This window comes from Virgibacillus proomii, from assembly GCF_900162615.1.
Lineage (GTDB): Bacteria > Bacillota > Bacilli > Bacillales > Amphibacillaceae > Virgibacillus > Virgibacillus proomii.
The window spans coordinates 1-230,686 of the sequence record NZ_FUFN01000008.1; the positions used below are offsets into that span (position 1 = coordinate 1).

A 230,686-nucleotide genomic window follows, 5' to 3' on the forward strand; every position below is an offset into this window, starting at 1 on the left:
TTCTTAGCTTCTCTCAAGATCTCTCTTGAGTTATTTCTTAGAAAAACAGAGACTGCTTTTCTTGACATACTGGTTGTTTTGTTCAGTTTTCAAAGAGCAAATATATAAAACCAACCGATTGATTATAAACACTAAAACTAAATTTGTCAAATTTATAATCAATCTATTTGCCGCGTTACAGTTAGAAATTACCTTTCCTCTAACGCGGATTATTATTATATCACCCAATAAACAAGCTGTCAACACTCTTAATGTAAAATTATTAAACAAAATAACAATCAATAACCAATGACAGCAAAAACTATAATAACGTTTATAAATAAAAAAGTCAACATTATTTTAGCTATTCTCACAAAAAAATTAGTTTAATGGCTTTTTCCATGCATCCAATAATTTCTAAATATAGAAAGAACGGATAAAACTCTAAATAAATGACGGATAATTGATGTTATTCCAACACAAGCTAAGTTAAAAGCAATGTGATGGAGTGATGTCCAGTGAAGCATAATAATTATATGTATTTAAGCTTCTTTTTGTTACTAATATTTCCACTTCAAGTTCAAGCAACTGAAGTGAAGCCCATATTAATTGAAACATACGAAGCAGACATAACAAGTGATGGAAATAATGAAAAAATTGAATTAAAAGGTGTGCTTTTTTCTCCAGATTCAAAGTTTTATCAGCAACTATGGGCAGAAATTTCCTATCAGAAAAAAGAAAAGTGGAAAATTTATTATCCTGGGGGATACGACCCAACTTTACAATTTATCGATCTTAATCACGATAATAAAACTGATATTTTCTACCAAAGCGCTACTGGAGGAAGTGGCGGTCTTTATAATTACCAATTAAATACAATTATAAATGATACGGTTCAAGAAATAGAACTTCCTGAGCAAATGTATTTAAGTGGTGTATTTAAGGATAATTTTAAAATTGAATTAAAACTGACAGCTACGAGTAAACCGATAATAATTGACGTAAAAAATCGAACAGAAGATTATGTACGATTAGGTATATATGATCAACAAGGGGAACTGCTTTCTAAAAACAAAACAGTTATGATTGACCCAATCGCTTTTTTTGAACCATTGATAGTAAACGAGACTAAAGGGTACGGACTCAAGAGCTATCAACAAATTAGCGGTGCTTATCACGCCGATAGATTAGGGACAGTTGAAACAGTATGGTATTTTGAAAATGACAATTGGATAATTTTGCAAACAAAGTGGGTGCCTGCCTAAACTCTTCATCGCTTCTGACTAAAATAAGTAAGTTTAGAAAAGAATTTATTCCGTTTCCTCTTTCACCCTAACTTACATCATAAAAACACAAGCGGAGAATAATGAATTTATTCTCCGCTTGTGTTTTTTCAGATTACAATCTCAGAATTGCAGTTAATTTGCTACAACATTGACTAACTTACCCGGGATAACAATCACTTTTCGAATTGTTTTTCCAGCAGTTAGCTCTTTTATCTTTTCATTCTCTAGCGCTTTTTTTTCTAATTCTTCTTTTGTAATATCTTTAGAAACAAGAAGTTTAGCTCGAACTTTCCCCATAATTTGCACAACTATTTCAATTTCATCTTCAACAAGCTTCGTTTCATCATAAGTTGGCCATGGCTCATAAGTGATAGTATTTGAATGACCCATAATTCCCCAAAGTTCCTCAGAAATATGCGGAGCAATTGGAGAAAGTAATTTAATAAAACCTTCTATATAGGATTTTGGAAGTTTTTCTGCTTTATAACATTCATTAATAAATACCATCATTTGTGAAATAGCTGTATTAAAATGCAAGTTATCAAAATCCTCAGTTACTTTTTTTACAGTTTCATGATAAACCTTATCTAAAGTATGATCATTTTCTTCTGCAATCTTATTGGACAACTCGCCTTTTTCATTCACCATTAGACGCCACACACGATCTAAAAAGCGTCTAGACCCATCAAGTCCTTTTTCCGACCATGCAATGGAAGCATCTAGCGGCCCCATAAACATTTCATAAAGCCGTAGTGTATCTGCACCGTGTGATTCCAAAACATCATCTGGATTTACGACGTTTCCTTTTGACTTACTCATTTTTTCATTGCCTTTTCCAAGAATCATTCCTTGGTTAAATAATTTCATAAATGGTTCTTTTGTTGAAACAACTCCAATGTCATATAAGAACTTGTGCCAAAAGCGTGCGTATAATAAATGAAGAACGGCGTGCTCTGCACCACCAATGTAAAGATCTACCGGCAACCACTTTTCTAGTGCCTTCGGGTCAGCAATTTTATCTGGATTATTCGGATCAATATATCGTAAATAATACCAACAGCTTCCCGCCCATTGAGGCATGGTGTTTGTCTCTCTTCTACCTTTTTTGCCTGTTTTTGGATCTATTACATTTACCCATTCCTCACAGTTTGCTAATGGAGATTCACCAGTGCCCGACGGCTTAATATTATCCATCTCAGGTAGTTTTAATGGTAGTTCTTCTTCTGGAACAGTAGTCATTGTCCCATCTTCCCAATGAATAATTGGAATTGGTTCTCCCCAATAGCGTTGACGTGCAAATAACCAATCACGAAGTCGGTATGTTACCTTTTTTGTACCTTTTCCGTTTTCCTCTAACCATTCGATCATACGGGTAATAGCAGTATCTTTATTCAATCCGTTTAAGAAATCAGAATGAACCAGCTTTCCATCACCCGTATACGCTTCTTTAGAGATATCTCCTCCAGAAACTACTTCAACAATTGGCAAATTAAACGTAGTAGCAAATTCATAATCTCGTTCATCATGTGCAGGAACCGCCATAATTGCCCCTGTTCCATAGCTCATTAATACATAATCAGCAATCCAGATTGGTATTTTTGCTCCATTAGCAGGGTTTATCGCGTACGCACCTGTAAAGACACCGGTTTTATCTTTAGCTAAATCAGTTCTTTCAAGATCTGACTTCGTTTCAATCGTATGAATATATTGATCTACAGCTTCTTTCTGCTCAGCTGTAACAATTTTTTTAACCAGTGGATGCTCTGGTGCTAACACTGCATAAGTAGCGCCAAACAGCGTATCTGGTCTTGTTGTAAACACTGTAAATTCCTCATCTATGGAATCAATCGCAAAACGAACCTCGGCACCTTCTGATCGCCCTATCCAATTTCGTTGCATTTCTTTTAAGCTTTCTGGCCAATCTAATTCTTCTAAATCCTCTAATAACCTATCTGCATAAGCGGTTATTCGTAGCATCCACTGCTTCATTGGCTTGCGAATCACAGGATGACCGCCTCGCTCACTTTTCCCGTCAATTACTTCTTCATTAGCAAGTACCGTTCCTAATGCTGGACACCAGTTCACAGCAACTTCATCCATATAAGCTAACCCATGTTCATATAACTTAATAAAAATCCATTGTGTCCATTTATAATAATTAGGATCCATCGTACTTAATTCTCTGTCCCAATCATACGAAAATCCAAGTGCTTGTATTTGCCGTTTAAAAACAGCTATATTCTTTTTCGTAAAATCTTCCGGACTATTTCCGGTATCTAACGCATATTGTTCCGCCGGAAGACCAAATGCATCCCATCCCATCGGGTGCAGGACTTCATATCCCTGCATTCGTTTCATTCTGGAAATAATATCTGTAGCAGTATAACCTTCCGGATGTCCGACATGTAGTCCAGCTCCAGATGGATAAGGAAACATATCTAAAGCATACATTTTTTTCTTATTGGAGTACGTATTTGTTTTAAATGTTTTATTTTCCAGCCAATGCTGTTGCCATTTCTTTTCAATTTGCTGATGATGAAAGCTCATTTTTCTTCCTCCTTTAATTATAACGACGATAATTACTATCGTTGATAGCAGTTCATCTTTTATTACCTTCTAAATAAGTCATAGTAGAGACAAAGTCAAAAAGACAACTAGGTAGTAACGTATAGACTATCAAGTTTTGCACAACATCGAAATTTTTTCCTACAACTTAAAAATTTTGTAAACGTTGCTAAAGCAACTTCTGTTTTTGCCAACATGAAAAGAGCTCCGTTAGTGATGTACAAACAGAAGAACTTCTGAAGCGATAAAGTGAAACTTCATTTCATGAAACGTTTTCCCAAGGAATGCTAGTATCGCAAGGGTATGACCTAAAGGGCCCCTGAACCAATCGGGTATTTAAAAGCCGTCTAAAACAGGGGTATGCCTACGTCTAAAGCAATAAGCCCTTTTTTTGTCGCCCTTCCCTTAGATTCAAGGGGATGTTGACTTTCATAGAAAAAAGACCGAAGTTTGCTAGTCGATCTTTAAGCTTTGTTAGACAAAGTTACTTTAAATAAGATATCGCCATGTAAAAACGGATGTCGTTTTCTAGAAAATAAAAAAAAGCAACCCACCCCTCACAAAAGGGACGAGAAGCTTTTCCCGCGGTACCACCCAGCTTAATGCATCATTAGCATTCACTTCATATCCGTAACGTGGATAGACGACAGAAGCTACATATCACCTCTGTAACGACTAAGGCGAGTTCATAAATATACAAGGACAGTTTTCACCAACCACTGTCTCTCTTTTCTTGCATGGATTTACTACTACTCCTTAGTATTGTCGTTATCATATATGGTATTATATCGAATTTTAATGAATTAGAATCGCTTTGTCAAGACAATCCACTACGCAATCTGATAAAATAAGACATAATCACTATGGAAAAGGAGTATACCATGTTACACGGAATTCTGCATTACGCACACTACTTATTGGAAGCTACACTTGAAAAAAACGAAACTGTTATTGATGCAACTTGTGGAAACGGGAACGATACCCTTTTTTTAAGTAATGTTGTTGGTGATAATGGTCATGTGTTTGCTTTTGACATCCAAACAGAAGCTATCCAAGCAACCCGACAAAAGTTAATAGAAAATGGGAAGACGAATGTCACTGTCATTCATGATAGTCATGCAAATTTGAAAAAATATCTACCTTCAAATGACATATTACTAGGTGGAGCAGTATTTAATCTCGGCTATTTACCAAGAAGCGATAAAACGGTTATTACTAAAGCTGAATCAACGATTAAAGCGATAGATACCATTTTACACTTTCTAAAACCAAATGGCATAATAGTTTTAGTTGTTTATCACGGACATAAGGGCGGTAAAGAAGAAAAAAAAGCTATTTTAAAACATGTAATAAGGTTAAATCAGCGTCGATACCATGTCTTGCAATATGGCTTTATTAATCAAAAAAACAATCCTCCATTCATTATCGCTATTCAAAAAAGAGCCTAGACTAAGTATGTATATTAATGAAAGAATAATTTGGAATGATCACCTAACATGACAATTTGGTATGGTTAAAATAGTAAGTAGCTAATTAAATTAGGTCCTTACTTTCTCTTAAGAAATGTCCAAAAAACTTACAAGTATGTTTCCAGTCTTTCCAATTAAGAGACACTTCCTGTTTTTCCACTCGAACCTGTATCCACTACTTACGGTTTGTTTTACCTAGTTTGCACAGTAGGCAATAGTCTCGGCCCAGAAGCTTGGCTATTGCCTACTGTTAGTTACTAAAGCTTTCCTCAAAAGTTAATTCCCCTTGTGTACATCAATAAAACAGTATCTGTTTTACAATTTTTATTGTCTGTTCACAAAAAATACATAATACTATTACATCAACCTTGTAAACGTTTCATTGTTATAGTACAGCGTTTACACTAAAATTAACTTGCTCAATACTTCACAAACTTAATATAGAAATTTATTAAAAGACGATATATAATGAAATTGTAAAGAGATTGATCAATACTTCACAAACTTTTAAAGGAGGCTTTATCATGACTACTAAAACAAAAGTAAGTTCCCCAAAGGAGCAAGTTTCTCATACAATCGATCAACTAGTAGTTAACGCAGAGCGTGCTTTAGATGAATTCAAAAAATTAGACCAACAAGCAATTGATGCGATTGTTAAGGAAATGGCTTTGGCTGGAATTGATAAACATATGGAATTAGCAAAGTTAGCGATTGAAGAAACTGGTCGCGGAGTCTTTGAGGATAAAGTAATCAAAAATATTTTCGCAACTGAATATATTTATCATAACATAAAATATGATAAAACGGTTGGCATTATTAATGAAAACGAATTGGAAGGTGTTGAAGAGTATGCTGAACCAGCAGGAGTTGTCTGTGGTATAACACCTGTTACTAATCCAACATCGACAACCATGTTCAAATCATTAATTTCAATTAAGACTAGAAATCCAATTATTTTTGCCTTTCATCCATCCGCGCAAAAAAGTAGTAGTTATGCAGCAAAAATTCTGCTGGATGCTGCAGTAAAAGCTGGTGCACCGAAAAATTGTATTCAATGGATAGAAACTCCTTCTATTGACGCAACAAAAACGCTAATGAATCATCCTGGTGTATCATTAATCCTTGCAACTGGTGGAGCAGGAATGGTGAAATCTGCCTATAGTTCTGGAAAACCTGCACTCGGCGTTGGGCCTGGAAACGTACCATGCTATATTGAAAAAACAGCTATGATTAAACGTGCTGTGAACGATCTTATTCTTTCTAAAACTTTTGATAATGGTATGATTTGTGCGTCCGAACAAGCAGTAATCATTGATAAAGAAATCTATGATACGGTTAAACAAGAACTTATAACAAATAGATGTCACTTTTTAACGAATGACGAAATTAAGAAAGTTGGAAAGCTCGTAATCAATCCAACAACATGTGCTGTTAATCCAGATATTGTAGGAAAACCTGCATATGAAATCGCCAAAATGGCAGGAGTAAATGTAGAAAAAAATACGAAGATTCTTATTGCTGAACTCGAAGGCGTTGGTCCTGAATTTCCGCTATCCAGAGAAAAGTTAAGTCCTGTCCTGGCTTGTTACAAGGTAAATTCCACGGAAGAAGGAATAAAAAGGGCGGAAGAAATGCTACATTTTGGTGGATTAGGACATTCTGCAGTGATTCATTCAACCGATGATGACATCATAGAAAAATATTCACATCGTATGAAAGCGGGAAGAATCATTGTAAACTCTCCTTCTTCTCAAGGAGCAATCGGCGATATTTATAATGCTCACATGCCTTCTCTGACTTTAGGGTGTGGAACATATGGAGGTAACTCTGTCTCTACGAATGTTGGCACCATAAACCTGATAAACATTAAAAAAACAGCACGGAGGAAAAATAATATGCAATGGTTTAAGCTACCTCCTAAAATTTATTTTGAAAGAAATGCAATTCAATATTTAGAAAAAATGCCGGATATATCAAAAGCTTTTATTGTCACCGATCCAGTTATGGTTAAGCTTGGCTATGTAGATAAAGCACTGTATTATTTACGGAAGCGCCCTGATTACGTGCATTGTGAAATTTTCTCTGATGTCGAAGCAGATCCATCGATTGATACCATCCAAAAAGGTACAGAAATGATGCGCCAATTTAAGCCTGATGTGATAATTGCTCTTGGTGGCGGTTCACCTATGGATGCGGCTAAAGCAATGTGGCTATTTTATGAGTATCCGGAAGTCGATTTCCATGAATTAAAACAAAAATTTATGGACATTCGCAAGCGAATTGTTAAATATCCAAAATTAGGAAAGCTAGCAAAATTTGTTGCCGTGCCAACTACATCTGGAACAGGATCAGAAGTTACTTCTTTCACAGTTATTACCGATAAAAAAGCCAATATGAAATATCCATTAGCCGATTATGAATTAACACCAGATGTAGCAATAGTAGATCCGCAATTTGTTATGTCTGTACCAAAACAAGTAACTGCTGATACAGGGATGGACGTTTTAACACATGCGATTGAAGCGTATGTGTCTAATATGGCAAATGACTATACGGATGGTTTAGCCATAAAAGCAATCCAATTAGTATTTGAATATTTACCAAAAGCATATCATAATGGAAATGATGCTTTAGCAAGAGAAAAAATGCATAATGCATCTACAATTGCAGGAATGGCATTTTCCAACGCGTTTTTAGGTATTAACCATTCCCTCGCCCATAAATTAGGTGCTGCATTTAATATTGCACATGGCCGAGCAAATACGATTCTACTTCCACATGTTATTCGCTACAATGCACAAAAACCGGAAAAATTCGTCTCATTTCCGAAGTATGAATATTTTATTGCTGACAAGCGCTATGCAGAAATTGCAGCTACGTTGAATCTTCCGGCAAGAACAGTAGAGGAAGGTGTTGAAAGCTTAGTACAAGCTATCATTAAACTTGCAAAGGAATTAAATATTCCAATGAGCATGAAAGATGCAGGAATAAATGAACAAGAATTTGAAGCACAAGTAGATGAACTTGCTGAATTAGCTTTCGAAGATCAATGTACAACGGCAAATCCAAAACTTCCATTAGTTACGGAATTAGCCGAAATTTATCGAAAAGCATATAAAGGAGTTTAGCTGTTCGATTATAATCAAATCATTCAAACTAGCACGGAATAAAACTCTATCATTAAATAAAAAACGTTCTTTACTTCGTTTTCTATCTCCACACGGTATTAGCCTACCCGTGAACGGAAGAAACGTTAGCCGACCGCTCTTACTCTTACTTATGGGTATGGGCGGTCTTTTGACGGAAAAATCGCTTCATAAAATAATATACTCTTGTATTCCAATGAAAAAATAGTGCCGCTCTGTCTCCCTTTTCAAAAAACATCCTCTTGACTGCTCTTGAGTCATTTAGCTGCTTTACTTTTTTATCCCCTAAATATAACCCAATTAATCCTTGAATAACCATCTGGTGAAAATAATGGTTTGGCAAAGATTCTGTATATAAGTTTGCTTGCTTATAAAAATAGTGTAAACGTTCATGTTTTGTTGACGTATCTGCATAATAAGAACAAAAATTCAAATCTTTCTCTTTCACATCTTCTTGTTGATCAATATAATAATCAAGCAAGATATGCAACCCTTGTACATAAGGAAAATAACTAGTAACGATTTGGTTAGCGAATTTACGATACAACCTCCCTGCCAATCCATAGGAAATTAAGCAGTAAATTCCTAAAGTCGATCCCGTTGCTGCGGAAAACTCATACCATTGTAATGGATAAATATTATTTTCCCTAGACCAGGTGGTTAATCGCAGCACCCGTTCTTCTGGAATAACATGCTTATGAACTTGCAAATCACGATACAATTCGGCCAGCCATAAAGCTTGTTCTTGAAAAGTTGGTATATCATCTAATAATATCACAACTTCTTTACAAGTCTTTACAAGTTCTAATAGATAACCATTATCCTGTTTATGAGGAAAAAATGCATAATAGTCTGTTGATTCCACTTTTCCGGATAATGCATCAGTCATTGCAGTATGTAATAGCTCAAATGATCTCGCTTCCATAGTAGTACTACGATCACATAAATTGTCCAGATAATCACTAATCGTTTGATAAGCAACAATAAAACGCACGCATTTCTTCCATCTATCTCCCGCTAAAAATGCATATACTGCTCCACCTTGACAATGGAAACGTTTTGCTGTAATACTAGCCAATGCTTGAGACCGTAATTCCTCATCAGGTATTTCATTTGCTCGTTTTTGCCAATAAGTCAATTCTTTTTTTACAGTAGGAAAAATCTTTCGATAAACTGCTATCATTAAAGAAGCAGGAGTACTTGGTACTTGATAGCTCAAAGTGTTGCCTCCGTTCTGTATCTAGCCACTATATTATCTGCTGTAAATATTATTTTAGCTTATTAAACGCAGTTAATCAAAACATCAAACCATTGGTACACAAGGGGATGTACGTTTTTATCATACATTTTTTGCAAATTACGCTATTCGAAACTTAACTTTTGAGATGTTTTAGTCAAATTTTTATTCTCCTGTGTAAACGACCGCACCCTAAAAACTGCTTAAATTAATCATTGAAATATATATCTCCTAGGCATCAAAGAATCTCTGCTTATGCTTCAAGAATTCGAAAGCAAGCCATTTCATCATTTACTAAATAAACTGTTCCGTATAGGGAGTATTTCATCTGAAGATGGTCACAATAAAAAATAAATCATGAAAGGCTGATAAAATGATTTATATCTATAATGATTATGGTGGAACTCATACGACATCGTTAGCGGCTGCTTATCACTTAAAAAAACTACCGACTAATAGAACACTTACAAAAGATGAAATTATAAATGTTGATTATTTTAATAAATTAACGAAAGAAGATTTGGCAAATTTATTTTTCACGAAATAGATGAAGATGGGAATCCAGTCTATACAATTGGAAGAAAAAATAATCATTTAGTAGTACCAGCTTTAAAAAATTTAATCGAACTTATCCGAGAAAAAAATGAAGTTAAAGAGAAAATAATCTTTTCTAATACTTCATCAACAGTTCCTTTTGCCATGACAATTGGAGGATTTTTCTCCAGAGGATTAAAAATAGATTTTATCGGTGTTCCTTTACTTATCTTAGGTGCTAAACAATGTGGCAAGCGTATTAATCAATTGGTGGAACATACAAAAAAACAGCAACATCTTCAAATAAACAAGTTCTCGTTCTATAAAATAAATTCATTTAAATGAATTGCTCTAAGTAGAGATAACATTAACCGAATCCAATAAATGACCCTTTTTTTGCAAACAAGATTTTAAATAAAGGAATTGATCAACATGGATTTTCCCGTTATTCATACTAATTTTTGGGATGGCGTTATTGCTGTACCTATAATTGTAATTCTAACACAGTGCTTTAAATTACTTCCTATCCCCCGTCAATACTTCCCAACAATAGCAAGTATTCTGGGCTTTTTCATTTCTATATTTATAAGTCATCGTCATGACTTATGGGCAGGCATTTTTATGGGTCAGCAGCCGTCGGGACATATGCTGCATTAAAAACTAATTGGGTAGTTTTTAGAGAAAAATGGTTGAATAAAAAAGTCAGACAAGAATAAGAAACGTCTTCCTAATAGGTGAACAAGGATTGTTATATTATTTCAACTTTTGACACTTTCAACTATTTATCCGACTTCTTGAATGGAACATGACCTCTTATTGCTCTCTCATAAGGAATTTTAAATCACGATTTGGATACAATTCATCCAGAGTGATAGTCGCTTCTTTTCTAGCCTTTAGAGAGCCGCCTTCTAAAGTAAAATCTTTAAGTCCTTTTACATCTGTTTTCTAATGGCAATAATTTATACGGTTTAGAAGCATCCACTTTTACGCAAATTTTCTGAATCTGCTTTTCCAGCTTTTACTTACTTATAAATTTATCTCCAATAAAATTCTTACTGTATTCCTTCATTGTAAATAGTTGTGGACAGATTTCACCAAGTAGCTTCGATCCCATTCTAATAATCGGATTTGTAGAGCGACCTGCTGAAAGCCACTCTATATAGAACACGGGCATCTTTACCTTGACCAGTGCGGTTTTATTCTACGTTTAATTTTTCTAGGAAATAGTTCTTTTTAAAAGAGTTTCCACCAGTTAGCTTCGATGATTTTTCCGGATATCCTAACTTAGACTCCTCTTTCACTTCTTTAGCAGCCCTGAAGCTTAGAACCAAAGAAGAAAGAGCAACATCGGTTACATACATAATTCCTTCTTCTTCAATGGTATCAGTGAAAGACGTGGCAGATTCCGCTGCTTAGTTTTTAATGAATACTTCTTATAACTATGTAAATCTTTAGATAGACCTTTTAACCTAAAAACAAACTTATAATGCCCCTCCCGTAACTCGTTTCGACTTTATGAGGAAGGGTTTAACATGGAAAAAATAGTACACTAAGCTTTTATTGCCGTATATAAAATTAGTTAGTATTTGTCAAAAAAATTCCTAATAGGAAAGTATAAACCTTTGTATCTACGACTAGCGTAAATGGTATGGAGCATATCATAAAAGTTCTCCAAAAACTTTATAACTTCTACCTCCCTTCAGTATGCAGAACAGTTTGTTACTTCTAAAGTTGGTCTCCAGATTTATATAAAAGCTTCCACCTAAGGATGTTTTATTTAAACGTCCAAAAAAAAGACTATTTACTCAGGATAAGAGCCAACCCTACAAAATTATTCATGAATATAGTAAAGTAGACCGAAAATAAAGGAGGTAGGTTATATGTGGAGAAAATTTGATGAAGACGGAAATCAAGAATTTAGCTTTTCGAAGGCTAGAGCAGATGCTGATGCCGATGCAAGGTCTGATGTAGATTTCGACAGCGATATCCGTGTAGATAATGATAATGACAACGACAATGATAACGACCTAAAAAATAGAAATCGCAATATTAATATCGCCAAAGTCATTAGAAGTGGTAATTCTAATGTTGATGTTGATATTGATGAAAAAGAACGTGTTGATATTGATAAGGACCGTTAAAAAACACCATTAGTTACTATTAGTGGGGTGAAAAACATCCCACTATTTTCCTCGAAAGGAGAATTTGATTTGAAGAAGGCAAATGACAACTTACATGTACTAGACTTTAAAACTGATACTCGCTCCACGATTGGAAATAGCGGAAATTCAGATGTCGATGTAACTGTAAATATTGATACCACCCCTATTGCATACGCAATGTTATGTACACTTTTAGCAACTAGTCAAATTTCCTCAACTGAATTTAATGCTGCGGTTAGAAAATTAGAAGATTTTGCAAGTAGTGGTAAGTTCCCTTCGATAAAAGACATGAATGATTTATCACTAGTGAAACTAAACAAAAGACAATTAAGAAGGTAAAAAAACGCCTTCTTATTTTTATACCACGAACTACACATAAAAAATAAGATTAAATAACAGATCTTTCTGTTTTGTTCTGTGCAAGGTCTTTTCATGCTTATTTTTAAACTATTATAGATGTCAAACATTTTTCAACAGCAATGAAAAGAATTATTTTTCCTTTTACATTTTTAAGACAGAAAATACTCAAACCTTGTATAAGCCTTCAATAAGGTTCCATAGACGTAAGAAAAAGGGAGAGATAAAATAGCCCTAGCTCAAGACTAAACTGAACTAAGGCTGGACAATGCAGGGAGAGTTACCCTGTATAATTAATATTAAACAACAAATATAAATATTACTGTAAACGTATATGAATTGAAACTGTACCTCTTGAAGTTTCTTTTCATTCATAAGTTCATTCATTTCTTTGGCATCCTAAAACCATTATGTATTTTTTTACGCTGTTCTCCAAGACGTTTCTACATCATCTGGAGGATTTTCAGTAAGAGGGTAGTAAGCTTAATTTCGTTTCCTCAGACAATTCTCCGCCCAATTTCTTAAGATATCTATTTCATCTTTAATTGACTTTGACAGATTAAGTATAAAGACGATATCATTGTCAAAGCTTCCTTTTCTTATAATTTCTAATATTTTCGTACTAGTTACGTAAAGATCGCTTAAAAGCATTTCTTTTATTGCTCACTTGGGTAAGATGTTCAGGGAAGTTTTTCAAATATCCCTCACCCCTTTATATCCAGTAGCTTCCTCCAAAATGATATACTAATAGTAGCCATCATATTTTTTCAGGAGGATTTAAAATGATACAAGCATATAAAGGCATATTTCCAAAAATTCATGAGTCTGTATTTATTGCAGAAGACGCAACCATCATTGGTGATGTCACTATTGATGAACAAACGAGTATTTGGTTTAAAACAGTCATACGGGGAGATGTTGCGCCGGTCAGAATCGGTAAACGAATCAGCATTCAAGATTTATCCATGCTGCATCAAAGCCCGAACCTCCCGTTAATTATTGAAGATGATGTAACAGTTGGTCATCAAGTAACACTGCATTCAGCAGTTATTCGAGAAAAGGCGTTAATCGGGATGGGTTCTATCCTATTAGATGGTGCTGAAGTAGGAGAAAATGCATTTATTGGAGCCGGCAGCTTAGTACCGCCAGGAAAGAAAATACCAGCACACACATTAGCATTTGGGAGACCGGCTAAAGTGATAAGAAAGCTTACCGAAGCTGATTATAAGGAAATGGAACGGATTCGTAGATCATATGTTGAAAAAGGCGAAATCTACAAATGCCAACAAAAAGATCAAACGATGCCCTTGAATTAAAGAATAAATTACCGATATAAAGAGTACAGTAAGTAGGTAATAGGAGACGGGACAGATGAACATTATTTTATTTTGTCTTAGTTTAACACTATCAATATTCTTTTTATTTTTAAGTACAAAACAACAAGTATCATGGGTACGCAAGTCATTTATTGTTTACGGAGTAATTTTTTCGATAACTGCCATTTCTATATTATCTATTTTTATCGTTCAACATAAAAGTGCGTTTAAGCAGCTAGTTGAAGATACTATTCCAGTTAGTGAAAATAAACAGCATACACCAACAAACAAGCGCCTTTCTGAACATAAAATCAAAAACGAAGTTAAAATCGATGCTCCAAAAATTCAACAACTCCCGGAATTGCCAAGAGGGTGTGAAGTCACTAGTCTATCTATGCTCCTAAACCATTATGGTATTCAGGCCGACAAGATGGAACTAGCTAAAAAAGTTAAAAAAGATCCTACTCCCTATACTAAAAAGGGAGATGAGATTTTCTTCGGCAATCCTTATAACGGTTTTGTTGGTGATATGTACTCTTTTGACACGCCTGGGATGGGGGTTTACCACAAGCCTATTGCTGAACTCGCAACTAAATATGCTGGAAGTAAGGTACGAGATTTCACAGGTAGTAATTTTGACGTAATTATCGAAGAACTTAATAAACAACATCCTGTTTGGGTAATTATCAACACAACATATGATAAACTGCCGGAAAGTCAATTTACTACGTGGAATACAAAGTCAGGGAAAATTGACATCACGATGAAGCAGCACGCTGTTCTTATTACCGGCTATGATGAAAAGTACATTTATTTTAATGATCCGTTAAATTTTGCTGACAAAGCACCCATCGATAAATTTAAAGCAGCATGGATCCAAATGGGCAAACAGGCGATCACTATTTATTAAAGTGATCGCCTGCAAGATTAAGATTTAACTAATTGTTTTTCTACAGATGGTAACTTATTTATATCCATTTTTTTCTCCACAAAGTTTTGATGCCACAGCATAAACATTAGAACCGTCCAGATTTTTCTGCTGTAGTCCCCTTTTCCTTGACAATGGGCTTCTAATAATTCTAAAACATAATCCTTATATAGTAAATGATCGGTCTCACTTTCACGAATAAGTTGTTTTGCCCAGCCATTCAGTTCATTCTTTAGCCAATGTCGAATTGGAACAGGGAAACCCAACTTTTTACGATCGAGTACATGATCAGGAATAATGCCGCGAGCTGCTTCTCGAAGAATATTTTTCGTCGTACCGTTTGCTATCTTTAAGTCTACAGGGATCTCACTGGCAACACGAAATACCTCTTTATCTAAAAACGGAACACGGAGTTCAAGCGAATTCGCCATCGTTACTCGATCAGCTTTTAATAAAATGTCTCCACGCATCCATGTATGAATATCTACATATTGCATTTGATTTACAGCAGGATAATGACTTACCTGATCAAATAATTTGCTCGTTACTTGTTGATAGCTTATTTGCTTATTGTAACATTTTAAGAGGCTTTGTTTTTCATCCTCTTCAAACATTTTAGCATTTCCAATGTAACGTTCGCGTAGAGGCGTTGTCCCTCGTTCTAAGAAGCTTTTTCCCTTTACTCCTTCTGGTAATATCGCTGAGACTCTAGCTAATAAATCTTTTACTGGAGTTGGAATGGAATTAAATACCTTTAACGACTCAGGTTCACGATAAATATTATAGCCTCCAAACAACTCATCTGATCCTTCTCCAGATAAAACAACCGTCACATACTTACGAGCTTCTCTGGAAACAAAATAAAGTGGTACACAAGCTGGATCAGCTAAAGGATCGTCCATATGCCACATAATTGTTGGCAAACTTTCTACATATTCTTCAGGTGAAATCATGTAGGAAATATTTTCTACGTTTAATTTATCTGCTGTCTCTTTGGCAACGTCGATTTCCGAATATCCTTCCCGTTCAAAGCCGACAGAAAATGTTTTAATACCGGGGTTAAATTCTTTCGCTATGGATACAATCAATGTAGAATCTATACCTCCAGATAGAAATGAGCCAACTGGAACATCACTGCGCATATGAACTTTTACCGAATCATACATAACCTCTTGTATTTTTTTAATCCAGTCTTGTTTCTCTCGTAATACTGGTTGAAAGGTTGCATGCCAGTAACGAGTAAATTCAATTGGTTCGCCTGGCTTTTTCGTAAAATAATGACCAGGTTCTACTTTTTGAATCCCAACCGTCATCGTCATTGGTTCAGGTACGTATTGAAAACTTAAATATTGTTGTAAAGCTTCTTTATTTACTTCTTCTTTTTCCATCATTAAAGTTATACTCTTTTTCTCTGAGGCGAATACGATACCTTGATCATTTTCATGATAAAACAAAGGTTTAATTCCGAATGGGTCACGAGCACCATACAGTTTTTCCGCTTGTTTATCCCAAATTAAAATCGAGAACATTCCTCTTAAATATTGAAATGCACCCTCTTTAAGTTTAGCAAAAAGTGCCGCAATGACTTCTGTATCTGAATCTGTCTGGAATTCATAGCCCTCTTCCAACAACTTTTCACGTATTTCAATATAATTATAAATTTCACCATTGAATACAAGCCATATCCGTTCATCATTATAACTCAGAGGCTGAATTCCACTTTCAATATCAATAATACTTAATCTACGAAAGCCAAACGAAATATATGGATCAAAATAATACCCTTCATCATCTGGACCTCTATGTGTAATTAGATTATTTTGTTTTTTAAATGATTCCTTGTCTTCTTCTGTTCTTTCTGTTGGATAATCAAACATTATTCCAATAAAACCACACATTATGTCAACCTTCTCTCCTGATATAATAAGCACTTGTAATAATTATGAAATATTAAAGAAACATATCAGTCATATAATATCACACAACTTTTGGGAAATAAACGCGTAAAGTGCCCGTTTAAGCAAATCTAGACTATTTTCTTTATTCATTTTCTAAACAGTACGTAAGAAAAGCTACTGAAAAACATGTACCAAATTTATAATCACACCTATATTTATTCTCCATCACATACGAAAATCTGTCCGTTTTGCATACTTGTTTTTCACATAAAGTAAGGTTAAGATTTTTTAAACTTAACATAACCTATTGGGTATTGCAATATACAGATATAGAATTAATTTAGTTGCTATTTTAATCCTCTTATTAGAAAAACTTGGCTTATCGCCGAGTCTTTATGACGAAAGATATCATTTTTCTTATAAGATAAAGTGAAGCTTCATTCCGTGGAATGCTTTTTACACGGAATGTTAGTACCACAAGGGTATGACCTAAAGGCCCTTGAACCAATCGGGCATTTAGGTGCCGTTTTTCTTTTATGTTCACAATGCATAATAGATTTTAGAATTGAGGAAAGTACGGCACCTTACATGCGGGATAAAGCCTAAATTTTTATTCTTTCCTATAGGGTAAAAAAGACGCCTATTTATTAATTCACCTAATCTGATACACATTCGAATAGCTAATAATAGGTTATTCTCAGAAATTAAGTCAACAAGTCTGTAGCATTGTGCCCTGTAAGCAAAAAATTTTACAGACTAAATACATTTCTAGTCGCTTAACACTTCTTATTTCTTAACACATTAAAAAAGATATGAATTCCAGATTGAAACGGAATATCATATCTTTTAAACAGTTTAAATCTGCCTGCTTTTAATCATTTTTTAGTAAGGGATCTTAACTCATCCACTTTATCCGTTTTTTCCCACGGAAATGAATGATCTGTACGTCCAAAATGTCCATACGCAGCTGTGTCTTTAAATATTGGCTTTTGTAAATCAAGCATTCGTATAATTCCAGCCGGACGCAGATCAAATAATTTTCTTACCGCGTTTACTAGTTTTTCTTCACTTACCTTCCCTGTCCCGAATGTGTTAATTGAAATGGAAACAGGCTCTGCAACGCCAATTGCATAAGCAAGCTGTACTTCACACGTTTTTGCTATATCAGCTGCAACAATGTTTTTCGCTACATATCTGGCGGCATATGCAGCAGATCGATCTACTTTTGTTGCATCTTTTCCACTAAATGCACCGCCGCCATGTCTAGCGTACCCTCCATAAGTGTCAACAATGATCTTACGTCCAGTTAGGCCGGCATCCCCTTGGGGACCGCCAATAACAAAACGACCGGTTGGATTAATAAAGTATTTCGTTTTTTCATCTAAAAGATGAGTTGGTACTACTGGTCGAATAACATGTTCAATTAAATCTTTTTCAATTTGCTCCGGTGTAATATCCTGATGATGTTGGGCAGAAATAACGATCGTATCAATCCGTACAGGCTCATCATTTTCACCATACTCGATGGTCACCTGTGTCTTTCCGTCTGGTCGCAAGTAAGCCAGCATTTTATCTTTTCGAACATCGGCCAGGCGCTTTGCTAATTTATGGGCTAACGAAATCGGAAGAGGCATTAATTCCTCTGTTTCATCACAAGCAAATCCAAACATTAGCCCTTGGTCCCCAGCACCAATAGCATCGATTTCCTCTTCACTCATTTTTCCTTGACGTGCCTCCAAAGCCGTATTAACACCACCGGCAATATCAGGAGATTGCTCATCAATAGCTGTTAAGACTGCACATGTTTCTGCATCAAATCCAAACTTGGCGCGTGTATAACCAATTTCTTTAATGGTTTTTCGGACAATTGCTGGTATATCTACATAGGTTGTTGTTGAAATCTCCCCTGCTACGAGCACAAGTCCAGTTGTTACTGCCGTCTCACAAGCAACTCGAGCGTAAGGATCAGATTTTAATATTTCATCTAAAATTGCATCTGAAATTTGATCAGCTATTTTGTCAGGATGTCCTTCTGTTACAGATTCAGAAGTAAATAAACGTCGATTAGTAGCCATATTGCTACGTCCTCCTTTAAAATCAAATACGGAACTCTATCTATCATATATGCACATTACTACAATCTGGCTAGTTGCACTTACTTAAAACCTACAAATTAGAGGATATTCAAAAAAGTAGTATGGTCAACATGCTGCTTCCGGAATCATTCATGTAATCTGTAATCAGTTCCATACACTTCGCTACACAATGACACCGTCTCATCGAAGCTTTGATGCGCAAGACGTACTGATGTCAGCATTACAACAGGACGAGAAAAACTTCGGAAGCGACACATCACACACGGATAAAAAGCGTTTTTCTTTTTCAAGGACAGAGTACGCTACGGTAGCAATACACCGCACGCAGAAAAAGTGTACTTCTTTTTCAAGCATGTCGCCCCAAACGAATCGCAGATTTAGGAGCCGTTTTTCTCATAAAGCTGCAAAATGATAAGCAGATCTTTGAAATGAGAAAAATATAGCTCCTTACATCCGAAATAAAGAAAATATGCCTATACCTCTAAAACAAGGGGTATGCCGACACCAGAGCAGTAAGCCCATTTTCATCGACCTTCCTTTAGATTCGTGCCGACGTTGACTTATCGTACGAAGAAGATTAAAGTTTATTAGCATGAGCGATGGAGCTAGACGAATAAACTTTTCAAAACAAGTTATCCACATTGTAGAATTTTATGATTTCCTAGACAATAAAAAAACCTTTCCTACTGTTGATGAGGAAAGGGTCACTGGCCTCTTTCTCTCTTATTGTTCAAGGAAAAAAGTCCTTGCATCAGGTTAGCACCTTTTCACTAAATGTGATGGTTGCTGGGCTTCCTCGGGTCTGTCCCTCCACCAACTCTGAATAAGAGTATCCGTTCCAAATCAGCTTATCGAAAGAAGCATACGATGTCAACTATTTTCACCGTATTTACCGATGTTTTTTCCATATAATAAAATCATAACTAACAAATGACTGGATCAATTATGAAATTAAGATTTTTTTAAAATTGAACAACATTAGTATGGACTATTCGAATAAATGTGTTATACTAATAAACATATTAAAGATATCGAAGTCGTTCTAAAAAAGAACGTGAATACAATTTGACTTAAAAGGCAGGTATTTATAATGAAAATGGTAGAAAAGTCGTTTGTCACCGAGTTATACAAACATTCAAATTTACACGCAAATTTATCTGTACCGTTGCTTGTTGAAAAAGTTCTCGCCAGAAAAGAAGGGAAATTATCAGCCACAGGTGCTGTGCAAGCAACTACAGGAGCGTATACCGGTCGTTCTCCAAAAGATAAATTTGTTGTCAAAGATGAGATTAGTGAAAACTATGTAGATTGGGGATCCGTTAATCGCTCTATTGAGGAATCCACTTTTAATAAGCTTTACGAAAAAGTCGTTCATTATTTACTAAATAAACAGGAAATATTCCAATTCAAAGGCTTTGCGGGAGCAGATCATGAATACCGACTGCCAATACAAGTCATCAATGAGTTTGCTTGGCATAATTTATTTGCCCGTCAATTATTTATTACTCCAACAGAGGAAGAACTTCAGACACATGAGCCGGAATTTACAGTTTTATCTGCACCAACTTTTAAAGCCGATCCAGAAGTGGATGGTACGAACTCAGAAGCCTTTATTCTTGTTTCATTAAAACAACGAATTATTTTAATTGGTGGAACAGAGTATGCTGGTGAAATTAAAAAGTCAATCTTTTCAATAATGAACTTTTTACTTCCACAGCAGAATGTACTATCCATGCACTGCTCTGCCAATGTAGGAAAAGAAGGAGACGTCGCTTTATTTTTCGGTCTTTCAGGAACAGGGAAGACAACATTATCAGCAGATCCTTACCGCCGTTTAATTGGTGATGATGAGCACGGTTGGGGGCCAAATGGTGTGTTCAACATTGAAGGTGGGTGTTATGCAAAATGCATTAACTTATCTCAAGATAAAGAGCCACAAATCTATGATGCCATCCGATTTGGTTCCGTATTGGAAAATGTTGTGCTTCATGAAGATACAAGATCTCCGGATTATGATGACACAAGTTTAACTGAAAACACACGTGCAGCATATCCGTTAGAAAACATTGACAATATTGCAATACCAAGTATCGCTGGACATCCGAATACAATTATCTTTCTAACTGCTGATGCTTCCGGAACACTTCCCCCAATCAGTAAATTAACGAAAGAACAAGCGATGTATCACTTTTTAAGTGGTTATACGAGTAAGCTTGCAGGTACAGAAAGAGGAGTTACCGAACCACAAGCAACTTTCTCAGCTTGTTTTGGCGCACCATTTTTGCCATTAGCTCCTTCCAAATATGCAGAAATGCTAGGAGAAAAAATTGATGCATATCAATCCAATGTATTTCTTGTTAACACTGGATGGACTGGCGGCCCATATGGTGTAGGAAAACGCATGAAGCTTTCCTATACTCGTGCTATGATTCATGCTGCTTTAGAAGGGGAGCTAAATGGGACAGAAACAACGAAAGATGACATCTTTGGGTTGCAAATTCCGATGCATGTACCCGGAGTTCCTGATGAAGTGTTAATTCCGAAAAACACATGGCAAGATAAAGCAGCTTATGAGAAAACAGCACAAGAGCTTGCCATGAAGTTTCATAATAACTTTAAGAAATTCACCAAAGCAGACGAAGATATCGTCAACGCTGGCCCGGCATACCGGGGTTAAAAATTGTTTCCTCATCCCAAAAGGAATTTTTATATAAAAGCTAATACTGCAGTTTTTCTGCAAGCCGATCTCGTAAATCTTCGAGATCGGCTTTTTTTGTACTATAGGAAAGCATAAAACTTTAGGCTTACTATAAGCTTTAGCCATAAAGACTTGGCGATAAGCCAAGTTTTTCTAAGCGCAACGCTATAAATACGTACTGGCATTCACACATTTTTATCTCTATTCATAAACTGTTTTGACATATTATTTTAAAGAAAGGAGCACATAAAGAATGAAAAGAAATTTATTCATTCTGCTATTAGGAGTACTTTTATTTATAGCAGGTTGTAACACGAATGATGAAACTTCTTCTATTCGATTAGCAGAAGTAACTCGTTCACTATTTTACGCTCCACAATATGTTGCTCTGGAAAAAGGATTTTTTGAAGAAGAGGGATTAAATGTCGAATTACAAACCACTTGGGGTGGAGATAAAACAATGACCACTTTGTTATCAGATGGTGCTGATATCGCTCTAGTTGGTGCTGAAACATCCATTTATGTATTTGCTCAAGATTCCAAAGAAATCGCAATAAACTTTGCTCAATTAACACAAACAGATGGTACATTCTTAGTTGCGAAAGAAAAGCAACCGAACTTCTCTTGGGAGGATATCAAAGGTACTACCTTTTTAGGACAGCGAAAAGGTGGAATGCCACAAATGGTAGGCGAGTATGTACTGAAGCAAAACGGTATTGATCCACATATCGATTTAAATTTACAGCAAAATATCGAATTTGCCAATATTCCAGGAGCATTCGCTTCAAGCGATGCAGCGTATGTTCAATTGTTTGAACCAACCGCCAGTATATTTGAAAAGGAAGGGAAAGGACATATTGTTGCATCTTTTGGTGAAGAATCCGGAACCGTTCCCTATACTGTTTTCATGGCAAAGCAAAACTATATAAATAAAAATGACACAGAAATAAAAAAATTCACTAAAGCTTTATATCGAGCTCAACAATGGGTAGAGGAGCATTCTGCAGAAGAAATAGCTAAAGTAATCCACCCATATTTTGAAGATACAGATTTAGATATTCTTACTGCTTCCGTTGATCGGTATAAAAGCCAAGGTTCTTTTGCAACAGACCCCGTATTAGATAAAGATGAATGGAATAGTCTAAAAGCTATTATGAAAGAGGCTGGTGAACTTCCTGTAGACGCAGATTATGAAGAGTTAGTAAATACAACGTTTGCTGAAGACGTTTTAAATGATTAAGGAGGAGGAACAATGTCATTTTTAACCTTAGAAAAAATAACGCATCATTATTTTTCAGAACAGGGCTTTACTAAAGCATTAGATAATGTATCCTTTTCCATTGAAGAGGGAGAATTTATATCGTTATTAGGACCAAGCGGCTGCGGTAAATCAACTATACTATCGATCATTGCCGGTATAATAAAACCCACGGAAGGTAAGGTAAAGTTAGAGCAGCAAATGATTGACTTGCCCTCTTCGGAAATTGGTTACATGCTGCAACAAGATTATTTATTTCCGTGGAAAACAATTTTAGATAATGTACTTTTGGGACCAAAAATACGCAAAACATTATCCCATGATGTACAAGAAAAAGCTTTATCTTTATTACATGAGGTTGGACTAAAAAATGTAGTCACTAAGTACCCGCCTTCCCTCTCCGGAGGAATGCGCCAACGAGCCGCCCTTGTAAGAACACTAATCAACCATCCAAAAATTTTATTATTCGATGAACCTTTTTCAGCTTTAGATTATCAAACCAAATTAAAGTTAGAGGAACTCGTCTCAACATTACTAAAAAGCTACAAAAAAACAACGGTACTTGTTACCCATGACATTAGTGAAGCAATCGCTATGAGTGATCGAATTTTAGTAATGGGTACGAATCCAGGAACCATTTCAAAAGTGTTTGAAGTTCCTATTGAGATAAGACAGGAAGGACCACTCTTTGCAAGACGCCATCCAAAATTTGAAATTCTATTCGATAAAGTATGGAATGAACTGGACAGTCGAGAAGGGAATTTCCCAAAAAAGGAGGCGATGACAAATAATGAAGTATAAAAAAACAGATGAACAATTTTTTCAGCACTATTTGCGTAGTGTAAAACGAGAAAGAAAAATAGTATATATATGGCAAATTGGTATACTTATCAGCTTTATTATTCTTTGGGAACTGGCCAGTCGATTGTATTGGATTGATCCATTGCTATTTAGTTCACCGACAACAATCTATAAGGTAATTGTTGAAAAAATTTACGATGGCTCTTTGTTATCTCATATGCAAGTAACTCTATTAGAAACAGTCGCCGGCTTCGTAATTGGAACGGTTGCAGGTACTTTCCTTGCCGTTTCATTATGGTTTTCTAATCGACTATCAAATATCCTTGATCCTTACCTTGTTATTATGAATGCCATGCCAAAGGTGGCATTAGGTCCAATTATTATCGTTGCCCTAGGACCTGGATATATTTCAATCATTGCAATGGGGGCAATCATTTCTGTTATCATTACAACATTAGTTGTCTACTCTGCCTTTAATGAAGTCGACCCAAATTACGGAACAGTGTTAAAAAGCTTTGGAGCAAGCAAACGGCAAATGTTTCAACACGCTATTTTTCCTGCCACACTGCCAACCATGATTTCTACGTTAAAAGTAAATGTTGGGCTTTCTTGGGTAGGTGTAATAGTTGGAGAGTTTCTCGTCTCTAAACAAGGATTAGGTTATTTAATTATCTATGGTTTTCAAGTATTTGACTTTTCACTCGTAATGACGAGTTTAGTACTAATTGCGATCTTTGCAGCTGTGATGTATAAGCTTGTTGAGCGGTTGGAGCGCTGGATAATTAAACATTCCAGTTCGTTTTAATGAATTTGAGGCTTCCATTAACGCTGATAATTGATGGAAGCCTCTTTTATTTATCCTAATGATGAGCGAGTATCAAAACTATACCCTCATCAATGACAATTAGACGAATTTAGAATACCTTCTAAATGACACTTAATGTTTCATCTCTTATATCACTTATAAACATACACCCAGGAGCATGTGTAATCATCACGGATGGTTTACTTTGCATAGCAACTGCTTGCGGCGTTACACCACATGCCCAAAAAACAGGGATTTCCCCTTCTTTTATAGTAACTGCATCTCCAAAGTCAGGGGTTGAAAGATCTTGTATACCGATTTCACTAGGGTCACCAAAATGAACTGGTGCTCCATGAACAGCTGGATATCTAGAAGTAATTTGCACCGCACGAATCGCATCGTTATTAGTCATAGGTCGCATACTTACAACCATTGGTCCACTAAATATTCCTGCTTCTTCGCAAGGAATATTTGTTTTATACATAGGTACATTGCAATTTTCTTCAATATGTCTTATCGAAATACCATCATTTAATAGCGAAGTTTCGAACGTAAAACTGCATCCTAATAAAAAAGCCACCATATCTTCTTCCCAATACGCTGTTATATCTGTCACCTCTTCCATGAATGATCCGTTTTTATAGATACGATACTTCGGGATGTCTAATCGAATATCAGCGTTTTCTGCTATTTGTTTTGGCTCGTAGGAACCAATATCCGTCACATTCAATATTGGACATGGCTTGGGGTTACGTTGACAGAATAATAAAAAATCAAATGCGTACTCTTTTTTTAGAACTACTAAATTAGCCTGAGCAAAGCCTCCTGCCATTCCTGCAGTCGACCCCGATATTTGCTTCTCTCTAATTAGCATTCTCACTTCTGATCCACTTAACCTGGCTGTGTTTTCCATAATCGTTCCTCCGCTTCATCCAGTTTCATTTATCCTAAAAGCTTGGGAATTTGCTCTAACACTGTTAAAATAGCCAAATAGCTCATTCCCAGTACAACAATTACTCCTGCTATCGTTAACCAAAGCGGTTGCTTATAGTCACCTACAACATCTTTTTTATAAGCTCCTATTAAAATCGTTCCTAAAGCAAGTGGTAAAACAAGTGCATTTAACGCTCCTGCTAAAATTAATACATTTACCGGTTTTCCTATTAAGGCAAACGTACCTGATGATACAATTATAAATAAAATAATCACTATATTTTGATATTTCTCAATGATTGGGTGCAATGTCCGAATAAAAGAAACCGATGTATACGCTGCTCCTACCACAGAAGTAATTGATGCAGCCCACATAATCACACCGAAAATTCGATACCCAACATTACCTGCAGCTAACTCAAAAACGGAGGCTGCCGGATTTCCAGAATCAATTGCTAGTCCCTGGGAGACAACACCTAACACTGCTAAAAAAAGCGCTACACGCATCACTCCTGCTACAACGATCCCAGTAACAGAGCTTTTTGTCACTTCGGGAAGAGAATGAGCTCCTTTTATACCTGCATCTAATAAACGATGCCCACCAGCAAATGTAATATATCCGCCAACAGAACCTCCTACAAGCGTAACGATAGCAAATATATCAATCGTTTCAGGTTTAAATGTATTAATTACAGCATCTCCTACTGGAGGAGAGGTTGTAAAAGCAACATATAACATAAGCAGAATCATAATTCCACCAGCAATTTGGGTTAGTTTATCCATCACATGACCAGCTTCTTTAATAAGAAAAATCATGATCGCAAAAATTGAACTAATGACAGCACCTACAACTGGATGAAGTCCTAGCATAGCATTTAAACCAAGTCCAGCCCCAGCGACATTACCAATATTAAAAGCCAGACCACCAATAACTATTAAAATAGATAATAAAAGCCCAAGACCTGGTAATACTTTATCCGCAATTTCGTGTCCACGTAATCCCGATACCGCAATAATTCGCCATACATTTACTTGGACAAAAACATCTAGAATTAGCGAGATCAGAATAACAAAAGCAAAACTAGCTGCTAATTGTTGGGTGAAAACAGTTGTTTGGGTTAAAAAACCCGGTCCAATTGACGAGGTAGCCATTAAAAAAGCTGCCCCAAGCAGTACACTTCTTGTCTTCATTTTTGGCGTTTCTGGCGTTTCTATAGTTAAATCTATTATTTGTGTCTTTTCCTTCATTCCAAATCACACCTTTTCAGTTTTTTAGGATTAATAGGAATACTTTGAATTATCCAGATCATCTTTTTCCATCTAAATTAATAGAAATGAAACTTTATATAACAAAAAATAGTGAAATTTACATCCATGAGCTGGTTCATTGTTATCCCCTTTTTTGTTTACTTAAGATATTAGGCTGGGGATTACTACAAAAAATGAGGTATATTATTGAGGTGAGATCATTACCATATATTGAACGAAGTGAGAAGTCAAATGAAGCAACTTTAATATACATTTTAGTTTTCTATGACCATTTTAATTGAACCAATACACTTCTTAATGGCTGACAGCTGTTAGTTAATTAAACTTTTAAACCTCTCCTGTATGTGACTTGCACCGAAATAAGTGCCTTTCTTCTGTTAATGTAAATCAGATGTTGACGATTTTAACATCTCTTTCAAATTTTAGCAAAACCGGTTTCGTCAAAAACGACAGAATAGGGTTCAACTTTTGAACGTGTGTAAAAATATTAAAATCGCTTTAATTGTTTAGCAAGGTAACTTTCAGCCCTTCTTTTATACGAATATCTTTTTGTTGTCAAATCATTGCCAATCATTCCTTTATTCAGAACTTAGACACTTATTTAAATAAAAAAGTAAGAATATTTTATCATATAACTAATAGTTTGTGAAGTGTTTAACAAATAGTAAGCGTTTGAATATAGGAAACCTTATTCCGTTGGGCTTTCTTAAGTGAAACAAAACTCAAGTTGCAATCTAAACTTCTCCGTGCAAGAACAATAGTTTAATTGCTCTTTAGCAAAAGTTTGTTACGGTTTGAGCGCTTATGCTAAGAGATTGTCCATATAGAAACGGATATCATTTCCTGAACAGCAAAAAATACGCAAATAAAACATTTGCGTATTTTTGACTCAAAAATTATAAGACATACTCTTTTTTAAAAATACTTCTCAATATATGTCATGCAGTGCTCTAACACTCCATCTTTCATCATAAAACTATAATCATTTCGATATTTGATATTAGCAGGAAGTTCAGCTAATAAAACCGGGCCTTCAGTCTCGTAATAAGTATTCTGATATTTCAATGCTTGAATCGAAGCAAAGTAGATGTTTTTTATTACATTCTCTGTTTTACCAGAAACAAAGTATTGTCCAATATAATAAATTTTATCAACCACTGCTCCTGTTTCTTCTTTGACTTCACGAATAGCAGCTTGTTTGGCTGTTTCCCCTTTTTCTACTTTTCCACCCGGAAATTCAAGTCCTCTTTCTTTATGTTTGGTTAATAGCCATTTTTGTTGATACTTACATATCACCCAAACATGAAGAGGTTTTTTAGAAAAGGGTTGATGTTTAAAGGATAATTTAACTTCGTTGTTATAGTAATCTTTAAAAGTGTACATTTCATTTCAACGCCTTTTCCTAAACTTCATTTAACTATGATGGATATTTGTAATTCTCCACTGATCGGTAAAGGTAAATTCGATTTCAATCGTGTAATTTCCATAAATATCGGATTTATTTTTTTGCTTTATCTTAACCTTATTATCCGACTCCTTAACAACCTCGTATGGCTTATCCTGTTTAAACCAAGGTGGCGCACTTGTAGGTCGAAGGTATAATCCATCCTCTTTTTCCTTATAATAATACTCTACGTAAGGTTCAGCAACTTTTTGATAAGATATTGTGTTAAATTTTTGGTATAAATCCCCTTTTGTTTGGTAATTTTCGACTCGATATTTAGCATCAACTGGTTGCAGAAGGATATTTATAAACTGGTGTGATAATTTAATTATTTCCTCATGACTCAGATCTTTTACCTCTGTTTGGTCGTTAGGTTCCGGGCCTTTTATTTGCTCATTATTTGCAGCTGCCGGTGTAGTTGTCTTTATGGTAAAAAATAAAAAAGCCAATATAACTGAACTAATAGCCACGACATTGAATAGAAAAAAGCGTTTATTTTTCATAGTAAGCCTCCCGTGGATACTTATTTACTAGTCTATTCCTGTTAGCCGAAAATTATAAACATCTATGCACAAATTTATCCTTTTATGATGTTCCCACAAAATCTCAATAAGTAATCCACTCGTTTTATAGAAGCCTACTAATTTTAAAACAAAAAACGATTTAGCAGCATGGGCAACCTTTATCTCACCTCATTTGCTATTGCTTTTATAATTTTTACTACCACTCAAGCTTTAATAATGTGTATATAAAGGGCATTTTTGTCAAAATAACCTTTTTAGGGAGAACTTCGCCTTTTATTTTCATATATCATTTAAAATTCCCATCTGTTTTATATGAGCTTTTGTTTGTTCATCTCCCAATTCATACACCACTTTATATGCTTTTGCTAAGTTGCTGTCATATTCATCATTTGACTGGTCATTATGGTAAGGTACAGCTGGAATATGAGCTCGAAAAAAAGTTCTAATACCAGCGTCATTTACTTCATTAAACGTATCCCTTAATAAGATGATATCATCATCCGTAGCATAAATAACAAACTCTGCATTATTTCCATACTTTTCTTTTGATATTTCGCCCGACCCCATATGGATATAATACTTTTGTTTTTCCATTTCAAACACCTCCTATAGCCTAGTGTTCCATTATTCCGATAAAGCATGTATCAACCCTAGCTCGTATTATTTTTCTGATACGGAGATTGCCTTGGTGTGTCTATATAAAAATATAAATGTTATGTAAAATTCGTGTTTCTGACTTTATAACATGGTGACACCAGAACTAAAAAGCAAGCGCATGGTTAGCGATTTACAAACTAGAGATCTTTAAGGCAACTTCATTTCGTGAAACGTTTTTCCCAAGAAATATCAGTACCCCAAGGGGATAACCACCTAAAGGCCTCTGAACCAGTCGGGGATTTAGGTGCTGTTACTCCGATTTAAACGTTTAAATTAATCTTTAAGTCGTAGTTTTACGGCTCCCTATATTCGGATAAAGAAAATAAAAAACTCGCCAAAAGTGGCGAGTCTGCATTCTTAGAAAGACTTGGCTTGTCTGCAAGTCTTTAGCGAAAGCTGTAGTTTTCTTATACGATAAACCCTAAAATTTTTATGCTTTCCTAAAATAGAACAAAAGTTATACCTTTTCTAAACCGAATATTTAACAATCGTCGAAAACGAAATCAATTTAGAACCCTCGCGAATCAAATTGATTTCTCATTACTCCTTTTCGAGCTACAAACAAAAGCACCAGTGCTACAAGTGCTTCTGTTACTGGTAAAGCCAACCATACCCCTGCTGTACCAAATAGCATAGGTAAGAATAGCAACATAGCAATCAATAAGATAAATCCACGAAATAGGGTTATACCTACAGATGGGCGAACATAGCCAATAGATTGGTAATATGTCATGTAAATAAAATTAATTCCCATAAATAAGTAACCAAGGAAAAACAGTTTTATCCCTTTTACAGCAAGTTCTTGTATTTCTTCCGTCTCTACACCAAAAATTGATACTAATAGGTCAGCACCAATATATCCGATACCCAAAAATAATACACCGAGAAGAATTCCTGTTACTTCTGCTATTTTTACTGTTTGCTTAATAGAAGTATATTTCTTTGCCCCATAATAGTAACTAATCATTGGCTGAATAGATGAACCGATGCCAATAAAGGCTAACAACATAAATGTATGCAAATAATTGATAACAGAAAATGCTGCTATCCCATTCGTACCTGCATAATGTGCTATAGCTATATTATACCCGATTACAAATATTCCAATCCCTGCCTCAGACATAAAACTAGGGAAGCCAATGGTGGAAATTTGTGTAAGATCACGCTTATTCCATTTAAATGTAGTAAATTTTAATCCGGAACCTTTTTTAAAAAAATGAAGTGTATAGATAAGCAACCCAATAAGTGTAGCAATCATTGTTGCAACTGCCGCTCCCGTTACTTCCCACTTAACAACAAAAATCATAATATAGTTAAGAATAATATTGACAATAGCTGAAACCACTAACCCAATCATTGCCAGTTGCGGATCGCCATCATTACGTACAAAAATGCTCAGACAAGTCTCCCAAGCTAAAATAGGTGAAAAAATAAACAATATCCGCATATAGTCTAATGCATACGATAAGGTCTCAGCATTCGCACCAAATAGCTTAGCTAACGGTTCGATAAAAATAAATCCAATGACAGCTATAATAATTGTGATGATTGTAATCAGAGCAAACGAAATAGTAAATAATCGTTTTCCTTTTTCTTTGTCTCCTGCCCCAACTGCTATAGAATATAAAGTCCCTCCACCAACCCCAATTAATAAAGCAATAGAAATAAAAATGGAGAAAACAGGAACAGCTATATTAACACTTGCCAAAGCAACTGAACCTACTCCATTCCCAACAAAAATTCCGTCAATAACAATATTAACAGACATAAGCATCATTCCGAAAATAGTTGGAAGGAAGTACTGGAAAAAGCTCTTTTTCACTGATTGTTTTCCCAATCTTTCTTCTACAATACTCACAACAATCCCCCCCCAAACCTTGACTAATATATCTATTCTAATTTTGTATTCGAAAAAAGTCTATTTTAAAATCTTTAAAAGTAATTATCGGATTTTCTCCCTCAAGTTTTTCTTTATACATTCCGGAGTAACTGTTCTGAGTTATTGTTGAGTCAAAAATAACGCATGGAATTTACTATACGTTAAAATATATAAAAAGTTTTATAGAAAGTTCATTCGACCTTAGCCTCTTTTAAAAAACCACTTTAACGATTCAATTCTTAACAGTAAGATTACTAAAAATAATTATAGAAAGTACTAAAACAAAAAGATGGATATTATTCTCTATGAAAAATGGTCACTTTCATAAATTTTTATTTTTTAATACGATCTCCTTAATGAAAAGAAATCAGGTAAAATAATAAAAACAGCTAATCCAGCTGCCACCCTGACTATTTCAAACAAATCTGTCCAACTGGTTGGAATACCTTTAAACATCATTAACATAAATAAGTAAATGAAACCAAGCTTCATGCTATTATTTTTAGTTCCTTCCAGGTTTTTCGATAGTTTTTCTCACATACTATTTCTGTAAATTCAATTCTTGATATCATGTAGTGGGAATGGTGTATACGATAATCATGCCAAAAATAAGAAATGCTAAAAAAAGCACTAGCTAACTCCCAGTTTTGTTATCTTTTCCACCTGCAGTTAAAAGCATGAGTGCTACTGCTCTATCTGTGAGTCGGCTAAAAATACACCATCTTCCTCCGCATATATTCATCTTTTGGAAAAGTTATTAAAAATGACCGGTTCATTTAAGATCTCTCCCAAAATAATTCATCTAGCGTTTTTCCAAGCTCTAGCTATTGCAATACATAAGTTTAAGCTTGGGATATTTTCCTTTCTCTATAAGTCCAATTGTCTGCCTTGTGGCATTTACCTTAAGCTGAGCCTGGGTTAAGACTTTCTCTACACGTACCTTGTTTACCATATTCCATCACCAAAGACAAATATAAATTACTTAATGTTATTTATATTTCACATTTTAAAGAGTTTTTATAGTCATGAAATTTTTAATAACTCTCTTTTTGCTACATTGCATAAATTCGGTGGATTCTTTTAATTTAAAATATAGAATAATAAAGTTTTAAACGTAGCGTTTTTCTCATAATTCTATCCCTTTAAAACATAAAATTTTATATTAAAAAGCAAGGTCAAATGTGATCCATCTGGCCTTGCTTCCTATTTTCTATTTTATTCTTCAATGATTATTTTGTTAACCTTCATATTTACCGGATTAGCCAATGTATCTCCTACTGGACATGTATCTTCAATAAAGGCTACAAACTCTTCCACCTTTTCCTTCGGTGCATCTGTTTTGATATGAATATTATAGCGAATTTCTGAATAACCCTTTCTTACATCAGCCTTATGCATAAAGCCGTCTGGATCTAAATCACCTTCCAGTTCCACCCAAAAGTCGCTGAATTCAATTTTAAATTTTCTAGCAAACACTCGTGCTACAATAGCTTGGCATGCTCCTAAAGCTCCGAGAACCATTTCTACAGGGTTCATTCCTGTGTCTGTTCCTCCGAGATTGTTTGGTTCATCTACTGTGATTTCAAAATTTCTTGATTTTACCTTAACTTGAACACCATCTTGCAAATGAGCAGTGGCTTTAAAGACAGTTTTAGGCATAATTTTTACCACCTTTTCTAATCTAAATTTACTAGGACAATCTTATTATAGCTCAAATTCTATCTAAAATACCATAGATATTTTGTGAAGTATTGAACAAATTATCTAAGAAAGAGTAAATTTGGCTAATCCAGGCAATTTAGTTGTAAGGATGCGTAAAACCGAAAAGTTATATAATGTCGATTCGACTGCTGGCTGACATTTTTATTTTCTTTATGTAAAAAAATAGAGCTCCCCGAGGTGGCGACCCCTGAAAGTTAGATTTATCACTCCAACTTTCGGGGGTCGGTACCCGATGGGAAACACTATTTTTTACATAATTTCTTTTTTAATTCATATCGGACAAGTTTATTTGCAGCATTTCGAGGCAGTTCTTGCACTTCAAATACTTGTTTTGGAAGTTTATAGGAAGCCAAATGGTTACTTAAAAAATTCATTAACTCACTTCCATCATAATGGGAATCTGTAATGATAAAAGCGACAGGTACTTCTCCCCATTTTTTATCTTCTTTTCCAGTAACACCCGCCTCGATAATACCAGGATAACGTAAAAGAGCACTTTCTACTTCTGAGGGGTAAATGTTTTCTCCCCCAGAAATAATTAGATCATTACGACGATCAACTACATAGAGATAGCCATCTTCATCTAAGTATCCCAAATCGCCTGTAGCTAACCAGCCATTTTGTATCGCTTTTTTTGTGGCTTCGGAATTATTATAATAACCCTTCGTAACCATTGGACCTTTTACGTATATTTCTCCAACTTTATCTTTATCAGGCTCATTAATTTTCACTTGGGCAGGAAATAGAGCTTTTCCGGCTGAACCAATTTTTTCTAGTGCATCCTCTGCGCTTAATGTAACGATTTGAGAAGCTGTTTCTGTCATCCCAAACGACTGAAAAACCGGTACCCCTTTTGTTTTAGCTCGCTCTAACAGTGGCTTTGGCGCTGGCCCTCCACCTAATAGCATACAGCGCAACGATGTAGGATAATTTTCTTCCCCCAACTCATCCAATAACTGCTGAAGCATAACCGTAACAACAGAAACCATCGTTACTCCTTCTTTCATAATCGCCTGATGAACTGCTATTTTATTAAACTTCTCCAATAGATAAACAGGCATGCCATAAATAACACTGCGAATTAATATAGATAAGCCACTGACATGAAATAAAGGTAATGCTGCCAACCATTTATCCTCAGGCCGTAGTCCTAAGTTAAGTGCACTACCGATAGCGCTCCACCAATGATTCCCATATGTATGAATGACTCCTTTAGGAAATCCTGTTGTTCCGGATGTATACATCATCGTAAACGGTTTATCTAGTTCCAGCTCTGTTACAAGCTCTATATCTGCTTGTTGATAATCTTCCACCTCTTTAAACGCTGCATTCTTCTCTACAAAAAGCTGAGTAGCAAGCTGAGAGAATTCCTGGGCATACAGTAAAAAGGATACTTCTGCATCTTTCAATTGATAAGTTAATTCATCTTTTGTTAAGCGACTGTTTAATAAAACAATAGTTACATCTAAATAGCTTAGGGCATGAATAGCAACCACCATTTCCAGCTTATTTATTGATAATATGGCAACATGGGATCCTCTTTTAACACCCCACGCCGTAAGTTTTCTTGCATAACGCTGACTTTCTTCTTTTAATTCTTGAAATGTAAGTTTTACATGATTTGCAAGCTCTACAGCGATTTGGTGAGGTGCTGTTTCCGCTTGCTTCGTTAACCAATGAGGAATAACTGTATTCATATAGACACTCCTTGTATATCTATTTATTTTTCGTTTTAGACGTTGTTTAAAAAGTCGGTTAAAATAACACTTTCAATTCTTTTATACGCCAGAATTGATAAGAATTTTGCTTGGAAGTAGACCGTAAGACTTTTAGAGCATATGCAACAAAATGACTTCAGCCTTTATTGGTATGTAAAACATAAAGCTTTTACGGTGTAAAATCAAACGTTGACCTTCCATTTTCATGTGTAAAAAACCTTTGCTTTTTAGATCAAGCAAAGGTTTTTTTAGAATGGGGTGTCCCTTGGATTATTCAAATATTCGGTTCAATTATGCCTCGACTTTGTTTGTTAGTTTGTTTCCGGCGTCTCCTTGTTGGCATAATTGCTCGCTCGGCGGGAACAGCATCGCTCAAACTTTGAAGTATAGGACTTTCTGGAACTCGTATGCAACAGGACAAGGAAAGCTACGTAGCACCGCACGCAGAAAAAGTGATTTTCTTTTTCAAGGACAGAGTATGCTTCGAAAGCAATACATCGCGGTTTTTCAAGGACAAAGAAAGCTAGCTTTGAGAGAAATACATCACATTTTTCATAGACGCTGTGCTCAGTCTACTTTTGTCCTTTACCCTTTTTCGCACTATAGGAAAGCATAAAATTTTAGGGTTTATCCCGCATGTAAGGTGCCGTACTTTCCTCAATTCTAAAATCTATTATGCATTGTGAACATAAAAGAAAAACGGCACCTAAATGCCCGATTGGTTCAAGGGCCTTTAGGTCATACCCTTGTGGTACAACATTCCGTGTAAAAAGCATTCCACGGAATGAAGTTTCACTTTATCCCGCATGTAAGGTGCCGTAAGTTTCCCACTTCAAGACCTGAGTTCGTGCAAGGGATCAAAGTGGAAAAAAACGGCACCTAAATGCCCGATTGGTTCAACTAACATTCCGTGTAAAAAGCATTCCACGGAATGAAGTTTCACTTTATCGTATTAGAAAAACAATAGCTTTCGCCATAAAGACTTGGCGACAAGCCAAGTCTTTCTAAAACAACGATTTTAAGGGAAACGTGGGAATTTTTTAAAGTTTGGACTTCTTTTTTCTTTAAAAGCATCTCTTCCTTCTTTTGCCTCATCCGTTGTATAGTAAAGAAGCGTTGCATCTCCACCCATTTGTTGTAAGCCTGCTAAGCCATCTGTATCTGCATTGAAAGACGCTTTTAAGAAACGCAAAGCTGTTGGTGATTTTTCTAAAATCTCTTTACACCATTGTATCGTTTCTTCCTCCAGTTTTTCTAAAGGAACTACTGTATTTACTAACCCCATCTCATAAGCTTCTTGAGCATTATATTGACGGCATAAATACCAAATCTCACGAGCTCGCTTATGACCTACCATTCTTGCAAGTAGCCCTGCTCCATACCCAGCGTCAAAGCTTCCGACCTTTGGACCTGTTTGACCAAAAATAGCATTGTCTGCTGCGATAGTTAAATCACAAACAACGTGAAGAACATGTCCTCCTCCAATTGCATAACCAGATACCATTGCAATAACCGGCTTTGGTATCGTACGAATTAAGCGTTGTAGGTCTAAGACATTTAATCTTGGAATCTGATCATCACCTACATAGCCGCCGTGACCACGAACCGTTTGGTCACCCCCCGAACAAAATGCTTTATCACCGGCACCGGCTAAAACGATAACCCCAATTTCCGAATCATCTCGGGCATCTGCAAATGCATCAATCATTTCATTTACCGTTAATGGGGTAAATGCATTTCGTTTATGTGGGCGATTCATCGTCACTTTTGCAATTCCTTCATATTTCTCATAAATAATTTCTTGATAATCTCTTACTTTTTCCCATTGTACCGACATGTTTTCTTCCTCCTTTAAACAATATGTAAAACACGAAACATGAAAATGTTATGGTGTAGGATATTCTTCTTTTAAATATCCAGTTACTATTCTATCAAAAATATCCGGTTTCTCCACGTGAATTGCATGTCCTGCTTCAGGAACAATGACCATACGGGAATTTGGAAGCAACTGTTGCATTTCGGACATGAGTTGACAATACTTCTGATCCAATGCACCAGCCATTAATAATACCGGACGAGGAAACTGCTCCAACGATTGCCAAAAAGATGGTTGTACTCCCGTTCCCATATACCGTAATGAATTTGCTAAGCCTTCCTCTGTTTGATTCAGACGTTCGTTACGTACTCGATCTTGAATCACAGTTGGCAGTTCCTGTTGTGTAGCAAATAACCGAATATTTTCCCAATATAACACAAACCAGGAAAGTCCATTATCTTCCAGTTTTGTAGCAAGTGTATCATCAGATCGCTTGCGCTGCATACGTTCATCTAAATCTGCTAACCCAGGTGAAGTGCTTTCTAATAGTAATGCTTCTACCATTTCCGGATAATTCATTGCAAAGGCAATCGCAGTTCTTCCTCCCATGGAATAGCCTAATAACCGAACTTTATCCAAGTTTAAATGATTAAACAAGAGGACCAAGTCTTGGCAGCAAGCCTCCATTGTCTTATTTTTAGCTCTTGTTTGTCCATGTCCGGGCAAATCGATTGTAATGATGCTGCCACGCTTTCTCCATTCGGGTAAAAATGCTTCCCATGTTCTGCTGCTTCCCGTAAATCCATGCAACAAAACTAACGGTTTTCCTTCCCCATGAATTTCATACCAATATTGAGAGTCGTTCATTGTAAAAAACATAATTAACGACTCTCCCTTAAAATTTCCTGTTCAATCATTTGCCATTTTTTCTGATGCCAAATCACATTTGTTTTTCGATCTGTTTTCACTTCAATAAATGTCAATCCTTTACGGTTATAACTATTTAACAATTCTTGTTTGACCTCATCTTCCGTGTTTGCTAGAGAATAATATCCTCCGTACATACTGACCACATGCTGAAAATCAATATTTAAAGGCGTACCAAATAAGGCCTCAAAATGCTTAGAATCATTTGCTTGCGATAAAAAGGAAAAAATTCCGCCACCATTATTATTAATCAATAAAATTGTTAATGATAGTTGGTAATGCATGGCTGCATGTAAACCATTCATATCATGGAAAAAGGATAAATCTCCTAAAACAAGGGTTACTCTGCCTCCTTCAGCAGCAGCTCCTATACCGCTCGAGACTACCCCATCGATCCCATTTGCTCCACGGTTAGCCAGAACTTCAATTTGCTTTTTTGTACTTAAAAAGAACGTATCTAAGTCACGAACTGCCATACTATTTCCAATAAAAATAGTACTCCTGCTAGGAACAGCAGCTAATAAGGCACGAATTACTTCTCCTTCCATGATTTCATTACTCGTTTTCTTATATAAATACTTTCTCGCTATGGTATTATATTGCTGCCATCGCTTCAACCATTCTTCATCCAGTTCATTAACGATAGAAATGGTCGAAAGTGCTTTACAGCAAGCTGTTGCATCTGCAAATAGGAACTCCGTTTTGTTTCCTGTAGGTTCACGAAAGCCTTGATTACTTTCAATCACAATTTGTAACGTATCTGGATACTGTTTCACATAAAATAAATATGCTTTTGATACAGGCATAGCCCCAATTCGGATAATAAAGTCCGGTTTTAATTGATTTCGAATCGTTTCATTCCGTAAGAATGCATCGTATCCTTCGATAATTAGATCTGAAATATGCTCTCCCGAACGGACTTGCGATAAAGGATCAGCTAAAATAGGAATTCCCCATTTATGTGCAAGCTTTACCACAGCTTTTGGTAAGGTCAAGTCAGGCTGTGGACCGCAAACAATTAATCCCTTTTGCTTGTTTGTTAATTTTTTTATAATTTGATCCATCTGCTCGCCCGACAATTGTTTTTTTCCTTCATAAGCTGAGAGCGAAGAACTTGTGTTATCACGAGACCATAAATCAGGTAACTGAAAATCTACCATTAATGGCTCGCGGAAGGGGAAATTCAAGTGAACTGCACCAGGATTTCCTTCCTTCGCTAGCCAAAAAGCGTTGGCAGCTTTATTTCTTGCGTACTGAAGTATGGACAAGTCCCCTTCTGGAAGTGCCATTTCATGAAACCATTTCACATAATTTCCATATAATTTAATCTGGTCAATTGCTTGTGGTGCACCAACATCTCGTAATTCATGAGGGCGATCAGCTGTTAAAACGATTAAAGGCACTCTGCTATAATGAGCTTCTACAATAGCTGGAAAATAGTTGGCAGCAGCTGTCCCGGATGTACAAACTAACGCAACTGGTCGTTTGGTTTTTTTAGCAAGACCAAGTGCAAAAAATGCTGCTGATCGTTCATCAATAATAATCCATTCTTTAATCTTACTATGTTCTGCAAAAGTCATGGCTAATGGTGTCGATCTTGATCCTGGAGAGATGACTGTATCGGTTAATCCATTTGCTGCTAATTCATCGACAAAGCTAGTCGTATAACGTGTCAACGCTTCTGTATGTTTCATGCTTGTCCTCCTAATACTGAAAGCATTGGTAAAAACTTGATACGTGTTTCTTCATATTCTGCTTCCGGATCTGAGTCTCTTACCACACCACAGCCTGCAAATAGAGAGGCTTCATCCTGTTGAATTAAAGCCGAACGAATAGCAACGGCAAACTCACCATTCGCATTGTTGTCTAGCCAGCCAATTGGAGCCCCATACCAACCCCTGTCTAATATTTCATAATCACGGATAAATTTTAATGATAGATCACGAGGGGTTCCACCAAGCGCTGGGGTTGGATGTAATTCTTTAACGACAGTAAAAATACTGTGCCCATCTAATAATGTACCGGTTACCGGAGTATACAAATGTTGTAAATTTCTTAACGGATAAACAACCGGTACTTCTGGAACATGTATATTTGTACAATATTTTTTTAACCCTTGCTTAATCATTTGCACAACAAATTCATGCTCTTCTCTATTCTTTTCATCATGTAACAGCTTGTCAGCTATTTTATCATCTTCGGCTTTAGAAGTGCCTCTTGGCGCCGTTCCAGCTAAACAAGTTGATAAAAGATGGTTTTTTTCTACTTTAACAAGTCGTTCTGGTGTAGCTCCCACAAAGCAGCTTTCATTTTGCTCAAAGGCAAAAATATAACTATTAGGCTGTGCTTCTAATAAATCTTTTAATAAATTAGCTATATTTGCATCTTGATTTAACTTCAAACGCATTTCTCTAGCAAGTACAATCTTCTTAAGTGGTTTGACTTTAATTTCTTCCTTTGCTTTTTGTACTGTTTTCTTCCATTGGTTCGGGGCAATGACGCGTTTATTAAGTACTTGCAATTGTTGACTAGGTAATTGTTCATGGTTAAACAGCGCTTTTTCCGTGCGATAAAGCTCTTTTATCAGCTGTTCTGCATGATCGCCCCGATGAACTGGTATATTTATCGTAAAGTAATAATCATCTTCGTTTTTTGTTAACATATATTCAGGAACAGTAAAATGGATTGCCGGAAAATCTGACCATAAGCTTGTCTGCTGCTTTTCCGGATCAAAGTCCATTCCCCCAAGACATACTAAACCTGTACCAGGAGCATGAAATGGATTGGAAATAATAGTATTCTTTAGTAATTGTTTCCACGTAGACTCTGTATAATAAAAACGATCTTCATTTGCAATAATTTCAAAAGCGTTACCAACCCCAACTATTGCAAAATCATCCTTTGTACTCGTCCAAAAAATCCGGTCTTTTTGCAAGTGAGCTGCCGCTTCAAAAAAAAGAACCGGATGTTTAGCTTCTATTTTTTTTGTGATACTAACAATCTGAGAATTTTTCTGCTTCGGAATATGACGAATCGCATCCTGTAAAATCTCCTCTACTTGTCTATCCTGTACTTCAATCATGTATATTAACCTCCGTTAAACTAACAGTGACAAACTCCCTTATTATTTTATTCCCTTTTCAGCTGATTCTCAAGAAAATCAATCTTTGAACGTTGACACCCCCTAGCAAATTCCATATCATTGAGATGATATTAATTATTAAGTAAAATTTTATTTAAGAAAAAGAGTAGTTAAAGGTTAAGGTTGCACCGTTCATGAAAAACCACAATATGTTCTTAACAAGGTTTTGTGGTCCTTGAAATCTATAATAGTGAATATACTTCATGTGGAGGACTAGGATGGGGTGGGCCGTTTAAAGTACACTCAGATAACCTTCAAACCTTTGACAAGTAGTAACTTAGCCAGTTCTTGCTTATACGTTTGAGATTAAAGATTTCACTTCCTAAAATCTATATTTAATTTAAGACCATTTACAGACAGTATAATGAATCTTTTTTTATGCCTTTACTAGAGGTAGAATATTATTTCGTATTAATCCGGGAGAAATTAACAGGGGGGAACATATTATGCACTCATCAAATAAAGTAAATATTAGAGCAAAATTGAATGAAAAAGATGGACTGCAAATTTGGTGGCGATTATTACGTCCTCATACATTGACAGCTTCATTTGTGCCTGTTTTTGTTGGATCTATGCTTGCATTTCGAGAAGACCATATTGATATACTTCTATTCATCACGATGCTAGTTGCCTCCATGCTCATTCAAGCTGCTACGAATATGTTTAACGAATACTATGATTATGTTAAAGGACTGGATAATGAGCATTCTGTTGGGATTGGCGGAACGATCGTGCGGGATGGAATAAAGCCTAAGACAGTTCTAAATTTAGCGTTAAGCTTTTTTGGTATTGCTATTTTACTTGGTGTCTATATAAGTGCAGAATCAAGTTGGTGGATTGCCGTAATTGGTCTAGTATGCATGATTTTCGGTTATTTATATACAGGTGGACCTGTCCCGATTGCTTACACTCCATTGGGAGAACTATTCTCAGGCTTTTTAATGGGTACTGTCATTATTGGCATTAGCTATTTTATTCAAGCTAAAACAGTTACTACAGAAGTTATTTTAGCTTCCATTCCAATTGCATTATTTATTGGTGCCATTCTGCTTTCCAATAATATTCGGGATCTGGAGAATGACAAAAAGAATGGTCGTAAAACACTAGCAATTTTATTAGGTAGAAAAAGGGCAATCGGCTTTTTAGCTCTCATGTTTATAACTGCTTTCATCGCAACAGCACTACTCATCATGACAAATATTTTTCCGGTATGGTCTCTAATTACGTTTATTGGGGCTGTAAAAGCTGTCGATGTTATTCATAAATTCAAGGGCAAAACGCAGCCAATTGAAATGATGCCAGCTATGGCGGCGACTGGAAAAACAAACTCTATTTATGGAATTTTGCTTGGCATTTCGTTATTTATAAGTATGGTAATTAATTAGGAGTTGACAAAAAAATGTCCTATTCCAATACATTAATGGAATCACTTGGTATAGAAGCAGTATTAATGACCAAGGATAAAGTTGTTATGACCATGCCTGTTGATGAGAGAACGCGGCAACCATTCGGCTATTTGCATGGAGGAGCCTCCGTAGCATTAGCTGAAACAGCAGCAAGTATGGGAGCTGCTTTGCACGTTGACATGAGCACTCACAATGTTTTTGGTATTGAAATTAATGCCAATCATGTTCATAGTTTAAAAGACGGTACGGTTACAGCTATTGCTATCCCATTGCATACAGGTCGTACGACAATGGTTTGGGAGATTAAGATTACCGATGAACAAGAGCAACTAATTTGTGTTTCACGATGTACCATTGGAATTGTCCCTAAGCGTACGAGTTAAAAACTGCGATGTGTCGCTGACGATGCTTTGCTTGTCTTTGAAAAAGAATTTCTTCTGCGTGCGTTGTATTACTGGCGAAGCTTTCCTTGTCCAGTCTATCTGAATCAATCGGGATTAGGGAGCCGTCTCTCACCATTTCGTCTTTGAGGGAAGAAACTCGAATCCTTACTCAGGGATAATACTGCATGAAATTAACTCCAATGCTATAATTCCATCATTCTAATTGGCGATAGAAATTCAATGTGAGATGGTTATCGGACTTCTTCTTTAAAAAGGAATAATGCTGTAGTTTACAAGAAGAGTTAGTAAATGAAAACATATCTTAGTCAAGATAAACTATTAGCGTTTAAAGATCGGTTACTCCAAATGAAAAAGGAAACAGAGGATGCACTAGAAGCTAACACAAATTCGGAACCAAATGAAAATCTACAAAAGTTCGCTAATTGCAGCAATCATCCAGCCGATATGGACCTGAACAGTTTGAACAGCAAAAAAAGCTGGTTTTTCGCCAACAGCTGAAAGAACAGCTCCAAGAGATTGACGACGCTTTAACAAAAATGGAAAATGGGACTTTTGGGTTAAGTGAAAAATCAGGGAAACCAATCCCTTTGGTACGACTAGAAGCCCAACCGACAGCTCGGAATTTAGTAGGAGAAGAATAATATTCCTTGAATCACCTTAATGAGTAATTAGAAAAACTTGCTTGTCGCCAAGTCTTTATGGTGAAAGCATCGTCTTTCTTATACGATAAAAGGAAGCAGGAGCTCACTTTATTGATGAGCTCCTGCTTTCTATGAACATAAAACGTTAGAGACTATGAGACAAGCTTTACTTGTTGTTTTTCTATCCAACCATGTAATTTAATAAATAGTGGGACAAATAACAAACCAACAATAATACCCTTGATTATATTAAACGGAAGGATTCCACCATAAACCGTTACCCATTTAATGGCTGTACTTGACATATCCTCCCACCCCATAAACCATGCATATGCCGGTAAAAAGACAAAATAGTTTAATACACTCATTCCTACAGCCATAATAATTGTCCCGGTTACTAATCCAGAAACGATGCTTTTAACACCTTTAAATTTATGGTATAAAACTGAAACCGGGATCACGAACAGAATCCCAGCTACAAAATTAGCTAACACCCCGATAGGATCAGCAGCCCCTGAAACAGTTAAATACAAAATATTTTTAATTGCCACTACAAGCACACCAGCTAAAGGTGAAAAAATTAATGAGGCCATTAATGCTGGCACATCGCTAAAATCTATTTTTAAATATGCCGGTAATAGCGGTAGTGGAAAATTTAAAAAAAATAATAATAACGAAATTGTCCCTAATAAAGCTAACAAAATTATTTTCATAAGCTTCGTTGATTGCCTATTTAACGTATGCATTTCTATTTCTCCCTTCATCATTGTATCGATTCCAATCTCGTGATGAAGGATTAGAGCCTTTCTACTTCCCTCTTATCAAAAAACCCTAAAGCACCTAATCGGGGCTTTAGGGTTACCTTAATTAAACATAGGAAAAAGGAAGGCACTTTCATGTACCTGTATTTCGGCTCGACATCTTCTCCCATCCAGACTGTAACTGTCGGTTCTGGACTTGCACCAGATCAGCCGCAAAATCAATTGCGGGTCACGGACTTAAAGCAAGATACGCTTCTTACCGTCGGTCGGGAATTTCACCCTGCCCCGAAGATGGAATCGATATACTATTGTTACTGATATTTTACATGAGGTTTTTTAATTTAGCAAGTTAAAAAGCTTATATCACTTTTAAAATTATTTACTTCTATAGATTAGGTTTATTTTTTAAGACTTGCTTATAGAGGTTTTTCAAAAAGTACGTCGAAAATACACTTTGAATTTCTTCGTACATTAGAACGGATAAAGTGAAACTTCATTCCCGTGGACGCTTTTTACACGGAATGTTAGTACCACAAGGGTATGACCTAAAGGCCCTTGAACCAATCGGGCATTTAGGTGCCGTTTTCTCCCACTTATACCCTTTTGTACCAACTCAAGCTCTTGAAGTGGGAGTCTTACGGGCACCTTACATGCGGGATAAACCCTAAAATTTTATACTATCCTATAGGATAGTAACAACGAGGCTGTCGCCAATAGTTTTATCCTTTTTGAGACAACCTCGTTTTCAATTGTCATTCTGCTACGTTAATAAATAGTTTACCTTTTGCTTGTTTTCTCGCTTTATTGCCATATTCATCTTCTACTTTAACTTCAATAACTGCTCCCTCAGCAATAATGCTACTAATCGCTGTCCAGTATCCGACATAATGTCCTTCTTCTGTTTCCATCATTGGAAGCTCTGTTGTATTCATCGCTGAATTTGTTAACGGCATATGAATGACATAATTTGCTTTAAGACCCGGTTCACTATCAAACTCGATTTTCACTGACTCTCCTGCTTTCAGTGTAATATTCTTACTAGGAGTTAAGTTGATGATTTCTGGATCAGTAAAATCAACATCTACAGTTATTTTTTTTGTTGTTTTATTACCAGCTAAATCATGAGCAACAACCTTAATATTATTTTTACCATTGTCTAATAAAATTCGTTTGGAATATTTTCCATTCTCCACTTTTGCTTTTTTACCGTTTACTTTTACTACGTCAAGGTTATCGTCTGATACTGTTCCTTCTACGGTTAATGTTTCACGATTCAATTTTTCATTTTCCCTCGGTGTATCAATGGTTAACTCTGGTTTCCTTATATCCAATGTTATATTGATAGGTTCTGATTCCCCCGTCGAAGTTTCGTCTAGTAACGACACGGCCGTTAACTCATTTTCACCCTCTGATAATTCAATAGGAATGGCAAATGAACCATCATCGCTAATATCAGCTGTTCCAACCTCTTCACCATTGTTCACTAGCTGTACTTTCGTTGTTGGTGAAGCAGTTCCTTCTATAGTTACCTCTTTTTTGTTTGTAATCGTTCGATCAGCAGGTGAGGTAATAACCGGTTTCTCAACCTCATAATTTACGTGAGCTCGAATCATATAGTTTCCTTCTGAAGCAGGTGATTTCGACCAAGCTCCTCCTACTAACTGGTAACTGCGATTAGCGTTCGGGCTGCTTTCATCTGCCGCTAATCCCGGTGCTCCAGTATTTGGTGCGGTTTGAACATATACAACGTAGAACTCTTCCTCGACTACAATGCTGTGCTCTTTTAAGTCCACAACCGTCCATTCATTTTGATCGCGAATAGCCTCAGCATCAACCGGGCCAGCTAACTTGTTTCCAGGGGTACCATCAGGACCTGTGGCATCCCAAATCTCTACTTGAAATGCTGTACCACCTGGGGAAGGAAATTCTTTGTTCCAGAATTTAAAGACAGCAGCGTCAACCACTCCCGTTTCTTTTCCTTCTGGCAACGTCATCTTTACTCCCCAGCCGTTTCCTGCATCATAGAAAGCACGGGCATTTTCTGCTGTGCCATCATCATAGGCGATCTCCCCGCCTGGAACTGTATAAAATGGCTTTAACTCTATATCTTTTGTCACACCACCATCTTTTAATGATACTTCCACCTCTGTGGTATGGTAGCCACTAGCTAATATTTTTAAGGTGTAGGACCCGCGATATGCAGTTAATGAATAATTACCTTCCTCGTCAGTAGTTACTGGATTAATATTAGCATCTTCTACTAAAAGCAGTGTAGCATTAGCTATTGTCTCACCTGTTTGTTTATCTTTTACGGTTCCATTTACAGTATATTTGTCCATCTCTTGCAGCGTAAAATTAGCTTCTATTGTTTCATCAGCAGTAATCGTTACAGCCTGTTCAGCAGATTCAAATCCATATGCTTCTGCTTTTACAGTAAAATCTCCAGCTGCATGTAATAGTGAATAATTACCGGTTGCGGGGTCTGTAGTTACGGAACGCCCGCTTTCTAACACACTTACTTGTGCTTTCATTGGTAATAATGTTGGCTTGATCAAGTCTTTATCGGATACTGGCTTTTTCTTTGCCTTTTGTGGTTTAATTTTGGTTGGATCCACTTTTTCTTTTGCAGCAGTTTTTTTAGCTTTTTGTTTTGTAACTTTCTTATCTTTCTTTTCTGCATCTAAACTACTATCTAAGCCTTTCTTTGTTAACGAAACACTACCGGAATTAGATGTATCGGATAAAGCGACATTATCTATATACCAACCATCTCTTGTAACACTGCCATCGGTGTCTAAATTAAAACCAATATAAATACGTTGTCCACTATAGTCAGATAAATCTACTTCTGCGTTTTCCCATCCATCTGTTACGTTATTTACCCGCAATAGTGGTGTCCACTCCTCTTGGTCTGTAGAAACAAATACATGACCGTAATCGTAGTTTCTTTCTAAATTATGCCATTGATTAAATTGTAAATACGCTTCTCCTTCTTCTGGAAGATCAATTGGCGGCATAACAAGGGTTGTATTTGCACTGTTCGCATACGTACCTGCTAGATTGGTCGCATAAACATTTTCACCAGAAGCTGCACCTTCAGGACCAGAAGTAGGTACTCCACGCTCCCAACTATTATGTTCGCCAAAGACTGTCCAACCTACTGATGGAGACTCAAAATCATCTTCATATCCAATAGTAATACCTGGTAGCAATCTAACTTCATACGTATCGCTAGTAACCTCATTATTACCAAAATCATTAATAAGCCAGCTATACATTAGGGAGTCCCCGGTGAGTTGCTCACCAGGGACTGTAGCTTGGTAGATACCTTCTTTATAATTTCCGGAAATCCGTTCAGCTTCCATTGCTTGCTCTTCTCCATCTTTATTCAGATACTTTAATTTAACTGTATTTACACTAATATTATCTGTAACTTTAATCGTTAAGGGAAGATCCATTCCAACATAAGATTCGGTAATTGTCTCATGTTCAAATACAGGTGCTTCGGTATCCTCTCCTTCTTTTGTCACTTGTCCTTCTATTTTACCTAAACCAGAAACAAGGGACGATACTAAATCATAAGCATTAACTAACCCATGGCCATATCCATTATTTGGAGATTCTGCAAATTCATCATCAGTACGTGGAATAGCCGTAGACATAATAAGTTCTTCCATTTCATCAACGGTTAAGTTTGCATTTGCCTGTTTTAATAGTGCAGCTACTCCTGATAACGCAGGACTTGCCATCGATGTTCCATTCCATCCACCCTCATAACCATTCCCCGGTACACTTGAACGAATATTTACGCCAGGTGCTGATACATCTGGCTTGATCTCATCATAAGGGGATGGTCCTTGTAGGGAGAAGCTTGCTAATAAATCATTTACATCTGTTGCACCAATAGCAAATGATTCAGGATAATTTGCCGGTACTGCTACCGATCCAGGTCCACCCGGATTAAAAAGCGTCGTATTTCCTGCTGCAAATGCCGGGAAAATACCAGCAGCTCTCCAAGCGGTTACAACATCACGATACCACTCATCAAGGCCTTTTCCACCTCCCCAAGAGTTGTTAACAATATCTGGTGCCATGGCTGAGTCACCATTTGGTGCAAGCATCCATTCAGCTGCTGCCAACAGCCAATTATCATAACCGGAACCAGCTGCATTCAATCCTTTAGCTGCAATCCATTTTGCTCCAGGGGCTACTCCAATTTGATTTGAACCGTCTGGCTCACTACCGACCATTGTCCCTGTAACATGGGTACCGTGAGAATGATCATCATAAGCTTCTTCCGCACCAGCTGTAGCGTCAAAAAAGCTATAAGAATGATCTACATCCCCTGTATTTGCATTGTAGCCGCGATATTTTTCCTTTAATGCAGGGTGGTTCCACTCTACACCTGAGTCAATACTAGCAACAACAATCCCAGTTCCATCAATGCCCATATTCCAAACCGCAGGAGCTCCAACTCGTTCTATATTCCATTCCACATTCGTTGCTTTAGATTTAATTTTTTTTGCTTTTTTATCAACGGTAACATCAAATAGCTTCCGTTCTTCATTTGGTAAAATCTTCTCCACTTCCGGGAAGCCAGCGATCTTTTTGGCAATTTCTTTTGTAGCTGTTACAGACATCCCGTTTACAATATGGAACGATCGGAAATCATCTACATTTCCCTTCTTCTTTTGACTAGTTACAAAATCTTTTACATTTATTTGAGATTCTAAGGCCATGGTTTTTAATTCAGAGATTACTGCTGAACGCTGTGAATATTCTATCTTTTGTGCAGATAAGTTTGCCTTCTCAGCTTTTTTCTTCGCCTCTTTTGCCACCTTCATCACATCTGCCTTTTCCTTAAATTTCACAAGAAAGGTGACTTTGTCATCGTCTTTAAACTGTTTTGTTAATTCGCTACTTATTTTCTCTTTAGTAACTTGTTTGGAATCGCTTACAGACTGGTGCAACTTATTAGAGGTTTCGGCACTAGAGATTCCAGGTGCTATTAAAGAAAAAGTCATTAGGAACGTTGCGGCAAGACAAACTACTTTCGACTGTCGCTTTCGCATAGCTTTCAAAACTATTCCTCCCCTCATTTTTTAAAGCCTACTACAACACAACCGAAGAGCTATTATAATCCTCCCTCTATATACCTCCCTTCAATTTTGAAATTAGCTCCTCTTTTTTGGTATCTCGTTATGTCTAACTCTGTTGTTAGGGTAAGTATAAAGGATCAAAACAACTAATTAGTGTCGAAGCGAGTCGAATAATATCTCATTTTTCTAAATTGATTAAATAGTCTCATTTTTTACAATATATTTCATGTGCCTTTGTTAATAAAAAGGTTCCCTTATTCAAATAAAAAATAGCCGATTTTCCTTTTAAATTCAGAAAATTGGCTATTTCAAACGACTTTTATTTATATATTATATTAAAAATATGTGGTTAAAAATGAAGAATTTATACCATTAATTGAACGCTATGCCTTTAAATTTTTTCATTAATTAGGAAAAATAAGCCTTTTTACCCTTACAATTCAATTATTAATCAAGATAGAAGTACTTATTCTCCCCACACGCAAATATATATACCTATACTGTTTTATTAATTAAAGTATACTTTAATCATCCAAAGGGTTTAAGCTTTCCTCTCCCATTAACGATGCAATCATCGAAACTAATAATTCAATTTCTTCTTCCATATCTTTGATGCTCACTGTTTCTACCGGTGAGTGCATATATCTTAAAGGAAGAGAAACAAGCGCTATCGGAACACCTTTACCTGTTAACCTCATTTTATCTGCATCTGTTCCGGTATTGCGTGGTGTAAGTTCATATTGTACGTTCATATTTAATTGGACTGCTGTTTTTTCTAACAGCTGATTTATTTTGCGATTAATCGGTGCACCTTTAGCTAATACAGGGCCTTGTTCCAGATGAATATCACCATATTTATTTGTATTAACTCCAGGATAATCCGTTGCAAATGTTACATCACAAGCTATTGCCATGTCTGGTTTAATTCCTGCCGCAGCAAAATATGCTCCCCCCATATTCGTTTCTTCATTTACTGTACTAGCTGCATATACTCCTACCAGACATCCTGTTTCTTTTAACCGCCTTAAAACTTCTGCTACAATGAAAGCACCAGTACGATTATCGAGTCCACGACCAGCAATATAACGATCTGATAAAATTTCTGGTTCTGTTTTGTAAACGACTAGATCACCGATTTGCACTTGCTCCTCAGCTTCTTTTTTTGTTTTAAACCCGCAATCAATAAATAAATCTTCTAATCCAAAATCATTTTTCAATCCCCCATGATGCTGTGCATTAACACCAATCACACCTGTTATTCTTTTCTTTCCTAATACTGTTACTTTCATACCGACAGCAGCCTTTGGGTTAATGCCTCCCATTTTATCAAAATGCAAAAAGCCATTGTCGTCGATCCGATTGATAACAAGAGCAATTTCATCACAGTGTCCTGCCAGTAACACTTTAAATGATGCCCCAGGGTTTAACACACCGATTACGTTTCCGGCATGATCCGTTCTAATTTCATCGGCAAAATTTTTAACATAGTTCATCCACTTTTTTTGAATTTCAACTTCACCACTGGATGGAGATGGAGTTGTTAATAATTCTAATAAAAAATCCTGATTTGCTAGTTCCATACAAAACCCTCCTATATGTATCTATGTTTATCTTAGCAAAAAAATAATTTACAAGCACATTTGTTTACCTTTTTTTTAAGTATCGATACACTGTAACATATGTTCTCTTTTCGCTTTGAACGGATCAAGCATTTACGTAGGAATTTTCCACTTAGACTGGATCCCTTTGGAAATAAGGACATTAGATACAAAATAAATCTACTTTAAATAAACAGTATTACAATCAGTAAAAAGGAGTGTATACATATGAAGCTTAACGACTGGTTTGAAAAAGGCATGCAACCCGATATGTATATTGAATCTATGCAAAATCACAAAGAAAATTTACTTACTATTTACGATAACTTCATCTTGCCAAATGATCAGGCATTTTTTGAAAAAGTGAGACAAAAAGAGTTGCGGGTTATTATGCTTACCGAGGATTGGTGTGGCGATGCCATGTTGAACATTCCTATATTATTAAAATTAGCTGAAGCTGCAGAAATGGATGTTCGCATGTTGCTTCGAGATCAAAACCTGAAATTAATGGACCAATACTTAACCAATGGTAAATCCAGATCGATCCCCATCTTTATTTTTATTCATAAAAACGGAAATGAGGTTGCCAAATGGGGACCACGTGCAGATAAAATACAAGCATTTGTCGATAAGGCTAATGCAAAACTACCTGATAAAGAAGCAAAAGATTACCAAGAAAAATTCAAAGAAATGATTTATTTTATGACTCAAACATTTATAAATAATCAATCATTTTGGGATGAAGTTTATCAAAGCTTAAAGCAGTCATTACAACATACAATCCAATAATTTTCATTGCTCCTCTACCCCGTTAAGACGGTTATAATTGGATTACCCTGTCTATACTAGGTACAGTGAAATGTTAATGAATAAAAGAGATAAACAGCACATAAATGGGATAGGTGAGTACGATGAGCTTTCGCTTAATCAAACAAATTTATTTTAAGTTGCCGATCTTACTTAAAGTATTGATGGTTATACTTTTATTTATGTTTCTTTTTGGCTTTCTTATTCACCTTGTGGAACCAGATCAGTTTCCCAGCATTTTTGATGGTATTTGGTGGGCTTTTATTACTGGAGCAACGGTCGGTTACGGCGATTTAGTACCTTCGACGCCTGCCGGAAAAATCGTTGCAATTTGTTTAGTTTTAACAGGAGGAGGCCTGATTGCTTATTACATTACATCCCTAGCAGCTTTAACTTTCCATCAAGAACAAGAAATGGAAGCTGGAAAAATAGCATTTAAAGGATATAACCATCTTGTCATTATCGGCTGGAATGAGCGTAGCAGGCAATTGATTAAGATAATTTCTAAATCAAGTCCACAAATTCAAATGGTTCTAATTGATACAACACTGCAGCATGTACCCTTTTCTGATTATCCGGTACACTTTATCAAAGGTGACCCAACAGAAGATCGAATCTTGCAAAGGGCTAATGTTAAGCTTGCAGATCGAGTATTAATTACAGCAGATATTACACGAAGCGAACGCACTTCAGATAACATGTCCATTCTTACAGTAGTAGCTATCCGTGGCAATAATCCTTCTATTCCAATTATTGTAGAAATCATGTCTTCTGCTCAAATTGCCAATGCAAAACGGGCTGGAGCAACGACTATTTTACGATCCAACGATTTCACCAGCACCTTATTCTATCATGAACTTATTCGCCAACCAAATGCACGGCCGTTTGAAGATATCTTCCATTTATTATCGACACAGCAATTTCATCATTCGGTTTTAAATGCTGATATGGAAAAAATGAATTTCGATGAGGTAGCATCTTTACTAAGAAACAAGCAACAAATCTTAATTGGATTTATTCGTAATAACCAATACCATATGAATCCATCTGTAAAATCTCAAATGCAAAACGGAGATTTACTAATTAGTTTCATTCCTTGGAAGAAGTAATGCTTCAACTTTATTTAAACATTCCTTTCCCATCATTACATATTGATCAGGGATGGCTGTATCTGGATCAGTTGGACTCTGAAATTGATTTACCAATCCTTGAATAGCCCCGTTTCCGCTATCTTTATCATTTGCACGTTGATATTGATGTCCCAGTAAAAAAGGTTGCTGCAAACGCACAGTTACTCCCGGAGAGTCCAAGGATCCTGCTACTGTCTCAAATGGAATTCGTAAAAAAAAGTATGTGCCTCGGTCATCTAATTTAATATCAAAATATCCGTGGTCATATTCCCAATTTGAACCAATCACAAACCCTTGAGGTTTTAACTTCTTTTCTAATTCATATAATAGATAGGTTCGATCTGCTAATTTTGACTCTAAAGGAATCATTTTGCCATCTCCTTTCATTCTTGGTGATTCTGATTTTAAATAAATTATCTTTCTTATGTTTTGCTACATGCTGATTAATATGCTAAAATGTTTTATTGTGTAAAATGAAACGAATTAAAGAAATAGGAGTTGTTCAGCATGACAATTAAATATGAAATTGGACAAGTTTTAGAGGGGAAAGTAACCGGAATTCAACCATATGGTGCTTTTGTAGCATTGGATGATGAAATACAAGGACTTGTACATATTTCTGAAGTAACTCACGGATATGTTAAAGATATTAATGATTATCTATCCGTTGGCGATGAGGTGAAGGTAAAAGTTCTACAAGTGGATGAAGAAAATAATAAAGTTTCATTATCCATTCGTGCTACAGAAGAAGCCCCACAAGTAAAACCAAAGCAACCTAAGCAAAAACAAGAAGAGTCACAAACAGCTGGATTTAATACATTAAAAGACAAGCTAGAAGAATGGATGAAACAATCCGATTATAAAAAGTAAAAATAAGGCAAACTCGTTATGATGAGTTTGCCTTATTTTTTTAGCGATCTGCACTTCTTGGATCGCGCTGGTCGGCAAATGCTTCATCTGTTTTAAACAATACCGGTATCATGACCAGCCCGCTTATTCCTACCAATGTATAAATGATTCGGGCAAAGGCTGCATTTTGATCTCCACCAAATATAGCAGCCACCAAGTCAAATTGAAATAAACCGATTAATCCCCAGTTAATAGCACCAATAATAGTGATTGCTAAAGCTGTACGTTGAATTCCGTTCATAATTAACCCTCCTTTTCTTTAGTATCTAGGATAGCTTTTGCAAATTAACAATAATTATGCAGTTTCTTTCTTGATTTCCATGCTCCTCTTGGGTAAAGTGAATAATGTAACAAACATTATTCGATTTGTTTTGAGGAGGATATAAACAATGACACATGTAACATTTACGTATAAAAAAGCTCTCCCATTTTTAAGCGAGCAAGAATTGAATAATTTGGAAGGTGCCGTACAAGCTGCTCACGATGCAATACATAATAGAACGGGGGCAGGAAATGACTTTCTCGATTGGCTTGATTTGCCAGAAACCTATGATAAAGAAGAGTTTGAACGAATTAAACAATGTGCTGAAAAAATCCGCAACAACTCAGATATTTTATTAGTTATCGGTATAGGCGGTTCCTACCTAGGCGCACGAGCTGCCCTTGAAATGCTTAACCATTCATTCCAAAGCTACTTGACAAAAGAAGAACGAAACGCCCCACATATTATTTTTGTTGGTCACCATATGAGCTCTACTTATATGCATGATTTAATGGATGTCTTAAAAGGAAAAGACTTCTCAATTAATGTTATTTCCAAAAGCGGAACTACGACTGAACCAGCAATCGCTTTTCGTATTTTTAAACAATTGCTGGAAGAAAAATATGGTGTAGAAGGTGCAAAAGAACGTATTTTTGCAACAACAGATCATAAAAGAGGAGCTTTAAAAGCTTCTGCTGATGAAGCAGGCTATGAAACATTTGTAATCCCTGATGGTGTTGGCGGACGTTATTCCGTATTAACAGCAGTAGGACTTCTTCCAATTGCCGTAAGCGGGATTTCTATTGATGAAATGATGAACGGTGCTCATACAGCTATGAAAGATTTAGCTGAAGCCTCTCTTAAAAATAACCCTAGTTACCAATATGCTGCTGTTCGTAACATTTTGTACAATAAAGGGAAAACAACAGAGCTTTTAATCAATTATGAGCCAAGTCTTCAATATTTTGCAGAATGGTGGAAGCAGTTATTTGGTGAAAGTGAAGGCAAAGATAATAAAGGTCTGTATCCTTCCTCTGCTAATTTTTCAACGGATTTGCATTCACTGGGTCAATACATTCAGGAAGGCCGCCGCAATATTTTTGAAACGGTTCTACATGTTCAAGAACCAAAGCATCATCTGACAGTGGAAAGTGATCCAGTCAATGCGGACGGATTAAACTATTTAGCCGAAAAAACGATTCATGAGATCAATGATAAAGCATTCCAAGGTACGCTCTTAGCTCATACAGATGGAGGAGTTCCTAACCTTGTTGTTGAAATTCCAAAACTGGACGCATATACATTTGGCTATCTTGTTTATTTCTTTGAAAAAGCGTGTGCCATAAGCGGCTACTTACTTGGTGTGAATCCATTTGACCAACCTGGGGTAGAAGCATATAAGAAGAATATGTTTGCCTTATTAGGAAAACCGGGATACGAAGCTGAAAAGAAACAGCTTGAAGAGAGATTATAAAGTGAAACAATCATTCAGTAGGAGTTTTCTTCCATCTCCTACTGAATGATAGTACAACAAGGGTATGATCTAAAAGGCCCTTGAACGAATCGGGCATTTAGGTGCCGTTTTCTCCCACTTAGACCCTTTTGTATCAACTAAAGGCTCTTGAAGTGGGAGTCTTACGGCACCTTACATGCGGGATAAAAAACAAGAGCCGCTACTTTGAATAAGTATCACTTTATAAAAATAATCAGTATTACTAAAAAAGCATTATAAATGTTTAAAAAATTAGAATCAGGGTACACTAAATAATGTAAGACTTTCTCGTATTCCCCCTGTAAGCAAAGCGCCTCACGCTTTGCTTTTTTTTATCCATCCATAAGCTTTCTTAACATAATGAATAAAAAAACGTTGCTCAAATTCCTCCCTTTTTATCCAAGAAGAAGCAAAATCAGTTCAATAGGTGCATACTCAAGCTTAAAGCATTTCGCTTGCAAACCACTAGCCGTAATCAAAGTTTTAATTCGCTAAAAATTTTTTCAACTTTCATTGGTTTATTTTTTACGAATGAATGCTTACGAAAAAAATATAAAATGTTATACTGTAAAAGACTAAGGAAAACTTGACTCAGAGACTGCCAGTTACGCTTTTACTTTCGACATTAAACATGCAAAACTTATTCCAAGCAAAAAAGAGGAGACTTGATATGAGTATATTTGATATCCAACATAATAGAAAAAATACCAGATCAGTAAAGTGGGATATGCTTCAATCTATTTTTCAAACCGACGATGTGTTACCAATGTGGGTAGCAGATATGGATTTCAAGGCACCTGAACAAGTAAACCAAGCATTAATCGAACGGGCTAAACATGGGATATATGGTTACACCATAATAGATGATGAAGTAAGGACTTCCATTACTAATTGGCTTTCACATAGACATAAATGGGATATACAGAAGAATTGGCTATTATTTAGTCCGGGTGTTGTGACAAGCTTACATATGGCTGTTCAAGCTTTTACTAAACCTGGGGATAAGATTATGATCCAGACACCTGTATATACTCCTTTTTACAAAGTAATTAAAAATCATGGTCGGCAAATTGTCACAAATCCACTTCAATATGAAAATAATTACTATAAAATAGATTTTGCTGATTTTGAGAAAAAACTCACTGAAGGGGTCAATGCGTTTATTCTTTGTTCTCCGCATAATCCAGTGGGACGAGTTTGGAAAAAAGAAGAGTTAACTGAAATTGCACGATTATGTAAGAAATATGATGTCATTATTATTTCAGATGAAATTCATGGAGATCTAACATTTCCAAATGAAGTGCATATTCCAATTGCCTCACTTTCAGATGAAGTGGCAGATCGAACAATAACATGTATGTCACCTTCCAAAACGTTTAACTTAGCCGGTTTACAGGCTTCTTATATCGTTGTAGCCAATAATAAACTTCGAAAACAATTGAATAACCAATTACTAAAGCAAGGTATTCAAGAATTAAATACAATGGGTAATGTTGCAATAGAAGCCGCTTATAATCATGGAGAAGCTTGGCTTGAAGAATTACGCCAAGTATTAAAAGGTCATAAGGATTATGTTCAGGAAAGTTTTAACAAACATATTCCAGAAATTACTGTAACGAATTCGGAAGGTACGTATTTACTCTGGATTAATTGTAGTTCATTAAATATGGATACTGAAAAGCTAAAGAAATTTATGATTCAAGAGGCTAAAGTAGGACTAAATCCAGGTGTGGATTATGGTGAAGAAGCCACAACATTTATGCGTATGAATATTGCTTGTCCAAAAGCAACGCTAGAAGAAGGTGTCCGACGAATCATAACTGCTGTAAAAAGCATAAATTAGAATAGCTAATCATATTTTAGAGAGCTTCTTGTTAAAATGAGGCTCTCTTTATTATAAACAATTTGTTTTCATTAAAGGAATAAGCCTAAACAAAATAAGACTAAGTTACCCTTAAATTTCCTCTATATTATTAATAAGTAACCCACCTGAAATGAAACATAATGGAAAGTAAAGCTCAATTGTTCAGTTCGGTCATAATTGAATCAGTACGATAGAACATTATCAACTTTAGCACCTATCACCTAGGGAAGCCACCCTCTCTATGAAGCCTCACTTATCCTCCATCTGTTCATTATTCTGTGTTGGATCAGACGGTCTTTGAGTATCATTCTCTTTAATCTTTTCGTCAGAACTGGCTAACGTCCCACAAATTATCCGTTCTCCTGAGTCACCTCCAGGCTGGCTCATTCCGTCGTCTTCATTCTGTGTTACAATAATGGACGTCCCTTCCCCAGCTGTTAATGAATTTTTCCCATCCAATAAAGTAGCTTGAGGCAACATTAATTCTGCATTTACAACCCCCTGTGCATCTGCTTCAATATTTGGCATATCTCCTATATGTGAGCCTTTTGGATGCATCAGACCATGCTCTGCGCCAGCAGGATTAAAGTGGTTCCCGGCAGATTTAAAGTCAGGACCTTCGCACTTAGCATATTCATGTATATGAATGCCATGATATCCTGGAGTCAATCCTTCTATTTTCACTTTTACCTGTACACCGTCTGTTTGTTCATTAAAAGTTGCCGTACCAACCATATCACCTGAGGCATTATACATTTCAACTTCTCTGCTTTTTTCATCTTTAGATTGACAGGCGGTGAATAATAACAATATAGATATGAATATTAACAGACGCATAAACTAACTCCTTTTCTCTTTTTACTTTAGCATTACCCAGTAAACGAAAACTACTCATTCATTTTAAAATGTAGAAAACATGACTATTCACGCTTTGTCCTAGAGTAAGTGTTTATCACAAAAAACTTCCAATAGAAAAGAATAAGCGATCGGTTAGCGAAGGAAAAGACGGAGACTCTAACGGGATAAAGTGAAACTTCATTTCGTGGAACGTTTTTCCCACGAAATGTTAGATGAACGAATCGGGCATTTAGGTGCCGTTTCTCTTATAAACTTCGTAAAATAATAACAGATTTTTCAAATGCAAGAAATACGGCTCCTTATATTCGGGATAAAGAAAACATGCCTCTAAAACAAGGTATGCCGACGCCTGAGTGGTAAGCCCGTTTTTATTTAGATTCGAGCGGGTGGTAATTTACCCTAGAAAGAAGAACACAGCTTAAACGCTTAAGCTAAAAGAAACTGCTTTTTAAAAAGTTATGACCATGTAGAAACGGATATTTCTATAAAAAAACCTCTCTAGCTAGAGAGGTATTAATAATGTTTATCTTGGTATTCACTTAACTCTTTATCATACTCCTGTCGAAATTCTTTCTCATCTTTTTTAGATTTCTTATAAATTATATATGTCGTAATTGCTGCTCCAATAAAAAATATAGCTAATGTAATAAATGAAGGAATATACTCCGCTTTATCTTGCGGGAATTCTAATACTGGTATCATTTTTCTCACATCCTCCCCAGTCATTATAACAAACATAGAACCATAACTAAAGTTAGAGATCAATTATTCGTTAAACTGTTCTACTTTTGGCACAATGATAAAAATGATACTATAAGTATATATCACTTTGGGGAGGAGTTTTTTATGGCTGAAGTAGCGATTGGGGAAACCGTTAAAGCTCATTATCGTTCTGGAACATATATTGGAAAAGTGATTGCCGATAAGGGAGATCGGTATGTTATTGAGGTACTTGCTGTTAAAAAGCACCCAATGCAAGGAGACCTTCACCATCCTAATGAAACAGAAGATGTATTTTTTCATCAACGAAAAGCACTGGCATTCCATGAAAAAACAAATGTAAAAAAAGCAGCTGTACATCCTTATACGGAGTCTATACCAGACTATACCACTTCATTAAAACAAGCGGTGGAAGATTATAAAGAAAAGCTATATCAACAGGATTCTGCTTATAATAAAGCAGCACTTTCCTGCTTAGAACAATTGGAAAAGGTTTATTTTAAACACTAAGATTAAATTTACTACAGAGCCAAAGAGAAAATTGTTATCTCTTTGGTTTCATTTGAAATCCTTATGCCTCACTCTTCCAACTCATCATTACCCATCAAGGAAACTCTACAATTATTATAAACCCTTAACCTGAGATCTCCATCATATTCCTTTTGGCAATAAGTTCAATTACTCACCCTTAATAGCAATATACAAAAGTACAATTCATTAATTATTTATAGAAAAAATTTACTTGTAGCTATAGAGATAAAAGAAATGTGAATAATGTATATTCATTTTTAAGTACCATTTTACCTCTTTTTACCAAAATAAAAAAACTGCCAGCATTAACAACTGACAGTTTTAAGAAATGAAAATAACGAATTATTCACCAAGGTGTTCTTTAATTACTTCTTCTATACCTTGGATAGCTTCTTTTTCGTCTGAACCATTAGCAGAAATTTTAATTTGTGCCCCTTTAGGTATTCCCAGAGACATAACACCCATAATCGATTTTAGATTTACAGTTTTGTCATTGTACGTAATTTCTACTTCTGATTCAAATTGACCTGCTTTATTTACCAATAGTGTAGCTGGACGTGCATGTACCCCAGTATCTGCTGTAATTTTAAATGTTTTTTCTGTCATTTTCCTTCATCCTTCCAAAGAATTTATCCAGTGTCTGTGTCCATAGGCAAAGAGGTTATGAAACCATTCGGGAAGTAAAGCCATTTACTCCTCTCGTACTTTTCCTAGCATCATACTCTCCCTGCATAAAAACAAGTTTTATGCAATATTAGTCACTAATACGCTTCCTTCATTTTTTAAACATATTTTTGCTATGCTTGATAAAACGAGGTATTGCTCACTTCTCCAATCGTTCTATGTCTCTTGTTGAACACGCATGATAAGTAAAAGGTTTTCACTAACTCTAAGTGAAAAACTGCACTAGCCTTATTATATACAAAAAATCTATTTTTTGAAACAAAAATGTACCATTTTTAATAAAATACTCCATCTATTTTTGCAGAAGAAATAGAAGTGCGTGTTTCAAAGGGACCCAAGAGAATGCAATGTATCATTTTGACGTACTTTTCGAACATCCTCTACAATTTGTGCTCCTAATTTATCAAATTCAGCTTAACACATAGTTTACAACAAAACAATCAAGAATAAACAAAAAAGAAGTTTTTTTTACGTTAACATAAAATATTTAGGCTTAAAAAGTATAAATAAAGTTAAACTTCATTCATTATTAGCTTTTTCTAAAAGTAGAACAAAGGCGATAAGCGCTTGGTTAGCGCGTATAAACAGGCAGAACTTCTGACGAGAAAATATCTACTAAGGAGTGCTTTTCTCTTGAAACAGGGGATCAAATGCTAAGTTTGCAGCGTCCTTGAAAAATCGCGAAGTATTGCTATCATAGTTCTTTCTTGGCCTTAAAAAACCGCGATATGTTGCTGTCGTGATTTTTTCTTGTCCTTTCCGTTCGAACGAATTAGACGTTTAGCTCGTTCTCTCACACTTAAATTTCTTCATATTTTCTATAATCTAAATTTGGAATCTTGTAGGACGGACGCGCTTCGATTGTGCGGAAAACTAATTGTAAGCTATTTTTTAAAAATAAGTTCACGTATATCTTAGCATTTGTCTTTAGTTAACACTTATGATACCGTTATTTTGAAGACTATAAAGTGGTGTTCAAAAAGGTTCGGTTTGCAATGTATATGATATTAGAAACATGATCCGCAAAAAATTTGATGCTTCATTTTTACCGGGCTTTTTGAGCATTCTCTCTAACAACTAAATAGGAGGTTATATCATGAGTGTACATATAGGCGCTAAAACGGGCGAAATTGCTGACAAAATTTTACTACCAGGCGATCCACTACGGGCAAAATTCATTGCAGAAACGTTTTTGGAAAATCCAAAGCAATATAACAATGTTAGAGGTATGCTAGGTTTTACAGGAACTTATAAAGGTGAAAAAATTTCTGTACAAGGTACAGGCATGGGAGTACCTTCCATCTCTATTTATGTAAATGAATTAATTCAGAGCTATGATGTGAAGAAACTAATTCGTGTTGGTACGTGTGGAGCGATTCAAAAAGATGTAAAAGTAAGAGATGTTATTCTTGCCCAAGGTTCTACGACAGATTCACAGATGAATCGTATGGTTTTTGGCGGAATCGATTATGCACCTTTGGCAGATTTTGACTTACTAAAAAATGCCTATGAAGCGGGAATTGCAAAAGGGTTAAATCTCAAAGTCGGAAATGTATTCACAAGTGACACCTTTTATCGAGATAACGCTAAAGAAATAAATGAAAAATTAGCTGCTTATAAAGTTCTGGCAATTGAAATGGAAACTACCGCTCTTTATACACTGGCAGCAAAGTTTGACCGTCAAGCATTAGCGGTGCTAACAGTTTCTGATCATATTATAACTGGCGAAGAAACATCAGCCCAAGAAAGACAAACTACTTTTCTAGATATGATGGAAGTTGCTTTAGAAGCGGCAATTCGATAAGTACTATTTTGTTCCAACCAGCTATTATTAAACACATGCAGTTTTGTCCGATACTGCATGTGTTTTATTTGTTATATAAAATTATGTAAAAACAATTTAATAAAGGGTCATTTCTCCTCCATCTCTATAAACTAATCCTACAGCTTTATTTCTGTTCATCTAATTTTTACTATAATTACTCCTCTTTTTATATACCCCATATTGTTAACCTATTAAAAAACAAGTTGACAATAGAGAATTAACAATCTATTATCTATTATAAGCAGTCATAGTATTCCGATTATACATTAAAATGAGGGGGATTAAAATGAGTAAATTACGAACTACTGATCTTACATACGGAGCAGTTTTTGTTGTATTAATGGCAGTTGGTGCAAATATTACCGCTTGGTTTCCAATGCTTAGCATTCCAATTGGAGGTGCTGATGTGCCACTATCATTACAGACATTCTTTGCTGTTTTAGCAGGTTTGATGCTTGGAAAAAAACTTGGTAGTTTATCCATGTTTGTATATATGCTTGTCGGAATTGCTGGTGTGCCGATTTTTGCTGGGTTTTCTTCTGGACCTACTATGTTTATCAGCCCTACTGGTGGATTTATTATTTCATTTATATTTGCAGCTTTCTTTACAGGCTGGGTAGTAGATAACTCAGAAAAGAACTACTCCTTTCCACGCTATTGTTTAGCGGCGCTTATAGGTACGGCATTCAATTATCTCATCGGTGTAACGTATATGTATATTGCTTCAAATACATGGATGGAAGTCCCGCTTCCATATACAATAGCTTGGGCTGGAATGATTCCGTTTTTAATTAAGGATCTTATTTTTGCTGGATTAGCAGCATTATTTACAGTGAAAGTCGTTAAGCGAATACCTGTCTTAAATCACGTAAGAGCAAGCTAGAAAAGGAATAGTTAAAAACGTGGCGCTTTTTTATGCTTACTGCCCCAGCTTGTGATAATATAGCATTATCCAATAACTCATGCATATTGTCTATTATAAAGCGATTTTCATTTCCTGAGAAAGGATGTTTGACAAAGCATGGAATTATTTTTAAATTTTCCACTGTGGGCAGCCCTTACCGCAATCGTTTTTGCACAAGGTGTCAAAGTTCCTATTGCACTTGTTTTTACAAAAGAATTCAGACCGGATTTAGTATTTAGTACTGGCGGAATGCCAAGCAGTCATTCTGCAGCTGTAGCTGCCTTAACAACGGCTGTAGGAATAGTAGAAGGTGTGGCATCTACCGTATTCGCGGTTTCCTGTATCTTTAGTGTTATCATTATGTTTGATGCTACCGGAGTAAGAAGACAAGCTGGTGAACAAGCAATCGTTTTAAACAAACTTATTCGGGATTTTCAATTATTTGTGGATGAAGCAAAAAATTGGCCACACAAAGAGGACTACGAAAAAAGACAAGAACTAAAAGAATTGCTTGGACATCAACCAATAGAAGTTTTCTTCGGAGGGCTTACAGGAATCGCGGTTGCCCTAATATTGCATACAGTTCTCTATTAAAGCTAAATAGAACAGCAGTTGTTAAAAGGATTTCTACCTCTTGAGTACTGGTTATGAAATATGTTTTTGCTAGTGCGAACTTAAAGTAAAATTGTATGTGAAGAATAACTTATAAATAAGCGATCATCTTATTGGGAGTTCTAGAATTAATTGAACCCCTATTTTTATTGCTAACTACATTAGAAAAACTTGGCTTATCGCCAGTCTTTATGGCCAAAGCTATAGTTTTTCTTATACTATAGCCCCCTAAAAATTTAAAACTTTCTTATAGTATAAAAAATATTGCATTTTTTATACTGATTGTCATCTTTTATAATAAAAGATATGGAGAGAATGAAATGAATATAGAGTACGTAAAAGTTGAAGTGTTACTACCGGAAGCTTACATTGAAACGATAAGAAATAAAGTGAAACTTCATTCAGTAGGAGTTTTCTTCCATCTCCTACTGAATGTTAGCTTGAACGAATCGGGCATTTAGGTGCCGTTTTCTCCCACTTAGACCCTTTTGTATCAACTCAAGGCTTTTGAAGTGGGAGTCTTACGGCACCTTAGATGCGGGATAAATTAAATGAATTAGGAGTTTTGACCATCGGTAACTATGACCACGTTATTTCCTATTCTCATGTTAACGGATATTGGCGTCCCTTGGAGACAGCCCAACCAGTTCATGGAACGAAGCATAAAATTAACTTTGGTGTGGAGTGTAAAATGGAATTCAAATGCCTATATAAATATATTACAAAAGTAAATGAGATCATTAAGGAATACCATCCATATGAAGAACCGGTAATTTATATCTATCCTTTATTAACATAAGAAGTGCTATCTTAATATTCTATAATTATGCCAAGACAACCTGAAATCCCTTCTTTTCAGCTATCAATTATGTATGCAAAAATTTCATGTCTTCTGACGATAAAAAAGCCTCACCAATTTTAAAAAACCTTTACAGTTGGTTCTTTTAAATTACAGCGAGACTTCTTCATCGATCAAAACCGTTTATTTAACTAATCAGTAGCTTCAACGTTCAAAAGTTATCCTCCATTTATGCCTTGTCTGAATACTTGTAAGGCTTGATTTTCATTTAAATGTTGAAGCTCTTTTTCCGTTAGTTTACCATCACCCTTTTTAATCATATAAACATCTACTTGCTTTTTCCCCCATTGATTATAAACATCATCAATGGTTTCGTAATATAGATCAATCTTATTACCAGTTATAGCGCTTCCTTTATCTGCAACCACCCCAAAACCATACCCAGGGATGAAAAGAATTGTCCCAAGAGGAAAGATGGTTAAATCTGCTGCGATAGTAGAATACAAGTCTCTTTTCACTTTAACTCCAGAATACGTAATTCCATATTCAGGATGATCTGGTGTTTTTCCTGTTGACTCTGCACCTGCAGTATAACCAGTTGCCAACACAGTTTGACTAGGGTATTGTTGATAATTAACAACTTCTTCCAAAGTCTCTGCACCATCTATTTGTTCACTCGAAATATTTAACTGCTTCTGCTCTCTATGATTAAATTCTTTTTCTGATAATTCTGTTTCTCTAGAAGTGACATCATCTCTTACTTTATGCTCCGTTATTTTCAATGTTTGTAGAATCTCTGGTTTTTGGTAATGCCAAAGCTTTGCTGCATGAGTATTGTCCGGCATAAAAGCTCCAACCGCAATAAACATAACAATTATCAATAGAAATAAACTTAAATTTTGAATGAAATTTTGGATTTTCATGATTAACACCTCTTTGGATGTCATCATTTCCAATCTACAAAATTTTATTCATCATTCTATTAAAACATTTGATATCCGCTTTTTCTTAGTAGTCTAATAACTATACCAGACACGATCGTTCCAACAAAACCTGCAGCTAAGATTGAAATATCTATAATCGTAATTTCAGCTAAACGATTCGCCAACTTCGAAAATGCTTCTCCCGGTGCTGAGAAATAATCCCAAGTTGGAATATTGTCTATAATAATGGCAACAACAAAAGGATATACAATTGTCATGAGCCATGTCGTACGTAACAGCATATTTAAAATAAAAGCAATGCCAAAAAAGATAACAAAATACAATAAGATAGATACAATTAGCTGAATCAATTCATTTTCTCCCTTCAAATAAGTACCCTTCCCGTACTATGATGCAAGATTACTCTCTATTTGTCCAATTACCCCTTTTCATTTTAAATGAAGTTTGAATAAAAGTGCAAGCACTCCGTTTAGCGCCGTACAAACGGCGGAATTCTGATGTGAGATAAAGGGAAGCTTCATTCAAGGAGTACTTTTCTCCTTGAAAAATGCACAGAAAGAAGATCACAGCTTGAGCGTTATGCTAGGCGATATTTATTTTCAAAAAAGGTATCCACGAGATAGAAATATTTTCAATTAGAAAAACTTGCTCTCTTACTAACCGCGCAGTTAAGACATGATTCATTATTTTATGTTTCAAACCAAATTCAAGTACTAAAAAAGCAAAAATACAACCGTACTTTTGCTTTTCTTATCTGTTAATGAAAAATATTAAATTTTCCTTTTTTCATTAATAAGCGAATTCCGCCTAACTTAAATAAGTAACGATTATCAATGATTTTTTTCATCACTGTAGCTTTCCGACCAAGAATTATTTTGTCGTTGAAAATTATCCCCATGGCATCATTGTGTCCTAATGAGGCGACGGTTCCAAGAATATTTGGCTTAAATACTTCCATTTCCTCACCCCGGATGTATGCTCGAACATTATACGAAACCACTTCGGATTCTTGAATTGCCATTTGTGCCGTAGGAGGATAGGGATTACCATGTTCTAAATCCATAATTAAAGCGCAATCACCAATAACAAAGACATCTTCATATTCAGGACAACGCATATCATTATTCACTTCAATCTTACCACGATTTGTTTTAAATCCAGATTTCTCTACGATAGAATTAGCTCGTACTCCTGCTGCCCAAACGATGGTATTGGTATGTATTTTTGCTGGTAATCCATTCTTTTCAAATATGACACTAGATGATGTGCATTCTTTTAAAAATGCACCCGTAATAAATTCAACACCACGTGATTCCAAAGAATTCATAGCATACTCCGCTAATTGTTCATCAAATCCTGGTAAAATAGTTGGAGCACCCTCAATATTAATCATTTGCACTAACTGTTTATCAATATCATATTTTTTACAAAGTTCATCTACTCGATTAGCTAATTCTCCTAGAAACTCAACACCAGTAAAGCCGCCACCGCCAACCACAATAGTTAACCGGGCTGGATCTTTTTTCACATCATTGTGATAACTTGCAAAATTATGCTCAATATGGTCACGAATAGAGCAAGCACTATTAATATTATCAATAGTAAAAGCATGCTCTTCTAAACCAGGAATACCAAAGGTAGCAACTTCAAAACCTAGTGCAATAACAAGCACATCATAATGTAATACACCATTTTCTAGTTGGACCTGCTTTTTTTTCGGATTGATTAAGATTACTTTATCTTGAATAAAGTTAACTTTATTGGGGTTAATAATATCTTTAATTTGAATTTTAGTGCGCTCATGAGGTAATGTGCCGGCTGCGTTTTCATGTAGCCAAGTTGTTTGATAATGGTAATCATTTATATTCACTAAGGTTATATTCGCTTCATCAGCACGTAATGACTTTTGTAATTGAACCGTAGTCATCATCCCACCATAACCAGCACCTAAGATGACTATGTTTGGTTTTCCCACGTTTATCACTTCCATTTATTCCTTTTTTTGTAAATTGTGATCTTTTTCACTTGACACCACTAAGAAAAACTTGGCTCGCTGCCAAGCAATTAATCTTTATAGAATAATAGAGTTATTTCATATGTCACACAATTGTAATATGGTTCCCTTGTTATAGTAGCTCTTTTCGCTTTACTTTTCAACCCTATCTGCTTTTTAATTATTATTAGATTTTTCTTAATCAAAAGTTAATGATAAGCTGAGTACATTAATATTCTATTACAGTCGATTTATGATACTATAAAAAGTGGTGCAAAGATTATATCAAATGGAGGTAATCGTCGTGACAAATGAAGTTTATGATGTCACCATTATTGGCGCAGGACCAGTTGGTTTGTTTACTGCATTCTATGGCGGTTTGCGCCAAGCGAGTGTGAAAATCATTGAAAGCTTACCACATACTGGTGGGCAGTTAACTGCTCTTTATCCAGAAAAATATATATATGATATTGCAGGTTTTCCCAAAATAAGAGCCCAGAAGTTAATTGATAACCTGCAAGAACAAGTCAGTATGTTCCATCCAACCATTGTTTTAGAACAAGCAGTAGAACAGGTAGAACGCCTAGAGGACGGTACATTAAAATTAACTACTGATAAAAAAGATGTTCATTACACAAAAACAATGATTATTACCGCTGGAAACGGTGCTTTTCAACCACGAAAATTAAACGTAAGCAATTGCGATCAATTTGAGGGAGTTAATTTGCATTACCATGTAAAAGACATGAGTAGTTATAAGGACCAGCATGTTCTCTTACTTGGCGGCGGTGATTCGGCTGTTGATTGGGCGCTAATGCTAGAGCCCATCGCTAAAAAGGTAACACTTGTCCATCGTCGTGATAAATTTCGAGCTCATGAGCATAGTGTGGAAAAATTATATGCATCCACTGTAGACGTCCTTACCCCTTTTGTTCCTACAGACATTATAGGTGATGAGCGAATTGAAAGAGTTATTCTTGAAGAAGTTAAGGGAGAACGCAAACTAGAGATGGAAGTCGATTCGGTCTTGTGTAATTATGGTTTTGTCTCTACACTTGGCCCAATTAAAGATTGGGGTTTAGAAATTGAGCGTAATAGTATTGTAGTAAATTCCAAAATGGAGACAAATATCCCAGGCATTTATGCTGCAGGCGATATTTGTACGTATGAGGGAAAAGTAAAATTAATAGCAACCGGATTTGGTGAAGGACCTACTGCGATCAACAATGCAAAACATTATATTGATCCAAAAGCAAGGATACAGCCGAAACACTCAACTAGTATGTTTTAAGCTTGAACTGAGTTCTAAGCGTGCATAATAGTAATCTTTTGAATTTATACCGACAAGTGCTTAAGCGCTTGGTTAGCGACGTACAAACTGAGATCATCTGAAGCGATGAAGGCAACATGCCCTAAAACAAGGGTATGGCCGATGCCTGAGCGACAAGCATGCTTATAGTCGGCCTTCCTTTAGATTCAATCCAATGTTGACTTATCGTAGGAGAAGAGGGAAGTTTGCTAGCAGCACGAGCACTTAAACTGGGCGATGCTACTTTTTTAGAAAAACTTGGCTTGTCACCAAGTCTTTATGGCGAAAGCTGTCGTTTTACTTATACGATAAAGTGAAACTTCATTCCGTGGAATGCTTTTTACACGGAATGTTAGTACCACAAGGGTATGACCTAAAGGCCCTTGAACCAATCGGGCATTTAGGTGCCGTTTTTTGCCACTTAGACTCTTTTGTATCAATTCAGGACTTGAAGTGGGAAACTTACGGCACCTTACATGCGGGATAAACCCTAAAATTTTATACTTTCCTATAGACTAGGAACGGATATAATTTTCTATCACCAAAAAACTAGGCTCACTAGCCTAGTTTTTTATAAGTTTATACAAATTAACAATCGCCTGGGGTCCCGACTTTATCCTTTGTCCGAAATGAAGAACCACATCCACAGGATATAATAGCGTTTGGGTTATCAATACTAAATCCCCCGCCCATCATATTCTGCTTAAAATCTATCGTTGTTCCTTTAATAATTGGAATATCTTGATTGTTTAATACGACAGGAATTCCATTTATTTCTTCGACTGTATCCAATTCCTCGTTGATTTCATATTCAAAACCAAGTGAATAGGATAATCCACTACATCCACCGCCTTTTACCCCAAAGCGAAGATATACGCCGTCTGACTCTTCTTTCATCATATCTTGAATTTGCTGTCTTGCATGGTCAGTAATCGTGATTGTCATATTTTGGATTTCTCCTTTCATAAGTGGTTACCTTTCAGTATATACCCTGATTACTACCTGTTCAACTTAACAGTTTTCTTTATTTCCTTTCATAATAAACGCCGGAAGCAATGATTTCAGCCCCGCCAGTCATCCAAACATTCCCATCTTTATCCCATTTTATTAACAAATCTCCTCCTGGCAAATGTACGGTGATTTCTTTATCTCTAGTTAAATAATTGTTTAATACGCCAGCAACTACAGAAGCACATGCACCTGTCCCACACGCTTGAGTAATACCAGAACCTCGCTCCCACACACTGAAATTAACTTCTGTTGGTGAAATTACTTCAATAAATTCCACATTAACTCCTAGAGGAAAACGGGGATCCTTTTCAATTAATGGACCGAGTTTTTCTACTTGTGCATTATTTATCTTTTCGACAAAAAACACGGCATGTGGATTCCCCATAGAAACAGCTGTTAATATCAGTTCTTCGTCATTAATGATAAAAGGTTCCGAAATAACCTGCTGGTTTATTTCACCCTGCATAGGAACATCTTGTCGGTTGAGTAAAGGTTCTCCCATATTAATAGTCACCAAATCTACGTTTCCATCTGTAACTTTTACTTCCGCTTCGACAATATTCGCTTTAGTTTCGATTTTAAATTGCTTTTTACTTACGATTCCCTGCTCATAGACATACTTCGCTGTACATCTTAATCCATTTCCACAACTTAGACCTTCCGAACCATCCTTATTAAATATCCGCATACCGACATCTGCTTTTTTACTCGGATGGATGATAATCAGTCCATCTGAGCCAATGCCTGTATTTACATTGGCAACACGCTTTGCCAATCCAGATAATTTACTTTCTTCCACTTGATTTGTAAAAAAATCGATATAAATATAGTTATTTCCTAGTCCATGCATTTTAGTAAATGGTAGTTGCATCTTCTCGTCCTCATTTCTCTTCTGCTCGTAATGGTAAATTATTCTTATCTAACGCCTTATAAATGGGTTTTAACCTTGGAATACCCTCAGCTACTACCTTATCATTTACAAGAACAAGTGGATAGAATAGATCTCCCTGTATGATGCGTTTTATAAATGAATGATGTTTCTCTATATTTGGAGGCTGTTCTATATCAATGTATTCAAATGTAACCGAATCTGTACTGTATTTTCTTCCTACTGCCGCCTGTAACCACTCATACGTATCTTTTGCGTTTGGTGCTCCAACGCAACTAGTACATACTTGCTCTGCTCCATAAACAGTAATTGTAATCTGACTCATGCCCTTCCCTCCGCTACTCTGATATCTTTTATTTTACAAAAAGTTGGATCAAAGTTAAAATAAAAATGATTAGTACCTGCTCAAAGGGTATAAAAAAGACTCAAGGCTGGCTAAGTTTTTAGGCATCCTTAAAAAAGCAGTATGCTTTTTCTGCGTGTAGTGTATTGCTGGCGAAGTATACTTTGTCCTATTGCAACACTGATACTAGGATGTCTGTTCCAGGTAGCTTAATTTCAAGTAGCGCAGTATATGCTGTTAGATAAGCAAGACGAAGCTACTTTTCAAAAAAGTTATCCACTAGGAACAAATATAATTTCCTAGACAACGAAGAATTCTATCCCCCATTTTTACCTGACCTTTTGAACCTCCTCTTACACGTGATTGCGGTCATGGATTTTTTAGATAATCCGTTTTATAATAGATAATAAGAAAGGAGAAGATGGATAATGCGTGAACAAGTACAGGAAGTATTAAACAAATTACGTCCATTCTTGCTGCGAGATGGTGGCGATGTGGAATTAATTGATGTTGATGAAAATGGCATTGTGCTTCTTCGTCTCATGGGTGCTTGCGGAAATTGCCCTAGCTCAACCATTACCTTAAAAGCAGGAATTGAACGTGCCCTTATGGCCGAAGTACCCGGTGTAACTGAGATTGAACAAGTATTCTAAATGTACTCATGAATATTCATAGAGAACCAAAGCTTATGTGCCTTGGTTGGTCAGCCCAGCCCGATAATGACTAGTGTTTCTACGAAGATACTACCCATCTAGGAGAGGACTAACGCGCTGAAGCTGAATATAGGTAAATCTTATACAAAAATGATCACAATAAAAAGAAGGCTTCCAACAATTAGGAACACCTTCTTTTTTGTTTCTTAAATTGCAAACGAACTCATCTGCACTTTACTCAACTGGAGTTCGTGGTCGCTTACCACTTAATACACGTGTAACATTTTCTAAACAAAGATTCCACATGTTCGTCCTTGTTTCTACACTTGCTGATCCAATATGAGGAAGTGCAACAACATTTCTCATTTGAAGCAAAGGATGATTCTTCGGAAGCGGCTCTTTAGAAAAAACATCTAACCCGGCTGCTGCAATTTGTTCTTCTTTTAGGGCTTGTATTAAAGCTGTTTCATCAACTACCCCTCCCCGAGATATGTTGATAAAGATAGCTGAATGTTTCATCATGCTAAAAGCATCAGCATCAAACATATTCCTTGTTTCATCGGTTAGGGGAACAACAGACACAACAAAATCTGCCTCACTTAATAATTCATTAAGTCCTAAATATGTCACCCCCAGTTTTTCTTCCGCTATTTCGTCTCTAGATCGATTGTGATATAAAATATTCATCGAAAATCCTTTAGCTCGCCTTGCAATTGCTTTTCCTATTCTTCCCATACCAACAATGCCAATCGTTTTATTATAGACGTCCGTTCCTGCCAATAAATAAGGAGCCCAGTGCTGCCATTTTCCCTGTTTAATGAAATCATTAGCCTCTAGTAATCGCCTTGCTGTAGCCATCAATAATCCAAAACCTAAATCGGCCGTCGTTTCAGTTAATACATCGGGTGTATTAGTTATAATGATATTCCTTGCTTTCGAAGCATGAATATCAATGTTATCATAGCCCACAGCTAAATTGGCGATCACTTGTAAACGTTGTACGTTGTCTAAAAAAGCATCATCTATTTCTTCGGTTAACATACAAATTAGACCATCCGCATGTTTTGCATCTTTTATTAATACTTCTCTTGGTACTGGAGTTTCTTCTTTTTCCCAGCAGATGAACGTAAAATGCTCCTGATAAGGTTTTAATAATTTTGCCGGGATGCTTCTTGTAATATAGATTGTCGGCTTATTCATCTTCTTCCCCTCCATCATCGCAAATGTCTAATAACTGTTTTTATGTTTAGAAAGATATTGTATTAAAGCCAGTGTAACACAGGAATCTGAAGATGTTTACAATCTATATTTGCCCAGTCAAAGAATTGGCTAACATGCTTTTCATATTTCGCCTGAAGTTGTAATAAATAGTGTAACTGATCATCAGCGTCTATTTGTTGTTTCGTTAAATTTCGTTCCAAACAATCAAATAGATGGATAGGAAAGAGCAATCTAGCATACACTAAACGCCAGGTAAATATAGAAAGCGGTCGGACGGTTTCATAATCTCGCAAAAACTGGATTGTTCCCTGTTTGGGGTCATCCTGCAAAAACTGTTGACGTAAAAATTCAGCAATATCTCTAGCAGGATGGTCATAAACTAATTCCAGCGGCCACATGACTGATTGGTACAGCTGATCTGAATATCTTCGGAAAGCGATGGTACCTTGGTCAGCCTCGTGGAAGCGTAACTCTTCTTCACTTTCTCGAATATATTGAATTGCATTTTCACTTACACCAATAAAATAAGGTAAGGTATCCATAACCAATCGATAATAAGCATTTGGATTACCTTGGGCTGCTTTTTCCAGACTTTGCTCTAATGCTGTAACCTTTTCTATCCATAGCTGCTTCCATTGTCCATAACTGGAAATTGCTTTGGGCTCATAAGTATAGGCACTGCCAATCTGATGAAATTGCGCTAATATCGTTCCACTGGATATACTTGGGGAGTACGATTGATCACTTCCTTGAATGACCATGTATTTAGTGTTTTGATGAGAGGTAAGCCACTCTCCTTGTTGATTACGGATAGGAATAGCCATATTACTATAGGAGCTCTCTTTTAAATAATAAGCTAAAACCGATTGCTCCATATGTATAATTTCATTGTTTTCCACAGAAGTGATAAAATAAATATATCGTTCTGCTTGGTAACATTCCTTCCCATCAACCCAACGCTTTGTTTCGGGACGAACATTATAATTTTCATAAAGCCAGGTACTAAATGACAATGAACTTACCCCCTTATCATTTTATCTCGTTAAAAACCTTCAACGATGAGTGCTGAATAATTTTAATCGATGAGGCTTTTTATAAGTTGCTTCCGTAATAGTTTATGAAGTAAAGTCAGTTTTTTTACTAAAGAATAAAAGGATGGTAAAAAGAAATGAGTGAAAATACAAAACGAAGTGAATTAGAAATGAAAGCCAGACAATGGTTAACAGAAAGAGGCGTATTAATAGATGATATTGCCGAACTTGTTTATTTCTTACAATCACAATACCATGAGCATTTAACACTTGATGAGTGCAGACATAATGTCAATCGAGTTCTTGCTAAACGGGAAGTACAAAATGCAATTTTAACAGGTATTCAATTAGATGTGCTTGCTGAAAAAAAACAACTGGAGCAACCTTTACAAAAAACGATTGACTCCGATGAAAGCTTATACGGTGTCGATGAAATTATTGCTTTATCGATTGTGAATGTTTATGGTTCTATTGGCTTAACCAATTATGGGTATATTGATAAACAAAAACCGGGTATCTTAAAAAGACTAGATGATAAATCTACCGGAGAGTGTCATACATTTTTAGATGATATTGTCGGCGCAATTGCTGCAGCAGCTTCAAGCCGATTAGCACATGATAATGGAGAAGATGTCATATTAGACGATTAAAAAAGCAGGAAATATCTCCTGCTTTTTTTCTTATAGAACACGTATTATAAGTACGTATCCTTATATTTTACAGCTTATCGATCCATTCAAACAGATTTTGAACATAATGCGTTGGTTTTACCTTCAAATAATTGTATTCTGAAAATGGAGTAACTCCGGTAAACACCATTAAAGTATCAATTTCAGCTCGAATACCCGCTTGAATATCAGTGTCATAATTATCTCCAACCATTAAAGCTTCGTCTTTATCTAGACCAAGTACATCAAGTGCTTCTTTCATAATTACCGCTTCCGGTTTACCAATAAAGATTGGATCTATACCCGTACATAATGTGATGACAGCGGTTAGCGAACCGTTTCCAGGTAACAAACCTCGTTCATTCGGGATGGACTTATCACCATTTGTTGAGATAAATTTTGCCCCATTACGAACAGCGATACTCGCCGTAGCTAATTTTTCATACGTAATTTCACGATCAAGACCGATCACAACAACATCACAATTTTCGTCCTCTACCACCTTAAGTCCTGCTTGTTCAAAAGCTTGAATGAGGCCTTCTTCTCCAATTACATAACAGCGCGGATTCTCATAATTTGCTTTAATATACGAAACCGTTGCTAAACTCGTCGTGACAATTTGATTGGCTGTTGCCGGGATATCCATATTTCTTAGTTTATCGGCCACTGCTTCTTGTGTTTTAGTTGAATTGTTCGTTACAAACACATACGGAATATGATTATTTTTCAATGCGTGAACAAACTCCGAAGCAAATGAAATAGGTTCATTTCCTTGATACATTGTTCCATCTAAGTCGATTAAATAGCCTCGATATTTTTTGTTCATTTTATTCATTCACTCCAATGCAATACGAATAGACTGTGCTTTTATTCCGATTTTGATTCATTTGTAAAAGCATGGGTTACCTGTTGATGTTCTTTATTTAAATAAGTTCGAATATGGGTGGAGAATTGTTTATAAATAGTCAAGTTTGTTTGGATCGCCTTCATTAATACGTTATAATCCACTGATGTATAGTCTGAAATTAACATACGTCTCAAACTAATCAACTCTTTGTATGCTCTTTCTTCCTCTTCTGGAATAACCTTTTCATCTAATAAAATATTGATAATGTCATTGTAACTGCCAGGATCACGCATAATAAACCCGTCAATCATCATATTACCGACATCTAGCGTTGACTCAATAAAGACATGTACTGCTCTTTCTAAACTGAGTTTATCTGACAATGTTTTTGGAGGGCCCATCTTCAATATGTTTATTAATTCATCCATATACTGAAGTATCTCCTCCAATTTCTTACGGTCAACAAAGTACATATGTCAAACCTCCATTATAAAGTGAAACTTCATTCAGTAGGAGTTTTCTTCCATCTAATACTGAATGTTAGTTGAACGAATCGGGCATTTAGGTGCCGTTTTCTCCCACTTAGACCTTTTGTATTCACTCAAGATTTTGAAGTGGGAGTCTTACGACACCTTACATGCGGGATGAAATTACATGTTTATCATATCATATTCTATAGGAATATGAAGAAAAACATGATATAGTTGGTGAAATAGCAATATTCAAAAAAGGGGGATAATATGGCTAAAAAATACGAAATAATCAAAGATGAAACTAAAATGAAGGGAGTTCGTTATATCAGTTTTATGGGACAACTACAGCGCTATGATTTGGCAATTGTAGAGCATGAAGATGATCCGAGCAAAAAGCTCATTATTAATTTACGGAAAAATCGTTGTACTACCATTGGAAAAGATGACTTACATGACAAAGGAAAAATCGAACATACGTTTAATGAACCAAATATGGAAGCTGATGAAATTCGTCATTTTTTAAAAGATGTACTTTAACACTATAAATGAACAAATAAGTAGGTCTTTCCATCCTCCACTTATTTGTTCATTTATACCAATCGTTTCTTATCTGATCTTTCCAATCTATTCCTATTCCGAGTAAAAGGCTTTTCCATTCGTGTTAACTAAAATAATTTTACCTATATTTACTAATAATAAAAGCAAGTAATCAGAGGGAACATTACTAATAAAGTAAAACTTCATTCAGTAGGGTTTTTCTTGTCCTTGAAAAACTGCAATGTAGCACTGTCGTAGCTTTTCTTGTTTTTGAAAACCGCGATGTGTCGCTGTCGTAGCTTTCCTTGTCCTGTCACCGCGGAAAAAAATCAGGCTTTTTGGTATCTTGATCTCCCACTTAGACTTATTCATATTCGCTATAAAGTATTTACTGCACCTTAGATGAGGGAAAACGCACCATAACATGAATGAATTGGAAGGGTGAAAGAATGGATAAGAAAAAAAAGGATTACTCCGATTTTTCAAATGTTAAAGATATGCATAACAAATTAATTCCTGAAGAGTTTCCAGAAGGATCTTTCGGATTACCAATAAATGCAGATACTCCTGTAGAAGGAAAATCAACCCCGTGGGAAAAGGGACAGCGTAGAGACAGCGCCTTTGTTTATCCAGATCGGGAACAGCATGAAGATGTTCCCCGCAGAATACCAGGAGCACATATTATTCATGACGATAAAGAGCAGTAGATGTTAATTCGCTACTGCTCTTTTGCAGTTATTTTTTTTAATACAAAGTAGGCACAGCCAAAGTTACAATATTCATACAGATAATCGTCCAATGCTGTTATCTTTGCATCCATTGGAATCTTCGTATGTTGAACTCCATAAAAACCCTTTAATCGAAGTTGCTCATAACCCCAATCCCCTACAATATAGTCATACTTTGATAATATGTCCGAATAACGTTCTCTGACAGCTTCTTCATTAAATCCTCCTTTATGATTTTCTACTAGCTCGTACATTTTTCCATAAATCTCTATCATTTGTATCCCCCCATACTTTGTCTTTTCAGTGTATCACCTTTCCTCCAAACCCTCCAGAAAAAAACAGTATGATTTCATGCTGAACCAGCAAACTAAAAAAGAACCCCAAAATCAACTTGAGAAGGAGGTAAACAATGGAACTGAAAAAATTGCTCCCCATAGGACTTACCACACTGTTTCTCATGACAGGATGCATGGATAACGATACAGCTACTGACGAAAGAGAGGAAATTAAAAACCAACTTGATCCAAATGGGCAACTACAGGCACCTGCGGATGAAAGTGCAGAAAATAAATTAGGATATGTACGCTATACAAAAGATGAAATTGACAATGATAATGAAAATAATCGTTCTATCAGCATTGACCGAACCGAAATGGCTAATATGATAACTCGAATTATGCTTCGTGGTAATTCATTTGAAGAGGTAGCAACACTTGTTACAGACAATGAAGTGTTAATTGCGTATGAAAAATCAGCTGACACTAATTCTGAGAGAGCAACAGAAATAGCGAAAAAAACAGCTACATCAATCATGCCAGGATACTTTGATGTTTATGTAACCGACAATACCAATTTAATCGATGATATTCAAAGTTTGCATAATTCCCGAACAACCGATGGAAATTATGATAATACAATCGACAATATAATTAAAGAAATGAATAAAACAACAAAAAATACCAATGAATGACGAAGCTTCATTGGTGGGATTTATCTTGCAAAAATATGAGTTGAAGAAATTGGTTATTTAGGAGCCGTTAATTTTCCATTAGATCTTTCCGTAGTACCATCTTGTTTATAGAAAGTTTACGGCTTCCTTAAGTTGAATTTCATTTTGTGGATCCTACTTTTTTAATGACAGTTTGTCAAAGTTCTTCCTGAAACGCTTCGTGTGTAGTTCTCCAATTTTTAAACATTTTCTAGGTCTATTGTTGATGAGTGATAATGCATTTTCTAGTTCTGCATCTAAGACTTTAGCCAAATCGGTTTTCTTAGGGAGAAACTCTCGTAATAAACCATTTGCATTCTCATTGCTACCACGCTGCCATGAAGAATAAGGTTCCACAAAATATACCTGAATGTTATTTTCTGCTGCCTCTATGGAACAAGCTATTCGAACACTGCATGAACGATTACCCGATGGTGCATTTCAAACCGCCACAGTAGATAGAGGCAAAGAATTCGCTACAAGCGTAGACTAAATTATGGACGTACGTATTGGTAAATGGTCTCCAGAACTAGCGAACATCAAACTTGTATATTTATTATGTCTATTGGGAAAAGTAAAGACCATATTTAATGATAACGAAAAACTTAACATATTAAGGGTGACAAATGTGTATGCAAAACGTTTTTTCACAGGGAGTTTTATTTTACTGCTTTTTTTGCTTATTAAAAATCCGATTTATGCAGAGGACAATATCTATGAACAGCGAATGGCTTTATTTAAGAAAACCGAAGCATTGACGCAAATTCCGTGGTATTATTTTGCTGCAATGGATAACTATGAACGAAACAAAAAACAGCATGCAAATGATGAAAAAATTATATCCATCGAATTCTCTCCTGAATTATGGTATGGATTAGGAAATGCCTCCATGATTAATGATGAGCTTCTGATTGACTTTTTTCACGGCCAAGGTCGAGACGGAAATGGTGATCAAAAAGCTGATCCAAACAATCCAGAAGATGTTCTCTATACTATTGCTAATTATATGCTTCAATATGGGCAAACGAAAGAAGATATAAAAATTGCCTTATGGAATTTTTATAATCGAGATCTATCGGTGCAAACAATCATGAATACAGCAAAAGTATTCCAAACCTATCAAGAAATAAATTTAACGGATCGCGATTTTCCAGTAGACACTTCCTATAATTATAGTTATCGAAGTACTTGGGGTGATCGTAGAGGGTTTGGCGGCTTACGAATACATGAGGGAACCGATATATTTGCTGATTATGGCACTCCTGTCAAATCAACAACCTATGGAGTTATTGAAATGATGGGGTGGAATTTATATGGCGGTTGGCGAATTGGCATTCGTGATATTTATAATATTTATCATTATTATGCCCATATGAGTGGGTATAAAGAAGATATCCAAGTAGGAAAAGTAGTGAAGCCAGGAGATGTACTAGGCAGTGTTGGTTCAACAGGGTACGGCCCGCCGGGAACATCGGGTAAATTCCCCCCCCATCTTCATTATGGAATGTATAAGGACAACGGACATAGTGAATGGTCATTCGACCCCTATCCATACTTGAAAAAATGGGAACGAATGGCAAAACAAAAAGAGTAAATATTTAAACCAAGCTACTATCGAAACATGAATGAGGCTGGGACAAAACCCCACTAAATTAAAAAAATAAGCGTGGTACTCACCATCATAAAAGGTGAAGGTACCACGCTTATTTTTTGTTTAATATTCTTTTTAAAGTAAACAAAAAGGACACCATCTGATAAAATTAAAGTACCTACACAATAACTATCGGAGGTGTCCTTATGTTTAAACATTATACCATGAATCAAGTCATTTTACCGCTAGATTTAGAAATAAAATTACAAGAAAATGATATCGCCTATGCCGTGAATGATATAGTAGAACAAATTCCAGATGAAGCATTTGCTGATTTCTTACATGAAACGGGTTGTCCTGCTTATCATCCACGAATGATGATGAAGATTATTTTGTGTGCCTACACGCAATCTGTTTTTTCTGGTAGGAAGATTGAAGCGTTACTCAAAGATAGTGTGCGTATGATGTGGTTAGCACAAGCATATGAACCTAGTTATCGCACTATCAATCGTTTTCGTGTGAATGAAGAAGTCAAAGAACTATTACGCCAGTGTTTCGTACAATTTCGCTGTCAGCTCGTTCAGGAGAAACTTATTGAAGAAGAAGCGATTTTTATTGATGGAACCAAAATAGAAGCGAATGCCAATAAGTTTACGTTTGTATGGCGTAAAGCGATTGAAAAATATAGTGCTAATTTGGTAGAAAAATCCAACCAAATGTACGATGAATTATTAGAAAACCAAATTATTCCGGAAATAGAACGAGAAAGTCTGGAGGAACTATCTACCGAAGAACTCACAAAAATAGTCGAAAAGCTAGATGAGAAAATTGAAGAATATGACAAAAGAATAGAAGCGAGTGAAGATGTAAGCAAACGGAAACAGCTTCGTTCAGAGCGCAAAGCACCAAAAAAACACCACAAACATTTCAAGGATTATTTAAAACGTAAACAGAAATACCAAGATGACATGGTAATCTTCGGAGAACGCAACAGTTATTCGAAGACGGACCATGATGCCACGTTTATGCGAATGAAAGATGATTATATGAAGAATGGCCAACTGAAAGCAGGTTATAATGTTCAGCTTGCGACAGAAGGACAATTTGCGCTCGCTTATGATGTATTTCCAAATCCAACAGATACACGCACGTTCGTTCCTTTTCTAGATAAAATCGAGAAAAGTTTCTTTGAGTTACCTAACTATATCGTCGCTGACGCAGGCTATGGAAGTGAACAAAACTATGAAGATGTCATCGAGAATCGAAAACGTATCCCGCTGATTACGTATAACCAATATCGAAAAGAGAAGAAAAAGAAATACAAGAATGACGCTTTTAATGTAGCGAATTGGGAATATCATGAAGAAGACGATTCGATTACCTGCCCAAATGATAAACAATTAACATTCCGCTACCTATCTAATCGAACAGATAAATACGGATTTACACGAACATTTAAAGTTTATGAATGTGAGGACTGTTTCGATTGCCCGTTGCGTTCCTTATGTACAAAAGCGAAAGAAGGAAATCATCGAAAAGTTTATTATAACGAAAAATGGGAACAACAAAAAGAATATGTAAGACAACAGCTTTCGAATAAAGAAACTGGTGAAATCTACGGAAAACGTAAAACTGATGTAGAGCCAGTCTTCGGATTTTTGAAGGCTAACTTGCGCTTCACTCGAATGTCAGTGAGGGGCAAAGAGAAAGTAGAAAATGAATTAGGTTTTGCATTCATGGCGGTGAACTTGAGGAAGTATATCGCTATGAACAGAAGCCAAACAATCGATAATGGAAATAATCCAACAAAAAATGGTTCCAATCATCAAAAACCGATGATCGGAACCATTTTTATTTATTCTCGGCTAGTTTTGTCCCAGCCTCTTTCCCAGGTTTATTTTATTATTTAATTATTCTGTTTTTTCCCGCGATTTTTTTACAGCATATGTTATACTCGCTGACAATCCTCCCCAAATAACAAGCATTCCCAGAACCATAACGATAATCGCACTAGTACTCATGTCATTTTGCCTCCTTTTTTGCTGACGAATGACTTGCTTCACTTACTGAGCGCCATTTAGGAATAGACAACAGAAGTCCAATTACAAGTGCTCCAGCAGCCACAAACCATCCGGCGTATAAAATAAATGCATCCGGGTAACCTGAATAATTCCCTGTTGGTGTATCAAAAAGTTTCATCATATTTAGTCGGAACAAATCGTATAGCATATAACCAAGTACTACTGGTGTAATCACATTTATACTTAACGGGAACCACCAACCAAGCTTAATATCCGATATTGCATCTGCATGGTCCCGTAAATTTTTAACTAATCGTAAAATCCATGCGACTAATATTACTTCAACTAAACCAAGTAACGCAACACCAAATTGATTAATAAAATAATCTACTGTATCCAGGAAATACAATCCGCCTTGCGTTGCATAAAGCAAAGAAACAATAGCAGCTAATCCTCCACCAAATAAGACCGATTTTCCTCGAGATATTTTAAATTTATCAGATAAGCCTGCAACATAGGTTTCGGTTAGGGACAATAATGAAGTTACTCCGGCTAAAACGAGTGAGGCAAAAAACAAAAAACCAAATAGTCCATTCAATCCAGGAAATTCATTTATAATAGCTGGAAATACGACAAATGCAAGTCCTACACCGTCAGAGACAACCTCATCTACGGCTACTCCTGATTGTGTAGCCATAAAGCCAAGTACGGAAAAAACTCCAATCCCCGCAAGCAATTCAAAACTTGAATTTCCAAATCCAGTTATAAACGCATTGTTAGTAATATCTGATTTTTCAGGCAAATAACTAGAATAAGTGATCATAATCGCAAACGCAATTGATAAACTAAAAAAGATTTGACCATAAGCAGCTACCCAGACTTCCCCTGATAAAATACTACTAAAATCAGGCTGGAAGAATGCTTGAAGACCTTCCAAGGCGCCAGGAAGTGTAATAGCACGAACAACGATAATTAAAAAAATAAACGCTAATAATGGAATGAAAATACGATTGGCAATTTCTATTCCTTTTTTCACACCCCTATATAAGATAAATAAGACGATTGCCCAAACCGCTATTAATGGTAACAGAACTCCAGGAACCATGCTCCCTATCTGCCCCGCATCAACTGTATTATTTAAATAATCTTTAAATAAAAAGCCCTCCGTATCCGAACCCCAACTTAAATTGACAGAGAAAATCGCATACGATATTGCCCAGGCAATAATAACAGAATAGTAAGTGGAAATTATAAACGCAACGAATACTGCCCACCAACCAATAAATTCTGTTTTTTTGTTCATTTTTTTGTATGTCAGCGGACCAGAACCGCGGTACTTATGACCCATGGTGAATTCCATAATTAATATTGGAATACCTGCAGTTAATAATGCAAATAAATAAGGGATAAAAAAAGCTCCTCCACCATTTTCATACGCCACCGCTGGAAAACGCCAAATATTTCCTAACCCAACAGCAGACCCTATTGCCGCCAAAATAAATCCAGCTCTTGTTCCCCATTGAGAACGAGTTTCCATTCTTTAACCTCCTTTTCCTTTTATTGTTAATTAATGAAAATTTTTGAAAGGTTTACTCTTTTCAGATATTTATGGTTGTATTATAACGGCACTTTTATCTTATGTCAAAATATTTTAATATCAAAACTAATTAATAAATTAACTATAGTTATCCCAAGGTAAAAACGAATATAAATACCTACACATTAAAAGAGGCTGGGACATAACGAAAATAGCTGATTAAAAAACGAACAATAAATCGTCCTTGTACTATAAGTAAAGTATAAAATTTTAGGCTTTATCTCGCATGTAAGGTGTCGTAAGACTCCCACTTCAAAATCTTGAGTTGATAAAAAGGTCTAAGTGGGAGAAAACGGCACCTAAATGCCCGATTCGTTTAAAGGCCTTTAGGTCATACCCTTGCGGTACTAACATTCCGTGTAAAAAGCATTCTACTGAATGAAGTTTCACTTTATCGTATAAGAAAAACAAACCGAACAATTCATTTACAATTGTTCGGTTTTTGCTATTTCGTATTTACTTATGTCCCAGCCTCGTTTTAATGCTTTGCTTTTGTAGTTCTTAAAAAATGTGTTAGGATTGCAAAACCAATAATAATAGCCATCGTCACAAGCAACGGTAAGACAATTTGACTAGTAAATCCTATAATTAAATAACCTACAGCTGCAGCTAAAGCTGAGAGAATGGCATATGGAAGCTGGGTCATCACGTGATCAATATGATTTGCTCCTGCCCCCGTTGAGGATAAAATAGTCGTATCAGAAATTGGAGTACAATGATCACCAAATACTGCACCAGCAAGCACAGCTGCCATGGATGGCAACAGCATCTCCATATCTGTAATTGCTGTTACTTCAACTGCTATCGGCAGCATAATACCAAACGTTCCCCATGATGTACCTGTAGCAAGCGCCATAAAGCCAGCAATGATAAAAAATAAAAAGGGTAAAAAAGCTGGGTTTAAGGATGAGTTATTTACAATACCAGCTAAATACTCGCCTGTTTTTAATTCTCCAATTATCGAGCCGATAACCCAAGCTAACAACAAAATATAAATAGCAGGGAGCATGGTTTTCATACCTTCGAGTATAATCTTCACTGTTGAATTGCTTTGTCCGGCTTGTCTAATATGAAACAAATAACAAGTAATAACGGCAACTGCTCCACCAAAAAATAGCGAAAGATTGACATTCGTATTAGCAAATATGGTCAAGATGCTGATATCACCTTCTGCAGCCATTGCCCCAGTAATCATCATGGAAGAAACAGTTGCAATAATTAGTACTGCAATCGGGACTAACAAATGATAAATTCTTCCGTTTTTATTTGGCGTAAAAATATCACTTAAATCTCCAGATACATTGTTTTTATTGGGACCAATCAAATCACCGGTTTCCATTGCCCTTGTTTCATGCTTTTGCATTGGGCCTAAATCCATTTTTAAGTAAGCAACTAAAAATACACTAATAATTGCACCTATTGCATAAAAATTAAAAGGAATCATTTTAATAAAAGCTTCTAAAGGTTCAAGTGAAGTTACTCCATTTGCAGCAAATATCCCGCCCATAGTACCAATAATGTAAGCACCCCAACTGGAAATGGGAGATACAACAGTTACCGGTGCTGAAGTGGAATCAATAATATATGCAAGTTTTGCTCGTGAAATTTTATGTCGATCCGTTAATGGCCGAGCTATTTGGCCAACTGCTAAACTATTAAAATAATCATCAATGAAAATGATAACTCCTAATAATGCACTCATTGCTTGTGCGCCACTTCGGCTTTTCACTCGTTTGATCATCCAATCACCAAATGCGCGACTTCCACCAGACGCTTGTAAGAATGCTGTCATAATACCAAGCAATAATAAAAATGATAATAACAATATATTGCCAATATTAAGTGTGTTATCAGAAATAAAAAGCGAATAAAATTGAACAACAATTTCTTTTATTGCTTCCCATATTCCAAAATCGTGAATGAGTATTGCTCCAACTACAATTCCTGTTCCTAACGATAATAATACATTTCTCGTTAATAAAACGAGCACCAGCATTAGAACTGCTGGAATAAGCGAATAAATCGTACCTTCCATTAATGTTACCTCCACTATAGTTGTTGGCAATAAGGCAGGGAAACATACTGTTAGGGGAAATGGGTGAAGGAAATGAGAATAGGATTTGCTTTTACATTAGAAAAACTTGGCTTGTCGCCAAGTCTTTATGGCGAAAGTTATCGTTTTTCTTATACGATAAACCATAAAGTTTTATACTTTCCAATAGTATAAAAAAGACAATGATAGAAAATAACCTATCATTGTCTTTACAATATACGTTATCCTCCATTTCGATCAGTAGTTCTCCATGCATATTGCTGTTTGCATGACAGTATACTCCTTATTCAAAAGTATACCAGCTATAATAAGTTCGACACTTATTACGCTTCGGCAATAAATCCTTTCATCTAACTTCATCGTTATCATCCTCAGTCAGACTACTAATATCCATTGCGCCTCTACCTCACCGATCTGATAAGGTGTTATTTATTTTATTTAGCAAAGTATATTATAACAAACCATTAATCATTATTCAAGCTGTCTTTTGGGACGGAGATGTTTGGCCCTCTTTCTCCATCACCACCAAAAAATTCTGGTACGTCTCCCATAATCACACGTGAATCCACATAAACTTTTGTACTTATTTCAGCGGTTTCTGTTGTAAATGGAACAACAATCTGTACATTAACTGTAACAGGGATATATATTTCTATTAATGCTGCATTAATGCCAAAATCCCTCATAATATATTCTACATCTGATTGAATACTTCCTACTATTTCAAAATGTACAGGAATCTTGGGACCCAGATTTGCCAGAATTGTACTTCCCGTTGCTTGACCAATTGGGATCTCGACAACAGTCGGATCTTTATCCGCTAAATCATTTGCTGTATCTCCATAATCTTGTGGTGGCATTTCCGGGTCATCGGTATCCAACGTTTTTCCTTTATTCATCCCATATAAAAAGTACTCCGCTCTTTTAGTAGCAGCTCTCAACGCCCGATTCACTGCAGCTGATTTCCAACCAACAATGGAGACATTGTTTTCCGTATTTATTTCCATCAAATCATCAAAGCTAATATTTTCCGTTGATTTGACTGCTTCATTAATTGTTCTTGTTGCAAACTCCTTTGTCTTTTGATTCGCTATATCCATTAAAGGTGGAGTAATGCCTTTATCAACAATGATAATGCTAAGGGAGGTCAAAATAACAAAGGCTATTGTCGTCATGAACAATATTACTTTAACAGGAGAACTGGTTTGCAAATGCAATCTTGGCCGTCTTTTCATGAAAAATACCTCCTCAAAACAAATCTATGCTTGTTTTCAGAAGGTTAGAATTGAATTTTACTCCTATCTTATTTACCATATTTTATAAATAAATAGCGTTCTAGAACTCACTTTAATTTCTTAGAAGTTTTCTATAACCAATTACCATTAACCTCTTCTATTCTCTCCCTTTAAATTCTTGGGACGCTTAGATACGGGATAAGACGTATATGTCTGTTAATAAGCTATTACTGCCTAAGCAATCAACATTAGCGCATCCTTTCCGATCATCCCTACTTTCCATCCATGTTCCCTTGCAGATTCGGTAATTTTTTCTAATGGTGCATGCAATAATTCATCGATCGTACGAACTCCAACCGCCCTACCAGCTACAATCTTTCTGTCAGCCAGTTTTTCATTTAGCAAGTCAATATCTAAAGCTGCACACATAATATATCCGACTTCATTGGCAATGATTAATAAGTCTGTCTTTGGCAATTCTACACAAATCGCAGTAAAAAACATTCCTTCTACTTCTAAAGGATTTACCGTTATCATTCGTAAAAGGCCTCCTTTATCGCTTCTGCCTTATCTATATGCAAACAGAGGCCTTATCGTCACTAATCTATTTATTTGAATACGCTCGTATTAATGTTTCAGCTAAAATATCCCTTAAAAATTCTGGCAAATAATAGTTTTTCACTCGTGATCTTGCAACTTCCGGCAATAGTCGTCCAAATGTAAACGTATCAGCTGTAGCTATGGTATACGTTTGATCAGACTTTAATGGATATTTTTCTTCCAGATAGGCTTGTTTAACAAAAACTTCACCGTTCTTTAATCGTTCCATACATAAGCTCAATCCAGAAAAAGCCATTTTACCTATTATTTTCCCTCGAAAACCAAACCCTTTTAATTTTAATTCAATAAACTCTTTTGAGAATGAAGAACGAATAGTTTCCAGCAATTCTCTCCCTGTCAATTCAACCACACACGTATTGATAGGGTGTGGACATATTCTATGAATATCACCATAAGTTACTACACCAGATGGCAAACTTTCCAGCAACAGCCCCGCATTAAGCATGGAACAATCTGCATTTGTTTGTTGTTTAATGGAATCAGTTAAAGCTTGTAAAACAGGAGTTTCTTTTCGCCAATCGACTTCGAGTGTTTCAGGTAATCGCACAACAGGTTTAGCTAATATACGTTCTGCTTCTTGTTGATAGGTTGTAAGGATCTCCTCTGTTTGGGGGTCTTTCGGCAAGTGGGTAATATTCGTCGTATACGCCTCTTTATGCACTAATTTACCTTGCTCATGATCCCAGGTTAAGATAACCTCACCAACAAAATGACAGTGTTTTCCTGCAGCAGTAAGTAATGTATTATTTACCATCTCACCTTTGCGTAAGAAATGGTGGGTATGTCCACCAATAATAACATCAATATCCGGAAATCGCTTTGCTATTTCCTGATCTTCACTATAGCCAAGGTGAGATAACAGCACAATAATATCTGCTTGCTGCTTTATTTTTCCAATCATTTGTTCCAATTGTTCATAAGGAGGTGATACATACCAATCAAGCAATTGATAATAATCATTAAATGGAGCAGTAAGTCCAATTACTCCAATTTTAACTCCATGCACAGATGTTAATACGACACTCGGATTTAACCAATCTGGTTTCTCATTGTTCATACTGTGCAAGTTTGCACACACTACCTCAAAGGAAGCCTCATCATATAAATGGACCAAATCATCATGTGAGATTGTAATACCTTCATTATTTCCTAATGTTACTACATCATAGCCGGCTTCGTTCATTAACTGCACATTTGCTGTTCCCTTAAAGGCTTCAGCAATTGGATGCATTCGATCAATATGATCACCAATATCTACAATCCAACAAGATTTTCCCATCGATTGACAACTCTTTTTTGCTTCTTTTAAATAACAAGAAACTTGAGACCAATTATCAAAATTACTATGTAAATCGTTTGTGTAATAGAAATATATATGCTCTTTCATTTTGATTATGCTCCTTATACCAGCCCTTGAAAAATCATTCGAATACCAATTATAATTAATAAAATCCGCAAAATCCATTCAAGTGCTTTGCCGGTCAAACGCTGGTTCACGATTGCTCCAAGCTTGCCACCAATCCATGCTCCAGGGATAAAAAAGAAAACATACTTCCACACAATATGCCCCAGCACTATATGTGTCCCGGCTCCAATCAAGCTGATGAAAAAAATCATAAACATAGACGTTGCAGTGGCGATATGGGCAGGTATCCCAAATAGCAGTATCATAGATGGTACCATAATGGATCCTCCGCCAATGCCCAATAAGCCTGATAACATACCAACCCCTAAGGAAAGAAAAAAGCCTATTGTAACAGAAACTTTATAATAATAAGTAGTTCCATGTAATGAAAAACTACGTACACCTTTTGCATCTTCCTTGAATACCCGAGTTGGCTCTTTTCGTTTCATTAACAAAACCAACGAAATACCTATCATAACAAAGCCGAAGTAAAGCAGAAATTGTTCCGTTGCAATAAATTGATTTAACCAGGAACCTATTATTCCGCCTGGTATGCTACCGGACAATAATATCAGTCCAGTCTTATAATCAATCCGGTTATTTTTCCAATAAGCAAAACTTGAAGATAGTGCAGTAAAAACCATTGACACTAAGGAAATGCCGACAATTGCTTGCGGGGTTGCCCAACCAAACCCATCAAAAATCTGAGACAAAAATAGCAAGCTAGGAATAAGAACAATTCCTCCGCCCAATCCCATTAGAGAACCAACAAAAGCAGTTATAATTCCAATCAAAAAGCAAACTACAACAACCAAAATATATCCCTTCCGTCCAAACAGTGATACGTTCTCATCTATAATAGTAGCATTGTTCTTCACCAATGGATATCTAAAATTATTTTTTAACACAACATTTACAATCTAATATAAGTTAAAAACTGTAAATAAACCCCGTTAATGACGTGTCAAATTAAGATATACGTTTATAAAATGAATCAGTGGGGGTTTTCTTTTATCCCCCACTGATTGATAGAATGAACAGAATTAGGCATTGACTTGCAGTTGGATCGCACGCTATTTTCCTCCTGAGTTTCATCCCGTGCATTGAAGGGCAGGTCTTACTGCCAGTTACAGCGGGATAAATATAACAATTACATACTGACCAGTTAGTATCTTTTGGGCGTAATTTAAATTTCCCATTATCAAAAGCAATGTAGCCTATTTATTTCAAAATCCCTTGTAAGAAAATTTTACGATATACTCTAATAAGCTCGTCTGCTGTTACTTCTCCATCTGGATCGAACCAATTATAACTATAGTTAGTTAAACCTAAAATTCCAAAAGTAACCATATCAACACGTAAATCGTTTCTAAACTCCCCGCTTTTAACACCATTTCGCACAATCGTTTCAATATTCCAGCGAAATTGTTTCCGTTTCTGTTTCATACTGTCCATATTTTCAATAATTAAATGCCGCATTTCCCGAAAGAAAACTCGTCCATTGGTACCTTTATCTTTAATATCGTAAATTAATAGTGCAATGATGGCTTTAAGCTTTTCTTGATTTGTCAATGGCTGTTGAATGATTTGCTGTTGCCTCTCTATTAAATCAGCAATGTAAGTAGAATGAATTTCCATTAACAATTGCTCTTTACTATTAAAATAGTAATAAAATGTTCCTTTGGTTACACGTAACTAATCAACGATATTTTGGATAGACGTTTGGCTAAACCCCTTGCTTTAAAATAGTTGAACGCTTGTCTCAATGATTTTATGCCTGATATTTTACGCTCCGCTCTATATAATCTAACTAATGTATCATAATTGCTAATCAGAATCTATCTTTGTTTAGAGGGCATGAGCGCCACCATCAACTGTTAAAATATCTCCTGTGACATAATCAGAAGCATGGGATGCTAAAAAAACTGCAGCACCTTTTAAATCCGTTTCATTCCCTAACCGATTTAATGGTGTTCGATTGAGTATCATATTTTCTGCTTTTTCCATAAGAGCTTGAGACATCTTGGTCGGAAAGAAACCTGGCGCAATTGCATTTACATGAATATTATATTGTCCCCATTTAACAGCTAAATCTTTCGTAAACGTAATAATTGCTCCTTTGCTTGTATTGTACCCAATGGTTTGCATAAAAGACGGTGTTCCTCCGAATCCAGCAATGGAAGCAATATTAATTATTTTTCCACACCTCTGGGAAATCATTACTTTGCCAACCGCCTGACTCATCAGAAAGGTTCCTTTCACATTAACATTCATCACTTTCTCCCATGCCGAAACTGGCATTTCTTCTACCGGAGCTGCCCAGGTAGCGCCACTATTATTAACTAATATATCTATTGTTTTGAAAGAAGCTACCGTCTTTTTAACTACTTCTTCCACATTTTCTGGATTTGTTACATCACAAGCTAATCCAAGTGTTTCCACTTTATATGTCTTTAACTTATTAGCCATCTGTCTACAGGCAGATTGATCTCTGGAACAGATCACAATATTTGCACCTGCTTCAGCCAATGCTTCCGCAATTTGAGCCCCTACTCCTCTAGATCCGCCAGTAACAATTGCAGTTTTTTTTGTTAAATGAAACAAGTCCAAAACGCTCATTAACAGCTCTCCCTTTGTAAACTCAACTTTGGTACTTCTTAATTTCTAATTTTGCATTTTGACATCTATGAACTTCATCCGAACTATCCGCGATTCTCAACGTACGCGCATTTGCATAAAAATGTGTTAACGGAAAATCCTCACTAAACCTGCTGCACCAAAAAGTTGAATCGTACGCCAATAACGTGTTAAGCAATATTTGGTGCAATTATTTTGTCATTGTAAATTCCGGTCTTGCCTGCTTATTTCAATCGTATCCATCATATAAGCTCTTTTAATGTCAATAGCGTAGCTCATCTCTAAATTCAGCAATCCATTTCCAATTTACTCCAAGTTTAGCTAACGATTTCCCACATGATTTTCGTTGCATAGAACGTTATATCAATTATTGTAAAGCCTGGTCAACAGCACCAATAAGCCATTAATTACTCTTTGAGCTATATGACTTTTCGAAATATGAAAAATCTAACTTCATGACTCCTATGAGCATAATTTTTACGTTTTTAAACACGTTTATTTTGTTAAAGCAGACAAGTACATCCAACATACCAACCGGTTAGTATGTTTAGTATACAGATAATTATAATAATAAACAATTTTTTATAATTATTTAAATCATGAAACGATAAAAGAAACTACCCTCTCAAATCTTTATAAAAAAATTACGACTTACAATAAGTAAATACATATTTGTTCTTCACCACATTATTTTTAGATTTAGACTTCGTACATTTTTATTTGAAATGTACCATTAAAAAACTCAAGAGACAGATTCACTTTAATCTCTTGAGTTAATACTTATATTAAGAATTATACTTTCAGTAACTTCTCTATTTCTTTTTCAAACGTTTTAGGCTCTTCTGATGGTTCAAATCGTTTTTCAACCTTTCCTTCTTTATCAATTAAAAATTTAGTAAAATTCCATTTGATTGAATCTCCTACTAACCACTGTGGATATTCTGAAGAAATCTTCATTTTTAATAATTTTTCTGCCATATTTGTTTCATCAAAGCCACGAAATGGTGCCTTTTGTTTTAAATAGTTAAATAGCGGATGCTCATCTGCACCATTGACATCAATCTTTCCCATCATGGGAAAAGTCACACCATAATTTGCTCGGCAAAATTCTGCCGCTCCTTCACTGGAATTCGGCTCTTGCTCTGCAAATTGATTACATGGAAAACCGATTATTTCAAATCCTTGTTGATAATACTTATTATAAAGTTCTTGCAACTGTTCAAATTGATAGGTGAACTGACATTTACTAGCCGTATTAACAATTAAAAGGGCCTTTCCTTGGAAATAGGATAAAGGGATTTTTTCTCCATTTCGTTTCTCAACAGCAAATTGGTAGACGGTCATTATTATCTCCTTCTCTTCATAAATATTGTTTTTTATCTATTAAAATTAATGATTACGTCGAATATTATATACTTTAACGTAAAACCAGGTTGTTCCGCTCCCTAACTTATAGTACCCTTTAGAAACTTTCAACTATTATAGGACTTATATGAAGGAATATCCCCAATTTTTTCAGCTGAAGTAATCGCTTTAACGATAGCTTCTTCTAATACTTTAGCAGCCATATTCCCTATTACATCAACAGAAACAGTTCGATCACCGGTAGCAAGTGCAAAAATAGTATCCCCATCAAGCATCGTATGTGCCGGGTAGATTGTTTTTGCCAACGCATTTTGCGCTACTTGCGATACTTTCGTAGCCTCTGCTTTTGTTAAAGCAACATTAGCAGCCACTACGCCAATAGTTGTATTCATTCCAGGGGAAATGTCACTTTCAAGACTCGTTTCTATATAATTAAGACTGTCGATAATTTTATTCGTGTTTGGATCAATTGGACCAGCAAGAATTTTACCACTTTGCGGATGACGAATATCCCCGAGTGCATTTACGCCAACTATTGCCCCAACTATAATTCCATCACCAAGCTGCATGGAGGCACTACCTAGTCCACCTTTCATACATTGTTTCATACCTGTTATTTTACCAACTGTTGCCCCACAGCCAGCACCAAAATTTCCTTGTGGAAACAACCCTTTTTCAGCCTTTTTAGCAGCTTGATATCCCATTTTCTGATCAGGACGTACCTTTTCGCTGCCAACTGCCAAATCAAACAAAACTGCACTCGGAACAATCGGAACCTTAGCAACTCCTACATCCAAACCAATCCCCTGCTCCTCTAAATATTGCATGACCCCGTCAGCAGCAGCTAAACCAAAAGCACTTCCCCCCGACAATGTGATTGCATGAACTTTATTAACCATATGAATTGGATTTAACAAGTCAGTTTCACGTGTCCCCGGTGCAGAACCCCGTACATCTACACCACAAACGGCTCCATCTTCAACAATTACAACAGAACACCCCGTCATTGCTATCATGTCTTCTATGTTTCCTACTTTAATTCCGGGAACATCCGTAATATTTCCGTAAAGCACGAATAGCCACCTTCTCTCTTTTATCTCGCATCTAAGATAGCGTAAGACTCTTACTTCAAGAGTTATAGAAAATACGAAGCAATCTAAGCGAGAGATAACTACACCTAAATGCCCGACTCGTTCAGGTCGACAGGACAAGAAAAGCTTCTTGGATAAGCATCGCACGAAGAAAAAGTGGTTTTCTTTTTCAAGGACAAGAAAAGCTTCTTGAATAAGCATCGCGATTTTTCAAGGACAGAGAAGCTTCTTGAATAAGCATAACACTAAGAAAAAGCGTTCTTCTTTTTCAAGGACAAGAAGGGCCACAGCAGCAATACTTCGCGGTTTTTGAAGGGCGTCGAGATTTCAGCCTTTGTTCTACTGCTATCAGTAAGAATCAAGGAAAAGCCCAACTGAACAAAGCTCTCTTTATATTTCTTTCTATTATAGCATCATTAAGAAAGAACTAATACTTTTCCGTACCTGGATGAAAATACTAAGATCCATATTGTCAAATACTGTATCAAGCGAAAAGCCTTTTGTCCTTTCTGGAATCTGTTCCTCTATTACACTCAAATTCTCCAAAAAGATCTACTGAATTATGGAGAAATTCTTTATTCAGATCAGCATTAATAATAATACATTTTCAAGATCTTAATAAATCTTCAGGTTGACCTAAAAAAACCTTACTGGAAAGTATTCCTTCCCCCTCAGCCTGAACTGCCTTCAATTTTTTAGGATTCCACGCTACTACTTTTACACTGTTTCTAATATCTACTTCAGCTATTGTTGGATTTCCAGCTCTCACACTGCTTGTTCCAAACTATATGCCAACAATTCTACCTTTTATTAATTGGCATATCTGATTGAAGCAATTATCCTATTTACCCTTTACGTATTTCCAATCAAGAAATAGCCTTCATAATTAAACGTATAAGTTTCTCCTTCTAACTTTTTCTAATTATCGTCATTAAAAACAATATTTTGTTGTTTATAAATAGATAATAATATTTTTTGTTGGATATACAAAAATAATGAAGATGATATTTTATACTTTCCTTAAATCATGTGAGAGGATCGAATGGAATGCATACTTTTCAAGAACGTTTGAAGGACTTAAGAATTGAACACGGATATCTGCAACAAGAATTAGCAAGCATTCTAAATATGAGCACAAGTGCTTATGGTTACTATGAACAAGGTAGAAATGAACCCTCTTTAGAAACGTTAAAGAAAGTAGCCGAAACATTTGGCGTGTCGACTGACTATTTACTTGGTTTAACAAACACAGCTAGTACGAACTATGAATTCAATGATCAATTAACACTTACAAATGAAGAAATGAACGTTGTGAAAAACATGAAGGATTTAGAGCTTTTACAGGAGCTTGGGGAAGATCCAAAAAATGTTGAAAGGCTTCAAAGGTGTTGGAAATTTATTAGAAATGAACTTTTTATCGAAAATAAGAACCAACAGTAAACATGAAAATGCACTTCTGTTCTAGAAAGCTGGCTTTCTCCCTTAGCTTAGCCAGCTTAATATAAAAAATTATCTACGCTCTCAAACTAACAAGTTACTGCATTTCTATACTAGTTTTAGATTTTAAAAATAATCTCCCTAGACAGATTAATGCCTATATAATGCCCCCGTATTTAACGATCCCTAAATCTGGAATAATTACTTAATGGTTAGTTTAAAGCAATAACATACAAAATAAATAATTCATTGACATATTAAGTAAGTAGGACTATGATGAATTTGAAATCGATTTCACCTTACTAAACTTGTCTACTCAAGTATACAAGTTTGGCTTTCATTTGCATGAACACTTGAGCAAAATAGAAAAAGGAAATACAGTTGGAGGTTGATTACATTGGCTATTGATAAGACAAGCTTTGTTCCCATTTATTTACAAATTTGTGAAGACTTAAAATCACAAATATTATCAGGAAAATATCAAAACGGAGATCGTCTTCCTTCTGAAAATGAATTAGTTGAACAATATAAAGTTACTCGTACTACGATCCAGCGATCTCTATCTGAGCTAAGCAATGAAGGTATTATCGAAAGAATTCATGGCAAGGGGACATATGTCCGCTTGAGGAAGGTTCGGGAAAACGTTTGGAATTTCAGTGGTTTTTCAGCTTATGCAAAGAAAACGAATCAACGGCCAATTACAAAAGTTATGAAGCATGAAATCATCACTAAAAAGCAAAAGAATTACTTAAAGTTAATTCGCCTACGTGGTTTTCAAAAGCAAGACAAGCAAGAATGGATGACGTTAGATACGTCCATTTTAAATTTAGAAATGTTTCCTACGCTAGATAAATATGATTTTTCTAAATTATCATTGTATGACACATTAGAAAAGAACTTTGATACAAAACCGAATTATGCACGTCTTCATGTGAAAGCGATTCACGCAAATGAAAAACTGATGAATTATTTCAAAATGACTTCCTCCTCCCCTTTACTAAATGTTCAAGGAACTGTTTTCGATCAACATGGAAGAGCAATTGAAAAAGTGAATGTTATCTATAGTGATCATGCTGATTTTAATGTAGTTATAAATATTTAAGGCTGTTTAAAGAATAATAGATATCAAGGAGGACAACCATGAAAAATCAAATCTTAGGAACACTTTATGGACTAGCAATTGGAGATGCTATGGGAATGCCGTCTGAACTTTGGAGCCGAAGAAAAGTAAAAGCATATTTCGGGAAAATTGAAACCTTTTTAGACGGCCCAAAATCAAATGATGTTGCCAAACACTTTTCAAAAGGCCAGTATACCGACGATACAACTCAAGCACTCATCATTTTAAATGCTTTAATGGAAACTGATTTTGAGCCAAAGGACCAAGTAATTGCTGAAAAGTTGATTGAATGGGCAGAAGAAATCCACGCATTTGATAATGAAATTCTCGGGCCAAGCTCAAAAGCCGCTCTTCTAGCGGTTAAAAACGGTAAGGATGCATCCGAAATCACAGCAAACGCTGTAACAAATGGTGCAGCAATGCGAATTGCACCAATTGGATGCTTATTTAACTCCAATCAATCCGATGCATTAATTAATTATGTATGGCGAGTTAGCAAAGTAACCCATGCATCCGATGTTGCTATTACAGGAGCTGCAATGATTGCAGGAGCCGTCAGTTCAGCCATGGAGAAAAAAACATGGGAAGAAATAGTAACAGATACGATGAATATTCATGACAAAGCACTTGCTTATGGTGCTGAAACCTTTAGTCCGTCACTAAAGGCACGTTTAGAGCTTGGACTCGAATATGCTCATAAATTCTCAAATGATGAAGAAGCGTTTTCCAATCATATTTATCAGGTTATTGGTGCCGGCGTATCAACAAGTGAATCTGTACCAACTGCATTAAGTATTGCTTATTATGCAAAAACTGTAGAGCGTTGTGCAATCTTAGCTGCCAATTTAGGAGGAGACACAGATACAATTGGAGCGATGGCAACTGCCATTTGTGGAGCAAAACAAGGTGCCGATGAAATGGATCCAAGCTATCTCCAAACCATTCATGATAATAATAAGGTTGATTTTAATCACTATGCACAAGCTTTACTGCACTACCGGAAAAATTAACCAAGGAGGATATTAAAAATGACTGAAAACAAGAACATGATTACCGTTCCTTCAGAAGAAAGAATTGGCAAACCGAACGATTTGTTTTTCATTTGGTTTGCTGCAAACATTGGTATTTTAGGTGTTGTATATGGCGCAATGATTGTTGGTTTTCAATTAAGCTTTATTCAATCGACCTTAGCTGCCCTGATTGCCGCACTTTCCTTCGTTCTTGTTGGCTATATTAGTGTGATTGGGAAGAAAAATGGTATTACCACGTTTATGTTATCAAGAGCAGCCTTTGGAACAAAAGGAAACTGGATTCCTAATTTTCTAGGATGGTTGAATTTAGTTGGATGGCTATCTGTTAATGTCGTTACGGGCACCCTGATTTTGCTTTCCTTAGCTACTATTTTTCATATTGACCAAAATAGTACCATCACATTGATTTGCTTGCTTATTTTTGCAACATTAGTTTTACTTTCTGGCTTATTGGATCAACAGCAATTAGCTAAATTACAAACATTTTTCACATATGTTTTTGGCGGACTGACGCTGATTATCTTAGTTATTCTTATTCCACAGACTGACTTTCAACAACTATTTTCTATGCCAAATGGAAGTTGGTTAAAAGGATTCCTTCCAGCTGTGTCTATCATTATGGCGGGGACCGGAATTAGCTGGTCGATTGCTGGAGCAGATTACAGTGCTTATCAGGTACCAACCAATAAAAATAATGCGATTATGTTTAGTGTATTATTTGGGGCTATTATTCCTTTATTTGTAATTATGTTTGTTGGTATATTATTAAGCACTTCTTTACCAAATATTGCAACGTCAGCAAATCCAATTGATGTAATTGCTCATGCTCTTCCATCATGGATTTCAGTATTTTATTTTATAACTGCAGTAGGTGGATTAATCCCACAGTGTATTATTAGCTTAAAATCAGCAAGAGTAAATTTAGAGACGTTAAATATACAAGTATCAAATCGAGGATCATTAATGATTCATGGTGCAATCATGATCCTAATCCCTGTTTATGTGCTCTTTATTTCACAAGACTTTCTATATAATTTTCAATTATTTCTTGGATTACTCGGAATTGGAATCGCTTCCTGGGCAGCTGTTTTTATAGCTGATTACTACTTCAATCGAAAATCCGGATATGATCTAAAGCTATTAGAACCCAAAGGATCACATTCTTTTAACAAAACCGGAATTATAAGCTGGTCCATTGGTGTAATTATCGGGTTTCTATTTACTAACACCGACTTTTTTAGCGGCCCATTTGCTGGGGGTATTTTTCGAGACAATAGTTTAGGATTATTACTTGCCTTTGCCTGTGGCTATATCGCCTATGTTCTTATCCATCCATTTATGAGTGATCGGAGGGAAAATAAATGAAACTGGAACAAACAGCAAATAAACATGTCTTAATTATTGGAGCTGCAGTAATCGATATGATCGTTCATGTAAACCAATTACCAAAAACAGGTGAAGACATTTACGGGAAGCATGTAGAAACGATGGTTGGCGGCTGTGCTTATAATGTACAACAAGTAATAAACCACTTTGGTATAAATCATGATTTATTTGTTCCAGTTGGTATTGGTCCGCATGCTCATATTATTCGTACACATTTAGAAAAGCAGCAAATACCGATTATTTTAGAGGACACGTCTAAGGACAATGGGTGGAATATTTCATTTGTGGAACCGGATGGAGAACGTACCTTTCTTACTATCCCCGGCTTGGAAACAGAATGGCGACATGAATGGTTTCAATGTATTCATCTAGCGGATTATGATTATATTTATTTGTCAGGATATGAACTGGAGGGAACCTCTGGTGAAGTATTAATTCAGGAAATCATGCAAAATAAAGCAAACCACGCCAAAATCATTTTTGATCCTGGTCCGCGCATCGCTTATTTAAATAAAGCTGTATTGGAGACCATTTTAACTGCAAATACAATTGTGCATTGTAACTTAAGCGAATTAAAGGAGCTTATGTCTGTTAAGACGGTGGAAGAAGGTGCAACTTTCCTATATCAAAAAACCAAAGAAGCAGTTGTCATAACAATGGGAGCAGAAGGCTGTTTCTACCTAGACAAGGACCGCTCTGGAATCATTCCAGCTAAATCAGTGAAAGTAGTTGATACCATTGGTGCAGGTGATTCCCATACAGGTGCTTTTATCAGCGGTTTAGCTCAAGGGTTAACCCTTGAGGAAGCATGTCAATTAGGTAACCGTACCTCCGAAAAAATCGTTCAGCAATCCGGCTGTAACTTGGCAAATATACTTTAAAAACGAAAACAAACATCCTGCTAATTTAACAGTAGGATGTTTGTTGTTAATTAAAATCTACAATTCATTGTATTCCCATTATTACTCAAGCTTTTCGCTCTGTAAAAAAACATATTCAAGTAAATCACACAAATTTATCCTCAATCTATACTTTTTAAATCCTTTATATAAGCTGCAACTTCTTCTAAGGTGGATGTTTTGACTTTATTAACAAAGTAGGAGCCAATTATAGCTCCATCAGCACCGTTTTTAAAAACCTCAGCTACGTCTTTTCTTTCTTTAATCCCAAAACCGACATAAATAGGTAGGTCGCTATGCTTTCTAATCCGTTGCATTGTCTCTATATAATTAGTAGGGACATGATCAAAGCTCCCTGTTTTTCCAACCCCACTCATACAATAAGCAAACAGACGATTATTTTTCAACTTTTCCTGTAAAGTAATATTGGAAATGTTCTCATTGTACAGCTGAATTGGGGATGGAAAGTCATTTAACGTAATCATTCTATCAACACAAAGCAGCCCATCATAATCCATTTTCTCATCCAGTAAATGGTATTTGTCCAAGCCGTCCTTATATGTCATTAAAACTATCTTAAATGAATATTTTTCTCGTATTTGCTGTAATATTTTGTTTAAATATACTTTATTAAAACCCTGTTGCAATACTTGTTTATGGCTATTTTGAATAATTTTTCCATCCATATGAGCATTGGCTACTGGTATACCTAATTCAAGTACATCGACATGATATTTTTCCATTATATCAAGAATGGAAAAAAATTGATGTTCATTTGGGTAACAACAAGGCAAGTAAAGTGCAAGTTGTTTCATATCCTTATCCTCCAATCAATTTAAGCAACAGTCCTAATAACGGGCCATATAAGGCGTAGTCTGTTTCACTAAGAATCCGCATAATCGAAGCATAGGATCCAATGTACGGTAGTAAAAGTGCTTGTCCAATAATCAAAATGAAACCATTGGTGAAAGAGCCGATTAATGCCCCACGTACACCCCCGGTGGAGTTACCAAAAATAGCTGTTACAGCTCCCGTAAAGAAAGTAGGAATAAGAGCAGGAAAAACTGCAATTGGATAATCAATCATTGCTAAAAAGACCATACCAACAAAGCCTGCAATTAAACTTGTTAAAAACCCTACAATTACTGACGTTGGATAATTTGGAAATAATAGAGGTACGTCTAATCCTGGCTTTGCATTTGGTATAACTTTATCAGCGATACCATGAAATGCAGGAATTATTTCTGCTAAGAGCATTCGTACGCCGGACAGTATTACTGTAATCCACAGACCAAATTGTAAACCGTTCAATAAAGAAAATGTAAAGACATCTCTTCCTTCACTAATATTATTGGTAACCCAGCTCGGACCAGCTATAAAAGATACAATAAGGAATAACAAAAACATGATAATTGTAAGCGCAATCGTCATTTCGCGAAGAAAGTTTAAACGCTTTGGAATTTTAATGTCTTCCAAATCACGCTCTTTATTTCCTAATAATCCACCAAGTTTTGCTGCTATCCAAACCCCACTAGAACTGGAATGACCAAGCGTAAACCCCTCCCCACCTTTTACATTCTTCATAAGGGGTGCAACATAAGAACAGGTGAAAGTTAAATAAAACCCTAAAATAAAGGAACCTGTTAATACTAGTGGGATAAATCCCATATTTGTACCAAATTTTAGTAGGGCAGCAATTAATCCTGCGTAAAAAAAGGATACGTGAGCAGACAAATGCACATATTTAAATGGTGTTAATCTGGCAAATAAAATATGGATAATAAATCCTAATGCAAATATTAATGCCATTTCTGTTCCTATTTCCACAAAGCTTTCTGTTTGTGCCTCTGCAAGTGTTGGAATTTCTGCATTCAGGTGAAAAACTTTACTTAGCATTGGCTGTAATGGAAGCAATGAAATTCCTAATGATTGCGCCCCAGTATTAATGAGTAAAAAGCCAATCATTGTTTTAGCAGTACTTGAAACTATTGAATCAAAGCTTTTTCTTTGTGCCAACAGCCCGATAAGTACAACTATACCGATTACAAATACTGCCTGACTGAAAACATTATCAATCAGATACATGATAAAATCCATAGTTGCTCTCTCCTTAGATCGTATTCAAATGCATGAATGAATTGTTATTTTAAAGAGTTTGATAGTTATTAAAACAACTGGATGTCCTAACCTTGAAAATATCTGGAGTAACCTATAGCGTGCATGAGTTACTCCAATAATTACTGTTTGTACATAAATGTTGATCTAATCTTCACGCCTGCATATATTTATCGAATTACTTTTAATAATTCAGTTCTTAACAACTCTTTATCCATCATATTGTCAATTCTCACTATTTTTGCTTTGGAGTGCCGTAAAATATCTGCAAAATCTGAGGTAGTAATGACAACATCATAATTATCTGCGCTAACAGAGCCAATATCTGAAGCCTCTACATTTGCTTGAATCCCTTCTTCAGCTAACACCTGTTGTGCAAAAACTCTAAGCATCATGCTACTTCCTACACCTGCTCCACAAACTGTAACAATATTTAACATTGTTTACCCTCCCTTTGAAATATTTTCATAATTTCCTTCGGTGTTTTTGCATTTAAAATTGCAGCTAATTTATCTTCTTGATTTAATACTCCAACTAACTCAGATAATGCAGTTAAATGGGTTTCATGATCTATAGCACAAAATCCGATAACAATTTTAACCGGATCATTGGTTCGATGACCAAATTCAATTGGTTCCTTCAATGTAACGATGCTAAAACCAATATCCTTTGCTCCATACTCTGGTCTTGCGTGAGGCATTGCTATACCAGGTGCAATGACAATATATGTGCCATTTTCGTGGACGTTATCAATCATAGCCTGGATATATGTTTGTTCAATAAGATTATTTTTCAAAAGTATTTCCCCACTACACCTAACAGCACTATCTCTATCTTTCAGTTCTGCTTGTGTCATAATTAACTTCTCATTTAGTACTTCTATTAACACAGGATTTGTACTCCTCTCTATTTTTGGCAAATTCGTTGCATCATGCTGAAAATAATTCTGTAATTTATTATGAAGTGCTACTGGATCATGAATGGTACAATAGGGATAAATAATATGAAGAATATCCAACACAAGTAACTCTTCTCCTTCTAACTTTTCAAGCATCAATGTTAACTTTTGTATATCTTCTTTAGATAGTACAGGATTAACAGTTACAACCTGTGTCTCATTCATTTCTAGCGGGACTGTCGTAATTACTAAATCAATTAATTCAGTCTGTACAATTTCATTGGCCTGTCTTGCCGGAAAAGAACCGAATACACGGAGATGAAATAAGTTCTTTAATTGAGTTGCTAACATTTGGGATGTACTCATACCTGTATCACAAACAATGATCACAACCGGTTTTCTGCGTATACTCTTTTTTTGTCTCTCCAAAGCAGCAGTGACATACATCGTAATGAATGAAGCTTCGTCTTCATTGAAAACAATACTTAGTTTCATTTCGATAACATGAATTGCTTTCAAGACATGCTGGTGAATATAACTATAATTTTCTTTAATCTCATCCAATACTGGATTAGCGATTGTTGTCCCATTTCTAATTCGATACAATGCAGGTCGCAAATGGGCAAGTAACCCATTAAATAATTGTGCATCTTTCATTAATGGCATCTGAAATGACTCTTCCAGTTGTTTTATAAACTCTCTGGTAACCATTTGTAAAGGTAACCACTGATCGTTTATATTTCCATATTGCTTTGCATCCTGCAAACTACTGCTGACAAGTTGAGCAGCAAAGTATAGAACTTCATTCTCAGGAAAATTAATATGGAAAAGACGATCTATTTCTTCTTTTAGGAAACAGGCAACTTCGTATTCCCTTGTTTCCCGAACACTATCTGCCGCAGCTCCTTTTTCTAACATTTTTTCCTGTTTTACACGTGTAATTGCAAGACCGAGATGAAGCATGACTCTAAAATAGGAATGATCAGAAATGATAATTTGAAGTTCTCTTTCTGCCATTCCAATAATATGAATAAGATGGTCAATGTCCTCAGAAGAAAGAAACTCATGGAGAATGGATTGCTTTGTATTAGAGATCTGAATGCGATTTCTTTTTTCCTCTCGAAAAAGCGCTAATAATGCTTTTCGGATAGCTAATTCGGTTCCTTCTATCTTTAAACCTTTATATGGATAGGACATTAGTGATAATTGATGAGAAATGAGCCATTTTTTCCACAGTTTCATATCATTAATGACTGTATTTCTGGAAACTTTTAAAAAGTTCGATAGTTGATCTATCGTTACATATCCATGCTGAATGAGCAAATAGTGCAATGCGTGATATTTTCGTTCTTCCGGAGTGTGATAGCTGAATTCTTCAAGGTCAAGAAGATCTTTTACCTTTTGCTGTTCAAGCTTATGAAGCTCTACCCGGATGCCGGCTCCTTTTTGACGTTGCAATGGCGAAAAGGAATGTTTATTAAAAAAATCGTCTATTTCCATCAAATCATTGTAAATTGTACGCTCACTAACTGAAAAATGGTCAGAAAGTTCGTTGATCGTAAAAAATTGATCATTTTCCATTAACAACAGCATAAGATCTCTAGCTCGACTATTCATCTTATCTCCACCTCATCTTCATTATAAGTTCCTATGTAAAACGGTACCAAGACCAAATAATTGCAGGTTAACTTGCAATTATTTATGAATCTGTTTCAAACGCGAATTGCAATTTGTTATATAATAAAGAAACTATCTGCTAGCTTTATTCTCATATAACAAGTTTTATTTATTTGTGTAGTTTATCCAAATAAGGTATTCCTACTTCCTATAATGCGAAACTTCATTCCCCGTTGATAAAAGTATTAGAAAAACTTAGCTTTTTCGCCAAGTCTTTAGCGAAAGCTGTAGCTTTTCTTATACTACAAAGCCTACAGTTTTATACTTTCCTATAGTGGAACAAGAGCTAAAATCTCAGGCAACCATGAAAACCGCGATGTATCGCTGACGTAGTTTTCCTAGTCCTTGAAAAATTGCGATGCCTGTTCGAGTAGTTTCTTCTAGTCCCATTGAATCCGTTTAAATACCGCTATTTCCCACTTAGATTTCTCCATATTCCGTATATCTATTGAAAGTCTTACAGAATCTTAAATGCGAGATAAAAGAACCGTAAATAAAAGATCATAAAAAAATCCCCCTTTGAGCAGGGGGATTTATCACTTATCTATTTTATTCATGCATGCCAATTACATTCTTTGTTTAACCATTTTATCTGCTAAAGCTTTGTTCAATAGTACATATTTATCGTAACTCATTCAATTTCGTATATTCGTTCTCCATGCTTTATCTTTGTCAATCATCTTCTGAACTGCAAAGATCGCTAAAAATTGGACAATGATAATAGGAATTCCCATCAGCCCGGAAACTATTTCTAATGGAGGCAATCCACCCATCCGCATCATAATGAATGTAGTCCAGTAATTACTGCCACCACGATAATTCGTAAATATTTAGAAGGCACAAATTTACTCATATTATCTGTACTTGTATACGATGCAATTAAGACGTAGAGTCACGCGTTGTCGTTAAGAAAATCATCATAACCGTTATGTTAAACGGATTGTCTTTTACCAAAAACGCTTTCTTTAGCAACTACTTCTCGCTTTATAGTCAGTAGATTTTCACGCATGGACTTGTTTTCAATTATCGAAACACTGGGAAAAAGCACTCTATCATAAGCAACAAGAATATTACCATCTTCTCCACTATTGACAAATCCCATCGAAACATAAACCACTCCGCCTGTTTCCATCTTTTCTTCATCTTCTCCGTTGCTACTTCTAATGTTCATCCATGTCTGAAGCCTCTATGTCAAAAATGGTATTAAGGTACGGTAATTCCATTAAATTTACCATCAAGCTGATACGTATCCTGTTCAGTTACCAGCACCTCTCCATCCTCCTGTAAATAAGCAACGATTTTACTTTGCTCTATAGAATAATCTACTGCAAAAACTAGAATGGGTATTATCAATATACCGATTACTAGTGCAACTAACAGGTGAGCTTCTTAACCATAAATTTACCTCCTTATAGCACTGAAACTAAAAAAGTTCATGTGCATATCTTAAATTACAGTTAAGAAGCTCATACAAACCGTTATTTTCGTTTCCGCATCATATCTAAAGCCTTTACAGGTTTTGTCATTTCTATTTTTACTATCATCATAGGATGTGCAGCCCGTTCAATTGGTTCTCCACTTTCATCCCACATCTTATTTATTTTTTGATATACATGAGTGAATCCAGGACCATAGAATTCAACCTCATCCCCTACCGAAAAACTGTTCCGCTGTTGAACGGTCGCAATTTTTGTTGTTTCGTCATAATCAAGAACTTGTCCGATAAATTTATACACAGGAATTTTTCTTCGTTTACCAAATAATTGCTGTTTTTCATCGGGAACCCCATAATAGAAACCAGTCGCTAGTTCCCGTTGAGCTACTTTCCACAACTCGTCTTCCCATGCTTGCTGAAATACAAAGTTATGCGGATCATTGCAATATGCATCTACAATACTGCGATAAACATTCGATACCGTCGAAACGTAATGGATAGACTTCATTCTACCTTCTATTTTTAAGCTGTCGACACCATTTTCGATAAAATCGGGAATATGATGGATCATCGACATATCCACCGCACTCATGGAAAATGGTTCATCAGCATCATCGCTATAAACAGGTTGTCGTTTCCCAGTTACGTCCATTTCAAACAAATCATATTTCCAACGACATGATTGGGAACATCCCCCCCGATTTGCATCTCGTGCTGACATATGATTCGACAATGTGCAACGGCCAGAATATGAAATACACATCGCTCCATGAATAAATGCCTCTATTTCTATATCTGTATGTTGTCTTATTTCTTTAATTTCTTCCATGCTTACTTCCCTTGCAAGTACCACTCGTTCTAATCCTTCATTTTTCCAAAAATTAAGCGTTTCATAGTTAGTTGCCGATGACTGGGTGGATAAGTGAATTGGCAACCCGGGAGCTTCGGTTATACAAATTTCAATTAAAGCAGGATCTGATACAATTACCGCCCGAATACCAATATCTCTGATCTTCCGAAAAAAATCACCAGCTCCTTCCATATCTCCTTCATGAGCAACCATATTGGCAGCAACATACACATGTGCTTGATGCTCTTTTGCAAATCTTACCCCGTCTTGCATCTCCTCATAAGTAAAGTTTCCTGCTCGACTCCGTAAGCCATACGCATTTCCGCCAATATAAACAGCATCGGCACCATAATGAATGGCTGTTCTTAACTTTTCCAGCGTTCCAGCCGGAGCTAAAACTTCTGGTTTTTTTAAATTTTTTTGCATTTCTTACCCCTAACCTTTCATTCCTCTTTAAACAGATTTTAACTACTATTATTTAATTTCATCTGGATCTTTTAAAAAGAAGCCTTCATCTAAGCTTCGCTGCTGTGGGTGAAGCTTCCAGATTTGTTCATTCAAAGATTCAATTAATGACGATGACCAGTTATCGTTTATTAATGCTTCTTTTGCTTTAATAAAAAGACTTGCAATCTGAACAAAGCTTTCCCTAGGTGTAAAAATGCCATCTAATTTCCAGCGCTTCAAATTAGCATGATACAATGTTTCTAAATGAGGCAACAAATTAATATCGCCCGTATTAAAAATATGCGTTCCATTTGTATCTTCATAAATGGAATAATGTGTATCGGGTTTCTTAGGCTCAGACAAATATAGGTCGTTATTCTCCGTACGCTGCACTTTCGTGAAATTAAAATAATTGGTAACTAATGGACGCTTCGAATGGTGAATACATGTTGCACCATAAACTAAAACCTCGACTGGCACCATTGCTTCAGCTGCAATTGCTGTTAATTCTTCATACGTCAATTCTCTAGCTAACACAGTTCCAACAGCTCCACGATTTGCCCAAAAGTTAACCTGCTTCCCACTAGTAATCATCGTATGTGGGTCATAAATGTACGACAAATTCAATTGATTTGTTTTTAACAGATGAATAACACCAGGGTCACCTACTGTAATTGAATTTACTCCAATGTCCTGTAAAATTTCCATGTATGGAAGAACCAATTTAATCCGATCATTATGCATAATTGCATTCATTGCGACACAAACTTTTTTCTGATTCCGATGAGCAAGATCGGTAATTTCCTTAAGCTCTGCTTGAGAAAAAGAGGCCGGTAACCGTAAACCAAACCTATCTTCTCCAACATACAATGTATCAATACCAACATTTATTAATGCTTCAGCTTGCTCTATCGATTCTGCTGTAGCTATAAGTTCAATCATTCACAACCATCCTTATACATAAATTTATAGAGGAATTTTTCAATTTTTCCTAATTTAAATACGTGTTCCAAAAGAGGGGGATAGACCTGAGAACGGCTAAAATCGTGGGCATCCTTGAATGACTACGGAAGCCTTATCCCTGAAAATTAACGATGTTTGCTATCGACGTTTTTCCTTGTCCTGAAAAAGAGAATCACGTTTTCTCTCGTAAAGCGTATTGCTGTCGAAGTCGAAACCGTCCTGTTACAACTTCGACACTCTCACTTTCTGCTAAGTCAACATTTGAAACGTCCCTTTTACAAGGCTTTTTGAACATATTTTATTAACTATTCCATCTACTAATACTATTTTCCCTGAAAAGCCTTCACACAAAGACAGACTTTTATCCTAAAGCACGTTTATGAGCATTTATGTTAAATTAACTGATTCCAGCTCAGAAGTTTACTTCTCCCATGGAAAAGTACAAAATAATCATAACATAAAATTGAAGTGGATTGTATGGGATATTAATGGCGTTAAGATATATCTTACCTCTATACTTAGTAAACGAAGTCAAGCTGGCTGTGAATTGCCAGTTTGACTTATGCTTTTTATATTACCAACCAATGCTCTGCTTGGGATTTATTTTTTATTGGAAAGTGTTCTATTTCTATTTCTGGTATTAGGCTTTCAAGCTTTAGACTCTTTTTTATCCATTTTTCATCACTAACCATAGCAATTTTATTAATATCCTTTACATATTTCCCTAGTTTAAATTCTTCTTTAATTCCGTTTAATGTCACACCTTGCATTTCATCCATAACAAGTAAAATAGTAACCTTACTATGTTGTTGTCGTTTCATCATAAAAAATTCTTTAAATTGGTGAATATCTTCTCCTGTAACCTTTTCTTGAATCTCTACTTTTAAAACATTGTCAAATGGAGCTGATTTCATTTTAATCATCCATTTCGCCTCCTATAACAGAGTTGTAAAAAAGAGATGAGGGATAGACAGTTAATTCTTCTGTTAAACTAAGCTTAACACTCACTTATATTTTTGTTCCCAGCACATTATTTCCTTAAACATCTGGTTAAAAAACGAAACTTTATCCAAAGACCATACACGCTACTCATTTCACTTAAAATTGCTTCTACTGGCGCTCTACCATTAGAAACCAGTTCGTGTTTGCCAAAACATGACTTCTCTTATAGTATTTAGATGATAGATTCGACTATTTATACTCGTTTTCGTTAAAGGTGGAAAGATAAAAAATGAATCAGACAGCTGAAATTAGAGGCTTGCTTTTAGTTATAACAGGGGCCTCTTTTTGGGGTGTAGGGGGTACTGTCTCTCAATATTTATTTCAAGCGTATCATATAGAAGTAAATTGGCTCGTATCTACTCGTTTACTTTTTGCTGGTATACTTTTATTAAGCATTCAATTTTTCTTGAAAGATCGATCTCAAATTATCTTCATTTGGAAGAGTAAACGAAATGCTCTTTCATTAATAACTTTTGGTTTATTCGGTATGCTTGCCGTTCAATATACTTATATGGCTTCTATTAATCACGGAAATGCAGCTGTTGCAACACTTTTACAATATCTAGCACCTGTAATGATCATTCTTTATTATGTGATAAGAAGGCAAACCAGTTTAACTATGCAAGATGCCATTACAGTATTGCTTGCATTAGTTGGCTGCTTTTTAATACTGACCAATGGTTCCATCGACCAATTATCTGTACCTATTCCCGCAATAGTATGGGGTATCTTATCAGGTGTAGCATTAGCTTTTTATACGTTATATGCAGTGCATTTATTAAAACAATTTGATTCCCTTGTTGTCGTAGGTTGGGCTATGATAATTGGTGGTATTTCGCTAAGTACCCTCCACCCTCCATGGCATATTGAGTTTACAAGTTTGAAGGTAGACGCTTATCTATATATCTTATTTGTCATCATATTTGGCACAATGCTCGCATTTTGGTTCTACATAGAGAGCTTACAAACACTTACTCCGAAAGAAACAAGCCTATTAGGAAGTATTGAACCATTAGCAGCTGTCCTCACCACCGTCTATTGGTTAAAAGAGCCTTTTGGCTATTTTCAATGGCTGGGCAGTGCATGTATCATCGGCATGATTATAATTGTAGCGTTAGGAAAAAGAGCTAGTGCACCAGCTAAAGGGTAATTCAAAACTACTTCCCAAACTTTCATAAACAAAATTCGATTAAAAAGAGAAATGGTATTGTATTAAAAAGCCTACTTTGAGTTCATTCCATAAAAAGAAATGAGACTGGGACAAAAGTTAATACGAAATAGCAAAAACCGAACAATTCATTTATAAGTTTGTGTTTAGAAAAACTTGCTTATCGCCAAATCCTTAACGAAAGCCATAGTTTTTCTTATACGATAAAGTGAAACTTCATTCAGTAGGAGTTTTCTTCCATCTCCTACTGAAAGTTAGTACCTCAGGGGGTATGACCTAAAGGCCCTTAAACCAATCGGGCATTTAGGTGCCGTTTTCTCCCACTTAGACCTTTTGTATCAACTCAAGATTTTGAAGTGGGAGTCTTACGGCACCTTACATACGGGGGATAAAGCCTAAAATTTTATACTTTACTATAGTACAAGGACGATTTATTGTTCGTTTTTTAATCAACTGTTTTCGTTATGTCCCAGCCTCATTATTGTAAGTTAACCAATGCATAAATTCCCATTTAGCGTTTAATACCTACTGTTATACCCGCCAAACGTGGCTACAGGATTTTCTTGATTACAATCATTGATCTATATTGTCTCTGCACTAATTTACGTGCTATTTGGTGTCCTGTTCGAATGTTTTCTTCCATACTACTACCATATTCACTATTATACTCCCTCGGATTACTTCTTCCTTTATGCCAAAAGGAAAAACAGCTACAACAAGTCCAAATATTTCTTCACAGGCAACTCGCATATCAGTTTCCACATCCGCAAATTCAGTTTAAATTGTTCTTTTGAAACGAGTGGTCCCATTTCAGTATCCGAATACACCCATTACCAAGCTTAATCGTTTCTGTCCGCTTCACTAAGTAAAATTTCGAATTTATGCAATACCTTATTCGCTATTCTGGCTAAAAATTCACACTTTCTTGGTGCATCGATATTTTCAACATCTTAAATCAAACCCGTTTTAGTAGACATCATCACCTGTTTATGACAAAATATATCTTTGTACACTCATATCACGTTCTATTTATAAAAGAATGTAAAGCAAAATTACAATGAAAAAGCGGTACTTTAAAAAATAGTTTATATGTTTAGTTTCTTATTCTGCAATACCTACCTGGAACTACTAATAATAGCATTATTAAAACAAAGCGATGTCAAACATCATAGTTATTGGAGTTGACAAAATGAGTAATCGAAATAAAGGAATTATTCTATTATTATTGTCGGCATTTGGTTTTTCAATGATGGCTGCATTTGTCAAACTTTCAGGGGACGTGCCTACTATACAGAAAACATTATTTCGTAATGTTATTTCCATGATTATTGCATTCGGTCTTGTTAAATATTATGGAGCACGACTTTTTGGAAGGAAAGAAAATCAAAAACACCTTTTGTTACGGTCAATCCTTGGGGCAATCGGAGTAATTCTAAACTTTTACGCAATTGATCATCTGGTCTTGTCAGATGCGGATATGCTCAATAAAATGAGCCCATTTCTAACAATTATGTTTGCTGCTATATTCCTAAAGGAAAGGACACGACCATTTCAGGTAATATCCATTGCTATTGCGTTTATTGGTACATTATTTATTATTAAACCAGTCTTTTCGTTGGACATCATCCCTTATATCGCTGGTTTTTTCTCGGCTGTGTTTGCAGCAGGTGCTTATACTGTTTTACGAGTATTAGGCAGAAAAGAACAATTTTATACAGTTGTCTTTTATTTTTCATTTTTTACTACGATGATTTTATTACCTTTTGTAATTATATTTTACGAACCAATGTCTTGGCATCAATGGATTTACCTTTTAGCCGCAGGTATTTTTGCCACAGTGGGGCAATTTGGCATTACCATTGCTTATAAATACGCGCCAGCTAAAGAGATATCGATCTTTTTCTATTCCACAGTTATTTATTCAGCTCTTATTAGTATTGTTTTATTTGGACAAATTCCTGATGTGCTAAGCATAATGGGATATATTATTATCTTTGGGGCTTCTCTTTATATGTTTTTGAAAAACAATCACGTAAGTCAATTAGAAAAAGAAAAACACCAGTAATCGTTCCTATGGCGATTCTGGTGTTTTGCTCTGCTGTTTTTTCCTCTTTTCTAGTAAACACGCAAGCAATGACATGGTTGATCTATAATTAAAACCTAAAACTTTTTGATACTTCAAATAACCCCAAGCTTAACATTTATCATCAAAGAAATAATTTAGTAAAATCGGCTCACATCTCAGAGTGATTGTGGGTATCTATTTTCAGCTCTCCCTCATTTATAATGGCTGTTACATATTCTCTAATTTTATCTCGATTATTCGTATGAAGTTTTTTATATACTTTACTCACATAATCTCTTACCGTCTTCTCCGATAAATGTAATTCATTAGCAATCTCTGTGTTTTTATAACCTTTATAGATGAGATACAGGATATCACTATCTCGCCAACTTACATGAATACCCTTATCCAACAAACCCCCTCTAATTTTCTGTTTTATATCATTACAATCTGTTTCAACATTTTTAAATAGTTGTTCAACAATTTCGTTGGCAAATACAAATTGTTGATAATATACATTTCTAATGGAAGAAATAAGCGCATCTCGACTGCTACAACTTAATAGGAACCCTACGACTCCTTCAGCAATTCCCTTTTTAATTAAATGTAAGTCTATAGAAGAATAAATGTAAATAATTTTCATATCGGTATATTGCATCTTTAATTCTCTAGTTATATGATGTGCATTATTAGATTCATTAATTAAATGAACTAATAATACATCTGGAATAAATTCACTTAACTGTTCAAAACAATTTGCACTGTCATATCCTAATTCGATTACTTTCATATCTTTCTCTTCTTCTAAAATAATTCGCAAGCCTTGTGTAAATATTTCATTTGTATTAACTAATCCTATATTTATCATCTTTTTCACCATCATTAACTAATTTCAGTTTACATTCTGTAGAGTATTAGAGCTTTTGGATTAACATCAGTTATCGTTTCACAAAGTAGCCACCGCAACATGAAAGTTAGTTAGACTTATCCTAATCAATTAAATACATCTCACTTACTTTCTAACTAATTGTGTGATATACAAGTCTTTTTTGTATACTTTTTTATATACACATTTCCTTGACTATAATACATATTACCCACATCACCTCTACAAATTCTTTACAACTATAAACCATGCATTGTAAATTCTTCTTAGTATTTCTTTTTAAATCCTTTGTTTTAAGTATTAAGACTGGCTGCGAATCCTTACTTTACAGACAATGTCCCAAAAAAATAGGCTTCCCCTTCCTATACATATTAAAGCCCTATTTTTGCAATATATAACGAAGCAAAAATAGCCAGCACAATGTCCTTGAGCAATGTTAGCCAGTTACACTTACATTGAAAAATTTAAACCGCTTCATAAAAGTCTACAAAAAAAAGACGCTAAAATAGCGCCTTTACTGATTAACGTTTGTAAAAAACACACCATATCTGGTACATATTCAACATGTTACATATTGTATTTTCTCCACTGAGCATACCAATTTGTAATCATTGCTTCAGGAACGGTTCCTAACTCGTATTTTAAAATTTCCTTTAATTTCTCATATTGATGTTGGACATTCACATTATCGTTCGTAAAAGAGAACAATTTCATTAAAGCAAAATGTGCTTGTTCTAATTCGGGGTAATGAGTAGTTATTTTTAAATACCAATCTTTTGCATCTTCATACTGTCCACTCGAAAAGTAAAATTCTGCTATTTTTAAAGAGGTATCTAACCATATTTTCTCATATCGATTTTTCTCAGACTCCGCCCACCAATAATCATATTCATCAAAATATGGGGCTGTATAAAACTCCATTGCTTCTATACACAGCTGAATATTGTCAGAACTGATTGGTGATGCAGAATATATTTTTTCTTTCCATAGCTCTAAATTAATTACTACATTTTTAGTAGAAAGAATGTATCCTTCTGTTGTATTTTCCAACTTAAAAAAACCTGGATACTTCTTTAAAGTTTTGCGTACATGATATATAGCTGTATATAATTGAGCATAAGCACGCTCAGGTTCTAAGTCAGACCATAGTAACTCAATAAGCCATGATTTTCTGACTAATTTTTCTCTTTTATGAAGTAAATATAAAAATAATTCCTTTACTTTTGCTGTACGCCATGAAATTATTTCAATCTCATCATTAATGTTTGTGATTGAAAAATTACCGCATACATTTAATTGCAACGATTTTGTTTCTACCTTATTAGGGAAAGATTGCAAAACAACGTTATTCTTTAAACGCTCCATCGTTTTTTGGAGACGGTCGATTCGAATTGGTTTTAACAAATAGTCTAACGCATTAATTTCAAATGCATTAATTGCATATTCGTCATAGGCTGTCACAAACACAATGTGTATATCAGGATTTATTTCTAAAATTTGTTCAGCCAGTTCAAGTCCATTTACTTGTGGCATATTAATATCTAAAAAAACGATATCTGATTTTGTTTTCTTCACGGTGTCTTTTACAAGCAATGGGTTCGTCAATTTTGCAACTATTTGAAGCTCACTTGTTTTAATTAATAGATTCTCTAAAAAATCTAACGCTATTTGTTCATCATCTACTAAAATTGCTTTCAATCCTTAGAACCCCCTTAACAAGGAATAAATATTACAACTCACTAGAGAAGGTACATAAAATATTTATACAAGATTTTCACATTATATTGCCTGTTTAGAAAATAAGCTAGTATAAGTTAAGCGTCTGTTTGTTTTTTCATCAACTCCTATTATTTTTATGAATATATAGTCCTAGCACTTTTTTACTAATTCAGTTTTTTTATTTTAATTATTTTATGATAACTATTACTAATAACTATGCCTTATTCTATTATATTCCAATAAATACGTTTTCTCCATAAAAAACGTCTTTTATAACAAGAATATATTAAATTTAATCTAGGGAATATTCCTACATAATTCGCCTCATAAGTACTATTTATCATCTTTTTAAAGAGTGAACTATTCAATGTCTGGTACGGATGAAGGAACAACTGTTATCATATGTATTCCTTCGAAGTATAAATAAAAGAATATAAGAAGAGCATTGTGCTATTCCGTAATATTTGTCGATACAAAGCTCTTCTTTTTACTTCAGTGAGTATAATTTTTTCTTCTACTTTCTAAATCAAACTTTTTGTTTTAAACTATGCGATCTATGCTCGCTTTTCTAGGTTTCTAGCCGTAGCACTTTTTTCAACTTCTGTATGATCACGGTATGTTCCCATTGTTTTATCTACAGTTGTATGCGTTACACCAAACCAATAATTTTCATTTTTATAATGATGCCAAAGATGAGTTTTTTTAATTTTCTTTCCTAATTTAGTAAGTGGTTGAATTGGCTTATGTGCGATAAAGTGTTTCCACTCATAGTATAGAAAATACCCGACAACTCCAGTAGCAAAAGCAGTTGTAAGATTCATATTCCTAGTAATAAGGTAAAATACCCCTGCTAAAATTGTAAAATTAGGCAAACTAAACCACAATGGTAAAAAAAGTAACTTTACGTTATTCGGATCTACATGATGATCATAATGTAAGCGCTTAATTAATTTTAGTAAAAATGAATTATCCGGCTTTTTAATATGAAACAAAAAACGATGAATCATATATTCGCTTAATGCATATGTCAGCATTCCGATCAACAATGTAATCCATGACTGCCAAGTAAGTAATTGAGGTATAGTAAAAGTAATTAAACAAGCAAAAATGATCAGCATAACGAATACATCAGGAAATGTAATAAACTCCTTATAATATTTTTTCAACCTTCATCCCTCCTTTAACTTATGTTTTGTTAACAATACAAAAAATTATATAATTTAGCAATAAAAAACGGAAAATTCATAACTTTTTTGTTTTATGGTCATCCAGGGGATTTTATCCATATCTAAAATTTTCTCACCTTATTCCTAGCAATCTTGCTAAATAAATTATTTACATTTATAATCATAGTTAATTTATTTTTTGTCTGTATACTTTTATTTAGTTTATGCAAAAATTTACATATGTTTATCATTCCATGCAGTAATGCAGTATTTCCACTGCAAAGCAAGATACTCATCTTAAATTTTACATACAGGAGATGATTACATGAAAGGACAGCTGCGAAAGGTAGGTATCTTAGGAACAGGTTTTGTAGGTTCAAGTACAGCTTATTCATTAATTAATCAAGGTATCTGTGATGAATTATTATTGGTCGACATTAAAGAAGAAAAGTCAATAGGAGAATCACTCGATCTTACCCATTGCATGGATTTCCTTCCCTCTAAAACAAAGATTTGGACAGGAACTGCATCGGATATGGGCCATATGGAGATCATTATTATTACTGCAGGCCCACCTCCAAAAGAAAATCAAACTCGACTCGATACCCTTGAAACAAGTGCCAATATTATGAATGATACGATTCCAAAAATAATGGCTAGTGGATTTAATGGTATTTTTCTAATTGCCACAAATCCAGTCGATATTATTACATATCATGTGTGGAAACTATCTGGCTTGCCACGTCATCAAGTAATCGGAACTGGTACTTCCATTGATTCTTCTCGCTTAAAAACGTATTTATCAGATATTTTACATGTAGACGTACATAGCATTCAAGGCTATACAATGGGAGAACATGGTGATTCACAATTTGCCGTATGGTCACATCTCACCATTGGTGGAAAACCATTCTTACAAATATTAGCAGAAAATCCAGAAAAATATGCTGATATCGATTTAGAACAAATTATAGAAGCAGTAAAACGTGTAGGCTTTGAAATTTTAAAACGAAAAGGAACGACATATTATGGTATCGGTAATGCACTAGCTTACTTTACAAAATCGATATTTAATAACGGTCATCGTATTATTCCAACATCTTGTATCCTTGACGGAGAATACGCGGAATCCAATATCTGTACAGGAGTCCCAGCAGTTATTAGCAGAAGTGGAATAAAAGAGATTATTGAACTAAAACTTTCCGCGGAAGAACAGGAATTATTTAAAACGTCTAATTCTGTACTGAGAAGCTACATGGCTAGCATTGGCTACTAAAAGCTACTAATAACAGATACTAAAAACACCACATTTTTGTGGTATTTTTCTATTAATTTATTTGCTTTTCTTTTATATCTTTTCCAATTATAGTAGTTGAAAAGGAGGTCAAATATTGGAAAATAAAGAAATGTTTGAAATTATTATAAGTAAATTAGGCTCACTTAAAGAAGGACAGAACACATTAAAAATGGAAAACAAATCTCTCCGAGTAGGACAAGACGAACTGCGTCATGAATTTAAATCATTTCAAACCGGGCAAGATGAACTGCATAACAAGACTAACCTCCTTTCGCAAGAGGTTATTGACTTACGTGATGAAACCAAATCGCTCCGAGTAGGACAAGACGAACTGCGTCACGAATTTAAATCATTTCAAACCGGACAAGACGAACTGTGTAACAAGACTAACCTCTTTTCGCAAGAGGTTATTGACTTACGTGATGAAACCAAATCTCTCCGGGTTGACATGAATCAAGGTTTTACAACGTTAAATGAAAAAATTGAGCTTTTGACAAAGCAAACTAGTAATGTCATTATTAAGCATCACCAGCATGAATTAATCTATCTTAAGGAAAAAGTGTCTTCATTAGAAGAAGATAATGTTTATGGTTAAGAATACCTTAAAAAAGTGACACTAAAACCTTCCCCTATTTAACCACATATATTTATAAGCCTACCGTGATTCTACCCACTTATTTACAATTAATAGTAGCCCCTAACAATGGTTTTTAGGGGCTACAAATATTCTTTTAAAACTTTTGCCCTTTCTTCTGAATAGGCTACACTTAACTGGACAGAACAAATAACAAGTAGACTAAAACAAAACCATTGTATTTTAACAAAAGTTTAGTGATATACAAACGGCAGAACTGCTGACGAGCTCATTCATATAGTGCTTCTCCTTTAATTAGAAGAAAGACTAAACTTCGATATATTCGGTTAGTTGGAAGAATGGATGGAATCATGTCCCCGGATATCTCCAAGAGAACAAGTAGAATTGTTCATGCTTTTTATACACACGAATTTGAGTTAAAGGAAACGAATACTCAAGCGGTTATAGAAGCTATTCAACCAGAGAATACAAACGGAGCTATACGCTCAAAACAGGAACTGGGTAATGTTAACGGGAAAGATATCAACTGCTGGTTTTATTAGGTGTGTAGAAACTAGAGAGAATACTTATTTTTTTGCAACCAATATTCAGTAGAAAAATCATTCCTCTGGAAGTGAGGCGGCTGATACTTATAAAGGTATCTATGCAACACTCCAAAACACATTTTATAGAATGAACCAGGAAATTATAAATGATGAATCATATGTGCCAAAAATCTCAGAAGCTGAATGGGGAGTCACTATGGAAACGAGCTCCACAACCGCAAACGCTAGCGAGATCATCGCCTCTTTGCAAGAACCTACGGACTGAATCCCGAAAACTGTACGTACACGATTAGACAGGATTGTTCACAAAAAGGGGATCGGAGTAAAATTTTAGCTTGCAACAGAATAGGGTTGTATGTATAATAAGGAATGTGGCTCATGATATAGACAAATGAATATTTTTTTGATTCCGTAGCTCAGCTGGGAGAGCGCCACCTTGACAGGGTGGAGGTCGCTGGTTCGAGACCAGTCGGAATCATACCTAAAAACGTTGGTATATCAACATTTATAATAAAAACACCACTCATTAAAAAGTGGTGTTTTTCTTTTTGATACGAATTACTTGCTTCCCACCGCCCGTTAGCCAATCCGGTACAGAATTCTTTTAGATGCAGTTTTAGCTGTATCTTTAACCTTCTTCGCTGTATGTTTACCTTTATTCGCAAAGTAAATGCAACTTCGCCAGCTTTAATCAGCTTTAGAACTTTTCCCGCTGGAATTATAGTACAAAATTTATTGAATTGTTTATGGTATTAAAAATTAAAAGAAGATGTCACTTCTCCGCGACTTGTTTCGATTATGATTATAAGAAAGTGTTTTGTTGCGGAAAAATGCGGGAGTACTTAATTGGGTTTTTATCTGTAAAGAAAATGATGAAGGAATTAAGAATTGATGAAAAAAGAGGAATGAAATAGTAATGCCTCTAATTACTAAAATAAATTTTGTAGAACTCCCCTTTTCACAAAAATAAAAAACCGGATATTAAAACCCGGCTTTATTATTTTTCGTATTACGCTTTTAAATGTAATGGAGGAGGTAATAACCAACCTTTTTCCTTGTTTAGATGTAATACTCTCACTCCAAATTGAGCCTTTTTTAAGTGGAATTGTCCAAACATCATTCCTATATCTTCACGAATTGATTGTCCCATAATGGTACTGCAAGCAACAAGCCCTTTACCTACATTTGTTGATAAAACAGCTGCGATTTCTACATCATTAAAACGTGCACCAACTGGGATTTCTTCTAAATCAGCTCCCGGTCGTTCTGGTGGTGTAGGAGGAAGAGCTACTCCGTTAGCTTTTAATAGGTTTTCAATCTCTTGATTTTCACCTTTAATACCTTGGATTGCCTCTTCGATAAGTTTCTTTAAATCTTCATCTCCAGCATGATTGTAGAAGCCTTGATAAAGATCAAGCAACCCTTTATTAGCTAAAAGATACGACCATGTTAAATAAACTTCTCCATAATGCATTGGTTCTTCTGTAGGATTCCCACTTAAAATTCCCATAACTTCACTCCTTAGATAATTGATTTTAAATTGAATCAATATTTAGTGTGCTTTTGTTTAGCAAAACTATTCAAGGATAGAGAATATTTATGTAATAAAAGGGGGTTTTTAAGTCTATCCAAACGTCAATAATGTTTTCAAACAGCAAACGTTATCCAGCTATACTAATATATTTATTACGTCACCTCATAATAAGATAACCTAAATATCTAATATAATGTGCTTTATTAAGAATAAAATTCCGAAAAGACCATAATAATATGTTAATTATGTTATAATAATCGCAAGTGCATAAGGCTTTCATGGGTGGTAGCTCATCCCTTTAGAGAAAGGGGGTGAGGCTGTGACAGTTTTCGAAGGATTGGTCTTAATGATTTCTTTTGGAGCGCTCATTGTAACTATTTTGTCAGAAAAAAATAACCACCCATAGCCTAGCTAGCATACAGTGGTTATTTTTATGCTCTTATTTTGTAGCTGCCCCAATGAGGGCTATTGCACTAACCGTTTGGTGTGCCAGCACCAAACGGTTTTTATTTATTATATGAATCTACATAAATAGTATACCTTATTTACCAAATAATTAAAAATACTTCATTTATAAGTAAATTAAAAATGAGAAAAGTCCTATCCGTAGAGTAGTCTTTTATATGTATTGTATATCAATGACCAATTAATTGCATCATTGTTGTTTATAGAAGTCTATTTTGGCTAGACTAGAAATCCACTCCCCATTTTATTTATGAAACTGGAACATAACTAGCCAATAATAACTGAAAAATGGTTTCAAACATCGTTCTTGATGATCGGAACCATTTTCGTTACCTATTTTCATTATCTATTAGTACATTTGGTGTTCTGGCGATGTACTTCCGCGTTCACCGCATGAACGCAAATCCTAATTATTTTCTACTTTTTCTTTTCCCCTTACGGACGTATGAGTGAAACCCAAATTAGCCTTCAGAAATTAAGACTGGTTTTACATCAATTTTTACGTTTGCCATAAATTTTACCTGTTTTTTTCCGAAAGCTGTTGTCTAATATATTTTGGCTATTCCCATTTTTTGTTATAAATTTTTTGATTATTCCCTTTCTTGCTTTCATACATGCTAACGTAACGGACGCTCCGACCAGTCCTTGGTACTTATGGTCTGTTAATCCAGCATGTAGCAGAATGTCACTTTTGCCATTTGGGCAGATAAAGGTATCTTCTTTGGTCATTATAGTCCCCATTCGCTACCTTAAAAATACTATTCTTATATTTCTTTTTCTCCTCTTTACGATATAGGTTATACATGATAAGTGAGGTTTGTTTCCAGTTGGCTATGATATCTTCGTGATTTTGTTCATTACCATAGCGGCATCAGTGACAATATCGTTAGGAAGCTTAAAGAAATGTTTCTTAAGAGGATCCAGAAAAGGAATGTATGTACGTATATCCGTTGGGGTTGGGAATAAGTCGAAAGCGAGCGCATTTCAATAATAGCTTTTTACTACTTTTCATCTTAATACGGAATGACTTATCCAAGTCCCTTTGTACTTTCCTCTCGTAACAGTTAGTAATAATTTCAATTAACTTTCCTTAGTTGCATTATATTAATAGTGCAATTTTTATGAATTATTTCATGAAAAAAACAAATCATAAACCATATTTCCTATAACCAACACCATTATTATCAATAATTATTTATCGTAAAACGATAAATAATTATTGACTTGCACAAATTAACGAATTATAATAATTTTATCTTAGCTAAGGAGTGTTTTTTCTATGAAACAAAAGGAATTATCAAATTGGCTAAAAGTGATAATTGTTATTTGTGGAATTTTAGGTCTATTATTTTGCGTTTATTTTGGACCTGAAATTGGAAAGGAAGTTTTACTGAATTCAGAAAAGATGAAAGTATTATATAACCCTTTTATTGTATTCATTTGGATTACTGGAATTCCATTCTATATTGCATTAACTTTAGGGTGGAAAATCTGTTTGGATATTAGCACAAATCAAGCCTTTAACATTAAAAATGCGAATAGATTAAAGCAAGTTAGTATTTTAGCAATGATTGAGTGTTTTTTTTATTTTGTTGCGTTAATATATCTATTTATCGTTAAAAGTATCAGTATAAATATGTTAATCATTATTTTACTCATTCTTTTTTTCGCATTTGTTATTTCTGTGTTAACTTCTATACTTTCTCAATTAGTTAGAGAAGCTAACAAAATAAAAACAGACAATGATTTAACCATTTGAGGTGACAAAATGGCTATTATCGTAAACCTTGATGTAATGCTGGCGAAAAGAAAAATGAGCGTTACCGAATTATCAAATAGAATAGGAATCACAATAACTAATGTGTCCATTTTAAAAAATGGAAAAGCAAAAGCTATTAAGTTCTCAACTTTAGACAAAATATGTGAAGCTTTAGAATGCCAACCTGGTGATATTTTAGAATACAAAAAAAATACAGATGAAGGAGAGATGGATGATGAATAAAAAAATTTTGTTGGCTTTACTTCCAATTTTAATAGGTGTCATTTGCCTCATTAGTTACTTTATAATTGGTTCAAGGGTAACTCCAGACGGAACATTAGAAGAGCCATTTTTCTTAATTCCATTAAGTTATCTTTTTGTTTTTAGCGGTATTGCGCTCCTGTTATTTATGGCTATTATTTCAATCATAAAGAAAAACAAACATAACAATCAATAATCCATACAGAAAAAAAGTGCTACCTAAAAGAGCGTGGACCCTATACTTAGAAACAAATGTTTAAATGAGATAATTATGGCACTGGCATGTATCTTTTCATCCGTCCTTATCTCAGATAAATATAAAATAGTTTCCATATTTGCTAATGGGATCCACGCTTGTTTGCTTAAAAAGTTATGACAATACTTTAGTTATAACGTTTAAAATAACAAATCTTTAGTTTGATTCGCTTGTTCAATTAATAAATACTACATATTAAATTATTTTAATATTTTGTTTATTTAACCATTATCTATTACTGTAATGTGGTAAATTGCAAATTAGAAGGTGAAAAGATGAAATATCTAGTTGATCTTATTTATTTCGGTTACCATCAGGCTTTATCCTGTATTTTTCCGGTAGTTATCTTTATAACACTTGCTGTTTCAAAGGTGATCTCCATTCCTGGATTATATCGTTACGATTTTATTTTACTTATTTGTCTCATTACACAATATCTCATGTTAAAAACAAAGTTAGAGACAAAAGAAGAAATAAAAGTAATTTGTGTGTTCCACATTATTGGACTTTTACTGGAATTATATAAGGTACATGTCGGTTCATGGTCCTACCCAGAAGAAGCATGGGCAAAATTATGGGGAGTACCACTTTATAGTGGTTTTATGTATGCAAGTGTTGCTAGCTATATATGTCAAGCATGGCGCAGATTTCATCTAAGAATGCATAACTGGCCCAAAAATATATACACCATACCGCTTGGTTTAATGATTTATTTAAACTTCTTTACCCATCATTTTATGTTTGATTTCCGTTGGGTTTTAACAGCCTTGTTATTTATTATTTTCTTTCAGACTTATGTACAAATTACAGTACGAAAAACAACATATAAAATGTCGCTTCCTCTTTCTTTTTTCTTAATTGGCTTTTTTATTTGGATTGCTGAGAATATCGCAACCTTCTTTGGAGCATGGCAATATCCTAGTCAACAGGACTCATGGAACCTTGTCCATATTGGTAAAATTAGTTCTTGGTTTTTACTGGTTGTCATAAGCATTATGATTGTAACAGAGCATAAAAAACTTGTTGCAAGTATTCCAAATTTTATTAGAAGAAAACAAATTTATCGTTAGTTTTATTTGAAAAACAACCCATATGATAAATTTCTTAAAAAGGCTATTTTTAATATAAACTTTTCCACTTCTCGTACTCGTTTTGATGTTGATTATGAAAGGGAGATTAAAGATATATTTCAATTAAGATTATATAAAAAGTAATAATTACACCACCAGGAACAAAATTCTTTTTCAAAAACAGCTTTTCCCTTCTCACAGTTTAAAAAATATAATCAAAATTCACTATCCATTACCATCATGATTCGCTTAAATGTGTGCAGAATTGATAACATGTTAAGATAAAAAGAAAATGATTTACTTATACAGAATTATCCAAAATGAACAAAATTTGTGTTAGTTTTATTTTTAGCTGCTTATCATAAGGCTTCCACTTGTGATAGAGAAGACGAAGTTAAGATAATGGAACACCAAAACGCCTGATCGTTTGGGCCGACAGAACAAGTAAGATTAAGAAAATAATCAGGTACATGACTAACCGAATATTTCACAAAATAAACATATAAATCGTCCTGCACCTTGAACTGTAGTCTATTTCTATATAAGTGGAAGCGTCTGTCGAATATTGTTAAAATAAGAACGTGTCATATCAACTCTTTTCAGCACTATAGGAATAATTTGTAACTCATACAACAGTAAATTATTTTTGCGAGTACGAGGTGCTATTCTTCCTGCTCTACTTAAAACAAACCTTAAAAATTGTAATGGATAAAAATTTTCCAATTAACGATATACTTACAGAAGGGATCTGGACAACATCAAAGATAAATGGCTGTCACAATTATCTTTAAAGAAAATGACAACATTGCTTGTATTGTTATCGGTTGTTGCTTCCTTAATTGCTTCAGCAATTTTGCTAGATAGCTACGTATTAAAGCGAGAACACAACACAGTAAAAGATAAAATAAGAAATGTTGCCCGAATGGTTGCAAAGGATACTCGTGTCATTAATAAAGTTGAAGGAGATCCATTTGATCCAACCATACAGGAATATTCTAAAGAAGTAATGGAAGCAACAGGGGTTAGCTTTGTAGTCGTACTTGATAATAATCTGATTAGGAAGTCTCATCCAGATGAAAGTGTAATTGGTCAAACCTTCTCCAATGTTAAAGATGCTAGTAAGGCCTTGGATGGTTCGGAACACTTTTCAACACATGTTGGAATTTTAGGAGAAGGTACCCGCTTTTTTACACCAATATGGGATGAAAATGGTGAGCAGATAGGAGTTGTATGTGTCGGTTATGTTCAGCAAACCATTAACCAAGAGCTGTGGAATGCTCGAAGAAATTTATATGTAGGATTAGGATTTGGTCTGTTTGTTGGAATTTTAGGAGCTTTATATTTAGCACGCTATCTAAAAAGAGTGTTATTAGGTCTCGAGCCAAAACAGATTGTTGCACATATGAAAGAACGAGAAATTATTATCGATTCTGTTAGTGAAGCAATCATTGCAGTAACTCCCCATCGAAAAATTCTCTTGCAAAATGTTAACTTTGCAAAACTCTTTAATAAAACGTTACTAACAGAAAATGCTACTAATAAAGGTTATCTTGATAAAAAAGTTTTTTCCTTAATTTTTGCTGAAGTTTTTAAAACGGAAAAACCTATTTCTAATCAGGTTACGGTTATTGATCATTTTGAGTTTATCGTTAATGTACAGCTTGTTTATATAAATAAACGAATATATGGTGCAGTTGCTACTTTATACGATCAATCCAAACTGCAGCATCTTATCCGTGAACTGAGCGGCACAGAGCAATACATTGATTCATTGCGAGCACAGAACCACAAATTTATGAATCAGCTTCATACGATCTTGGGGTTAATTGAATTAGAAAAATATCAGGAAGTTAATAACTTTGTCCGCGTGCTTAATAATAAATATCATCAAGAAATTGGCTTTATAACGGATAAAATTAAAAGTTCTGCCATTGCGGGGTTTCTACTAGGAAAAACGAGTGAGTTAAATGAGCAAGGTGTAACATTAACCATTGATGCTGATTCTCATTTTCCAAATATTAAAATGGGTGATATGCTCCATGATCTCCTATTATCAATCGGGATCTTATTAGATAATGCTAAAGAAGCATTGATAAATACAACAAGAAAACAAGTAGCTCTTTTTCTTTACTATGATGAAGAAGAAGAAATCATTATCATTGAAGTAAAAGATACAGGTTCCGGAATTGAACCAGCAATAAGAGAAAAGATTTTTGAACGAGGATACTCAACAAAGGGAGAAAATCGCGGCTATGGATTAGATGCCATTCGGTCCATCGTTACACATTATAAAGGATTGATTGAAGTCGAATCTAAAGTAGAAAAAGGAAGTTTATTTCACATAGAAATCCCCTTTAAACGGAGGAACATAGATGATTAAAGTTATTATAGTTGAAGATGACCCAATGGTTGCAACAATAAATCAACAATATGTTGAAAGATCAAAAGGATTTGAAATTGTTGCTACAGTTGATAATATAAAAGAACTATGGAAAATGTTACAAGAAGTCACTCCCGATTTAATATTACTCGACGTTTATTTACCAGGAAAGACCGGCATTGACTTTGTACAAGAATTAAGACAAAAGCAAATTTCCATACCAATTATTATGATTACGGCAGCACATGATATACCAACAATCAAAAAAGCTCTAGACTATGGTGTTATTGACTTTTTAATCAAACCTTTTTCATATGAGCGGTTTAAATTAGCAATTGAAAACTTTTTGCAATACCACTCGCTTACCACTAAATTTGAAAAAGCAGATCAGAAAACATTAGATCAAATTTTAATGAAAGAAAGACAATCTAAAGCTTTTAATGAAAAAGGAATCCTCTCATCCTTGCCTAAAGGACTATCTAAACTGACCATTAAAAAAATTTTAACAGCAGTTGAAAAGCAAAAGGAGCATTTCTCAACCGAGGATATAGCAAAAGAAGTTGAATTGTCGCGAATTTCTACAAGAAAGTATTTACAATTTTTAAATGAAATTGGCTACTTACGTGCAGAGTTAAAATATTTATCTGTTGGTCGTCCAATTATGATTTATCAAGTGATCCCGGAAAAAGAACAGCTTATTGCCGGTTTTAAATAATCTTCCCCTACAGAGTTCGTAGCTCTCCAATTATGTTGACAAAATAAGATAAAAAGGCGCAGAAAAAATCCACTTTTCAGGAAGTGGATTTTTTCTGCCTCTATGTTTAGTATTTTTAAGAAACAGCCTGGCTTTTTTCTGGTAGGGCTACTGCATTCGTCGTGCTTCCTTTCGTAATCGTTTCATGCAGATTTTCAAAGCTAGTTTCAATCATATTCGTTAGCGCCTCATCTGTATTTGATCCGATATGTGGTGTAACTAAAACCCGTGGATACAAATCAATTAAAGCTTGAATGGTAGGATCTAATTTTTTACCATCATTAAATTGTTGGAAGAATATTTCCTGTTCATTGGCAAATACATCTGTTGCAAAACCTTCGAGCTTATGAGATCGCAATGCTTTTAGAATAGCTTCATTATCCTGAAGCTCGCCTCTTGCTGTATTAATGAATATGGCACCATTTTTCATTTTTGAAATGAATTCATCATTTACCATTTTATCATTTTTACCTGGAAAATATGGTACATGCAAACTAACAATATCACTTTCTCTTAATAATTCATCTAACTCCACGAATGTAACAACTTGTTTTGCTTCTTCACTTTGATATATATCATACCCCAGTACTTCGGCTCCGAGCCCACTAAACAATTGCGCCTCTGTCAAGCCAATTTTACCAGTACCAATAATACCTACTTTGCAATTTCTGATTTCTTTACTAAACATAACACTGTCGACCGTAAAATCTTTTTTAGATGTTTTATTGGTAGTATAAGCAGTATGTCTTAACAAAGACATAGCAAGTGTTAAAGATAATTCAGCAATTGCATTTGGTGAATAAGAAGGAACGCGTGCAACGTACATATCAAAATCAGCTGCTGCTTGCAAATCAATATGATTATAACCTACGGTGCGCGTAAATAAATACGTAACGCCATATTCTTTCATTTGCTGAATGTTTTTCCTGTCAGCTACACAATTTCCCCTAAGTAAAACAGCATCCATTCCTTTTGCTGTTTCGATATTTTCATGGGTTAGAAGCTCCTCGATCAGCGTTAGTTCAAAGTCATACTTATTTAGTTGATGAAAGAAAGGCACTTCATTTTCTCTTACTCCATAACAAACAACCTTAATTGTCATATTATTATCTCCTTTTTCAATCTGAATACTTGGTATTTAATTAAAGTCATAGATTAGATGCAACTAGTTGTTTTAGCTAAATAAGTTTGTTGCACTGATGAAATTTATGATAATAATCCAAATTGGTATCATCACAACAGCAGTAATCGTTGATAGCAATGATGCGTTCGACGCAAGCAATGCATCCTTATCAAAGCTGATGGCATAAGCTGCTGCCACAGTTGCAGTTGGAGTAGCCATCATAATAACTACAGTTCCAATCGAAATAGCACTCATTGTTAAAATTCCAGTTAGGGAAAGAATAGCTAACAGTACAAGATTAATAACTGGTACAAGAATAACTTTATTCGCACTATAGAATAGGGACGTACGATCTGTTATCGCTGTTTTGAAATCGACGGAACCTAGTGTTGATCCAATTGCAAGCCAGGCAAGTGGTGAAGCTAAGCCTGCCAAATATCCCATTGGTTTAAATAGCCAAGGTGCAGTCTGGTCGATTCGTAAAAATGCAACTGTTGATATGGTACCATCGGCAGCTACTACACTGACCTGTGGTAAATAATCTTGAAACACCCAGATAAAAAGACCTAAAAAGGTAGCAATAACGATCGGATTTAAAAACATTTCTTTAATATTTTTGGCTTCCATCTTTAAGCCGCTCATTTTGATATATCCATAAGAATAAAGGAAAATACGATAACCGATATTAAATATGGAAGCATATAACACTCCTTCTGCTCCGTAAATTGCTCCAACAATCGGTATCCCGAAGAATGTCGTTGATCCAAAAATAGTTAGTACACGTAATGTATCTTCTTTATCGCCTTTAAATTTAATGTACATTGGTTTCGATACAAGAATTAAAATAATATAAATTGCAATTCCCCAAATTAAAATCCCCATACCTTCAGCTAATGATTCCTTGTCAATATCAGTCATAAATGCATTAAACGCAAGAGCAGGTAATGCTACTGACAATACAACTTTAGATAACATTTTGCCAACTTGATCACTAAAAATATTCTTTTTTCGACAAAAATATCCTAATAAGATAATGAACATGGTTGATGTAATAGCACTAATTATATTCATATCAGTAAATGTAGTTTGAATAATTTCAAACACTTTCATTGTTTTCTCCTCCAGATCTCCATTTTGTGAAATATTTCACAAACTATTGTATAGAAAAGCCGGCTATCTCTTACAAACTCATCATAGAACATTTCTTGAAAGATAAAAATAATAGGTAACTAAACTAACTTATGTAATTTAAGTAAGTGAAATAGTGAGCAATGTTTTGTTTTTGTTTATACTCTGTTTCTTGTGCAAACTGTAAGGAGCAAATACAAAATGGGAAGAAGAAAATAAAATTAAGCCTCAAAGCTGAGTCGTAGTGCAATAATTAATCACCTGAATCAGAGTCTCTGAGGCTAACAGACTTTCTTTAAATGAGTTTTAGCTTAATTTGCTTATTTAATTATTTTTTCTGGTAATGGGATCGCATTTATGGTACTACCTTTTGTTAAAACATCATAGAAATTATCGAAACTGGTTTCAATCATGTTTCTCAATGCTTCATCCGTATTAGAACCAATATGAGGCGTCACCAGCACACGTGGATATAAATCGATTAATGCTTGAACAGTAGGGTCCAGCTTCTTTGTACCGTTAAACTTATGATTAAAGATATCTTTTTCATGAGCAAACACATCCGTTGCAAAAGCCTCTAATTTATTTGTTTTTAATGCCTTTAGGATAGCCCGATTATCTTGGAGCTCTCCCCTTGCTGTATTAATGAGAATCGCACCGTCCTTCATTTTGGAAAGGAAAGCATCATTCACCATCTTATCGTTTTTTCCTGGAAAATAAGGAATGTGTAAGCTCACAATATCACTTTGTTTTAACAAATCCTCCATTTCCATAAATGTAACCAATTTCTTTGCTTCATCACTTTGAAAGATGTCATAACCGAGTACAGTTGCCCCTAAGCCTTTAAACAATTTAGCTTCTGTCAACCCAATCCTGCCAGTCCCAATAATACCCACCTTGCAATTTCTTACTTCTTTACTAAACATGAATGGATCAACGGTGAAGTCTCCATTAGCAGTTTTTGCAGTTGTATAAGCAGTGTGTCTTAATAAAGACAGGGCTAGTGACAATGCTAATTCGGCAATAGCATTTGGTGAATAAGAAGGAACTCGTGCTACATACATACCGAAATTTGCCGCTGCTTGCAAGTCAATATGATTGTAGCCAACAGTTCGTGTAAATATATATTTAACACCATATTCATAGAATTTCTCTATATTAATTCTATCCGCCGTACAATTGGCCCTTAACAAAACAGCATTCATCCCTTTTGCTGTTTCAATATTTTCATGGGTTAGCAGTTCCTCAATTAATTTTAATTTAAAATGATACTTATTTAATTGATGAAAGAAAGGTACTTCATTTTTTCTTACGCCATAACAAGCTACTTTTAATGTCATCATACATGTCTCCTTAATTTTAACTGAATATTCCCATAGCACTAATGATATTAATGATAATAATCCAAAATGGAATCAGAATGATTGAGATAATCGTTGACAGTAATGAAGCATTGGAAGCGAGTAATGCGTCTCTATCAAAGCTAATAGCATATGCAGCAGCTACGGTCGCCGTTGGTGTTGCCATCATAATGACAATCGTTCCTAAGGATAAATTGCTAATCGTTAAAATTTGTGTCATAGCCAGAATCGTAAGCAATACGATATTAATAACCGGCACAAGAATGACCTTATTAAAACTGTAGTATAAAGAGGTTCGATTTGTTATTGCTGTTCTAAAGTCGACGGAACCGAGTGTTGCACCAATTGCCAGCCAGGCAAGCGGTGAAGCTAAATCAGCCAAATAAGTCATTGGTTGAAATAGCCATGGTGCTGTCTGATCAATCCGCAAAAATGCCACAGTTGTTGCTGTACCATCAGCAGCTACTACACTGACCTGTGGTAAATAATCTTGAAACACCCAGATAAAAAGACCTAAAAAGGTAGCAATAACGATCGGATTTAAAAACATTTCTTTCATATTTTTCGCTTCCATCTTTAATCCGCTCATTTTAATATAGCCATAAGAATAAAGGAAAATCCGATAACCGATATTAAATATGGAAGCATATAGCACTCCCTCTGCTCCATAAATTGCTCCAACAATTGGAATACCGAAGAAAGTTGTTGATCCAAAAATAGTAAGTACACGTAACGTATCTTCCCTGTCCCTTTTATATTTAAAATACATTGGCTTTGATACCAAAATTAAAATAATGTAGATAACAATTCCCCAAACAAGAATACCCATTCCTTCCGATAAAGATTCCGCATCGATATCCTTCATGAAGGCATTAAAAGCAAGAGCTGGTAGAGCGACAACTAATACTACCCTTGATAGTGTTTTTCCTACCGTATCGCTAAAAATTTTTTGTTTGCGGCAGAAATAACCTAATAAGATGATGAATAATGTCGAAGTAATTGCACTTACAATTTTTATATCTGTGAATGTCGCCTGAATTTCCTGTAATATATCCATACATATCCTCCGTTACTATGTAGATTCTCCATTATCGCCGATGTTAGGATTTCTTCTTTCATTAATGAGGAGATAACATTTGGAAAATAATAAAATCCCAGAAGATTTAACTCAAAAGAATTTTTCCCTTTAAAGTACGTTTTATACAAAGATTTTTGACTAGATGAAAAAACTCTGCATTCTTTACTCTTGAAAAGTTTCAGGACAGTCTCATAAGTTGGATGAAAAATCGGATATTGGATAAATTTTTAAAATCCCTTTATAATAGGTAGAAATTGCTTTACCTTCACGGAGGAGGTCAACGTGAGAACAGTTTTAACTTTTTTAAAGCCGTATAAGCTACCTGCGATTGTAGCTTTTTTACTTATGCTCATTGAACTAGCTGTCGAGCTGTTACTTCCTTTTTTTCTTGGGAAGATGATTAATGAAGGTGTCGTTAATAAAGATTTAAACAACATCATCATGTGGGGAAGTATTATGATAGGACTTGCAATCATTGCCTTTATTGCTGGGATTATCAATTCTTTTTATGCTTCTCATGTGAGTTGGAGATTTGCCTATGATATGCGAGAAAAGTTGTTTGCCAAAATACAAGCATTTTCTTTTGCTAATTTAAATAAGTATCCAACCTCGGGCTTAATGACAAGATTCACAAACGATATCCGGCAAATTCAAAATACGATTTATATGATATTAAGAATTATGTCCAAGGCACCATTGATTGTTGTAGGCGGTGTCATGATGGCATTTATCGTAAACGCTAAACTCGCAGTTATTTTTACAATTACGGTGCCATTATTAGTTGGTTTTATTTTATGGGTATTAAAGGTAGCTGGGCGTTTATTTAATCATGTGCAAAAAAGTGTAGATAAGGTAAACCAAGTAATGCAAGAAAACCTTGTTGGAATGCGTTTAATAAAAGCATTCTATCGAAGAGATTATGAGGAACACCGGTTTATGGATGCAAATCGAACGCTCGCCAACCGAACTAGGATAGCCTTTCAATTTGTCGAGGCTTCAATGCCGGTTCTCTTATTTGTTATGAATCTTTCTCTTATTTTTATTATTTGGTTTGGCAATTCTCAAGTTATTGCCGGTACAGCAACTGTTGGTGATGTTGTTGCTATCATTAACTACGCACTACGAGTATCTATGTCTATTTCTATGTTCACTTTTATTACGATGGCATTTTCCCGAATGAAGGCATCTACAGAGCGTGTCAGCGAGGTTCTATATACAGAAGATGTAAAAAATGAAAGTACTGTAGAGCCTGCTTCTGCTCCGATTCAGGATGGAGCTATTTCATTTAACAAGGTTTCGTTTATTTATCCAGAAAACGATAAAGCGGTAATTAAAAATATCAGCTTTCATGTTGAAAAAGGGGAACGATTAGCCATAATGGGGGCTACCGGATCAGGGAAAACCTCCTTATTCCAGCTGATTCCACGACTTTATGATGTTACAAAAGGGAAGATCACCATTGATGAGAAAGAAATTACGGCTTATTCTTTGGAGAAATTACGAAATAGTATTGGCTATGTACCACAGTCTCCATTGTTATTCACTGGTTCCATCAAAGAAAATATTTCATGGGGAAAACCAGATGCCACGGATGAAGAAATTATTCAAGCTGCAAAAGATGCCCAAATTCATGAAACGATCATGAATTTAGAACAGCAATATGAAACGAAAGTAGGGCAAAAAGGGGTCAATTTATCTGGTGGTCAAAAACAACGAATTTCGATAGCTCGTGCATTAATTCGTCAACCGAAAATCCTGATGCTAGATGACAGCACTAGTGCTCTTGATTTAACTACAGAAGCAAAGCTTTTACAAGCGATTGAAAAATACAACAGTACAACATTAATGATCACCCAAAAAATAGCAACAGCTATCTCAGCTGATCGAATTCTTTTATTAGATGAAGGGAAAATTCTGGCTATAGGCTCCCATCAAACTTTATTAAAATCATGTGAGCTGTATCAAGAAATAGTGGCCTCCCAGTTTGGAAAGGAGTTTTCCTATGCTGAATAATCAATTAAAACAGCCTTTTCAATACGATAAGATTCCCATTAAATCGCTTCAAGTAGCGAATAAGCGTAAACGAGCCAAGGATACAACCGGGACAATAAAACGGATTTGGTCCTATTTAGCAAAAGAAAAGGGTAAATTATCACTTGTTATCTTAATGGTTATGATTAGCTCAGCTTTAAGTTTATTAGGACCCTTTATGATTGGCACGGCAGTCGATAAATTTATCGTAACAAAGCAAAGTGCTGGCCTTGTCACTCTGTTAATTTCGCTTTTATTTATTTATCTCTTTCATTCTCTATCCATATTTCTACAAAATTATTGGATGGTTGAGATTGCTCAAAAAACTATTTATACATTACGGAAAGACTTATTTCACCAATTTCACCGTCTTTCCATTTCCTATTTTGATAAGCGGCAGCATGGAGAACTAATGAGCCGAATTACAAATGATATTGATAATGTCAATAATACATTAAATCAATCCGTCATTCAGATTTTTTCTAGTGTACTAACACTAACAGGAACGGTAGCAGTCATGCTTTATCTTAGCCCAATTCTAACAGCGGTAACGATGGTCATTGTTCCAATTCTGTTTTTAGCAATTCGCTGGATTACAAAGAGAACTGGACCATTGTATAAACTCCAACAAAAAAACTTAGCTGAAGTGAACGGCTATGTAGAAGAAATTGTGTCCGGACAGCATATTGTCAAAACCTTTTCCCAAGAAAATCGAGTCATCCAGGAATTTGAAGAGCGCAATAAAGCTTTAAATCATGCTGGCTTTTGGGCACTAACTATATCCGGCTTTATTCCAAAAGTCATGAACATGCTTAATTTTCTAAGCTTTGGTTTCATTGCTTTAGCTGGTGGGGTTTTAGCTATATATGGGTATGTAACGGTTGGTGTCATTGTTATTTTTACAGAATATGCTCGCCAATTTACGCGTCCATTGAATGAACTATCTAATCAGTTTAATATTCTGTTATCTGCTGTTGCCGGAGCAGAACGAGTTTTTCGCGTAATGGATGAAAAACAGGAGGAAGCAGATGAAAAAGCAGCAAAAGAATTAACAACTATAGAAGGACATATTCAATTTGACCATGTTTACTTTGGCTACGAAGACATTACTATATTGAAAGATATTAGTTTTGAAGCAAAACCTGGAGAATCTGTCGCTTTCGTTGGCCATACCGGTGCAGGAAAAACGACAATTATTAATTTAATTTCGCGTTTTTATAATTATGATAAAGGGGAAATTTATTTAGATGGTACGCCGCTTAAACTAATTACTCGCTCTAGCCTTAGACAGCATATGGCTTTTGTCTTACAGGATACATTCTTATTTCAAGCCACCATCCGCGAAAATATTCGCTATGGACGCTTACAGGCTACGGATGAAGAAGTAATTCTAGCTGCTAAAGATGCTAATGCACATGAATTTATTACCAAACTCCCTAATGGATATGATACGCTACTTGACCAACAAGGAAGTGGTATAAGCCAAGGGCAAAAACAGCTAATTACCATCGCCCGCGCTTTACTTGCCCAGCCAAAAATCTTGATTCTGGATGAAGCTACCAGTAATATTGATACAATTACCGAGTTAAAAATTCAAGATGCATTAAAACGGCTCATGCATGGTAGGACCAGTTTTATTATTGCACACCGTCTGAATACCATTCAAGAAGCTGATAAGATTATTTTGCTCGAACATGGGGAAATAGTAGAGCATGGAAGCCATCAAGAATTACTTAAATTAAAAGGAAAGTATTATCAATTGTTTAAAGGGGCGGAGCTTAAAGAGGTAGATAAGAATAGACTTAAAATATAGTTCGTCTTTCTGCGAACCAGATTGTAAAAACAATAGAAAAACTACCAACACCGTGGAAGGAGTGGGTTTCATGGGTAGAAAAGGTTCCATGATCGAAAAACATATGAATAGTAACTATTTAGATGAAAAAATGACATTATTGATTTATCAACCCGAGTCCTATTCCCCAATGGATAATTATCATTTATGCATCATGCAAGACGGAAACGACTACTATCAATTAGGAAGAATTGCTACGTTAAGTGACAGGCTTCACGACAATAATGAAATAATGAATACAATTTTCGTCGGGATACATTATAAAAATAAATATGATCGCAGAGAAAAATATCATCCGAACGGTAAAGAAAATGAAGCATATATCCAATTTTTAAGTCGTGAAGTAGTCTCCTTACTAGATGACATTTATCCACCGTATAATTTAGCACAAACAAGAACTTTATTAGGTGATTCGTTAGCTGGAACGTTAGCACTAATGACCGCTATTCGCTATCCGAATACATTTGGTAATGTCATCCTACAATCGCCATATGTAGATAGTTCTGTACTGCAAGTTACTGAATCAGCTCAAAGCTTAGATACACTAACGATTTACCACATAATTGGTGAAAAAGAAACAGCAGTTACAATGACAAATGGAGAAACGATGGACTTCCTTACACCAAACCGAGAACTTCATAATATATTAACAAATAGTAATGCCAGCTATGAATACTATGAATTAGAAGGCGGAGAGCATACATGGAAATATTGGCAAAAAAACATGAAGCATGCGTTAACTTCTATGTTTAATTAGTCATTTTTCTGATAGTCCAAAAAACTCTACTTACTTTAGATACTTTTTTGTTATAATAGATATTAAGTTTATTCAGATACGTTTGTTACAGAATCTGGTTATTCTAAAAGGAGGTTTTATGAATGAAATATGGCATTGTTATTTTCCCAACGAAAGAAGTACAAGATGAAGCAAATTCATATCGAAAAAGGTATGATCCACATTATGCGTTAATTCCTCCACATATTACGTTAAAAGCACCCTTTGAAGCTGATCAACAAATAATGGAGGAGCTTATTATTGAATTAAAGCACATCGCTAATGAAACGAAGCCTTTTACAATCAATATAAATAAGGTTAGTACATTTGCTCCAATAACAAATACGATTTACTTTAAAATTGAGCCAAGACCAGAATTGATAGATTTGTATGCAAAAATGCATTCAGGTAAATTCCCAAGAAATCAAGAATATGCGTTTGTTCCACATATTACGATTGCTCAAAGTCTTTCACATGACGAATACTCTGATGTATACAATAGCTTACGAATGAAAAAAATTGAAATTGAAGATAAAATTGATCGGTTTCAACTTATGTATCAATTAAATAATGGATCTTGGACCGTTCATGAAACCTTTGTGTTTGGGAAGGAATTCGTGTGAATATAATAAAAGTTACAACACCGAAAGAATTGGAGCATGCTTATCATATTCGTACAGTCGTTTTTATAGAGGAACAACAAGTACCTTACGAGGAAGAAATGGATGGACTTGATGAAGAAGCCATTCACTTTATTGTCTATGATGATGTAACACCGGTAGCAGCAAGCCGACTGCGATTTGTCGATAACTATGGAAAACTGGAAAGGATTTGCGTATTAAAAGAATACCGTGGTAAATCCATTGGTAAGCACTTAATTCAAACAATGGAAGAACTTATTCTGGATCATGGCTACCAACAAGCAAAGCTTCATGGGCAAATACACGCAAAAAAGTTTTATCAACGTTTGGGTTATAAAACGGTATCGGATGAATTTATGGACGCAGGAATTCCACACGTAACGATGATAAAACAGCTAACGTTAAACGACTAAGTTGTTCAAATTGTTTATGAGTTTCATCCTAATTAAAAATATTTCAATATGAAACAGATGTTGGCGGAAAAACATTTTTTATTAAAAGTGTCTTTTCCGCCATTTAATATTTTTAAATGAATGAATTCTTTATAACAGGTAACCCTAAGAGTGATTAATTTTTAAGGGGGCATGGGAATGAATTCTTATTTGCAAATGCTAGTAGACACCATCTTTGGATTTGTTGCCTTATTTTTACTGACAAAACTGCTTGGAAAAACACAAATTTCCCAGTTAACTCCTTTTGATTTTATTTCTGCTTTAATCCTTGGCGAACTGGTAGGAAATGCATTGTTCGATAAAAAGGCAAGTGTTATTGAAATAGGCTATGTTATTTTTCTTTGGGGCGGGCTTTTATACTTAACAGAATTGATAACGCAAAAATTCAAAGGTACCCGCAGCTTGTTAGAGGGTGGTCCTGATTTCGTCATCTATCGTGGCAAATTAATTAGAGATGTCATGAAAAAAAATAAACTTGATATAAATCAACTACAAAGTTTATTACGTGCTAAAGACGTATTCTCCCTCAGAGAAGTTGAATTTGCGTTTTTAGAAACAAACGGCACGGTATCTGTGATCAAAAAACCACCTTATCAAACGCCAAATAAGCAAGATATGCAGGTTTCTCCAAAAGAAGTTAATTTAGCTACAACATTGATTAATGATGGCGAAATTATTTACGACAACTTAAAAGAAAAAAACTTGACTGAAGAATGGCTAGATCATGAACTACAAGAACAAAATTATGAACAAATAAGTGATGTTTTTTATGCAGAGTATAGAAAAGGTGAAAAGTTGTTTATTTTACCGTATACAAATAGACACCATCGTAAATTCGATGCTTAGTATCATCACCTTACTAAGGCATCTTTTTCTTGGAGGGTTAAATTGTGCTGCTAAATCGTTTGCCCTTCCCAGTCATCTTAGCAAATTCAAGTTCAGAAGGTTTTGTTGGTTTGATTGCATAGCGATCATAACCTTCTTTATAAAGCCGCTCATAACTTTTGAATAATTGTTGATGCTGCTTATCGAGTAACACTTTAAAAGGACTTTCGATATGGAAAAAATTTTGTTTTTTACTAATAACCCGTTGATGATATTGTTCATACTGAATCTGCTTTATTGGCAATATATATCCCATTACCAGCACCCCCTATATTATCAGAAAATAAAGTGAAACTTCATTTAGTAGGAGTTTTCTCCATCTCCTACTGAAGGTTAGTACCACAAGGGTATGACCTAAAGGCCCTTGAACGAATCGGGCATTTAGGTGCCGTTTTCTCCCACTTAGACCTTTTGTATCAACTCAAGATTTTGAAATGGGAGTCTTACGGCACCTTACATGCGAGATTAATGTTTATATAATTATATACCCTTTTTCTAAAAAGTCTAATCCTTTTTATTCTTCCATTCTTTTTTCTAATTCTTTGATAAGATCTTCAAATTTTTTTATATTACCTAAAAAAGATTCATTCCATTTATTCATATCTTTTTCTACTGCCACAGCTTTTTTTTCCGGAAACTGCATCCATTTCTCATTTTTTTGTAAGTGTTTTTCGATGACATGAAAATAATTCAGCCAATTTGGTTCAGAAATTTTCATCTTGAAACCTCCCTCGTACTAATTTTTCGTGACCATCGTTTTCACGTTTTATACTAATCAAAAACACCAAGAAAAGCGCAATCGCCTGTTTAGCAACCGTACAAACTGGAGAACTTCTGACAAGATAAAGAAAACACGGCGACATAAGGAGCCGATGTTGACTTATCGTAGGAAGAAGATCGAAGTTTGCTAGTCGCTCGAGCGCTTAAACTAGACGAGCCGACGATTTTCAAAAAAGATATCCACAAGGTAGAAGTAGTTATCGTCTCTCTACAAAAATAAAAGCTTGACGAACGCCAAGCTTTAGGACACAGGTAAAACCTGTTTTTTAGACTTCACTACTCTGGTTAAATTGAAAAAGCTTTACTTTTTTAGAAAAACTTGGCTTGTCGCCAAGTCTTTATGGCGAAAGCTGTAGTTTTTCTTATACTATAAACCCTAAAATTTTATACTTTTCTATAGTGTCAAAAAAGCAGCATGTAACTGCTGCTTTTTTATCTCTGATTAAAACCAGGAGAACGGGCCTCTTCTCTCATTCTCTTGACTGTCCTCGTGATCTTCCTGCCGGTGCTCTTCTTCATGATGTAGCTCTTCATTATCCTCTACTTCTGTGTTTTCCTCAACTCTCTCTGCCTCAACCGGGCGTCTCATAAAAAATGGGTCTCTACGTTGAGCCGGACGGGGCGCCCTTTGTGGGCGAGAAGATTCAATAGCCACATTATCTGCTTTAATAACAAGATCCTTTACATGGATGACTTGCTTCTTTTTTTCCGACATTCGTTTTCACTCCTTTTATACGTTTGGTCGTTATTAGTCTATGTAACTATTTATGATAGGTATGGTCATTCGCCCGTTTTTTCGAGAAATTAGAGTTGTTGAATGAGTCTAAGCCGTCCATATATATCCTAAATCGATCATTGGAATTGATTTGAGTGCCCACACAATCCGCATTAGTCAACATATTCTAGTAAAGACAAATGAGTCAAACACAATATGGAAAGGAGAAAAAATCATGGGTTGTGGAAAAGATTTTAAAACTGGGAACTGTGTATGTGATATTTTAAAGGAGATTGCGGAGGCTCAAAGTGATGTCATCGAAAACTGCTGTGACTCTAGTTGTGAACAATCTATTAATGATTTATTAGGAGATACTGATCAAAATAATGGACTTGATACGGTACCTTTAATTTTGTACTGTAAAGGGACTTGTAAACCATTTAAAGGGTTCGGGGCACATCCAAGCGATATTGGTGATATTGTAGCAAGCTTCTTCTTCCGTGTTAAAAAAGTGGATGATGATTGCTGTGCAATATTAGAGCTTCTAAGAGATCCACATGATGATGATCCTAATCCGAAAAACCCAGTTGACCAAAAAACAAAGCACTTACGCGCAACTGGTATCTGTATCACAGCAGATCTTAACTGTTTCTGTCATGTAACATGTCTACCAGCAATTAATGCACTTAACTGCTAACTACGCTTAATTGAATTGTCACTGGGGTGCATGCACCCCAGTGTGCAATATTTCACCACTTATTGAATGATATACTTCTTGTTCGGTAACTATTTTTGAACCACTAAAATACGTCCTACTGCTTCAAGCAAAGCTTTTATAGTTAGGGGAGCATGATCCCCTATAGATTAACAAGCCAATTACTTCCACCGGCAGTTGATTCTCCCACCTAGCCAATCCGATTGATAGTCTTAGGCGGGAGTTTTTACTGCTATTTCACGTAAAGATAGATCATTAGAAGCCTAGTAACTTAATATGCTTAATATCATCTAGTGAGATTTTTGTACTTGTTGAACGATTTCCGGTACGAATAAATACATCATTTCCTTCAGATCCTGTTATTACACCGCGATACGTTCGTTGACTTGTTTGGATTTCACATTTTAATCTAGGAGCGAAGTTAGGGGTGTGTAAAAAATATTCAATTTTTTCTTCAATTGACATATCTTTGAAGCTTTGCTTCTTTTCTTCATGTGAAAAATCACTTTTCTCCGTTTCCTCCAAATCTTCCTGCTTATTTTTTATTTCGTTTTTATCAAAGTCTCGGTGCCTCATTCCTTTTTTCACTACCTCCTCATTCTTTGAAGAAACTTCCTTATTATGTTTTGGGGTAACATACATATGTTGCATTGGCGCATGTAACTCGCCTACTTTTGACTGATGAATAAAAAGCAGTGGTTTTTGTGCGTATTTTTTCCCCATTTTATTCTTCCCCCTTTTTAAATCATTCCTTAACCCATTATATGAACCCATTTTGGGAAATGTGTTTGTGGAAAAAGAAAAGACACTTGGAGAGAAGTGTCTTTTCTTTAAGATATTATATTATTTTAAATGGATGTTTCAGTACTCATTTTCAAAAACGATCATAATAAAAATTTCATAAATACGGTTGCCATGCTGAAATAAATAAGGATCGAAATTATATCATTGATCGTAGTAATAAATGGGCCGGATGCTACAGCTGGATCGATTTTTATCCGTTCCATCAACATGGGAACTAACACACCTGCAAGTGTGGCAACAAACAGTGTAGCAGCAATTGAAATACCTACAAGTAAACCCAAGTAAAACTTACCTTTCCAAATATAAATAACAATCATAATAACAATTCCGCAAATAATCCCATTAATGATGCCTGTAGCTCCTTCCCGGAGTACAAGCCGGGCTTTTCCTTGTTTATCATAATCCCCATTAGCTATCCCACGAACAGCAACCGCCAAAGCTTGCGTTCCTGAATTACCAGCCATTCCAGCAATAAGCGGGATAAATATAGCTAAAACGGAAACTTGATTTAACGTTTCCTCAAAACGTCCTATTAAACTGGCAGTTAGCATTCCTAAAAATAATAAAATAACAAGCCATGGTAACCGTTTTCTCACTGAAACAACCGCCGTATCACTTGGCTTATCCATATCGGAAACCCCAGCCAGCTTGGAATAGTCATCACTTGCTTCTTCTTCCATGACGTCTAAAATATCATCTACCGTAATAATACCTAATAGATGCCCTTGAAAATCAACTACCGGAAGTGCTAAAAAGTCATAGTCACGCATCATTTGGGCAACTTCTTCTTGGTCTTTGCCAACAGATACCGCTACGACCTTTTCAATCATAACATCTTCAATTAGAGTATCTTCATCGGCAACAATTAGATCTCGCAAAGAAAGAACTCCAACTAAACGCTTTTCATCATCCAGTACATACATATAGTAGATCGTTTCTGCGTCTGGAGCCTGTTCCTTTAATTGCTGCATCGTCTGTTGAACTGTATTTGTTTTATACGTTGCAACATACTCAGTAGTCATAATACTTCCGGCTGTTTTTTCTTCATAATGCAGCAACTTTTTAATTTCTTTTGCTGCTTCCTGATTCATAATGGTTAAGAAGCTTGCAATTTGATCCTTGTCCATGCCACTTAAAATATCAACCGCATTATCAGCAAACATTTTCGCTAAAACCATGGAAGCAAAGCGGGGATCCATTTCGCTTATTAATGCGCGTCGTTGTTTTTCATCATCCATAATTTCTATGATGTTGCCGACTTCCTCTGGCGATAAATACGTGTATATTTTCAAACGAGCTGCTTTTGTCTGCTCCATAAAAAACATTGCTTGGTCATAGGGATGCATATCAAGGAACTCGTTACGAAATCCTTCCATATTATCCTGTTCCAGTGCCTGCTGTAATTTCTGCCAATGCTGCTCATACTGTTCTTCATACTTTTTATCATACTTATTGGATTCCATACGATCACTTCCTTTTCCCTAGCTCATCTATTCCCTATTAAAGGGGCGTTCAAACCAATTTACTTGGATGAAATTGGTTATAATTATATAATGTAGAGCAACCTTGCCTACTATCCATTTTTACCCCGCACATATCATATCCAAAAAAACCGAACAAATCAAGGAGGTATTCATATGAAGATTGATATTATTGGTGATATTCATGGATGTTTTGAAGAATTAGAGCAACTATTTTTCAAACTTGGCTACAAAAAGGAACAGGGTATTTTTGTTCATCCCGAACAACGAACTCCCGTCTTTGTTGGAGATATAACCGATCGGGGTCCACATTCATTAGCAGTGATTACACTTGTATTTAAAATGGTAATCACGCAGCAAAAAGCATTGTATGTTCCCGGTAATCATTGCAATAAATTGTACCGCTACTTTATCGGTAATAACGTTCGAATATGGCATGGATTAGAAACAACTGTTGCTGAGTATAAAGCGTGCTCAAAAGAGGAACAGGCCCTGATCCGTGAACAATTTATGACATTATACGAACAAGCACCTCTTTATTTGCAAATTCCAGAAGTAAATGCAATTGTTGCACATGCAGGAATGAAAGAAGTGTACATAGGGAGGACCGATAAACAAGTGGAAGCTTTTGTTCTATATGGTGACACGACTGGAGAAAAAGATTCATCTGGGAGACCGATTCGTAAAGATTGGGCAGCACATTATAAAGGAGATGCTTGGATTGTTTATGGCCATACCCCTGTTTTAAAGCCACGAATCATAAACAGAACAATCAATATTGATACAGGTTGTGTGTTTGGAAATGAATTAACAGCTTTTCGTCTACCTGAAGAAAAGATTGTGGCTGTTCCATCACAACAGCCATTTCAAAGAGATAGATTTACATTTTTTGCAGCGCATTAACCATATCTTGAGGTAATTTAGCAGTAAAATGCAGTAATTCCTTTGTAATTGGATGGATGAATGAAAGTAAAGAACAATGCAATGCCTGCCGCTCAATCAAATGAGTAGAACCACCATATAGTGTATCACCACATAACGGATAACCAGTTCCCGAAAAGTGAACGCGAATTTGATGAGTTCTACCTGTTTCCAACTGAACAGTAATAAATGAATGCTCGGTCGTCTTTTTTTCTACCTTGTAATGAGTAATCGCATCTTTTCCATCTGAACGGATCTCTCGTTCAATGATAGATCCAGGTTTTCTACCTATTGGCATATGAATCGTACCAGATTGCTTACTAATACAACCTTCTACTATAGCCTGATATGTTCGCTGCACTGCTTTCGTTTGCTGTTGAGCAGCTAAAATTGAATGACTATAGCTGTGCTTAGCAACTAATAATAAACCAGAGGTGTCGCGATCTAATCTAGTAACAATGTGAACGGTGGCATTACATTTCTGTTTTTCATAATGTGCTAATAATCCATTTGCCAAAGTTCCATTAGGGTGACGAAACGAAGGAATCACCGGTAACCCAGATGCTTTATTAATAACTAAAATATCGTTATCTTCATAAATGATCGATAGTTCCATTGGTTCTGGTTGCATCGAATTACTTCTAACTTCTTTGGGAAAATGAATCATTAGTTTATCTCCAGTAGATAAAGGATAACGAACGGATTGTTCTATCCCATTTACTAAAATCGCTCCACCATCAAATTTAATTGCTTTTAAAATCCTTCTGGAAAATCCCCGAACCTCACGAAGATAGTCGCGAAGCAGCATTCCTTCATGTTGTTTTTCAATAATCCATTCCATCTGTTCTATCACGTTCCTACATTAATAATTATCAGCTGCAACAAACGATTCACGTACCCGCTTCCAGAAAGGAAATTGACGAAACCTGGCAAAACGAATTCGTTCTTCAGCAACCCGACATTGTATCGATTTAACATTTGCGTAATTCGTTGTAAAATGATCAACTGCAATTAAAAAGCTGCGATCAACGACCGGCTTTAACAAACATGTATGATGCTTTGGTAAAATTAGTGGTGAACCAATTGTTCGGAACACGCGGTTATTAATGGAAGCCATCTCGGTTAACTGAATGGCGTCAAGCGATGGATGAATGATCGCTCCACCTAAAGCTTTATTATAAGCTGTACTTCCAGATGGTGTAGAAATACATAATCCATCACCACGGAATGTTTCAAAATGTTCTCCTTTAATTTCTACATCAAAAACAACAGAACCATCAGCAGTTTTTATCGTAGCTTCATTAAGTGCTAAAAATTGATCTTCAATTCCTCCCGTTTTCCCGCGGATAATCACTTCTAATAATGGATATTCCACAATCTGAAATGGCGTTTTAGCGATTTCAATAATCAACTTTTCAAGTTCATCCGGAGTCCAGTCCGCATAAAACCCTAAATGTCCCGTATGTATCCCAATAAAAGCAGTGGAATTTAAGCGGTGAATATACGTATGAAATGCTTCTAAAAATGTACCATCTCCCCCAACGGATATGACAAGCGCCGGTTCATTATCGTTATACTCTAATTTAAAATCAGTTAAATGTTGCTTAAGTGTTGCTTTAATCTGTTCAGAACGGCCGTCCCCTCTTGAAACAATGGCAAATTTCATGTCTACATCCTCCTTTAGAGCGATAGCATATATCGATTTTTCAGCTTATCATTGATTCGTTTCCTTTCGTTAGGAGGAAATCCAGCTACTTACGATGAAAAATACGTTGTGCTTCCTGAACTTCATGTTTAATTTTTGACATTTCTTCATCTAATTGAAAAGCCGCTTCTGCTGCATTTTGTAAACGTACTTTAATATTAGCCGGTATACTCCCTTTATATTTATAATTTAATGAGTGTTCATTCGTCGCCCAGAAATTCATTGCTAGTGTACGAATCTGAATTTCTGCCAGCAATTTTTTCATCCCATCAATTGTCTCAACAGGGTACTCAATAATTAGATGATAAGAACGGTAGCCGCTTGCCTTTTTTTTCGATACATAATCCTTTTCTTCAACGATTGTTAAGTCATTTCTAGCTCGAATCATCTCAACCACAGTATAAATATCATCCACAAACTGACATACAACTCTTACCCCTGCTATATCCTGAATTTCTTTTTCAATATCTTCTAACGGTATTTTCTTACTTTCTGCTTTTTCCAAAATACTAGGTACTGGCTTCACACGACCAGTAATAAACTCAATCGGTGAATGTTTTGACTCATATTCAAATTGCTTATGAATCCCCTTTAGTTTTACTTTCAACTCTTCAACAACCTGCGCATATGGCGCAAGTGTAGATTTCCAATTCACATTCAACACCACCTGATATGTTCATCTCTCGTATTAAGCCTCCCTTATTGTATCACATTATTCCAGAATATTGCTTGTTCATGAAACAAGATAAAGCGGCTTAAATAAGCATTATTTTCCATTACTACTGATTATCTATTTTGCCAGACTAATGTTTGTAATAACTGGTCCTAACTTACTGAAAAAGCATGTCCTCTTTCGTTTTCTAAATGATTAAACCACTTCCTAACCTTCAATAGGTACCGCTTTCACAAATCAATAGAACAATGTTCTGCTCATAAATGAACGATAAAATAAATAACATGGAAGGAAAAGCCATATTTTATACATTTTTTTGTAAACCCAGCACATTATTCTTTGCAAATTTGCGCTAGATTAGCGATAATCAATTTTAGCAAGGTTATTGTATCGAGGGAGGACGAGTATGGCTCAAGAAATAGAGATTGAATTTAAAAATTTATTAACCATTGAGGAATATAATAAATTGTTAAAACATATTCCATTTCCAACCGAAAGCCAAATACAAACTAACTACTATTTTGAAACAAAGCATCGTTCATTGCAAGAGTTAGGTTGTGCTTTAAGGATTCGTGAGAAAAACAATTTCTATCAACTAACGTTAAAGGAACCTCATGAAAAAGGTTTATTAGAAACGCATGATACTCTTTCAAAAGAGGAAGCTGACAGTTGGATTCAAGGTAAGGTCATAGAAAAGCCTGAAACTACGGCTCGTCTTAAAGATTTAGGAATCCGTCTATCTTCTTTACATTGTTTTGGCAGCTTAACGACCAAGCGTAAGGAATTATATAAAAACAACTTAATATTTGTTTTAGATTATAGCTTTTATAATGGAAAATCAGACTACGAGCTCGAGCTAGAGGCCGATACAAGAGAAAATGGATTCACTCAATTTCAGGAGTTGCTCCATCATTACCAAATACCTCGAAGAAAAACGCCAAATAAGGTGGAACGATTTTTTGCTAGTTTTGAGAATTAATTTCTTGTAACAATTTGTTCACACCTCTATTTTCTCTAAAATTTTATATCAACTGATCGAGTACAATGATGAAGTAGAGGACAAATTTAATCAGATTATTTGCTCACTTGCTATTCCGTTGCTACAATATATAGAAACCGAAGCAAGGGGAATACTCATGAAGAAACAAGCAAACTCTATTTTTGAAGCGATAGGCGGAAGTATTGCTGTACAACGGCTCGTACAAACGTTTTACGCACATGTAAGCCGGCATCCTGATTTAATTCCAATATTTCCTGAAGACTTAACAGAAACGATCTATAAACAAAAGTTATTCCTTACTCAGTTTTTTGGAGGTCCTCCATTATATTCTGAAGAACGGGGACATCCAATGTTGCGAAGAAGACATTTACCTTTTGAAATAACGCCAACACGAAAAGATGCTTGGCTTGAATGTATGGCACTTGCACTAGTAGAAGCTGAAATAAACGAACCTTACCGTACGGCTATATTTGAAAAACTAACCTTAACTGCTAACCACATGATGAACACACCAGAATAGGAGAAAGGAGAATCGGTGTGAGTTGGGAACACTCTGGATTTAAATCCATTTATCAAACAAACACATCGGAAAAATATAGCTATGTTAATGTTGTTCAAAAACCCATCGAGATTTATGTTTTTGTCGATCCCTTATGTCCTGAGTGCTGGGCGCTTGAGCCCTTCTTAAAGAAACTCTCAACTGAGTATGGCAGATTTTTCACCATTCGTCCGATCATAAGTGGACATTTAAGTACACTGAATAAAGACCAATTTGATCGCCCGCTAAAAATAAAAGCTATTTGGGAAAAAACTGCAAATCGAACAGGCATGTGCTGTGACGGTGATTTATGGTTAGAAAATCCGGTGTCTTATCCATGGATTGCCTCCTTGGCTGTCAAGGCTGCAGAATTACAAGGTAAAAAGGCAGGCAAAACCTTTCTTCGTAAAATTCAAGAAAGTGCATTCCTATATAAGCAAGATATTTCTTGTGAAGAAACACTTTACGCTTGTGCAAAAGCTGCAAATTTAGATGTAGAAGAATTCTCATCCGACTTATTTTCTTCCTCTGCTAAAAAAGCCTTTCAATGTGACGTAAAGCTAACTCAAGAAATGGAAGTTGATTATATTCCAACACTTGTCTTTTTTAACCAATTCACAGAAGGACAAGGTATTAAAATCTCTGGTCTTTATCCATATGATATTTATGTCCGTGTATTAAGAGAAATTTTGGAAAAACAGCCGATTCCTTCTGAGAAACCAATGCTAGAGGATTTTCTTTCTTATTATAAAACAGTCGGAACAAAGGAAATTGCTGTAGTTTACGATTGGTCTATGGCAAAAGCAGAACGAGAAATGAAAAAGCTACAATTGAAGCAAAAAGTGACGCGAATCCCAGTAAAGTATGGGGACTTCTGGAAATATGAAGATGAACAAAGGCCTTAATCAAGGCTTTTTATTTTTTGTATAAGAAAAACTTGGCTTGTCGCCAAGTCTTTATGGAGAAAGAAAGCTATCGTTTTTCTTATACGATAAAGTGAAACTTCATTCCATGGAATGCTCTTTACACGGAATGTTAGTACCACAAGGGTATGACCTAAAGGCCCTTGAACCAATCGGGCATTTAGGTGCCGTTTTCTCCCACTTTGACCCCTTGCACGAACTCAGGTCTTGAAGTGGGAAACTTACGGCACCTTACATGCGGGATAATACCTAAAGTTTTATACTTTGCTTTAACACAAAGAAAGAAGGATATGCGGGGCAGCGCATATCCTTCTTTTCTCTTTGTAATAACAAAGGGGGATGGGAGAAAGTTTCATGATCAAACAAAGGGGTTTTGTTTGTATCTAACTTACATTCTTAATATACCAATCATTTCACAAAGAATCAATAACCTTGTGCATGTTTTCACAAAAATGTCACGAATAAAGCGCTTTCCAATTGCATATGCTTTTATAATCCATTGTAATTTTATACAGAGGTGATAGCTTGAAACGTTTTATTCAGCCATTATTATTTTTACTTTTAACCGGTTTTGCTTTTGTTTTAAATATTTTAGGATTTTTACAGGTAATTCCTCTTTACATCACATTGCCTTTGTTGTTTATATCCATTTACTTAACCATCTACTCATTCACAAGCAAGCGTCTTTACCGAGGAACACGATAAAATGAACCTTCATTCAGTAGGAGTTTTCTTCCATCTCCTACTGAATGTTAGTACCACAAGGGTATGACCTAAAGGCCCTTGAACGAATCGGGCATTTAGGTGCCGTTTTCTCCCACTTAGACCTTTTGTATCAACTCAAGGCTCTTGAAGTGGGAGTCTTACGGCACCTTACATGCGGGATAAATGCAACGTGGACAAAGGTAAGCTTAAACGTGGGCGTTGTCATACTCGTACACTTCAAACATTTAAATACTCTAACTATGTCGAACTAACTTTCAAGCAAAAATTTTATCTTTTTAACATATGAAGAAATAATGGGTAATGCAAACCCATATGCATAGATAATGTCTTAGTTGCACCTGTACTTAAACATTTCATTTTTATCCGACGATTATCCTTCATGCTAAAATCAAAAAAAGCAGGTTTCATGACCTGCTTTTTTTGATTTATTCACTTAGCATTTTTTCCAATTGTTGCAGCTTCTCATCAAATACTTGTAAAGCATCCAATATTGGTTGTTTTGAGCTCATATCTACTCCGGCTTTTTTCAAAACTTCAATCGGATAATCACTGCTTCCTGCTTTTAGAAAATCGATATATTTTTCTACTGCACCATCTTTTTTGTCTAATATTTGTTGTGCTAATGCTGTTGCAGCAGAATAACCAGTTGCATATTGATATACGTAATAATTGTAATAAAAATGAGGTATTCTTGCCCATTCCAGACCAATTTCTTGATCGGAAACAACTTCTTCCCCATAATACTTTTTATTTAAGTCATAGTAAATTTCTGTTAGTTTTTCTGCTGTTAAAGCTTCTCCTTGCTGTTGCTTTAAGTGAATTGTATGCTCAAATTCAGCAAACATCGTTTGACGGAAGACAGTACCTCTAAACCCTTCTAAAAAGTGATTAAGTAAGTATAGTCTTTGTTTTTCATCCTCTAGGTTATTTAATAAATAATCATTTAGCAGTGCTTCATTACAGGTGGAAGCTACCTCTGCTACAAAAATCGAATAATTTCCGTAACGGAACGGTTGATTCTTTCTTGTATAGTAACTATGAACAGAATGTCCAAGCTCATGTGCTAATGTAAACGTATCATTAACGTTATTTTGCCAATTTAACAAAATATAAGGGTTTGTACCATATGAGCCTGAAGAATAAGCTCCACTTCGTTTCCCTTTATTTTCCTCAACATCAATCCAACGACCTTCATATGCTTTTTTAATAACACTTAAATAGTCATTACCTAATGGAGCAAGTCCCTTTAGTACATAGTCTTGAGCTTTTTCATACGTGATTTTCATATCGACATCTTGGACTAAAGGTGTGTATAAGTCATACATATGCAATTCTTTTAACCCAAGTACCTTCTTACGAAGTTTAATATAACGATGCAGTAGTGGCAACTTTTCATTCACAGCTTTCACCAAATGGTCATAAACTTCTTCCGGAATATTATTATTATCTAATGCTGCTTGTCTTGCGGAATCATAATTTCTTATTTTAGCAAAAAAATTATCTTTTTTAATATTTCCGCTTAGTGTAGAAGCAAAGGTATGTTGAAATTTGCCATATGTTTCATACACCGCTTTAAAAGCCGCTTGACGTACAGAACGATCCTTTGATTCCATAAAACGGATATACCGGCCGTGAGTGACCTCCACTTCTTCACCATTCTCATCTTTAATTATTGGAAAAGTAAGATCTGCATTATTAAGCATGCTAAATGTTTGCGCAGTGGCCCCCATTGGTTCTGAGGCTTCTGCAAGTATAGCTTCTTCACGCTCACTTAAAATATGCGGGCGTTGCCTTGTAATCTCATCTAATGTTTTTTGATAACCTTGCAAACCTTGTTCTTCTTTTATAAAGCTATTTAGCTTAGCTTCATCTATGGATAAAATTTCAGGAACAATATAACTCATCTTACTTGAGGCAACGGTAAGAATACTTTCAGCTTGAGCATTTAGCCGTTGATAAAATGAATTAGTCGTATCTTGGTCATAGCGCATGTGCGCATATGTAAAGAGCTTTCCCAATCGTTCTGACAGATGATCTTGGAGCTGTAACACTTCATAAAGATTTTCAGCACTTTCACCTAATTTACCTTGGTATTGCTCGATTTTCGGGATTTCCTCTTGTAACTTAGCCATTTCCTGTTCCCATGCCTCATCCGTTTCAAAAATATCTTCCAACTTCCATGTTAATTCAACTGGGATTTCTTCACGTTTTGGCAAAACTTTTTTATTTGTTGACAAAGTAAAATCCTCCTTTTTCTTTAAAACGAATAAAACTATGATGTTCTCTCTAAACGTATAGGTTCAAAAAGGACCGAAAAGTTTAACTTGCTTAGCTTCAACAAGCGAATTCGAGGCTATTACGGAAACATGCAGTCCAAGGCGAGTAGTCAATTAAAAAAACTTGCTAGCGACAAGCATAGTACAAATGATCGGCTAATTACACTTGGTACAGCTTTGCCATTCAAATATCCACTTACGTCTTGCTTTAGCGATAGTGTCTTTTTGATGTATAAAGAAATTCGCTTTATCGTTTGTAACGAACCTTTGAACCAATTTAAAAAGAACTTTTGCTATTTAGTATATCGTATTGTTAAGGAAACATGCTTTTATTTTGCTTTTGTAATTGTCGAAGTACCTCTTTATCTGCAGCAATTGCTTCCTCGATAGTTGTTGGAAAGTCAATATCGCTTAGTTTAATGAATGTCATAGCAGATATTTTTTTTACTATTTTAAGCTGGCTGAGAATTCGTAAATATTGATAAAGCGGATCACTTAATTCAGAAACTTGATAGGTTAATGAGAAATCCTTTTGTTGATACATTTCATTTCGCAATGAACGATGGTGAAGTTGAATGATTTCTCCATTTTGTCTTGGGATAAATCTTTCTATCACCCATTTGCTTTGCCAATTCCAAAGTGGAACTCGCATCATATATTGCGAGCTAATTGGTAAATGAATGATCGACGGAAGTGAGTGAAGATGTAATCGTTTTTCATATAGCCATCGATGCCAGTTTAATTCTCGCTTGGATAATCGTCCTCTTTGTTTTGTTCGAAAAGAGTGTTTTTCTTTATGCCATATGGAATATAACTCCTTACTACTAAACGCTTTTTCATGAAATAACTGAATAAACGACACTTGGCTGAGTTTATAGTCAGTTATTTTTCCCAATATCATACGATTTGTTACCATATATAAATCCTGAACTGTAATTAACCTGGAGGTGTATGGACAGAAAAAGAAAATCAGAGGAGATGATGTTGGAGAAAATTGATGAATTAAAGATTGGATAAATGAAGAAATATGCAGTTTATATCGGCTTTTTCTTTGAAAATATTTCGCACCAATAATCCAAATGGGAAAAATACTTAGCGAACGATACCCATCATTTCTTGCTTTTATAACAGCTGGTGAAATGGGGCTACATTGATACTCAATAGCTATTCTTTTTCTTCCGATTATAAGCAATATATCAGGCCGTTGACGAATCGTTTGTATAAATGGCTCTAACTTAACGGACAATTGCTGATGTAGTAACCATCTGTATAACATCATCTTTCCTTGATCATGATATATGCTTTCACCTCTACTTATAGAGTCACATGTTTTTATAGAATAATGAACAAAGTGAGGTATAACTCTTTTCCCTGAACGAAGGTACACTTTCCCCTTGCAAACTGGACAAATAAAGTTATGTTTATTGGTTTTCAACTTCTCTATTTCTTGAACAGATTTATTAAACAATATGACCTTCTGCCCATTTTGGTTTATGGCTTGTAACACAACTAACACCTCCGCTAAAATTTTACTGTGAAAAAAATAACATTTCGTTTACTCCTTGTCCTATTTTATTAGAAAGACTTGGCTTGTCGCCAAGTCTTTAGCGAAAGCTATCGTTTTTCTTATACGATAAAGCCTAAAGTATTATACTTTCCTATAGTACTAAAAAGAACATTTTTGAACAAGGAAAGTCAGCCTTTGACTTTTTATCTAATCCTCTAATAGTAATATTGTGATATTTAAATGTATTGGATTTTATAAGCAATTTTGGAGTATTCTTTACTAAAAGGAGATGAAAAAGTGATGATGTTACCATCTGAAGCAAACAAGAGTAGGAAAGTAAAATAAATATTGTGAATTGTAGATAAACCAACGTTAATTGAGATTTAAAATACTTACAACACTCATTAATCTAACTTATAACTGTTTTCACTTTTATCCATGTGGAGCCCATTTTGAGCTGGTTACTCGTCAAGGATAATTAATAAATATGACGAGGTAAATAAACAGCTTATCTATTAGTATTCGACAAGAAATCGTGGTATCCCTTCTTTTCTAGCATTTTTTTGCAGAAATTAAAATAACAATATGTAGGAGATTTCATTGTAGGCTAGCTATCGATCCAACATTATGAGTTGTACTGGGGACTTAATGATTTTAAAATTCCAACATACGGCACCTTATATGCGGGATAAAGAAAACATGCCTCTAAAACAGGAGGTGCCGATGTTGGACCGTAAGCCCGTTTATAGTCGATATTCCTTTAGATTCGAGCCGTTGTTGACTTATTGTAGGAAGAAGGTGAAGTTTGCTAGCAGCACGAGCACTTAAGCTAGACAAAACGACGATGCTATTTTCAAAAAAGATATCCGCATGGAGAAACAAATGTCTTTTCCTAAATAATAAAAAAGACACTCTTTTAGAGTGCCTATACATGGACAGGGAAGTATTTTCTAACCTGGGCAAACGTATCATTCTTAAAAATTTTCTTTCCGTATTCCTCAAGTACATGAATCGTAATATCCGAATCATTTCCAAATTCGAATACTTTACTTATGATGTTTTCTTGTTCTTCTTCTTCTAGTTCCTCTTCAGAAAACTCAATATATAAATAGTAGGTATCGTCAAAATGATAGAGCGTTTCTCTTATACCTATATGATAGTCTGTAAAATAATGACTTAATTGGATAACATCTTCAAAATCGTTGAAATCTGCAATAATCCATAGTTTGTCGTCATCATCCTGCATTTCTTCTTCATGCTTATCAAATTTGTCTTCTAACATATTTTCTATTTTCTTGTCCATCGGAAAATCAACTGTATTTCCATCCTCCGTTTGTAACTCTAAATTATCTCCATTTTTAGAAATCTGAGCTTTGGTCACAATAATTTCAAGTCCTTTTTCCAAGGCTTGTACTTGAATCCATAATGGGCCATCGACATTAAAATCTTCCTTATAATTCACTTCATCCATCATTTGCCAAAATAATTGTTCACTGCGTTCCCGATTATACCAGATTTCTTCCCGTTCAAAACCACGATCTTCAATATCCATATATGAGATATAAAATTTTACTGTATTTTCGTTTATTCTCTCGATTTCCATGTTTTTTCTCCCCCTTCTTATATAGGTAGGTGGAAGATACAGCTTCACCACATATATAACTTATAATATAGATACCCTGTTTTTTTTTTAACTAATCTCGATTTTGTTGCATGATCGGATTAAGCTAAACTCCCATTTAAAACCTCATTATCTATAAACTGATTACTATCCATATTGTATGATAGTAACCATGAATTTGGAAATATATATGCCTATTTAATTAGTAACATATTTTAACCTATATTTAAAGTTTTGTCACGCCACTTTTGTGACGATTTTTTTAAAATAATATGATATGTGTTAATACTGCCTTTCAAAGCTGAAAATCGTTTATTAGAAAGACTTGCCTTGTCGCCAAGTATTTATGGCGAAAGCTATCGTTTTTCTTATATTATAAAGCCTAAAGTTTTATACCATCCTATAGTACAAAAATTACAAATTTTTCATTTAAAAAACACAGATCAAATATACGATCTGTGTTTTTTATAATTGTTGTTCTTTATAAAGCTGGATAGATTAAAATATGTCAACACCAAAACTTTTTGGAGGTTTATATTAATTAACCATTCGCTGTGCTTCTCGTAACTGAAATGTACGTACCGTTCGTGGAAGGAAACGTCGAATTTCGTCCTCATTATAGCCAACTTGCAGGCGTTTTTCATCTAAAATAATTGGTCTTCTTAACAATCCTGGATTTTGTTGGATTAACTTAAAAAGATCCTTCATCGGCAATTGATCAATATTAACATCCAATTTTTGAAAAACTTTTGATCGGGTTGAAATAATCTCATCCGTACCATCTTCAGTCATACGTAAAATTTCCTTTATCTCATCCAACGTTAACGGTTCAGAAAATATATTACGTTCCTTAAACGGTATATCATGTTCTTCCAACCATGCTTTTGCTTTTCTACACGATGTACAACTTGGTGAGGTATAAAGTGTAACCATTAAAACTTCACTCCTCAATCTAATGTATATTTAGTTTATTTCATAAACTTTGAATGACTTATTAAATTAAAATAAGTTTAATTTACCCTATATGTAATTATACTACAATTGTCAAGTGAAAGGTAGAGGATATTTGAGAAAAGTTGTGATTTTTATGCTTGTTCATGAAATAATTTTTTACGCTTATAAGTAAATTACCCATATTAATTTTTATTTAAACATGTTATTTGAAAAAATAAATGCATTACTTTTTTATTTGCAATTCTTTTATCAAAAGATTTATTGATAACGATAGTCAATTTCCCGTGAAATATGGACACTCTGATTTTTCTAAAAAAAATTTAAAAAAACTCTTGCTTTTATTTTCTTTACCAATTATGATAATTCACATAACTTATCATGTTAGGTTTCCTGACACAGGAAGGGGGGATTTCATGAAGAAAATTAAAGCAATTATTAGGCCTGAAAAGTTTCAATCACTTCGAAAAGCTTTATCAAAGGCAGGAGTTGGTGGATTAACCATCACCGAAGCAGCGGGAACCGGAAAACAAAAAGGCAAAGAAGGTCTGTTTCGCGGTACAGCATTTCAAGTTCAATTACTCCCTAAAATAAAAATTGAAATAGTTGTTGAAGAACAAAAGGTAGAAGAGATTATTAAATTAATCATTACACATTGTAATACAGGAAATATTGGCGATGGAAAAATTTTTGTATCCCCCATCGAACAAACAATTAGAATCAGAACTGGTGAAAAAGGGAAAAAATCTGTTTTATAAATAAGGAGGATGATCATGTTAAGGAAATGCTTATTTCTTATTTTACTCACTTGCTTTATTACCTTTCCTGTATATGCTGCTCCAACGACTGCTTCTCTGGAAACATCGATTAACTTAGTCTGGGTAATGCTTGGCGCTATTTTAGTGTTTTTTATGCACGCTGGATTTGCAATGGTTGAAGTAGGCTTTACACGGGCAAAAAATTCGTTAAATATTTTGATGAAAAATCTCTTCACTATTTGTATTGGATCATTATTGTTCTACTTTGTAGGTTATGGACTTATGTTTGGTACTTCAAGTAGTTCATTTATTGGTACAAACAGTTTTATGTTAAATAATGTGGAGGATATTGGATTTTTTATCTTTCAAGCAATGTTTGTTGCAACATGTGCTACAATCATTTCCGGAGCTGTTGCAGAGCGAATCAAATTAAGTGTCTATCTCTTCATTGTAATTGCGATGACCGCTTTTATTTATCCTGTTGTTGGTCACTGGGTTTGGCAAGGAAATGGCTGGTTAACAGATTTAGGCTTTGTTGATTTTGCCGGTTCAACTGTTGTTCATTTAACTGGTGCAACAGGTGCACTTATCGCTGTCTTATTGTTAGGACCACGACTTGGTAAATATTCAGAAAATAAAATAAATGTTATTCAAGGTCATAATATTCCAATTGCTGCTTTAGGTGTATTTATTCTCTGGTTAGGCTGGTTCGGTTTTAATGGGGGCAGCTCAATGGATGCAGACCCAGCTATTGTTCCTTCAGTTATTGGAACAACTTTATTATCTACCTCAGCTTCACTCGTCACCTCCTCATTTTATTCCAAGCTGCGATTTAAACGAGTCGACGCTTCTTTGTCATTGAACGGCGTACTTGGCGGCTTAGTCGGAATTACTGCTGGATGTGCAGAAATATCACTTACTGGCTCTATTATTGTTGGTGTCATAATTATTCTAGTCGAAGGCATTCATTTTTTAGATACAAAATTACAAGTAGATGATCCAGTTGGAGCAATTACTGTTCATGGAATATGCGGTATTTGGGGAACGCTGTCTGTTGGCTTATTTTCTACATCAACTGGTTTGTTTTATGGTCATGGTATAGCGCAGTTAGGAGTTCAGGCTATGGGGGTAATTGCTGTAATTATATGGACAATGACAGTTATGGGAGTTCTCTTATCTATCGTAAGCAGAATTACTTCCTTACGTGTATCCAAAGAAGAAGAAATTGCCGGCCTTGATTTTACAGAACATGGTTCAAATGCCTACGAATTTAAAGAAGCATTTTTTTCTACTGATGAAGAACCTTTTAGTCATGGCTTACGTTTAGCTGAACGGTTGAACAATCTCCCCAAATCAGAAGAAGCTAGTTAGTTAATTGGAATATTATTACTTTGAAAAACAGCAAAGCCCTTATATGAAGGGGCTTTGCTGTTAACGGTTATCATTACGATCTTAAATCATCTAATATATGAACATCTCTATTTTCATCATACGTTAGCACGTCATCTACATGTTGATAGAATTGACCATATACTTCTTTATCTTTATACGTATAAATATCCTTATACATTTGTGTCATTTGTTCATACATAAAATCCTCTTGTTCATCGTTCGGTGACCAGTATAAAATTTCCATTTGTGTATGTTTATTTGTGGCTAAAGATCTTCTGCGGTAATCAATCGACTGAGCATGTGTAAAATCTTCCCGTTGTAGAAATGAAGACGTTTTTTGGTATCAGTATCTTCATAGTCTACAGGTTCTACTTCCAAGATAATTGGCTTGTTTTTCTTCTTTAATTTCTTAATTAGCAAATGTACAAATTCTTGTCCTCTTGCTTTTGCTGACACCCATAAATAATCGATAAAGATAAAAATAAAAGAATCAAACTCTGCAAACATTACAACATGTAAGTCACTTTCATCTTTATAGTAGAACATCACTTTTTCATCTAAAAGCATCTCCATATGTTCTCTTATTTCATTTCTTCAATGGGAAAATATTACTTTAACTTCTCATACCAATTCATAGATTTACTCCTTATTCTTCAGGAAGGAGAGCGAAGTTTTCTACGCTTGAGCGCCTAAGCTAGACATGCTACTTTTCAAAAAAGCTATCCACCTTGTAGAAGCAGATATAATTTCCCACAAAAACAAAAAGAAGCCTGTCATCACTATATGACAAACTTCCTTTTAGATTTATGTTATTCACTAAGCCCTACTTTATAATCTACGTTTTCCGTATAAACATTTGCCGCATTCCAAAGTAGGAACTCATGAATATCGTTTTCATACAATGCTTTAATTTGTGCCTCTACTTCTGCCTTACCATATTGCTTTGGTGCACCAGAATATAACCAAGGAGCTTCAAAGTCCTGAATCCATGGTCTAGAAACTGGAGAATCCTCTAATTTACCTAATACTTCATTTTCTACTTTTGCATATTCGCTAACTAACTTATACGGCTCCGTATCAGGATTTTCAATGCCAAAGTAAGAAGTCCAATGACTTGGATATATCATCGAAGAAATAATGTCAACATTACTTGCAATTTTTGAGAAGTTCTGCCCTATGCCAGGCGTTTCTTCTATAGTTGCTGCGTAGCCAAATATGTCGACCGAAACATCGACATCGTAGTTAGACAATTCTTCACGAGCATACTTTACAAAGTCTGTTACTGCTTGTACTCGCTTCTTGACATCATCCATTTCTATATCTTTATAGTCGCCTAAACCATAGTCCAATTCTTTATCCCTTGTTTCAAAGCCTTCCGGAAATCGAACATAATCAAATTGAATTTCCTGAAAGCCCATTTCTGCTGCCTTTTTCCCGATCTGCACATTATATTCCCATACTTCTTTTTCAAATGGATTAACGAATGCCTCCCCTTTTCCATTCACCCAAACTTGCCCGTTTTTGGTAAAAGAGAGATCTGGGCGTTTTTTAGCTAAAACAGAATCTTTAAATACTACGACTCTAGCAATCGGATAAATTCCTTTTTCTTCAAGCTCCTGCATCATTTTCTTTGGATTTTTTATGTATTTTTTTGCCATATCCTCATATGGCGACCCCTTTTCCGGAGTAAATGTTAAATACCCATTATCCTCTTTAATATCAATTACCATTGTATTTAAGTCAGTATTCTCTATTAACTTAACAAGCGATTTAAATTTGCTTCCCCCAGCAGAGTGCCCGGTTACATAAATTCCACGCACAGCGTCTGGATATTCAAAGTTATAATCGGATGTATAAACAAAACGCTTTAGTTTATCATCCAGTGATTTTAAACTAAGTTGACGTTCCTGATGCAAACCTGCCGTCACTGTTTTATCATTTGCACTTACAATAACTGGTACATTTAACAAAACAATGCTCAGTATTGCTAATAACAGAATTCGCTTTCTCATCATAACCTATCAATCCCCATTTTTTAATTATGAATCTAGTATAAAGGATAATATGTCATTATGAAATGGATTTTATCGTTTTTTGCCGAAAAATAGATACGATTTCCTAGATTATGTGCAGAATGAATGATTACTCTACTAGTAGCACAATGTATTCATTTTTGTTGTTTTTAAACAGCCCCTATTATGCAAAGAGAAAAAGTTTGGTCTATAATATATGTAGATTCATAAGAAAGGAAGTTTTCTTTATGACAAACAACAAAATTAAACTCACCTCTCTCACTTCAAAAGGAGGATGCGGTTGTAAAATTGGTCCTGCAGATCTAGCAGAAATTATGAGAGAGTTACCACCAGCAACTCCAAATCCAAATTTACTTGTTGGTTTACATACTAGTGATGACGCTGGTGTCTATCGAATTAATGATGATACAGCTTTAGTTCAAACCGTTGATTTTTTTACCCCAATTGTAGATGACCCATATTCATTTGGACAAATTGCTGCTGCTAATGCAATTAGTGATATTTACGCAATGGGCGGAACACCAATTACCGCACTAAATATTGTTGCCTTTCCAGTCTCTACCTTGAATAAACAAATCTTAACAGATATATTGCGTGGAGCCGGAGATAAATTGAAAGAAGCTGATGTCACGTTAGTTGGCGGTCATTCCATTGATGATAAAGAGCCAAAGTTTGGTCTCGCTGTAACCGGAATTGTACATCCTAATAAAGTAAGAACAAACGGTGGAGCTCGTGTTGGGGATAAGTTAATTCTGACAAAACCAATCGGTGTAGGTATCTTGACAACCTCTATCAAACGAAATTTACTAACAAAAGAAGAAATTGATCAAGTCACAAATGTAATGGCTACATTAAATAGAACGGCAGCTGAAGTCATGCAAAATTATCAAGTGCATGCATGTACGGATGTTACCGGTTTTGGCTTATTAGGACATGCCTCCGAAATGGCAAAAGCAAGTAATGTTAGTCTGCATATTTATCATAAACAAGTTCCTAAACTACCGAGAGTAAGATCATTAGCGGAATCAGGAGCTATACCGGGTGGAACGAAAAATAACTTTTCCCATGTGTTCTCCGATGTTTCTTTTCCTGATACAATGGATAAAATCGATCAATTAATCTTGTGTGATGCCGTTACATCTGGGGGATTGCTTATGGCTGTAGCGAATGAAGAAGCCGATGATCTGCTTGCAGAACTAAAAAAATCGGGAGTACATGCTTCTGTTATTGGAGAGACAACTGACGCATCAGTCGGACATATTTACGTGGATGAATGACTTAATAGTTATTAAAATTACTTTCTTTGCTCATACTAATTACCAGTATAGATAGTGTCTAAAGCCTAAGAGTGAAATAGTTTCCTATTATAAAAACATCCCTGAAGTAATTATGTTTGTTTTAAATAAATCCATCTTTGTGAAAAGATTTCATTCCGTATGAGGGCTATTCATTTCCATGGATGGTGATTGAACGTAGCATGAAAATGTGTCCCCTTCAACTTAAATTTCTTGGTGTACTTAACGAATTAACGGGAATTCATGTTGGCTTTACTACAAATTAGTATTCAGAAAGGTGGCAGGACATTGATTCAAGATATTTCTATCGAAGAATTACGGTCGGTAAAACAAATAGAAAAATGGAACCTTATTGATGTACGATCACCATCAGAATATCAGAATGCCACCATCCCTGGCAGTATTAATATTCCTTTTTTTAATGATACAGAAAGAAGAGAAGTGGGAACTTTATATAAACAGGTTAGCCCACAGGCAGCAAAAGAAAAGGGATTAGAACTTATTTCTAAAAAACTCCCCGATTTTGTAAAAGAGTTTGCCAAGATAGATGGCGAGAAAGTCATATTTTGTTGGCGTGGTGGCATGCGTAGTAAAACGTCTGCCACCGTTCTTGACTTAATGGGGATAAAAGTTTATCGCTTAAATGGAGGTTACCGTAGTTATCGGAATTGGGTCGTAAAAACAATACAGACATTAAATTGGGAATCAGAAGCTTGTGTATTAAACGGACATACCGGATCAGGAAAAACTACCATACTAAAAAAGCTAGCTAGTTTTCATTATCCAGTCATCGATCTCGAAGCAATGGCAAACCACCGAGGTTCTATATTTGGTCAAATTGGTTTAAAACCCCATAATCAAAAAACATTTGATGCATTATTAATCGAACAAATTGACAAATTAAAGCATACCCCATTTGTACTAATTGAAGGCGAAAGCAAACGAATTGGCCGAATCCTTTTACCGGATTTTCTGTTAGACAAAAAGGAAAGAGGAACACAATTTATTATCGATGTACCAATTGAAGAACGAACAAAACAAATCATCGAAGATTATCAGCCATGGAAACATGAAGTAGCCTGCTTGGAAGCATTTAAACGGATTAAGAAACGAATTCATACACCTATTGCAAATCAGATTGAGACGGACTTGCAATTAGGAAGATATGATTCCGCTGTCCGGCTGTTACTCGAATACTATTACGACCCGCTTTATGATTATACAACGGAACAAATACCAGAAGATAGAAAGATAACGATTAAAGCTAATAATATAGAAGAGGCTTATCACTTATTGAAAACGCAAATTGACAGTAAATGGAGTATAATAAAAAGTAAATAAGCCATCATATGAACTTTATTTTATTTTTAAGTGAAGAAAAACTGGATTCCGCATTATTGCTGAATGAGACAGAATATCTAAATAAAGGCATCTTTGCTTCTTGATGCTTGCAATTTACAGTTAAGATTTATATAATAAAACAAAATTAATATGTTTGGCGATGACAAAGATATAGTACAATTGCCCGCTGGTTTATAGAGAGCTTGTGGCTGGTGAAAACAAGTACCAAGGTTAATTGGAAGTGGACTTTCGAGCTAATTTTATATTTGAAAGTGACCTTACTGGCTGTTTGTAAGGTAATCAGGGTGGCACCGCGGTTCAATCGTCCCTATTTATTGGATGGTTGGGCCTTTTTGTATGAAATAATAAATTTGGAGTGAGTAAGATGAAAACAATCTTTTCAGGAATTCAACCTAGTGGTACATTAACGCTTGGAAATTATCTAGGTGCACTAAAGCACTTTACGGAACTTCAGGATGATCATAACTGTTTTTTTTGCATTGTAGATGAGCATGCAATCACTGTTCCACAGGATCGGTTAAAGCTTAGAAACAATATTCGCTCATTGGCAGCACTTTACTTGGCATCGGGGATCGATCCGGAAAAATCAACTTTATTTATCCAATCCGAAGTCCCGGCTCATACCCAATTGGGCTGGATGTTACAATCCATTAGCTATATGGGTGAGCTAGAAAGAATGACACAGTTTAAAGATAAATCAGCTGAAAAAGAAACAGCCATCTCCTCAAGCCTGTTAACGTACCCAGTTTTAATGGCTGCAGATATCTTATTATATCAAGCCGATATTGTACCTGTTGGAGAAGATCAAAAACAGCATTTAGAATTAACAAGGAATTTAGCTGAACGTTTTAATAACAAATATAATGACATCTTTACAATTCCAGAAGCTAGCATTCCAAAAGTAGGCGCTCGAATCATGTCCTTACAGAACCCATTGAAAAAAATGAGTAAGTCAGACGAAAATGAAAAAGCCTTTATTTCCATGCTAGATGATCCGAAGAAAATTGAAAAGAAAATCAAAAGTGCTGTCACCGACTCAGACGGTGTTGTAAAATATGATAAAGAGAATAAACTAGGAGTATCAAACCTGCTTGTCATTCATTCCATTTGCTCTGGGGAATCCATCGAAGAACTGGAAGTTAGATATGCAGGTAAAGGCTACGGAGAATTTAAACAAGGAGTAGCAAAAGCAGTTATTGATATTTTAAAACCTATTCAAGATAAATACAATGCATTAATTCATTCAGATGAGCTTGATGATATTTTAGACAGAGGGGCGGAAAAAGCTGCTCCCATTGCCAATCGCACATTAGTCAAAGCTAAAAAAGCAATGGGTCTAGGTCGAGTTAAAAAGAAAAAAGGACAAGAATAAAAGCGAAAGCGCTCGGTTACCGACACAGAAACGGCAAAGCTTCTGACGAGATAAAAAGAAACTTCATTCAAGGGTTACTTAAGTTAAACAATCATATTTCAAAAAATAAATGGATTTTTTTCAGAAAAAGACGGATGGGACACCAAAGCATGCCCCATCCGCTACTGCTTTTTCACTTATTTTGATGCATTTTGCTCCTGACCATTTTCTACTTCCCACATTTTTTCTAAAAAAGGTTGCCCTTTAATTAATTTACGGCACAAATCTTCATGTCTTGGACTCCAGCCTTGTTTCACACCCTCATACAAAGCTTCCCAAACCTGCTCTTCCTCCATAAATCGGATATAAGGGTAGCGCTTAGGGTCCCATTCTGTTAACCAATATCGCAGTTCTTCCAAGTTATTAGTAGTTTTCAGTTGATCTAATGCCATCATCAGTAATTGTTTTAATTGCCGTTCTCTTCTTGTCAGACCAAAAATTAACTCAGGTGGCATCGAAAGCATATGATATTCCTTTTTATAATGTTTAGCATCATATTTAAACGATTGTACCTTGGCATTTTTGATCATATCATAAACGAGCTGTTCCTGCCTTGGTATTAAGCGACTTTTACGAACAGGAATCTTATAACCAATAGTATCGAATGCCAATATGTCATTTCCGTCTGTAACTATACTAGCAAAATCCAATACAGTTCTTTCCTGACCTTTTCGCATATACGCCCGTTTATAAATTGTATCAAGTAGGGACTTTGGTAATTCTTGCATATCATTTTCAATGTAGAAAAACAATTCCTTTGTTATGTATAGCAATGGCACTTGGTCGAGTAATTCGATACCGTCTTCTTTACGCCATTCTTGAAAATAACAAACATTATAACCATTTTCTTCACCTTCAAACCAATTCACCCAAACATCATGCATATACAACATAAAACAACCCTCACTTTTCAAACTGAACTTAACATACATTATGACCATCCTTTAAAAAAATATTCTATGTATCCTTCGATAATTTACCAATTTGTTGTAAAGAATTAACTCCTCTCAGCAATTTCTTAATACGAATGGTCACATGTTCTATAGCCAAAATAAAGTTGTTTTTAACATGATTTAGTAAATTTAAGAGGTATTTACTTCTCTTTATTAGTAGGTAATTGGCTTAATGAAATACTCATGAGGATAAAACCGACAATAAGAAAGTAGCATTCCACTCGACTGACAATAAAACTGAAATACTCCCCCCATGAAAGACCTGCCGGAAGAAAATTCATATAGCCAATAATGGTTACTCCCCCCATCACTGAGAAGCCAAAACCAATTAGAAACAAAAATACATAGCCCATTTTATTCTCCCTACCTTGTCCACTTTTTAATAGACTATGCTTGTCCAGATAAATAAATGAAATTTAATTATAAAGAAAAGTCTTTTAAGGTACACAACCATCAATATATTAACTACGTTTCTGCATTAAAACTCTTTTCAATATCAAGTGAACTATGAAGTGAAACTTCATTCAGTATTGACTTTCCTTGAAGTAACAAAGGATAAAAAACCTAAATATTCTGATAAAGGTTTTTTTGCTGCGTGAATGCTTAATCCAAAGTCTTTCTCGTCCTTGAAAAATCGCGATGTGTCGCTGTCGCAGTTTTCCTTGTCCTTGAAAAAGAAAAGCACTTTTTCTGCGTGCGATGTGTCGCTGTCGCAGTTTTCCTTGTCCTGTAATCTGAACGAATCTGGATAGATACCCTTCCTCTCATAACGTTCGCAAAAAAATAATTAGGCGACATGTGAACCGATGTTGACAGATCGTAGTCGAAATTACAAGCTTGCTACAACTTGAGCACATAAGTTAGTCGAAGTTACACTTGGCTTGTCGCCAAGTCTTTATGGCGAAAGCTGTAGTTTTTCTTATACTATAAAGTGAAACTTCATTCAGTAGGAGTTTTCTTCCCTCTCCTACTGAATGCTAGTGGAACCAATCGGGCATTTAGGGGCCGTTTTCTCCCACTTTGACTCTTTGGTCTTGAAGTGGGAATCTTACGGCACCTTACATGCGGGATAAACCCTAAAATTTTTTGCTTTCGTATAGTGCAAAAAAATATCCACCATGTAGAACCGGATTTAATTTATAACAAAAAAGCCGTCTATGTTGGTACTGTATCCCAGAAGTGAGAGTAAAAAATCTAACTTCTGGGGTAACCCACCGTTTAGCACGACTTTTTTAATATAACGGAACTATTGATACTTCTTAAACACCAGGGCAACGTTATGCCCGCCAAATCCAAGTGAATTACTAAGCACTACGTCTACATCCTGTTCTCTTGCTTTATTAGGTACATAATCTAAATCACAGTCCGGATCTGGTGTCTCATAATTAATAGTTGGAGGAATCATTCCTTCGACAATCGTTTTTACAGAAATAACAGATTCTACTCCACCAGCTGCACCTAACAAATGACCGGTCATTGATTTTGTTGATGAAATCGCAACATGTTTGGCATGCTCTCCTAAAACAGATTTAATGGCGATGGTTTCATATTTATCATTTAAATTGGTACTTGTTCCATGTGCATTAATATAATTTACTTCAGTCGGAGCAACAGATGCATCATTCAAAGCCTCTTGCATAGCCCGGGCAGCCCCCTCACCACTTTCGGCCGGGGCAGTGATGTGATAGGCATCGCCTGTAGCGCCGTAGCCGACAATTTCTGCATAAATCTTCGCATTCCGCGCCAAGGCAGATTCGAGTTCTTCTAAGACTAATATTCCACAGCCTTCTCCCATAACAAAACCATCCCGATTTTTATCAAACGGACGGCTTGCTTTTTTAGGATCTTCATTTACTGAAAGTGCCTTTGCTGATGAAAACCCTGCAAAAGCCATATTTGATATTGGTGCTTCAGTTCCTCCAGTAATGATTGCATCCGCATCTCCACGTTGAACTGCTCGAAAAGCATCACCAATAGAGCTCGCTCCAGAAGCACAAGCTGTTACAGTACAAGAATTAATCCCTTTAGCCCCTAATTGAATCGATACTTGACCTGCAGCCATGTCTGGAATCATCATTGGTACAAAAAATGGACTAACTCGTTTTGGGCCTTTCTCCAAAAGTTTCTTATGCTGATCCTCCCATGTTTGCATACCGCCAATTCCGCAGCCAATCCACACACCTACACGATTACGGTTGTTATCGTTGATTGGTAAATCTGCATCTTCCACAGCCATCTTTGCTGCTATAACTGCATATTGAGTAAATAAATCCATTTTACGTGCATCTTTTCTTTCAATATACGGAGAAGGGTCAAAATCTTTTATTTCTGCAGCTGCCTTAGCAGGAAACAACTCTTTATCTACTTTTGTAACAAAATCAATCCCTGTTTTCCCTGCAATAAGGTTTTCCCACATATCATTTACATTATTTCCAACTGGTGTAACGGCGCCAAGTCCTGTTATTACCACTCTTCTTTGTTTCATATGGTTTTCCTCCTAGTTCCATACAATTATCTTCCCCATCGTATTGCTAAGGCCCCCCATGTTAAACCGCCGCCAAAGCCTACTAACACAATCAAATCATTGTCTTTTATTTTACCATCTCTGACAGATTCCGACAAAGCAATAGGTATAGATGCCGCTGAATTATTTCCATATTTTTTAATGGTTTTTGCCATTTTATCATCGGAAATGCCAAGTCTTTGTCTAGCTGCTTCCATAATTCTTATATTTGCTTGATGAGGTATTAAATAATCTACATCTTCTTCTTTATACCCTGCATCCTTAATAACATTCACTGAAGATTCCGGCATTTGTCTTACTGCAAATTTAAACACTTCACGACCATTCATAAAAATATGGCCTGTTTCTTTATCTTGATATAGTTCCTTCCCACCAGCTCCATTTGCGCCTAGTTCAAAGGAAAGGATTCCTTTTCCTTCTGAAACTTGTCCCAATACCGCAGCTCCTGCTCCATCGCCAAATAATACACATGTACCGCGATCAGACCAATTCGTTATTTTTGATAGTTTTTCAACCCCAACAACGAGCACATGCTTATACGCTTTTGTTTCAATAAATTGTTTAGCTGTTACCATTCCATACATAAAACCTGCACAAGCAGCACCGATATCCATTCCAGCTGCGTTAGTGGCGCCTAAACGATCCTGTATTATACATGCAACAGAGGGAAACGGTGTATCTGGTGTTACAGTTGCAACCAATATTAAATCAATATCCTCTGGTTTCAGCTCCGCATCCTTAATTGCATTTTTTGCAGCTAATAAAGCCATATCGGATGTGTCCATGTCATCTTCTGCAATTCTTCTTTCTTCTATTCCAGTTCGTGAGCGAATCCATTGATCATTTGTATCTACTATCTTCTCCAGATCGTGATTGGTTACAACCTTCTCAGGAACATAGTGACCTAGGCCTAAAACACCAACGTCCATTTTTCCATCTCCTTAAAAACTCAAATTATTATCTATTATTATTACTTGGTACTAATTTTAAAGTATAACATAGATTTTTGCAAGCTAAAGAAGACTAGACAACTCTGTTGAGAAATCCAGCCAATCTCTTTATATTCATCAATCGCAGCTTGTACTTCTGCTTAAAACTACACTAGAACTTTTAAATTAAATGGAGTTAAAGAAACTGCTCCATCTTGAAAATCAAAAGTCTAGCATCATTAAACTTATAAAAGTAAACATCGGTTTACCCTATCTATAAAACCAAATTTTAAAATAGTTGGACTTCATACGCATCAACATTTTTGTTGGTGATAACAACATTACTTAGGATGAAGATTAGTTGTTACAAATTAGGTAATTATCTTTCAACGAATTATTAAATCAATCCTTGTTTCGAAATAAACAATAATGTCGGATTACTTGTTCAAGCTTATCTTTATTAGGTTTATTGTCCCGAATTTGTAGTATCTTTTCAAGTTGATTTTTCTTAATAACTGTTAATTTCTTATAATCATCATCTGTCTCTAACCAATCCATTAAACTTTTTACAAAATCTTTAATATAAATAGCATGTTCAAGAAAATGAGTAGATGAAAACGGGATAAAATGTTGATTCATATACATACCTTTTTCTGTCATCGGCATCCATTCGCCAAACAAAAGTGGTAACTCGATAAATAAATCAGTGGCTCGTATTTTTTCAGGTTGTTTGTAATCAAGTACAATGGAATAATCAGAGGATACAGCTGATGGAACTTCCATCTGACCGATTTGAATAATTAAATTATACCGATTATCCCTTTTATGTGAATAAAATATAAAATTACTATTTCGCCCAAAGAATAAAGAAAGCGACTCATCTTCCTTATCATTCAAAAGACCTTCTACTTCCATTCCGTTTTCAAGCAAATAATTAACGACATGAAATCCAATCCAGTGATTACAATTAACAACTAAAATCGTCATGCAATTCCTCCCACTATCCCGTATTCTTTCCTTTTACAATTAGACAGGAAAATAAACTGCTACATCTGAAGTACTATTTTTTAATAAAATACAAGTAATGCTTTTTTTTTATACTACGTTTTGGTAAACTATTAAGAGATATTTGGTGTATAATGGTTATAGACATAGTAAAAAAATGAGGTGTTTTCATGCGATACATTGTTACGATCATATGGTCATGTTTAATTGGTGGTGTCGTATCCTATGTACTGTCGAGTATGGGTAGTGAACCGTTTAGTCTTGAAGGTACTGTTGCTTTAACTGCTGTGTTTTTTATCGCGATTGCTGTTTTAGGTGACGGTATTTTAAAAAATGATAACTCACACAGTTAATCAAATGTAACCACTACTTATTCTGATATGCATAGCTTTTATCTATTATATTTCTGTTTGCATGTCGAATCGTATTATTAGTTATGTGTAGTTAAACTAGCCTATTTTTATACAAAATTTCAAGCTTTACTATACATGTAGCTAGAACCCTTGCCTTTCTTCTTTTAGAGCAGGCAAGGGTTTCCATTTGAATTCAGTTTTAGTACCATGGTAAAACACTGATTGCAGTTAAGCCTGCTAAGGGCAGGACAAACCTATTAAATCGCTGTGGTGGATAACCATACCCATAACCTGATCCATAGTCAGGACCACCCCTATATCCAGGATCACCATATCTGGCGTAGCCGTATTGTCTATGATGCGATCCTGCTTGGTGGCGAGACAGTTGTTCATGTAATTCGATTGGTGTCGCAAGATAAACGGATTCATGATCTAAACCAGTAATAATACCGTCAATACTTGATCCATCTTCTAATTCAACTAACACGTACGCATGTATATGATCTCTACAAACATCATATATATGTTGATGATGTTGATGACTCATTTTATCTACCTCCTCACCATTCAGCGTATTCATTCGCCTATAGGTTGGTGACATGGTAGTAAAATTAATCCATAAGAAAACTGCACCAATGCTAAATAATTATTGCATTGGGCAGTAACATCATTCTATATGGACATAAACAATTAAAACATATCGTATTAACTATTTTAGTTGAAAATTATACTTTGCTAACGTATAAAAACGGAAACACATTATTTTACAAGCAGTATAGCCCTATTAGTAATACGTAAGCAATAAAACCAATTGTAAGAAAGACCGTTTTTTCATGCTCGGTTTTCTTGCTCTTTCTACCCTTTAGTCTCGGATCTTATCAGGAAAGTCATTTTAACCTAGTCTTGGATACAAATTTTAAAAAGTATTGATGTAAATAGCAGGAGGATTTTTATGGAGAACTTAACAGAACTTGGTATTTTATTAAAATATTTGATATTAGGTTTATTTCAAGGGTTTACAGAACCAATTCCTATCTCGTCAAGTGGCCACTTAGTCATGCTAAGACATATTTTTAATCTTCAAGATCAGTTAGCAGGACTATCTTTTGAAATTCTTGTCAACACAGGCTCTTTAATAGCAGTATTAATCGTTTTTCGCAAGGATCTTATTCGTTTAACACAAAACGGTTTACGTTACATATTACAAAAAGATAGAGATGCTGAAGCAACAGCTGATTTTCAATTTATTATATTTTTAATTATCGCCACGATTCCTACTGGAGTATTGGGTTTTTTACTTGAAGATTATATTAGTGAAAAATTGAGTCAACCAGTTATTGTAGGTTACACATTATTAATTACTGGGGCAGCATTATGGGTTATTCGAAATATTCATGGAAAAAAGAATGATGGAGACTTAACCGTAAAAGATGCGTTGATTGTTGGCGCAGCACAGGCTGTCTCTCTTATACCGGGAATTAGCCGCTCAGGCGCAACTATTGTTGCTGCTATGCTTGTCGGAATGAAGCGGGAAACTGCTTTTCGTTTTTCGTTTTTATTATACATCCCGGTTAGTCTTGGAGTTTCAATATTAGGTTTTAGTGATATTATTAGTGATGATAAATTCAATACGTTAATGATTCCGTATGTGATTGCATTTCTTGCAGCAATTATCGCTTCTTATTTTGCCTTAAAATGGTTTGCGAATATCATGGCTAAAGGAAATTTAAAATATTTTAGCATTTATTGTTTTATTGTTGGTATCCTTGCGATTATTTTTTTATAACATAAATGTTTTCATAATAATTTTACCAATGGACTTTATTCAGGGAACGCTTTTAAACAAGGTTTAAAAGCGTAACGTCCTTAAAAAAGCTGTTATGAATTGCCAACGAAGTTTCCTTGTCTTTAAACTTCTTTTTCTGATCAGTGGCTTTACCTTGTCCTTGAAAAATCGCGACACCTATTTAAACAGTCTCTCTAATCCTGTCACAGGGTATAGGTATTGTATCTTCCACTTAAACCGCTTCGTATTCCTAAGCGATTAAAGTGGGAGTCTTATGGCACTATAGACGTCAGATGAAAATTGTTACTAAAGGCTTATTACGCTTTTACATAACGATTCCAGACTAAAAAAAGAAGCATCCACCATAAAAGTGAATGCTTCTTTTTTTAATCTGGAATACCTAATGCAATTTTTGCATAACGTGACATTTTATCTTTGCCCCAAGGAGGATCCCATACAATATTTACTTCTGTCTCTTTTACTTCTGGTATATCGGCTAAGGCATGTTTGATATCCTGCTCAATATGACCAGCAAGAGGACAGCCCATTGCAGTAAGTGTCATTGTAACCTTACATAAGCCCTCATCGTTTAGTTCCACGTCATATATTAAACCTAAATTGACAATATCTATGCCTAATTCAGGATCAATAACATTTTCTAAAGCACCCCAAAGGTTTTCTTTAAGAGCTTCATCCATCCTTTATACCTCCTCTGCTCTGTTTTATTACTACTATTTAAACATATTTCCAACAAAAATCAAAGAAAATTTGGATGTTCGACAAGCCTTTAGTACCAACGATTATGTAGTTAAACTGATGCATAAAAATGCAAGAAAATTTCTCCGTCAAATTAACTGCTGCCGCTAAAAATTTATCCTTTTTTACGTATAAAGAAACTGACACGCCTCGGAGTTGGCAACTACGCTTAATCGTAAAAAGGAAAGCTTTTAGAACATTGAAATATTCTTCTATCATTCATGTCTAAAACTCGACTCAAACAATTATAATTGTTTAGTAAACCATTTTACAGTCTCTAGTGTAGCATAGCGTCCAACTTTATGCCCGCGATTAGCTTCCGATAAAAACTTAAAATTTAACGGATTCGAATAAAGTGATTCATTCTGTTTATAAAATGTATACGTATGCTCAAATGGAATAACTTCATCGGCTTTCCCGTGCCAAAGTAAAAGTGGACGTTCTTTTAATTTTTCTGGTTGCTTAGAAAGGTCGTAATGTGTTAAATGCTCATATAAACGATTTATTTCTTTTTCTGTTCTCGGTAACTTTCCATTTTTTTGTTGGAAATGATCGACCAATGCTTTGGCATAGTCAGTAAGCTTTGGAGTACCCATTAATACTGCAGCTGTCTTGATCCAATCATATTGGGTAAGTGCTGCTGAGGTAGTAATTCCGCCCATGCTCGTCCCAGCAACACCAAACCGTTCATCTAAAAGCAGGTTCGATTCATCGACATAATCTTTGATATCTTCTAATTCCTTCACATTTTGCAGCACAATTTCCCAAAAAAAAGTTTGTCTTTTTGCTGGAGAAATTTTGCCTTCTCTAGCGCCATGGTATAAACTATCTGGTAAAATAACCCGATAACCACGCTTAGCAAGTAAAAAAGCAAGTGGAAGATTATGCTCTTTCGCACTAGTAAAACCATGAAAATAGGTGATAACTGGTAATGGTTTGCCTTTATTATCTTCATCTACAACGATTAAACTAGGAATGGTGTTAATATCTTTTTCGTAAATTCCGATCATCTAAATATCCCCTTAATGTACATATTCATCATGACTTTCATTTTACTATCGGAAAAAGTTGCAATCAACTTTTACAAATAAAATTTTACTTTACATCTATATGTTTCAATTATACACTATGGAAGACGAGGTGAGTAATTATGCAAACAAACAGACATTTAATTGCTTTAGACTTGGATGGAACGTTGTTAACAGATAAAAAAGAAATTAGTGCACAAACTAAACAAATCGTATTAAAGGCAATCGAGGAGGGTCATATCGTTGTCATTGCAACTGGTAGACCGCATCGTGCCAGCATTGGTTATTATGAAAATCTTGGATTGACCACGCCTATGGTTAATTTTAACGGGGCATTAATTCATCATCCAAAAGATAGGAAATGGGATGCACTGCATAGCCCGATGCCAATTCGAACTGCACATAAAATAATTGGAGCTTGCTATGACCTTCATGTGCGCAATATATTAGCTGAAGTTATGGATGAAGTGTATCTAGATCAATATGATCAAGCTATTATCGATATCTTTCATATAACTAAAGATGATCCGCCATTTACGATTGGAAGTCTTCGTAATAAGCTCACGGAAGATCCTACATCCATTCTTATACATCCTGATGAAGAACATATATCAACACTAAGGAGACATCTAGATGATTACCATGCAGACCTTATTGAACATCGCAAATGGGGAGCGCCGTGGAATATTATCGAAATTGTTCGTAAAGGAATGAATAAAGCAGTTGGCTTACAAAAAATAGCCCATTATTTCCATATACCACAAGAACGAATTATAGCTTTTGGAGATGAAGACAACGACTTGGAAATGATCGATTATGCTGGCGTTGGCGTAGCGATGGGCAATGCAATTGATGAGTTAAAATCCATTAGTAACTATGTTACCAGATCCAATGAAGAAAATGGAATTGCGTTTTTTCTAAAGGAATATTTAAAATTAGAAGTCGAAGTGGGATAATCACCAGCAATTTCCTACTATAAAAAACAGTAATATAAGCCAAACTAAAGGCGAGCGCATCAGAGCGCTCCCTTTTTACTTTCAGAGCATGCTAAAAAGTGATGATCATCACCATTCCAAATATGTTGGCATAACAGCTTGTCACGAATGCATCATGATGATTTCAGTAAGTACATCTTCTTATGTACAAGGAGGAAATATCGTGAATAAAGTGAGTAAATCAAAGCGTTTTGGCCAACAGAGCGCGGATTCTGTTAAAAAACATGATGACCGTTTTCCGTACCGAAGCACATTTTCTGATTCGATACGAAAAAAAACAGAAGCAGATAACCACACTGTAGGAGGTTTTTAGGTTGGAAAACAACAATCAAAATTTATTTCAACAAGCTAAAAACGCTGTTATGAACTTGATGAATCAACAAAATAATTCATCAAGTGCACAGGATAAACAGGCTGCACAAAATGCTATTCAAGCTGCCTATAATGAAGCGACTCCTGAAGAGAAGCAACAGTTACAGCAGCTGGAGAATCAGTTAAAACAGCAAAATCAATTACAGTAACCTCTGCATTTTGATTGTATGGTAAATTCCTAATCATTCTTAATGGATGTAACTGGTTTTACTGATGACGATCTAAATGGCTCACATCATATGATGTGAGCCATTTTTAATGACTAAAGTTTACATTCATAATGATAGCAAAATACTTTTTAATCTAGCTTATTTCTGCTAAGATGGACATAACTATGATTTAGGAGGGATGTCCGAGTGGGAGTCAGAGCCGAAGCCACCCCAAATCCAAATGCAATGAAATTTACTACAGACAAATTAATTTTTGAGGGAACAAACAGTATTTCCGTAATGCCCGGTGATACGAGTGAATACGATATTTTAAATGAATTGATGCAAGTGGAAGGTGTAGATAACGTTTTTGGTTATCAAAACTTTATTACGGTTAATAAAAAATTTGATGTTGAATGGGATATATTAACGCCAAAAGTAATAAAAGTGTTTGAAAACCATGGATATTGAAATTATTGTTAGTAAAAAGGAAAAGTGCCATGTATAAACATGGCCTTTTTTACTTTCTAGAGAAATTATATCCATTTCTACATGTTGATAAACTTTTTTGCAGTAGCATTGTCTCAACGCTCAAGCTGTAGTAAACTTCACTCTTCTTCGATATTATTACCCATTTTTTACATCGACGGGAAAATGATTTTGAGTAATTCAACCATTATCATCATTTTTTCCATACATAGTAATGATAGAAGGCTCTTCAGCTGTAAAGGTTTCTTTTGGTGATTGGATTTTAATCGTAAATCCCTTCCAATCTGCTGCTTGATCATTTAAAACTGCTTGCATCTCTTCTGTTATTGGTTTACCTTCATGCTCAGAGCCTGTAAAACACATCTATATCTGTAGCCTTTGCTTCACTAATTAGAGCAAATTCACCATTTCTAACTTCCATATTTATGTTGCGAAAACTAACCGCTGAACTACGTTTGACTACTGATTTTTTTAGTTACTTTTTGCTCATTTTCATCCTGAACACTACAACTAATAATACTTAAGTACCTCATTTCTTTTGAGATGTTAGTCCCTACGGAAAAATCCGAAAACGCCGGCTGTTTGTACAATATTCGTAAATGCATTCGGATCAACTTCTTTAATAATCTTTTCTAAATCATATAGCTCATAGCGGGTTATTACCAAGTACATCATATGTTTATCTGTTTTCGTATAAGCTCCTTGGGCAGGTAAAATCGTAATTCCACGAACCATTTTCTTATGAATGGCAGCTTGCAACTCATCTGCTTTATGGGTAATAATCATAGCCGTAACTTTTTCATGACGTGTATGAAGCGTATCAATCACACGAGTCGTTACATATAACGTTAGTAATGTATATAGTGCATTTTCCGGCTCGTAAAGCAATCCTGCTAACGTAATAATAACAGCATTAAGCATTAAAAAATACGTTCCAATCGGCTTATCATTTATCTTAGAAAGTACCATGGCAATAATATCCATTCCTCCAGTAGAAGCACCCACCTTTAAGGTTAATCCAATGCCTACCCCACCGATAACACCGCCAAATACAGCATTTAAAATAATATCTTGAGATATTTCAGTAATTGGAATTATTTCTAAAAATATCGTTGTAAATAAAACAGAAATAACACTATATATTGTAAAACCTTTTCCTACTTTAAACCAGCCTAGAATTACTACAGGAATATTGAATATTGCTAGCAAAATCCCTGTACTTACACCTATACCAATAAAATCATTAAATACACTTGATACTAACTGTGCAGCACCGGTAAACCCGCTGGCATAAACATTTGCACCTATCAGGAAAAAGTTTAGGGATATTGCATTAAGGATCGCACCAAAGATGACAATCGCAATTCGTTTTGTTTCAAAAATGAACATGATTACCTCCTAACCCCATTCTCGATTAATTTTTCTCATAAAACGAATGGATAAGCGCTCTAAATTTATTGAAAATCAGCAACTGTTTTTTTAATATTTTCAAAATTATACTTCGCTTTTTTTGACTAACTTTATCAATCGCTTTAAACTAATAAGAGAGACTACTAAAAGAAATGTAGGTGAAAACATGGGAATTAAAATTCTTGCAGATTCAGCTTGTGACTTAACAACAAATTATTATAACGAATTTGACATAGAAATGGTACCATTAACCGTTCATCTTGATGATAAGAATTATGAAGATGGAAAAACGATCCATCCTAAAACAGTTTATGATGCTATGCGTGAAGGGAAAACCCCGAAAACATCACAAGTTACGCCGAATACCTTTCAATCGATTTTTACATCGTATGCAAAAGCAAATCAGCCTTTACTTTACTTTTCCTTTTCCTCCCAATTATCTGGGACATACCAAACAGCAAAAATGATGGAGCAGGAAGTAAAGGAAACATACCCGGAAGCACCTATTCATGTGATTGATACCAAATGTGCTTCTTTAGGTTACGGACTAGTCGTCCTGCACGCAGCAAAGCTTGCCAAACAAGGAAAATCAGTTAATGCGATTATTGAATCTACTAAAACATGCGCTAAAAATATGGAGCATATTTTCACAGTTGATAATTTAGAGTATCTTTATCGTGGTGGGCGTGTCAGCCGAACAGCTGCATTTGTTGGTACCCTGCTAAAAATCAAACCAATTTTACATGTAGAAGATGGAAAGTTAATCCCTTTGGAAAAAATACGTGGTTCTAAAAAATTATTCCATCGAATGCTGGAAATTATGGAAGAACGTGGCGAAAATATATCCTCACAAACGATTGCTATTTCCCATGGAGATGATGTAGAGCGTGCAGAGCAGCTTGCAGCAATGATAAAAGAGAAATTTAATGTGAAGGAGATTATTATCGAAATGGTCGGTTCTGCTATTGGGGCACACTCCGGTCCGGGTACTATTGCTCTTTTCTTTTTAAATAATACAGACTTTGAACGCCCGTAACAATTATAAACATTCGTGAAGTTTCTGCCATAGCGGTCCTGCTTCCTGTATTTATACGTTAGACATAACATTTCCACTCGATTATTCGTTTTAACCTTAGCTTTCTAAAATGTTATACTTTCCTACCTATATTAAATGAAATGCTTTTAAGCTATAGCTAATGTTTTTACTAGCTATAGCTTATTTTATTCTTTAGCTTTTACCAAAACAGTGTTTTTCAGTCTAACGGAAAGAATAATACTGTTAGACACCCTTCACTTTTCGGACTACATAATTGGTAATCTACGTTTTATTTACGTGGAAGATTTGTTTTTCTTTTGTTTCATGGAAATGACAATGACTGAAATTATAAACAAAAGGAAAACTGTTGCTACAAAGCCAATAAATAGCCAGTTAAGACCAATGTCCTCTGTTACAGAAAAAACTTCAACTGTTTCACGATCTAAACCAATTTTATATTCTCCATTATCATTTTCACGAACCGTATGATCTCCTAAATAGCCACGTAATTGTTTACCTGGTGCTAAATCGGTGATTGAAACGGATCGAGTCGTTTCATCATTGTTGATTGCAATAAACATCGTTTGTCCATCATAAGTCCGTTTAAAAACACTCATGGCACCGTCAGACCCAACTAACTCATAATCACCTTGACGTAACGAAGGAAACTGATTGCGTAAGGAGGAAATCCGATTATAAAACTCCACTAAATCTTTATTACCACTATTAAACTCAACTAATCTCTGAACTTCTTCGATGGTTGTTCCGGCCATAGGTAGCTCTGAACCTTGAAACATAATGGGTACACCAGGCATAGAGTATAAATACGTTAAAGCCAGTCTCCAGGCTGTAAGCGAATTTCTTCCATTTTCTACAACAGCTTGTGTAAATCTTTCCATTGTTTCATCATCTAAAAAAAGCATATTCTTTTGACGATCAGCCATTGTATTTTCATATATGGCTTCCGGCGACTTTCCTAATTGAGAGAAAACCTCCTTCATAGCCTGCTGCGCCTTATGGTTATCTACAGCATCCAAATTGTTATCTTGCAATAAAAAAGTTATGTCACTATCTGGTTCTAATACATCAGCTAACAGATAAAAATTCGGATCCTGCTGCTTTATCTTGCCTGTAAGCTGTTCCATAAATTCCGGATTGGATTGATCAGCTGCATGCAATAAGTAGCCATCAATATCTGCCTCCTTCATCCAGTATGTAGCAACATCAACTAAATACTTTTGTACTGCCTTATTTTCCTGGTTCAATTTAACAGCCTTATCTCCCCATGGAGTGTCTATTATCTCCTCACGTTCGAGCCATTCTTCTTTCGTCGGATCATTCGCTATTGGATGACTGGCAGCTATATAATTTGCAACAAGTTCCACAATTACTTTTATATCTCGTTTATGGGCTTCGTCAATTAGTTGATTAAAACTTTTCATATCACCAAATTGCTCTTCAATTTCATAAAAATCCTCAATCCAATATCCGTGATACCCATTTGGCGCATTTGCCATAATAGGGGAAAGCACTAAAGTTGTATAACCCATTTCTTCAAATGAGTCAAGCTTATCTGTAATCCCTTTCAAATCCCCACCATGATAAGCTTTTGGATCTTCTACATCAGTATGTTTGTTTTGCTCAAAGTTACCATTATTATAACGATCTACAAGGATTCGGTAAAAAATCTCTTCTTGCACTGGATTTTTCTCGGCTGCAGCAATTACTGACATCCCAAAGAGAATAAAACCAGCTATTATTATGCTTGTAATTCGTTTCATCTATCATTTCTCCCATCCTACATCATTATTTTTTTCCTTTTAATTATGAAGCTTTTTTGAACATACTTAACAATCAACCCATATTAAAATTTCAACGTTTGCTTCAACCTTTAGCATTTAAGCTAGATGAAGATACAGTTCAAAAATTCTCCACATGTACGATCAGATATCGTTTTCTAATGACAAGAAATCAATAATTATATTTTCTAAAGATACATGAAAAAAGCTGTCCTTTTATTCAAGGACAACCTTTTGATGCCGGGTAAGCTTAGTTAAGCCCCATGGGTAAGCGAAAGAACCCTAACGCTATGACGATAATGAAAGCGATAATAAATTGAATCCATAAGCCCTTAAGCGGCTTTTGCTTTGGTAGACGAACAAGTAACATTTCCATAGCAGCAATAACCCACAATCCAGCAACCCCTTTTACAATAACTTCCGGTAATAATGGTGAGCCATTAAGATAAGGGGTAATTAAATCTCCGCCAGAATATAGGATTAATAGATAATCTAATCGTAAAATCATATGGATTATTTTACCGGGTTTTTCTTTTCCTTGCTTGTACATCGCATAAGCAATTACAAATAAGATCAGCCCTAGTGCCCATGCAGTTATATGCAGATGTGTATTCATTAACAAACATACCCCCTGTATAAATTGAAACTTCGTTCAGTAGGAGTTTTCTTCCATCTCCTACTGAATGTTAGTTGAACGAATCGGGCATGTAGGTGCCGTTTTCTCCCACTTAGACCCTTTTGTATGAACTCAAGGCTCTTGAAACGGGAGTCTACGGCACCTTACATGCGGGATAAATTCAACAACTACAAACATCTTACCATGATTATAAGAAGATTTCATTTTAAACACTTGCTATCTACTACAAATTCACAAAAAACATTTACACTTTGAAAGTAAGATTTTGTTTATGCAAAAGATGTAGTCCAAAATCAAATATTAAGAAAACGTTGCAATCAAAAAACAATTTAGATTATTTTAAAAATATTGTTTATTCAGCATTATTATATGGTAATTTTTTAACTGAAAACTTCAGAAAAAAAGAGGTAAACATAACGCAATAAGAAAAATGATGATTTATTCGATAGAGTTTTTTGGTAACTCTGGATTTATGATAATAGCCATATTAGCAATTATTTTTATTAGCATCTTAATTAATTATTTTAAATGAATTGCATTCCTATAAGTCTCTGTTTCTTTATCATTGAGATTATCTTAACTATAATTATAAGCCTTTTTTGCTATCCTATAAACAATTTAACTACTACTGGAATGGCATATTAGCCGGGTACATCGTTATACTATTAATAAAAGAAGGACTTAATCGTTACTACCAATTAGAAGGGCAGAGCCGCGGTTCTGTATAAACGAACGCTACACAGTATCAATTAACCGAGGTTATGCATTTAAACATGTGCAATGAAGAAACATGCTAACGTGACAATTGGATTTTATCCAATCTTTTGAACATGTTCTATAAATAAAAATGTTCTTACTTTTCTATATAGAACTTCCCAAAAAACTGGTATACTATATTTTGTAGACTATTTTTAACATTCGGAGGGATCAAATGGTACTCACAAGTCAAAAAATCATTGATCAGACGCAAAGTTACGGTGCGAAAAACTATCATCCACTCCCTGTAGTTATTTCCAAAGCAGAGGGTGTTTGGGTGGAAGATCCTGAAGGGAATCGTTATATGGACATGCTAAGTGCATACTCTGCTGTCAATCAAGGACATCGTCACCCGAAAATTATTCATGCTTTAAAGGATCAGGCAAATCGTTTAACCTTAACATCACGGGCTTTTCACAATGATCAGTTAGGCCCTTGGTTTGAAAAGATTTGTAAACTAACAAATAAAGAAATGGTTCTTCCAATGAATACCGGAGCTGAAGCAGTTGAAACAGCCGTTAAAGCGGCAAGACGCTGGGCTTATGATGTTAAAGGAGTAGAAGAAAATAAAGCAGAAATCATTGCATGTGAAGGTAATTTTCATGGTCGAACCATGACCGCTGTTTCACTATCCTCTGAAGAAGAATATAAACGTGGCTTTGGTCCAATGCTTCCGGGAATTAAAATTATTCCTTATGGTGATATAGAAGCATTGAAAGCCGCTATTAATGAAAACACAGCAGCCTTTCTTTTCGAACCAATCCAAGGAGAAGCTGGGATTATTATTCCACCTGAGGGCTTTTTGAAAGAAGCTTATGATGTATGTAAAGAACATAATGTACTCTATATTGCTGACGAAATTCAATCTGGGCTTGCCCGGACCGGAAAATTGTTTGCCTGTGACTGGGAAGAGGTCACACCAGATGTACAAATTCTTGGAAAGGCTCTAGGCGGGGGAGTATTTCCTATTTCTTGTGTAGTAGCTAACAAGGATATTTTAGGTGTTTTCAATCCAGGATCACATGGTTCCACATTTGGAGGAAATCCTTTAGCTTGTGCTGTATCCATGGCAGCATTGGAAGTAATTAAGGAAGAAAAATTATCAGAACGATCTTTAGAACTTGGAAACTATATGATAGCTGAGCTTAAAACCATTTCTAATCCTAAAATTAAAGAAGTTCGTGGTAAAGGATTGTTTATTGGCGTTGAGCTGACCGAAGCTGCTCGTCCGTATTGTGAAGCCTTAAAAGAAAAAGGACTGCTTTGTAAGGAAACACATGAGAATGTGATTCGATTTGCACCACCATTGATCATTGATAAAGATGATTTAGACTGGGCAATTGTCAAAATCAAAGAAGTATTAAAAGGATAACAATGAAGCAGCTTGGAATATTCCAAGCTGCTTCATTTTAGGCTGTTTTTCTCCTTAATGGCTGCTTTTTATTATATGTAAGACTCCTCCATATCCACTCTAATGGTCCAAATTTGAAATACCGTAACCAGCAAATACTCCACACGATTTGCAAACTATAAATAACCACCCCTATGCCGACCCCAGACAATGGGGTAATTTCCCCATACCACCCGAACCCGATACCATAAAACAGGAAAAAGCAGATGACCGATTGCATGATATAATTCGTTAATGCCATTCTTCCTACGTAAACAAACGGATGCATTACTTTTTTACCTACTTTTGTTTGGGCAAGGAAAGTGATTGTAAGGATATAAAACAACCCCGAGAATGTACCACCAATATTATCTTGTACAAAAGAAAACCACTTTGGATTACCAAACGAATAGGGTCCTAGCTTTAATCCAATAAACAAAATGAACGAAATCCACCATACTTTCATGAGAATCGAGCGATACTGTAGTGGTTGATGTAGCCAGCCCTTCCGTCCAACATACAGACCTAATAAAAACAACGGCAAAATAAACCCCATACTCAACAATAGACCAAAGCCATAACCATTAGCATTCATCCAATCTTGAATGTTTTGCAGCCAAATTGAACGGATTGAATCACTTGTATAATTATAGATTGCCTCCTCAATCAATTTCTGATTATACACTGTCACAAAATCACGAAATCCATACATTATAAGTGTAAAAAGTCCAACAAAAGCTGTTAAAATGCTAATTGCCCATATTAATAGTGTTTCATCTTTAACCTGAATAAACAAAAGTGCTGTAAGCCCAACAACAGCGTAAGTAAGTAAAATGTCTCCATGCCAGATGAAAAAGGCATGAATAAAACCAATTCCTAACAAGAGCAACAGTCTTCTTGTCAGAATGGTCATATAAGGTACGCCTTTTATAGATAAGCGGTCAATCATTAATTGCAAACCAAAACCAAACAAAAATGAAAATATGGTATAAAAACTAGCTTGAAAAAATATATCTATGACTGCCTGAGTTATCCTATCAACAGGAGCATTCCAAGTAATTTCTCCACCACCATAGATAAAATAAGGGGCACTGAATGCTCCAATATTCACCATAAGAATCCCGAATATAGCGAAGCCTCTAGCTGCGTCTATCCAATACAGACGCTCCCTTTCTTGTATTGGTGCAGGTAATTTATGCATAACACTCTTCCTTTCTATTTACTCCATCAATTAATATTCGAGAAAAAAAGCAAATTTCCTCCTAGACCTTTCAACAAATTTTCCCTGTAACATAAACTTACACTAAGGGAGGAATTTATCATGCCAGCAAAAGTTGGAGCAGTAAAAGTAATTAATCTCTCTTCATCCAGTATTTTTAACATTGGCGATGTATATTCCATATCTCCTAATAGTAATGCCAAAACATATGCTGGTGGAGGTTCATTCAATACAGGACATGGAATTCGGATTAATCTTGGGTATGCAAAAACATTTATCAATGATCAAGATAAAATTGATCAGCCAATAACTTAGCTATTGGAGGGCCACAAGGATGAATATTACTGTACATCAAACGATTAGTATTTATATGATCAAAGTGAGCGCAATTACGAATTCTTCTGTATTACAAATCGGCAGCACTGGAAGCGTTCAAGCACAATCAGATATTTACAATACTGGTGGATTTACTCAGCCGGCTCAAGAAGTAGTTGAATCAATAAGTGAAGCAATTCCCCTTGTTCCGCTAGCACCGTAACTGCACATTTTTTAACAAAATGAATAAATTAATATAGGCATTCGTCTATTACCGGCAAGGGGGTTTATTTTCATGAATCATCCAAATTGGACCAAATATATGTACGATATACACGAATATATAAGAAAACAGGAAACCGTTATCGAGACATTAATGAAGAGAGTAAACCAATTAGAAGAAAATCTACAGAATGCGAAGTCAAATAAAATTGAAAAAATTGAATATCACTTTGATCAACTTAAGATTGAACGTTTGGACGGAACGCTGCATATTGGCCTTTCCCCACAAGATTTGGCAAATTTAGAAGATACCAATTTTATAAATCAAGCTAATTTAAATCAAGCTAATTCACCAACTTATTCGCCTCCATTCAAGCAAACCATTCAAGCAGAATTAAGTGCTTACTTACAGCAAACGGGTCTGTCCATGATTCATCAGTTAGCAGTTGAACATAATGTCCGATTAGATGACGGTTATCCTTCCATCCTCATTCAAGATATAGAAAAGCAACTGCCTGGACGAATTGCCTTTTATGAAAATGAAGCCTATCAAAAGAAGATTCATACACAAGAAGAATTGCATGCTTTTATCACGGATAAAATCAAAGCAGAGATTCATCAATCCTTAAAAAATTACATGCAAAATAATCATCATAAAGGAGAATAAGTATGATCATGGAAGTCCATAATTGGGGTCTTAACGTTGGAAACATTCAAGTTGATAATGTTTCTGCTTCATCTGTTTTTTTAATCGGCGATAATGATGAATTTATTTTATCATCTTTCTTCGATACTCCGCCAGAAGCGTTTACTGTCGGTAATATTGTTCCATTAGCATTGACATAAGGTGATTATATGTATAAGCGATTAGTAAATGTCGGAAACATCTATACGAATTCCTTCTCATTTAGCAGTACTCTTTCCATTGGCGATACGGAATATGCTCAGTTAAACTCCAACGGAATTGCCGTACAAAAGGAGCGCCCCATTTTTACTGAGGCGGATGAAGAAACGTTTTCCTATCCCCTTTTCAATCGGCAAGCAAACTGGCCTAAGCCAAAGCTCACGGTGAAAAAGACAACCTTAAATCATACCGGGACGATAAATATAACAGCAATAAGTGTTATTGGAGTAAGCAGTTCTTCTTTAATGCAAGTCGGCAGCTTAAGTAAAGGAAGAGCAGAAGCAAGAATAAAGCATTTTCGCAAGCTAAGGCAATAATACTCACGTTCTTATGACATCCTTTTTCCTCTGTATATTGCCTCCTTAATGGGAGACAAATGTACGCACTATTCTCATTAAATTTCATAATCTATAGAAATAGATTTTTTAAAAGGTGGTTTCACATGCCCTCAATCGTTGGACCAATCAAAATTGTTAATGTAGGTGGAGGAGTTGTCAATTTTGGAGATTCCTTTTATGTATCACCTAAAAGTTCTTCCAAAACAAATGCCGGTTCCGGCTCATTAAATACAGGGGATTTTACATGCACCAATAATGGTCTTAGTTCTACAAATCCATTCGATCCAGATATAAACGACCAAAACCAAACTGCAAATGCATAAAAATAAAAGCTAGAAGTGCTCGCTTAACGACGTACAAATGGCCGATTTTCTGACGAGTAAAGTGATACTTCGTTCAAGAAGTGCTTTTCTTTTTTCTTATTGCAAAAATGTGTTTATGATTTTAACGTACGGGTGAGAGAACCGGTTCCTAAAGCCTTCCTTTAGGTTCGAGACGATGTTGGCTTATCGCATAGGAAGAAGATCAAAGTTTGCTACAGCTTAAGCGCTGGTGCTAGACGACGAAGTTATTTTCAAAATAGATATCTGCTATGTAAAGACGGATATTAGTTTCCATAATAAAATCATGACCACCCGTCCAATAAACTGCACTTCAAATTTTAGACACTGAAACAATTTAAAGGTGCAGTTCATAGCAAGTGGTTTTCTGTTTCGCACGCTATCGCGAGCACAACGGACTAAAGTCATAATAAGTATGCCGTGAAAAATGATTAATTTCACGGCATACTTACGTTTTTATTGCACAAGAGCAACTTCATGTTTACTAAAGAAATACAAGTACGTCTCTAAAACCGGTTGTTGCCAAATCGTTTCTACTGCATAGCGATATAACTTCAATTGTGTCTTATAGCGGTTGATCATTTTTTCCTTCATTTCATCTGTCCATTCTCCGTAAATTACATCTGTTTTATAATCAATAATAATCACTCCATTATCTTGCGGAATAATAGCATCGATCACACCTTGAATCAATACTCGCTCAGCTTGTTCATCTTTCCAGTGCGAATATACTTCATTTGCAGGAAGTGTAAGACTGAACGGGACTTCTCGGTATACATAGGAAGCATGTATCATATACGCAGCAATATCGGTTTGATAGAACTGTTCAATGGCCGACAGATCAATTTGCGACGCTGCCTCTTTACTTAATATCTCTTTTTCTACCATTTTTTCCAGCTCTTCTTCAATTTCCATCTTCGTTAAAGATCTATTAAATGGTAAATGTTGCATAGCTGTATGCATGGCAGTCCCGCGTTCAGCAGAAGTCATCGATTTTTGGCGCTGCATAAAGGCAGGACGTTTGATGATCGGTTTCTTAAAAGGAGCAATCAACTGATCGCCACTATATTCATCTTTTAATTCCTGTTGGCGTTTTAATTCGGTCACGGACTGCTTGGCTCTAGAAAAAGCTGCATCGGTGTATGGATAAGCAAAATTTAATCGACTATCGACTTGTTGCTTTAGTCGTTGATCTGATAATGATAGGGCTTCCCATTTCGTAATATGTTTATAAAGCTGCTTATCCTTCTCATCTTCCGTTTTGTCTAATGCTGCCAGCTCACTCGCATGAAGAACTTGAATATCCCAAGTAGATATATCGTTCTCGATACTTGTGTCCACATTTTTCTCTACCTCTTCCGTTCGCAGTATATTACTGTCACGGTGACGAAGTAAAGCAGGCGCAACCCAATCCAAATACGATTTTGCTTCGATACGAAAATATACAGGAAGTACCCATTCTTGATGATCACATATTTTTTCCCATTTCTCCTGTTTTTTTTCAAAGGAAGTCACGTTACCAATCATGACAAGCTTTTCTTTAGCTCGGGTTAATGCCACATATAGTACACGCATTTCTTCAGCCAATTGTTCTCTTAACATTGTCCGTTTTAATGCATGATAATACAGCGTAGGATACGTAATTCGTTTTACTGGATCAATATATTTACTTGCAAACCCATAATCCTTATGCAACAAATATTTCTTATTTAAATCGTTCAGATTAAATTGCTTTTCCATGCCTCCCAAAAGGACAACTGGAAATTCCAATCCTTTACTTTTATGGATTGTCATAACACGGACTACATCTTCTTGCTCGCTTAATGCTCTTGCTGCACCTAAATCATCGCCCCGCTCCTCCATTCGTTCAATAAAACGTAAAAAGCGAAATAATCCACGGAACGACGTTGTTTCATACGTACGTGCCCGATCATACAAGGCACGGAGGTTCGCTTGGCGCTGCCTTCCTCCTGGCATACCGCCGACAAAATCATAGTATCCGGTCTCTCGATAAATCTTCCATATTAGATCTGATAAGGATTCCTGTCTGGCAGCATCTCGATAGAGTTCCCGTTTTTCCAAAAACTGTTCTGCTTTCCTAGCAGTGCTGTTGGAGTGCTGGTTAACATAGGAAACTAATGCATCATAATAGGTTACGTTCTTACCGGCCAACCGAATCGCCGCCAGTTCTTCTTCATTTAAGCCAACAATTGGTGAGCGCAACACAGCAGCTAGCGGAATATCTTGCCGAGGATTATCAACGACTTTTAGTAGGCTGATGATAATTTTAACCTCAATCGCTTCAAAATAGCCTGTCGATAGCTCGGCATAAACAGGAATACCTTGTTGTTTTAATTCATCAACGATAATTGGTGCATCCGTCATCGAACGCAGTAGAATGACAATATCTCGATATTGCAAATCACGCTGTGTTTGTGTTCCTTTATCAACTACTTGTAAAGGTGGAGTATCTTCATTACCAATCCATTCTTTAATTTTTGTCGCATACATACGTGCTTCTAATTCTGCTTTTTCCAAATCAATTATTTCCTCATTTGCCGTTCTTTCTTGATCAGCTGCTTTGCGATCAATGATGATTAATTCCGGATTAGGTGTTTGATGGGGAAACGCATCATACATTTTATTGCCATAGATAAGCTCTGCTTTTTCATCGTAATTTATTTCCCCTAGCGGTTGATCAATAATTTGGCGAAATAAATAGTTCGTTCCGGTTAACACCCGTTCTCTGCTTCGAAAATTACGCGACAAATCAATTCGGATTCCAGAGTTCTCTTTATCTGCAAAACGATTATATTTGCTAATAAACAAGGATGGTTCTGCATGACGAAAGCGATAAATGCTTTGCTTTACATCGCCAACCATAAAACGATTTCCTGTACCAGTCGTATCACTGATTAATTCTAAGATCGTCTCTTGTACAAGGTTTGTATCTTGGTACTCATCGATAAGTATCTCAGAGAATTTCTTTTGAAAACCTAATGCTACTTTAGATGGAACTGGTCGGTTTGTTTCACCATCGTCCATTAACACTTGTAAACATAAATGTTCTAAATCCGAAAAGTCAACCAAAGCTCGTTCTCTTTTTTCTTCATCGAATCGGGTTTTAAATGCTTTTACTAAATAGGCTACATGTTTAATAACCGGAGCCATTTCGCGCATATCTTGTAAATGACTAGCTAAATTTCTACTAAACCAGTTTTCTTTCATATCCGTCCAACGCTTTTTATAGCTATCGCGTATTTTTTTAACTTGTTTCTTTTTATCCTCATTTACTTCTGGCTTTTTACGAGACAATGTACGGAATTTACGAGAATGGAACAACTCATGCAACTGTTGCCAATCACGCACACAACGCTTCGCATCTTGAACTAGCATGAAATCCTGTTCTATCGTTTCCGCATAATGATAAGGTCCATCACTTTCTTTTGTTAGATTCATTGCTTTCATTATTTCCTGTTCCATTGCCAGCAGTTGATCGGTTATTTCCCGTTTTAATATCGTTAGCCATGTTAATTTTTCTTCCTGCACATCTTCAGGCACTTCATACGTGCTGGCGAGTTGATCCAGCCATTTGGTTGGCCATGGGTTTTTTACCGAAAAATCATACAACTGCAAGATTAATGTTTCAACATCTGTATCACTCCGGTCATTAGAGAAACGATCCACAACCTGAAAGAACATATCTTGGTTGACTGCATCAGAACCATACCAGTCTTCTAGTAAATCGTCGAGCACCTCTTGTTTAATCATTTCTGCTTCCATATCATTCGCAATGCGAAATGATGGATCGATATCCAGTAAGTATGCATATTGCTTCACAATGTCAAGACAAAAAGCATGCAAGGTTGAGATCGATGCCCGTTGTAATAGGGATAATTGTTTTTTTAAATGGATAGAAGAAGGATTTTCAGCGAGCGCCTTTTCTAAAGCTGCACCAACTCGATTACGCATTTCCTGAGCTGCCGCATTGGTAAACGTAACGACAAGCAGGGAATCAATATCTACAGGATTATCTCTATCCAGCAGCTTTTGAATAATTCGTTCTACTAATACTGCTGTTTTTCCTGAACCGGCAGCTGCGGCAACTAATACATCACTTCCCTCGGTATAAATTGCAGCCTCTTGTTCTTTTGTCCAGCTTACCATGAGGTTTCCTCCTTCTGTTGAATATGTTTAATTATCTCTTCATCGGACATATCCGTTAACTTACGATAATGGTTCATTGGCATGGTTGGATCAAATTGACAAACAGGTTGAAACGGACAATATTTACAAGCAACCTGTTGCTTATGCTGAAACGGGTTTAAATGGATACCTCCGCTTGTTATATCCATACCTGCCTTCATCATCAATTGATGGATATATTGTCTTAAACTAGCAAAAATTTGTTCATTAGCTACTTTGGAGTGACTTCCAAATTCGCCGTTTTTCTTTATCGATACAGGAATGATTTGACTTGTTCCAGATTCTAATGTTTTATCCATTAATTTAATGGTCTCTTCATCGGATAATAATAAGCCTTGCATTTTATATTGCTTGAATAGTTCTTTTGCTATCGTTTCATCGTCTAGCTTACCTTTTTCTGAAATCATTGGATTGTGAACATGAAAGTACAATACTCCTGCTGGTGTCGCCTCAATGCCCAACCATCTTTCTGAATATGTTAAAACAACATCCAGATAAGTGAGCATTTGTAGCGCTAAACCATAATAGACCTCCAGTAAATTCAACATTTTTTCACTTGATTTATAATCGATAATCCTTAAGAATAATGCATCATCCTTCATCGCCTTATCGACACGGTCAATCCTGCCGCGAAGCATTAATTCAAATCCATTATTTAATGGGATTTTTAATGGTGGCAATTCTTGATTTTGTCCAAACCCTACTTCTAACCCTACTGGTGAAAAATAACTTTGTCTTGCTTGTTCACTAAGTACATATGTTGCTCTGGCAATTACTTCTTCTAACTTTTGTTGAATATATTGGTAACGATTCGAGCTATGCAGGATTTGATGTTGTAAAATTGGTGCTAACCGTGTAACTGCTTGATGTGCATATATCTTGGCATCTTCCTTACTTAATTGGGAGAATTCCTTTCCCTCTGTTTGAACCCATTCGGTGACCGTTTTTAATGCTTCATGGAATAATTGTCCAATGTCCGGTGCATCTAATTTGTAAGTTCGCCGCTCTTCTAAACCTAGACTATACTTAGCAAAATGCTGGTATGAACATCGATAATAAGTCTCCAAACGTGACACACTGGCATTTACCTGTTTGGGGTAAAGTTGTTTCACCGTTTTTTCTGATAGATCAAGAGGGGTGTTTTGATAATATAAACTTTGTAAAATGCGATAAGTCGTATCATGTTTCGGTTCATTTTCTATATACCAATTAAGAACATACCACCAAATCTCTTTCACAGGATATCCTTTAAGGTTTCTTGCTAGTTGAGCTGTTAAGGCAGATCTCGTTTTTATCGGCTTGGTAATAAAACGATCTGCTTCCAACAACTCATCTGGCTCTTGGAGTAATACGTGATCACAGCAATTTGGAAACAGTGTCTCCATTCGCTTAATTAGCTGTGATGGGATTTTCGTGTTACCTTCTTCATCACTTAAAGAATAGCTTATCCATAACCGGTCACTAGCTATCGTAAAGGCAATGTATATATAAAACCAATCGTCTAATAATTGACGCTTACTCGTTTCTGCAAGCTGTAATCCATGACTTGCTAGTAACTCTCTTTCCCGTTCACTAATCAACCCATCAGCTTGTGGCTTCATCGGCCATACACCTTCATTTACTCCTAGTAAAAAAGCACAGCGAATTCCACTGATTCGCGAACGATCGATTGTTCCTACAGTAACATGGTCAATACTTGGAGGGACATGGGCAAACTTTAATGTTTGAAATCCTGCCTCTAGCATCTTACGAAATGTATCTAATGACATCTTCTCTTCGCCAGCTATCTCAACCATTTCATCAAATAATTGAATAACAGCATCCCATACTTGCTCCTGCTCTCTCCCTTTTTCCAGTTCGGCACGTTCATCATACGCTGTTCTCATTTGTTCCAAACGATAAGGAACCTCCAGATTTTCCAACAAATTGTACAGATATTCGCATTGTTCTTGTACCGTTTGAGCTTGTCTCATTGTGGTATCGAATTCCTTTAATGCTTGAACCACTTGTCTGCGATAACAATTAATCCGCTTTTGAATATCAAGCTCCCTATCTGTTTGCGTTGTTTGATCAAAGCCGCGAAACCGTTGGAAGACCCACTCTTCTTTTGATAACCAGCTTTGTCTAGAACGAATCCCATATTCCAACACGTAATTTTCCAACTCATCAATCGCATCTGGAGTGAGTGGGTACTCTGAATCGGAGGCAGGGATAAACCCCGTCTTTAATACACGAAATACTGCATCATAACGCCAATTACCTTCTACCATTTCTAATGCAGAACGAATAAACTCAATCAGTGCATGGTTTAACATGGTTTTCTTCTCATCAATAAACAATGGGATATCATAATCACGGAAAATAGTCGCAATCAGATCATGATATACGTCAGTCTGTCTAATAAATAAAGCAAAATCCCGATAACGATAACCTTCATCACGGACAAGCCGAATAATCTCTTGGGCCACTCCTTCCACTTCCGCACGCAGGTGTACAGCTTCTGCAATTTGTAATGGGACATCGCCATTGTAGAAAGGTGCCGGTCGCTCATCAAAATAGCGTTCCAAATGAGCAAAATACGGCCGATCACGAAAACGCCCATCTGCCGAGTCAAGTTCGATTGTTTCTTCAATCATTACATTATTTGCTTCTGCAATTTCCTTTAATAAATGATATGTTTCTGTTGTTTGATAAAATAAATCTATTTCAGAGATGGTATCATCCTCAAGTTTATCAACCGTTAAGGCTACCGTAACGGTCTTACATTTTTTAAGCAATGCTTCTACGACCATCAGCTCTATTGGTGTAAACCGATGAAATCCATCCAAATAAACTTCTGCATCGATTAAGACAGCGGCGTGATCAATTTTGTCTGCAAGCAGCTTTAATTGATCTTCACCATCCATATACTTTCCTTGCAAGGAGAGTATAAGTCGCTCATAAATATAAAACAAATCCTCCAGTTTGTTTACCAAACCCTCTTCTTCCGGTTCTTTATGTACATAACTATTAATTTGCTCAATTTGTGCATGCAATAATTCAGGAGTAACAGCATAGCGTTTAAATTCCGTAATCATTCCTTCCAATTGTTCAAGAAAACCTTGCTTTTCCATTGCTTTTTGGAATACATGCCACTCTCCCTGCTTTTCTTCCATAATTTTTCGAAGCATCATTTGAATACCCACTGTACTGATAAATTGTTTTGTTCCCCCACCAGTCTCTTGTAAAACCCTCCAAGCAAGTCGGGAAAAGCTGACTACTTGAGCTCGGATACTACCTTGTATATCCTGATCCTTAAACAAATTATACTCCTGCTGAAACGTCATTTGATCTGGCACGATATAAAAAATAGCAGGACCTTGTGGATCCCCCTGCAATTTTTCCTTTATTTCATCGAATACACGACCACTTTTTCCCGTTCCTGAACGACCTGTTATAAATCGGAGTCCCATAACACTTCTCCTTTCCTTAAAAATAAGTATATGGTTAAAACAATTGCATCCACTATTCTCATTGACCCTAATTATTGAGCATGAGATAAAGGATCGTTTCAACAACTGTGATTATCTTTTTAACTGGTGCACTTGGATATTAGAAAAGCTTGGCTTGTCGCCAAGTCTTTAGCGAAAGCTGTAGTTTTTCTTATACGATAAAGTGAAACTTCATTCAGTAGGAGTTTTCTTCCATCTCCTACTGAATGTTAGTACCGCAAGGGTATGACCTAAAGGCCCTTAAACGAATCGGGCATTTAGGTGCCGTTTTCTCCAATTTAGCTCTCGAAAGTTGTGGTTTTACGGCACCTTACATGCGGGATAAAAGGAAATATGCCCCTCTAACAGGGGTATGCTGATCCTTTCAAAAAAGATAGCCGATATATAAAAACGGATATAAGTTACAAGACAAGAAGCTAGAAACGGACAGATGAGCTCCCTTCTATGTAACAAAGAAGATTTGGAAATCAACTGCCCGCGAACATTTGCAGATCACATAATTTTAAGATATCTACGTTATAAGTGAATGTCCAAAAACCCGGTAAAAAACACAACGAATTTCTTCGCACGTTAGAACAGATAACATTTTATCGCTAAAGTTAATGCAACGTAGTGAAAAATTTTAAATTCCAAGCAATACAAATCGTCTGCTCTCTACTTACCATCAGCCAATCATTATTGGCTTGTTTCTCTGCTCATTAAAATGGATTTCGACGAATCCCTTCTAATGCTCATGTATCTATTAAAACATCTTCTACTAAAAGCGCCCATGTCCTGTGGGCAACTTAAAGTCAGTACGTCCTGTACAATTGCACTGCTCGAGATCATGCTATATTGAACTTCGACTCGAACGGCGAGTATCGGTATTGCGTCAGAACAAGCAAAGCTACGTCAGCGGTGCATCGCACGCAGAAAAAAGTACACTGCTTTTTCAAGGATGCCTGCGAACTTAAGCCTTGATCCTTTTTGAACATGTACTATAAGTATATCATTTCATTTTTAGTAAAACAAAAGCAATGGTAATAGTCTAGTTCCTATTTTCCAAGACTCAGACTAGCCTGAGAAAGTGGCCAATATTTTACATCCACTTTACCAACAAGCTGTGTTTCCGAAATAAACCCAAATGATCTGCTATCTAAGCTTTCCTCACGATTGTCTCCCATCACAAACAGCTTTCCTTCTGGAACCGTTTCCTCCCCGGTAATTTCTTTTAAGGTAAAGCTTTCTGTACGTGGTTTATCACTCATCGTAGCGTGAGTATAATTATCCAGAAACGCTTCTTCAACATACTCCCCATTTATATATAATTTATCATCTCTATAACTAATTTTATCCCCAGGTATGCCAATAACTCTTTTAACATAGTCTTCTTTTTGATTGGCGTGGAACACAATCACATCAAAACGATCCACCTCTGTTAGATCATAGACAAATGTATTAACCATTAATAAGTTACCATCATTTAGTGTTGGTACCATCGATTCTCCTTCCACTACATAGCTTGCGAAAAAGGCGGATCGACATAAAAATATAATCATGGCCCCAAGTAAAATCGTTGTGACCACTTTGCGATATTTTCTTTTCATATCTTATCTTCCTCCAGAGTAAGTTCTATTTACAGCTTACCCAAGAAAGAAATATCTTAATCTTCTTTAGAATCGAATGTTTCCCGCAACTGCGCCTTTTTCTGCAAGCGTTTCTCAATATATTTACCAATCATCCAAAATAATACGATACATATACCAACAACAATCGTTTTCACTGGATTTTTTGCAAATTCCATAATACTGGCACCTACAAAAGCAATAGAAAAGATCATCACTGATTTTCCCATAATTACCGCTAGGATAAACTGTTGTGAGCTAATTTTAGATAATCCTGAAACGACATTGATGACCGAGGATGGGGAAAACGGAAAACACATTAATAAAAATAATGGACCAAATCCATGCCGCTCAAGCCATGCCGTCACTTTTTTCACTTGTTTATTTTTTCGGATCACCGTAAAAATCCGCCGGTTGCCCAGTTTGCGAATGATCAAAAAAACCATAATCGCACCGAGTGCTGAACCAGTCCAGGATAAAATAAACCCCTCAAATAAACCATAAGCAGCAGCATTAGCAAATACAAATACAACTAAGGGTAAGAATGGCAAGAATGCTTCAATAAATGGTAATAAAATCCCAGGTAAAGGACCTAAACTCTCATAATTTTTCAGCAACTGCATAATATATTCATCAAATGTTTCCGTATCAAGCAGCATTTCCCAATCAGTTAGTTGGATGTCCAATAGAACCATGTAGTAAATCTCCTCAATATGTAAATATCGTTTTCCAAACTTGATTTCTTTTATAAGTAGGTGTTCAAAAGAGGGGAAGTGGTCTTAAGATCAAGCTAGGATCGCAATTGTCCTTTCAAACAGACGATAATTATTTTAATTCCACCCGACTTTTGAACCACCTCTATAAAGATAATCAGACTTTGAACTTACTAATTATACGCGCTATAGTTATCAAAAGTTTCTTGCTCTACTCTTTATAACATTCTCTATTAAAAATAAAACTATTTCTATTTTAAAGTAAATCAGTAAATATGCATAGTCCATACTATTATAATTGCCACTTTCTTTTCATTTAATAAAAATCTATTGAATTTTATAAGGTAAATAGCATATACTACACAAGAACAAACGTTCTTGCAGGAGGAGGTAAACGGTGATGCGTTATCTGAATGAGGAAGAGCTGACAATTGCTTCACGTTTCCTATTTCTTTCCATGACCATTATTGTTATCCAGCAAGATATTCATTATTTTCAAAAAAGCGAACTAAAATTAAAAGATGCTTATATTGGGGTATTAAAAAACATGGAAGAAAAAGCACTCCAAGAACGTAGACATCTTCGCAAAGTAATGCTGCAAAAACAAATAAAAGTAATGAAACTAGATAGAAATGATTCATTCTCTTCGTATTTGTTTCTTTGTCAAGGACGGGAAGAAAAGCGTAATTATTTCAATCCTGCTATCCGCAAAAAAGTAAAAGCTATTTTTCTGGAGTTGATGCAAAAATCTCTGCTACCTGATCAAGATGATTCTGTAGGAATTTAAGCCGGTTATTCAACAGGTAACGAAATTGAGCGGTTCTTTGTATTTGATTTAGCATAGAGCCATAGGAGATTTCAAATACCGTTCGCTTTCCATTGCGAAAGATAATTTCTGTACCATAATCATTATTTTTTTGAATTTGATCAATATGAGAGTGAGCAATCCAGGAGCATTCGGGGCTGGACGGAGAAATGGTTGGGAAAAAATACATACCACTAATGGGATCAATTGTGATTGGAGCTTTATGTGTAATACCACAGACATCTCTAGTTCCTTCTTGTCTGCCTTTTAGACTTGAGCCAAAGTATTTACAAGCAAGATCCATCATTTTACTTGGAGGAGATGAAACAGTATATTCGCCTTGTTCTTCTAATACTACGGTAATCGGCTTGTTATTAGCATCTCGCCGTGAGATAAGTGCTACTGTTAAAGGGGTAATTTCCGGGGTATCTGTGTATAAATTAAAAATCAATCTCTTTCATCCTTTCTAATGATAGAAAAGAAAGTGGCTATATACTAATTTACCAAAACTCTATTCAAAATGAAATAAAAAAAGTTACTTTTTTGAAGATTTTACTATATTTATTGTTTTTATACTTCATCACTTCTCGTAATAGCTGTTTTTTAGAAAAACTTGGCTTGTCGCCAAGTCTTTAGCGAAGCTGTAGTTTTTCTTATACTATAAACCTAAAAACTTCCTATAGTATAAATAAAAATCCCTGTTGATTGTCCATTAAAACATAGTGTAAATCTAAACAGGCTAAGCAAAAGATAATCGATGCCTACCTGGTGTACAACAGCCATTCCACGGGTTGAAAAATTCCCCCATGGAATGGAGTTTATGTTTATAATTGTTGTACATGCTCCTGAAGCTTTTTTCTTAAAATCTTTCCGGTTGTATTTTTTGGTAATTCATCTAAAAATTCAATGGTTGTGGGAACTTTATACTTTACTAGATGCTTTTCGCAAAACGCTGTTAATGATTCAGCTGTCAAATTAGAATCATCTGTAACAACAAAACATTGAACTGCCTCTCCAGTTTGGGGATCAGGAACACCAATGACAGCTACCTCAATTATATTTGGATGCATGTATAATACTTCTTCCACTTCACGTGGATAAACATTATAACCACCTACAAGGATCATATCTTTTTTTCGGTCTACAATATAAAAATAACCTTCCTCATCCATTCTTGCCATGTCACCTGTATGCAACCAGCCATCTTTTAAAGCTACTGCTGTCTCTTCAGGAAGTTTATAATACCCAAGCATTACATTAGGGCCACGTACTACTAATTCACCAACTTCACCAATAGCCACTTCTTCCCCCCACTCATCTACTACTTTATTTTCAACATGCCAGATGCTGCGACCTATGGACCCGGGCTTACGTGGTCGATCTAGTGGATTAAAGCAAGTCACTGGTGAGGCTTCAGACAATCCATAACCTTCAGAAATTTTAACATCAAAAGCTCGTTCGAAGTTTTTCAATAGTGCAACCGGCATGGACGCTCCACCAGAGATACAAAAACGAATAGCAGAAAAAGGATTTTCTTCCCCGCTTTTAGCTTGCAGCAAATAATTATACATTGTCGGCACCCCAGCAAATATAGTTGCCCGATAGTTTTTGCTTAAGGCGAACACAGCCGAAGGAGAAAATTTAGGCAATATAATAATCGTCCCCCCATTCATTAACGGTGCATTTAGGGAAACGGTTAAACAAAATACATGAAACATCGGTAGTGCCGCTATTATCCTATCATCGCCGTTAATGTTCAAATAATCTGCAACATCCTTTGCGTTAGAATATAGATTATGATGAGACAACATGGCCCCTTTTGGTGTACCAGTTGTTCCAGATGTATATAACACAATAGCCAAATCATCTTTATGTAATGCTGGTCTAGAAAAATTGTAATCTCCTAACTGAAGCAACTCGTAAAAGGAAGTTATTTTTTGCTGTGGAACTGAATCTGTCTCTGCTTCTGCTCCAGAATCACAAATAATATAATGTGATACTTGTAGTTCAGAATCCAATGTTTGAAACTTCTCCAAAAATCTATCCATGGTAATGACGGCAGTTACATCACCATTTTTTAACATATAACTCATTTCGTTTGGTGTGTATAATGGGTTGATAGGAATAACAACCATACCAAGTCGTAATGCCCCATACAGCCCAATAATATAATAAGGGCTATTTCCCATCACCAGTGCAACATGATCTCCTTTTTGGTAACCTAAAGCCGCCAAGCCAGCAGCAAATAAAGAAACAGACCGATCTAACTCATAATAACTTGTCTCCTGATTTGCAAAAATGAAAGCCGGTTTATCCACATATTCCTTTGCCGTAATCGCTAATTGCTCACTTATATTCACATTCATCCCCCTTTGCGTAATTATGAATGAATAATCATTCATAATATTTTCCGATAAAATACAGATACTCATTAAAAGCATCTATATCTTTCGGAACCATGCGAATTATTTTACGATTTCAGTATAAATCAGACACCTAATCATTTCAAGTGGAAGCGTTCGCAATATTATACAAAACTAACAGCTAAGGAGCTTCTCTATTCCTTATAAGGGATTGCAATAACAGCTTATTTTAAAAATTTTACTGTCTAAAGGAATTAAATTAAAACGAAAAATAGCCCCCATAGTGGAAGCTATTTTTTCCTTTTAGTAAATTAAATGAATAAATTCTTCTTTGGAGATCTTACCTAAGTAACGAGAAACATCTATATCAGCAAGAGCTTCTTCTAATGCTTGTCGTTGATGACGAACACCAATTAATTTATTTTCCAAGTCATTAATTTCTCCTACACCAAAAAAATCTCCATAAATTTTACAATTCTCGATAATTCCTTTCTTTACGTCCAAACGCACATCCACTAAACCAGCAGGAAATTTATGCGAAACTTGAATATTAAAGGAAGGTGACTTTCCATAATTCCAATCCCAATTTCGATAGCGTTCGCGGGAGATCTGTTTAACATTTTCCCAATCTTCATCCGTCAATTCATAGCGTGGAATTTCTGATTTATCATCCACATCAAATATATGGTGTAAAATGGTTTCTTTAAACTCATCCATCGTAATTTTTTCATCTAAGAATTCAGATATATTAGCAACACGGCTACGAATCGATTTTATTCCCTTTGAGGCAATCTTCTCTTTACGTACCTTTAATGCAGCTACCACATTTTCAATTTCTGAATCCAGCATGAGTGTTCCATGACTAAACATTTTTCCTTTTGTCGCGTACATCGCGTTTCCTGAAATCTTCCGACCTTCAACCACTAGATCATTACGGCCATGTAATTCGGCAGGAACACCTAACTTATTCAAAGCTTCAACTACTGGTTTGGTAAATTTAGCAAAATTTTGAAAGCTGTTGCCATCATCTTTTGTAATAAAGCTGAAATTCAAGTTTCCTTCATCATGATATACTGCCCCACCGCCAGATAAGCGACGAACAACCTTAATATTATTTTCCTCTACATATTGTGTATTGATTTCCTCAATTGTATTTTGATTTCGCCCTATAATGATGGATGGCTGGTTTACATAAAACAGCAAAAAAGTATCTGATTCTCCAAAATTTTCTACAATATATTGCTCTAAAGCAAGGTTAATGGTTGGATCTGTAATTCCTTTATTATCAATAAATTTCATATAAAATTCCCCTTTTCATAGATCGTTAAAAATCTAGTTAATTCTAGTTTAATAAAAAAAAACAGATGAAGCAAAAAAATACCTCTAATGATACGAAGTTTGTCAGTTAGTAATGCTAAAACAAAGGTTTTAAACTTATACCTCCGCAAGTTAAAAAATCAGGTATTCACTACAAATTAAATGGAAACAGCTTTTGTTCATAACCACAAAAGCGCAAATTTATTTAGCGATATACAATATACAAACTGGAGAACTTCTGACGAGATAAAGTGAAACTTCATTTCTTGAAATGCTTTACCCGAGAAATGTTAGTACCTTAAAGGTATGACCTAAAGGCCCTTGGACCAATCAGGAATTTAGGATGCGTTCTGCTCATAAAGTTGCAAAATAATAAGCAGATGTTTGAAATGATTAGAAAAACTTGGCTTTTCACCAAGTCTTTATGGCGAAAGCTATCTTTTTCCTATACTATAAACCCTAAAATTTTATGTTTTTCTATAGTAGAAAAATACGCCTCTTTACATTCGCGAGTCGATGTTGACTTATCGTAGGAAGTAGATCGAAATTTGCTAGTCGCTTGACGCTTAAGCTAGACGACAATACTTTTCAAAAAATATTCCTCATAAAAAAGCTACCGTTTCCAAAATATAAATTTTTTATTTTTGTTATGAAACAGCATTGACATAAACTGCACTGTTATAGTACAATGTAATTAATCCATTTAGAGGAGGAATCCTTTATGATTAACGTCATTGAATTTTTCAGGAATTTGCCTAAGAAAAAATGCAGCAAATGTGGAAATGATATGATTGAAAAAGCAGACTGCTATGGAAATTTATGTGATGAATGTGATCATCCAGCAAGATAAGCACTGTTTTTTCATTACAACAAACTTGCAGGAGTAAAACAAATATCCGGTTTGAACCTGTTTGTTTCTCAACATTTTTCTCCATTAAATCCTTTGGTATTGGTTTAATGTATTTATTTTGAACAGCTGTCAACTTATATGTTGCAGTTGTTTTTTTTTGGAAAAGAACTATCTATATAAATATTTTTATATTATAATTATTTAGAGTTTAGAAATAATTTGAGTTAAGAAGGGAGCAGATGTTTTTGGTAGAAAGGCTAACTCGATCACAGGTTCCAGATGAGCAGAAATGGGACTTAACAGACTTATTTTCAACTCGTCAAGCATGGGAACAGGAACTAGCAATGATTCAGCAAGATATGGAACAATTTAATAGATTTAAAGGAAATTTAGCTGACAATGCCTTTATCCTGCATAAATGCATCAAGGAGCTTGAAGTTTTTCAACAACGCATTATTAAAGTAGCTACTTACGCTAATTTGCGCAGTAGTGTGGACGGTACAGACGCAGAATGTCAACAGGATTCTGCAAAAGTCGCTCAAGCAATAGCAAGTATTAATGCAAAGCTTACTTTTATCAATTTAGAGATATTGGAAATACCATCTGAAACAATTGACAATTTTATTCGTGAATGCCCGCCTTTATCAACCTATCGAAAAATGCTTACAGATTTAATGGATAAAAAATCACACACACTATCCCCCGAGATAGAAGAATTACTTGCATCACTTTCTGAAGTACATGATTCACCATACATGATTTATCAACGAAGTAAATCCTCCGATATGTCTTTTGAACCGATTACTGATGAAACCGGTAAAAAGTTACCGATGTCGGCTGCTTTATATGAAGATCGTTATGAGCTTACAGCAGAAACCTCTATCCGGAGAAAAGCCTATCAATCTTTCGTTAAAACATTGAACCAATATAAACATACATATGCTGCGCTCTATACTACAGAAGTCAAGAAACAAGTGACTTTGGCTAAACAACGAAAATATCAATCTGTAACCGATATGCTACTCCACCCACAACAAGTGACCAAAGATATGTATTACAACCAATTACATGTCATTCAGGAAGAATTAGCTCCACATATGCAGCGATATGCACGTTTGAAAAAAGAAAAATTACATCTAAAAGAAATGTATAGTTGTGATTTAAAAGCACCGCTTGATCCAAACTTTAATCCTGTTACCACCTACGAGAAGGCAACAGCGATCATCATTGATGCAATGGGGGTTATGGGAGAGGAATATCAATATATCATAAAACAAGCAATTGAACACCGCTGGATTGACCTTACAGATAACGTTGGGAAAAGAACAGGTGCTTTTTGCTCAAGTCCTTATGGTGTTCATCCGTATATTCTTATTACCTGGACAGACACCATGCGTGGTGCGTTTGTGCTGGCGCATGAATTAGGACATGCCGGACATTTTTATTTTGCAGGTGAACACCAAACCTTGTTTAACACTCGTTCTTCTACATACTTTGTAGAAGCTCCTTCAACGTTAAATGAACTATTGTTAGCTGATTATTTGTTAAATCAAACCAACGATAACCAAATGAGACGTTGGATCATTACTCAGTTACTCGGAACGTATTACCATAATTTTGTTACCCATCTGTTAGAAGCTGAATTTCAGCGTCGCGTTTATGATTTAGCAGAGCAAGGTACGCCATTAACAGCAACTGTTTTATCAGAGCAAAAACTTGCTGCATTATCAGGTTTTTGGCAAGATACGGTTAGCTTGGATGAAGGGGCAGGACTTACCTGGATGCGTCAGCCACATTATTACATGGGATTATATCCATATACGTATTCAGCTGGCTTAACCGTTTCAACTGCTGTAGCACAGACAATAAAACACGAAGGAAAACCTGCAGTTGATCGCTGGATAGAGGTATTAAAATCTGGCGGAACACTAAAACCGCTTGATCTTATTCGTAAAGTGGGGATAGATATGTCACAGCCGGATGCAATTAAACAGGCGGTGGCTTTCGTTGGTTCGCTTGTTGACGAACTGGAACAGTCGTATAAATAAGTCAGAACTAAAGTTAAACCGCTCGGTTAGCTACACGAGGAGTGAATATGGATTTATTGTAGGAAGAAGGGCAATGTTTGCTAGGCGCTTGAGCGCTTAAACTGGACGAAGTTACTTTCAAAATTATCTGTCATATAAAACGTGTATCCTTATAGACAAAAAACGAGGAGTGAATAAGCTAGTTATTCACTCCTTTTCTAACTTTGACATAACTGACTCTCTTAATGATACTATATACATTTATAAAAACTTCTCGAGCACGAATCATTTGAAGAAATTGCAATGATACTTACATCAAAGTAACTTCGAGCTAATAATTTTTTGGTTAATAACGTGCTAGTAAGAACTGTAATGTCTCTTGCGCAGTTTTCTCTCCTTGTTCGATGCAATCCGGAATACCTTGTCCTTCATAAGAACTGCCGGTTAGAAACACCCCCGGTACTTGCTCTGCTGCTTGTTTACGGGTTTTCGAAAGTCTCTCTAAATGTCCTACTGTATATTGAGGACGCCCTTGTCTCCATCTAGTAACAACGCTAAAGGCTGGGTCCCCTTTTAGCTTCATTACTTTTCTTAAATCTTTTAGTACCACTTCTGTTAAATCTTCATCCGATAAATCAACGACAGATTCCTCTCCAGGTCGTCCTACATAACAACGTAATAATACTTTTCCTTCTGGAGTAGTTAAAGGCCATTTTTTATGCGTCCATGTACATGCTGAGATTTGATATCCGCTGTTTTTTCGAACCAGAAAACCGGTTCCATCTATATCTTTCTTTATTTTCACTTGATCAAAGGCCAGCACAATATTTGCTGTAGATGTCGCTGGAATTTCTTTAAATGGTTTAAAGAAATCATACTGACTGAACAGTTTCGGTAACGTAAAGCTCGGCGAAGTGACAATAATAGCATCTGCTCTGTAGACGTCTCCATTACTTAATAACAGATGATAAAAATGCTCTTTTTTTTCGATATGGTCTACTGCTGTACCAAGTGTGACCATTTCTGGATCTAGTGTTTTCTTTAATTCATGCACCAATGTTTCCAACCCATTTTTAAACGAAAAAAACATACCAGGAGCAGATTGTTTTTCGATTTGTTTCGTTGTTTTCGGCATCGTTTTGCTCAAACCTTTAATCAAACTCCCATATTTCTGCTCCAACTGGTAAAAATTTGGGTATGATGCTTGTAAGCTCATGTTGTAAATATCACCAGAATGTATACCTGATAACAATGTTTCAATTTGGTTCGTAAGCAATTCTTTCCCAAAACGCCGTTCAAAAAACGAACCTAAAGATTCATCTTTGTCTCCTTTCCCCTTTGCTTTTACCAGATCGGCTAAAGCACGGATTTTTCCTGTGGGTGAAATCAATGTAGAACGAAGCACCGAGCGAATATTTTTCGGAACCCCCATAAATGTATCCTTTGGGATTCGATGAAATTTATGATTTGCTAAAATATATGATTTTCCAGTTGCATTTCGAACAATTTCATTTTCAAGCCCCAGTTCCTTAACCAACTTTACTGCAGGTTTTTTTCTAATTAGCATGGAATCTGCACCTTGTTCAATTGTGAAGCCATCACGCTGTAATGTTCTAATCTTACCACCTAGTCGATTGCTTGCTTCTACTAGTTTGATATTAAATGGGAGTTGATTTCTAGTTATTTCCTTTTGTAAATAATAAGCAGTTGATAAACCGGTTATTCCTCCACCAATAATGACGATTTGTTTGTTTGTGTTATTCATTTTTCCCACGCTTTTTTACTTGTTTTAATACTACATCACTCAATGTATTAATAAACTGTGGATGAACATTTGGCATTTCTGGACGATAGTATGATGCCCCTAACTCCTCACAAACAACTCGACATTCATAATCATTGTCATATAACACTTCCAAATGATCAGCAATAAAACCAACAGGAGCATAAACAAATGTACGGTACCCTTTTTGCTCATATAGATCTCTAGTAAGATCTTGCACATCGGGGCCTATCCATGGATCTGGTGTGTTTCCTTCACTTTGCCAGCCAATTTCATAATTTGTAATCCCGGTTGCTTCTGAAATTAATTTTGCCGTTTCCTCTAGTTGCTGTGGATAAGGATCACCATGTTGTAATATTTTTTCAGGCAAACTATGTGCAGAAACGATGAGTACAGCTTTTTCTCGTTCCTGATCGGTCATTTTTTCATAAACATCCGTTATTTGATCTGCCCAATACTTAATGAACCCTGGCTCTTTGTACCAGCTTTCCACAGAAGTGATTGTTGTTACTCCATGTTTTTTAGCTGCATCATTCGCGCGTTGATTATAGGTTTTTACACTAAATGTAGAATAATGAGGTGCTAAAACAATAGATACAGCTTGTTCAATTCCATCTTTTGCCATTTGTTCTACGGCATCTTCAATGAATGGTTCAATATGTTTTAGCCCAGTATATGCTTTAAACTCATATTCATCTTGAACTTCATTTAGCCTTGCTTCTAGTTTCTCCACTTGCTGATTCGTGATTTTAGCCAGTGGTGAGATTCCGCCAATCGCTTTATAACGATCTGTTAAATCTTTTAGCGAAGCTTCATCAGGCTTTCGTCCGTGACGAATATGAGTGTAGTACCGTTCAATATCTTCCTCCTTATACGGTGTCCCATAAGCCATTACTAATAGTCCCCATTCTTTCTTTACCATCATCAAACACCTCTTCATGTTAAAATTTTACTTTCACTTATTCATCTTTGCCCGTGTAAGCATGGATAAAATCAGTTAATTTTTTCAATGTCTCCGGTTTAATGTCAGGTGTTACGCCATGCCCGAGATTGAACACGTGCTTTCCATCAGCAAGACCCTGATCTAAAATTACTTTCGTTCGACTTTCAATCGTTTCCCATTCAGCCAATAAAACAGCTGGATCCAAATTACCTTGTAACACTTTCGTTACCCCCAGTTCTCTTGCTTCTTGAATAGAGGTACGCCAATCTAAACCAATGACATCAACTGGAAGATCCTCCCATTCTAACAATAAATGTCTCGCTCCCACACCAAAAATGATTAGTGGAACTTGATGTCTACGGAGTTCAGAAAAAATTCGTGTCATAACCGGTTTAATGAAAACACGATAATCTTGAGTGTTCAAGCTCCCTACCCACGAATCAAAAATTTGAATTGCTTTCACTCCAGCTTCAATTTGGGCATCAACATATGCAATTATCATATCAGCAAGCTTATCCATTAATAAAAACCATGCATCTGATTGTTTATACATAAACGCTTTGGTTTTACTATAATTCTTTGATGGGCCTCCCTCAATCATATAACTTGCCAACGTAAATGGTGCCCCACTAAACCCAATTAAAGGGACTGTTAGTTGTTCTTCTGTTAATAAACGAATCGTCTCTAATACATAGGGTACATCAGATTGCGGATTAATCATCCCCAGTTTTTCAACATCAGAAATAGAATTGATTGGATTGTAAATAACCGGGCCAACTCCAGCCTTTATTTCTACTTCAACCCCCATAGAAGGTAAAGGGGACATAATATCCTTATATAAAATTGCTGCATCAACATCATAATTTTCAACGGGTAATCTTGTTACATAAGCACATAATTCTGGTTGATGGGTAATTTCAAATAAGGAATATTTTTCCTTTAACTTACGGTATTCCGGCTGTGATCTGCCCGCCTGTCGCATAAACCATGCAGGCGTATATCTTGTTTTTTCCCCTTTGTAAGCTCGAATTATCGTATCATTAAATTTGTTTATCATGCCATCCATCCTTTTTTACGTACTACGTTCCCATTATTAATATAGCGATTTCATGGGACAGTGTATAGTAAAGCTAATTGATTGTCATCATTTTGTCTTATATTTTAAATTTACCATGCGAGTCGAACAGTTTCAGAAGGTGTTCCTTCTGTTTTGGTCAATGGATCATAAGGAACAACATAGTACTTATTCGTGTTAAACATGACATCCTCAATGATAAATTCTGTTTTCCCTTCTACTTCACCAATTCGTTTATCAACACCTTCTTCTTCACGGTAAATTCGATAAATAACGCGCTCATCCTTCGAACCTTCCCAGGTCAATTTTCCTCCTAAAATGGAAATATTGCCAAATGCATAAGCTGCTTTTACATTTTTTATTTCAGGTAAGGTAATTGGCTTCGGTAAAGCCGTAACCTCTTTTGGTTTACTAAACGCCTCTTCTAATGGATGTAACCGATCCATTTCCGTTAAAATAGCTTTCACTAGCTTTGTAGGATAGGCGCTTCCCCCAGTTAAATAGCTTTTCTTATCGACTCTATCATAGCCTATCCAAGACGCCATTACATATTGTGGTGTATATCCGGCAAACCAAGCATCCTTTACTTTTCCTTCTACTTTCGGATGCTGTGTTGAACCAGTCTTACCAGCGAGTGCCTTTTCATAATTACCAGCGCTTGCTGTTCCATTTTTTACTGCTTCTTCAAGCATTTCTGTCATATCCCATGCTACCTGTGGGGTAAACACTTTTTCAGTTTTTACCTTCGCCTTATACAGCTCATCTCCACTTTGATCAAGAATACGATGGATGGAAGTAGCTGTAACAATCTTCCCTTGATGGGCAAAGCTACTATAGCTTTCCATCAAATCGACAGGAGATACACCCGTTTTTAGACCACCCAAAGCTATTGCTAATCCTTTATCATCAATAGGAAGATGTAGTTTAGATAAATATTCCTTTGCGTGCTTCACGCCAATTTCATTCAGGAGCCACACTGCCGGAGCATTTTTGGAATGAATGATGGCTTCATAAATGGACACAACTCCCTCATAGGAATCGTCATAATTTTTTGCAGTATATCCATCATATTCTATCTTTTTATCAGGTATCAGTGAATAAGGTTGATACTTTTTTCCCATTAAGGCTGGCCCGTAAACTGCTAAAGGCTTAAAGGTGGAACCAGGTTGTCTTGCTACCATTGCCTGATTCATGTCGCCAAATTCAAAATTTCTCCCTCCAATAACGGATACAATTTGCCCTGTTTTCTGCTTCATCATTGCAAACGCACCCTGTGTTTCTTTTGTACTTCCAGGAAAAAAGGCATCATTTTGAAACTGCTCATAAGCAATTCGTTGAGTATCCGTATCCATATTGACGATTAAGCGATAGCCACCCCGCTTTAATTCATCAATGGACAGATGATGAGTGGCAGCTGCTTCTTTCATAACTAAATCTGTATAACTAGACCATGATGGATCAGGTTTCCACTTATTTACATTCAGCGCTAAATCTTTGCCTTCTACTTGAGCACGCTGTTTAGCAGAAATTGCCCCTACTTCATCCATAGCACGAAGTACGGTATTTCTCCTGCTTTTCGCTTTTTCCGGATGTTTTATTGGGGAATAACCATTAGGAGCTTTGACAAGTCCCGCCAGCATTGCACCTTCACTTATGGATAAATCTTTCACATCCTTAGAAAAATAATAGTCAGCTGCTGTATCGATTCCGTAAATTCCATGACCAAAGTAGATTTCATTTAAATATAATTCTAATATTCGATCCTTAGACAACGTATTTTCTAAGTAGATAGCCGCCATTATTTCCTTCGTCTTGCGAAGCCATGTTTTTTCATGAGTGAGAAATAAATTTTTTGCTAATTGTTGTGTAATCGTACTGGCTCCTTCGACCTTACTCATCGCTAAAATATCTTTATAAACTGCACGAAATACAGAGCGGACATCGACACCCGAATGTTCATAAAATCTTCGGTCTTCAATGGCGATAAATGCATCTTTTACATGCTGGGGAACTTCTTCTAACGTTGTTAACATACGATTTTCATTGTACAGTCTACCTATAACTTTTCCATCTTTTGTTTCTATTGTCGTTGTTGTATCCAATAGTAGTTTTTCATCATCGACAACGAAACGGCCTCCAAAAACAATGGCAGCATAGGAAATCAAAGCTAACAAAATCATGAATAAAAAACTATATAAAATTACTTTTACTTTTTTAATAAGGCGTGAACGCTTCTGGTTCCTTCTTTCTATTCTGTTCATTGGTTCACCTCTATGTAATGCCCATAACATTATACGACACAATGATACAATCTTAAAGTATTTATACTCGATATTAATTAATAATTGTTTCAAAATAATGTCACTAGACATCAACTGTGTGTACTTCTAATAAATAGGCAGTTAACGGTAATTGATTCCATTAGGGTTATAAAGTGAAACTTCATTTCTTGGAATGCTTTTCCCAAGAAATGTTAGTTGAACGAATCGGGCATTTAGGTGCCGTTTTCTACCACTTAGACCCTTTTGTATCAACTCAGGATCTTTGAAGTGGGAGTCTTACGGCACCTTACATGCGGGAAAAACAACCCTCTCTCCTATAGAGAATGGCTTCAAACTTGAAAAAACACTAGGACTAGTACTAGTTCTTTTACGTATATCGATAGTAAAAATATAATTATGGCAAAAACAGGGTTATCAATTAAAATAAGAAATGAGAGTAATTTGTTTGACAAATAACAGGCTGCTTAGGGTAACATAGAATTATGGTATCATGTATGTAAAGCTTTACTCAGTATAAACTTTACCAGACTTTTTACACATGTTCTATTAAAGATAACTTGGTTATTGAGCTCTAGCAAATCTTTACCTCATAATTAATACGTAAAATCTAAAATTTTTACGACGTGAATCAACTTCTATTTTAAACCTAATAATGTTCATACTATGTAGAAAGGAGGTCAAATAAATGATTGCCCATATGACGAATGGAACAGCAGATTTTTTGAAAAAATTAGCGGATAAATATCCAAATAAGCAGATTTGGCTAATGCATTCCGATACAAGCTCTCTTGCTTATTATGAAGATAACAAAAAAAGTATTTTTGTATCTGGTCGCGATTATGACATTCTACTAAAAAATGGAGAAATACAAGAAGAGGGCTATGTTGTTATGAATAACATTCCCGTAACCGAAGAAGGGCAACCTGTCTTTGAAGATCGATTTCGAAAGCGCAAACATGATGTCGAGAACATGCCAGGATTTCAAGCTTTTCGTTTGTTAAAACCGAAAAAAGGAAATACCTATATTGTCTTTACCCAATGGCAACGTGTAAAAGACTATGAGAACTGGAAGAATTCTGATCAATTCAAGCAGTCTCATAAAAATCAATCCGCCAAACCACCTGCTTATTTTGCAGAACGCCCATTTTTATCAACCTATCAGATGTTTGTCGATGAGGAGTAAATATAGCTCTATGCTAACGCTGCCATTAGCTAGGAATCGTTTTTTACTCTATAGAAAGTTGTTTACAGCTTCTGCACCGTACAGAAGCTGTTATGTTTTAAAATCGACAATTTGATAATAAAGTTGGTACATATCCTGTTTTGTAAATATTTTCGGAACCGGATATAATGGGTTTGCTTCCTGCAAAGCCCTCTCAATCATAATAGGAATAGCTTCTTCCTCGATTTTATTCAACTTCTCTGGAATATTCATTACTCGACTCATCCGTTTTATCTCTTTAATAAAGCCTAGCGCTTTTGCCTTGTTACTGTCTGCTTGATGAACTGGATGAACCACATCTGCAAGTTCAGCTAACGTATCATAAACAGCCTCCCCATAATGTTCCAGTACATATGGTAAGATAATGGCATTTGCCAGTCCATGAGGTACATGATAAAAACCGCCAAATGTATGAGCAATAGCGTGAACATAGCCGACATATGCACGGGTAAACGCCATCCCAGCTAAATAGGCGGCATGCTGCATATTTTCTCTGGCTTTCATATTTTCTCCATCTACATAGCTTTGTTCTAAACTTTCAAAAATCAATTTGACTGCTTGCTTACTCCAAGCCTTTGTTTCCTTCGTATTGCTTTTTCCAATAAATGCTTCAATTGCATGGGTTAATGCATCCATACCTGTTGTTGCAGTCATAAAGGGAGGAAGATTTGCGATTAATTTTGGATCATGCAAAGCGTAGTTAGGAATAAGTACTGGATCATTAATGGCATACTTTTCTAAGGTGCTAGGGTCACTAACAACTGCTGCCAGTGTTGCTTCACTTCCTGAACCAGCAGTAGTTGGGATCGCATATAATGGCGGTGTTTCCACCCGAACCTTTAACTGCCCCTTCATCTTGGAAATTGGTCTATCTGGACAAGCATACCTGGCTCCAACTACCTTTGCGCAATCAATGACTGAACCTCCTCCTAAAGCAATAATTGCCTCACATTGCTGTTGTTGAAACATAGTAAGCGCTCCCTCTATGTTTTCAATGGTAGGATTAGGAACTGTTTTATCATATAGGACGTAATGAATACTTGCTGATTGTAAATAAGTACATAATTTATCCAGTATCCCTGTTGCACGTATCCCTTTATCTGTAACAATTAAAATTCGTTTTTGAGCTGTTTGCAACAACACATCCGGAAGCTGTTGCAAACTATTTTCCCCCGTAATCAATATAGGTGTACGCCACTTTATAAACTTACTCCCAACTTTCATGATGTGCTGGTAAACCCGACAATATAATGTATAAACCAATAAATTCCCTCCTTCTTTGGTTTCTTGTATCGTCATGTACCCATCGACTGGCAACGACATGTTGCTACTTAGTCCTTTAACTACGCAGCGACAAGCTAACCATTTGCTATGTCTTAGCATGGATGAAAAAGCGGTTTGTTTATAACTTTCATTTGCCATAGTATAAAAGCCAACTAAATAAGTAGCTGGCTTTTAACTCTTTCACATCATATATTATTTATGTTCTTTCCTATTTATTTACATACTTGTCAAAGAATGTTTGAAAGTTTTCTTTTCCTTGATCTCCTTCAATTCTTGACACTTCTTTTCCATTATCAAAATAAACTAATGTTGGTACTGATTCAATTCCATAGACATCCCATTGGTCTTTAAATTCTAAAAGATTCATCTTTTTTAAATCAATATTGTTTTCTTTTGCTAACGGAACGAGATATGGAGTAGTCGACTGACAATGTGGGCATGTCGGGCTATAAAAATAAACAGTCAACGGCTTACCACTCTCCACTTTTTCTTTCAATTCATCAGGCATCATTTGATTTTGATAATTTGGATCATCCAATTGATCAATCGTGGCTTGTTTAAGCTTTTTATCTCCATACGGATTTTCATTTTTTTCTACTGCTTGATTATTTTTGTATTGCACAATAAAATATAAGCCAGCGAATAATACGAGGATGACACCGGCAAAAATGAGTAGCTTTTTCTTCATCTCTTTTTCTCCTTTCACCAACATACTTTTCTAGTTATTTATGAATTTGAGTTAAAGCGAATTAATATCAAATGTAAGACAAAAATAATAATAAATGCTGTTCCAGCTAAAAAAGGAATCGTAATGAAACCTAAAATGTTGATATATGTCACATTACAAGGTACTAATCCGCATGCCTTGCCTGCTTCTTGTAAAACAGGAAGTTTTTGAACTAAATAGTGATAGGTGGAAACAAACATACCTATTCCACTTAAAATAAGACCGGGTAAAGCAATCGAAATATCTTTTTTATAAGCAGCTACCCCATAAATAACTACTAACGGATACATAAGAATCCGCTGGACCCAGCAAAGCTCACAAGGCGGATATCCCATGACTTCAGAAAAAAACAAACTCCCTAACATCGCAATAAAAGCTTGACCCCAGATAAGCAGCAATATATTTTCTGCTTTTTTAGATAATATTGCCATAGAATATTCCTTTCTTTTTAAAGATGTCACGTAAAGAAGTGCATTACATAATTCTCGCGTATGGAACGCATACACCTTATTTTGCTTTACTTGTTTTATTAAGATAGATAATTTAATGAAGCGAACTTTCATTCAAATTTACAATATACCTTTTAAAAATTGTTCTTTGTCACCCATTCGATCTCCACTATATTTTCCAAGCCCCACCCTTATGTAGTATTATATCATTTCTCCAGTACTTTTAATGTTTGATCCATCTGTTACGTTAAGAAAAATTACCTAATCGTTGATTTTCCGATTTTTACGTTTTTCCATAATGGGCCAACTAGCGATTTTCTTTATAATAGATGATTTCTGTGTACATAAACAGCGGCCTGTGTACGGTCATTGACTTCTAGCTTGGCTAAAATATTACTAACATGTGTTTTAACAGTCTTAATCCCAATATATAAATGATTACTTATCTCCTGATTCGTCATGCCATTTCCAATACATAGCAGAACCTCCAATTCGCGTTCTGTTAAACTATCATGTCGCTTCTTTTCCCCCTTCTGAAAATTGGACACTAATTTTCCAGCAACCTTTGGCTCAATAACGTTCACTCCTTGATACGCTTTTTTAATTGCATCTGTTATCTCAACAGCTGAGGAAGTTTTTAACATATAGCTAAAGGCGCCTGCCTGTAATGCTGGGAAAACTTGCCCATCATCATAATAGCTTGTAAGGATAATTATCCGACAATCTGGAAGCTCTTGCATCACCTCTTTGGTCGCTTCAATACCGTTTCCATTATCCATGATTAGATCCATTAACACAACATTCGGTCGTGTATTCCTGATTATTTTCACACCATCTTGCCCATTTGCTGCCTCTCCAACCACTTCTATTTCTTTATCTGTTTGCAAATAAGCAATGATACCTTTTCTTACAATTTCATGATCATCTACCACTACAACTCGAATCATGTTCTGCCCTCATTTCTAACAAGGTATGCGAATATCGATATAGGTTCCAGCAGCTTCATTAGAACGAATAGCAAAGGTTCCTCCGAGCTCTTCCGAACGCTCCTTCATTGTTTTTAGTCCATAAGATGCTTTTTTTTCTTGATGAACATCAAATCCACTTCCATTATCACTAATATGGATAAATAATTCATTCGATTTCCGTAATATATGGGTAATTACTTTCGTGGCATTAGAGTGACGCAAAATATTAGACATTGCTTCTTGGACGATTCGAAATACATGCTCCTCCATTGTTTCTGTTAAATCAAGATTTTCTGAAATAGATAGTTGAAAATCAATCCGACACTTTTGTTGCAATTCGTTTACTAGTTTTTTAATGCCCTCAGCTAATGGCTCTCCTGACAGATGGACTGGACGTAAATGTAATAGTAAAGCACGCATTTCTGCCTGTGATTGGAGCGCAATTTTTGACACATCTAACACCTGTGACTTAGCTAATTCTGGTGAGTGATCAAATTGCTTAACTGCTGCTTCTGACAACATCGTTAGCGCAAATAACTGCTGACTTACTGCGTCATGTAAATCTCTTGCTATTCTTTGTCTTTCTTCAATAACTGCCGTTTTATAAGAAGCTTTTGCCATATCGGCCTTTTCATCAGCCATTCGCTGCAATGATTTGACTTGATTTTGCAAATTCTCTCCTAATTCGTTTAACTCACTGGCAACTCTTGTCATTTCATCTCCTTCATTGAAAAATAGTCGTGACTGGTAATTGCCATTAGCAAATTGAGTAATTTGTGTAGATAAGTAATCAAATCGATACTTTAAATTTCCCCCTGCTTTGAATCCAGCATAAATAGAGACAATAAAAGCAATCCCAAAATATAAAGCAATACTTAGAAAAATACTTTCCACTGTTAACCATGTTGGTTTAAATAAAACATAAAGGGATAGGATGATCGATAACATTAAAATGAAAGTAAGAAACATTCCATACAAATGAGAACGGATATAGCTGTAGCGAAGACTAACAAAGCGGCGATTCATTTAGAGTTTCCCCCTACACATAATCTATCCTGATAGACCCTGCTTTTAACTTTATGGTAAAGTCAATCTTTCGAATAGTAGAGTCATAATCTTCACTTTCATAAGTGATGGTCCGGTTAATAATTCCCTCTACTTGCTGACCGAGTACATTAATCTCACCTGCTCGTACAGTTGCATCTACGCGAAATGCGATATTTTCCGTCATTAATATCGTCACATCTCCAGCTAAAGAACGGATGCTAATGGGAATCTCTTTTTCCGGCATAAATGCTTTGGAAAAGTCAAAATAAAAATCTCCAGCCATATTATATAGATGTAACGGCTCAACCTTCCAATTTGGACTTGAATATTCATGGCTTCCTATAGAAAACATAGATGAACGGGGGTTATGTGTTTTCGGTCTATCCATATTTCTCCATGAATACGTACCGATTATTTTGCTCTCTTTTAATACAGTGATACCAATATAAATAATGAGTAATGGCCATAATTTAAAAATATCTTTAAACGTAAAATGAATCATTTCAAATCGATCCAATAGTAGTAATATTCCAAAGAGAAGGAAAAATGAGCCTGCTGCCCAGCTTCCTCCTTCTTTTTTGAAGTAGGCAATGAACCATTTTCCTCCAACCATGACAAAGAAAACAGGATAAATATATAGCCAAATATAGTAAAAATCAAACGTAAGGAAACCTAAATTGAACAGAACGAGCAGAACCCCAATCACAATGAGAGAAACTGCGATAAACAAACGAGTAATACCTTTCAATATTTTCACCTCTATGAAGAAGAACCAAGCGTACGAAGCCGCTTATTCTTTAAACTAAATAGCGCAATGATAACGATAAAGATACCACTAGTCATCATGATTTGCTGAACACTTACTCCGATAGCAATTAATAGTGAAGTGGCTATATAAGACACTGGAATTAAGCCGGTAGATACGGTTACAAGTAAGCTCATCATTCTTCCTAACATTCGTTTATCTGTCGTTTTTTGTAAAATCGTAAATACTGGAATATTAACTAGCTGTAATAAGAAAGCCATTAATAATACAAAGCCTGCACTTAACCACAAATAGTGGGACATCCCATTTAAAAAATATAAACACCCTACCGACATTATACTATATAATAATATCATTCCAGGCTTTTTAATATTTTTTATCGATAAAAATATTGCACCTAACATTGCACCTGCCCCCATAGACGTCTGGATAACAGCTAAACTAATAGAGTTTCCGGCAAATACATCTTTGACAATTATAGGCATACCAATGGAAAAAGGACCAGCAAAGAAAAAATTAATGAAAAAGGCGATAAAAACGATTGACATAATTAATTGACTTTGTCGTGCATAAATAAACCCTTCCTTTAAATCTTCCCAAGCTGAATTTTTTTCGTTTTCTGCCTCTTCTGTTTTTGATAGTTGAATAAATAGTACAGTAATAGAAGCAATGAGAAGCATGATGCATCCAACAGTGAAAACCCCCATAAATCCAAGTACAGCAATTAACGTCCCTCCAAGTGCTGGGCCTAAAATTGGGCTTATTTGTATCGTCATTTGAATTAGTGAATTTCCTCTTTGTAGCTGATCTTCTTCTAATAATAAAGGAGTTAATGAATTAGTGACCGGGTAGCTAAACGCATCAGCTATCCCAAATAACGCAGCTAATATAATTAAATGCCAAGCAGTAACAGCATCAAAATAGAGGAATAAAAGAAGTGAACCAATTAATAAAGCCCTTAACAAATCAGAGAAAAATAGAATGGTTCGCTTATTAAAACGATCTGCAACAATTCCACCAAGTGCTAATAATAATAAGCGTGGTACAGAAGCAGCAAAAAATAACATACCAAAATAAAAACGATTTTCACTCAATGTTAGCATTAACCACTCTGCACCGATTAAGTATACATAATATCCAGGTGCTGAAAACAAAGAGCTAATAAATAGCAATAAAAAATTTCGATTTTTAAAAATAGGCAATGCCTGATTTTCTTGGACAATGATAGTCATTCGTAAGGACTCCCTCCAATAATATAGATTAAGCTTACCTCTATCTTCCTTGAGGGGAAACGTTCCTTAGAATGTTATTCAATCAGCCTCGAGACTGAAATAACTGTTTCTTTCTCAACTGCTTATAAAGATATATCAAACCATTTAAACATAAAAAGCCGATAAAGAATCCAGCGATAACATCCGTTAAATAATGAACATTAATAATATATCTGCTCATACCAATCAAGATAATAAGGAAGGAAAAGAAAGTTACAATCCATCGCTTCTTCTTGATAGTGTTAACTTTCTTACTAAGAAAGTAAGCTGTTAAGCCATAGCAAACAATTGAAATCATCGCATGTCCAGATGGAAAACTATGCCCTTCTGCATTGGCTGCTGCTAAAATACTAGGACGCTCACGTTCCACCAGCTGCTTAATTGCAACATTGAAATAATGTGTAAACAGCGTACCAAAGCTAATAACCAGTGCTGGTAAAATATTGCGATATAGCCACCAAATTACAAAGGACATCATAATAACAAAAGGAGTCGTAAAAGTGGATGAACCCAGTTCTGTAATCCAACGGAAAATCGTATAAACCATTGTATCTTCCAGTTGCTCGACAGGACCACGTGTCCACTTGTCAATATAAGGAATTCTATTATGAAACAATTGGTACATCCAAATTCCAATAATAATACTTAGTAAAGCAATAAAGAACATTTTTTTATTCATAGCGATCCCTCCTATTTGTTCATCATACCCAAATTTATGTTTCAAAAAAACTAGGATAGGGAAATAATATGTGTACTAGTTATTTTATGAAAGGATGGATAACATATGGAAAAAGAGCTACAAGAATTAATTGATGGACTAAATGAAGACCTTGCTAATGAATACGGAGCTGCGATTCAATATACGTACAGCGCTTCTGTCGTTAGCGGCTTATACCGTTCCGCACTTAAGCCATTCTTTGAAGCTGAAATCAGTGACGAATTAGGCCATGCACTTTACTTATCGGAAAAAATCAAATCACTAGGTGGAACGCCTACTACTAAAGCAGCTGAAATACCACAACCTATAGAAGTAAAAGATTTATTAAAAGCTACACTGCAAGCAGAAACACATACAATTAAACGTTATGAACAACGTAAAAAACAAGCAGAGGCACTAGGATACACCGAGCTTGTTGTAAAGCTAGAAGATCTTATTGCAGATGAAACACATCATAAAGAAGAAATTGAACGTCTTTTAAATGACCCTCGTTTAGCATAAGACAAGTAAATCGTTCATGAAGTGCTATGGTCTCGCCTGCACTTCTTCTCTTAGTGCCAACAAGGTTTGAGGATAATTCACATCACGTTAACTAAGTATAAGAAAGAGGCTGGGACATAAGCAAATACGAAATAGCAAAAACCGAACAATTCATTTATAATTGTTCGGTTTGTTTGTGTTTAGAAAAACTTGGCTTATCGCCAAGTCTTTAGCGAAAGCTATCGTTTTTATTATACGATAAAGTGTAACTTCATTCAGTAGGAGTTTTCTTCCATCTCCTACTAAATGTTAGTACCTCAGGGGGTATGACCTAAAGGCCCTTAAACCAATCGGGCATTTAGGTGCCGTTAACTACTGCTTAGACCCTTTGTATCCTCAAGTTCTTAAAGTTGGAGATTACGGCACCTTACATGCGGGATAAAGCCTAAAATTTTATACTTTCTTATAGTACAAGGTCGATTTTTTGTTCGTTTTTTAATGAGCTGTTTTCGTTTGTCAAAGCCTTGTATATGAAGTACATGAGGTTCGCTACCTCTTGTGCTTTTTTTGTATAGTAATTTATACTGAAAGCGCTGTGGATTAGTAACCCAGCCACTTTATTTTTAAGCTAACTTCTGTTTTACATACCCTTGCACAAATAAAACAGCAAACAATGAGCCACCGATGAAAGCAGCAATTGCTCCTAAATACTCACCCATTACTAAAAATACGATGGAGAATAATCCAGTTTGCAATAAACTTAATTGTAAAAGGAACTTTAACAGTGACTGTTGGCGTATCTTCTGAACGATCGGGTACAGATCAATCCACATAATTGTCCGATGATGCTGGTATAGCGCCATCATTTGGAAGCTGCTTAAATATATAAACAAAATCGCAAATACAACTTTCAACCAAATTGGTGGAATAAAATAGATGATCATTCCGCCTATCACTAACAACCGTACATACATTCCCAAATAATCACCACTGCGAATAAAGGTAATACGATATAAATAGTCGTATGTATGTTTTTTTAAGAAAGGAATGCGACCTGCCATTTGAACAAGCCGATGTCGCTTCTTCACACGACTTTTCAAATGTGGAACATCTGTAAACATATTTGCTAATCGGTAAAAGGCTTGCATTCGATTACGGTCTTTTTCCACTAATACGTCCCAAAGGATTCCAGGTCGCTTAGTAGCTATTTGAAAGTCATACAAAAATATGATTACAAATAAAATCGTGGTAATACCAGCTAATACCATATCTGAGGCAATAATAAAGTAAAAGGCAGCTATATTTAAGCCTATTCTTACGATTAAATCCAAACGTCTTAACATAGGTTCCCTTATTCGAAGCATCCACCAATTGGCAATTAAATTAGCTAGCTTAAACAATAACAAAAGAGCAATGGTGACCAAATATGTGCTACCGTCACGCTCCGAAAAGACCGTCGTATATAATGGTCCAAGCGCTGCTGCTGCAAGTAATACGAGATATAACTGAATTATATAACTATAGAATAATGCATTACGGAAATAAGCTTTCATCTTATGCTCTGCCGGAATAAGAAAAACAAGATCAGGTTCTTTTAATAATGTTCGAACAGGGCTGTAGCTAGCAATTAGACCAAATACAATTCCAATAACCCAAGCAGCGGGAAAATTTTCTGGGATTTGCAATAGCCATTTTTGATAATAAAACGCAATAGCAGAGATAAAAAAAAGCATCGCAATCGCTATATGACCATTAAAAATATAGCGTAAATATCGACTAGTTTCCTTTAGATGTGCTGAAAAACGTTGTTTAAAGAATGCATGCGAATCAAACATGACTATCTTCTTCCTTTGTTAATTGTACATATAAATCATCTAAGGTTGCATCTGGCATTTTAAAACTATCTTGTAAAGCCTGTAAAGTTCCGTTAGCACGTATTTTGCCGTCGTGTAAAATAATAAAACGATCACAATACCGCTCCGCTGTAGCTAGAATATGAGTCGACATGAGTACGCCAGATCCTTTCTGTCTCATCTCTTCCATAAGCTGGAGATAGGACTGAATCCCAAGCGGGTCTAAACCTACAAATGGCTCGTCCACTATATATAATGGCGGTTCAATTATAAACGCACACATGATCATAACCTTTTGTCGCATCCCCTTCGAAAAGTGAACAGGAAACCAGTTTAGCTTTTTTTCCATCCGAAACTCTTTTAATAGCGGAGACAATCTTTTTTCAAAAACAGCCTCTGGTATATCATAAGCCATTGCTGTTAAGCGGAGATGTTCGTAAAGGGTTAGTTCATCATAAAGAATCGGCATTTCAGGAATATAAGCCATTTGGCTGCGATACTTTTCCGGATTTTCTCGATATGTTTTTCCATTTACCGTAACTTTTCCTTTTTTAGCTTGCATGAGGCCAATGACATGTTTAATTGTAGTACTTTTGCCGGCTCCGTTTAAGCCGATTAATCCAACAATTTCTCCTGGCTGAACATCAAAAGAAATGCCGTGTAATACATTTTTATGAGTATATCCTCCATAAAGATCATCTATATGTAATAATGCTTCCACATCCGATCCTCCTCTTCGTATTGTTTATATTTTATCATTTGTCCAAAAGAAAACCAAAATAAACTGTACGTTTTTTTTCGACATATATAGACGTAACTACTAAGTACATACGATTTTATTTTATATCGGGTAAAATGAGCCAACGAATATTTTCATTGGCCTGTTTCATGCATACCTTATTTCTATTACAGACACACCAATGCTCAGGAACTACGTCACCTTGGAACGACTCGACAGGACTGCTAGTGTTGACTTTGCAGCAAGGACGATCTGATCCGTTCTTGATCCCTTTCTTTTCTTATTAAACACGCATTTTTTTAGAAATCCTCAAAGATTTTTTAATAAACGTGTATAATTACATAACTTCTGTAAAGAATAATGGTTGAAGGCACAAGGATGCAAAACAGTTCACTTTAACCGATAAATTTTTCGTGTCTTCAAAATAAAGTAAGGTTCGTTTAACTCAACACACAAATGATGTGTTAGTGATGAATATCTAGCTGCATTTTGGTAAAAAGCACAAAAATGAGTTGTTGGTGAATGATAATCTAATGCTTTAACCTTACAACTATTTCCTATCATGGAAACTGTCAAAAAAGGTTATTGTAAACAATTCAATCAAGCAGTGATGCTCTATTGAACATATTGTTTACAATGTCCCCACGTTAGAATGAGCATCCAATAGCCTTCAGAAAGAGCTAGTTCCATTAAAAATGGGACTGGCTCTTTTCAATTAGACATTTTAAGAAAACAAGCGATTTTTTTAAGACAGGGATTATTCCGTCTTCACGAATATAGACATGTATGTTGTCTTTGTGCTATTTAGACATTTTCTCTCATATTTTTTTAAGTACATAAAAAAATTCTATTGACGATTTTAATCTAATCGTTGTAATATAAGCATGATAAAACGTTTTATCATTTGATCATTAGTTAGATGTAACATCTCCATTTAAACCTAAACGGGAGGGAATGTGTTGAAGAAAATAATCACATTTGGGAGCATTAACATGGACTTATCGATACAGACAAACCGTATTCCAAACAACGGGGAAACGATATATGGTAGTGATTTTTTTCTATCCCCCGGAGGAAAAGGTGCTAATCAAACCGTAGCAGCTGCTAAAAGTGGTGCCCAAACGTATATGATCGGCGGGCTGGGTGATGATGTATATGGAATACAGTTATTAAACACATTAAAAGGATATTGTGTTAATTGTAATTATATCGAGTCCTTCCCCAATACGACTAGTGGCGTTGCAGTCATTATTAGGAGCAAAGGTGATAATCGAATCATACTAAATGGTGGAGCAAATCATTTATTGGATCACCGCCATATTGACCCTGTCTTAGCAAATATCGCAAGTCCAGGGGATATTTTTCTTACCCAATTTGAGAACGATTACGATACTATTCTCTATGCGTTAGCAAAAGCGAAAGATAAGGAATTGTGGACTATATTTAACCCTGCTCCTGCTAATGAAATACCTGATACCATTTATCCTAAAATAAAACTATTGATTATTAATCAATGGGAGTGCAAATTTTTATCTGGTATATATCCTACGAAGGAGAGCGACTACAAACAAGCAATTACTTTCTTCCAACAAAAGGGAGTGCATTCCATTTTAATCACTTTAGGCTCTGAGGGAAGTGTATTTGGGAATAAATCGACATATATGTTCATCCCAAGTATTTCTGTCCAAAGTGTAGATACCACTGCTGCCGGAGATACGTATATAGGTGCACTTGCGTATTCTCTTTCATGTAATCACTCGATTAAAACGAGTATGGAATATGCAACAATGGCCGCTGCTTTAACCGTTTCAAAGCAAGGTGCACAAGAATCAATTCCGACAAAACAAGAAGTAGAGAACTTTAAATTAGAGCTATATCAAGGAGGAAATCAACATGAATAAACGACCAATTATTATTGACACTGATCCGGGAATTGACGATGCAGTTGCATTAGCGATCGCTTTATATAGCGATTATTTAGAAACAAAGTTAATTACTACCGTTGCCGGAAATGTAAGCCTTGACAAAGTAACGAATAATGCCTTGAAGCTGGTAAAACGTTTTTCGAAAAAGAAATTCCTGTTGCTAAAGGAGCAGAACGGCCATTAATAAAAGAGCCGATCGATGCGAGTAATGTACATGGTGAATCTGGTATGGACGGTTATACTTTTCCTGCACCAAATCAAGCATTGTTATTAAAAGAGCATGCTGTAAATGCCATGTACCAGACCATTATGGAAAGCAAGGAACCGATCACGCTTGTACCGATTGGTCCTCTAACTAATATTGCTTTACTTTTACGATTATATCCAGAGGTAAATGAAAATATTGCAGAAATTGTCCTTATGGGAGGATCTACTACAAGAGGGAACTCTGGTGTAATGGCTGAATTTAATGTTCATGCGGACCCAGAAGCAGCAAAAATTGTTTTTCACAGCGACATCCCTATTGTTATGGCTGGTTTAGATGTTGGTTGGAAGGCGCTTATTTATCCAAAAGATAGTGAAAAGCTTAAAGAAATAAATGAAACCGGAAAGATGATTTATCAGTTATTTCAGAAATACCGCGGTGGAAGCATGAAGACCGGCTTAAAAATGTATGATAGCTGTGCAATTGCATATTTATTAAGACCGGAAATGTTTACCGTAAAAGAAACCTATGTGGATATTGAATTATCTGGAACATTAACAGCAGGTTGTACTGTAACAGACTTAAAAGGCTATTTAAATCAAGCTCCTAACGCAAAAGTTTGTGTTGATATTGATGAAGATCAATTTAAACAATGGTTTTTAAGCAGTCTAAAGAAATGCAACTAAGACAAGAAAGCAGAGGTACTTTATTATGACAGAAAACCTAATTATGTATGGTTCAACCATTTTGGCTGTTGCTATTATCATCTATATGTTAATTAAAAAAATGGATATCAAAATTGCCCTATTCTCGATTGGAACGGTCCTTATTCTAATTAGTATTGGCATGGGGCATGAAATTGCCTTTCCCGATTTTGAGTCAACCGGCTCTTTACTGCTCGATCCGTTACAAGTAATTGTTCAGCAATTTAAAGATACGTTTGTCCAAGCAGGGCTTATTATCCTTATGCTTGGAGGATATACAGCTTATATGTCATCCATCGGTGCAAATGATGTGACCGTGCAAGTGTTAACTAAGCCGATTAACAAAATCAAATCCGTCTACATTTTGGTACCAGTAGTGTTTTTATTAGGCAACCTACTTTCGCTTGTTATTCCTAGTGCTTCAACATTAGCCATTTTATTGCTGGCAACCTTGTATCCCGTACTAAAACAAGCAGGAATGTCCGTATTAAGTATTGCTGCAATTATTGCTACATCAGCTACCATTATTCCAACACCTTTGGGAAGTGACAATGTAGCGGTAGCAGAAGAATTTGCTAAATATGCTGCATTTGCTGATATGTCAGTAAGTGATTATGTTTTTAATTATCACGCTGCCGTATCGATTCCATCTTTACTATTTATTGCCATTATCCATTATTTTTGGCAAAAACGAATGGATAAAAAATCGGTTACTGTTACTTCTGATGAACAAATGGAAGTAACAGAGGTAGAAAAGGTAAAAAGCGGGAAGCTTTATAAAACCGTTTATGCTATTTTACCAATATTCCCAATTATATTACTCCTTATTTCATTTATTTTAGATCTTGCAGCTGGTATTACGTTTTCCATAAGTGTTGAAATTGCCGTTGTTGCTTCTGTAATTATTAGCATCATTTGTGAATTGATCAGACATAAAGGAGACAAAGCTGTATTAGCTAATACGGAGAAGTTCTTTGAAGGTATGGGCAGAACCATTCCGATTGTTGCATTAATTGTCGCTGCTTCGGTTTTCGTAACAGGGTTGAAATCAATTGGCTTAATAGACGCGCTACAATCAACAATGCAAAACTTCCACGGACAAGGTCTTAATTTTATCCTGCCGTTAATTCTTGTTCTGTTTACTGCACTCATTGTATTGTTAAGTGGTAGTGGCATAGCTTTGTTCTTCGCGATGGTACCGTTAATGGTTCCTTTAGCAGAAGCAGCTGGGATTAGTCCGATTGCAATCTCCGTTCCGATGGGATTAGCAGGGAACTTATTTAGAGCTGTTTCACCGGTTGCACCTGTAGTGTTAATTATAGCTGGAACCTTAAAAATTGAACCGCTTGATATTATTAAACGGACCTCCGTGCCAATGATTGCAGGTATAGTGTGTATGTTCATTCTATCAATGATTTTCTTTTTATAAGTAATGTTTAAATAGAAGGTCAAGGCGGTATAACCAACCTTTATAAGTGATTACAATGGAACATCCCCTTATTTATATGTAAAATAGGTTTGAATGATAATTACAGGGGATGTTTCTATTGAAAGTAACGATTAAAGATATAGCTAAAAAAGCCGGCGTATCTCCAAGCGCTGTATCCTTAGTACTAAATAACAGACCATGTCGTATTTCACAACAAAAAAAAGATGAAATTAAACAGATTGCCAAGGAATTAAATTATACAGCAAATCAAATCGCGAGAAGTCTTGTTACGAAACAAACAAAAACATTAGGTTTAATTATTCCGGATATAGAAAATATCTTCTTTTCGTCACTGGCAAAACATATTGAAATAGAATGTCGAAAACATGGATATGCCTTAATCATCCTTCATTCAGATAATAACGATCAACACGATTTAGAATTATTAGACTTACTCGTATCCCGATCTGTTGAAGGAATTTTTTTAATTCCAGGAAGTGAAGCCTCCAAGTATAAAGAAGCTCTTATAAATAAATTGAAGCAGATTCCTATTCCTTATATCATGTTAGACCGTGTATATCCAGAGTTTTCATGTGATAAAGCCTGGTTTGACAACGAATACGGTGCCTACCTTGCTGTTAAACATATGTTAGAAAAAGGGCATCGTAAAATTGGTTGTATTGTTAGTACTAACTTTTATAATGGACAGTTAAGATTAAATGGATACATTCGTGCTTTAAAAGAATATCATATCCCGATTAAGCAGAATTATATCGTCAAAGGTGACTATAAAAAAGAAAGTGGCTATTTCGCAGGAAAAAAATTAATGCAAGAAGATCTTACTGCCATCTTTGTTACGAACGATATGATGGCACTCGGGGTAATCAATAGCATTTATGAGCAAAACAAACAAATACCCAACGACTATTCTATCGTTAGCTATGACAATACGATTTATCCATATATATTTGGTATTGAACTTACATCTGTTAAGCAAGATGTTAAAAAATTGAGCAGCAGCGCTTTTGAACTTCTATATAAAAAAATCACTGGATCTGTCGGCACTGAAAAGGAAATATGTTTACAACCTGAATTAATTGTTAGAAATAGTGTTAAAGCATTAAATCATTAATTTTATCTGTGACTGATCCTTACGTTTGTTATTTGAAAATCGTTATGTGTTGGTCGAAGTTTTCCTTGTCATTGAAAAATCGCGATGTGTTGGTCGAAGTTTTTTCTTATTTTTGAAAAAGAAAAAACACTTTTCTGCATGCGGTGTATTGCTGTCGAAGCATACTCTGTTCTTGAGTTCTTAAAAAACAAATCACTTTTTCTGCATACGAGCCTTAATCAAGAAGGCTTTCTTGTCCTGTTGCAACGAGTTTCTAGATCGACAGTTTTAAAACAAAATCGCTTTTTTTCTTGTCCCATATCCCAAATAAGTCGGACATTTGGGAGCCGTTACTTCTACTTAAACTTCTTCGCATTCTCTCTTGAAATAAGAGACTTACGACACGAGATATGGGATAAGACTTGTTCATATAAATGAGAGCTAGATCTTTTTATCTGGAAAACTTAGCTGGAACCTGCTACAACAAGAATCTTACATCACCATAGTATGAAAACTCTGACAATAATCTCAGAATCCTTTACAATCTATACTAAATATAGATACAATAGTAACTAACTTGAAGAGAGGAATGGTGAAAGGTTATGAGTCATGAAGATTGCATTTTTTGTAAAATTATTAATCAGGAAATCCCTTCAGCAAAAGTGTACGAGGATGAACATGTATATGCTTTTTTAGACATTAGTCAAGTAACGAAAGGTCATACGTTAGTCATTCCTAAAACACATGTAAAAAACATTTATGAAACTCCGCCTGAAGTTGCTGCTTCGTTATTTGAAAGAATACCTAAAATTGCGAATGCAATTAAAGCAGCCTATCAACCGATTGGAATGAATCTACTTAATAATAACGAAAAGCCTGCAGATCAATCTGTATTTCATTTACATATCCATCTGCTTCCACGATATGGGAAAAATGATGGCTTTTCTTCCAATTGGAAAGTTCATATGGATGACTACACTGCTGAAGATTTGCAAAAAATGGCAAGCACCATTAACCAAGCGATCAGCAATTAATCAATAAACAAGACCAGTGAAAGTGTGTGTTTAAAAAAGAGTATACAGGGGTTAAAACAGTTTCATTTCGACTAGGGGAATTAAATTTATGTCGACAATTTTGAACTTCTTCTTAAATGAAACTTTTTATTTAGACCTATGTTTGTTATAATGAAAATATATATCTGCAACTGACAACAAGTGTACAGTTGGGAAAATAATGAGTTGAGAAAAGCTTGAGTAGAGGAGAGTATACAAATGAATATAAGAGTATTAGTTATTTTGTCGCTATTCGTAGGTATTGGGGCTGTGTTACATGCTATTGTACCACCGATTATTTTTGGGGTTAAACCTGATATGCTGCTTTCGATGATGTTTTTGGGAATTCTTCTATTTCCCAAAGTAAAATATGTGGTAATACTTTCTATTGCTACTGGAATCATATCCGCTTTAACTACTTCAGCTCCAGGAGGACAAATAGCTAATCTTATTGATAAGCCGATTACAGCAATGCTTTTTCTAATTTTAGCTATCATCATTAAGAAATCAATGAGCCCTACTATTCGTGCAGCAGTTCTAACTGCAATTGGAACATTGATTTCAGGAGCAATCTTTTTAAGTGTTGTCTTATATTTAATCGGTATCATGGATGGCTCATTCTTAGCTATGTTTAGCATGGCTGTATTACCAGCTGCACTGCTGAACACACTTATTATAGCTGTTGTCTTTCCTATTACACAAAGGATTTTAAAAAGAGCACCACAGCTAATTAGTACGTGATGATAAAATCCTCTGGCACAAAGTTTGTCGGAGGATTTTTTACAATCATACAGTTGCCAGGCCATCATTAATACTTGCTATAAAGGTATATAATAAGTAAGAAAGGAGCGAATTTAAATGGCTAATGCAAAATCTCTATTTTTGGGAATAGCAGTTGGAGGTGTCGTTAGTGCGACGGTCACTCTACTTAGCACTCCTTCTTCTGGACAAAACTTCCGAAATCAAATGAAGGATAGAACCTTAGAATTGAAAAAAATGCTTCTAAGTTTAAAACAGGACGGGTTGCGCTTAAAACAACAAATTCAAGAAACCTCTCAAGAAGGCGTTGCATTAATTAAAGAGCTTACTCAAGATATGAAGAAATCAGTAACAGAGTGGAAAACAACTGTAGAACCCCACCAAAAAAACATTCATCAGTATTTGGAACAAATTGAGTCAAGTTTAAAGGACTTAGAAGATAAAGTTAAAAAACAATAAAAGATGGGAAGCTTTCTCAATTGGGAAAGCTTTTTAATTTACATAAATAATCATCCAATACACGTACTTCATATATAAAAACGAGCTCCGTTTCGGAACTCGTTTTTCCTTACTTATTTTGCTTGCAAATCTTCAATGGAATCTATTTCCATATAATCTGGTACTACTAATCCAATTTTAGCTCCATTCAAGTTCTCTCCCATATCCACAAACTGATCTTCAAATTTTTCATAAAAATCTTTGTGTGTCATTGGCATCCAAGCCGCTAATGTAGCATCAGCATCCCCATTTGCAACTGCTTCAAATACAACAGCAACATCTACAGGGGTAATTGTTACTTTAAACCCTTTTTGCCGAAGAACCTCAGCTACGACGTTTGCCGAAGCAAGCTCTGAATCCCAAGGAGTTGTAACAAGCTCCAGTTTTTCACCATCGACATCTTCAACGCCTTCAATCCATGCTTTTATTTTATCCGGATTATCTTTAACCCATTGTTTTGCTACTTCGGCTACTTCCTCTCCAGTTTCTGAAGCCTCATACATAATACTTTCCATATCTTCTACTTCCCAGTTAAACTGGTCGATTAGCTTATAAGCGTTTGGCTTTTCTTCCTTTAAACCCTTTCGAGCTAGTGATTTAATCACTTCCACATCCCCATAAATGCCTTTTGGATCTTCTAGATATTTCAAATTATCAAATTTAGCAAACTTCCAATGAGGATTCCAGCCTGTTACAATTATCGGCTCCTCGTTAGTTATTGCTTCTTCTAACTCAGTAACCATAGCCGCAGTAGATGATTGTTCTAATTCCCAGCCTGATAGACTATCATATTCCTCAATTGCTTTTTCTGTTGTTACGGTAATCCCTGCTCCTGGTTCTATCCCAGTTATTGTATAATCTACTTCTTCGCTATAATTGTTTTCACTCGACTCAGCAGACTTACTATCCCTTTTCTTGTTATCATCGGCACTACAGCCAACAAGCATCATGAATAAAAAGACTATTCCGAATAAAAACAACGATTTCTCCCATTTTTTACTAGTCATAATAACACACCTTATTATTGTTTTAGAAATAAAGCTGATACAGATTTGTATCAGCTTTTGCCAAAAATTTAATTATCAAATCATCTTTTTAGAAATCTATTACTCTACGTTTTTTGTCCATTCCTTCACTTTATCTTGATTGTCTTCCACCCATTTAGCGGCAGCGTCTTCAGGAGAAGCACCATTAGAAATTTCTAGCATGACAGATTCCATATCGTCCGTTGTCCATTTAAATTGATCAAGTATTTTGTATGCTTCAGGCATATCCTCTTCTAATCCTTCACGAACCATTGTTTCAATCGTTTCTTCTTCACCAAATGTCCCCTTTGGATCTTCTAAATACTTCAAGTCATATTTGGCAAACTTCCAATGTGGAGTCCATCCAGTTACAATGATCTCTTCTTCTTTTTCTATTGCTGAACCTAATTCAGTTGCCATTGCGCCACTTGATGACGTTTGAACTGTCCAGTCTTTTAGATTATCATAATCTTTAAGCGCTTGTTCACTTGCAGCAACCACTCCTGCACCAGGTTCGATTCCAGTAATCACTTGATCTGCTTGCTTATCTAAATCTTCAATGCTAGTTACATCCATATAATCCGGAACAACTAAACCAATTTTGGCACCTTCTAAGTTTTCTCCCAGTTCAACTACTTGATCGCCATATTGTTCATATTGACTCTTGTGCGTTGCAGGTAACCAAGCAGCTACCATACCGTCAGCTTCTCCCTTAGCTACAGACTCCCACATTACAGCATTGTCTAACGGAGTTAATTTTACATCATAGCCTTGATCTTCCAGAACTTTACCAATTACATGTGTAGATGCTATTTCAGAGTCCCATTCTACATAAACTAACTCTATTTCTTTTGACTTTTTATCTCCTGAACCTTCTCCGGATTTTGATTTCGATGATTCATCATCCGATCCACATCCAGCTGCAAAAAGTGCTAATAAAAGTCCTGCAACTAAACCCAAATGTTTCCAATTCCATTTAAACAATATAAATCTCTCCTTATTTTTTCATTTTAAATAAGAAAACTTTTCTTATGAAAAGATACCAACCGAGTAATTAATTAATTATTTCTTTCTTTATTCATATTTTGCGTAATTCGATCCATAATGATAGCTAAAATTACAATTGCAATTCCTGCAACAAATCCAGCACCAGCTTCTGCACGTTGTAATGCAGAAAGGACATCTCTACCTAATCCAGGAGCTCCAATCATGGATGCGATAACTACCATAGACAATGCTAACATAACTGTTTGGTTAATGCCTGCCATAATCGTTGGTCTCGCCATTGGCAGCTCAACCTTAAATAACTTCTGCGCACCTGTACTACCAAATGCTTCTGAAGCCTCTACCAATTCAGCAGACACTTGACGTATGCCCAGATTGGTAAATCGAACTGTTGGTGGTGTAGCGAAAATTAAAGATGCAAAGACCCCAGGAACCATGCCAATTCCAAAAAAGGCAACTGCAGGAATTAAATATACAAACGCAGGCATTGTCTGCATAAAATCCAAAATTGGAGTAATAATAGCAGATGCTATATTACTTTTTGACATTATGATTCCGATTGGTACTCCAATAATAACGGATAAAATACTAGCTAATAATACTAAAGTGAACGTATTAATAAGCTGTTCCCATAATCCTTGATTATAAATTAGCCATAAGCCCACGATTGAAAATGCGGCTAAACCGAATTTTTTGCCGGTGATGAAAAACGCAATTACTGCTACGATAAGAATTACAATTAACGGGGGAATTGCCATTAACGATTCTGAAGTAAAATCCATAAAGCTTTCAAACTGTTCTTTGATAGGATCGAATAAGAAGGAAAATGTGCTTGTAATCCAATCAGTAACTTTGTCTGTTCCTTCTGCAAGTTCTATTTTGGGGATGATATCCAATATATTATTCAACATCTAAATTCACCTCATTAACACTGGATAGGGCAGCAATGACTGCACCTCTCACAATAATTCCTACTAATTTTTCATTTTCTACTACAGCAACTGGAATGGGTGAATTATAGATGAGGTCAAAAATCTCATGCATCGATGTATCTTTGCCTACAATCGG

The 230,686-nt window shown here is 35.6% G+C and carries 206 protein-coding genes, 1 tRNA gene, 10 pseudogenes, 3 riboswitches and 2 other annotated features (1 of these 222 cut by a window edge); of the genes and pseudogenes, 94 read left to right on the forward strand and 123 right to left on the reverse strand.

All coding sequences use genetic code 11. The features are described from left to right. Positions 1 to 497 precede the first annotated feature (497 nt). On the forward strand, positions 498 to 1,244 hold the full coding sequence (locus tag BN1066_RS00985) for a hypothetical protein (RefSeq protein WP_245799664.1): 747 nt from the start codon (positions 498 to 500) through the stop codon (positions 1,242 to 1,244). 153 nt (positions 1,245 to 1,397) lie between these two features. On the opposite strand, the gene leuS is transcribed toward BN1066_RS00985, so the two are convergent. Next, entirely contained in the window at positions 1,398 to 3,812 is a 2,415-nt protein-coding gene (gene leuS / locus BN1066_RS00990) for a leucine--tRNA ligase (RefSeq protein WP_077317651.1), read from the reverse strand. Positions 3,813 to 4,391: 579 nt separating this feature from the next. Then, positions 4,392 to 4,602: a binding site (T-box leader), on the reverse strand. A gap of 109 nt (positions 4,603 to 4,711) precedes the next feature. On the opposite strand from leuS, the gene mnmM reads away from it, so the two are divergent. Continuing rightward, the gene (gene mnmM, locus BN1066_RS00995) at positions 4,712 to 5,278 is read left to right on the forward strand and encodes a tRNA 5-(aminomethyl)-2-thiouridylate-methyltransferase MnmM (RefSeq protein WP_077317653.1); all 567 of its coding nucleotides are present in this window, start codon (positions 4,712 to 4,714) and stop codon (positions 5,276 to 5,278) included. Between the two features lie 545 nt (positions 5,279 to 5,823). After that, positions 5,824 to 8,427, forward strand: a complete 2,604-nt coding sequence (gene adhE / locus BN1066_RS01000; protein WP_077317655.1) for a bifunctional acetaldehyde-CoA/alcohol dehydrogenase — start codon at positions 5,824 to 5,826, stop codon at positions 8,425 to 8,427. 145 nt (positions 8,428 to 8,572) lie between these two features. Here the strand turns inward: adhE and BN1066_RS01005 are convergent, their stop codons facing one another. After that, positions 8,573 to 9,664: a tetraprenyl-beta-curcumene synthase family protein gene (locus BN1066_RS01005; protein ID WP_077317657.1), complete on the reverse strand. Its 1,092-nt coding sequence runs from the start codon at positions 9,662 to 9,664 to the stop codon at positions 8,573 to 8,575. 391 nt (positions 9,665 to 10,055) lie between these two features. Between BN1066_RS01005 and BN1066_RS01010 the strand changes: the two are divergent. The 6 genes and pseudogenes from BN1066_RS01010 (at position 10,056) to BN1066_RS01035 (ending at position 14,961) form a co-directional block, all read left to right on the forward strand. Then, positions 10,056 to 10,561, forward strand: a pseudogene (locus BN1066_RS01010) (DUF3189 family protein). 87 nt (positions 10,562 to 10,648) lie between these two features. Then, positions 10,649 to 10,932 (forward strand): annotated as a pseudogene (locus BN1066_RS20505) (hypothetical protein). 1,164 nt (positions 10,933 to 12,096) lie between these two features. After that, positions 12,097 to 12,357: a hypothetical protein gene (locus tag BN1066_RS01020; RefSeq protein ID WP_179104257.1), complete on the forward strand. Its 261-nt coding sequence runs from the start codon at positions 12,097 to 12,099 to the stop codon at positions 12,355 to 12,357. A gap of 69 nt (positions 12,358 to 12,426) precedes the next feature. Beyond that, on the forward strand, positions 12,427 to 12,717 hold the full coding sequence (locus tag BN1066_RS01025) for a hypothetical protein (protein WP_077317659.1): 291 nt from the start codon (positions 12,427 to 12,429) through the stop codon (positions 12,715 to 12,717). Between the two features lie 800 nt (positions 12,718 to 13,517). Then, on the forward strand, positions 13,518 to 14,051 hold the full coding sequence (locus BN1066_RS01030) for a gamma carbonic anhydrase (RefSeq protein ID WP_077317660.1): 534 nt from the start codon (positions 13,518 to 13,520) through the stop codon (positions 14,049 to 14,051). A 55-nt stretch (positions 14,052 to 14,106) separates the two neighbouring features. Beyond that, on the forward strand, positions 14,107 to 14,961 hold the full coding sequence (locus BN1066_RS01035; RefSeq protein WP_077317662.1) for a C39 family peptidase: 855 nt from the start codon (positions 14,107 to 14,109) through the stop codon (positions 14,959 to 14,961). A gap of 17 nt (positions 14,962 to 14,978) precedes the next feature. Here BN1066_RS01035 and asnB read toward each other — a convergent pair whose 3' ends face one another. Both asnB and metK read right to left on the reverse strand, forming a co-directional pair. After that, entirely contained in the window at positions 14,979 to 16,877 is a 1,899-nt protein-coding gene (gene asnB / locus BN1066_RS01040) for an asparagine synthase (glutamine-hydrolyzing) (protein ID WP_077317664.1), read from the reverse strand. 875 nt (positions 16,878 to 17,752) lie between these two features. Beyond that, a complete protein-coding gene (gene metK / locus BN1066_RS01045; RefSeq protein ID WP_077317665.1) occupies positions 17,753 to 18,952 on the reverse strand; it encodes a methionine adenosyltransferase in 1,200 nt (399 codons plus the stop codon). A 741-nt stretch (positions 18,953 to 19,693) separates the two neighbouring features. Next, positions 19,694 to 19,803, reverse strand: a riboswitch (SAM riboswitch). A gap of 260 nt (positions 19,804 to 20,063) precedes the next feature. On the opposite strand from metK, the gene pckA reads away from it, so the two are divergent. The 4 genes from pckA to BN1066_RS01065 all read left to right on the forward strand — a co-directional run bounded on the left by pckA (position 20,064) and on the right by BN1066_RS01065 (position 24,535). Further along, positions 20,064 to 21,650, forward strand: coding sequence for a phosphoenolpyruvate carboxykinase (ATP) (gene pckA / locus BN1066_RS01050; RefSeq protein WP_077317666.1), 1,587 nt, complete (start codon positions 20,064 to 20,066; stop codon positions 21,648 to 21,650). A gap of 274 nt (positions 21,651 to 21,924) precedes the next feature. Further along, positions 21,925 to 22,911, forward strand: coding sequence for an ABC transporter substrate-binding protein (locus BN1066_RS01055; RefSeq protein ID WP_077317667.1), 987 nt, complete (start codon positions 21,925 to 21,927; stop codon positions 22,909 to 22,911). A gap of 12 nt (positions 22,912 to 22,923) precedes the next feature. Continuing rightward, positions 22,924 to 23,730 carry an ABC transporter ATP-binding protein gene (locus BN1066_RS01060; RefSeq protein WP_077317668.1) on the forward strand — a complete coding sequence of 269 codons (807 nt, stop codon included), beginning with the start codon at positions 22,924 to 22,926 and terminating at the stop codon, positions 23,728 to 23,730. Continuing rightward, positions 23,720 to 24,535, forward strand: coding sequence for an ABC transporter permease (locus BN1066_RS01065; protein ID WP_077317670.1), 816 nt, complete (start codon positions 23,720 to 23,722; stop codon positions 24,533 to 24,535). The genes BN1066_RS01060 and BN1066_RS01065 overlap by 11 nt, the downstream gene beginning before the upstream one ends. A gap of 121 nt (positions 24,536 to 24,656) precedes the next feature. Here the strand turns inward: BN1066_RS01065 and BN1066_RS01070 are convergent, their stop codons facing one another. The 13 genes and pseudogenes from BN1066_RS01070 to BN1066_RS01130 form a co-directional block, all read right to left on the reverse strand. Beyond that, entirely contained in the window at positions 24,657 to 25,448 is a 792-nt protein-coding gene (locus BN1066_RS01070; RefSeq protein WP_077317672.1) for a putative hydro-lyase, read from the reverse strand. A gap of 29 nt (positions 25,449 to 25,477) precedes the next feature. Further along, positions 25,478 to 26,659 carry an NRAMP family divalent metal transporter gene (locus tag BN1066_RS01075; RefSeq protein WP_245799673.1) on the reverse strand — a complete coding sequence of 394 codons (1,182 nt, stop codon included), beginning with the start codon at positions 26,657 to 26,659 and terminating at the stop codon, positions 25,478 to 25,480. Positions 26,660 to 27,652: 993 nt separating this feature from the next. After that, on the reverse strand, positions 27,653 to 28,120 hold the full coding sequence (gene ytkD / locus BN1066_RS01080) for an RNA deprotection pyrophosphohydrolase (RefSeq protein ID WP_077317676.1): 468 nt from the start codon (positions 28,118 to 28,120) through the stop codon (positions 27,653 to 27,655). 30 nt (positions 28,121 to 28,150) lie between these two features. After that, positions 28,151 to 28,684, reverse strand: a complete 534-nt coding sequence (locus BN1066_RS01085) for a hypothetical protein (protein WP_077317677.1) — start codon at positions 28,682 to 28,684, stop codon at positions 28,151 to 28,153. Positions 28,685 to 28,984: 300 nt separating this feature from the next. Beyond that, entirely contained in the window at positions 28,985 to 29,299 is a 315-nt protein-coding gene (locus BN1066_RS01090) for a hydrolase (RefSeq protein WP_077317678.1), read from the reverse strand. Positions 29,300 to 29,870: 571 nt separating this feature from the next. Further along, the gene (locus tag BN1066_RS01095) at positions 29,871 to 31,220 is read right to left on the reverse strand and encodes an MATE family efflux transporter (RefSeq protein WP_143695714.1); all 1,350 of its coding nucleotides are present in this window, start codon (positions 31,218 to 31,220) and stop codon (positions 29,871 to 29,873) included. Between the two features lie 797 nt (positions 31,221 to 32,017). After that, positions 32,018 to 32,193 (reverse strand): annotated as a pseudogene (locus tag BN1066_RS20510) (helix-turn-helix transcriptional regulator). Between the two features lie 263 nt (positions 32,194 to 32,456). Continuing rightward, on the reverse strand, positions 32,457 to 32,900 hold the full coding sequence (locus BN1066_RS01105) for an OsmC family protein (RefSeq protein WP_077317680.1): 444 nt from the start codon (positions 32,898 to 32,900) through the stop codon (positions 32,457 to 32,459). A gap of 305 nt (positions 32,901 to 33,205) precedes the next feature. Continuing rightward, positions 33,206 to 34,660, reverse strand: coding sequence for an o-succinylbenzoate--CoA ligase (locus BN1066_RS01110; RefSeq protein WP_077317682.1), 1,455 nt, complete (start codon positions 34,658 to 34,660; stop codon positions 33,206 to 33,208). A gap of 1,039 nt (positions 34,661 to 35,699) precedes the next feature. Beyond that, a complete protein-coding gene (gene menB, locus BN1066_RS01115; protein ID WP_077317683.1) occupies positions 35,700 to 36,518 on the reverse strand; it encodes a 1,4-dihydroxy-2-naphthoyl-CoA synthase in 819 nt (272 codons plus the stop codon). Between the two features lie 48 nt (positions 36,519 to 36,566). Continuing rightward, positions 36,567 to 37,376 carry a 2-succinyl-6-hydroxy-2,4-cyclohexadiene-1-carboxylate synthase gene (menH, locus tag BN1066_RS01120; RefSeq protein ID WP_077317685.1) on the reverse strand — a complete coding sequence of 270 codons (810 nt, stop codon included), beginning with the start codon at positions 37,374 to 37,376 and terminating at the stop codon, positions 36,567 to 36,569. 2 nt (positions 37,377 to 37,378) lie between these two features. Next, positions 37,379 to 39,118, reverse strand: a complete 1,740-nt coding sequence (gene menD / locus BN1066_RS01125) for a 2-succinyl-5-enolpyruvyl-6-hydroxy-3-cyclohexene-1-carboxylic-acid synthase (RefSeq protein ID WP_077317687.1) — start codon at positions 39,116 to 39,118, stop codon at positions 37,379 to 37,381. Continuing rightward, positions 39,115 to 40,506, reverse strand: a complete 1,392-nt coding sequence (locus tag BN1066_RS01130; RefSeq protein WP_077317689.1) for an isochorismate synthase — start codon at positions 40,504 to 40,506, stop codon at positions 39,115 to 39,117. The genes menD and BN1066_RS01130 overlap by 4 nt, the downstream gene beginning before the upstream one ends. 506 nt (positions 40,507 to 41,012) lie before the next feature. Between BN1066_RS01130 and BN1066_RS01135 the strand changes: the two genes are divergently transcribed. The 3 genes from BN1066_RS01135 (at position 41,013) to BN1066_RS20515 (ending at position 43,017) form a co-directional block, all read left to right on the forward strand. Then, positions 41,013 to 41,951, forward strand: coding sequence for a 1,4-dihydroxy-2-naphthoate polyprenyltransferase (locus tag BN1066_RS01135; protein ID WP_077317690.1), 939 nt, complete (start codon positions 41,013 to 41,015; stop codon positions 41,949 to 41,951). A gap of 14 nt (positions 41,952 to 41,965) precedes the next feature. Further along, positions 41,966 to 42,355: a hotdog fold thioesterase gene (locus tag BN1066_RS01140; RefSeq protein WP_077317692.1), complete on the forward strand. Its 390-nt coding sequence runs from the start codon at positions 41,966 to 41,968 to the stop codon at positions 42,353 to 42,355. Positions 42,356 to 42,798: 443 nt separating this feature from the next. Continuing rightward, positions 42,799 to 43,017, forward strand: coding sequence for a TraR/DksA C4-type zinc finger protein (locus BN1066_RS20515; protein ID WP_245799665.1), 219 nt, complete (start codon positions 42,799 to 42,801; stop codon positions 43,015 to 43,017). 152 nt (positions 43,018 to 43,169) lie between these two features. On the opposite strand, the gene BN1066_RS01150 is transcribed toward BN1066_RS20515, so the two are convergent. The 3 genes from BN1066_RS01150 to BN1066_RS01160 all read right to left on the reverse strand — a co-directional run bounded on the left by BN1066_RS01150 (position 43,170) and on the right by BN1066_RS01160 (position 50,457). Continuing rightward, a complete protein-coding gene (locus tag BN1066_RS01150) occupies positions 43,170 to 43,763 on the reverse strand; it encodes an ECF transporter S component (RefSeq protein ID WP_077317693.1) in 594 nt (197 codons plus the stop codon). Positions 43,764 to 43,932: 169 nt separating this feature from the next. After that, positions 43,933 to 44,075: riboswitch (FMN riboswitch) on the reverse strand. A 455-nt stretch (positions 44,076 to 44,530) separates the two neighbouring features. Further along, positions 44,531 to 48,850 carry a S8 family peptidase gene (locus tag BN1066_RS01155; protein ID WP_143695721.1) on the reverse strand — a complete coding sequence of 1,440 codons (4,320 nt, stop codon included), beginning with the start codon at positions 48,848 to 48,850 and terminating at the stop codon, positions 44,531 to 44,533. A gap of 551 nt (positions 48,851 to 49,401) precedes the next feature. After that, on the reverse strand, positions 49,402 to 50,457 hold the full coding sequence (locus BN1066_RS01160) for a M20/M25/M40 family metallo-hydrolase (RefSeq protein WP_077317695.1): 1,056 nt from the start codon (positions 50,455 to 50,457) through the stop codon (positions 49,402 to 49,404). A 246-nt stretch (positions 50,458 to 50,703) separates the two neighbouring features. On the opposite strand from BN1066_RS01160, the gene BN1066_RS01165 reads away from it, so the two are divergent. Next, positions 50,704 to 51,264 carry a thioredoxin family protein gene (locus tag BN1066_RS01165; RefSeq protein WP_077317696.1) on the forward strand — a complete coding sequence of 187 codons (561 nt, stop codon included), beginning with the start codon at positions 50,704 to 50,706 and terminating at the stop codon, positions 51,262 to 51,264. Positions 51,265 to 51,386: 122 nt separating this feature from the next. After that, entirely contained in the window at positions 51,387 to 52,391 is a 1,005-nt protein-coding gene (locus tag BN1066_RS01170; RefSeq protein WP_077317697.1) for a potassium channel family protein, read from the forward strand. On the opposite strand, the gene BN1066_RS01175 is transcribed toward BN1066_RS01170, so the two are convergent. Continuing rightward, a complete protein-coding gene (locus BN1066_RS01175) occupies positions 52,362 to 52,781 on the reverse strand; it encodes a YugN family protein (RefSeq protein WP_077317698.1) in 420 nt (139 codons plus the stop codon). The two genes, BN1066_RS01170 and BN1066_RS01175, sit on opposite strands and share 30 nt — an antisense overlap. Positions 52,782 to 52,919: 138 nt before the next feature. On the opposite strand from BN1066_RS01175, the gene yugI reads away from it, so the two are divergent. Further along, a complete protein-coding gene (gene yugI, locus BN1066_RS01180; protein WP_077317699.1) occupies positions 52,920 to 53,282 on the forward strand; it encodes a S1 domain-containing post-transcriptional regulator GSP13 in 363 nt (120 codons plus the stop codon). A gap of 40 nt (positions 53,283 to 53,322) precedes the next feature. Here the strand turns inward: yugI and BN1066_RS01185 are convergent, their stop codons facing one another. Next, positions 53,323 to 53,562: a DUF378 domain-containing protein gene (locus BN1066_RS01185; protein ID WP_077317700.1), complete on the reverse strand. Its 240-nt coding sequence runs from the start codon at positions 53,560 to 53,562 to the stop codon at positions 53,323 to 53,325. A 148-nt stretch (positions 53,563 to 53,710) separates the two neighbouring features. Here BN1066_RS01185 and BN1066_RS01190 point away from each other — a divergent pair, with 148 nt between their 5' ends. Then, positions 53,711 to 55,057 carry a glucose-6-phosphate isomerase gene (locus BN1066_RS01190; RefSeq protein WP_077317701.1) on the forward strand — a complete coding sequence of 449 codons (1,347 nt, stop codon included), beginning with the start codon at positions 53,711 to 53,713 and terminating at the stop codon, positions 55,055 to 55,057. 688 nt (positions 55,058 to 55,745) lie between these two features. Next, positions 55,746 to 56,918, forward strand: a complete 1,173-nt coding sequence (locus BN1066_RS01195) for a MalY/PatB family protein (protein ID WP_077317702.1) — start codon at positions 55,746 to 55,748, stop codon at positions 56,916 to 56,918. A 270-nt stretch (positions 56,919 to 57,188) separates the two neighbouring features. Here BN1066_RS01195 and BN1066_RS01200 read toward each other — a convergent pair whose 3' ends face one another. Continuing rightward, positions 57,189 to 57,776, reverse strand: a complete 588-nt coding sequence (locus BN1066_RS01200) for a superoxide dismutase family protein (protein WP_077317703.1) — start codon at positions 57,774 to 57,776, stop codon at positions 57,189 to 57,191. Positions 57,777 to 58,310: 534 nt separating this feature from the next. After that, on the reverse strand, positions 58,311 to 58,499 hold the full coding sequence (locus BN1066_RS01205; RefSeq protein ID WP_077317704.1) for a hypothetical protein: 189 nt from the start codon (positions 58,497 to 58,499) through the stop codon (positions 58,311 to 58,313). 144 nt (positions 58,500 to 58,643) lie between these two features. On the opposite strand from BN1066_RS01205, the gene kapB reads away from it, so the two are divergent. Then, positions 58,644 to 59,027, forward strand: coding sequence for a kinase-associated lipoprotein KapB (gene kapB, locus BN1066_RS01210; protein WP_077317705.1), 384 nt, complete (start codon positions 58,644 to 58,646; stop codon positions 59,025 to 59,027). A 363-nt stretch (positions 59,028 to 59,390) separates the two neighbouring features. On the opposite strand, the gene BN1066_RS01215 is transcribed toward kapB, so the two are convergent. Continuing rightward, positions 59,391 to 59,654 (reverse strand): phosphocarrier protein HPr, encoded by a 264-nt coding sequence (locus BN1066_RS01215; protein ID WP_077317706.1) that lies wholly within the window; start codon positions 59,652 to 59,654, stop codon positions 59,391 to 59,393. A gap of 1,174 nt (positions 59,655 to 60,828) precedes the next feature. Here BN1066_RS01215 and deoD point away from each other — a divergent pair. From deoD to BN1066_RS01235, 4 genes are all read left to right on the forward strand, one after another. Next, positions 60,829 to 61,536: a purine-nucleoside phosphorylase gene (gene deoD / locus BN1066_RS01220; protein WP_077317707.1), complete on the forward strand. Its 708-nt coding sequence runs from the start codon at positions 60,829 to 60,831 to the stop codon at positions 61,534 to 61,536. Positions 61,537 to 61,843: 307 nt separating this feature from the next. After that, positions 61,844 to 62,440, forward strand: a complete 597-nt coding sequence (locus tag BN1066_RS01225; protein ID WP_077317708.1) for a biotin transporter BioY — start codon at positions 61,844 to 61,846, stop codon at positions 62,438 to 62,440. A 138-nt stretch (positions 62,441 to 62,578) separates the two neighbouring features. Then, entirely contained in the window at positions 62,579 to 63,055 is a 477-nt protein-coding gene (locus tag BN1066_RS01230; RefSeq protein ID WP_077317709.1) for a divergent PAP2 family protein, read from the forward strand. A gap of 553 nt (positions 63,056 to 63,608) precedes the next feature. Beyond that, complete coding sequence (locus tag BN1066_RS01235; RefSeq protein ID WP_077317710.1) at positions 63,609 to 63,872, forward strand: YqfO family protein; 264 nt, start codon at positions 63,609 to 63,611, stop codon at positions 63,870 to 63,872. Positions 63,873 to 64,090: 218 nt separating this feature from the next. Here the strand turns inward: BN1066_RS01235 and BN1066_RS20970 are convergent, their stop codons facing one another. From BN1066_RS20970 to BN1066_RS01250, 3 genes are all read right to left on the reverse strand, one after another. Continuing rightward, on the reverse strand, positions 64,091 to 64,795 hold the full coding sequence (locus tag BN1066_RS20970) for a 3D domain-containing protein (RefSeq protein ID WP_077317711.1): 705 nt from the start codon (positions 64,793 to 64,795) through the stop codon (positions 64,091 to 64,093). A gap of 59 nt (positions 64,796 to 64,854) precedes the next feature. Further along, positions 64,855 to 65,184: a YuiB family protein gene (locus tag BN1066_RS01245; RefSeq protein ID WP_425445261.1), complete on the reverse strand. Its 330-nt coding sequence runs from the start codon at positions 65,182 to 65,184 to the stop codon at positions 64,855 to 64,857. A gap of 389 nt (positions 65,185 to 65,573) precedes the next feature. Beyond that, entirely contained in the window at positions 65,574 to 66,791 is a 1,218-nt protein-coding gene (locus tag BN1066_RS01250) for an NAD(P)/FAD-dependent oxidoreductase (RefSeq protein ID WP_077317712.1), read from the reverse strand. A 322-nt stretch (positions 66,792 to 67,113) separates the two neighbouring features. Between BN1066_RS01250 and BN1066_RS01255 the strand changes: the two genes are divergently transcribed. Then, a complete protein-coding gene (locus BN1066_RS01255) occupies positions 67,114 to 68,100 on the forward strand; it encodes an NAD(P)/FAD-dependent oxidoreductase (protein WP_077317713.1) in 987 nt (328 codons plus the stop codon). A 606-nt stretch (positions 68,101 to 68,706) separates the two neighbouring features. On the opposite strand, the gene BN1066_RS01260 is transcribed toward BN1066_RS01255, so the two are convergent. The 3 genes from BN1066_RS01260 to BN1066_RS01270 all read right to left on the reverse strand — a co-directional run bounded on the left by BN1066_RS01260 (position 68,707) and on the right by BN1066_RS01270 (position 70,343). Next, positions 68,707 to 69,063, reverse strand: a complete 357-nt coding sequence (locus BN1066_RS01260) for a HesB/IscA family protein (protein ID WP_077317714.1) — start codon at positions 69,061 to 69,063, stop codon at positions 68,707 to 68,709. A gap of 79 nt (positions 69,064 to 69,142) precedes the next feature. Beyond that, positions 69,143 to 70,000 (reverse strand): diaminopimelate epimerase, encoded by an 858-nt coding sequence (gene dapF / locus BN1066_RS01265; RefSeq protein WP_077317715.1) that lies wholly within the window; start codon positions 69,998 to 70,000, stop codon positions 69,143 to 69,145. Between the two features lie 10 nt (positions 70,001 to 70,010). Beyond that, positions 70,011 to 70,343, reverse strand: a complete 333-nt coding sequence (locus BN1066_RS01270; protein ID WP_077317716.1) for a YuzD family protein — start codon at positions 70,341 to 70,343, stop codon at positions 70,011 to 70,013. Positions 70,344 to 70,789: 446 nt separating this feature from the next. Between BN1066_RS01270 and BN1066_RS01275 the strand changes: the two genes are divergently transcribed. Next, positions 70,790 to 71,014, forward strand: coding sequence for a NifU family protein (locus BN1066_RS01275; RefSeq protein ID WP_050350380.1), 225 nt, complete (start codon positions 70,790 to 70,792; stop codon positions 71,012 to 71,014). Positions 71,015 to 71,248: 234 nt separating this feature from the next. On the opposite strand, the gene BN1066_RS01280 is transcribed toward BN1066_RS01275, so the two are convergent. Both BN1066_RS01280 and BN1066_RS01285 read right to left on the reverse strand, forming a co-directional pair. Then, the gene (locus BN1066_RS01280; protein ID WP_077317717.1) at positions 71,249 to 72,214 is read right to left on the reverse strand and encodes a 2-hydroxyacid dehydrogenase; all 966 of its coding nucleotides are present in this window, start codon (positions 72,212 to 72,214) and stop codon (positions 71,249 to 71,251) included. 62 nt (positions 72,215 to 72,276) lie between these two features. Further along, positions 72,277 to 73,248 (reverse strand): protein kinase family protein, encoded by a 972-nt coding sequence (locus tag BN1066_RS01285; protein ID WP_077317718.1) that lies wholly within the window; start codon positions 73,246 to 73,248, stop codon positions 72,277 to 72,279. 155 nt (positions 73,249 to 73,403) lie between these two features. Here BN1066_RS01285 and BN1066_RS01290 point away from each other — a divergent pair, with 155 nt between their 5' ends. Beyond that, on the forward strand, positions 73,404 to 73,916 hold the full coding sequence (locus BN1066_RS01290) for a phosphatidylglycerophosphatase A family protein (RefSeq protein WP_077317719.1): 513 nt from the start codon (positions 73,404 to 73,406) through the stop codon (positions 73,914 to 73,916). 67 nt (positions 73,917 to 73,983) lie between these two features. Here the strand turns inward: BN1066_RS01290 and BN1066_RS01295 are convergent, their stop codons facing one another. Beyond that, positions 73,984 to 74,760, reverse strand: a complete 777-nt coding sequence (locus tag BN1066_RS01295) for a TIGR01457 family HAD-type hydrolase (RefSeq protein ID WP_077317720.1) — start codon at positions 74,758 to 74,760, stop codon at positions 73,984 to 73,986. A gap of 41 nt (positions 74,761 to 74,801) precedes the next feature. Then, positions 74,802 to 75,254, reverse strand: a complete 453-nt coding sequence (locus BN1066_RS01300; RefSeq protein ID WP_077317721.1) for a DUF86 domain-containing protein — start codon at positions 75,252 to 75,254, stop codon at positions 74,802 to 74,804. Positions 75,255 to 75,521: 267 nt separating this feature from the next. Here BN1066_RS01300 and BN1066_RS01305 point away from each other — a divergent pair, with 267 nt between their 5' ends. Both BN1066_RS01305 and BN1066_RS01310 read left to right on the forward strand, forming a co-directional pair. Next, complete coding sequence (locus tag BN1066_RS01305) at positions 75,522 to 75,791, forward strand: SAV0927 family protein (protein WP_077317722.1); 270 nt, start codon at positions 75,522 to 75,524, stop codon at positions 75,789 to 75,791. A 449-nt stretch (positions 75,792 to 76,240) separates the two neighbouring features. Further along, on the forward strand, positions 76,241 to 76,498 hold the full coding sequence (locus BN1066_RS01310) for a hypothetical protein (RefSeq protein ID WP_077317723.1): 258 nt from the start codon (positions 76,241 to 76,243) through the stop codon (positions 76,496 to 76,498). Between the two features lie 11 nt (positions 76,499 to 76,509). Here BN1066_RS01310 and BN1066_RS01315 read toward each other — a convergent pair whose 3' ends face one another. Continuing rightward, entirely contained in the window at positions 76,510 to 76,794 is a 285-nt protein-coding gene (locus BN1066_RS01315; RefSeq protein ID WP_077317724.1) for a YutD family protein, read from the reverse strand. A gap of 134 nt (positions 76,795 to 76,928) precedes the next feature. Here BN1066_RS01315 and BN1066_RS01320 point away from each other — a divergent pair, with 134 nt between their 5' ends. Then, complete coding sequence (locus BN1066_RS01320; RefSeq protein ID WP_077317725.1) at positions 76,929 to 77,489, forward strand: YhcN/YlaJ family sporulation lipoprotein; 561 nt, start codon at positions 76,929 to 76,931, stop codon at positions 77,487 to 77,489. 175 nt (positions 77,490 to 77,664) lie between these two features. Here BN1066_RS01320 and BN1066_RS01325 read toward each other — a convergent pair. Further along, positions 77,665 to 77,882 (reverse strand): annotated as a pseudogene (locus tag BN1066_RS01325) (IS30 family transposase); the annotation flags it as partial. A 4-nt stretch (positions 77,883 to 77,886) separates the two neighbouring features. Here BN1066_RS01325 and BN1066_RS21130 point away from each other — a divergent pair. The 3 genes and pseudogenes from BN1066_RS21130 to BN1066_RS01335 all read left to right on the forward strand — a co-directional run. Continuing rightward, positions 77,887 to 77,985, forward strand: a pseudogene (locus BN1066_RS21130) (IS30 family transposase); the annotation flags it as partial. Between the two features lie 150 nt (positions 77,986 to 78,135). Further along, positions 78,136 to 79,101 carry a M23 family metallopeptidase gene (locus BN1066_RS01330; RefSeq protein ID WP_425445262.1) on the forward strand — a complete coding sequence of 322 codons (966 nt, stop codon included), beginning with the start codon at positions 78,136 to 78,138 and terminating at the stop codon, positions 79,099 to 79,101. Positions 79,102 to 79,304: 203 nt separating this feature from the next. Then, the gene (locus BN1066_RS01335) at positions 79,305 to 81,008 is read left to right on the forward strand and encodes an IS1182 family transposase (RefSeq protein WP_077317727.1); all 1,704 of its coding nucleotides are present in this window, start codon (positions 79,305 to 79,307) and stop codon (positions 81,006 to 81,008) included. Here BN1066_RS01335 and BN1066_RS01340 read toward each other — a convergent pair whose 3' ends face one another. The 13 genes and pseudogenes from BN1066_RS01340 to BN1066_RS20420 all read right to left on the reverse strand — a co-directional run bounded on the left by BN1066_RS01340 (position 81,009) and on the right by BN1066_RS20420 (position 93,892). Beyond that, entirely contained in the window at positions 81,009 to 81,119 is a 111-nt protein-coding gene (locus tag BN1066_RS01340; RefSeq protein ID WP_077317728.1) for a methionine/alanine import family NSS transporter small subunit, read from the reverse strand. Between the two features lies 1 nt (position 81,120). Further along, the gene (locus tag BN1066_RS01345) at positions 81,121 to 82,656 is read right to left on the reverse strand and encodes a sodium-dependent transporter (protein ID WP_077317729.1); all 1,536 of its coding nucleotides are present in this window, start codon (positions 82,654 to 82,656) and stop codon (positions 81,121 to 81,123) included. A gap of 538 nt (positions 82,657 to 83,194) precedes the next feature. After that, positions 83,195 to 84,751, reverse strand: coding sequence for a Na+/H+ antiporter NhaC family protein (locus BN1066_RS01350; RefSeq protein WP_077317730.1), 1,557 nt, complete (start codon positions 84,749 to 84,751; stop codon positions 83,195 to 83,197). A 251-nt stretch (positions 84,752 to 85,002) separates the two neighbouring features. Then, positions 85,003 to 85,181, reverse strand: a riboswitch (Lysine riboswitch). Positions 85,182 to 85,233: 52 nt separating this feature from the next. Continuing rightward, positions 85,234 to 86,004, reverse strand: a complete 771-nt coding sequence (yunB, locus tag BN1066_RS01355) for a sporulation protein YunB (RefSeq protein WP_077317731.1) — start codon at positions 86,002 to 86,004, stop codon at positions 85,234 to 85,236. 234 nt (positions 86,005 to 86,238) lie between these two features. Next, positions 86,239 to 86,541, reverse strand: coding sequence for a YunC family protein (locus BN1066_RS01360; RefSeq protein WP_077317732.1), 303 nt, complete (start codon positions 86,539 to 86,541; stop codon positions 86,239 to 86,241). Between the two features lie 67 nt (positions 86,542 to 86,608). Beyond that, entirely contained in the window at positions 86,609 to 88,012 is a 1,404-nt protein-coding gene (locus BN1066_RS01365; RefSeq protein WP_077317733.1) for a bifunctional metallophosphatase/5'-nucleotidase, read from the reverse strand. 14 nt (positions 88,013 to 88,026) lie between these two features. After that, the gene (locus BN1066_RS01370; protein WP_077317734.1) at positions 88,027 to 88,845 is read right to left on the reverse strand and encodes a sulfite exporter TauE/SafE family protein; all 819 of its coding nucleotides are present in this window, start codon (positions 88,843 to 88,845) and stop codon (positions 88,027 to 88,029) included. Between the two features lie 406 nt (positions 88,846 to 89,251). After that, a complete protein-coding gene (locus BN1066_RS01375; RefSeq protein ID WP_342745584.1) occupies positions 89,252 to 89,668 on the reverse strand; it encodes a TetR-type transcription factor C-terminal domain-containing protein in 417 nt (138 codons plus the stop codon). Then, positions 89,666 to 89,719: pseudogene (locus BN1066_RS21085) on the reverse strand (TetR family transcriptional regulator); the annotation flags it as partial. The pseudogene BN1066_RS21085 and the gene BN1066_RS01375, both read right to left, overlap by 3 nt. A 159-nt stretch (positions 89,720 to 89,878) precedes the next feature. Further along, the gene (locus BN1066_RS01380) at positions 89,879 to 90,649 is read right to left on the reverse strand and encodes an SDR family oxidoreductase (RefSeq protein WP_077317735.1); all 771 of its coding nucleotides are present in this window, start codon (positions 90,647 to 90,649) and stop codon (positions 89,879 to 89,881) included. An 810-nt stretch (positions 90,650 to 91,459) separates the two neighbouring features. Beyond that, positions 91,460 to 92,011 carry a glutathione peroxidase gene (locus BN1066_RS01385; RefSeq protein WP_077317736.1) on the reverse strand — a complete coding sequence of 184 codons (552 nt, stop codon included), beginning with the start codon at positions 92,009 to 92,011 and terminating at the stop codon, positions 91,460 to 91,462. 128 nt (positions 92,012 to 92,139) lie between these two features. Continuing rightward, positions 92,140 to 93,105: a P1 family peptidase gene (locus tag BN1066_RS01390; protein WP_281250240.1), complete on the reverse strand. Its 966-nt coding sequence runs from the start codon at positions 93,103 to 93,105 to the stop codon at positions 92,140 to 92,142. 625 nt (positions 93,106 to 93,730) lie between these two features. Beyond that, a complete protein-coding gene (locus BN1066_RS20420) occupies positions 93,731 to 93,892 on the reverse strand; it encodes a hypothetical protein (RefSeq protein ID WP_218668059.1) in 162 nt (53 codons plus the stop codon). Between the two features lie 278 nt (positions 93,893 to 94,170). On the opposite strand from BN1066_RS20420, the gene BN1066_RS01395 reads away from it, so the two are divergent. The 5 genes from BN1066_RS01395 (at position 94,171) to BN1066_RS01415 (ending at position 98,978) form a co-directional block, all read left to right on the forward strand. Beyond that, a complete protein-coding gene (locus BN1066_RS01395) occupies positions 94,171 to 94,563 on the forward strand; it encodes a helix-turn-helix domain-containing protein (protein WP_077317738.1) in 393 nt (130 codons plus the stop codon). 394 nt (positions 94,564 to 94,957) lie between these two features. After that, positions 94,958 to 95,662 (forward strand): GntR family transcriptional regulator, encoded by a 705-nt coding sequence (locus tag BN1066_RS01400; protein WP_179104258.1) that lies wholly within the window; start codon positions 94,958 to 94,960, stop codon positions 95,660 to 95,662. Positions 95,663 to 95,700: 38 nt separating this feature from the next. Continuing rightward, positions 95,701 to 96,690, forward strand: a complete 990-nt coding sequence (locus tag BN1066_RS01405) for an ADP-ribosylglycohydrolase family protein (RefSeq protein ID WP_077317740.1) — start codon at positions 95,701 to 95,703, stop codon at positions 96,688 to 96,690. Positions 96,691 to 96,708: 18 nt separating this feature from the next. Beyond that, positions 96,709 to 98,076 carry a purine-cytosine permease family protein gene (locus BN1066_RS01410; RefSeq protein WP_077317741.1) on the forward strand — a complete coding sequence of 456 codons (1,368 nt, stop codon included), beginning with the start codon at positions 96,709 to 96,711 and terminating at the stop codon, positions 98,074 to 98,076. After that, positions 98,073 to 98,978: a PfkB family carbohydrate kinase gene (locus tag BN1066_RS01415; RefSeq protein WP_077317742.1), complete on the forward strand. Its 906-nt coding sequence runs from the start codon at positions 98,073 to 98,075 to the stop codon at positions 98,976 to 98,978. Before BN1066_RS01410 ends, BN1066_RS01415 begins: the two co-directional genes overlap by 4 nt. Positions 98,979 to 99,118: 140 nt before the next feature. Here BN1066_RS01415 and trpA read toward each other — a convergent pair whose 3' ends face one another. The 10 genes from trpA to BN1066_RS01455 all read right to left on the reverse strand — a co-directional run bounded on the left by trpA (position 99,119) and on the right by BN1066_RS01455 (position 108,304). After that, positions 99,119 to 99,811, reverse strand: coding sequence for a tryptophan synthase subunit alpha (gene trpA / locus BN1066_RS01420; protein WP_077317743.1), 693 nt, complete (start codon positions 99,809 to 99,811; stop codon positions 99,119 to 99,121). A gap of 4 nt (positions 99,812 to 99,815) precedes the next feature. Further along, entirely contained in the window at positions 99,816 to 101,093 is a 1,278-nt protein-coding gene (locus tag BN1066_RS01425; RefSeq protein WP_077317744.1) for a PTS ascorbate transporter subunit IIC, read from the reverse strand. 188 nt (positions 101,094 to 101,281) lie between these two features. Next, positions 101,282 to 101,551, reverse strand: a complete 270-nt coding sequence (locus tag BN1066_RS01430; protein ID WP_077317745.1) for a PTS sugar transporter subunit IIB — start codon at positions 101,549 to 101,551, stop codon at positions 101,282 to 101,284. Next, on the reverse strand, positions 101,545 to 103,626 hold the full coding sequence (locus BN1066_RS01435; RefSeq protein WP_077317746.1) for a BglG family transcription antiterminator: 2,082 nt from the start codon (positions 103,624 to 103,626) through the stop codon (positions 101,545 to 101,547). The genes BN1066_RS01430 and BN1066_RS01435 overlap by 7 nt, the downstream gene beginning before the upstream one ends. A 695-nt stretch (positions 103,627 to 104,321) precedes the next feature. After that, complete coding sequence (locus BN1066_RS21090) at positions 104,322 to 104,468, reverse strand: hypothetical protein (protein ID WP_179104259.1); 147 nt, start codon at positions 104,466 to 104,468, stop codon at positions 104,322 to 104,324. 149 nt (positions 104,469 to 104,617) lie between these two features. Then, positions 104,618 to 104,857 carry a hypothetical protein gene (locus BN1066_RS01440; RefSeq protein ID WP_077317747.1) on the reverse strand — a complete coding sequence of 80 codons (240 nt, stop codon included), beginning with the start codon at positions 104,855 to 104,857 and terminating at the stop codon, positions 104,618 to 104,620. Between the two features lie 32 nt (positions 104,858 to 104,889). Continuing rightward, a complete protein-coding gene (locus BN1066_RS19710; protein WP_143695715.1) occupies positions 104,890 to 105,039 on the reverse strand; it encodes a DUF2207 domain-containing protein in 150 nt (49 codons plus the stop codon). A 125-nt stretch (positions 105,040 to 105,164) separates the two neighbouring features. Then, positions 105,165 to 106,397 carry a peptidase U32 family protein gene (locus BN1066_RS01445; protein WP_077317748.1) on the reverse strand — a complete coding sequence of 411 codons (1,233 nt, stop codon included), beginning with the start codon at positions 106,395 to 106,397 and terminating at the stop codon, positions 105,165 to 105,167. A 48-nt stretch (positions 106,398 to 106,445) separates the two neighbouring features. Then, complete coding sequence (locus BN1066_RS01450; protein WP_077317749.1) at positions 106,446 to 107,360, reverse strand: peptidase U32 family protein; 915 nt, start codon at positions 107,358 to 107,360, stop codon at positions 106,446 to 106,448. 590 nt (positions 107,361 to 107,950) lie between these two features. After that, positions 107,951 to 108,304, reverse strand: coding sequence for a SpoIIAA family protein (locus BN1066_RS01455; RefSeq protein WP_077317750.1), 354 nt, complete (start codon positions 108,302 to 108,304; stop codon positions 107,951 to 107,953). A gap of 308 nt (positions 108,305 to 108,612) precedes the next feature. Here BN1066_RS01455 and BN1066_RS01460 point away from each other — a divergent pair, with 308 nt between their 5' ends. Beyond that, complete coding sequence (locus BN1066_RS01460; RefSeq protein WP_077317751.1) at positions 108,613 to 109,533, forward strand: EamA family transporter; 921 nt, start codon at positions 108,613 to 108,615, stop codon at positions 109,531 to 109,533. Positions 109,534 to 110,160: 627 nt separating this feature from the next. On the opposite strand, the gene BN1066_RS21395 is transcribed toward BN1066_RS01460, so the two are convergent. Continuing rightward, positions 110,161 to 110,301, reverse strand: a complete 141-nt coding sequence (locus BN1066_RS21395) for a hypothetical protein (protein WP_483887726.1) — start codon at positions 110,299 to 110,301, stop codon at positions 110,161 to 110,163. A gap of 439 nt (positions 110,302 to 110,740) precedes the next feature. On the opposite strand from BN1066_RS21395, the gene BN1066_RS01465 reads away from it, so the two are divergent. Then, entirely contained in the window at positions 110,741 to 111,616 is an 876-nt protein-coding gene (locus BN1066_RS01465) for a DMT family transporter (RefSeq protein ID WP_077317752.1), read from the forward strand. A 169-nt stretch (positions 111,617 to 111,785) separates the two neighbouring features. On the opposite strand, the gene BN1066_RS01470 is transcribed toward BN1066_RS01465, so the two are convergent. The 3 genes from BN1066_RS01470 to BN1066_RS01480 all read right to left on the reverse strand — a co-directional run bounded on the left by BN1066_RS01470 (position 111,786) and on the right by BN1066_RS01480 (position 115,387). Beyond that, the gene (locus tag BN1066_RS01470) at positions 111,786 to 112,484 is read right to left on the reverse strand and encodes a LuxR C-terminal-related transcriptional regulator (protein ID WP_179104260.1); all 699 of its coding nucleotides are present in this window, start codon (positions 112,482 to 112,484) and stop codon (positions 111,786 to 111,788) included. Positions 112,485 to 113,069: 585 nt separating this feature from the next. After that, on the reverse strand, positions 113,070 to 114,200 hold the full coding sequence (locus tag BN1066_RS01475; protein ID WP_077317754.1) for a response regulator: 1,131 nt from the start codon (positions 114,198 to 114,200) through the stop codon (positions 113,070 to 113,072). A gap of 575 nt (positions 114,201 to 114,775) precedes the next feature. Next, a complete protein-coding gene (locus tag BN1066_RS01480) occupies positions 114,776 to 115,387 on the reverse strand; it encodes a sterol desaturase family protein (protein WP_245799666.1) in 612 nt (203 codons plus the stop codon). Between the two features lie 325 nt (positions 115,388 to 115,712). Between BN1066_RS01480 and BN1066_RS01485 the strand changes: the two genes are divergently transcribed. From BN1066_RS01485 to BN1066_RS01500, 3 genes are all read left to right on the forward strand, one after another. Beyond that, positions 115,713 to 116,663, forward strand: a complete 951-nt coding sequence (locus BN1066_RS01485; RefSeq protein ID WP_077317755.1) for an L-lactate dehydrogenase — start codon at positions 115,713 to 115,715, stop codon at positions 116,661 to 116,663. A gap of 115 nt (positions 116,664 to 116,778) precedes the next feature. Then, positions 116,779 to 117,279: a hypothetical protein gene (locus BN1066_RS01490; protein ID WP_077317756.1), complete on the forward strand. Its 501-nt coding sequence runs from the start codon at positions 116,779 to 116,781 to the stop codon at positions 117,277 to 117,279. Between the two features lie 950 nt (positions 117,280 to 118,229). Beyond that, positions 118,230 to 118,302: transfer RNA gene (locus BN1066_RS01500), tRNA-Val, on the forward strand. A 531-nt stretch (positions 118,303 to 118,833) separates the two neighbouring features. On the opposite strand, the gene BN1066_RS01505 is transcribed toward BN1066_RS01500, so the two are convergent. After that, positions 118,834 to 119,334 carry a DUF3231 family protein gene (locus tag BN1066_RS01505; protein ID WP_077317758.1) on the reverse strand — a complete coding sequence of 167 codons (501 nt, stop codon included), beginning with the start codon at positions 119,332 to 119,334 and terminating at the stop codon, positions 118,834 to 118,836. A gap of 343 nt (positions 119,335 to 119,677) precedes the next feature. Between BN1066_RS01505 and BN1066_RS21135 the strand changes: the two genes are divergently transcribed. Beyond that, positions 119,678 to 119,764, forward strand: coding sequence for a putative holin-like toxin (locus BN1066_RS21135; RefSeq protein WP_425445264.1), 87 nt, complete (start codon positions 119,678 to 119,680; stop codon positions 119,762 to 119,764). 445 nt (positions 119,765 to 120,209) lie between these two features. Here the strand turns inward: BN1066_RS21135 and BN1066_RS21140 are convergent. Then, a pseudogene (locus tag BN1066_RS21140) lies at positions 120,210 to 120,438 on the reverse strand (transposase); the annotation flags it as partial. 75 nt (positions 120,439 to 120,513) lie between these two features. After that, positions 120,514 to 120,801 (reverse strand): annotated as a pseudogene (locus BN1066_RS21145) (IS5/IS1182 family transposase); the annotation flags it as partial. Between the two features lie 301 nt (positions 120,802 to 121,102). On the opposite strand from BN1066_RS21145, the gene BN1066_RS01515 reads away from it, so the two are divergent. From BN1066_RS01515 to BN1066_RS01540, 6 genes are all read left to right on the forward strand, one after another. Then, a complete protein-coding gene (locus tag BN1066_RS01515; RefSeq protein WP_077317760.1) occupies positions 121,103 to 121,582 on the forward strand; it encodes a DUF2975 domain-containing protein in 480 nt (159 codons plus the stop codon). Positions 121,583 to 121,591: 9 nt separating this feature from the next. Beyond that, positions 121,592 to 121,825: a helix-turn-helix domain-containing protein gene (locus BN1066_RS01520; protein WP_077317761.1), complete on the forward strand. Its 234-nt coding sequence runs from the start codon at positions 121,592 to 121,594 to the stop codon at positions 121,823 to 121,825. After that, positions 121,818 to 122,039 carry a DUF3955 domain-containing protein gene (locus BN1066_RS01525; protein WP_077317762.1) on the forward strand — a complete coding sequence of 74 codons (222 nt, stop codon included), beginning with the start codon at positions 121,818 to 121,820 and terminating at the stop codon, positions 122,037 to 122,039. The genes BN1066_RS01520 and BN1066_RS01525 overlap by 8 nt, the downstream gene beginning before the upstream one ends. Positions 122,040 to 122,374: 335 nt before the next feature. Continuing rightward, a complete protein-coding gene (locus BN1066_RS01530; protein WP_077317763.1) occupies positions 122,375 to 123,169 on the forward strand; it encodes a DUF817 domain-containing protein in 795 nt (264 codons plus the stop codon). Positions 123,170 to 123,965: 796 nt separating this feature from the next. Next, a complete protein-coding gene (locus BN1066_RS01535) occupies positions 123,966 to 125,549 on the forward strand; it encodes an ATP-binding protein (RefSeq protein ID WP_077317764.1) in 1,584 nt (527 codons plus the stop codon). Beyond that, positions 125,542 to 126,264, forward strand: a complete 723-nt coding sequence (locus BN1066_RS01540; RefSeq protein WP_077317765.1) for a response regulator — start codon at positions 125,542 to 125,544, stop codon at positions 126,262 to 126,264. The genes BN1066_RS01535 and BN1066_RS01540 overlap by 8 nt, the downstream gene beginning before the upstream one ends. Before the next feature lie 115 nt (positions 126,265 to 126,379). On the opposite strand, the gene BN1066_RS01545 is transcribed toward BN1066_RS01540, so the two are convergent. From BN1066_RS01545 to BN1066_RS01560, 4 genes are all read right to left on the reverse strand, one after another. Next, a complete protein-coding gene (locus BN1066_RS01545; protein WP_077317766.1) occupies positions 126,380 to 127,405 on the reverse strand; it encodes a 2-hydroxyacid dehydrogenase in 1,026 nt (341 codons plus the stop codon). A gap of 72 nt (positions 127,406 to 127,477) precedes the next feature. Next, positions 127,478 to 128,536 (reverse strand): AEC family transporter, encoded by a 1,059-nt coding sequence (locus BN1066_RS01550; protein WP_077317767.1) that lies wholly within the window; start codon positions 128,534 to 128,536, stop codon positions 127,478 to 127,480. 338 nt (positions 128,537 to 128,874) lie between these two features. Next, a complete protein-coding gene (locus BN1066_RS01555) occupies positions 128,875 to 129,894 on the reverse strand; it encodes a 2-hydroxyacid dehydrogenase (RefSeq protein WP_077317768.1) in 1,020 nt (339 codons plus the stop codon). 19 nt (positions 129,895 to 129,913) lie between these two features. Beyond that, positions 129,914 to 130,972, reverse strand: a complete 1,059-nt coding sequence (locus BN1066_RS01560; RefSeq protein ID WP_077317769.1) for an AEC family transporter — start codon at positions 130,970 to 130,972, stop codon at positions 129,914 to 129,916. 303 nt (positions 130,973 to 131,275) lie between these two features. On the opposite strand from BN1066_RS01560, the gene BN1066_RS01565 reads away from it, so the two are divergent. The 6 genes from BN1066_RS01565 (at position 131,276) to BN1066_RS01590 (ending at position 137,590) form a co-directional block, all read left to right on the forward strand. Beyond that, complete coding sequence (locus tag BN1066_RS01565; RefSeq protein ID WP_077317770.1) at positions 131,276 to 133,006, forward strand: ABC transporter ATP-binding protein; 1,731 nt, start codon at positions 131,276 to 131,278, stop codon at positions 133,004 to 133,006. Continuing rightward, positions 132,996 to 134,837, forward strand: a complete 1,842-nt coding sequence (locus BN1066_RS01570; RefSeq protein ID WP_077317771.1) for an ABC transporter ATP-binding protein — start codon at positions 132,996 to 132,998, stop codon at positions 134,835 to 134,837. The genes BN1066_RS01565 and BN1066_RS01570 overlap by 11 nt, the downstream gene beginning before the upstream one ends. Positions 134,838 to 134,907: 70 nt before the next feature. Next, positions 134,908 to 135,633, forward strand: a complete 726-nt coding sequence (locus tag BN1066_RS01575; protein ID WP_077317772.1) for an alpha/beta hydrolase — start codon at positions 134,908 to 134,910, stop codon at positions 135,631 to 135,633. A 122-nt stretch (positions 135,634 to 135,755) separates the two neighbouring features. After that, positions 135,756 to 136,274 (forward strand): YjcG family protein, encoded by a 519-nt coding sequence (locus BN1066_RS01580; protein WP_077317773.1) that lies wholly within the window; start codon positions 135,756 to 135,758, stop codon positions 136,272 to 136,274. Then, entirely contained in the window at positions 136,271 to 136,705 is a 435-nt protein-coding gene (locus BN1066_RS01585) for a GNAT family N-acetyltransferase (protein ID WP_077317774.1), read from the forward strand. Before BN1066_RS01580 ends, BN1066_RS01585 begins: the two co-directional genes overlap by 4 nt. A gap of 177 nt (positions 136,706 to 136,882) precedes the next feature. Next, the gene (locus BN1066_RS01590) at positions 136,883 to 137,590 is read left to right on the forward strand and encodes a DUF421 domain-containing protein (protein WP_077317775.1); all 708 of its coding nucleotides are present in this window, start codon (positions 136,883 to 136,885) and stop codon (positions 137,588 to 137,590) included. Between the two features lie 37 nt (positions 137,591 to 137,627). On the opposite strand, the gene BN1066_RS01595 is transcribed toward BN1066_RS01590, so the two are convergent. The 3 genes from BN1066_RS01595 to BN1066_RS01605 all read right to left on the reverse strand — a co-directional run bounded on the left by BN1066_RS01595 (position 137,628) and on the right by BN1066_RS01605 (position 139,124). Continuing rightward, complete coding sequence (locus BN1066_RS01595) at positions 137,628 to 137,885, reverse strand: hypothetical protein (RefSeq protein WP_077317776.1); 258 nt, start codon at positions 137,883 to 137,885, stop codon at positions 137,628 to 137,630. 258 nt (positions 137,886 to 138,143) lie between these two features. Next, positions 138,144 to 138,347 carry a hypothetical protein gene (locus tag BN1066_RS01600; RefSeq protein WP_077317777.1) on the reverse strand — a complete coding sequence of 68 codons (204 nt, stop codon included), beginning with the start codon at positions 138,345 to 138,347 and terminating at the stop codon, positions 138,144 to 138,146. Positions 138,348 to 138,851: 504 nt separating this feature from the next. Beyond that, entirely contained in the window at positions 138,852 to 139,124 is a 273-nt protein-coding gene (locus BN1066_RS01605) for a hypothetical protein (protein WP_077317778.1), read from the reverse strand. Between the two features lie 235 nt (positions 139,125 to 139,359). On the opposite strand from BN1066_RS01605, the gene BN1066_RS01610 reads away from it, so the two are divergent. Next, positions 139,360 to 139,821, forward strand: a complete 462-nt coding sequence (locus BN1066_RS01610) for a CotY/CotZ family spore coat protein (RefSeq protein WP_077317779.1) — start codon at positions 139,360 to 139,362, stop codon at positions 139,819 to 139,821. A 273-nt stretch (positions 139,822 to 140,094) separates the two neighbouring features. On the opposite strand, the gene BN1066_RS01615 is transcribed toward BN1066_RS01610, so the two are convergent. Then, positions 140,095 to 140,562, reverse strand: a complete 468-nt coding sequence (locus BN1066_RS01615) for a CotO family spore coat protein (protein ID WP_179104261.1) — start codon at positions 140,560 to 140,562, stop codon at positions 140,095 to 140,097. Between the two features lie 161 nt (positions 140,563 to 140,723). Continuing rightward, on the reverse strand, positions 140,724 to 142,106 hold the full coding sequence (gene mgtE / locus BN1066_RS01620) for a magnesium transporter (RefSeq protein WP_077317781.1): 1,383 nt from the start codon (positions 142,104 to 142,106) through the stop codon (positions 140,724 to 140,726). 174 nt (positions 142,107 to 142,280) lie between these two features. Here mgtE and prpE point away from each other — a divergent pair, with 174 nt between their 5' ends. After that, on the forward strand, positions 142,281 to 143,027 hold the full coding sequence (gene prpE, locus BN1066_RS01625) for a bis(5'-nucleosyl)-tetraphosphatase PrpE (RefSeq protein ID WP_077317782.1): 747 nt from the start codon (positions 142,281 to 142,283) through the stop codon (positions 143,025 to 143,027). Here the strand turns inward: prpE and BN1066_RS01630 are convergent. From BN1066_RS01630 to yjbM, 3 genes are all read right to left on the reverse strand, one after another. After that, complete coding sequence (locus BN1066_RS01630) at positions 143,005 to 143,886, reverse strand: RluA family pseudouridine synthase (protein ID WP_077317783.1); 882 nt, start codon at positions 143,884 to 143,886, stop codon at positions 143,005 to 143,007. The genes prpE and BN1066_RS01630 overlap by 23 nt on opposite strands. A gap of 21 nt (positions 143,887 to 143,907) precedes the next feature. Continuing rightward, positions 143,908 to 144,711: an NAD kinase gene (locus tag BN1066_RS01635; RefSeq protein ID WP_077317784.1), complete on the reverse strand. Its 804-nt coding sequence runs from the start codon at positions 144,709 to 144,711 to the stop codon at positions 143,908 to 143,910. An 85-nt stretch (positions 144,712 to 144,796) separates the two neighbouring features. Next, entirely contained in the window at positions 144,797 to 145,405 is a 609-nt protein-coding gene (yjbM, locus tag BN1066_RS01640) for a GTP diphosphokinase (protein ID WP_077317785.1), read from the reverse strand. A gap of 424 nt (positions 145,406 to 145,829) precedes the next feature. Here yjbM and BN1066_RS01645 point away from each other — a divergent pair, with 424 nt between their 5' ends. The 3 genes from BN1066_RS01645 (at position 145,830) to BN1066_RS01655 (ending at position 147,866) form a co-directional block, all read left to right on the forward strand. Further along, the gene (locus BN1066_RS01645) at positions 145,830 to 146,402 is read left to right on the forward strand and encodes a CYTH domain-containing protein (RefSeq protein WP_077317786.1); all 573 of its coding nucleotides are present in this window, start codon (positions 145,830 to 145,832) and stop codon (positions 146,400 to 146,402) included. A gap of 157 nt (positions 146,403 to 146,559) precedes the next feature. Further along, the gene (locus BN1066_RS01650; RefSeq protein ID WP_077317787.1) at positions 146,560 to 146,943 is read left to right on the forward strand and encodes a globin domain-containing protein; all 384 of its coding nucleotides are present in this window, start codon (positions 146,560 to 146,562) and stop codon (positions 146,941 to 146,943) included. Positions 146,944 to 146,960: 17 nt separating this feature from the next. Beyond that, on the forward strand, positions 146,961 to 147,866 hold the full coding sequence (locus BN1066_RS01655; protein WP_077317788.1) for a ClpXP adapter SpxH family protein: 906 nt from the start codon (positions 146,961 to 146,963) through the stop codon (positions 147,864 to 147,866). Positions 147,867 to 149,035: 1,169 nt separating this feature from the next. On the opposite strand, the gene pepF (BN1066_RS01670) is transcribed toward BN1066_RS01655, so the two are convergent. The 4 genes from pepF (BN1066_RS01670) to spxA all read right to left on the reverse strand — a co-directional run bounded on the left by pepF (BN1066_RS01670) (position 149,036) and on the right by spxA (position 154,947). Further along, on the reverse strand, positions 149,036 to 150,847 hold the full coding sequence (gene pepF, locus BN1066_RS01670) for an oligoendopeptidase F (protein ID WP_077317791.1): 1,812 nt from the start codon (positions 150,845 to 150,847) through the stop codon (positions 149,036 to 149,038). A gap of 352 nt (positions 150,848 to 151,199) precedes the next feature. Continuing rightward, positions 151,200 to 152,393: a competence protein CoiA gene (locus tag BN1066_RS01675; RefSeq protein WP_179104262.1), complete on the reverse strand. Its 1,194-nt coding sequence runs from the start codon at positions 152,391 to 152,393 to the stop codon at positions 151,200 to 151,202. Positions 152,394 to 153,318: 925 nt separating this feature from the next. Continuing rightward, the gene (mecA, locus tag BN1066_RS01680; RefSeq protein ID WP_077317793.1) at positions 153,319 to 153,996 is read right to left on the reverse strand and encodes an adaptor protein MecA; all 678 of its coding nucleotides are present in this window, start codon (positions 153,994 to 153,996) and stop codon (positions 153,319 to 153,321) included. A gap of 555 nt (positions 153,997 to 154,551) precedes the next feature. After that, positions 154,552 to 154,947: a transcriptional regulator SpxA gene (gene spxA / locus BN1066_RS01685; protein ID WP_077317794.1), complete on the reverse strand. Its 396-nt coding sequence runs from the start codon at positions 154,945 to 154,947 to the stop codon at positions 154,552 to 154,554. Positions 154,948 to 155,381: 434 nt separating this feature from the next. On the opposite strand from spxA, the gene BN1066_RS01690 reads away from it, so the two are divergent. Both BN1066_RS01690 and BN1066_RS01695 read left to right on the forward strand, forming a co-directional pair. Next, positions 155,382 to 155,723 carry a P-II family nitrogen regulator gene (locus BN1066_RS01690; RefSeq protein ID WP_077317795.1) on the forward strand — a complete coding sequence of 114 codons (342 nt, stop codon included), beginning with the start codon at positions 155,382 to 155,384 and terminating at the stop codon, positions 155,721 to 155,723. Positions 155,724 to 155,738: 15 nt separating this feature from the next. Beyond that, positions 155,739 to 157,094 carry an ammonium transporter gene (locus tag BN1066_RS01695; protein WP_077317796.1) on the forward strand — a complete coding sequence of 452 codons (1,356 nt, stop codon included), beginning with the start codon at positions 155,739 to 155,741 and terminating at the stop codon, positions 157,092 to 157,094. Between the two features lie 73 nt (positions 157,095 to 157,167). Here BN1066_RS01695 and BN1066_RS01700 read toward each other — a convergent pair. Both BN1066_RS01700 and BN1066_RS01705 read right to left on the reverse strand, forming a co-directional pair. After that, positions 157,168 to 157,705 (reverse strand): annotated as a pseudogene (locus tag BN1066_RS01700) (GNAT family N-acetyltransferase). Positions 157,706 to 157,924: 219 nt separating this feature from the next. Then, positions 157,925 to 159,127 (reverse strand): putative glycoside hydrolase, encoded by a 1,203-nt coding sequence (locus BN1066_RS01705; RefSeq protein WP_077317969.1) that lies wholly within the window; start codon positions 159,125 to 159,127, stop codon positions 157,925 to 157,927. 248 nt (positions 159,128 to 159,375) lie between these two features. Here BN1066_RS01705 and selD point away from each other — a divergent pair, with 248 nt between their 5' ends. The 3 genes from selD (at position 159,376) to trpS (ending at position 163,177) form a co-directional block, all read left to right on the forward strand. Further along, positions 159,376 to 160,425 (forward strand): selenide, water dikinase SelD, encoded by a 1,050-nt coding sequence (selD, locus tag BN1066_RS01710; RefSeq protein WP_077317797.1) that lies wholly within the window; start codon positions 159,376 to 159,378, stop codon positions 160,423 to 160,425. 306 nt (positions 160,426 to 160,731) lie between these two features. Then, positions 160,732 to 161,784, forward strand: coding sequence for a tRNA 2-selenouridine(34) synthase MnmH (mnmH, locus tag BN1066_RS01715; RefSeq protein ID WP_077317798.1), 1,053 nt, complete (start codon positions 160,732 to 160,734; stop codon positions 161,782 to 161,784). Between the two features lie 151 nt (positions 161,785 to 161,935). Further along, positions 161,936 to 162,117: a binding site (T-box leader), on the forward strand. Between the two features lie 52 nt (positions 162,118 to 162,169). Further along, entirely contained in the window at positions 162,170 to 163,177 is a 1,008-nt protein-coding gene (trpS, locus tag BN1066_RS01720) for a tryptophan--tRNA ligase (RefSeq protein ID WP_077317799.1), read from the forward strand. Positions 163,178 to 163,353: 176 nt separating this feature from the next. Here the strand turns inward: trpS and BN1066_RS01725 are convergent, their stop codons facing one another. The 5 genes from BN1066_RS01725 to BN1066_RS01745 form a co-directional block, all read right to left on the reverse strand. Next, entirely contained in the window at positions 163,354 to 164,109 is a 756-nt protein-coding gene (locus tag BN1066_RS01725; RefSeq protein WP_077317970.1) for a YjbA family protein, read from the reverse strand. 200 nt (positions 164,110 to 164,309) lie between these two features. Then, complete coding sequence (locus BN1066_RS01730; protein WP_077317800.1) at positions 164,310 to 164,522, reverse strand: YuzI family membrane protein; 213 nt, start codon at positions 164,520 to 164,522, stop codon at positions 164,310 to 164,312. 893 nt (positions 164,523 to 165,415) lie between these two features. After that, entirely contained in the window at positions 165,416 to 166,654 is a 1,239-nt protein-coding gene (fabF, locus tag BN1066_RS01735) for a beta-ketoacyl-ACP synthase II (protein ID WP_077317801.1), read from the reverse strand. Between the two features lie 26 nt (positions 166,655 to 166,680). After that, on the reverse strand, positions 166,681 to 167,622 hold the full coding sequence (locus tag BN1066_RS01740; RefSeq protein WP_077317802.1) for a beta-ketoacyl-ACP synthase III: 942 nt from the start codon (positions 167,620 to 167,622) through the stop codon (positions 166,681 to 166,683). Between the two features lie 402 nt (positions 167,623 to 168,024). Continuing rightward, a complete protein-coding gene (locus tag BN1066_RS01745) occupies positions 168,025 to 168,609 on the reverse strand; it encodes a hypothetical protein (protein WP_077317803.1) in 585 nt (194 codons plus the stop codon). Between the two features lie 188 nt (positions 168,610 to 168,797). On the opposite strand from BN1066_RS01745, the gene BN1066_RS01750 reads away from it, so the two are divergent. After that, a complete protein-coding gene (locus BN1066_RS01750; protein WP_077317804.1) occupies positions 168,798 to 168,980 on the forward strand; it encodes a DUF2929 family protein in 183 nt (60 codons plus the stop codon). 199 nt (positions 168,981 to 169,179) lie between these two features. Here BN1066_RS01750 and BN1066_RS01755 read toward each other — a convergent pair whose 3' ends face one another. Further along, positions 169,180 to 169,527 carry a hypothetical protein gene (locus BN1066_RS01755; RefSeq protein ID WP_077317805.1) on the reverse strand — a complete coding sequence of 116 codons (348 nt, stop codon included), beginning with the start codon at positions 169,525 to 169,527 and terminating at the stop codon, positions 169,180 to 169,182. 405 nt (positions 169,528 to 169,932) lie between these two features. On the opposite strand from BN1066_RS01755, the gene BN1066_RS01760 reads away from it, so the two are divergent. Beyond that, complete coding sequence (locus BN1066_RS01760) at positions 169,933 to 170,766, forward strand: undecaprenyl-diphosphate phosphatase (RefSeq protein ID WP_077317806.1); 834 nt, start codon at positions 169,933 to 169,935, stop codon at positions 170,764 to 170,766. Positions 170,767 to 171,152: 386 nt separating this feature from the next. Here BN1066_RS01760 and BN1066_RS01765 read toward each other — a convergent pair whose 3' ends face one another. Beyond that, the gene (locus tag BN1066_RS01765) at positions 171,153 to 171,464 is read right to left on the reverse strand and encodes a metal-sulfur cluster assembly factor (RefSeq protein WP_077317807.1); all 312 of its coding nucleotides are present in this window, start codon (positions 171,462 to 171,464) and stop codon (positions 171,153 to 171,155) included. Positions 171,465 to 171,767: 303 nt separating this feature from the next. Continuing rightward, entirely contained in the window at positions 171,768 to 172,532 is a 765-nt protein-coding gene (locus tag BN1066_RS01770) for an alpha/beta fold hydrolase (RefSeq protein ID WP_077317808.1), read from the reverse strand. Positions 172,533 to 172,672: 140 nt separating this feature from the next. Between BN1066_RS01770 and BN1066_RS01775 the strand changes: the two genes are divergently transcribed. The 4 genes from BN1066_RS01775 (at position 172,673) to BN1066_RS01785 (ending at position 174,537) form a co-directional block, all read left to right on the forward strand. Continuing rightward, a complete protein-coding gene (locus BN1066_RS01775; RefSeq protein ID WP_179104263.1) occupies positions 172,673 to 173,506 on the forward strand; it encodes a Cof-type HAD-IIB family hydrolase in 834 nt (277 codons plus the stop codon). 202 nt (positions 173,507 to 173,708) lie between these two features. Beyond that, on the forward strand, positions 173,709 to 173,858 hold the full coding sequence (locus BN1066_RS20070) for a hypothetical protein (protein WP_179104264.1): 150 nt from the start codon (positions 173,709 to 173,711) through the stop codon (positions 173,856 to 173,858). A 1-nt stretch (position 173,859) separates the two neighbouring features. After that, positions 173,860 to 174,066, forward strand: a complete 207-nt coding sequence (locus tag BN1066_RS01780) for a DUF3813 family protein (protein ID WP_077317810.1) — start codon at positions 173,860 to 173,862, stop codon at positions 174,064 to 174,066. 207 nt (positions 174,067 to 174,273) lie between these two features. Then, on the forward strand, positions 174,274 to 174,537 hold the full coding sequence (locus BN1066_RS01785; protein WP_077317811.1) for a NifU N-terminal domain-containing protein: 264 nt from the start codon (positions 174,274 to 174,276) through the stop codon (positions 174,535 to 174,537). A gap of 198 nt (positions 174,538 to 174,735) precedes the next feature. On the opposite strand, the gene BN1066_RS01790 is transcribed toward BN1066_RS01785, so the two are convergent. Together BN1066_RS01790 and BN1066_RS01795 are read right to left on the reverse strand one after the other, a co-directional pair. After that, the gene (locus tag BN1066_RS01790) at positions 174,736 to 174,918 is read right to left on the reverse strand and encodes a hypothetical protein (protein WP_077317812.1); all 183 of its coding nucleotides are present in this window, start codon (positions 174,916 to 174,918) and stop codon (positions 174,736 to 174,738) included. A 183-nt stretch (positions 174,919 to 175,101) separates the two neighbouring features. Beyond that, positions 175,102 to 175,944 carry a YitT family protein gene (locus BN1066_RS01795; protein ID WP_077317813.1) on the reverse strand — a complete coding sequence of 281 codons (843 nt, stop codon included), beginning with the start codon at positions 175,942 to 175,944 and terminating at the stop codon, positions 175,102 to 175,104. Between the two features lie 187 nt (positions 175,945 to 176,131). On the opposite strand from BN1066_RS01795, the gene BN1066_RS01800 reads away from it, so the two are divergent. Further along, the gene (locus tag BN1066_RS01800) at positions 176,132 to 177,001 is read left to right on the forward strand and encodes a DegV family protein (protein ID WP_077317814.1); all 870 of its coding nucleotides are present in this window, start codon (positions 176,132 to 176,134) and stop codon (positions 176,999 to 177,001) included. 293 nt (positions 177,002 to 177,294) lie between these two features. Here the strand turns inward: BN1066_RS01800 and BN1066_RS01805 are convergent, their stop codons facing one another. Both BN1066_RS01805 and BN1066_RS01810 read right to left on the reverse strand, forming a co-directional pair. After that, entirely contained in the window at positions 177,295 to 178,782 is a 1,488-nt protein-coding gene (locus BN1066_RS01805) for an alpha-amylase family glycosyl hydrolase (RefSeq protein ID WP_077317815.1), read from the reverse strand. Positions 178,783 to 179,050: 268 nt separating this feature from the next. Beyond that, positions 179,051 to 179,416, reverse strand: coding sequence for a YisL family protein (locus BN1066_RS01810; RefSeq protein ID WP_077317816.1), 366 nt, complete (start codon positions 179,414 to 179,416; stop codon positions 179,051 to 179,053). A gap of 952 nt (positions 179,417 to 180,368) precedes the next feature. On the opposite strand from BN1066_RS01810, the gene BN1066_RS01815 reads away from it, so the two are divergent. Continuing rightward, a complete protein-coding gene (locus tag BN1066_RS01815) occupies positions 180,369 to 181,565 on the forward strand; it encodes an ornithine--oxo-acid transaminase (RefSeq protein WP_077317817.1) in 1,197 nt (398 codons plus the stop codon). A gap of 37 nt (positions 181,566 to 181,602) precedes the next feature. Here the strand turns inward: BN1066_RS01815 and BN1066_RS01820 are convergent, their stop codons facing one another. After that, positions 181,603 to 182,784, reverse strand: coding sequence for a DUF418 domain-containing protein (locus BN1066_RS01820; protein ID WP_077317818.1), 1,182 nt, complete (start codon positions 182,782 to 182,784; stop codon positions 181,603 to 181,605). A 120-nt stretch (positions 182,785 to 182,904) separates the two neighbouring features. Between BN1066_RS01820 and BN1066_RS01825 the strand changes: the two genes are divergently transcribed. From BN1066_RS01825 to BN1066_RS01850, 6 genes are all read left to right on the forward strand, one after another. After that, positions 182,905 to 183,117, forward strand: a complete 213-nt coding sequence (locus BN1066_RS01825; RefSeq protein ID WP_077317819.1) for a spore germination protein — start codon at positions 182,905 to 182,907, stop codon at positions 183,115 to 183,117. A 19-nt stretch (positions 183,118 to 183,136) separates the two neighbouring features. Next, positions 183,137 to 183,340, forward strand: coding sequence for a spore germination protein GerPB (locus tag BN1066_RS01830; protein WP_077317820.1), 204 nt, complete (start codon positions 183,137 to 183,139; stop codon positions 183,338 to 183,340). 72 nt (positions 183,341 to 183,412) lie between these two features. Continuing rightward, a complete protein-coding gene (gene gerPC / locus BN1066_RS01835) occupies positions 183,413 to 184,006 on the forward strand; it encodes a spore germination protein GerPC (protein WP_077317821.1) in 594 nt (197 codons plus the stop codon). 2 nt (positions 184,007 to 184,008) lie between these two features. Next, the gene (locus BN1066_RS01840) at positions 184,009 to 184,185 is read left to right on the forward strand and encodes a spore gernimation protein GerPD (RefSeq protein WP_077317822.1); all 177 of its coding nucleotides are present in this window, start codon (positions 184,009 to 184,011) and stop codon (positions 184,183 to 184,185) included. A 9-nt stretch (positions 184,186 to 184,194) separates the two neighbouring features. Further along, positions 184,195 to 184,560, forward strand: a complete 366-nt coding sequence (locus BN1066_RS01845; RefSeq protein ID WP_077317823.1) for a spore germination protein GerPE — start codon at positions 184,195 to 184,197, stop codon at positions 184,558 to 184,560. 125 nt (positions 184,561 to 184,685) lie between these two features. After that, entirely contained in the window at positions 184,686 to 184,904 is a 219-nt protein-coding gene (locus BN1066_RS01850) for a spore germination protein (protein WP_077317824.1), read from the forward strand. A gap of 474 nt (positions 184,905 to 185,378) precedes the next feature. On the opposite strand, the gene addA is transcribed toward BN1066_RS01850, so the two are convergent. The 4 genes from addA to BN1066_RS01870 form a co-directional block, all read right to left on the reverse strand. Beyond that, positions 185,379 to 189,089, reverse strand: a complete 3,711-nt coding sequence (addA, locus tag BN1066_RS01855; RefSeq protein WP_077317825.1) for a helicase-exonuclease AddAB subunit AddA — start codon at positions 189,087 to 189,089, stop codon at positions 185,379 to 185,381. Further along, the gene (gene addB, locus BN1066_RS01860; RefSeq protein WP_077317826.1) at positions 189,083 to 192,580 is read right to left on the reverse strand and encodes a helicase-exonuclease AddAB subunit AddB; all 3,498 of its coding nucleotides are present in this window, start codon (positions 192,578 to 192,580) and stop codon (positions 189,083 to 189,085) included. Before addB ends, addA begins: the two co-directional genes overlap by 7 nt. A gap of 1,073 nt (positions 192,581 to 193,653) precedes the next feature. Then, entirely contained in the window at positions 193,654 to 194,205 is a 552-nt protein-coding gene (lepB, locus tag BN1066_RS01865) for a signal peptidase I (protein ID WP_077317827.1), read from the reverse strand. Positions 194,206 to 194,261: 56 nt separating this feature from the next. After that, on the reverse strand, positions 194,262 to 194,918 hold the full coding sequence (locus BN1066_RS01870) for a TVP38/TMEM64 family protein (protein ID WP_077317828.1): 657 nt from the start codon (positions 194,916 to 194,918) through the stop codon (positions 194,262 to 194,264). A gap of 418 nt (positions 194,919 to 195,336) precedes the next feature. On the opposite strand from BN1066_RS01870, the gene BN1066_RS01875 reads away from it, so the two are divergent. Continuing rightward, complete coding sequence (locus BN1066_RS01875) at positions 195,337 to 195,723, forward strand: YhjD family protein (RefSeq protein WP_077317829.1); 387 nt, start codon at positions 195,337 to 195,339, stop codon at positions 195,721 to 195,723. Here BN1066_RS01875 and BN1066_RS01880 read toward each other — a convergent pair. The 3 genes from BN1066_RS01880 to lplA all read right to left on the reverse strand — a co-directional run bounded on the left by BN1066_RS01880 (position 195,659) and on the right by lplA (position 199,403). After that, on the reverse strand, positions 195,659 to 196,192 hold the full coding sequence (locus BN1066_RS01880) for a competence protein ComK (protein ID WP_077317830.1): 534 nt from the start codon (positions 196,190 to 196,192) through the stop codon (positions 195,659 to 195,661). The two genes, BN1066_RS01875 and BN1066_RS01880, sit on opposite strands and share 65 nt — an antisense overlap. A gap of 373 nt (positions 196,193 to 196,565) precedes the next feature. Beyond that, positions 196,566 to 198,101, reverse strand: a complete 1,536-nt coding sequence (locus BN1066_RS01885; RefSeq protein WP_077317831.1) for a fatty acid--CoA ligase family protein — start codon at positions 198,099 to 198,101, stop codon at positions 196,566 to 196,568. A gap of 306 nt (positions 198,102 to 198,407) precedes the next feature. Then, positions 198,408 to 199,403: a lipoate--protein ligase gene (lplA, locus tag BN1066_RS01890; RefSeq protein ID WP_077317832.1), complete on the reverse strand. Its 996-nt coding sequence runs from the start codon at positions 199,401 to 199,403 to the stop codon at positions 198,408 to 198,410. Positions 199,404 to 200,142: 739 nt separating this feature from the next. Between lplA and yhfH the strand changes: the two genes are divergently transcribed. Both yhfH and pepF (BN1066_RS01900) read left to right on the forward strand, forming a co-directional pair. Further along, the gene (gene yhfH, locus BN1066_RS01895) at positions 200,143 to 200,271 is read left to right on the forward strand and encodes a protein YhfH (protein WP_077317833.1); all 129 of its coding nucleotides are present in this window, start codon (positions 200,143 to 200,145) and stop codon (positions 200,269 to 200,271) included. 239 nt (positions 200,272 to 200,510) lie between these two features. After that, the gene (pepF, locus tag BN1066_RS01900; RefSeq protein WP_077317834.1) at positions 200,511 to 202,319 is read left to right on the forward strand and encodes an oligoendopeptidase F; all 1,809 of its coding nucleotides are present in this window, start codon (positions 200,511 to 200,513) and stop codon (positions 202,317 to 202,319) included. Positions 202,320 to 202,644: 325 nt separating this feature from the next. On the opposite strand, the gene hemY is transcribed toward pepF (BN1066_RS01900), so the two are convergent. The 4 genes from hemY to BN1066_RS01920 form a co-directional block, all read right to left on the reverse strand. After that, entirely contained in the window at positions 202,645 to 204,063 is a 1,419-nt protein-coding gene (gene hemY / locus BN1066_RS01905; RefSeq protein WP_077317835.1) for a protoporphyrinogen oxidase, read from the reverse strand. Further along, positions 204,056 to 205,003, reverse strand: coding sequence for a ferrochelatase (gene hemH / locus BN1066_RS01910; protein WP_077317971.1), 948 nt, complete (start codon positions 205,001 to 205,003; stop codon positions 204,056 to 204,058). Before hemH ends, hemY begins: the two co-directional genes overlap by 8 nt. A 37-nt stretch (positions 205,004 to 205,040) precedes the next feature. After that, positions 205,041 to 206,081: a uroporphyrinogen decarboxylase gene (hemE, locus tag BN1066_RS01915; protein ID WP_077317836.1), complete on the reverse strand. Its 1,041-nt coding sequence runs from the start codon at positions 206,079 to 206,081 to the stop codon at positions 205,041 to 205,043. A 110-nt stretch (positions 206,082 to 206,191) separates the two neighbouring features. Beyond that, positions 206,192 to 208,360 carry a transglycosylase domain-containing protein gene (locus BN1066_RS01920; protein ID WP_077317837.1) on the reverse strand — a complete coding sequence of 723 codons (2,169 nt, stop codon included), beginning with the start codon at positions 208,358 to 208,360 and terminating at the stop codon, positions 206,192 to 206,194. A 706-nt stretch (positions 208,361 to 209,066) separates the two neighbouring features. Here BN1066_RS01920 and BN1066_RS01925 point away from each other — a divergent pair. Continuing rightward, a complete protein-coding gene (locus tag BN1066_RS01925; RefSeq protein ID WP_077317838.1) occupies positions 209,067 to 209,564 on the forward strand; it encodes an antibiotic biosynthesis monooxygenase family protein in 498 nt (165 codons plus the stop codon). A gap of 90 nt (positions 209,565 to 209,654) precedes the next feature. On the opposite strand, the gene BN1066_RS01930 is transcribed toward BN1066_RS01925, so the two are convergent. The 8 genes from BN1066_RS01930 to BN1066_RS01965 form a co-directional block, all read right to left on the reverse strand. After that, entirely contained in the window at positions 209,655 to 210,827 is a 1,173-nt protein-coding gene (locus tag BN1066_RS01930; RefSeq protein ID WP_077317972.1) for an iron-containing alcohol dehydrogenase, read from the reverse strand. Between the two features lie 268 nt (positions 210,828 to 211,095). Then, positions 211,096 to 211,575 carry a thioredoxin family protein gene (locus BN1066_RS01935; protein WP_077317839.1) on the reverse strand — a complete coding sequence of 160 codons (480 nt, stop codon included), beginning with the start codon at positions 211,573 to 211,575 and terminating at the stop codon, positions 211,096 to 211,098. Positions 211,576 to 211,613: 38 nt separating this feature from the next. Continuing rightward, complete coding sequence (locus tag BN1066_RS01940) at positions 211,614 to 212,045, reverse strand: disulfide oxidoreductase (RefSeq protein ID WP_077317840.1); 432 nt, start codon at positions 212,043 to 212,045, stop codon at positions 211,614 to 211,616. Positions 212,046 to 212,383: 338 nt separating this feature from the next. After that, entirely contained in the window at positions 212,384 to 213,010 is a 627-nt protein-coding gene (locus BN1066_RS01945; RefSeq protein WP_077317841.1) for a response regulator transcription factor, read from the reverse strand. A gap of 15 nt (positions 213,011 to 213,025) precedes the next feature. After that, positions 213,026 to 214,057, reverse strand: a complete 1,032-nt coding sequence (locus BN1066_RS01950; protein WP_077317842.1) for a sensor histidine kinase — start codon at positions 214,055 to 214,057, stop codon at positions 213,026 to 213,028. Between the two features lie 13 nt (positions 214,058 to 214,070). Then, the gene (gene liaF, locus BN1066_RS01955) at positions 214,071 to 214,835 is read right to left on the reverse strand and encodes a cell wall-active antibiotics response protein LiaF (RefSeq protein ID WP_245799668.1); all 765 of its coding nucleotides are present in this window, start codon (positions 214,833 to 214,835) and stop codon (positions 214,071 to 214,073) included. Positions 214,836 to 214,837: 2 nt separating this feature from the next. Next, entirely contained in the window at positions 214,838 to 216,076 is a 1,239-nt protein-coding gene (locus tag BN1066_RS01960) for an MFS transporter (RefSeq protein ID WP_077317844.1), read from the reverse strand. Between the two features lie 82 nt (positions 216,077 to 216,158). Next, the gene (locus tag BN1066_RS01965; protein WP_077317845.1) at positions 216,159 to 216,794 is read right to left on the reverse strand and encodes a phosphatase PAP2 family protein; all 636 of its coding nucleotides are present in this window, start codon (positions 216,792 to 216,794) and stop codon (positions 216,159 to 216,161) included. A gap of 105 nt (positions 216,795 to 216,899) precedes the next feature. Between BN1066_RS01965 and BN1066_RS01970 the strand changes: the two genes are divergently transcribed. Further along, the gene (locus BN1066_RS01970; protein ID WP_077317846.1) at positions 216,900 to 217,334 is read left to right on the forward strand and encodes a ferritin-like domain-containing protein; all 435 of its coding nucleotides are present in this window, start codon (positions 216,900 to 216,902) and stop codon (positions 217,332 to 217,334) included. A gap of 602 nt (positions 217,335 to 217,936) precedes the next feature. Here BN1066_RS01970 and BN1066_RS01975 read toward each other — a convergent pair. Then, positions 217,937 to 219,148, reverse strand: a complete 1,212-nt coding sequence (locus BN1066_RS01975) for an ABC transporter permease (protein ID WP_077317847.1) — start codon at positions 219,146 to 219,148, stop codon at positions 217,937 to 217,939. After that, positions 219,141 to 219,887 carry an ABC transporter ATP-binding protein gene (locus tag BN1066_RS01980; RefSeq protein WP_077317848.1) on the reverse strand — a complete coding sequence of 249 codons (747 nt, stop codon included), beginning with the start codon at positions 219,885 to 219,887 and terminating at the stop codon, positions 219,141 to 219,143. Before BN1066_RS01980 ends, BN1066_RS01975 begins: the two co-directional genes overlap by 8 nt. 977 nt (positions 219,888 to 220,864) lie before the next feature. Between BN1066_RS01980 and BN1066_RS01985 the strand changes: the two genes are divergently transcribed. The 7 genes and pseudogenes from BN1066_RS01985 (at position 220,865) to BN1066_RS02015 (ending at position 227,549) form a co-directional block, all read left to right on the forward strand. Further along, the gene (locus BN1066_RS01985; protein WP_077317849.1) at positions 220,865 to 221,806 is read left to right on the forward strand and encodes a ribokinase; all 942 of its coding nucleotides are present in this window, start codon (positions 220,865 to 220,867) and stop codon (positions 221,804 to 221,806) included. After that, a pseudogene (gene rihC, locus BN1066_RS01990) lies at positions 221,799 to 222,721 on the forward strand (ribonucleoside hydrolase RihC). Before BN1066_RS01985 ends, rihC begins: the two are co-directional and overlap by 8 nt. Positions 222,722 to 222,746: 25 nt before the next feature. After that, positions 222,747 to 224,168, forward strand: a complete 1,422-nt coding sequence (gene dcuC, locus BN1066_RS01995) for a C4-dicarboxylate transporter DcuC (RefSeq protein ID WP_077317850.1) — start codon at positions 222,747 to 222,749, stop codon at positions 224,166 to 224,168. A 118-nt stretch (positions 224,169 to 224,286) separates the two neighbouring features. Then, positions 224,287 to 225,300 (forward strand): LacI family DNA-binding transcriptional regulator, encoded by a 1,014-nt coding sequence (locus BN1066_RS02000; RefSeq protein WP_077317851.1) that lies wholly within the window; start codon positions 224,287 to 224,289, stop codon positions 225,298 to 225,300. Positions 225,301 to 225,881: 581 nt separating this feature from the next. Further along, positions 225,882 to 226,313, forward strand: coding sequence for an HIT family protein (locus BN1066_RS02005; protein WP_077317852.1), 432 nt, complete (start codon positions 225,882 to 225,884; stop codon positions 226,311 to 226,313). Between the two features lie 237 nt (positions 226,314 to 226,550). Continuing rightward, positions 226,551 to 227,072 (forward strand): tryptophan transporter, encoded by a 522-nt coding sequence (locus BN1066_RS02010; protein ID WP_077317853.1) that lies wholly within the window; start codon positions 226,551 to 226,553, stop codon positions 227,070 to 227,072. Between the two features lie 117 nt (positions 227,073 to 227,189). Further along, positions 227,190 to 227,549: a YtxH domain-containing protein gene (locus BN1066_RS02015; protein ID WP_077317854.1), complete on the forward strand. Its 360-nt coding sequence runs from the start codon at positions 227,190 to 227,192 to the stop codon at positions 227,547 to 227,549. Between the two features lie 113 nt (positions 227,550 to 227,662). On the opposite strand, the gene BN1066_RS02020 is transcribed toward BN1066_RS02015, so the two are convergent. From BN1066_RS02020 to BN1066_RS02035, 4 genes are all read right to left on the reverse strand, one after another. Further along, complete coding sequence (locus tag BN1066_RS02020; protein WP_077317855.1) at positions 227,663 to 228,595, reverse strand: glycine betaine ABC transporter substrate-binding protein; 933 nt, start codon at positions 228,593 to 228,595, stop codon at positions 227,663 to 227,665. A 99-nt stretch (positions 228,596 to 228,694) separates the two neighbouring features. Next, positions 228,695 to 229,597 (reverse strand): glycine betaine ABC transporter substrate-binding protein, encoded by a 903-nt coding sequence (locus BN1066_RS02025; protein ID WP_077317856.1) that lies wholly within the window; start codon positions 229,595 to 229,597, stop codon positions 228,695 to 228,697. A 74-nt stretch (positions 229,598 to 229,671) separates the two neighbouring features. Beyond that, the gene (locus tag BN1066_RS02030) at positions 229,672 to 230,529 is read right to left on the reverse strand and encodes an ABC transporter permease (protein WP_077317857.1); all 858 of its coding nucleotides are present in this window, start codon (positions 230,527 to 230,529) and stop codon (positions 229,672 to 229,674) included. Beyond that, positions 230,519 to 230,686, reverse strand: the 3' end of a protein-coding gene (locus BN1066_RS02035) for a quaternary amine ABC transporter ATP-binding protein (protein ID WP_077317858.1). 1,032 nt of this gene lie beyond the right edge of the window; only the last 168 of its 1,200 coding nucleotides appear in the window; its start codon lies beyond the right edge, outside the window; its stop codon occupies positions 230,519 to 230,521. The genes BN1066_RS02030 and BN1066_RS02035 overlap by 11 nt, the downstream gene beginning before the upstream one ends.

Excerpts from the sequence above, each read along its gene's own strand:
- leuS (WP_077317651.1), bottom strand. The coding sequence starts at position 3,812 with ATGAGCTTTCATCATCAGCAAATTGAAAAGAAATGGCAACAGCATTGG.
- mnmM (WP_077317653.1), top strand. The coding sequence starts at position 4,712 with ATGTTACACGGAATTCTGCATTACGCACACTACTTATTGGAAGCTACA.
- adhE (WP_077317655.1), top strand. The coding sequence starts at position 5,824 with ATGACTACTAAAACAAAAGTAAGTTCCCCAAAGGAGCAAGTTTCTCAT.
- BN1066_RS01020 (WP_179104257.1), top strand. The coding sequence starts at position 12,097 with ATGTGGAGAAAATTTGATGAAGACGGAAATCAAGAATTTAGCTTTTCG.
- BN1066_RS01030 (WP_077317660.1), top strand. The coding sequence starts at position 13,518 with ATGATACAAGCATATAAAGGCATATTTCCAAAAATTCATGAGTCTGTA.
- BN1066_RS01035 (WP_077317662.1), top strand. The coding sequence starts at position 14,107 with ATGAACATTATTTTATTTTGTCTTAGTTTAACACTATCAATATTCTTT.
- asnB (WP_077317664.1), bottom strand. The coding sequence starts at position 16,877 with ATGTGTGGTTTTATTGGAATAATGTTTGATTATCCAACAGAAAGAACA.
- metK (WP_077317665.1), bottom strand. The coding sequence starts at position 18,952 with ATGGCTACTAATCGACGTTTATTTACTTCTGAATCTGTAACAGAAGGA.
- pckA (WP_077317666.1), top strand. The coding sequence starts at position 20,064 with ATGAAAATGGTAGAAAAGTCGTTTGTCACCGAGTTATACAAACATTCA.
- BN1066_RS01055 (WP_077317667.1), top strand. The coding sequence starts at position 21,925 with ATGAAAAGAAATTTATTCATTCTGCTATTAGGAGTACTTTTATTTATA.
- BN1066_RS01060 (WP_077317668.1), top strand. The coding sequence starts at position 22,924 with ATGTCATTTTTAACCTTAGAAAAAATAACGCATCATTATTTTTCAGAA.
- BN1066_RS01065 (WP_077317670.1), top strand. The coding sequence starts at position 23,720 with ATGAAGTATAAAAAAACAGATGAACAATTTTTTCAGCACTATTTGCGT.
- BN1066_RS01070 (WP_077317672.1), bottom strand. The coding sequence starts at position 25,448 with ATGGAAAACACAGCCAGGTTAAGTGGATCAGAAGTGAGAATGCTAATT.
- BN1066_RS01075 (WP_245799673.1), bottom strand. The coding sequence starts at position 26,659 with ATGAAGACAAGAAGTGTACTGCTTGGGGCAGCTTTTTTAATGGCTACC.
- ytkD (WP_077317676.1), bottom strand. The coding sequence starts at position 28,120 with ATGTACACTTTTAAAGATTACTATAACAACGAAGTTAAATTATCCTTT.
- BN1066_RS01085 (WP_077317677.1), bottom strand. The coding sequence starts at position 28,684 with ATGAAAAATAAACGCTTTTTTCTATTCAATGTCGTGGCTATTAGTTCA.
- BN1066_RS01090 (WP_077317678.1), bottom strand. The coding sequence starts at position 29,299 with ATGGAAAAACAAAAGTATTATATCCATATGGGGTCGGGCGAAATATCA.
- BN1066_RS01105 (WP_077317680.1), bottom strand. The coding sequence starts at position 32,900 with ATGCCTAAAACTGTCTTTAAAGCCACTGCTCATTTGCAAGATGGTGTT.
- BN1066_RS01110 (WP_077317682.1), bottom strand. The coding sequence starts at position 34,660 with ATGAATACAGTTATTCCTCATTGGTTAACGAAGCAAGCGGAAACAGCA.
- menB (WP_077317683.1), bottom strand. The coding sequence starts at position 36,518 with ATGTCGGTACAATGGGAAAAAGTAAGAGATTATCAAGAAATTATTTAT.
- menH (WP_077317685.1), bottom strand. The coding sequence starts at position 37,376 with ATGTTTTTTACAATGAACGACTCTCAATATTGGTATGAAATTCATGGG.
- menD (WP_077317687.1), bottom strand. The coding sequence starts at position 39,118 with ATGAAACATACAGAAGCGTTGACACGTTATACGACTAGCTTTGTCGAT.
- BN1066_RS01130 (WP_077317689.1), bottom strand. The coding sequence starts at position 40,506 with ATGATTGAAGTACAGGATAGACAAGTAGAGGAGATTTTACAGGATGCG.
- BN1066_RS01135 (WP_077317690.1), top strand. The coding sequence starts at position 41,013 with ATGCACTCATCAAATAAAGTAAATATTAGAGCAAAATTGAATGAAAAA.
- BN1066_RS01140 (WP_077317692.1), top strand. The coding sequence starts at position 41,966 with ATGTCCTATTCCAATACATTAATGGAATCACTTGGTATAGAAGCAGTA.
- BN1066_RS01150 (WP_077317693.1), bottom strand. The coding sequence starts at position 43,763 with ATGCATACGTTAAATAGGCAATCAACGAAGCTTATGAAAATAATTTTG.
- BN1066_RS01155 (WP_143695721.1), bottom strand. The coding sequence starts at position 48,850 with ATGCGAAAGCGACAGTCGAAAGTAGTTTGTCTTGCCGCAACGTTCCTA.
- BN1066_RS01160 (WP_077317695.1), bottom strand. The coding sequence starts at position 50,457 with ATGGAACTAGCAAATCAGGATTTTTTATTAGAATTATTAACAACTCCA.
- BN1066_RS01165 (WP_077317696.1), top strand. The coding sequence starts at position 50,704 with ATGAAGCTTAACGACTGGTTTGAAAAAGGCATGCAACCCGATATGTAT.
- BN1066_RS01170 (WP_077317697.1), top strand. The coding sequence starts at position 51,387 with ATGAGCTTTCGCTTAATCAAACAAATTTATTTTAAGTTGCCGATCTTA.
- BN1066_RS01175 (WP_077317698.1), bottom strand. The coding sequence starts at position 52,781 with ATGATTCCTTTAGAGTCAAAATTAGCAGATCGAACCTATCTATTATAT.
- yugI (WP_077317699.1), top strand. The coding sequence starts at position 52,920 with ATGACAATTAAATATGAAATTGGACAAGTTTTAGAGGGGAAAGTAACC.
- BN1066_RS01185 (WP_077317700.1), bottom strand. The coding sequence starts at position 53,562 with ATGAACGGAATTCAACGTACAGCTTTAGCAATCACTATTATTGGTGCT.
- BN1066_RS01190 (WP_077317701.1), top strand. The coding sequence starts at position 53,711 with ATGACACATGTAACATTTACGTATAAAAAAGCTCTCCCATTTTTAAGC.
- BN1066_RS01195 (WP_077317702.1), top strand. The coding sequence starts at position 55,746 with ATGAGTATATTTGATATCCAACATAATAGAAAAAATACCAGATCAGTA.
- BN1066_RS01200 (WP_077317703.1), bottom strand. The coding sequence starts at position 57,776 with ATGCGTCTGTTAATATTCATATCTATATTGTTATTATTCACCGCCTGT.
- BN1066_RS01205 (WP_077317704.1), bottom strand. The coding sequence starts at position 58,499 with ATGATACCAGTATTAGAATTCCCGCAAGATAAAGCGGAGTATATTCCT.
- kapB (WP_077317705.1), top strand. The coding sequence starts at position 58,644 with ATGGCTGAAGTAGCGATTGGGGAAACCGTTAAAGCTCATTATCGTTCT.
- BN1066_RS01215 (WP_077317706.1), bottom strand. The coding sequence starts at position 59,654 with ATGACAGAAAAAACATTTAAAATTACAGCAGATACTGGGGTACATGCA.
- deoD (WP_077317707.1), top strand. The coding sequence starts at position 60,829 with ATGAGTGTACATATAGGCGCTAAAACGGGCGAAATTGCTGACAAAATT.
- BN1066_RS01225 (WP_077317708.1), top strand. The coding sequence starts at position 61,844 with ATGAGTAAATTACGAACTACTGATCTTACATACGGAGCAGTTTTTGTT.
- BN1066_RS01230 (WP_077317709.1), top strand. The coding sequence starts at position 62,579 with ATGGAATTATTTTTAAATTTTCCACTGTGGGCAGCCCTTACCGCAATC.
- BN1066_RS01235 (WP_077317710.1), top strand. The coding sequence starts at position 63,609 with ATGCGGGATAAATTAAATGAATTAGGAGTTTTGACCATCGGTAACTAT.
- BN1066_RS20970 (WP_077317711.1), bottom strand. The coding sequence starts at position 64,795 with ATGAAAATCCAAAATTTCATTCAAAATTTAAGTTTATTTCTATTGATA.
- BN1066_RS01260 (WP_077317714.1), bottom strand. The coding sequence starts at position 69,063 with ATGACAATCACGATTACTGACCATGCAAGACAGCAAATTCAAGATATG.
- dapF (WP_077317715.1), bottom strand. The coding sequence starts at position 70,000 with ATGCAACTACCATTTACTAAAATGCATGGACTAGGAAATAACTATATT.
- BN1066_RS01270 (WP_077317716.1), bottom strand. The coding sequence starts at position 70,343 with ATGAGTCAGATTACAATTACTGTTTATGGAGCAGAGCAAGTATGTACT.
- BN1066_RS01275 (WP_050350380.1), top strand. The coding sequence starts at position 70,790 with ATGCGTGAACAAGTACAGGAAGTATTAAACAAATTACGTCCATTCTTG.
- BN1066_RS01280 (WP_077317717.1), bottom strand. The coding sequence starts at position 72,214 with ATGAATAAGCCGACAATCTATATTACAAGAAGCATCCCGGCAAAATTA.
- BN1066_RS01290 (WP_077317719.1), top strand. The coding sequence starts at position 73,404 with ATGAGTGAAAATACAAAACGAAGTGAATTAGAAATGAAAGCCAGACAA.
- BN1066_RS01295 (WP_077317720.1), bottom strand. The coding sequence starts at position 74,760 with ATGAACAAAAAATATCGAGGCTATTTAATCGACTTAGATGGAACAATG.
- BN1066_RS01300 (WP_077317721.1), bottom strand. The coding sequence starts at position 75,254 with ATGTACTTTGTTGACCGTAAGAAATTGGAGGAGATACTTCAGTATATG.
- BN1066_RS01305 (WP_077317722.1), top strand. The coding sequence starts at position 75,522 with ATGGCTAAAAAATACGAAATAATCAAAGATGAAACTAAAATGAAGGGA.
- BN1066_RS01310 (WP_077317723.1), top strand. The coding sequence starts at position 76,241 with ATGGATAAGAAAAAAAAGGATTACTCCGATTTTTCAAATGTTAAAGAT.
- BN1066_RS01315 (WP_077317724.1), bottom strand. The coding sequence starts at position 76,794 with ATGATAGAGATTTATGGAAAAATGTACGAGCTAGTAGAAAATCATAAA.
- BN1066_RS01320 (WP_077317725.1), top strand. The coding sequence starts at position 76,929 with ATGGAACTGAAAAAATTGCTCCCCATAGGACTTACCACACTGTTTCTC.
- BN1066_RS01335 (WP_077317727.1), top strand. The coding sequence starts at position 79,305 with ATGTTTAAACATTATACCATGAATCAAGTCATTTTACCGCTAGATTTA.
- BN1066_RS01340 (WP_077317728.1), bottom strand. The coding sequence starts at position 81,119 with ATGAGTACTAGTGCGATTATCGTTATGGTTCTGGGAATGCTTGTTATT.
- BN1066_RS01345 (WP_077317729.1), bottom strand. The coding sequence starts at position 82,656 with ATGGAAACTCGTTCTCAATGGGGAACAAGAGCTGGATTTATTTTGGCG.
- BN1066_RS01350 (WP_077317730.1), bottom strand. The coding sequence starts at position 84,751 with ATGGAAGGTACGATTTATTCGCTTATTCCAGCAGTTCTAATGCTGGTG.
- yunB (WP_077317731.1), bottom strand. The coding sequence starts at position 86,004 with ATGAAAAGACGGCCAAGATTGCATTTGCAAACCAGTTCTCCTGTTAAA.
- BN1066_RS01360 (WP_077317732.1), bottom strand. The coding sequence starts at position 86,541 with ATGATAACGGTAAATCCTTTAGAAGTAGAAGGAATGTTTTTTACTGCG.
- BN1066_RS01365 (WP_077317733.1), bottom strand. The coding sequence starts at position 88,012 with ATGAAAGAGCATATATATTTCTATTACACAAACGATTTACATAGTAAT.
- BN1066_RS01375 (WP_342745584.1), bottom strand. The coding sequence starts at position 89,668 with ATGGAAATTCATTCTACTTACATTGCTGATTTAATAGAGAGGCAACAG.
- BN1066_RS01380 (WP_077317735.1), bottom strand. The coding sequence starts at position 90,649 with ATGAGCGTTTTGGACTTGTTTCATTTAACAAAAAAAACTGCAATTGTT.
- BN1066_RS01385 (WP_077317736.1), bottom strand. The coding sequence starts at position 92,011 with ATGACCGTCTACCAATTTGCTGTTGAGAAACGAAATGGAGAAAAAATC.
- BN1066_RS01395 (WP_077317738.1), top strand. The coding sequence starts at position 94,171 with ATGCATACTTTTCAAGAACGTTTGAAGGACTTAAGAATTGAACACGGA.
- BN1066_RS01405 (WP_077317740.1), top strand. The coding sequence starts at position 95,701 with ATGAAAAATCAAATCTTAGGAACACTTTATGGACTAGCAATTGGAGAT.
- BN1066_RS01410 (WP_077317741.1), top strand. The coding sequence starts at position 96,709 with ATGACTGAAAACAAGAACATGATTACCGTTCCTTCAGAAGAAAGAATT.
- BN1066_RS01415 (WP_077317742.1), top strand. The coding sequence starts at position 98,073 with ATGAAACTGGAACAAACAGCAAATAAACATGTCTTAATTATTGGAGCT.
- trpA (WP_077317743.1), bottom strand. The coding sequence starts at position 99,811 with ATGAAACAACTTGCACTTTACTTGCCTTGTTGTTACCCAAATGAACAT.
- BN1066_RS01425 (WP_077317744.1), bottom strand. The coding sequence starts at position 101,093 with ATGGATTTTATCATGTATCTGATTGATAATGTTTTCAGTCAGGCAGTA.
- BN1066_RS01430 (WP_077317745.1), bottom strand. The coding sequence starts at position 101,551 with ATGTTAAATATTGTTACAGTTTGTGGAGCAGGTGTAGGAAGTAGCATG.
- BN1066_RS01435 (WP_077317746.1), bottom strand. The coding sequence starts at position 103,626 with ATGAATAGTCGAGCTAGAGATCTTATGCTGTTGTTAATGGAAAATGAT.
- BN1066_RS21090 (WP_179104259.1), bottom strand. The coding sequence starts at position 104,468 with ATGATGCGGATGGGTGGATTGCCTCCATTAGAAATAGTTTCCGGGCTG.
- BN1066_RS01440 (WP_077317747.1), bottom strand. The coding sequence starts at position 104,857 with ATGAACATTAGAAGTAGCAACGGAGAAGATGAAGAAAAGATGGAAACA.
- BN1066_RS01445 (WP_077317748.1), bottom strand. The coding sequence starts at position 106,397 with ATGCAAAAAAATTTAAAAAAACCAGAAGTTTTAGCTCCGGCTGGAACG.
- BN1066_RS01450 (WP_077317749.1), bottom strand. The coding sequence starts at position 107,360 with ATGATTGAACTTATAGCTACAGCAGAATCGATAGAGCAAGCTGAAGCA.
- BN1066_RS01455 (WP_077317750.1), bottom strand. The coding sequence starts at position 108,304 with ATGATTAAAATGAAATCAGCTCCATTTGACAATGTTTTAAAAGTAGAG.
- BN1066_RS01460 (WP_077317751.1), top strand. The coding sequence starts at position 108,613 with ATGAATCAGACAGCTGAAATTAGAGGCTTGCTTTTAGTTATAACAGGG.
- BN1066_RS21395 (WP_483887726.1), bottom strand. The coding sequence starts at position 110,301 with ATGCGAGTTGCCTGTGAAGAAATATTTGGACTTGTTGTAGCTGTTTTT.
- BN1066_RS01465 (WP_077317752.1), top strand. The coding sequence starts at position 110,741 with ATGAGTAATCGAAATAAAGGAATTATTCTATTATTATTGTCGGCATTT.
- BN1066_RS01470 (WP_179104260.1), bottom strand. The coding sequence starts at position 112,484 with ATGATAAATATAGGATTAGTTAATACAAATGAAATATTTACACAAGGC.
- BN1066_RS01485 (WP_077317755.1), top strand. The coding sequence starts at position 115,713 with ATGAAAGGACAGCTGCGAAAGGTAGGTATCTTAGGAACAGGTTTTGTA.
- BN1066_RS01505 (WP_077317758.1), bottom strand. The coding sequence starts at position 119,334 with ATGGGAATTTTAAGTGGGAATCCTACAGAAGAACCAATGCATTATGGA.
- BN1066_RS01515 (WP_077317760.1), top strand. The coding sequence starts at position 121,103 with ATGAAACAAAAGGAATTATCAAATTGGCTAAAAGTGATAATTGTTATT.
- BN1066_RS01520 (WP_077317761.1), top strand. The coding sequence starts at position 121,592 with ATGGCTATTATCGTAAACCTTGATGTAATGCTGGCGAAAAGAAAAATG.
- BN1066_RS01525 (WP_077317762.1), top strand. The coding sequence starts at position 121,818 with ATGAATAAAAAAATTTTGTTGGCTTTACTTCCAATTTTAATAGGTGTC.
- BN1066_RS01530 (WP_077317763.1), top strand. The coding sequence starts at position 122,375 with ATGAAATATCTAGTTGATCTTATTTATTTCGGTTACCATCAGGCTTTA.
- BN1066_RS01535 (WP_077317764.1), top strand. The coding sequence starts at position 123,966 with ATGACAACATTGCTTGTATTGTTATCGGTTGTTGCTTCCTTAATTGCT.
- BN1066_RS01540 (WP_077317765.1), top strand. The coding sequence starts at position 125,542 with ATGATTAAAGTTATTATAGTTGAAGATGACCCAATGGTTGCAACAATA.
- BN1066_RS01545 (WP_077317766.1), bottom strand. The coding sequence starts at position 127,405 with ATGACAATTAAGGTTGTTTGTTATGGAGTAAGAGAAAATGAAGTGCCT.
- BN1066_RS01550 (WP_077317767.1), bottom strand. The coding sequence starts at position 128,536 with ATGAAAGTGTTTGAAATTATTCAAACTACATTTACTGATATGAATATA.
- BN1066_RS01555 (WP_077317768.1), bottom strand. The coding sequence starts at position 129,894 with ATGACATTAAAAGTAGCTTGTTATGGCGTAAGAAAAAATGAAGTACCT.
- BN1066_RS01560 (WP_077317769.1), bottom strand. The coding sequence starts at position 130,972 with ATGGATATATTACAGGAAATTCAGGCGACATTCACAGATATAAAAATT.
- BN1066_RS01570 (WP_077317771.1), top strand. The coding sequence starts at position 132,996 with ATGCTGAATAATCAATTAAAACAGCCTTTTCAATACGATAAGATTCCC.
- BN1066_RS01575 (WP_077317772.1), top strand. The coding sequence starts at position 134,908 with ATGGGTAGAAAAGGTTCCATGATCGAAAAACATATGAATAGTAACTAT.
- BN1066_RS01580 (WP_077317773.1), top strand. The coding sequence starts at position 135,756 with ATGAAATATGGCATTGTTATTTTCCCAACGAAAGAAGTACAAGATGAA.
- BN1066_RS01590 (WP_077317775.1), top strand. The coding sequence starts at position 136,883 with ATGAATTCTTATTTGCAAATGCTAGTAGACACCATCTTTGGATTTGTT.
- BN1066_RS01595 (WP_077317776.1), bottom strand. The coding sequence starts at position 137,885 with ATGGGATATATATTGCCAATAAAGCAGATTCAGTATGAACAATATCAT.
- BN1066_RS01600 (WP_077317777.1), bottom strand. The coding sequence starts at position 138,347 with ATGAAAATTTCTGAACCAAATTGGCTGAATTATTTTCATGTCATCGAA.
- BN1066_RS01605 (WP_077317778.1), bottom strand. The coding sequence starts at position 139,124 with ATGTCGGAAAAAAAGAAGCAAGTCATCCATGTAAAGGATCTTGTTATT.
- BN1066_RS01610 (WP_077317779.1), top strand. The coding sequence starts at position 139,360 with ATGGGTTGTGGAAAAGATTTTAAAACTGGGAACTGTGTATGTGATATT.
- BN1066_RS01615 (WP_179104261.1), bottom strand. The coding sequence starts at position 140,562 with ATGGGGAAAAAATACGCACAAAAACCACTGCTTTTTATTCATCAGTCA.
- mgtE (WP_077317781.1), bottom strand. The coding sequence starts at position 142,106 with ATGGAATCCAATAAGTATGATAAAAAGTATGAAGAACAGTATGAGCAG.
- prpE (WP_077317782.1), top strand. The coding sequence starts at position 142,281 with ATGAAGATTGATATTATTGGTGATATTCATGGATGTTTTGAAGAATTA.
- BN1066_RS01630 (WP_077317783.1), bottom strand. The coding sequence starts at position 143,886 with ATGGAATGGATTATTGAAAAACAACATGAAGGAATGCTGCTTCGCGAC.
- BN1066_RS01635 (WP_077317784.1), bottom strand. The coding sequence starts at position 144,711 with ATGAAATTTGCCATTGTTTCAAGAGGGGACGGCCGTTCTGAACAGATT.
- BN1066_RS01645 (WP_077317786.1), top strand. The coding sequence starts at position 145,830 with ATGGCTCAAGAAATAGAGATTGAATTTAAAAATTTATTAACCATTGAG.
- BN1066_RS01650 (WP_077317787.1), top strand. The coding sequence starts at position 146,560 with ATGAAGAAACAAGCAAACTCTATTTTTGAAGCGATAGGCGGAAGTATT.
- mecA (WP_077317793.1), bottom strand. The coding sequence starts at position 153,996 with ATGGAAATCGAGAGAATAAACGAAAATACAGTAAAATTTTATATCTCA.
- spxA (WP_077317794.1), bottom strand. The coding sequence starts at position 154,947 with ATGGTTACACTTTATACCTCACCAAGTTGTACATCGTGTAGAAAAGCA.
- BN1066_RS01690 (WP_077317795.1), top strand. The coding sequence starts at position 155,382 with ATGAAGAAAATTAAAGCAATTATTAGGCCTGAAAAGTTTCAATCACTT.
- BN1066_RS01695 (WP_077317796.1), top strand. The coding sequence starts at position 155,739 with ATGTTAAGGAAATGCTTATTTCTTATTTTACTCACTTGCTTTATTACC.
- BN1066_RS01705 (WP_077317969.1), bottom strand. The coding sequence starts at position 159,127 with ATGAGAAAGCGAATTCTGTTATTAGCAATACTGAGCATTGTTTTGTTA.
- selD (WP_077317797.1), top strand. The coding sequence starts at position 159,376 with ATGACAAACAACAAAATTAAACTCACCTCTCTCACTTCAAAAGGAGGA.
- trpS (WP_077317799.1), top strand. The coding sequence starts at position 162,170 with ATGAAAACAATCTTTTCAGGAATTCAACCTAGTGGTACATTAACGCTT.
- BN1066_RS01725 (WP_077317970.1), bottom strand. The coding sequence starts at position 164,109 with ATGTTGTATATGCATGATGTTTGGGTGAATTGGTTTGAAGGTGAAGAA.
- BN1066_RS01730 (WP_077317800.1), bottom strand. The coding sequence starts at position 164,522 with ATGGGCTATGTATTTTTGTTTCTAATTGGTTTTGGCTTCTCAGTGATG.
- fabF (WP_077317801.1), bottom strand. The coding sequence starts at position 166,654 with ATGAAACAAAGAAGAGTGGTAATAACAGGACTTGGCGCCGTTACACCA.
- BN1066_RS01740 (WP_077317802.1), bottom strand. The coding sequence starts at position 167,622 with ATGGACGTTGGTGTTTTAGGCCTAGGTCACTATGTTCCTGAGAAGGTT.
- BN1066_RS01745 (WP_077317803.1), bottom strand. The coding sequence starts at position 168,609 with ATGACGATTTTAGTTGTTAATTGTAATCACTGGATTGGATTTCATGTC.
- BN1066_RS01750 (WP_077317804.1), top strand. The coding sequence starts at position 168,798 with ATGCGATACATTGTTACGATCATATGGTCATGTTTAATTGGTGGTGTC.
- BN1066_RS01755 (WP_077317805.1), bottom strand. The coding sequence starts at position 169,527 with ATGAGTCATCAACATCATCAACATATATATGATGTTTGTAGAGATCAT.
- BN1066_RS01760 (WP_077317806.1), top strand. The coding sequence starts at position 169,933 with ATGGAGAACTTAACAGAACTTGGTATTTTATTAAAATATTTGATATTA.
- BN1066_RS01765 (WP_077317807.1), bottom strand. The coding sequence starts at position 171,464 with ATGGATGAAGCTCTTAAAGAAAACCTTTGGGGTGCTTTAGAAAATGTT.
- BN1066_RS01770 (WP_077317808.1), bottom strand. The coding sequence starts at position 172,532 with ATGATCGGAATTTACGAAAAAGATATTAACACCATTCCTAGTTTAATC.
- BN1066_RS01775 (WP_179104263.1), top strand. The coding sequence starts at position 172,673 with ATGCAAACAAACAGACATTTAATTGCTTTAGACTTGGATGGAACGTTG.
- BN1066_RS01790 (WP_077317812.1), bottom strand. The coding sequence starts at position 174,918 with ATGTGTTTTACAGGCTCTGAGCATGAAGGTAAACCAATAACAGAAGAG.
- BN1066_RS01795 (WP_077317813.1), bottom strand. The coding sequence starts at position 175,944 with ATGTTCATTTTTGAAACAAAACGAATTGCGATTGTCATCTTTGGTGCG.
- BN1066_RS01800 (WP_077317814.1), top strand. The coding sequence starts at position 176,132 with ATGGGAATTAAAATTCTTGCAGATTCAGCTTGTGACTTAACAACAAAT.
- BN1066_RS01805 (WP_077317815.1), bottom strand. The coding sequence starts at position 178,782 with ATGAAACGAATTACAAGCATAATAATAGCTGGTTTTATTCTCTTTGGG.
- BN1066_RS01810 (WP_077317816.1), bottom strand. The coding sequence starts at position 179,416 with ATGAATACACATCTGCATATAACTGCATGGGCACTAGGGCTGATCTTA.
- BN1066_RS01815 (WP_077317817.1), top strand. The coding sequence starts at position 180,369 with ATGGTACTCACAAGTCAAAAAATCATTGATCAGACGCAAAGTTACGGT.
- BN1066_RS01820 (WP_077317818.1), bottom strand. The coding sequence starts at position 182,784 with ATGCATAAATTACCTGCACCAATACAAGAAAGGGAGCGTCTGTATTGG.
- BN1066_RS01825 (WP_077317819.1), top strand. The coding sequence starts at position 182,905 with ATGCCAGCAAAAGTTGGAGCAGTAAAAGTAATTAATCTCTCTTCATCC.
- BN1066_RS01830 (WP_077317820.1), top strand. The coding sequence starts at position 183,137 with ATGAATATTACTGTACATCAAACGATTAGTATTTATATGATCAAAGTG.
- gerPC (WP_077317821.1), top strand. The coding sequence starts at position 183,413 with ATGAATCATCCAAATTGGACCAAATATATGTACGATATACACGAATAT.
- BN1066_RS01840 (WP_077317822.1), top strand. The coding sequence starts at position 184,009 with ATGATCATGGAAGTCCATAATTGGGGTCTTAACGTTGGAAACATTCAA.
- BN1066_RS01845 (WP_077317823.1), top strand. The coding sequence starts at position 184,195 with ATGTATAAGCGATTAGTAAATGTCGGAAACATCTATACGAATTCCTTC.
- BN1066_RS01850 (WP_077317824.1), top strand. The coding sequence starts at position 184,686 with ATGCCCTCAATCGTTGGACCAATCAAAATTGTTAATGTAGGTGGAGGA.
- addA (WP_077317825.1), bottom strand. The coding sequence starts at position 189,089 with ATGGTAAGCTGGACAAAAGAACAAGAGGCTGCAATTTATACCGAGGGA.
- addB (WP_077317826.1), bottom strand. The coding sequence starts at position 192,580 with ATGGGACTCCGATTTATAACAGGTCGTTCAGGAACGGGAAAAAGTGGT.
- lepB (WP_077317827.1), bottom strand. The coding sequence starts at position 194,205 with ATGAAAAGAAAATATCGCAAAGTGGTCACAACGATTTTACTTGGGGCC.
- BN1066_RS01870 (WP_077317828.1), bottom strand. The coding sequence starts at position 194,918 with ATGGTTCTATTGGACATCCAACTAACTGATTGGGAAATGCTGCTTGAT.
- BN1066_RS01875 (WP_077317829.1), top strand. The coding sequence starts at position 195,337 with ATGCGTTATCTGAATGAGGAAGAGCTGACAATTGCTTCACGTTTCCTA.
- lplA (WP_077317832.1), bottom strand. The coding sequence starts at position 199,403 with ATGAAATTTATTGATAATAAAGGAATTACAGATCCAACCATTAACCTT.
- yhfH (WP_077317833.1), top strand. The coding sequence starts at position 200,143 with ATGATTAACGTCATTGAATTTTTCAGGAATTTGCCTAAGAAAAAATGC.
- pepF (WP_077317834.1), top strand. The coding sequence starts at position 200,511 with ATGTTTTTGGTAGAAAGGCTAACTCGATCACAGGTTCCAGATGAGCAG.
- hemY (WP_077317835.1), bottom strand. The coding sequence starts at position 204,063 with ATGAATAACACAAACAAACAAATCGTCATTATTGGTGGAGGAATAACC.
- hemH (WP_077317971.1), bottom strand. The coding sequence starts at position 205,003 with ATGGTAAAGAAAGAATGGGGACTATTAGTAATGGCTTATGGGACACCG.
- hemE (WP_077317836.1), bottom strand. The coding sequence starts at position 206,081 with ATGATAAACAAATTTAATGATACGATAATTCGAGCTTACAAAGGGGAA.
- BN1066_RS01920 (WP_077317837.1), bottom strand. The coding sequence starts at position 208,360 with ATGAACAGAATAGAAAGAAGGAACCAGAAGCGTTCACGCCTTATTAAA.
- BN1066_RS01925 (WP_077317838.1), top strand. The coding sequence starts at position 209,067 with ATGATTGCCCATATGACGAATGGAACAGCAGATTTTTTGAAAAAATTA.
- BN1066_RS01930 (WP_077317972.1), bottom strand. The coding sequence starts at position 210,827 with ATGAAAGTTGGGAGTAAGTTTATAAAGTGGCGTACACCTATATTGATT.
- BN1066_RS01935 (WP_077317839.1), bottom strand. The coding sequence starts at position 211,575 with ATGAAGAAAAAGCTACTCATTTTTGCCGGTGTCATCCTCGTATTATTC.
- BN1066_RS01940 (WP_077317840.1), bottom strand. The coding sequence starts at position 212,045 with ATGGCAATATTATCTAAAAAAGCAGAAAATATATTGCTGCTTATCTGG.
- BN1066_RS01945 (WP_077317841.1), bottom strand. The coding sequence starts at position 213,010 with ATGATTCGAGTTGTAGTGGTAGATGATCATGAAATTGTAAGAAAAGGT.
- BN1066_RS01950 (WP_077317842.1), bottom strand. The coding sequence starts at position 214,057 with ATGAATCGCCGCTTTGTTAGTCTTCGCTACAGCTATATCCGTTCTCAT.
- BN1066_RS01960 (WP_077317844.1), bottom strand. The coding sequence starts at position 216,076 with ATGACTATCATTGTCCAAGAAAATCAGGCATTGCCTATTTTTAAAAAT.
- BN1066_RS01965 (WP_077317845.1), bottom strand. The coding sequence starts at position 216,794 with ATGAATAAAAAAATGTTCTTTATTGCTTTACTAAGTATTATTATTGGA.
- BN1066_RS01970 (WP_077317846.1), top strand. The coding sequence starts at position 216,900 with ATGGAAAAAGAGCTACAAGAATTAATTGATGGACTAAATGAAGACCTT.
- BN1066_RS01975 (WP_077317847.1), bottom strand. The coding sequence starts at position 219,148 with ATGTTTGATTCGCATGCATTCTTTAAACAACGTTTTTCAGCACATCTA.
- dcuC (WP_077317850.1), top strand. The coding sequence starts at position 222,747 with ATGACAGAAAACCTAATTATGTATGGTTCAACCATTTTGGCTGTTGCT.
- BN1066_RS02005 (WP_077317852.1), top strand. The coding sequence starts at position 225,882 with ATGAGTCATGAAGATTGCATTTTTTGTAAAATTATTAATCAGGAAATC.
- BN1066_RS02010 (WP_077317853.1), top strand. The coding sequence starts at position 226,551 with ATGAATATAAGAGTATTAGTTATTTTGTCGCTATTCGTAGGTATTGGG.
- BN1066_RS02015 (WP_077317854.1), top strand. The coding sequence starts at position 227,190 with ATGGCTAATGCAAAATCTCTATTTTTGGGAATAGCAGTTGGAGGTGTC.
- BN1066_RS02020 (WP_077317855.1), bottom strand. The coding sequence starts at position 228,595 with ATGACTAGTAAAAAATGGGAGAAATCGTTGTTTTTATTCGGAATAGTC.
- BN1066_RS02030 (WP_077317857.1), bottom strand. The coding sequence starts at position 230,529 with ATGTTGAATAATATATTGGATATCATCCCCAAAATAGAACTTGCAGAA.